The organism is Nonomuraea sp. NPDC049758, assembly GCF_040674635.1.
Taxonomy (GTDB): domain Bacteria; phylum Actinomycetota; class Actinomycetes; order Streptosporangiales; family Streptosporangiaceae; genus Nonomuraea.
Map to the genome: position 1 here is coordinate 1 of NZ_JBFAMZ010000015.1, position 222,311 is coordinate 222,311.

At 71.1% G+C, this 222,311-nt stretch carries 221 protein-coding genes and 1 pseudogene (1 of these 222 running past the window's edge); 136 read left to right on the plus strand and 86 right to left on the minus strand.

The features are described 5' to 3' along the window. The first annotated feature begins 122 nt into the window (after positions 1 to 122). The 39 genes from AB0J46_RS33330 to truA all read left to right on the plus strand — a co-directional run bounded on the left by AB0J46_RS33330 (position 123) and on the right by truA (position 28,016). Positions 123 to 3,998 (plus strand): DNA-directed RNA polymerase subunit beta', encoded by a 3,876-nt coding sequence (locus AB0J46_RS33330; RefSeq protein WP_357982792.1) that lies wholly within the window; start codon positions 123 to 125, stop codon positions 3,996 to 3,998. Positions 3,999 to 4,554: 556 nt separating this feature from the next. After that, positions 4,555 to 4,929: a 30S ribosomal protein S12 gene (gene rpsL / locus AB0J46_RS33335; RefSeq protein ID WP_020542315.1), complete on the plus strand. Its 375-nt coding sequence runs from the start codon at positions 4,555 to 4,557 to the stop codon at positions 4,927 to 4,929. 2 nt (positions 4,930 to 4,931) lie between these two features. Next, positions 4,932 to 5,402 carry a 30S ribosomal protein S7 gene (rpsG, locus tag AB0J46_RS33340; RefSeq protein ID WP_043623423.1) on the plus strand — a complete coding sequence of 157 codons (471 nt, stop codon included), beginning with the start codon at positions 4,932 to 4,934 and terminating at the stop codon, positions 5,400 to 5,402. Positions 5,403 to 5,441: 39 nt separating this feature from the next. Beyond that, positions 5,442 to 7,541, plus strand: a complete 2,100-nt coding sequence (fusA, locus tag AB0J46_RS33345; protein WP_364338125.1) for an elongation factor G — start codon at positions 5,442 to 5,444, stop codon at positions 7,539 to 7,541. Positions 7,542 to 7,650: 109 nt separating this feature from the next. Continuing rightward, positions 7,651 to 8,844, plus strand: a complete 1,194-nt coding sequence (tuf, locus tag AB0J46_RS33350) for an elongation factor Tu (RefSeq protein ID WP_352327252.1) — start codon at positions 7,651 to 7,653, stop codon at positions 8,842 to 8,844. 253 nt (positions 8,845 to 9,097) lie between these two features. Beyond that, the gene (gene rpsJ / locus AB0J46_RS33355; RefSeq protein WP_012887830.1) at positions 9,098 to 9,406 is read left to right on the plus strand and encodes a 30S ribosomal protein S10; all 309 of its coding nucleotides are present in this window, start codon (positions 9,098 to 9,100) and stop codon (positions 9,404 to 9,406) included. Positions 9,407 to 9,420: 14 nt separating this feature from the next. After that, complete coding sequence (rplC, locus tag AB0J46_RS33360; RefSeq protein ID WP_358282128.1) at positions 9,421 to 10,074, plus strand: 50S ribosomal protein L3; 654 nt, start codon at positions 9,421 to 9,423, stop codon at positions 10,072 to 10,074. Continuing rightward, positions 10,071 to 10,721 carry a 50S ribosomal protein L4 gene (gene rplD, locus AB0J46_RS33365; RefSeq protein ID WP_364338126.1) on the plus strand — a complete coding sequence of 217 codons (651 nt, stop codon included), beginning with the start codon at positions 10,071 to 10,073 and terminating at the stop codon, positions 10,719 to 10,721. Before rplC ends, rplD begins: the two co-directional genes overlap by 4 nt. Further along, positions 10,721 to 11,023: a 50S ribosomal protein L23 gene (gene rplW, locus AB0J46_RS33370; RefSeq protein WP_352327250.1), complete on the plus strand. Its 303-nt coding sequence runs from the start codon at positions 10,721 to 10,723 to the stop codon at positions 11,021 to 11,023. Before rplD ends, rplW begins: the two co-directional genes overlap by 1 nt. Before the next feature lie 106 nt (positions 11,024 to 11,129). Beyond that, positions 11,130 to 11,966 carry a 50S ribosomal protein L2 gene (gene rplB / locus AB0J46_RS33375; RefSeq protein ID WP_364338127.1) on the plus strand — a complete coding sequence of 279 codons (837 nt, stop codon included), beginning with the start codon at positions 11,130 to 11,132 and terminating at the stop codon, positions 11,964 to 11,966. A gap of 11 nt (positions 11,967 to 11,977) precedes the next feature. Next, positions 11,978 to 12,256, plus strand: a complete 279-nt coding sequence (gene rpsS, locus AB0J46_RS33380) for a 30S ribosomal protein S19 (protein ID WP_012887835.1) — start codon at positions 11,978 to 11,980, stop codon at positions 12,254 to 12,256. A 31-nt stretch (positions 12,257 to 12,287) separates the two neighbouring features. After that, positions 12,288 to 12,641: a 50S ribosomal protein L22 gene (gene rplV / locus AB0J46_RS33385; protein ID WP_080043235.1), complete on the plus strand. Its 354-nt coding sequence runs from the start codon at positions 12,288 to 12,290 to the stop codon at positions 12,639 to 12,641. After that, positions 12,641 to 13,486, plus strand: coding sequence for a 30S ribosomal protein S3 (gene rpsC / locus AB0J46_RS33390; RefSeq protein ID WP_352362898.1), 846 nt, complete (start codon positions 12,641 to 12,643; stop codon positions 13,484 to 13,486). The genes rplV and rpsC overlap by 1 nt, the downstream gene beginning before the upstream one ends. Positions 13,487 to 13,488: 2 nt before the next feature. Then, entirely contained in the window at positions 13,489 to 13,908 is a 420-nt protein-coding gene (gene rplP / locus AB0J46_RS33395; protein ID WP_125644673.1) for a 50S ribosomal protein L16, read from the plus strand. Further along, positions 13,908 to 14,144: a 50S ribosomal protein L29 gene (gene rpmC, locus AB0J46_RS33400; protein ID WP_080047279.1), complete on the plus strand. Its 237-nt coding sequence runs from the start codon at positions 13,908 to 13,910 to the stop codon at positions 14,142 to 14,144. Before rplP ends, rpmC begins: the two co-directional genes overlap by 1 nt. Next, on the plus strand, positions 14,137 to 14,430 hold the full coding sequence (gene rpsQ, locus AB0J46_RS33405; protein WP_352327248.1) for a 30S ribosomal protein S17: 294 nt from the start codon (positions 14,137 to 14,139) through the stop codon (positions 14,428 to 14,430). The genes rpmC and rpsQ overlap by 8 nt, the downstream gene beginning before the upstream one ends. 191 nt (positions 14,431 to 14,621) lie before the next feature. Next, on the plus strand, positions 14,622 to 14,993 hold the full coding sequence (gene rplN / locus AB0J46_RS33410; RefSeq protein WP_090769698.1) for a 50S ribosomal protein L14: 372 nt from the start codon (positions 14,622 to 14,624) through the stop codon (positions 14,991 to 14,993). A gap of 8 nt (positions 14,994 to 15,001) precedes the next feature. Then, positions 15,002 to 15,289 carry a 50S ribosomal protein L24 gene (gene rplX / locus AB0J46_RS33415; RefSeq protein ID WP_352327499.1) on the plus strand — a complete coding sequence of 96 codons (288 nt, stop codon included), beginning with the start codon at positions 15,002 to 15,004 and terminating at the stop codon, positions 15,287 to 15,289. After that, positions 15,289 to 15,864 carry a 50S ribosomal protein L5 gene (rplE, locus tag AB0J46_RS33420; RefSeq protein WP_352327490.1) on the plus strand — a complete coding sequence of 192 codons (576 nt, stop codon included), beginning with the start codon at positions 15,289 to 15,291 and terminating at the stop codon, positions 15,862 to 15,864. The genes rplX and rplE overlap by 1 nt, the downstream gene beginning before the upstream one ends. Positions 15,865 to 15,868: 4 nt before the next feature. Next, entirely contained in the window at positions 15,869 to 16,054 is a 186-nt protein-coding gene (locus AB0J46_RS33425) for a type Z 30S ribosomal protein S14 (RefSeq protein WP_020542298.1), read from the plus strand. Positions 16,055 to 16,199: 145 nt separating this feature from the next. Further along, positions 16,200 to 16,598 (plus strand): 30S ribosomal protein S8, encoded by a 399-nt coding sequence (gene rpsH / locus AB0J46_RS33430; RefSeq protein ID WP_125644666.1) that lies wholly within the window; start codon positions 16,200 to 16,202, stop codon positions 16,596 to 16,598. A gap of 16 nt (positions 16,599 to 16,614) precedes the next feature. Beyond that, positions 16,615 to 17,157: a 50S ribosomal protein L6 gene (gene rplF / locus AB0J46_RS33435; RefSeq protein ID WP_352327491.1), complete on the plus strand. Its 543-nt coding sequence runs from the start codon at positions 16,615 to 16,617 to the stop codon at positions 17,155 to 17,157. A gap of 2 nt (positions 17,158 to 17,159) precedes the next feature. Next, a complete protein-coding gene (gene rplR / locus AB0J46_RS33440; RefSeq protein ID WP_125644663.1) occupies positions 17,160 to 17,543 on the plus strand; it encodes a 50S ribosomal protein L18 in 384 nt (127 codons plus the stop codon). A 25-nt stretch (positions 17,544 to 17,568) separates the two neighbouring features. Further along, a complete protein-coding gene (gene rpsE / locus AB0J46_RS33445) occupies positions 17,569 to 18,198 on the plus strand; it encodes a 30S ribosomal protein S5 (RefSeq protein WP_357705907.1) in 630 nt (209 codons plus the stop codon). 2 nt (positions 18,199 to 18,200) lie between these two features. Beyond that, positions 18,201 to 18,383 (plus strand): 50S ribosomal protein L30, encoded by a 183-nt coding sequence (rpmD, locus tag AB0J46_RS33450; protein WP_080043226.1) that lies wholly within the window; start codon positions 18,201 to 18,203, stop codon positions 18,381 to 18,383. A 2-nt stretch (positions 18,384 to 18,385) separates the two neighbouring features. Further along, positions 18,386 to 18,841 (plus strand): 50S ribosomal protein L15, encoded by a 456-nt coding sequence (rplO, locus tag AB0J46_RS33455; protein ID WP_352327492.1) that lies wholly within the window; start codon positions 18,386 to 18,388, stop codon positions 18,839 to 18,841. A 171-nt stretch (positions 18,842 to 19,012) separates the two neighbouring features. Then, positions 19,013 to 20,317 carry a preprotein translocase subunit SecY gene (gene secY, locus AB0J46_RS33460; protein WP_357982773.1) on the plus strand — a complete coding sequence of 435 codons (1,305 nt, stop codon included), beginning with the start codon at positions 19,013 to 19,015 and terminating at the stop codon, positions 20,315 to 20,317. Beyond that, positions 20,317 to 20,967, plus strand: a complete 651-nt coding sequence (locus tag AB0J46_RS33465; protein WP_358282135.1) for an adenylate kinase — start codon at positions 20,317 to 20,319, stop codon at positions 20,965 to 20,967. Before secY ends, AB0J46_RS33465 begins: the two co-directional genes overlap by 1 nt. Before the next feature lie 126 nt (positions 20,968 to 21,093). After that, a complete protein-coding gene (map, locus tag AB0J46_RS33470; protein ID WP_352362891.1) occupies positions 21,094 to 21,903 on the plus strand; it encodes a type I methionyl aminopeptidase in 810 nt (269 codons plus the stop codon). Positions 21,904 to 21,920: 17 nt separating this feature from the next. Beyond that, complete coding sequence (locus AB0J46_RS33475; RefSeq protein WP_358282137.1) at positions 21,921 to 22,346, plus strand: DUF1707 domain-containing protein; 426 nt, start codon at positions 21,921 to 21,923, stop codon at positions 22,344 to 22,346. A 108-nt stretch (positions 22,347 to 22,454) separates the two neighbouring features. Continuing rightward, positions 22,455 to 22,832 carry a hypothetical protein gene (locus AB0J46_RS33480; RefSeq protein ID WP_364338130.1) on the plus strand — a complete coding sequence of 126 codons (378 nt, stop codon included), beginning with the start codon at positions 22,455 to 22,457 and terminating at the stop codon, positions 22,830 to 22,832. Positions 22,833 to 23,108: 276 nt separating this feature from the next. Then, the gene (gene infA / locus AB0J46_RS33485; RefSeq protein WP_012887858.1) at positions 23,109 to 23,330 is read left to right on the plus strand and encodes a translation initiation factor IF-1; all 222 of its coding nucleotides are present in this window, start codon (positions 23,109 to 23,111) and stop codon (positions 23,328 to 23,330) included. A gap of 24 nt (positions 23,331 to 23,354) precedes the next feature. Continuing rightward, on the plus strand, positions 23,355 to 23,468 hold the full coding sequence (rpmJ, locus tag AB0J46_RS33490) for a 50S ribosomal protein L36 (RefSeq protein WP_003956441.1): 114 nt from the start codon (positions 23,355 to 23,357) through the stop codon (positions 23,466 to 23,468). A 213-nt stretch (positions 23,469 to 23,681) separates the two neighbouring features. Next, positions 23,682 to 24,062, plus strand: coding sequence for a 30S ribosomal protein S13 (rpsM, locus tag AB0J46_RS33495; RefSeq protein WP_125644650.1), 381 nt, complete (start codon positions 23,682 to 23,684; stop codon positions 24,060 to 24,062). Between the two features lie 42 nt (positions 24,063 to 24,104). Then, the gene (rpsK, locus tag AB0J46_RS33500) at positions 24,105 to 24,509 is read left to right on the plus strand and encodes a 30S ribosomal protein S11 (protein WP_020542285.1); all 405 of its coding nucleotides are present in this window, start codon (positions 24,105 to 24,107) and stop codon (positions 24,507 to 24,509) included. Between the two features lie 23 nt (positions 24,510 to 24,532). Then, a complete protein-coding gene (gene rpsD / locus AB0J46_RS33505; protein ID WP_352327498.1) occupies positions 24,533 to 25,159 on the plus strand; it encodes a 30S ribosomal protein S4 in 627 nt (208 codons plus the stop codon). A 153-nt stretch (positions 25,160 to 25,312) separates the two neighbouring features. Next, the gene (locus AB0J46_RS33510) at positions 25,313 to 26,329 is read left to right on the plus strand and encodes a DNA-directed RNA polymerase subunit alpha (RefSeq protein ID WP_043623495.1); all 1,017 of its coding nucleotides are present in this window, start codon (positions 25,313 to 25,315) and stop codon (positions 26,327 to 26,329) included. A 160-nt stretch (positions 26,330 to 26,489) separates the two neighbouring features. Continuing rightward, complete coding sequence (gene rplQ, locus AB0J46_RS33515; RefSeq protein ID WP_364338131.1) at positions 26,490 to 27,035, plus strand: 50S ribosomal protein L17; 546 nt, start codon at positions 26,490 to 26,492, stop codon at positions 27,033 to 27,035. A gap of 81 nt (positions 27,036 to 27,116) precedes the next feature. Further along, positions 27,117 to 28,016: a tRNA pseudouridine(38-40) synthase TruA gene (gene truA / locus AB0J46_RS33520; RefSeq protein ID WP_364338132.1), complete on the plus strand. Its 900-nt coding sequence runs from the start codon at positions 27,117 to 27,119 to the stop codon at positions 28,014 to 28,016. On the opposite strand, the gene AB0J46_RS33525 is transcribed toward truA, so the two are convergent. From AB0J46_RS33525 to AB0J46_RS33535, 3 genes are all read right to left on the minus strand, one after another. Next, on the minus strand, positions 27,981 to 29,840 hold the full coding sequence (locus tag AB0J46_RS33525) for a hypothetical protein (protein WP_364338133.1): 1,860 nt from the start codon (positions 29,838 to 29,840) through the stop codon (positions 27,981 to 27,983). The genes truA and AB0J46_RS33525 overlap by 36 nt on opposite strands. A 1,678-nt stretch (positions 29,841 to 31,518) precedes the next feature. Then, positions 31,519 to 32,646, minus strand: coding sequence for a hypothetical protein (locus AB0J46_RS33530; protein ID WP_364338134.1), 1,128 nt, complete (start codon positions 32,644 to 32,646; stop codon positions 31,519 to 31,521). Positions 32,647 to 32,700: 54 nt separating this feature from the next. Further along, positions 32,701 to 33,462: a CAP domain-containing protein gene (locus AB0J46_RS33535; RefSeq protein WP_364338135.1), complete on the minus strand. Its 762-nt coding sequence runs from the start codon at positions 33,460 to 33,462 to the stop codon at positions 32,701 to 32,703. A gap of 322 nt (positions 33,463 to 33,784) precedes the next feature. Here AB0J46_RS33535 and rplM point away from each other — a divergent pair, with 322 nt between their 5' ends. From rplM to glmM, 3 genes are read left to right on the plus strand one after another with little or no spacing between them, the layout of a single operon-like run. Beyond that, positions 33,785 to 34,228, plus strand: a complete 444-nt coding sequence (gene rplM, locus AB0J46_RS33540) for a 50S ribosomal protein L13 (RefSeq protein WP_352328322.1) — start codon at positions 33,785 to 33,787, stop codon at positions 34,226 to 34,228. 26 nt (positions 34,229 to 34,254) lie between these two features. Then, a complete protein-coding gene (gene rpsI / locus AB0J46_RS33545; protein ID WP_125644639.1) occupies positions 34,255 to 34,776 on the plus strand; it encodes a 30S ribosomal protein S9 in 522 nt (173 codons plus the stop codon). Position 34,777: 1 nt separating this feature from the next. Further along, positions 34,778 to 36,127 carry a phosphoglucosamine mutase gene (gene glmM / locus AB0J46_RS33550; RefSeq protein ID WP_364338136.1) on the plus strand — a complete coding sequence of 450 codons (1,350 nt, stop codon included), beginning with the start codon at positions 34,778 to 34,780 and terminating at the stop codon, positions 36,125 to 36,127. Between the two features lie 43 nt (positions 36,128 to 36,170). Here the strand turns inward: glmM and AB0J46_RS33555 are convergent, their stop codons facing one another. From AB0J46_RS33555 to AB0J46_RS33575, 5 genes are read right to left on the minus strand one after another with little or no spacing between them, the layout of a single operon-like run. Further along, a complete protein-coding gene (locus tag AB0J46_RS33555; RefSeq protein WP_364338137.1) occupies positions 36,171 to 36,887 on the minus strand; it encodes an ABC transporter permease subunit in 717 nt (238 codons plus the stop codon). Further along, the gene (locus tag AB0J46_RS33560) at positions 36,888 to 37,802 is read right to left on the minus strand and encodes an ABC transporter ATP-binding protein (protein WP_364338138.1); all 915 of its coding nucleotides are present in this window, start codon (positions 37,800 to 37,802) and stop codon (positions 36,888 to 36,890) included. Further along, positions 37,799 to 38,653, minus strand: coding sequence for an ABC transporter permease (locus tag AB0J46_RS33565; protein ID WP_364338139.1), 855 nt, complete (start codon positions 38,651 to 38,653; stop codon positions 37,799 to 37,801). Before AB0J46_RS33565 ends, AB0J46_RS33560 begins: the two co-directional genes overlap by 4 nt. Then, positions 38,646 to 39,554 (minus strand): ABC transporter ATP-binding protein, encoded by a 909-nt coding sequence (locus AB0J46_RS33570; protein WP_352362861.1) that lies wholly within the window; start codon positions 39,552 to 39,554, stop codon positions 38,646 to 38,648. The genes AB0J46_RS33565 and AB0J46_RS33570 overlap by 8 nt, the downstream gene beginning before the upstream one ends. A gap of 40 nt (positions 39,555 to 39,594) precedes the next feature. Next, positions 39,595 to 40,521, minus strand: a complete 927-nt coding sequence (locus AB0J46_RS33575) for a DUF389 domain-containing protein (RefSeq protein WP_364338140.1) — start codon at positions 40,519 to 40,521, stop codon at positions 39,595 to 39,597. A 63-nt stretch (positions 40,522 to 40,584) separates the two neighbouring features. On the opposite strand from AB0J46_RS33575, the gene AB0J46_RS33580 reads away from it, so the two are divergent. Further along, complete coding sequence (locus tag AB0J46_RS33580) at positions 40,585 to 40,719, plus strand: hypothetical protein (protein WP_352318657.1); 135 nt, start codon at positions 40,585 to 40,587, stop codon at positions 40,717 to 40,719. On the opposite strand, the gene coaA is transcribed toward AB0J46_RS33580, so the two are convergent. Then, the gene (gene coaA, locus AB0J46_RS33585; protein ID WP_364338305.1) at positions 40,691 to 41,593 is read right to left on the minus strand and encodes a type I pantothenate kinase; all 903 of its coding nucleotides are present in this window, start codon (positions 41,591 to 41,593) and stop codon (positions 40,691 to 40,693) included. The genes AB0J46_RS33580 and coaA overlap by 29 nt on opposite strands. Positions 41,594 to 41,798: 205 nt before the next feature. On the opposite strand from coaA, the gene AB0J46_RS33590 reads away from it, so the two are divergent. From AB0J46_RS33590 to tsaD, 12 genes are all read left to right on the plus strand, one after another. After that, positions 41,799 to 43,202: an alkaline phosphatase PhoX gene (locus tag AB0J46_RS33590; RefSeq protein ID WP_364338142.1), complete on the plus strand. Its 1,404-nt coding sequence runs from the start codon at positions 41,799 to 41,801 to the stop codon at positions 43,200 to 43,202. Positions 43,203 to 43,215: 13 nt separating this feature from the next. Beyond that, positions 43,216 to 43,566, plus strand: coding sequence for a holo-ACP synthase (locus AB0J46_RS33595; RefSeq protein ID WP_352318661.1), 351 nt, complete (start codon positions 43,216 to 43,218; stop codon positions 43,564 to 43,566). Between the two features lie 102 nt (positions 43,567 to 43,668). Continuing rightward, positions 43,669 to 45,132: an NAD(P)H-hydrate dehydratase gene (locus AB0J46_RS33600; protein ID WP_364338143.1), complete on the plus strand. Its 1,464-nt coding sequence runs from the start codon at positions 43,669 to 43,671 to the stop codon at positions 45,130 to 45,132. A 98-nt stretch (positions 45,133 to 45,230) separates the two neighbouring features. Next, complete coding sequence (gene alr, locus AB0J46_RS33605) at positions 45,231 to 46,379, plus strand: alanine racemase (RefSeq protein ID WP_364338306.1); 1,149 nt, start codon at positions 45,231 to 45,233, stop codon at positions 46,377 to 46,379. 19 nt (positions 46,380 to 46,398) lie between these two features. Next, positions 46,399 to 47,451 carry an alpha/beta hydrolase gene (locus AB0J46_RS33610; protein WP_364338144.1) on the plus strand — a complete coding sequence of 351 codons (1,053 nt, stop codon included), beginning with the start codon at positions 46,399 to 46,401 and terminating at the stop codon, positions 47,449 to 47,451. After that, positions 47,451 to 47,903: a tRNA (adenosine(37)-N6)-threonylcarbamoyltransferase complex ATPase subunit type 1 TsaE gene (gene tsaE / locus AB0J46_RS33615; protein ID WP_352362852.1), complete on the plus strand. Its 453-nt coding sequence runs from the start codon at positions 47,451 to 47,453 to the stop codon at positions 47,901 to 47,903. The genes AB0J46_RS33610 and tsaE overlap by 1 nt, the downstream gene beginning before the upstream one ends. Positions 47,904 to 48,075: 172 nt before the next feature. Beyond that, positions 48,076 to 48,759 (plus strand): hypothetical protein, encoded by a 684-nt coding sequence (locus tag AB0J46_RS33620; protein ID WP_364338145.1) that lies wholly within the window; start codon positions 48,076 to 48,078, stop codon positions 48,757 to 48,759. Between the two features lie 3 nt (positions 48,760 to 48,762). Further along, the gene (locus AB0J46_RS33625; protein ID WP_352318670.1) at positions 48,763 to 49,299 is read left to right on the plus strand and encodes a class F sortase; all 537 of its coding nucleotides are present in this window, start codon (positions 48,763 to 48,765) and stop codon (positions 49,297 to 49,299) included. Positions 49,300 to 49,309: 10 nt separating this feature from the next. Then, positions 49,310 to 50,239, plus strand: a complete 930-nt coding sequence (locus tag AB0J46_RS33630; protein ID WP_364338146.1) for an aminoglycoside phosphotransferase family protein — start codon at positions 49,310 to 49,312, stop codon at positions 50,237 to 50,239. A 27-nt stretch (positions 50,240 to 50,266) separates the two neighbouring features. Continuing rightward, positions 50,267 to 50,911, plus strand: coding sequence for a tRNA (adenosine(37)-N6)-threonylcarbamoyltransferase complex dimerization subunit type 1 TsaB (gene tsaB, locus AB0J46_RS33635; protein WP_352362846.1), 645 nt, complete (start codon positions 50,267 to 50,269; stop codon positions 50,909 to 50,911). Between the two features lie 11 nt (positions 50,912 to 50,922). Then, on the plus strand, positions 50,923 to 51,354 hold the full coding sequence (gene rimI / locus AB0J46_RS33640; RefSeq protein ID WP_364338307.1) for a ribosomal protein S18-alanine N-acetyltransferase: 432 nt from the start codon (positions 50,923 to 50,925) through the stop codon (positions 51,352 to 51,354). Continuing rightward, a complete protein-coding gene (gene tsaD / locus AB0J46_RS33645; protein ID WP_364338147.1) occupies positions 51,347 to 52,378 on the plus strand; it encodes a tRNA (adenosine(37)-N6)-threonylcarbamoyltransferase complex transferase subunit TsaD in 1,032 nt (343 codons plus the stop codon). The genes rimI and tsaD overlap by 8 nt, the downstream gene beginning before the upstream one ends. Before the next feature lie 58 nt (positions 52,379 to 52,436). On the opposite strand, the gene AB0J46_RS33650 is transcribed toward tsaD, so the two are convergent. The 3 genes from AB0J46_RS33650 to AB0J46_RS33660 form a co-directional block, all read right to left on the minus strand. Then, positions 52,437 to 54,245, minus strand: a complete 1,809-nt coding sequence (locus AB0J46_RS33650; protein ID WP_364338148.1) for a hypothetical protein — start codon at positions 54,243 to 54,245, stop codon at positions 52,437 to 52,439. A gap of 195 nt (positions 54,246 to 54,440) precedes the next feature. Then, positions 54,441 to 55,604, minus strand: coding sequence for a class I SAM-dependent methyltransferase (locus AB0J46_RS33655; RefSeq protein WP_364338149.1), 1,164 nt, complete (start codon positions 55,602 to 55,604; stop codon positions 54,441 to 54,443). A 98-nt stretch (positions 55,605 to 55,702) separates the two neighbouring features. Beyond that, positions 55,703 to 56,200 (minus strand): MarR family transcriptional regulator, encoded by a 498-nt coding sequence (locus AB0J46_RS33660; RefSeq protein WP_364338150.1) that lies wholly within the window; start codon positions 56,198 to 56,200, stop codon positions 55,703 to 55,705. Positions 56,201 to 56,304: 104 nt separating this feature from the next. On the opposite strand from AB0J46_RS33660, the gene AB0J46_RS33665 reads away from it, so the two are divergent. The 6 genes from AB0J46_RS33665 (at position 56,305) to AB0J46_RS33690 (ending at position 62,017) form a co-directional block, all read left to right on the plus strand. Next, on the plus strand, positions 56,305 to 57,159 hold the full coding sequence (locus AB0J46_RS33665) for an NAD-dependent epimerase/dehydratase family protein (RefSeq protein ID WP_364338151.1): 855 nt from the start codon (positions 56,305 to 56,307) through the stop codon (positions 57,157 to 57,159). Between the two features lie 171 nt (positions 57,160 to 57,330). Then, positions 57,331 to 57,645 (plus strand): co-chaperone GroES, encoded by a 315-nt coding sequence (gene groES / locus AB0J46_RS33670; protein WP_226899011.1) that lies wholly within the window; start codon positions 57,331 to 57,333, stop codon positions 57,643 to 57,645. Positions 57,646 to 57,714: 69 nt separating this feature from the next. After that, the gene (gene groL, locus AB0J46_RS33675) at positions 57,715 to 59,334 is read left to right on the plus strand and encodes a chaperonin GroEL (RefSeq protein ID WP_364338152.1); all 1,620 of its coding nucleotides are present in this window, start codon (positions 57,715 to 57,717) and stop codon (positions 59,332 to 59,334) included. Positions 59,335 to 59,701: 367 nt separating this feature from the next. Next, positions 59,702 to 60,241, plus strand: coding sequence for a GNAT family protein (locus AB0J46_RS33680; protein ID WP_364338154.1), 540 nt, complete (start codon positions 59,702 to 59,704; stop codon positions 60,239 to 60,241). Positions 60,242 to 61,184: 943 nt separating this feature from the next. Continuing rightward, positions 61,185 to 61,820 (plus strand): sigma-70 family RNA polymerase sigma factor, encoded by a 636-nt coding sequence (locus AB0J46_RS33685; protein ID WP_090930520.1) that lies wholly within the window; start codon positions 61,185 to 61,187, stop codon positions 61,818 to 61,820. Beyond that, positions 61,817 to 62,017 (plus strand): hypothetical protein, encoded by a 201-nt coding sequence (locus AB0J46_RS33690; RefSeq protein ID WP_364338155.1) that lies wholly within the window; start codon positions 61,817 to 61,819, stop codon positions 62,015 to 62,017. The genes AB0J46_RS33685 and AB0J46_RS33690 overlap by 4 nt, the downstream gene beginning before the upstream one ends. On the opposite strand, the gene AB0J46_RS33695 is transcribed toward AB0J46_RS33690, so the two are convergent. Both AB0J46_RS33695 and AB0J46_RS33700 read right to left on the minus strand, forming a co-directional pair. Further along, complete coding sequence (locus tag AB0J46_RS33695; RefSeq protein ID WP_090930411.1) at positions 61,978 to 62,355, minus strand: DUF5319 domain-containing protein; 378 nt, start codon at positions 62,353 to 62,355, stop codon at positions 61,978 to 61,980. The two genes, AB0J46_RS33690 and AB0J46_RS33695, sit on opposite strands and share 40 nt — an antisense overlap. A gap of 39 nt (positions 62,356 to 62,394) precedes the next feature. Further along, entirely contained in the window at positions 62,395 to 63,405 is a 1,011-nt protein-coding gene (locus AB0J46_RS33700; protein WP_364338156.1) for a LuxR C-terminal-related transcriptional regulator, read from the minus strand. Positions 63,406 to 63,840: 435 nt separating this feature from the next. Between AB0J46_RS33700 and guaB the strand changes: the two genes are divergently transcribed. From guaB to AB0J46_RS33730, 6 genes are all read left to right on the plus strand, one after another. After that, complete coding sequence (guaB, locus tag AB0J46_RS33705) at positions 63,841 to 65,322, plus strand: IMP dehydrogenase (RefSeq protein WP_364338157.1); 1,482 nt, start codon at positions 63,841 to 63,843, stop codon at positions 65,320 to 65,322. A gap of 4 nt (positions 65,323 to 65,326) precedes the next feature. Continuing rightward, positions 65,327 to 66,448, plus strand: a complete 1,122-nt coding sequence (locus tag AB0J46_RS33710) for a GuaB3 family IMP dehydrogenase-related protein (RefSeq protein WP_352362831.1) — start codon at positions 65,327 to 65,329, stop codon at positions 66,446 to 66,448. Between the two features lie 193 nt (positions 66,449 to 66,641). Then, the gene (locus tag AB0J46_RS33715; RefSeq protein ID WP_364338158.1) at positions 66,642 to 67,853 is read left to right on the plus strand and encodes an RNA polymerase sigma factor; all 1,212 of its coding nucleotides are present in this window, start codon (positions 66,642 to 66,644) and stop codon (positions 67,851 to 67,853) included. 1 nt (position 67,854) lies between these two features. Next, positions 67,855 to 68,541 carry an SDR family oxidoreductase gene (locus tag AB0J46_RS33720; protein WP_364338159.1) on the plus strand — a complete coding sequence of 229 codons (687 nt, stop codon included), beginning with the start codon at positions 67,855 to 67,857 and terminating at the stop codon, positions 68,539 to 68,541. A 37-nt stretch (positions 68,542 to 68,578) separates the two neighbouring features. Further along, the gene (locus AB0J46_RS33725) at positions 68,579 to 69,355 is read left to right on the plus strand and encodes an aminoglycoside phosphotransferase family protein (RefSeq protein WP_364338160.1); all 777 of its coding nucleotides are present in this window, start codon (positions 68,579 to 68,581) and stop codon (positions 69,353 to 69,355) included. Then, the gene (locus AB0J46_RS33730) at positions 69,352 to 69,786 is read left to right on the plus strand and encodes a GNAT family N-acetyltransferase (RefSeq protein ID WP_364338161.1); all 435 of its coding nucleotides are present in this window, start codon (positions 69,352 to 69,354) and stop codon (positions 69,784 to 69,786) included. The genes AB0J46_RS33725 and AB0J46_RS33730 overlap by 4 nt, the downstream gene beginning before the upstream one ends. On the opposite strand, the gene AB0J46_RS33735 is transcribed toward AB0J46_RS33730, so the two are convergent. The 4 genes from AB0J46_RS33735 to AB0J46_RS33750 are packed head-to-tail and all read right to left on the minus strand — an operon-like array spanning position 69,776 to position 73,515. Continuing rightward, on the minus strand, positions 69,776 to 70,600 hold the full coding sequence (locus AB0J46_RS33735) for a class II fructose-bisphosphate aldolase (RefSeq protein ID WP_358282192.1): 825 nt from the start codon (positions 70,598 to 70,600) through the stop codon (positions 69,776 to 69,778). The two genes, AB0J46_RS33730 and AB0J46_RS33735, sit on opposite strands and share 11 nt — an antisense overlap. Positions 70,601 to 70,610: 10 nt before the next feature. Further along, positions 70,611 to 71,513 carry a 1-phosphofructokinase family hexose kinase gene (locus AB0J46_RS33740; RefSeq protein ID WP_364338162.1) on the minus strand — a complete coding sequence of 301 codons (903 nt, stop codon included), beginning with the start codon at positions 71,511 to 71,513 and terminating at the stop codon, positions 70,611 to 70,613. Then, a complete protein-coding gene (nagA, locus tag AB0J46_RS33745; protein ID WP_364338164.1) occupies positions 71,513 to 72,646 on the minus strand; it encodes an N-acetylglucosamine-6-phosphate deacetylase in 1,134 nt (377 codons plus the stop codon). The genes AB0J46_RS33740 and nagA overlap by 1 nt, the downstream gene beginning before the upstream one ends. Continuing rightward, positions 72,643 to 73,515, minus strand: a complete 873-nt coding sequence (locus tag AB0J46_RS33750) for a sugar isomerase (protein WP_364338165.1) — start codon at positions 73,513 to 73,515, stop codon at positions 72,643 to 72,645. Before AB0J46_RS33750 ends, nagA begins: the two co-directional genes overlap by 4 nt. Positions 73,516 to 73,643: 128 nt before the next feature. Here AB0J46_RS33750 and AB0J46_RS33755 point away from each other — a divergent pair, with 128 nt between their 5' ends. Next, positions 73,644 to 74,414, plus strand: a complete 771-nt coding sequence (locus AB0J46_RS33755) for a DeoR/GlpR family DNA-binding transcription regulator (RefSeq protein WP_358282199.1) — start codon at positions 73,644 to 73,646, stop codon at positions 74,412 to 74,414. Positions 74,415 to 74,484: 70 nt separating this feature from the next. Further along, the gene (locus AB0J46_RS33760) at positions 74,485 to 76,221 is read left to right on the plus strand and encodes a glycerol-3-phosphate dehydrogenase/oxidase (RefSeq protein WP_352362815.1); all 1,737 of its coding nucleotides are present in this window, start codon (positions 74,485 to 74,487) and stop codon (positions 76,219 to 76,221) included. Between the two features lie 36 nt (positions 76,222 to 76,257). On the opposite strand, the gene AB0J46_RS33765 is transcribed toward AB0J46_RS33760, so the two are convergent. Together AB0J46_RS33765 and AB0J46_RS33770 are read right to left on the minus strand one after the other, a co-directional pair. Beyond that, positions 76,258 to 78,249: a beta-propeller domain-containing protein gene (locus tag AB0J46_RS33765; protein ID WP_364338166.1), complete on the minus strand. Its 1,992-nt coding sequence runs from the start codon at positions 78,247 to 78,249 to the stop codon at positions 76,258 to 76,260. A gap of 32 nt (positions 78,250 to 78,281) precedes the next feature. Further along, positions 78,282 to 80,453: a protein kinase gene (locus tag AB0J46_RS33770; RefSeq protein ID WP_364338167.1), complete on the minus strand. Its 2,172-nt coding sequence runs from the start codon at positions 80,451 to 80,453 to the stop codon at positions 78,282 to 78,284. A gap of 124 nt (positions 80,454 to 80,577) precedes the next feature. Here AB0J46_RS33770 and AB0J46_RS33775 point away from each other — a divergent pair, with 124 nt between their 5' ends. The 5 genes from AB0J46_RS33775 to AB0J46_RS33795 are packed head-to-tail and all read left to right on the plus strand — an operon-like array spanning position 80,578 to position 86,093. Then, a complete protein-coding gene (locus AB0J46_RS33775; protein ID WP_352318716.1) occupies positions 80,578 to 82,083 on the plus strand; it encodes a succinic semialdehyde dehydrogenase in 1,506 nt (501 codons plus the stop codon). Beyond that, positions 82,080 to 83,738 (plus strand): GMC family oxidoreductase, encoded by a 1,659-nt coding sequence (locus AB0J46_RS33780; protein WP_364338168.1) that lies wholly within the window; start codon positions 82,080 to 82,082, stop codon positions 83,736 to 83,738. The genes AB0J46_RS33775 and AB0J46_RS33780 overlap by 4 nt, the downstream gene beginning before the upstream one ends. A gap of 2 nt (positions 83,739 to 83,740) precedes the next feature. After that, positions 83,741 to 84,346, plus strand: a complete 606-nt coding sequence (locus AB0J46_RS33785; RefSeq protein ID WP_364338169.1) for a TetR/AcrR family transcriptional regulator — start codon at positions 83,741 to 83,743, stop codon at positions 84,344 to 84,346. Positions 84,347 to 84,351: 5 nt separating this feature from the next. Continuing rightward, entirely contained in the window at positions 84,352 to 85,092 is a 741-nt protein-coding gene (locus AB0J46_RS33790) for an MBL fold metallo-hydrolase (protein WP_364338170.1), read from the plus strand. A gap of 23 nt (positions 85,093 to 85,115) precedes the next feature. After that, positions 85,116 to 86,093, plus strand: a complete 978-nt coding sequence (locus AB0J46_RS33795; RefSeq protein WP_364338171.1) for a pyridoxal-phosphate dependent enzyme — start codon at positions 85,116 to 85,118, stop codon at positions 86,091 to 86,093. On the opposite strand, the gene AB0J46_RS33800 is transcribed toward AB0J46_RS33795, so the two are convergent. Beyond that, positions 86,068 to 86,781, minus strand: a complete 714-nt coding sequence (locus tag AB0J46_RS33800) for an alpha/beta fold hydrolase (RefSeq protein ID WP_364338172.1) — start codon at positions 86,779 to 86,781, stop codon at positions 86,068 to 86,070. The genes AB0J46_RS33795 and AB0J46_RS33800 overlap by 26 nt on opposite strands. A 50-nt stretch (positions 86,782 to 86,831) precedes the next feature. Here AB0J46_RS33800 and AB0J46_RS33805 point away from each other — a divergent pair, with 50 nt between their 5' ends. From AB0J46_RS33805 to AB0J46_RS33820, 4 genes are all read left to right on the plus strand, one after another. Further along, positions 86,832 to 87,830 (plus strand): LacI family DNA-binding transcriptional regulator, encoded by a 999-nt coding sequence (locus tag AB0J46_RS33805; protein WP_364338173.1) that lies wholly within the window; start codon positions 86,832 to 86,834, stop codon positions 87,828 to 87,830. Between the two features lie 106 nt (positions 87,831 to 87,936). Continuing rightward, the gene (locus AB0J46_RS33810; RefSeq protein WP_364338174.1) at positions 87,937 to 89,178 is read left to right on the plus strand and encodes an MFS transporter; all 1,242 of its coding nucleotides are present in this window, start codon (positions 87,937 to 87,939) and stop codon (positions 89,176 to 89,178) included. A 10-nt stretch (positions 89,179 to 89,188) separates the two neighbouring features. Further along, positions 89,189 to 90,679 carry a DUF885 family protein gene (locus tag AB0J46_RS33815; RefSeq protein WP_364338175.1) on the plus strand — a complete coding sequence of 497 codons (1,491 nt, stop codon included), beginning with the start codon at positions 89,189 to 89,191 and terminating at the stop codon, positions 90,677 to 90,679. Between the two features lie 39 nt (positions 90,680 to 90,718). Then, the gene (locus AB0J46_RS33820; protein WP_364338176.1) at positions 90,719 to 91,603 is read left to right on the plus strand and encodes an SDR family NAD(P)-dependent oxidoreductase; all 885 of its coding nucleotides are present in this window, start codon (positions 90,719 to 90,721) and stop codon (positions 91,601 to 91,603) included. Here AB0J46_RS33820 and AB0J46_RS33825 read toward each other — a convergent pair. Beyond that, positions 91,548 to 92,501 (minus strand): hypothetical protein, encoded by a 954-nt coding sequence (locus AB0J46_RS33825; RefSeq protein WP_364338177.1) that lies wholly within the window; start codon positions 92,499 to 92,501, stop codon positions 91,548 to 91,550. The two genes, AB0J46_RS33820 and AB0J46_RS33825, sit on opposite strands and share 56 nt — an antisense overlap. Positions 92,502 to 92,598: 97 nt before the next feature. On the opposite strand from AB0J46_RS33825, the gene guaA reads away from it, so the two are divergent. The 4 genes from guaA to AB0J46_RS33845 all read left to right on the plus strand — a co-directional run bounded on the left by guaA (position 92,599) and on the right by AB0J46_RS33845 (position 97,693). Continuing rightward, entirely contained in the window at positions 92,599 to 94,146 is a 1,548-nt protein-coding gene (gene guaA / locus AB0J46_RS33830) for a glutamine-hydrolyzing GMP synthase (protein WP_364338178.1), read from the plus strand. 288 nt (positions 94,147 to 94,434) lie between these two features. Further along, entirely contained in the window at positions 94,435 to 95,613 is a 1,179-nt protein-coding gene (locus AB0J46_RS33835; protein WP_364338179.1) for a fused response regulator/phosphatase, read from the plus strand. Next, positions 95,610 to 97,232, plus strand: coding sequence for a CHASE3 domain-containing protein (locus AB0J46_RS33840; RefSeq protein WP_364338180.1), 1,623 nt, complete (start codon positions 95,610 to 95,612; stop codon positions 97,230 to 97,232). The genes AB0J46_RS33835 and AB0J46_RS33840 overlap by 4 nt, the downstream gene beginning before the upstream one ends. Continuing rightward, a complete protein-coding gene (locus tag AB0J46_RS33845) occupies positions 97,229 to 97,693 on the plus strand; it encodes a response regulator (RefSeq protein WP_352318742.1) in 465 nt (154 codons plus the stop codon). Before AB0J46_RS33840 ends, AB0J46_RS33845 begins: the two co-directional genes overlap by 4 nt. A gap of 24 nt (positions 97,694 to 97,717) precedes the next feature. Here AB0J46_RS33845 and AB0J46_RS33850 read toward each other — a convergent pair whose 3' ends face one another. The 10 genes from AB0J46_RS33850 to AB0J46_RS33895 form a co-directional block, all read right to left on the minus strand. Then, a complete protein-coding gene (locus AB0J46_RS33850; RefSeq protein ID WP_364338181.1) occupies positions 97,718 to 99,187 on the minus strand; it encodes a hypothetical protein in 1,470 nt (489 codons plus the stop codon). Positions 99,188 to 99,215: 28 nt separating this feature from the next. Beyond that, entirely contained in the window at positions 99,216 to 99,890 is a 675-nt protein-coding gene (locus AB0J46_RS33855) for a polysaccharide deacetylase family protein (RefSeq protein WP_364338182.1), read from the minus strand. Positions 99,891 to 99,975: 85 nt separating this feature from the next. Then, positions 99,976 to 100,674, minus strand: a complete 699-nt coding sequence (locus tag AB0J46_RS33860) for a class I SAM-dependent methyltransferase (RefSeq protein WP_364338183.1) — start codon at positions 100,672 to 100,674, stop codon at positions 99,976 to 99,978. Then, the gene (locus tag AB0J46_RS33865) at positions 100,661 to 101,911 is read right to left on the minus strand and encodes a glycosyltransferase (RefSeq protein WP_358282230.1); all 1,251 of its coding nucleotides are present in this window, start codon (positions 101,909 to 101,911) and stop codon (positions 100,661 to 100,663) included. Before AB0J46_RS33865 ends, AB0J46_RS33860 begins: the two co-directional genes overlap by 14 nt. Positions 101,912 to 102,017: 106 nt before the next feature. Further along, positions 102,018 to 104,192: a hypothetical protein gene (locus tag AB0J46_RS33870; RefSeq protein ID WP_364338184.1), complete on the minus strand. Its 2,175-nt coding sequence runs from the start codon at positions 104,190 to 104,192 to the stop codon at positions 102,018 to 102,020. Between the two features lie 231 nt (positions 104,193 to 104,423). Next, positions 104,424 to 105,692 (minus strand): acyl-CoA reductase, encoded by a 1,269-nt coding sequence (locus tag AB0J46_RS33875; protein WP_364338185.1) that lies wholly within the window; start codon positions 105,690 to 105,692, stop codon positions 104,424 to 104,426. Further along, complete coding sequence (locus AB0J46_RS33880) at positions 105,692 to 106,720, minus strand: acyl-protein synthetase (protein ID WP_364338186.1); 1,029 nt, start codon at positions 106,718 to 106,720, stop codon at positions 105,692 to 105,694. The genes AB0J46_RS33875 and AB0J46_RS33880 overlap by 1 nt, the downstream gene beginning before the upstream one ends. After that, positions 106,717 to 108,036 (minus strand): AMP-binding protein, encoded by a 1,320-nt coding sequence (locus AB0J46_RS33885; RefSeq protein ID WP_364338187.1) that lies wholly within the window; start codon positions 108,034 to 108,036, stop codon positions 106,717 to 106,719. The genes AB0J46_RS33880 and AB0J46_RS33885 overlap by 4 nt, the downstream gene beginning before the upstream one ends. Then, positions 108,036 to 108,794, minus strand: coding sequence for an SDR family oxidoreductase (locus tag AB0J46_RS33890; RefSeq protein WP_364338188.1), 759 nt, complete (start codon positions 108,792 to 108,794; stop codon positions 108,036 to 108,038). The genes AB0J46_RS33885 and AB0J46_RS33890 overlap by 1 nt, the downstream gene beginning before the upstream one ends. Then, positions 108,769 to 109,017, minus strand: coding sequence for an acyl carrier protein (locus tag AB0J46_RS33895; RefSeq protein WP_364338189.1), 249 nt, complete (start codon positions 109,015 to 109,017; stop codon positions 108,769 to 108,771). Before AB0J46_RS33895 ends, AB0J46_RS33890 begins: the two co-directional genes overlap by 26 nt. Positions 109,018 to 109,179: 162 nt before the next feature. Between AB0J46_RS33895 and AB0J46_RS33900 the strand changes: the two genes are divergently transcribed. Genes AB0J46_RS33900 through AB0J46_RS33910 form a run of 3 tightly spaced genes read left to right on the plus strand, consistent with a single transcriptional unit; the run spans position 109,180 to position 113,659 of the window. Next, positions 109,180 to 110,115, plus strand: a complete 936-nt coding sequence (locus AB0J46_RS33900; RefSeq protein WP_364338190.1) for a hypothetical protein — start codon at positions 109,180 to 109,182, stop codon at positions 110,113 to 110,115. Beyond that, the gene (locus AB0J46_RS33905) at positions 110,112 to 111,749 is read left to right on the plus strand and encodes a hypothetical protein (RefSeq protein WP_364338191.1); all 1,638 of its coding nucleotides are present in this window, start codon (positions 110,112 to 110,114) and stop codon (positions 111,747 to 111,749) included. The genes AB0J46_RS33900 and AB0J46_RS33905 overlap by 4 nt, the downstream gene beginning before the upstream one ends. Before the next feature lie 29 nt (positions 111,750 to 111,778). Then, positions 111,779 to 113,659, plus strand: coding sequence for a glycosyltransferase family 2 protein (locus AB0J46_RS33910; RefSeq protein WP_364338192.1), 1,881 nt, complete (start codon positions 111,779 to 111,781; stop codon positions 113,657 to 113,659). 9 nt (positions 113,660 to 113,668) lie between these two features. Here AB0J46_RS33910 and AB0J46_RS33915 read toward each other — a convergent pair whose 3' ends face one another. After that, entirely contained in the window at positions 113,669 to 114,796 is a 1,128-nt protein-coding gene (locus tag AB0J46_RS33915; RefSeq protein ID WP_364338193.1) for an aminotransferase class I/II-fold pyridoxal phosphate-dependent enzyme, read from the minus strand. After that, positions 114,796 to 115,773: a UDP-N-acetylglucosamine 4,6-dehydratase (inverting) gene (gene pseB, locus AB0J46_RS33920; protein WP_364338194.1), complete on the minus strand. Its 978-nt coding sequence runs from the start codon at positions 115,771 to 115,773 to the stop codon at positions 114,796 to 114,798. Before pseB ends, AB0J46_RS33915 begins: the two co-directional genes overlap by 1 nt. A 105-nt stretch (positions 115,774 to 115,878) precedes the next feature. On the opposite strand from pseB, the gene AB0J46_RS33925 reads away from it, so the two are divergent. Both AB0J46_RS33925 and AB0J46_RS33930 read left to right on the plus strand, forming a co-directional pair. Continuing rightward, positions 115,879 to 116,607: a glycosyltransferase family protein gene (locus AB0J46_RS33925; protein ID WP_364338195.1), complete on the plus strand. Its 729-nt coding sequence runs from the start codon at positions 115,879 to 115,881 to the stop codon at positions 116,605 to 116,607. Continuing rightward, a complete protein-coding gene (locus AB0J46_RS33930; protein WP_364338196.1) occupies positions 116,604 to 117,578 on the plus strand; it encodes a hypothetical protein in 975 nt (324 codons plus the stop codon). Before AB0J46_RS33925 ends, AB0J46_RS33930 begins: the two co-directional genes overlap by 4 nt. Here AB0J46_RS33930 and pseI read toward each other — a convergent pair. Together pseI and AB0J46_RS33940 are read right to left on the minus strand one after the other, a co-directional pair. Beyond that, on the minus strand, positions 117,571 to 118,614 hold the full coding sequence (gene pseI, locus AB0J46_RS33935; RefSeq protein WP_364338197.1) for a pseudaminic acid synthase: 1,044 nt from the start codon (positions 118,612 to 118,614) through the stop codon (positions 117,571 to 117,573). The two genes, AB0J46_RS33930 and pseI, sit on opposite strands and share 8 nt — an antisense overlap. Continuing rightward, on the minus strand, positions 118,611 to 119,135 hold the full coding sequence (locus AB0J46_RS33940; RefSeq protein ID WP_364338198.1) for a GNAT family N-acetyltransferase: 525 nt from the start codon (positions 119,133 to 119,135) through the stop codon (positions 118,611 to 118,613). The genes pseI and AB0J46_RS33940 overlap by 4 nt, the downstream gene beginning before the upstream one ends. Positions 119,136 to 119,259: 124 nt before the next feature. On the opposite strand from AB0J46_RS33940, the gene AB0J46_RS33945 reads away from it, so the two are divergent. The 3 genes from AB0J46_RS33945 to AB0J46_RS33955 are packed head-to-tail and all read left to right on the plus strand — an operon-like array spanning position 119,260 to position 122,676. Further along, a complete protein-coding gene (locus tag AB0J46_RS33945) occupies positions 119,260 to 120,717 on the plus strand; it encodes a glycosyltransferase (protein ID WP_364338199.1) in 1,458 nt (485 codons plus the stop codon). 48 nt (positions 120,718 to 120,765) lie between these two features. Then, positions 120,766 to 121,623: a CDP-alcohol phosphatidyltransferase family protein gene (locus AB0J46_RS33950; protein ID WP_364338200.1), complete on the plus strand. Its 858-nt coding sequence runs from the start codon at positions 120,766 to 120,768 to the stop codon at positions 121,621 to 121,623. A gap of 21 nt (positions 121,624 to 121,644) precedes the next feature. Next, on the plus strand, positions 121,645 to 122,676 hold the full coding sequence (locus AB0J46_RS33955; RefSeq protein ID WP_358282256.1) for a sulfotransferase: 1,032 nt from the start codon (positions 121,645 to 121,647) through the stop codon (positions 122,674 to 122,676). Here AB0J46_RS33955 and AB0J46_RS33960 read toward each other — a convergent pair. From AB0J46_RS33960 to AB0J46_RS33995, 8 genes are all read right to left on the minus strand, one after another. Next, positions 122,673 to 123,734 carry a glycosyltransferase gene (locus tag AB0J46_RS33960; RefSeq protein WP_364338201.1) on the minus strand — a complete coding sequence of 354 codons (1,062 nt, stop codon included), beginning with the start codon at positions 123,732 to 123,734 and terminating at the stop codon, positions 122,673 to 122,675. The two genes, AB0J46_RS33955 and AB0J46_RS33960, sit on opposite strands and share 4 nt — an antisense overlap. Further along, positions 123,731 to 126,364 carry a CDP-glycerol glycerophosphotransferase family protein gene (locus AB0J46_RS33965; protein WP_364338202.1) on the minus strand — a complete coding sequence of 878 codons (2,634 nt, stop codon included), beginning with the start codon at positions 126,362 to 126,364 and terminating at the stop codon, positions 123,731 to 123,733. Before AB0J46_RS33965 ends, AB0J46_RS33960 begins: the two co-directional genes overlap by 4 nt. An 89-nt stretch (positions 126,365 to 126,453) precedes the next feature. Further along, on the minus strand, positions 126,454 to 127,155 hold the full coding sequence (locus tag AB0J46_RS33970; protein ID WP_364338203.1) for an SRPBCC family protein: 702 nt from the start codon (positions 127,153 to 127,155) through the stop codon (positions 126,454 to 126,456). Positions 127,156 to 127,230: 75 nt separating this feature from the next. Beyond that, on the minus strand, positions 127,231 to 128,085 hold the full coding sequence (locus AB0J46_RS33975; protein WP_364338204.1) for a xanthine dehydrogenase family protein subunit M: 855 nt from the start codon (positions 128,083 to 128,085) through the stop codon (positions 127,231 to 127,233). After that, a complete protein-coding gene (locus AB0J46_RS33980; RefSeq protein WP_364338308.1) occupies positions 128,082 to 130,427 on the minus strand; it encodes a xanthine dehydrogenase family protein molybdopterin-binding subunit in 2,346 nt (781 codons plus the stop codon). The genes AB0J46_RS33975 and AB0J46_RS33980 overlap by 4 nt, the downstream gene beginning before the upstream one ends. Positions 130,428 to 130,477: 50 nt before the next feature. Beyond that, positions 130,478 to 130,960, minus strand: coding sequence for a (2Fe-2S)-binding protein (locus AB0J46_RS33985; RefSeq protein ID WP_352362730.1), 483 nt, complete (start codon positions 130,958 to 130,960; stop codon positions 130,478 to 130,480). A 72-nt stretch (positions 130,961 to 131,032) separates the two neighbouring features. Then, positions 131,033 to 131,236 (minus strand): hypothetical protein, encoded by a 204-nt coding sequence (locus tag AB0J46_RS33990; RefSeq protein ID WP_357994707.1) that lies wholly within the window; start codon positions 131,234 to 131,236, stop codon positions 131,033 to 131,035. Next, positions 131,226 to 132,965, minus strand: coding sequence for a PspC domain-containing protein (locus tag AB0J46_RS33995; RefSeq protein ID WP_364338205.1), 1,740 nt, complete (start codon positions 132,963 to 132,965; stop codon positions 131,226 to 131,228). Before AB0J46_RS33995 ends, AB0J46_RS33990 begins: the two co-directional genes overlap by 11 nt. A gap of 114 nt (positions 132,966 to 133,079) precedes the next feature. Here AB0J46_RS33995 and AB0J46_RS34000 point away from each other — a divergent pair, with 114 nt between their 5' ends. The 3 genes from AB0J46_RS34000 (at position 133,080) to AB0J46_RS34010 (ending at position 135,984) form a co-directional block, all read left to right on the plus strand. Continuing rightward, positions 133,080 to 134,288: a PspC domain-containing protein gene (locus AB0J46_RS34000; RefSeq protein ID WP_364338206.1), complete on the plus strand. Its 1,209-nt coding sequence runs from the start codon at positions 133,080 to 133,082 to the stop codon at positions 134,286 to 134,288. Continuing rightward, positions 134,285 to 134,917 (plus strand): response regulator transcription factor, encoded by a 633-nt coding sequence (locus AB0J46_RS34005; RefSeq protein ID WP_352323887.1) that lies wholly within the window; start codon positions 134,285 to 134,287, stop codon positions 134,915 to 134,917. Before AB0J46_RS34000 ends, AB0J46_RS34005 begins: the two co-directional genes overlap by 4 nt. Before the next feature lie 176 nt (positions 134,918 to 135,093). Further along, positions 135,094 to 135,984, plus strand: coding sequence for a L,D-transpeptidase (locus tag AB0J46_RS34010; protein ID WP_364338207.1), 891 nt, complete (start codon positions 135,094 to 135,096; stop codon positions 135,982 to 135,984). A 115-nt stretch (positions 135,985 to 136,099) separates the two neighbouring features. On the opposite strand, the gene pcrA is transcribed toward AB0J46_RS34010, so the two are convergent. Beyond that, a complete protein-coding gene (pcrA, locus tag AB0J46_RS34015) occupies positions 136,100 to 138,322 on the minus strand; it encodes a DNA helicase PcrA (protein WP_364338309.1) in 2,223 nt (740 codons plus the stop codon). Positions 138,323 to 138,447: 125 nt separating this feature from the next. Here pcrA and AB0J46_RS34020 point away from each other — a divergent pair, with 125 nt between their 5' ends. Beyond that, positions 138,448 to 139,167, plus strand: a complete 720-nt coding sequence (locus tag AB0J46_RS34020) for a PIG-L deacetylase family protein (protein WP_364338208.1) — start codon at positions 138,448 to 138,450, stop codon at positions 139,165 to 139,167. Between the two features lie 21 nt (positions 139,168 to 139,188). Here AB0J46_RS34020 and AB0J46_RS34025 read toward each other — a convergent pair whose 3' ends face one another. The 6 genes from AB0J46_RS34025 to AB0J46_RS34050 form a co-directional block, all read right to left on the minus strand. Beyond that, a complete protein-coding gene (locus AB0J46_RS34025; RefSeq protein WP_364338209.1) occupies positions 139,189 to 139,617 on the minus strand; it encodes a PIN domain-containing protein in 429 nt (142 codons plus the stop codon). Further along, positions 139,599 to 139,736, minus strand: coding sequence for a hypothetical protein (locus tag AB0J46_RS34030; protein ID WP_364338210.1), 138 nt, complete (start codon positions 139,734 to 139,736; stop codon positions 139,599 to 139,601). The genes AB0J46_RS34025 and AB0J46_RS34030 overlap by 19 nt, the downstream gene beginning before the upstream one ends. Before the next feature lie 179 nt (positions 139,737 to 139,915). Further along, complete coding sequence (locus AB0J46_RS34035) at positions 139,916 to 140,635, minus strand: CPBP family intramembrane glutamic endopeptidase (protein ID WP_364338211.1); 720 nt, start codon at positions 140,633 to 140,635, stop codon at positions 139,916 to 139,918. 67 nt (positions 140,636 to 140,702) lie between these two features. Next, positions 140,703 to 140,960 carry a WhiB family transcriptional regulator gene (locus tag AB0J46_RS34040; protein ID WP_364338212.1) on the minus strand — a complete coding sequence of 86 codons (258 nt, stop codon included), beginning with the start codon at positions 140,958 to 140,960 and terminating at the stop codon, positions 140,703 to 140,705. 66 nt (positions 140,961 to 141,026) lie between these two features. Next, positions 141,027 to 141,665, minus strand: a complete 639-nt coding sequence (locus AB0J46_RS34045; protein ID WP_364338213.1) for a neutral zinc metallopeptidase — start codon at positions 141,663 to 141,665, stop codon at positions 141,027 to 141,029. A 5-nt stretch (positions 141,666 to 141,670) separates the two neighbouring features. After that, positions 141,671 to 143,071, minus strand: coding sequence for a glutamate--cysteine ligase (locus AB0J46_RS34050; protein WP_364338214.1), 1,401 nt, complete (start codon positions 143,069 to 143,071; stop codon positions 141,671 to 141,673). Between the two features lie 192 nt (positions 143,072 to 143,263). Here AB0J46_RS34050 and galE (AB0J46_RS34055) point away from each other — a divergent pair, with 192 nt between their 5' ends. Continuing rightward, positions 143,264 to 144,241 carry a UDP-glucose 4-epimerase GalE gene (gene galE, locus AB0J46_RS34055; protein ID WP_364338215.1) on the plus strand — a complete coding sequence of 326 codons (978 nt, stop codon included), beginning with the start codon at positions 143,264 to 143,266 and terminating at the stop codon, positions 144,239 to 144,241. A gap of 74 nt (positions 144,242 to 144,315) precedes the next feature. Here galE (AB0J46_RS34055) and AB0J46_RS34060 read toward each other — a convergent pair whose 3' ends face one another. The 3 genes from AB0J46_RS34060 to AB0J46_RS34070 are packed head-to-tail and all read right to left on the minus strand — an operon-like array spanning position 144,316 to position 146,855. Continuing rightward, positions 144,316 to 145,200, minus strand: a complete 885-nt coding sequence (locus tag AB0J46_RS34060; protein WP_364338216.1) for a hypothetical protein — start codon at positions 145,198 to 145,200, stop codon at positions 144,316 to 144,318. Between the two features lie 48 nt (positions 145,201 to 145,248). Further along, entirely contained in the window at positions 145,249 to 146,019 is a 771-nt protein-coding gene (locus AB0J46_RS34065) for a hypothetical protein (protein WP_364338217.1), read from the minus strand. Between the two features lie 20 nt (positions 146,020 to 146,039). Then, a complete protein-coding gene (locus tag AB0J46_RS34070) occupies positions 146,040 to 146,855 on the minus strand; it encodes a hypothetical protein (RefSeq protein WP_364338218.1) in 816 nt (271 codons plus the stop codon). Positions 146,856 to 147,208: 353 nt separating this feature from the next. Here AB0J46_RS34070 and sucC point away from each other — a divergent pair, with 353 nt between their 5' ends. From sucC to AB0J46_RS34085, 3 genes are all read left to right on the plus strand, one after another. Then, the gene (gene sucC / locus AB0J46_RS34075; protein WP_364338219.1) at positions 147,209 to 148,390 is read left to right on the plus strand and encodes an ADP-forming succinate--CoA ligase subunit beta; all 1,182 of its coding nucleotides are present in this window, start codon (positions 147,209 to 147,211) and stop codon (positions 148,388 to 148,390) included. Positions 148,391 to 148,393: 3 nt separating this feature from the next. After that, the gene (gene sucD / locus AB0J46_RS34080; protein ID WP_125644468.1) at positions 148,394 to 149,269 is read left to right on the plus strand and encodes a succinate--CoA ligase subunit alpha; all 876 of its coding nucleotides are present in this window, start codon (positions 148,394 to 148,396) and stop codon (positions 149,267 to 149,269) included. A 200-nt stretch (positions 149,270 to 149,469) separates the two neighbouring features. Then, positions 149,470 to 151,107, plus strand: coding sequence for a DUF6350 family protein (locus tag AB0J46_RS34085; protein WP_364338220.1), 1,638 nt, complete (start codon positions 149,470 to 149,472; stop codon positions 151,105 to 151,107). On the opposite strand, the gene AB0J46_RS34090 is transcribed toward AB0J46_RS34085, so the two are convergent. After that, positions 151,104 to 151,523, minus strand: a complete 420-nt coding sequence (locus AB0J46_RS34090) for a hypothetical protein (protein WP_352323906.1) — start codon at positions 151,521 to 151,523, stop codon at positions 151,104 to 151,106. The genes AB0J46_RS34085 and AB0J46_RS34090 overlap by 4 nt on opposite strands. Before the next feature lie 76 nt (positions 151,524 to 151,599). On the opposite strand from AB0J46_RS34090, the gene purN reads away from it, so the two are divergent. The 3 genes from purN (at position 151,600) to AB0J46_RS34105 (ending at position 154,075) form a co-directional block, all read left to right on the plus strand. Then, the gene (purN, locus tag AB0J46_RS34095) at positions 151,600 to 152,229 is read left to right on the plus strand and encodes a phosphoribosylglycinamide formyltransferase (RefSeq protein ID WP_352366616.1); all 630 of its coding nucleotides are present in this window, start codon (positions 151,600 to 151,602) and stop codon (positions 152,227 to 152,229) included. After that, complete coding sequence (purH, locus tag AB0J46_RS34100; RefSeq protein ID WP_364338221.1) at positions 152,226 to 153,770, plus strand: bifunctional phosphoribosylaminoimidazolecarboxamide formyltransferase/IMP cyclohydrolase; 1,545 nt, start codon at positions 152,226 to 152,228, stop codon at positions 153,768 to 153,770. Before purN ends, purH begins: the two co-directional genes overlap by 4 nt. A gap of 128 nt (positions 153,771 to 153,898) precedes the next feature. Continuing rightward, positions 153,899 to 154,075 (plus strand): hypothetical protein, encoded by a 177-nt coding sequence (locus tag AB0J46_RS34105; protein WP_364338222.1) that lies wholly within the window; start codon positions 153,899 to 153,901, stop codon positions 154,073 to 154,075. 129 nt (positions 154,076 to 154,204) lie between these two features. Here AB0J46_RS34105 and AB0J46_RS34110 read toward each other — a convergent pair whose 3' ends face one another. After that, the gene (locus AB0J46_RS34110) at positions 154,205 to 155,701 is read right to left on the minus strand and encodes an FAD-dependent oxidoreductase (protein WP_364338223.1); all 1,497 of its coding nucleotides are present in this window, start codon (positions 155,699 to 155,701) and stop codon (positions 154,205 to 154,207) included. A gap of 211 nt (positions 155,702 to 155,912) precedes the next feature. Here AB0J46_RS34110 and AB0J46_RS34115 point away from each other — a divergent pair, with 211 nt between their 5' ends. Both AB0J46_RS34115 and AB0J46_RS34120 read left to right on the plus strand, forming a co-directional pair. Further along, the gene (locus tag AB0J46_RS34115; RefSeq protein WP_364338224.1) at positions 155,913 to 156,539 is read left to right on the plus strand and encodes a MarR family transcriptional regulator; all 627 of its coding nucleotides are present in this window, start codon (positions 155,913 to 155,915) and stop codon (positions 156,537 to 156,539) included. Positions 156,540 to 156,655: 116 nt separating this feature from the next. Further along, the gene (locus AB0J46_RS34120; RefSeq protein ID WP_364338225.1) at positions 156,656 to 156,802 is read left to right on the plus strand and encodes a hypothetical protein; all 147 of its coding nucleotides are present in this window, start codon (positions 156,656 to 156,658) and stop codon (positions 156,800 to 156,802) included. Positions 156,803 to 156,834: 32 nt separating this feature from the next. On the opposite strand, the gene AB0J46_RS34125 is transcribed toward AB0J46_RS34120, so the two are convergent. Beyond that, on the minus strand, positions 156,835 to 157,737 hold the full coding sequence (locus AB0J46_RS34125; RefSeq protein ID WP_364338226.1) for an ROK family protein: 903 nt from the start codon (positions 157,735 to 157,737) through the stop codon (positions 156,835 to 156,837). 271 nt (positions 157,738 to 158,008) lie between these two features. Between AB0J46_RS34125 and AB0J46_RS34130 the strand changes: the two genes are divergently transcribed. Together AB0J46_RS34130 and AB0J46_RS34135 are read left to right on the plus strand one after the other, a co-directional pair. Further along, positions 158,009 to 158,854, plus strand: coding sequence for a bifunctional methylenetetrahydrofolate dehydrogenase/methenyltetrahydrofolate cyclohydrolase (locus tag AB0J46_RS34130; protein ID WP_352329176.1), 846 nt, complete (start codon positions 158,009 to 158,011; stop codon positions 158,852 to 158,854). Between the two features lie 76 nt (positions 158,855 to 158,930). Further along, the gene (locus tag AB0J46_RS34135) at positions 158,931 to 160,082 is read left to right on the plus strand and encodes a C45 family peptidase (protein ID WP_364338227.1); all 1,152 of its coding nucleotides are present in this window, start codon (positions 158,931 to 158,933) and stop codon (positions 160,080 to 160,082) included. Positions 160,083 to 160,088: 6 nt separating this feature from the next. Here AB0J46_RS34135 and AB0J46_RS34140 read toward each other — a convergent pair whose 3' ends face one another. Beyond that, the gene (locus AB0J46_RS34140; protein WP_364338228.1) at positions 160,089 to 161,672 is read right to left on the minus strand and encodes a thiamine pyrophosphate-dependent enzyme; all 1,584 of its coding nucleotides are present in this window, start codon (positions 161,670 to 161,672) and stop codon (positions 160,089 to 160,091) included. Next, a pseudogene (locus AB0J46_RS34145) lies at positions 161,669 to 161,893 on the minus strand (ABC transporter ATP-binding protein); the annotation flags it as partial. The pseudogene AB0J46_RS34145 and the gene AB0J46_RS34140, both read right to left, overlap by 4 nt. A 112-nt stretch (positions 161,894 to 162,005) precedes the next feature. Here AB0J46_RS34145 and AB0J46_RS34150 point away from each other — a divergent pair. Continuing rightward, positions 162,006 to 162,776: an IclR family transcriptional regulator gene (locus AB0J46_RS34150; RefSeq protein ID WP_364338229.1), complete on the plus strand. Its 771-nt coding sequence runs from the start codon at positions 162,006 to 162,008 to the stop codon at positions 162,774 to 162,776. Between the two features lie 28 nt (positions 162,777 to 162,804). On the opposite strand, the gene AB0J46_RS34155 is transcribed toward AB0J46_RS34150, so the two are convergent. After that, positions 162,805 to 163,677, minus strand: coding sequence for a MurR/RpiR family transcriptional regulator (locus AB0J46_RS34155; RefSeq protein ID WP_352328557.1), 873 nt, complete (start codon positions 163,675 to 163,677; stop codon positions 162,805 to 162,807). Further along, a complete protein-coding gene (locus AB0J46_RS34160; protein ID WP_364338230.1) occupies positions 163,662 to 165,092 on the minus strand; it encodes a glycoside hydrolase family 3 protein in 1,431 nt (476 codons plus the stop codon). The genes AB0J46_RS34155 and AB0J46_RS34160 overlap by 16 nt, the downstream gene beginning before the upstream one ends. An 88-nt stretch (positions 165,093 to 165,180) precedes the next feature. Between AB0J46_RS34160 and AB0J46_RS34165 the strand changes: the two genes are divergently transcribed. Then, positions 165,181 to 166,710: a family 10 glycosylhydrolase gene (locus tag AB0J46_RS34165; RefSeq protein WP_364338231.1), complete on the plus strand. Its 1,530-nt coding sequence runs from the start codon at positions 165,181 to 165,183 to the stop codon at positions 166,708 to 166,710. A 233-nt stretch (positions 166,711 to 166,943) separates the two neighbouring features. On the opposite strand, the gene AB0J46_RS34170 is transcribed toward AB0J46_RS34165, so the two are convergent. Continuing rightward, positions 166,944 to 167,594 carry an FHA domain-containing protein gene (locus tag AB0J46_RS34170; RefSeq protein ID WP_352362084.1) on the minus strand — a complete coding sequence of 217 codons (651 nt, stop codon included), beginning with the start codon at positions 167,592 to 167,594 and terminating at the stop codon, positions 166,944 to 166,946. Between the two features lie 181 nt (positions 167,595 to 167,775). On the opposite strand from AB0J46_RS34170, the gene AB0J46_RS34175 reads away from it, so the two are divergent. From AB0J46_RS34175 to AB0J46_RS34190, 4 genes are all read left to right on the plus strand, one after another. After that, complete coding sequence (locus tag AB0J46_RS34175) at positions 167,776 to 168,897, plus strand: citrate/2-methylcitrate synthase (RefSeq protein ID WP_364338232.1); 1,122 nt, start codon at positions 167,776 to 167,778, stop codon at positions 168,895 to 168,897. Then, positions 168,894 to 169,193 (plus strand): DUF3017 domain-containing protein, encoded by a 300-nt coding sequence (locus AB0J46_RS34180; RefSeq protein WP_364338233.1) that lies wholly within the window; start codon positions 168,894 to 168,896, stop codon positions 169,191 to 169,193. Before AB0J46_RS34175 ends, AB0J46_RS34180 begins: the two co-directional genes overlap by 4 nt. 53 nt (positions 169,194 to 169,246) lie before the next feature. Further along, positions 169,247 to 170,464 (plus strand): NADP-dependent isocitrate dehydrogenase, encoded by a 1,218-nt coding sequence (locus AB0J46_RS34185; RefSeq protein ID WP_358282324.1) that lies wholly within the window; start codon positions 169,247 to 169,249, stop codon positions 170,462 to 170,464. 114 nt (positions 170,465 to 170,578) lie between these two features. Next, positions 170,579 to 170,878: a hypothetical protein gene (locus tag AB0J46_RS34190; protein ID WP_364338234.1), complete on the plus strand. Its 300-nt coding sequence runs from the start codon at positions 170,579 to 170,581 to the stop codon at positions 170,876 to 170,878. 46 nt (positions 170,879 to 170,924) lie between these two features. On the opposite strand, the gene AB0J46_RS34195 is transcribed toward AB0J46_RS34190, so the two are convergent. Continuing rightward, positions 170,925 to 171,506 (minus strand): GNAT family N-acetyltransferase, encoded by a 582-nt coding sequence (locus AB0J46_RS34195; RefSeq protein ID WP_364338235.1) that lies wholly within the window; start codon positions 171,504 to 171,506, stop codon positions 170,925 to 170,927. Between the two features lie 52 nt (positions 171,507 to 171,558). Here AB0J46_RS34195 and AB0J46_RS34200 point away from each other — a divergent pair, with 52 nt between their 5' ends. Further along, the gene (locus tag AB0J46_RS34200; RefSeq protein ID WP_357969738.1) at positions 171,559 to 172,482 is read left to right on the plus strand and encodes a LysR substrate-binding domain-containing protein; all 924 of its coding nucleotides are present in this window, start codon (positions 171,559 to 171,561) and stop codon (positions 172,480 to 172,482) included. On the opposite strand, the gene AB0J46_RS34205 is transcribed toward AB0J46_RS34200, so the two are convergent. From AB0J46_RS34205 to AB0J46_RS34225, 5 genes are read right to left on the minus strand one after another with little or no spacing between them, the layout of a single operon-like run. After that, entirely contained in the window at positions 172,451 to 173,203 is a 753-nt protein-coding gene (locus AB0J46_RS34205) for a serine hydrolase (RefSeq protein ID WP_364338236.1), read from the minus strand. The two genes, AB0J46_RS34200 and AB0J46_RS34205, sit on opposite strands and share 32 nt — an antisense overlap. Beyond that, entirely contained in the window at positions 173,200 to 174,783 is a 1,584-nt protein-coding gene (locus AB0J46_RS34210) for a D-aminoacylase (protein ID WP_364338237.1), read from the minus strand. Before AB0J46_RS34210 ends, AB0J46_RS34205 begins: the two co-directional genes overlap by 4 nt. Positions 174,784 to 174,814: 31 nt before the next feature. After that, positions 174,815 to 175,567, minus strand: coding sequence for an amino acid ABC transporter ATP-binding protein (locus AB0J46_RS34215; RefSeq protein WP_364338310.1), 753 nt, complete (start codon positions 175,565 to 175,567; stop codon positions 174,815 to 174,817). Between the two features lies 1 nt (position 175,568). Then, a complete protein-coding gene (locus AB0J46_RS34220) occupies positions 175,569 to 176,399 on the minus strand; it encodes an amino acid ABC transporter permease (RefSeq protein WP_364338238.1) in 831 nt (276 codons plus the stop codon). Beyond that, positions 176,396 to 177,265, minus strand: coding sequence for an ABC transporter substrate-binding protein (locus AB0J46_RS34225; RefSeq protein WP_358282336.1), 870 nt, complete (start codon positions 177,263 to 177,265; stop codon positions 176,396 to 176,398). The genes AB0J46_RS34220 and AB0J46_RS34225 overlap by 4 nt, the downstream gene beginning before the upstream one ends. A gap of 122 nt (positions 177,266 to 177,387) precedes the next feature. Between AB0J46_RS34225 and lysA the strand changes: the two genes are divergently transcribed. Continuing rightward, positions 177,388 to 178,623, plus strand: coding sequence for a diaminopimelate decarboxylase (lysA, locus tag AB0J46_RS34230; protein ID WP_364338239.1), 1,236 nt, complete (start codon positions 177,388 to 177,390; stop codon positions 178,621 to 178,623). Positions 178,624 to 178,648: 25 nt separating this feature from the next. Here lysA and AB0J46_RS34235 read toward each other — a convergent pair whose 3' ends face one another. Further along, a complete protein-coding gene (locus tag AB0J46_RS34235; protein WP_364338240.1) occupies positions 178,649 to 179,164 on the minus strand; it encodes a pyridoxamine 5'-phosphate oxidase family protein in 516 nt (171 codons plus the stop codon). A 102-nt stretch (positions 179,165 to 179,266) separates the two neighbouring features. Further along, a complete protein-coding gene (locus tag AB0J46_RS34240) occupies positions 179,267 to 179,725 on the minus strand; it encodes a MarR family transcriptional regulator (RefSeq protein ID WP_364338241.1) in 459 nt (152 codons plus the stop codon). Between the two features lie 66 nt (positions 179,726 to 179,791). Between AB0J46_RS34240 and AB0J46_RS34245 the strand changes: the two genes are divergently transcribed. Both AB0J46_RS34245 and AB0J46_RS34250 read left to right on the plus strand, forming a co-directional pair. After that, on the plus strand, positions 179,792 to 180,289 hold the full coding sequence (locus AB0J46_RS34245; protein WP_364338242.1) for an SgcJ/EcaC family oxidoreductase: 498 nt from the start codon (positions 179,792 to 179,794) through the stop codon (positions 180,287 to 180,289). Between the two features lie 108 nt (positions 180,290 to 180,397). Then, on the plus strand, positions 180,398 to 181,426 hold the full coding sequence (locus AB0J46_RS34250; protein WP_364338243.1) for a polysaccharide deacetylase family protein: 1,029 nt from the start codon (positions 180,398 to 180,400) through the stop codon (positions 181,424 to 181,426). Here the strand turns inward: AB0J46_RS34250 and AB0J46_RS34255 are convergent. Both AB0J46_RS34255 and AB0J46_RS34260 read right to left on the minus strand, forming a co-directional pair. Continuing rightward, positions 181,420 to 182,502 (minus strand): hypothetical protein, encoded by a 1,083-nt coding sequence (locus tag AB0J46_RS34255; protein WP_364338244.1) that lies wholly within the window; start codon positions 182,500 to 182,502, stop codon positions 181,420 to 181,422. The genes AB0J46_RS34250 and AB0J46_RS34255 overlap by 7 nt on opposite strands. Continuing rightward, entirely contained in the window at positions 182,499 to 184,175 is a 1,677-nt protein-coding gene (locus tag AB0J46_RS34260) for a hypothetical protein (protein ID WP_364338245.1), read from the minus strand. The genes AB0J46_RS34255 and AB0J46_RS34260 overlap by 4 nt, the downstream gene beginning before the upstream one ends. A gap of 50 nt (positions 184,176 to 184,225) precedes the next feature. On the opposite strand from AB0J46_RS34260, the gene AB0J46_RS34265 reads away from it, so the two are divergent. From AB0J46_RS34265 to AB0J46_RS34275, 3 genes are all read left to right on the plus strand, one after another. Continuing rightward, the gene (locus AB0J46_RS34265; RefSeq protein ID WP_364338246.1) at positions 184,226 to 184,777 is read left to right on the plus strand and encodes a hypothetical protein; all 552 of its coding nucleotides are present in this window, start codon (positions 184,226 to 184,228) and stop codon (positions 184,775 to 184,777) included. Positions 184,778 to 185,065: 288 nt separating this feature from the next. Further along, a complete protein-coding gene (locus AB0J46_RS34270) occupies positions 185,066 to 187,192 on the plus strand; it encodes a transporter substrate-binding domain-containing protein (RefSeq protein WP_364338247.1) in 2,127 nt (708 codons plus the stop codon). A 55-nt stretch (positions 187,193 to 187,247) separates the two neighbouring features. Then, positions 187,248 to 188,222: a malate dehydrogenase gene (locus AB0J46_RS34275; RefSeq protein WP_358282356.1), complete on the plus strand. Its 975-nt coding sequence runs from the start codon at positions 187,248 to 187,250 to the stop codon at positions 188,220 to 188,222. Between the two features lie 34 nt (positions 188,223 to 188,256). Here the strand turns inward: AB0J46_RS34275 and AB0J46_RS34280 are convergent, their stop codons facing one another. After that, positions 188,257 to 189,489 (minus strand): MFS transporter, encoded by a 1,233-nt coding sequence (locus AB0J46_RS34280; protein ID WP_364338248.1) that lies wholly within the window; start codon positions 189,487 to 189,489, stop codon positions 188,257 to 188,259. Between the two features lie 219 nt (positions 189,490 to 189,708). Further along, on the minus strand, positions 189,709 to 190,659 hold the full coding sequence (gene galE, locus AB0J46_RS34285; RefSeq protein WP_357969772.1) for a UDP-glucose 4-epimerase GalE: 951 nt from the start codon (positions 190,657 to 190,659) through the stop codon (positions 189,709 to 189,711). Between the two features lie 86 nt (positions 190,660 to 190,745). Here galE (AB0J46_RS34285) and AB0J46_RS34290 point away from each other — a divergent pair, with 86 nt between their 5' ends. After that, on the plus strand, positions 190,746 to 192,059 hold the full coding sequence (locus AB0J46_RS34290) for a hemolysin family protein (protein WP_364338249.1): 1,314 nt from the start codon (positions 190,746 to 190,748) through the stop codon (positions 192,057 to 192,059). A 14-nt stretch (positions 192,060 to 192,073) separates the two neighbouring features. Then, entirely contained in the window at positions 192,074 to 193,078 is a 1,005-nt protein-coding gene (trpS, locus tag AB0J46_RS34295) for a tryptophan--tRNA ligase (protein ID WP_364338250.1), read from the plus strand. 40 nt (positions 193,079 to 193,118) lie between these two features. Here trpS and AB0J46_RS34300 read toward each other — a convergent pair whose 3' ends face one another. The 3 genes from AB0J46_RS34300 to AB0J46_RS34310 all read right to left on the minus strand — a co-directional run bounded on the left by AB0J46_RS34300 (position 193,119) and on the right by AB0J46_RS34310 (position 195,213). After that, positions 193,119 to 193,319: a hypothetical protein gene (locus AB0J46_RS34300; protein WP_358282364.1), complete on the minus strand. Its 201-nt coding sequence runs from the start codon at positions 193,317 to 193,319 to the stop codon at positions 193,119 to 193,121. A gap of 95 nt (positions 193,320 to 193,414) precedes the next feature. Then, on the minus strand, positions 193,415 to 194,605 hold the full coding sequence (locus AB0J46_RS34305; protein ID WP_364338251.1) for a helix-turn-helix transcriptional regulator: 1,191 nt from the start codon (positions 194,603 to 194,605) through the stop codon (positions 193,415 to 193,417). Between the two features lie 134 nt (positions 194,606 to 194,739). Then, positions 194,740 to 195,213: a MarR family transcriptional regulator gene (locus tag AB0J46_RS34310; protein ID WP_364338252.1), complete on the minus strand. Its 474-nt coding sequence runs from the start codon at positions 195,211 to 195,213 to the stop codon at positions 194,740 to 194,742. 92 nt (positions 195,214 to 195,305) lie between these two features. Between AB0J46_RS34310 and AB0J46_RS34315 the strand changes: the two genes are divergently transcribed. Then, positions 195,306 to 196,166: a haloalkane dehalogenase gene (locus tag AB0J46_RS34315; protein ID WP_364338253.1), complete on the plus strand. Its 861-nt coding sequence runs from the start codon at positions 195,306 to 195,308 to the stop codon at positions 196,164 to 196,166. Here the strand turns inward: AB0J46_RS34315 and AB0J46_RS34320 are convergent. After that, the gene (locus AB0J46_RS34320) at positions 196,163 to 196,669 is read right to left on the minus strand and encodes a MarR family transcriptional regulator (RefSeq protein WP_364338254.1); all 507 of its coding nucleotides are present in this window, start codon (positions 196,667 to 196,669) and stop codon (positions 196,163 to 196,165) included. The two genes, AB0J46_RS34315 and AB0J46_RS34320, sit on opposite strands and share 4 nt — an antisense overlap. Positions 196,670 to 196,730: 61 nt before the next feature. On the opposite strand from AB0J46_RS34320, the gene AB0J46_RS34325 reads away from it, so the two are divergent. Together AB0J46_RS34325 and AB0J46_RS34330 are read left to right on the plus strand one after the other, a co-directional pair. Then, a complete protein-coding gene (locus AB0J46_RS34325; RefSeq protein ID WP_364338255.1) occupies positions 196,731 to 198,011 on the plus strand; it encodes an amidohydrolase family protein in 1,281 nt (426 codons plus the stop codon). A 34-nt stretch (positions 198,012 to 198,045) separates the two neighbouring features. Beyond that, complete coding sequence (locus tag AB0J46_RS34330; RefSeq protein WP_364338256.1) at positions 198,046 to 199,056, plus strand: YihY/virulence factor BrkB family protein; 1,011 nt, start codon at positions 198,046 to 198,048, stop codon at positions 199,054 to 199,056. A 25-nt stretch (positions 199,057 to 199,081) separates the two neighbouring features. Here the strand turns inward: AB0J46_RS34330 and AB0J46_RS34335 are convergent, their stop codons facing one another. Continuing rightward, positions 199,082 to 200,194, minus strand: coding sequence for a D-alanyl-D-alanine carboxypeptidase (locus tag AB0J46_RS34335; protein ID WP_364338257.1), 1,113 nt, complete (start codon positions 200,192 to 200,194; stop codon positions 199,082 to 199,084). A gap of 78 nt (positions 200,195 to 200,272) precedes the next feature. On the opposite strand from AB0J46_RS34335, the gene AB0J46_RS34340 reads away from it, so the two are divergent. Beyond that, complete coding sequence (locus AB0J46_RS34340) at positions 200,273 to 200,503, plus strand: SCO4848 family membrane protein (protein WP_352326812.1); 231 nt, start codon at positions 200,273 to 200,275, stop codon at positions 200,501 to 200,503. On the opposite strand, the gene AB0J46_RS34345 is transcribed toward AB0J46_RS34340, so the two are convergent. Beyond that, positions 200,475 to 201,866, minus strand: coding sequence for a peptide ligase PGM1-related protein (locus AB0J46_RS34345; RefSeq protein ID WP_364338258.1), 1,392 nt, complete (start codon positions 201,864 to 201,866; stop codon positions 200,475 to 200,477). The two genes, AB0J46_RS34340 and AB0J46_RS34345, sit on opposite strands and share 29 nt — an antisense overlap. 487 nt (positions 201,867 to 202,353) lie before the next feature. On the opposite strand from AB0J46_RS34345, the gene AB0J46_RS34350 reads away from it, so the two are divergent. Further along, the gene (locus tag AB0J46_RS34350; RefSeq protein ID WP_358282379.1) at positions 202,354 to 203,577 is read left to right on the plus strand and encodes a M20 family metallopeptidase; all 1,224 of its coding nucleotides are present in this window, start codon (positions 202,354 to 202,356) and stop codon (positions 203,575 to 203,577) included. A 47-nt stretch (positions 203,578 to 203,624) separates the two neighbouring features. On the opposite strand, the gene AB0J46_RS34355 is transcribed toward AB0J46_RS34350, so the two are convergent. Then, positions 203,625 to 205,505 carry a Xaa-Pro dipeptidyl-peptidase gene (locus tag AB0J46_RS34355; protein ID WP_364338259.1) on the minus strand — a complete coding sequence of 627 codons (1,881 nt, stop codon included), beginning with the start codon at positions 205,503 to 205,505 and terminating at the stop codon, positions 203,625 to 203,627. Between the two features lie 289 nt (positions 205,506 to 205,794). Between AB0J46_RS34355 and AB0J46_RS34360 the strand changes: the two genes are divergently transcribed. From AB0J46_RS34360 to AB0J46_RS34385, 6 genes are all read left to right on the plus strand, one after another. Continuing rightward, a complete protein-coding gene (locus AB0J46_RS34360; protein WP_357702386.1) occupies positions 205,795 to 206,862 on the plus strand; it encodes a BMP family ABC transporter substrate-binding protein in 1,068 nt (355 codons plus the stop codon). A gap of 95 nt (positions 206,863 to 206,957) precedes the next feature. After that, complete coding sequence (locus tag AB0J46_RS34365; protein ID WP_364338260.1) at positions 206,958 to 208,565, plus strand: ABC transporter ATP-binding protein; 1,608 nt, start codon at positions 206,958 to 206,960, stop codon at positions 208,563 to 208,565. Further along, positions 208,565 to 209,707 (plus strand): ABC transporter permease, encoded by a 1,143-nt coding sequence (locus AB0J46_RS34370; RefSeq protein WP_364338261.1) that lies wholly within the window; start codon positions 208,565 to 208,567, stop codon positions 209,705 to 209,707. Before AB0J46_RS34365 ends, AB0J46_RS34370 begins: the two co-directional genes overlap by 1 nt. Continuing rightward, complete coding sequence (locus AB0J46_RS34375; RefSeq protein ID WP_364338262.1) at positions 209,704 to 210,993, plus strand: ABC transporter permease; 1,290 nt, start codon at positions 209,704 to 209,706, stop codon at positions 210,991 to 210,993. Before AB0J46_RS34370 ends, AB0J46_RS34375 begins: the two co-directional genes overlap by 4 nt. After that, positions 210,990 to 211,385, plus strand: coding sequence for a cytidine deaminase (locus AB0J46_RS34380; RefSeq protein WP_352324863.1), 396 nt, complete (start codon positions 210,990 to 210,992; stop codon positions 211,383 to 211,385). The genes AB0J46_RS34375 and AB0J46_RS34380 overlap by 4 nt, the downstream gene beginning before the upstream one ends. A gap of 2 nt (positions 211,386 to 211,387) precedes the next feature. Continuing rightward, on the plus strand, positions 211,388 to 212,659 hold the full coding sequence (locus AB0J46_RS34385; protein ID WP_364338263.1) for a thymidine phosphorylase: 1,272 nt from the start codon (positions 211,388 to 211,390) through the stop codon (positions 212,657 to 212,659). Positions 212,660 to 212,738: 79 nt separating this feature from the next. Here AB0J46_RS34385 and AB0J46_RS34390 read toward each other — a convergent pair whose 3' ends face one another. Further along, the gene (locus tag AB0J46_RS34390; RefSeq protein WP_358282389.1) at positions 212,739 to 213,134 is read right to left on the minus strand and encodes a MarR family transcriptional regulator; all 396 of its coding nucleotides are present in this window, start codon (positions 213,132 to 213,134) and stop codon (positions 212,739 to 212,741) included. An 87-nt stretch (positions 213,135 to 213,221) separates the two neighbouring features. Between AB0J46_RS34390 and AB0J46_RS34395 the strand changes: the two genes are divergently transcribed. Next, positions 213,222 to 214,628 carry an MFS transporter gene (locus AB0J46_RS34395; RefSeq protein WP_364338264.1) on the plus strand — a complete coding sequence of 469 codons (1,407 nt, stop codon included), beginning with the start codon at positions 213,222 to 213,224 and terminating at the stop codon, positions 214,626 to 214,628. A gap of 69 nt (positions 214,629 to 214,697) precedes the next feature. Here the strand turns inward: AB0J46_RS34395 and AB0J46_RS34400 are convergent, their stop codons facing one another. Next, positions 214,698 to 216,584, minus strand: coding sequence for a hypothetical protein (locus AB0J46_RS34400; protein WP_364338265.1), 1,887 nt, complete (start codon positions 216,582 to 216,584; stop codon positions 214,698 to 214,700). A gap of 124 nt (positions 216,585 to 216,708) precedes the next feature. On the opposite strand from AB0J46_RS34400, the gene AB0J46_RS34405 reads away from it, so the two are divergent. The 4 genes from AB0J46_RS34405 (at position 216,709) to AB0J46_RS34420 (ending at position 219,549) form a co-directional block, all read left to right on the plus strand. After that, complete coding sequence (locus AB0J46_RS34405; RefSeq protein ID WP_364338266.1) at positions 216,709 to 217,311, plus strand: hypothetical protein; 603 nt, start codon at positions 216,709 to 216,711, stop codon at positions 217,309 to 217,311. A 5-nt stretch (positions 217,312 to 217,316) separates the two neighbouring features. Next, entirely contained in the window at positions 217,317 to 217,667 is a 351-nt protein-coding gene (locus AB0J46_RS34410) for a cupin domain-containing protein (RefSeq protein ID WP_352324870.1), read from the plus strand. A 176-nt stretch (positions 217,668 to 217,843) separates the two neighbouring features. Next, positions 217,844 to 218,917: an adenosine deaminase gene (locus AB0J46_RS34415; protein WP_364338267.1), complete on the plus strand. Its 1,074-nt coding sequence runs from the start codon at positions 217,844 to 217,846 to the stop codon at positions 218,915 to 218,917. Then, a complete protein-coding gene (locus AB0J46_RS34420) occupies positions 218,914 to 219,549 on the plus strand; it encodes a PH domain-containing protein (protein ID WP_358282399.1) in 636 nt (211 codons plus the stop codon). Before AB0J46_RS34415 ends, AB0J46_RS34420 begins: the two co-directional genes overlap by 4 nt. A 60-nt stretch (positions 219,550 to 219,609) precedes the next feature. Here the strand turns inward: AB0J46_RS34420 and AB0J46_RS34425 are convergent, their stop codons facing one another. The 3 genes in view from AB0J46_RS34425 to AB0J46_RS34435 are tightly spaced (each overlapping or abutting the next) and all read right to left on the minus strand, a layout consistent with a single transcriptional unit that may run on beyond the window. Next, complete coding sequence (locus AB0J46_RS34425; protein ID WP_364338268.1) at positions 219,610 to 220,338, minus strand: enoyl-CoA hydratase/isomerase family protein; 729 nt, start codon at positions 220,336 to 220,338, stop codon at positions 219,610 to 219,612. Continuing rightward, positions 220,335 to 221,822, minus strand: a complete 1,488-nt coding sequence (locus AB0J46_RS34430) for an AMP-binding protein (RefSeq protein ID WP_364338269.1) — start codon at positions 221,820 to 221,822, stop codon at positions 220,335 to 220,337. The genes AB0J46_RS34425 and AB0J46_RS34430 overlap by 4 nt, the downstream gene beginning before the upstream one ends. After that, on the minus strand, positions 221,782 to 222,311 hold the 3' portion of the coding sequence (locus AB0J46_RS34435) for a TetR/AcrR family transcriptional regulator (protein ID WP_364338270.1). It continues 148 nt past the right edge of the window; the window shows 530 of its 678 coding nt (coding positions 149–678); its start codon lies off the right edge, out of view; the stop codon is at positions 221,782 to 221,784. Before AB0J46_RS34435 ends, AB0J46_RS34430 begins: the two co-directional genes overlap by 41 nt.

Consider the following 222,311-nt stretch of genomic DNA (forward strand, 5'->3'; position numbering starts at 1 on the left):
ATGTCCATCGAGATGCGCGACACCGACGAGGACGTCTTCCGCGCGGCGGAGGAACTCGGTATCGATCTGTCCCGGCGTGAGCCGAGCAGCGTGGAAGAAGTCTGAGGGGGAGATCGCACACAATGCTAGACGTCAACTTCTTCGACGAGCTCAGGATCGGTCTTGCGACCGCCGACGACATCCGTCAGTGGTCGCACGGCGAGGTCAAGAAGCCCGAGACCATCAACTACCGGACTCTCAAGCCGGAAAAGGACGGACTCTTCTGCGAGAAGATCTTCGGTCCGACCCGCGACTGGGAGTGCTACTGCGGCAAGTACAAGCGCGTCCGGTTCAAGGGCATCATCTGTGAGCGCTGCGGCGTCGAGGTGACCCGGGCCAAGGTGCGTCGTGAGCGGATGGGCCACATCGAGCTGGCCGCGCCCGTCACGCACATCTGGTACTTCAAGGGCGTGCCGTCGCGCCTCGGCTACCTGCTCGACCTGGCCCCGAAGGACCTGGAGAAGGTCATCTACTTCGCGGCCTACATGATCACGCACGTCGACACCGACATGCGTGAGCGTGACCTGCCCTCGCTGGAGGCGAAGATCTCCGTCGAGCGGCAGCACATCGAGCAGCGCCGTGACGCCGACGTCGAGTCCAGGCAGAAGAAGCTCGAGTCCGACCTGGCCGAGCTGGAGGCCGCCGGCGCCAAGGGCGACCAGCGGCGCAAGGTCCGCGAGGGCGCCGAGCGCGAGATGCGTCAGCTCCGCGACCGTGCCCAGCGCGAGCTGGACCGGCTCGACGAGGTCTGGAGCCGCTTCAAGAACCTCAAGGTCCAGGACCTTGAGGGCGACGAGCTGCTCTACCGCGAGATGCGCGACCGCTTCGGCCGCTACTTCAAGGGCGGCATGGGCGCGCAGGCGATCCAGGACCGCCTGATCAGCTTCGACCTCGACGCCGAGGCCGAGAACCTGCGCGAGACCATCCGCAGCGGCAAGGGCCAGAAGAAGGCCCGCGCCCTCAAGCGGCTCAAGGTCGTGTCGGCGTTCCTGAACACGACCAACTCGCCGCGCGGCATGGTGCTCGACTGCATCCCGGTCATCCCGCCGGACCTGCGCCCGATGGTGCAGCTCGACGGTGGCCGGTTCGCGACCTCCGACCTCAACGACCTGTACCGCCGGGTCATCAACCGGAACAACCGCCTCAAGCGTCTGCTCGACCTCGGCGCCCCCGAGATCATCGTGAACAACGAGAAGCGGATGCTCCAGGAGGCCGTCGACGCGCTGTTCGACAACGGCCGTCGCGGTCGCCCGGTGACCGGCCCCGGCAACCGGCCGCTGAAGTCCCTCAGCGACATGCTGAAGGGCAAGCAGGGTCGTTTCCGCCAGAACCTGCTGGGCAAGCGAGTCGACTACTCCGGCCGTTCGGTCATCGTCGTCGGCCCGCAGCTCAAGCTGCACCAGTGCGGTCTGCCCAAGCAGATGGCGCTGGAGCTGTTCAAGCCGTTCGTGATGAAGCGGCTCGTGGACCTCAACCACGCGCAGAACATCAAGTCGGCCAAGCGGATGGTCGAGCGCGCCCGCCCCGTCGTGTGGGACGTGCTCGAAGAGGTCATCACCGAGCACCCGGTGCTGCTCAACCGCGCTCCGACGCTCCACCGTCTGGGCATCCAGGCGTTCGAGCCGCAGCTGGTCGAGGGCAAGGCCATCCAGATCCACCCGCTCGTCTGCACCGCCTTCAACGCGGACTTCGACGGCGACCAGATGGCCGTGCACCTGCCGCTGTCGGCTGAGGCCCAGGCCGAGGCGCGCATCCTGATGCTCTCGACCAACAACATCCTCAAGCCGGCCGACGGCAAGCCCGTGACGATGCCCACCCAGGACATGGTCATCGGCCTCTACTGGCTGACCACCCAGAAGGAAGGCGCCACCGGCGAGGGCCGCGTGTTCGGCTCGATCGCCGAGGCGCAGATGGCCTTCGACCGCCGCGAGCTGGAGATCCAGGCGAAGATCCAGATCCGGGTCAAGGACGTCCTGCCGCCGCGCGACTGGGTCGCTCCGGAGGGCTGGGAGCAGGGTGACCCGATCCGGCTGGAGACGACGTTCGGGCGGTGCCTGTTCAACCAGACGCTCCCCGAGAGCTACCCGTTCGTCAACTTCCAGGTGGGCAAGAAGCAGCTGTCCACGATCGTGAACGAGCTGGCCGACACCTACCCCAAGGTCGAGGTCGCCAACTCGCTCGACGCGCTCAAGGACGCGGGCTTCCGCTGGGCGACCCGCTCCGGCGTCACGATCTCGATCGAGGACGTCGTCGCGCCGCCGAACAAGACCGACATCATGGAGAACTACGAGCGCCGGGCCGACAAGGTCCAGCGCGAGTACGAGCGTGGTCTGATCACCGACGAGGAGCGCCGTCAGGAGCTCATCGAGATCTGGACCCACGCCACGGCCGACGTCGAGACCGACATGGTCAACGCCTTCCCGGCGACCAACCCGGTCTGGATGATGGTCAACTCGGGCGCCCGTGGTAACAAGATGCAGGTCCGGCAGATCGCCGGTATCCGTGGCCTGGTGTCCAACACCAAGGGTGAGACGATCCCGCGGCCGATCAAGGCCTCCTTCCGCGAGGGCCTGTCGGTGCTGGAGTACTTCATCTCCACCCACGGTCAGCGGAAGGGTCTGGCCGACACCGCCCTGCGGACCGCCGACTCGGGTTACCTGACCCGTCGTCTGGTGGACGTCGCCCAGGACGTCATCGTGCGTGAGATCGACTGCGGCACCGACCGCGCGGTCCCGCTGCACGTCGGCGAGCGTGACGCGTCGGGCAACCTGGTCAAGGCGGAGAACGCCGAGTCCAACGTGCACGGCCGCATCATGGCCGAGGACGTCGAGGTCGACGGCAAGGTCATCGTCCCGGCGGGTGTCGACATCAACGACATCCACGTGACGAAGCTGGTCGAGGCCGGCGTCGAGACCGTCCGCACCCGCAGCGCGCTCGTCTGCGAGGCCAAGATCGGTGTCTGCGCGACCTGCTACGGCCGCTCGCTGGCCACCGGCAAGCTCGTGGACGTCGGCGAGGCGGTCGGCATCATCGCCGCCCAGTCGATCGGTGAGCCCGGCACGCAGCTGACGATGCGTACGTTCCACACCGGTGGTGTGGCCGGCGCCGACATCACCCACGGTCTGCCCCGTGTCACGGAGCTGTTCGAGGCGCGCATCCCCAAGGGTGTCGCCCCGATCTCCGAGGCCGAGGGCCGGGCCAGGATCGACGAGACCGACAAGACCAGGAAGATCGTCATCACCCCCGACGACGGGTCGGAGGAGATCGCCTACCCGGTCTCGATGCGTTCGCGCCTGCTCGTCCAGGACGGTCAGCGCGTGACGGTCGGCCAGCAGCTGATCGCCGGTGCGGTCAACCCCAACGAGGTGCTGCGCATCCTCGGCCCGCGGGCCGTGCAGCTGCACCTGGTGGCCGAGGTCCAGCAGGTCTACCGGTCGCAGGGTGTGTCGATCCACGACAAGCACATCGAGATCATCGTGCGGCAGATGCTCAAGCGCGTGAACGTGCTGGAGTCCGGTGACACCGACCTGCTGCCCGGTGAGCTGGTGGAGCGTCCGCGCTTCGAGCAGATGAACCGCGAGACGGTGGCCGAGAGCGGCTCGCCGGCCGCGGGTCGTCCGGTGCTCATGGGCATCACGAAGGCGTCGCTGGCCACCGAGTCGTGGCTGTCGGCGGCCTCCTTCCAGGAGACGACCAGGGTCCTGACGGACGCGGCGATCCACGCCAAGTCCGACTCGCTCCTGGGCCTGAAGGAGAACGTCATCATCGGTAAGCTCATCCCGGCCGGTACGGGCATGCCCCAGTACCGCAACATCCGGGTCGAGCCGACCGAGGAGGCCAAGGCCGCCATGTACACCGTCGGCGGTTACGACGGTTCCGCGGCCGACTACACCTTCGGCACGGGCAGCGGCGAGGCCGTCCCGCTGGAGGAGTACGACTTCGGTCAGTACAACCGCTAGCAGTTCGCAGGCGCCGCGCCCGGGTCTCTCTCCGAAGAGGCCCGGGCGCGGCGCTTTTCCGGCCGTACGCGCTGCCGTAGACGCTCCCAGACGCCCTGTGGGGGCGGGGCGGGCCCCGGGGGAGACTGCCCGCCGGTCTGACGGTCTGTGGGCCGCTTGCGGGGCTCCCCGGCGAATCGGCACACGTCGGTCCCCGGGCCCGGTATCATTGCCGCGGCGCTTCGGATGGGCTGGATGAGACAGGCCCCGGTGGCACGGAGCGGCGAGGCCGACAGGCGTTGCCGTGCCGTTTTGACGTGTCGGCTGGGCCTGGGTAGTCTTGAGCATCGTGCCCGTCTCTAGCGGGCTTTCGGCTGTGCGCTCATATCCATAGGGAGAGCGTCGGCTGGACTCTCAGGCTCGCAAGTCTCCGTGGCTGTGTCTGTGTGAATAGCGCGACACGCCCGACCGCGGGGGCACCGAGACGAGGAAAACCAGCAGGTCATGACACCGGCAGAACCTGCGAAATGCAAGACCCAATGACGTAACACCGGCCAAGGCACGAAACGGAGTGGCAGTGCCCACTATTCAGCAGTTGGTCCGTAAGGGCCGGCAGGACAAGGTCTCCAAGACCAAGACTCCTGCCCTCAAGGGGAGTCCGCAGCGGCGCGGTGTGTGCCAGCGCGTTTACACCACGACCCCGAAGAAGCCCAACTCGGCACTGCGCAAGGTGGCCCGCGTTCGGCTCACGAACGGCATCGAGGTCACGGCTTACATCCCCGGTGTGGGCCACAACCTGCAGGAGCACTCCATCGTGCTCGTGCGTGGCGGTCGTGTGAAGGACCTGCCTGGTGTTCGCTACAAGATCATCCGCGGTTCGCTCGACACCCAGGGTGTCCGCAACCGCAAGCAGGCCCGCAGCCGCTACGGCGCGAAGAAGGAGAAGAGCTAACAATGCCTCGTAAGGGTTCTCCTGGCCGTCGTCAGCTCATGTCTGACCCGGTTTACAGCTCGCCGCTGGTGACCGCCCTGATCAACAAGGTGCTCCTTGACGGCAAGCGCTCCATCGCGCAGTCGATCGTCTACGGCGCCCTCGAAGGCTGCAGGGAGAAGACGGGCAACGACCCGGTCGTCACCCTCAAGCGCGCGCTTGACAACGTCAAGCCCACCCTCGAGGTCCGCAGCCGTCGTGTCGGTGGCGCGACCTACCAGGTGCCGGTCGAGGTGCGCGCCGCGCGCAGCACCACCCTGGCCCTGCGCTGGCTGGTGCAGTACTCCCGCGCCCGCCGCGAGAAGACCATGACCGAGCGCCTCATGAACGAGCTCCTCGACGCCAGCAACGGCCTCGGGGCGAGTGTCAAGAAGCGCGAGGACACCCACAAGATGGCCGAGTCCAACAAGGCCTTCGCCCACTACCGCTGGTAACCCGGCGGGTTCGACGAGACGACGAGGACGCGAGTTAAAGTGGCCGCTACGACCGCTCTTGACCTGGCCAAGGTCCGCAACATCGGGATCATGGCCCACATCGACGCGGGCAAGACCACCACGACCGAGCGCATCCTGTTCTACACCGGTATCAACTACAAGATCGGTGAAGTCCATGAGGGCGCTGCCACCATGGACTGGATGGAGCAGGAGCAGGAGCGCGGCATCACGATCACGTCTGCCGCGACGACCTGTGAGTGGATCGGTCACACCATCAACATCATCGACACTCCGGGTCACGTCGACTTCACCATCGAAGTGGAGCGCTCGCTCCGCGTCCTCGACGGTGCCGTCGCCGTGTTCGACGGTGTCGCCGGTGTCGAGCCGCAGTCGGAGACGGTGTGGCGGCAGGCTGACCGGTACGAGGTCCCGCGCATCTGCTTCGTGAACAAGATGGACCGTGTCGGCGCGGAGTTCCACCGCTGCGTCGAGATGATGGTCAGCCGCCTGGGCGCGACCCCCGCTGTGATCCAGCTTCCGTGGGGTGTCGAGGCCGACTTCAAGGGCGTCATCGACCTCATCAAGATGAAGGGGCTCATCTGGAGCGCCGACGCGGCCAAGGGCGAGATGTACGACACCGTCGACATCCCGGCCGACCACGCCGACGCCGCCCGCGAGTGGCGTGACCGCCTCATCGAGACGGTGGCCGAGAACGACGACGAGCTGATGGAGCTCTTCCTCGAGGGCACCGAGCCCACCGAGGAGCAGCTGGTCGCGGCCATCCGCCGCGCCACGCTGAGCAGCGCCATCAACCCGGTGCTGTGCGGCACCGCGTTCAAGAACAAGGGCGTTCAGCCCCTGCTCGACGCGATCGTCGCCTACCTCCCCGCCCCGACCGACATCCCGGCGTTCAAGGGTTACGCGGTCGGCAACGAGGAGAAGGTGATCGAGCGTCACGCGGACCCGGCCGAGCCGTTCTCCGCGCTGGCCTTCAAGATCGCCAGCGACCCGCACCTGGGCAAGCTCACCTACATCCGTATCTACTCCGGCACCCTCGACACCGGTTCACAGGTCGTGAACTCGGTGAAGGGCAAGAAGGAGCGGATCGGCAAGATCTACCAGATGCACGCCAACAAGCGCGAAGAGCGCCCGCAGGCGATCGCCGGTCAGATCGTCGCCGTCATGGGTCTGAAGGACACCACGACCGGCGACACCCTTGCCGACCCGTCCAACCCGGTCGTGCTCGAGTCGATGACGTTCCCGGCTCCGGTCATCAACGTCGCCATCGAGCCCAAGACCAAGGGCGACCAGGAGAAGCTGTCCACCGCCATCCAGCGGCTGGCCGAGGAGGACCCGTCCTTCCAGGTCCGTCGTGACGAGGAGACCGGTCAGACGGTCATCTGGGGCATGGGCGAGCTTCACCTGGAGATCCTCGTCGACCGTATGCGTCGCGAGTTCAAGGTCGAGGCCAACGTGGGCCGCCCGCAGGTGGCCTACCGCGAGACCATCCGCCGCAAGGTGGAGAAGGTCGACTACACCCACAAGAAGCAGACCGGTGGTTCCGGTCAGTTCGCGCGGGTGATCATCGACCTGGAGCCGCTGGGCGAGGGCAACGACGGTTACGAGTTCCAGAACAAGGTCTCCGGTGGCCGCGTCCCGAGGGAGTACATCCCCTCGGTCGACGCCGGCGCCCAGGAGGCCGCCGAGTTCGGCGTGCTGGCCGGTTACCCGATGGTGGGCGTGAAGGTTACGCTGACCGACGGTGCCGCCCACGACGTCGACTCCTCGGAAATGGCGTTCAAGATCGCCGGCTCGATGGCCTTCAAGGAGGCCGCGCGCAAGGCGGACGCCGTTCTTCTCGAGCCGATGATGGCCGTCGAGGTCACCACGCCCGAGGACTACATGGGTGACGTCATCGGTGACCTCAACGGTCGCCGCGGGCAGATCCAGGCGATGGACGAGCGGGCCGGCGCCCGTGTCGTCCAGGCGCTCGTGCCGCTGTCTGAGATGTTCGGCTACGTGGGTGACCTGCGTAGCAAGACGCAGGGGCGCGCGAGCTACAGCATGCAGTTCGACTCCTACGCGGAGGTGCCTCCGGGCATCGCCAAGGAGATCGTCGCGAAGGCCCGGGGCGAATAACATCCCGGTCCCTGGCGGGGTGGTGTGAGCCACCCCGCCGCCTAGGGGTCTGGGATCTCCCGGGCCCGAGTGTGTAGACAAGTCAGTCAGATTCTCAAGGAGAGAACCAGTGGGCAAGGCCAAGTTCGAGCGGACTAAGCCGCACATGAACATCGGCACCATTGGACACATCGACCACGGCAAGACCACGCTGACCGCGGCGATCACCAAGGTGCTTCACGACCGTTTCCCCGAGCTCAACAAGGCGACCCCGTTCGACAAGATCGACAAGGCGCCCGAGGAGAAGGCTCGCGGTATTACGATCTCCATCGCGCACGTCGAGTACCAGACCGAGAAGCGTCACTACGCTCACGTTGACTGCCCCGGTCACGCCGACTACGTGAAGAACATGATCACCGGTGCCGCTCAGATGGACGGCGCGATCCTCGTGGTCGCCGCCACCGACGGCCCGATGCCGCAGACGAAGGAGCACGTCCTCCTGGCCCGCCAGGTCGGCGTCCCCTACATCGTCGTGGCGCTGAACAAGGCCGACATGGTCGACGACGAGGAGATCCTCGAGCTCGTCGAGCTGGAGGTCCGTGAGCTCCTGTCCGCGCAGGAGTTCCCCGGCGACGACCTGCCCGTCGTCCGCGTCTCCGCCCTCAAGGCTCTCGAGGGTGACGAGAAGTGGGCCGACAGCATCATCGAGCTGATGAACGCGGTGGACGAGAACGTCCCCGAGCCTCCCCGTGACACGGAGAAGCCGTTCCTCATGCCCGTCGAGGACGTCTTCTCGATCACCGGTCGCGGCACCGTCGTCACCGGTCGTATCGAGCGCGGCATCGTCAAGGTCAACGAGCAGGTCGACATCATCGGCATCAAGCCGGAGAAGACGACGACCACCGTCACCAGCATCGAGATGTTCAACAAGATGCTCGACGAGGGTCACGCCGGCGACAACGCCGCCCTGCTGCTCCGCGGCATCAAGCGCGACGACGTCGAGCGCGGCCAGTGCATCATCAAGCCGGGCACGACGACCCCGCACACCGAGTTCACCGGCCAGGTCTACATCCTGTCCAAGGACGAGGGCGGCCGCCACACGCCGTTCTTCAACAACTACCGCCCGCAGTTCTACTTCCGTACGACTGACGTGACCGGTGTTGTGAACCTCCCCGAGGGCACCGAGATGGTCATGCCGGGCGACAACACCGAGATGCGCGTTGAGCTGATCCAGCCCATCGCCATGGAGGAAGGCCTCAAGTTCGCGATCCGTGAGGGTGGCCGCACCGTCGGCGCCGGCCGGGTCGTGAAGATCATCAAGTAGCTCGACCGTCGGGGCGGCGGTCGGCCCCACATTCAGGGCCGACCGCCGTACCGCGTCAAGGGCCTCGCGTAAAGCGCCGTGATCCAGCAGTCGCTTCGGCCATAGTGACCGAAGTAACTGCCGGATCACGGAAGAAAAGACAGATCAACAGTGTCTGTCTCGTGGGGTCACGCAGGGTCAGACCTGCACCAGCACAGCGGCACAAGGCCGCACGATACTTTTTCAGACGACAGCGAAGGACACCGAGGCCACTATGGCGGGACAGAAGATCCGCATCCGGCTTAAGGCCTATGACCACGAGGTCATCGACAGCTCGGCCAAGAAGATCGTCGAGACGGTGACGCGGACTGGCGCGAAGGTCGCGGGCCCGGTGCCGCTGCCGACCGAGAAGAACGTGTACTGCGTCATCCGCTCGCCGCACAAGTACAAGGACAGCCGCGAGCACTTCGAGATGCGCACGCACAAGCGGCTGATTGACATCATCGACCCGACCCCCAAGACGGTTGACTCGCTCATGCGGCTCGACCTCCCCGCGGGTGTCGACATTTCGATCAAGCTCTGAGGGAACGCACTGACATGGCTAAGACGATCAAGGGCGTCCTGGGCAAGAAGCTCGGCATGACCCAGGTCTTCGACGCGGACAACCGGATGGTTCCGGTGACCGTGGTCGAGGCCGGTCCGTGCGTGGTGACCCGGGTCCGCACCGCAGACAAGGACGGCTACTCCGCCGTTCAGCTCGGCTTCGGGCAGGTCGACCCCCGGAAGGTCAACAAGCCGCTCGGCGACTACCTGCGTAAGCACGACATCACCCCGCGCCGTTACTTCGCGGAGATCCGCACCGACGACGCGAGCGACTACACCCTGGGCCAGGAGCTGCTGGCCGACACCTTCGAGGCCGGCCAGTTCGTCGACGTGACGGGCAAGAGCAAGGGCAAGGGCTTCGCCGGTGTCATGAAGCGGCACGGCTTCGGTGGTCTGGGCGCGTCGCACGGTACGCAGCGCAAGCACCGCTCGCCGGGTTCCATCGGTGGCTGCGCCACCCCGGGCCGCGTATTCAAGGGCCTGCGCATGGCCGGTCGGATGGGTAACGTCCGCACCACTGTGCAGAGCCTCAAGGTTCACTCCGTCGACGCCGAGAACGGTCTCATCCTGATCAAGGGTGCGATCCCCGGCGCGAACGGCAGCCTGGTCCTCGTTCGCACCGCTGCCAAGAAGGGGGCTGCCAAGTGAGCACCACTATTGACGTCCTCGACGCCAGCGGCGCCAAGGCCGGCACCGTCGAACTGCCCGAAGACGTCTTCGGCACGACGGTCAACGTTCCGCTGATCCACCAGGTGGTCGTGGCCCAGCTCGCCGCTCGCCGGCAGGGCACCCACAAGGCCAAGACCCGTGGCGAGGTCCGCGGTGGCGGCAAGAAGCCGTACCGCCAGAAGGGCACCGGCCGCGCCCGTCAGGGCTCGACCCGCGCGCCGCAGTTCACCGGCGGTGGCACCGTCCACGGGCCCGTGCCGCGTGACTACTCGCAGCGCACGCCCAAGAAGATGAAGGCCGCCGCGCTCCGCGGCGCCCTGTCCGACAGGGCCGGTGGCGGTCGCGTCCACGTGGTCAGCACGCTGGTGACGGGGGAGACCCCGAAGACCAAGGCTGCCCTGGAGGCCCTGCGCAAGATCACTCAGGCTCCCCGCGTGCTCGTCGTCGTCGACGAGGCCGACGAGATGACCTGGATGAGCCTGCGTAACGCTCCCGAGGTCCACCTGCTGGACGCCGGGCAGCTCAACACCTACGACGTGCTCGTGCACGACGACGTGGTCTTCACCCAGGAGGCGTACGACCAGGTCGTCGCGCGGCTGAGCCAGGGCGGGAAGGAAGACGCCTGATGGAGAAGATCGCCGACCCGCGCGACATCATCATCAAGCCGGTCGTCTCTGAGAAGAGCTACGGCCTGATCGATGAGAACAACAAGTACACGTTCCTGGTGAAGAAGACCGCGAACAAGACCCAGGTCAAGATCGCCGTTGAGCAGATCTTCGGGGTCAAGGTCACCAGCGTGAACACCATCAACCGGACGGGCAAGCGCAAGCGCACCCGCACCGGTTTCGGCAAGCGTCCCGACACCAAGCGCGCGATCGTGAGCCTGGTCGAGGGCGATCGGATCGACATCTTCGGTCAGATCGGCTAGCAGCGCCATAGATAGGAAGCGGGCCGAAAGGTCTGCGAGGGACGAGACCGTCGCATTTCGGTGCGGCGGGCTCGCCCATGTAACCGACGAAGGATGAACGAAAAAGATGGGCATCCGTAAGTACAAGCCGACGACTCCGGGTCGCCGCGGGTCGAGTGTCTCGGACTTCTCCGAGATCACCCGCAGCACTCCCGAGAAGTCGCTGCTTGCGCCCCTTCACAGCAAGGGCGGCCGGAACGTACACGGCCGGGTGACCGCGCGCCACCAGGGCGGCGGACACAAGCGCGCCTACCGGATCATCGACTTCCGTAGGCATGACAAGGACGGCATCCCGGCGAAGGTCGCTCACATCGAGTACGACCCCAACCGCACCGCCAACATCGCTCTGCTCCACTACGCCGACGGTGAGAAGCGCTACATCATCGCGCCGACCGGCCTCAAGCAGGGCGACCGAATCGAGAACGGCCCCGCTGCCGACATCAAGCCGGGCAACTGCCTGCCGCTGCGCAACATCCCGACCGGTACCTTCATCCACGCGGTGGAGCTCCGTCCGGGCGGCGGCGCGAAGCTCGGTCGTTCCGCGGGCGCCCAGATCCAGCTGCTCGCCAAGGAAGGCCAGTACGCCACCCTGCGTATGCCGTCCGGTGAAATGCGCATGGTCGACGTGCGCTGCCGGGCGTCGGTCGGCCAGGTCGGCAACGCCGAGCAGGCCAACATCAACTGGGGCAAGGCCGGCCGTATGCGGTGGAAGGGCAAGCGCCCGACCGTCCGTGGTGTCGCCATGAACCCCGTTGACCACCCGCACGGTGGTGGTGAGGGCAAGACGTCCGGCGGTCGCCACCCGGTGAACCCCAAGGGCAAGCCCGAGGGCCGCACCCGCCGGGCCAACAAGTCCAGCGACCGGCTGATCATCCGTCGTCGGAGCAAGAGGAAGAAGCGGTAGGAGCAGCCGAAATGCCACGTAGCCTTAAGAAGGGTCCCTTCGTGGACGACCACCTTCAGAAGAAGGTCGACGTCCAGAACGAGAAGGGCACCAAGAACGTCATCAAGACGTGGTCGCGGCGCTCCATGATCGTTCCCGACATGCTCGGGCACACGATCGCCGTGCACGACGGCCGCAAGCACGTCCCGGTGTTCGTCACCGAGTCGATGATCGGTCACAAGCTCGGAGAGTTCGCCCCCACGCGGACGTTCCGCAGCCACGTCAAGGAAGACCGGCGCAGCCGGCGATAGACGCCTTCAGAAGCATTTAGAGGAGTAAGCGATGGAAGCCAGGGCTCAGGCGCGGTTCGTCCGTGTCACGCCCCTCAAGGCCCGCCGCGTGGTGGACCTTATTCGCGGGCTGCCCGCTTCGGAGGCGCAGGCCGTGCTGCAGTTCGCTCCCCAGTCGGCGAGCGAGCCGATCTACAAGGTGCTCAGCAGCGCCATGGCGAACGCCGAGCACAACTTCAACCTCGACCCCAGCACGCTCGTCGTGAGCCGCGCCTGGGTCGACGAGGGCCCGACGCTGAAGCGGTTCCGCCCGCGTGCACAGGGTCGCGCCTATCGGATCAACAAGCGGACGAGCCACATCACCGTGATCGTGGAATCCCGCGAGCCGAAGGGAAGGACCCGATAGTGGGCCAGAAGGTTAACCCGCACGGGTTCCGCCTCGGCATCACGACCGACTTCAAGAGCCGGTGGTACGCCGACAAGCTGTACAAGTCGTACGTCGCCGAGGACGTGGCGATCCGCCGCATGCTGCAGAAGGGCATGGAGCGGGCCGGCATCTCCAAGGTCGAGATCGAGCGCACCACGGACCGTGTGCAGGTGGACATCCACACCGCGCGTCCGGGCATCGTGATCGGCCGCCGCGGCGCCGAGGCGGACCGCATCCGCGGCGACCTCGAGAAGCTGACCAAGAAGCAGGTCCAGCTCAACATCCTCGAGGTCAAGAACCCGGAGATCGACGCCCAGCTCGTCGCTCAGGGTGTCGCCGAGCAGCTGTCCAGCCGTGTCTCGTTCCGCCGCGCCATGCGCAAGGCGATGCAGTCGGCCATGAAGTCCGGCGCCAAGGGCATCCGTGTCCAGTGCGCCGGTCGTCTGGGCGGCGCCGAGATGTCGCGGTCGGAGTTCTACCGTGAGGGTCGCGTGCCGCTGCACACCCTCCGCGCGGACATCGACTACGGCTTCTACGAGGCCCGTACCACCTTCGGCCGCATCGGCGTGAAGGTCTGGATCTACAAGGGCGAGGCTCCGACCAGCCGCGCCGAGCGTGAGGCGGCTGCCGCCGGCGCTCGTGCCGGTCAGCGTCGCGAGCGTGACGACCGTCGTGGTGGCGGCGGCGACCGTCCGCGTCGTGGCGGCGGTGACCGTCCGCGTCGTGGTGGCGGCCGTGGCGACCGCGCCCCCCGTACCGAGGCAGCTTCGCAGGCTGCCCCTGAGACCGGCCCGGCTGCGCAGCCGGGTGCTGAAGGGAGCTGACCATGCTGATCCCGCGCAGGGTCAAGCACCGCAAGCAGCACCGGCCTGACCGCAGCGGAGCCGCCAAGGGCGGCACCAGGGTCGTGTTCGGCGAGTTCGGCATTCAGGCTGTTGAGCACTCCTACGTGACCAACCGCCAGATCGAGTCCGCTCGTATCGCCATGACCCGTCACATCCGCCGTGGCGGCAAGGTGTGGATCAACATCTACCCCGACCGTCCGCTCACCAAGAAGCCGGCCGAGACCCGCATGGGTTCCGGTAAGGGTTCGCCGGAGTGGTGGATCGCCAACGTCAAGCCCGGACGCGTGATGTTCGAGCTGTCCGGCGTGGCGGAGTCGGTCGCACGTGAGGCGCTCACCAGGGCGATCCACAAGCTGCCGATGAAGTGCAAGATCGTTAAGCGTGAAGTGGGTGAGGCGTGATGGCTAAGGGCCTGACCGCCGGCGAGCTGCGAGTGGAGGACCAGGACACCCTGGTCCAGAAGCTCAAGGAAGCCAAGGAGGAGCTGTTCAACCTCCGCTTCCAGGCAGCGACCGGTCAGTTGGAGAGCCACGGGCGGCTGCGCGCCGTCCGCCGCGAGATCGCCCGTATCTACACCGTGATGCGCGAGCGTGAGCTCGGCATCGTCACGGTCGAGAAGGAGACGAGCGATGGCTGAGACCGAGACCACCGAAACCACCGAGGCGAACGACGCGCGGAACTTCCGCAAGGTCCGTGAGGGCCTGGTCGTCAGCGACAAGATGGACAAGACCGTCGTCGTCGCCGTCGAGGACCGCGTCAAGCACCGTCTGTACGGCAAGGTCATCCGCCGTACGACCAAGTACAAGGCACACGACGAGGCCAACGCCTGCGGCGTCGGCGACCGTGTGCTGCTCATGGAGACCCGCCCCCTCTCCGCCACCAAGCGGTGGAGGGTCGTGGAGATCCTCGAGAAGGCCAAGTAAGGCTCTTCTCGGATATACCGCGCCTCGTGGGGGCCTCAGGGCCCCCATGACGGCGTCCAAGGACGCGAGGTCCTCCGGGCCTCGCGTCGCCTGCGGTGCGGCCCCTTCGTGGACTGTGGCCGTGGGAACAAGACAACGACAGGTTCCGCCAGGCTCAGAGATGAGAACCGGCGCGACTAACAGGAGTTCAAGTGATCCAGCAGGAGTCGCGGCTCAAGGTCGCCGACAACACTGGTGCGAAGGAAATCCTTTGCATCCGTGTTCTCGGTGGCTCGGGCCGACGCTACGCCGGTATCGGCGACATCATCGTCGCCACTGTCAAGGACGCGCTGCCGGGCAGCACGGGCGTCAAGAAGGGCGACGTGGTCAAGGCCGTCGTCGTCCGCACGGTCAAGGAGCGCCGCCGGCCCGACGGCTCCTACATCCGCTTCGACGAGAACGCCGCCGTCATCATCAAGGACAGCGGTGACCCTCGTGGCACTCGTATCTTCGGCCCGGTCGGCCGCGAGCTGCGCGACAAGAAGTTCATGCGCATCATCTCGCTCGCCCCGGAGGTGCTGTAATGCCGAAGCTGCATGTGAAGAAGGGTGACCTGGTTCAGGTCATCGCCGGCAAGGACAAGGGTGCCAAGGGTCACGTCATCGCCACGTACCCGCGCGAGGACCGCGTGGTGATCGAGGGCGTCAACATGATCAAGAAGCACACCAAGGAGTCTCTCCAGGGTCCGCGTGGCGCCAAGACCGGCGGCGTGCAGACGATGGAGGGCCCCATCCACGTGTCCAACGTGAAGAAGCTCAAGGACGAGAAGCCCGCCGACAAGAAGGCCGACAAGGCCGAGGAGACGGGTGAGGACAGCTGATGACCGCCACGACCACTGAGACCGAGCGCCCGACGCCGCGACTCAAGACGAAGTACCGCGAGGAGATCGCGGCCCAGCTTCGCGAGCAGTTCGGCATCGAGAACGTCATGCAGATCCCGGCCCTGACCAAGATCAAGGTCAACATGGGTGTCGGTGAGGCGGCTCGCGACTCCAAGCTCATCGAAGGCGCCGTACGCGACCTCACCGCGATCACCGGCCAGAAGCCGGCCGTCGTCCGGGCGCGCAAGTCCATCGCGCAGTTCAAGCTGCGTGAGGGCATGCCGATCGGCGCGCACGTCACGCTGCGCGGCGACCGCATGTGGGAGTTCCTCGACCGCCTGCTGGCGCTGGCGCTGCCCCGTATCCGGGACTTCCGCGGCCTGTCGCCGAAGCAGTTCGACGGCAACGGCAACTACACGTTCGGTCTGACCGAGCAGGTCATGTTCCACGAGGTCGACCAGGACAAGGTCGACCGCCCGCGGGGCATGGACATCACGGTCGTGACCACCGCGACGAACGACGACCAGGGCCGGGCGCTGCTGAAGCTCCTCGGCTTCCCGTTCAAGGAGGCCTGATCCAATGGCGAAGAAGTCGCTGATCGCCAAGGCGGGGCGCAAGCAGAAGTTCGAGGTCCGGGCCTACACCCGGTGCTCGCGTTGCGGTCGTCCGCGCGCGGTGTACCGCAAGTTCGGTCTGTGCCGCGTGTGCTTCCGCGAGATGGCGCACCGGGGCGAGCTGCCCGGCATCACCAAGTCGAGCTGGTAGATACTCTGGGGGGCGGCTCCACGTCGCCCCCCGGAGTCCATGTTCAGAAGAAGACAGGACGCTTTGCGTCCATGACCGCGCCGAAGGTCCACCGGCAGAGCGCTGCTTGGCCGACTGGAAACCGCGGCGAGGAAGGCCACTGGCCATGACGATGACCGACCCCATCGCAGACATGCTGACGCGTCTGCGCAATGCGAACTCGGCGTACCACGAGAGCGTGTCGATGCCGTATTCGAAGATCAAGGCGCACATCGCCGAGATCCTCCAGCAGGAGGGTTACATCCAGTCCTGGGCCGTCGAAGACGCCAAGGTCGGAAAGAACCTCGTGGTGGAGCTCAAGTTCGGGCCTACCCGTGAGCGTTCGCTCGCGGGCCTGCGCCGGGTTTCCAAGCCCGGTCTGCGGGTTTATGCGAAGAAGGACAACCTGCCTCGAGTTCTGGGCGGGCTGGGCGTCGCGATCATCTCGACGTCCGCCGGACTCATGACTGACAAGCAGGCCGGCAAGCGTGGCGTGGGCGGCGAAGTCCTCGCCTACGTCTGGTAGAGGGGAGGAACACAGCATGTCGAGAATCGGACGGCTGCCCATCCCTGTGCCCAGTGGCGTAGACATCACGATCACCGGCCAGGATGTCCAGGTCAAGGGCCCGAAGGGCACGCTTTCTCACACGGTCGCGGACCCGATTACGGTCGGTCGTGACGACGACGGCGCCATCGCCGTCTCCCGGCCCAACGACGAGAACAAGGTCCGTGCGCTGCACGGCCTGTCCCGGACGCTGATCGCCAACATGGTGCAGGGCGTCACCCAGGGGTACACGAAGTCCCTGGAGATCGTCGGCGTCGGTTACCGCGTCCAGGCCAAGGGCCCGACGCAGCTGGAGTTCTCGCTGGGCTTCAGCCACCCGGTCATCGTCGACGCCCCCGAGGGTGTCTCCTTCCGCGTCGAGAAGCCGACCCTGTTCCACGTGGACGGCATCGACAAGCAGAAGGTCGGCGAGGTCGCGGCCAACATCCGCAAGTTGCGCAAGCCTGACCCGTACAAGGGCAAGGGCGTGCGTTACCAGGGCGAACAGATCCGCCGCAAGGTCGGAAAGGCTGGTAAGTAGGCATGGCTCCGAAGACTGCGTTCAGCAAGCACACGGCTGCCCGCACCGTCTCGCGGGCTCGCCGTCACCGCCGCGTCCGCAAGTTCGTCGTCGGTACGGCCGAGCGTCCGCGCCTGGTCGTCAACCGTTCGACCCGTCACATGTTCGTCCAGATCGTGGACGACTCCGTCGGTCACACGCTGGTGAGCGCCTCCACCATGGACGCCTCGCTGCGCACCCTTGAGGCCGACAAGACGGAGAAGGCCAAGAAGGTCGGCGAGCTCCTCGCTCAGCGGGCCAAGGAAGCCGGGATCACCAAGGTCGTCTTCGACCGCGGTGGCAACCGCTACGCCGGTCGCATCGCGGCTCTGGCGGACAGCGCCCGCGAAGGCGGGCTGGAATTCTGATGGCAACTGAGAAGAGGAACCACTGATGGCTGCAGCTCCGCGTCGCGGTGGCGGCACCGGTGGCGAGCGGCGGGACCGTCGTGACGATCGCCGCGGTGGCGCCGCCGACAAGGGCGTCTCGTACATCGAGCGCGTAGTGAAGATCAACCGAGTGGCCAAGGTCGTGAAGGGTGGTCGTCGCTTCAGCTTCACCGCCCTCGTCATCGTCGGTGACGGCAACGGCCTGGTCGGCGTCGGTTACGGCAAGGCCAAGGAAGTCCCCGCGGCCATCGCCAAGGGCGTCGAAGAGGCCAAGAAGCACTTCTTCAAGGTGCCTCGCATCCAGGGCACCATCCCGCACACCGTGCAGGGCGAGGAGGCGGCCGGTGTCGTCTTCCTGCGTCCGGCGTCGGCCGGTACCGGCGTCATCGCCGGTGGCCCGGTGCGCGCGGTCCTGGAGTGCGCCGGCATCCATGACGTGCTGTCCAAGTCGCTCGGCTCGGACAACCCGATCAACATCGTGCACGCCACCGTGGCGGCTCTGAAGGGCCTTTCCCGCCCCGAGGAGATCGCCGCCCGCCGTGGCCTGCCGATCGAGGACGTGGCTCCGGCCCGCATGCTCAAGGCTCAGCGCGAGGGCATCGCCGAGGCCGCGGCCGCGAAGGCGGTGAGCTAGTCATGGCACGCCTGAAGATCACTCAGGTTCGCTCGAAGATCGGTGGCAAGCAGAACCAGCGTGACTCGCTGCGTTCGCTTGGCCTGAAGCGAATCGGCGATGTCGTCGTCAAGGAGGACCGTCCCGAGATTCGCGGGATGGTGTCCGTGGTGACGCACCTCGTCGAGGTGGAAGAGGTCGACTAGTCATGACTGACAAGGCTCCGCTCAAGATTCACGACCTGCGTCCTGCTCCGGGTGCCAACAAGTCCAAGATCCGCAAGGGTCGTGGCGAGGCGTCCAAGGGCAAGACGGCCGGTCGCGGCACCAAGGGCAGCCACGCCCGTACCACGGTTCCCCTCGGCTTCGAGGGTGGCCAGGTGCCGCTGCAGAGGCGTCTGCCGAAGCTCAAGGGCTTCTCCAACGCCCTGTTCAAGACGACCTACCAGGTCGTCAACCTGGACAGGCTCGGCGAGCTGTTCCCCGAGGGTGGCGACGTCACCGTCGAGGCCCTGGTGGCCAAGGGCGCCGTTCGCAAGAACCAGCTCGTGAAGGTGCTCGGCACCGGCGAGATCTCCGTCGCTGTGAACGTTACGGCTCACGCCTTCTCGTCCGCCGCGAAGGAGAAGATCGCCGCCGCCGGTGGTTCCGTTACCGAGCTGTAGCTCCGCTATGACGAGGCGTGGGGGTTCCGACAATGGGCCCCCACGCCCTTAGTGCGTTAGAGTTCGGCGAGACGGCAGGATTCTGTCCGGCTCGTTTGACTTGAGACTTGACATGGCAGATCCCCGCACCACCGCATACTCACATCGCCATAAAGGCGCGCAGGAGGGACCGTGCTGACCGCGTTTACCCGGGCGTTCCGGACACCGGACCTGCGCAAGAAGTTGCTCTTCACCCTGGGCATCATCGCGCTGTTCCGTCTCGGCTCGGTTCTTCCGACTCCGGGAGTTCACGTCCAGAACCTCGCGGCCTGTTTCGATCAGGCCCGTAACGGAGCCACCGGCAACATCTATGGGATGGTGCAGCTGTTCAGTGGTGGTGCGCTCCTGAAGCTCTCGGTGTTCGCGCTGGGCATTATGCCGTATATCACCGCGAGCATCATTCTTCAGCTGCTCGTCGTGGTGATTCCACGTCTTGAGGCTCTCAAGAAGGAAGGCCAGGCGGGTCAGGCCAAGATCACGCAGTATACGCGTTATCTGACCATCGGCCTCGGCGTCCTCCAGTCGACCGCCTTCATCGCGCTCGCGCGGTCCGGCCAGCTGTTCCCCAACTGCCAGCAGTCCGTCCTGCGTGACCCCGACGACGTCTTCGGCATCGTCACGATGGTCATCATCATGACGGCCGGCACGTCGGTGATCATGTGGCTCGGTGAGCTCATCACCGACCGCGGCGTCGGCAACGGCATGTCCATTCTGATCTTCACGCAGGTCGTCGCGGTCTTCCCGTCCGAGCTGTCCAACATCTTCCAGGCGAACAAGTTCACCTTCGCGGTGGTCCTGGTCGTCGGTGTCTTCATGATCGCGGCCGTGGTCTTCGTCGAGCAGGCGCAGCGCCGCATCCCGGTCCAGTACGCCAAGCGCATGGTGGGCCGCAGGATGTACGGCGGCACCTCGACGTACATCCCGCTCAAGGTCAACCAGGCCGGCATCATCCCGGTCATCTTCGCCTCGTCGCTGCTCTACCTGCCGCAGCTGCTGACCTCGCTCTTCCCGACGTCGAACAACGCGGTCGTCCAGTGGATCTCCCAGTACCTGGTCAGGGGCGACCACCCGGTCTACATGATCACGTTCTTCGTGCTGATCGTCTTCTTCACGTACTTCTACGTGTCGATTACGTTCAACCCCGCTGAAGTCGCCGACAACATGAAGAAGTACGGTGGGTTCATTCCGGGCATCCGTCCCGGCCGTCCGACGGCTGAATACCTGAACTTCGTGCTCACCCGTCTGACCGCGCCCGGCGCGCTCTATCTGGGTCTGATCTCCATGATCCCGATCGTCGCGCTGGCGGTGGCCGGGGCTAGCCAGAACTTCCCGTTCGGAGGGACGAGCATTCTGATCATGGTTGGTGTCGGCCTGGACACGGTGAAGCAGATCGAGAGCCAGCTCCAGCAGCGTAACTACGAAGGTTTCCTGCGGTAGTGCGTCTCGTTCTCGTCGGGCCCCCCGGAGCGGGTAAGGGGACACAGGCCCAGTACATCGCATCGAACCTGTCCATCCCGAAGATCTCGACAGGTGACATCTTCCGTGCCAACGTCTCGGGCGGCACGGACCTCGGCAAGCTGGCCAAAACCTACATGGACCGTGGCGATCTCGTGCCCGACGAGGTCACCATCGCCATGGTCCGCGACCGACTGTCCGAGGACGACGCGCAGGACGGGTTCCTGCTCGACGGCTTCCCGAGGAACGTCGCGCAGGCGGAGATCCTGCGCGACATGCTCAAGGACTGGGGTCTGGAGCTCGACCTGGTGCTGGAGCTGGTCGTGGACGACGACGAGGTCGTCCGGCGGCTGGCCGGGCGGCGCACGTGCAGTCAGTGCGGCCGTATCTGGCACGTGGAGTTCGACGACAAGAAGGACGACAAGTGCGACGCCTGCGGCGGCGCGCTGTTCCAGCGGGACGACGACAAGGAAGAGACCGTCAGGCACCGCCTGGAGGTCTACCAGGAGCAGACCGCGCCGCTGGTCTCGTACTACGTCGGCGAGGACATCCTTGTGGGCGTCGACGCGACCGGGCCGGTCGAAGAGGTGACGCAGCGGGCCATGGAGGCGATCCGCCCGTACCTGGGATGACGCCGGACACGATCTCCTGCGAAGGTGGCACGGATATCCGTGCCACCTTGCTGTTTTGTGTGCGGCTATTGTGGGGGAATTAGGGCTCCCACGAGGCCCGTCAGAAACCCCGGGGGGTGCCGAACAATGTTCAAGAGAAACCGACACGGAATCCAGATCAAGTCGCCCGAGCAGCTGGAGAAGATGCGGGCCGCCGGCCTGGTGGTCGGGCGCACGCTCGATCTGCTGAAGCGCTCCGTCGAGCCCGGCATGACGCCGCTCGACCTCGACTCCATCGCCGAGAAGGCGATCAGGGACGAAGGCGCGATCCCGTCGTTCAAGGGATACCAGGGCTTCCCCGCGACGATCTGCGCGTCCGTCAACGACGAGGTGGTGCACGGCATCCCCACGGACGCCCGCAAGCTGCGCGAGGGCGACGTCATCTCCATCGACTGCGGCGCGATCCTGGAGGGCTGGCACGGCGACTCCGCCGTCACGGTGCCGGTCGGCGAGGTCGACCCGAAGCTGACCGAGCTGATGCGGGTCACCGAGGAGGCCATGTGGCGCGGCATCGCCGCGCTGAAGGTCGGCCGCCACCTGTCCGACATCGGCTACGAGATCGAGCGTTACGTCAAGACCCAGGGCCGCTTCGGCATCCCTCCGGAGTACGGCGGCCACGGCATCGGCACCGAGATGCACATGGACCCGTGGATCGCCAACCACGGCAAGCCGGGCCGCGGCCCGCTGCTGGAGGAGGGCATGTGCCTGGCCATCGAGCCCATGGTGAACCTGGGCACCGAGCGCACCCGCGTGCTGTCCGACGACTGGACGGTCGTGACGATCGACGGGAAGGCCTCGGCGCACTTCGAACACAGCGTCGCGGTGACACATAATGGACCTTGGGTGCTTACCGCCCTGGACGGTGGCGAAGAGCGCCTGAGTCACCTTCAGCCCTGACCCCCGGGAGTGGTGGAATGGCGAACAGCCCCGAGATGCGTGCCTCGGACGTCGACCGCGATCGGGTGGCCGCCATCCTCCGGGAGCACACCGCGCAGGGCCGCATCACGATGGACGAGTTCAACGAGCGGCTCGAAGAGCTCTACAAGAGCAAGACCTACGGTGACCTGGCCAAGCTGACGGCCGACCTGCCCGACGTCGACCTGCGCCACCGGCCGGCGAAGCCCGAGGCGGCGCCCGCGACGCGCGGCAACCTGCATCCGGGCATGCGGGCGGCCTGGGGCGCCTGGGCCACGGCCAGCGCCATCAACTGGGTGATCTGGCTGATCGTGAGCGTCTCGTCCGGTCACATGATCTATCCGTGGCCGCTGTGGGTCATGGGGCCCTGGGGCGCGATCCTGCTGATGAGCACGATCTTCGGGAACGGGCCCAAGCGCAGCTAGCCCGGAGCCGTATGTGCCGTAATGCACTGTGTGTATTCCTCCGCAGTGCGTGACGGCGCTGGTTCCTAGCGTGTGCCGTGTCGGGAACACGACTCACGGAGGAATCAGATGCGCAAGGTCCTCGCAGCCGCCGCCCTCGCCGGCTCGATCGCCGTCACCGGTCTCGCCGTCGCCCCCGCCGCCCAGGCGGCCTCGTCCGGGGGGTGGGGCACGTTCTACGCGGCCAACCACAAGGCGTACACGCACGGCAGCACGTACCGGTCGCACGGCAAGGTCTACACCCACTGGTACGGCAAGGAGGCCACGCCGAAGTTCGGCTACGTGTGGTTCCGGTACCACGCGAACGGCAGCTGGCACCAGTTCTCCAGGAAGTGGGACGGGAGCCACGACGAGACCTGGTCCGGCCGGGGGATCAAGAAGATCTACACCTGGACGTGCTGGGGCGGCCCGTCCACGTACTGCGGTGACCGGCACCGCATCTTCTAGGAGCACCCTGCGAAGGACCCGCCGGTCCGCCCGGCGGGTCCTTCGGTGTACGGACGAAGGAGTATGGGCCGTGGGGTACACTCTTACATGGTTGTGTCAGGACACCTGGCACGCGTTTCGCGTTTTGGGCTCAGGTGTCGTACACTCCTTAGTCGGCTCACTATGACTATCACGCGTCGGCGGTCTTTGCCGATCGCCGCTCTCTTCGAAGCGTGAGGTCGCGGCTGCTTAGTGAACCGGAGCCTCAGACGACCGATCAGTGAAACGCGAGGGATTTTGGCCAAGAAAGACGGCGCCATCGAGATCGAGGGCACTGTGGTTGAGTCGCTCCCGAACGCCATGTTCCGGGTGCAGCTCGACAACGGCCATAAGGTCCTGGCCCACATCAGCGGACGGATGCGGATGCACTACATCCGAATTCTGCCGGACGACAGGGTAGTCGTTGAACTGAGCCCCTACGACCTGAGTCGCGGGCGGATCGTCTACCGATACAAGTAAGACGTCTGAGGAACACGAAGGACAATGAAGGTAAAGCCGAGCGTCAAGAAGATCTGCGACAAGTGCAAGGTGATTCGCCGGCACGGTCGCGTCATGGTGATCTGCGACAACCTGCGCCACAAGCAGCGTCAGGGTTAGTCGTACGCAAGGTTTCTCCGAGTCCGCCCCGATTTAGGGAGCGGGCTCGACGCATGAGGAGCCCGCGACAGTAATCGCGTCTCACACCTGGGCCGGCGGAGCGATCCGTACCACTCAGGAGACCCCCGGTCGGAGGCCGGGGCCCTCACCCCGGGCATGGGGAGGGGTAGTGCGGCGCAAGACCTCCGCCCAAAAGAAGGAGAATGCCCGACCATGGCTCGCCTGGTTGGCGTCGACCTCCCCCGCGAGAAGCGGCTGGAGATCGCTCTCACCTACATCTACGGAATCGGCCGCACCCGCGCCCAGGAGATCCTCCAGGCGACCGGTGTCAGCGGCGACCTCCGCGTGCACCAGCTCTCCGACACCGAGCTCGTCCCGATGCGTGACTACATCGAGGCGAACTTCAAGATCGAGGGTGACCTGCGCCGCGAGGTCCAGGCCGACATCCGTCGCAAGATCGAAATCGGTTGCTACCAGGGCATCCGGCACCGCAAGGGCCTTCCGGTCCACGGTCAGCGCACGCAGACCAACGCGCGTACCCGTAAGGGCAAGAAGAAGACCGTCGCCGGTAAGAAGAAGCCCGGTAAGAAGTAGTCCACAGCCGCGGACCGAAGATCTCAGGAGTAATGGCAAACAATGCCTCCTAAGAGCCGTCAGGGTGCCCCGAAGAAGGTGCGCCGCAAGGAAAAGAAGAACGTCGCTCACGGGCACGCCCACATCAAGAGCACGTTCAACAACACGATCGTCTCGATCACCGACCCGAACGGGAACGTGATCTCCTGGGCCAGCGCCGGCCACGTGGGTTTCAAGGGCTCCCGTAAGTCCACCCCGTTCGCCGCCCAGATGGCCGCCGAGAACGCCGCCCGCCGCGCCATGGAGCACGGCATGCGCAAGGTCGACGTGTTCGTCAAGGGTCCCGGCTCCGGCCGTGAGACCGCGATCCGCTCCCTCCAGGCCACCGGCCTCGAGGTGGGTTCGATCCAGGACGTCACGCCGGTCCCGCACAACGGCTGCCGTCCGCCGAAGCGCCGCCGCGTCTGAATTTCCCCAGGAGATATTGAGAAATGGCTCGTTACACGGGCGCGGACTGCAAGCTCTGCCGTCGCGAGAAGACCAAGCTCTTCCTCAAGGGCAGCAAGTGCGAGTCCGCCAAGTGCCCCATCGAGATCCGTCCTTACCCGCCGGGTGAGCACGGCCGCGGACGCCCCAAGGAGTCCGAGTACCAGCTTCAGCTTCGCGAGAAGCAGAAGACCCGTCGCATCTACGGCGTCCTCGAGAAGCAGTTCCGCAACTACTACGAGGAGGCCGCGGGCAAGAGCGGCAAGTCGGGTGAGGTGCTGCTCCAGATCCTGGAGAGCCGTCTCGACAACGTCGTCTACCGCGCCGGCTTCGCCCAGTCGCGTGACGCCGCCCGCCAGCAGGTGCGCCACGGCCACATCCTGGTGAACGGCAAGAAGGTCGACATCCCGTCGTACCGCGTTCGCGAGCACGACATCATCGAGGTCCGCGAGACCAAGCGCAACCTGCTGCCCTACGAGGTCGCTCGGGCGACCGCGGGCGAGCGCACGGTTCCCGCGTGGCTCGGCGTCGTGCCGGAGAAGCTCCGCGTCCTGGTCCACCAGCTGCCGGTTCGCCAGCAGATCGACACCCAGGTCCAAGAGCAGCTCATCGTCGAGTACTACTCCAAGTAGTCACTGACGTCCTAGTTCGGGTACGGATTTCCGTAGGCGCGCAAGGCGCTGCCTGCGGAAGATCGCTATACGCGGTCTTCGTACCCGAACTAGACTGTTTATCGGAGTGGCGTCATATAGCGGGCGCCACACGACAAGGGGAGAACCCACACCATGCTGATCGCTCAGCGCCCGACTCTCCTCGAAGAGTCGATCGACGAGACCCGGTCCCGGTTCGTCATCGAGCCGCTGGAGCCGGGCTTCGGCTACACCATCGGCAACTCGCTGCGTCGCACGCTGCTGTCGTCCATCCCGGGCGCGGCCGTGACGAGCATCCGCATCGAGGGCGTGCTGCACGAGTTCTCGACCGTTCCCGGGGTCAAGGAAGACGTCACCGACATCATCCTGAACCTCAAGGAGCTGGTCGTCTCCTCCGAGCACGACGAGCCGGTCGTGATGTACCTGCGCAAGCAGGGCCCGGGTGAGGTCACCGCCGCCGACATCGCGCCTCCGGCCGGTGTCGAGGTGCACAACCCCGAGCTGCGCATCGCCACGCTCAACGGCAAGGCGAAGCTGGAGATGGAGCTGACCGTCGAGCGCGGTCGCGGCTACGTCTCCGCCGCCCAGAACAAGCAGCCGGGCCAGGAGATCGGGCGCATCCCGATCGACTCGATCTACTCCCCGGTGCTCAAGGTCACCTACAAGGTCGAGGCGACCCGAGTCGAGCAGCGCACCGACTTCGACCGTCTCATCCTCGACGTCGAGACCAAGCCCGCCATGAAGCCCCGCGACGCGGTGGCCTCGGCCGGCAAGACCCTCGTCGAGCTCTTCGGCCTGGCCCGTGAGCTCAACGTCGAGGCCGAGGGCATCGACATCGGCCCGTCGCCGACCGACGCCGCCCTGGCCGCCGACCTGGCGCTGCCGATCGAGGAGCTGAACCTGACCGTTCGCTCCTACAACTGCCTCAAGCGCGAGGGCATCCACACCGTGGGTGAGCTCGTCGCCCGCAGCGAGCAGGACCTTCTCGACATAAGGAACTTCGGGGCCAAGTCGATCGAAGAGGTCAAGCAGAAGCTGCACGAGATGTCGCTGGCGCTCAAGGACTCCCCGCCCGGGTTCGACCCGAGCGCGGTGGCCGGCGGCGGCTACGACGACGACGACAGCGCGTACGTCGAGACCGAGCAGTACTGAGCCTCGTGCGGAGACCCCGTCTCCGCACGTGCCCCGCACGCGCCGAGTGGCCCAGCCGCTCGGCGCGTGACGAACGTAACGGCCCAGTCGTGGTGACTGCGGCCGGCCCGACTCCGGTACCTGGTACGGCCGGGGCGGGTTAACCCAAGAGGAGAAAGCAATGCCCAAGCCCACCAAGGGTGCACGTCTTGGCGGCAGCCCGGCGCACGAGCGGCTGATCCTGGCGAACCTCGCCACGGACCTGTTCCGCCACGGCAAGATCCGCACGACGGTCGCCAAGGCCAAGCGCCTTCGCCCGCTGGCGGAGCGCCTGATCACCAAGGCGAAGAAGGGCGACATCCACAACCGTCGCCAGGTCCTGACCGTGGTCAAGGACAAGGGCGTGGTTCACCACCTGTTCACCGAGATCGCGGTGACGTTCGCCGAGCGCCCGGGTGGTTACACCCGGATCACCAAGATCGGCGCGCGTAAGGGCGACAACGCTCCGATGGCCGTCATCGAGCTGGTGTCCGAGCCGCTGAACGGTGTCACCACCCGCCGTACCGAGGCTCCGGCCGCCGCTGCCGCTCCGGCTCCGGCCGCCGAGGAGACCGAGGCCGCCGAGACCGAGGCGCCCGAGGCCCCCGAGGCCGCCGCCGAGGAGACCCCGGCTGCCGCCGAGGAGGCTCCGGCCGCCGAGGCCGAGGCGAAGAAGGACGAGGCCTGATCTCTCAGGCTGGTTGAATCGGGCCCGGATCCCCTTCGCGGGGGATCCGGGCCCTTTTCCGTGAACGTGAAAGGGACGATCGTGCTACGGCTCCGCCTGGATCTGGCATACGACGGGACCGACTTCTCCGGATGGGCGAGGCAGCCCGGTCGCCGTACGGTCCAGGGTGAGATCGAGCTGGCGCTCACCAGGATCCTGCGCCTGGGCGAGCCCGCCGCGCTGACCGTGGCCGGGCGTACGGACGCGGGCGTGCACGCGCGCGGCCAGGTGGCGCACGTGGACGTGCCGGCCGGCTCGCTGGCCGAGCTCGACGGCAACCGGGGGCCCCTGGACGTCGATGAGCGGCTCTCTGCGCTCGTCCGGCGGCTGGGGGGGATCCTGCCCCAGGATGTACGCGTTCATCGGGTCTCGGTGGCTTCTGAGGGCTTTGACGCCCGTTTCTCCGCGATGTTCCGGCGGTACGCGTACCGGGTGTGCGACACGGCGGGCGGGGTCGATCCGCTGCGGCGGCACGAGGTGGTCTGGCACAGCCGTCCGCTGGACCTCGACGCCATGAACGAGGCGGCCCGGCGGCTGGTCGGCGAGCACGACTTCGCGGCGTTCTGCAAGAAGCGCGAGGGCGCCACGACGATCAGGGAGCTGCAGCGCCTGGAGTGGACGCGCGAGGCGGACGGCGTGCTGGTGGCCGCCGTCGTGGCGGACGCGTTCTGCCACTCGATGGTCCGGGCGCTGGTGGGCTCGCTGCTGGCCGCTGGCGACGGGCGGCGGCCGGTGGAATGGCCCGGGCAGGTGCTGACCCGGGCCGTACGGGACTCCGGGGTGCACGTCGCGCCCGCGCACGGGCTGTGCCTGGAGGAGGTGGGCTACCCGGCGGCGGACGAACTCGCCGCGCGGGCCGCCGCCACCCGGCGGGTCCGCACGCTCTCAGCCCTTGGTGACGCGGCCTCAGCCCTTGGTGACGCGGCGCTCCAGGACGAGTGAGGTCTGGTCCCGGAACGCCCCGCTGACCTTGGCCAGCGTCTTGTCGCCGGCGTCCGGGGTGTGGCCGTCGGCGTGGGTGGCGTAGCTGAAGACGATGTACCTGCCCCACACCAGGCCGGCCGCGTAGCCGCCGGCGATGGACACCCGCTCGCCCCCGCTTCCCTCCGCACCCGGCAGCGCGCGGAACCAGACGTTGCGCGAGAGGTTCTTGGCCTGGTCGGTCTGGACGGCGTCCTCCTTGGTCGGCAGCACCGCGATGCCGGTGGTCACGGCGTAGCGGCGCTTGCTGTCGACGAAGGTGGCCCGGATGATCCGGCTGCACTTCCGCTCGCGCAGCGCGTCGGCGAACGCGCCGGTCGCCGCCTTGTCGCAGCTCGTCTCGGTGTCGGTCTTGACCCTGGTGAACGTCGTGCCGGCGGCGGAGACCTTCTTCTTCGGGAACGCCTCCGTCAGGGACATCTTCTTCGGGTCGGTCTCCTCCGAATTGAGCATGGACGCGCCCGGGACGTCGGCGGGCGGGCTGGTGGTCAGCTCCGAGGTGGGCAGCAGCGTGGGCGGGGCGGGGGTGGCGCCCGCGGTCGTGGCGGCCGGCGGGGCGGTGTTCAGCGCGCGGTAGGCGAAGAAACCGCCGGTCGCGACGCCGGCCAGGGCCAAGGCGCCGAGGGTCACGAGCAGGGCTCGCTTGCTCTTGCCGCGGGCTGGGGGCGGTGGCGGCGGGATCTGGAACGGGGGCTGCCTGAACGCGCCGGGTGGGAAGGTGGGCGTGCCGTGGGGCGGGGTGGGGAGGTCCAGGGCGGTGCCGGGCCTCTTCGTCCACAGGTCCTGGTTGAAGGGCAGGTCAGGGAGTTTGTCCTGGGTGGGGGACGGGTCCTGGCGCGGCTCTGGTGAAGGCTTGGGTTCGGCCTGCTTGTCGTCCCGGCCCTGTTCTGCTGGGTGGGTGTTCTGTGCAGGCGTGTCGGGAGAGTGGCCGGTTGCGCGTTGCGTCGCCTCGTCGGGCCTTTCGTCCGGGTGCCTGTCCTCCGGGCGCTTCTCCTCGGCGGGGGGCATGGGGGGCCATACGGGGACGTCGCCCGGCTCCGGGGGGCGGCCCGTCGGGTTGGTGGGGTGGGGCTCGACGTAGTGGGCCGTCCGCATGGGGCCGGTGGGCTCCTCGCGGGGGTCGGACGCGCGCATGCCCTGAGGCGGGGTGTCCAGGGCCGCCGGGTCGTGCTCCTCGTGCGGAGGGGGCGGGGTGGCGTGCTGCTGGACGGTGGCGGCGGCGTCGCGCTTGGCGGCCTCGGGGTCGAAGTAGTGGGCCGCCTTGGGGATGCCGCCCGGGCGGGTGGCATCGGGGTCGTACGAACCGCCATCGGGGTTGTACGAACCGGCATCGGGCTCGTACGAACCGGCATCGGGCTCGTATGGACCGGCCTTGGGGGCGAAGCGTCCGGCGTCGGGGCTGAACTGTGCGGGCTCGGAACCGAACCGTGCGGCGTCAGGGCCGTCGTGTGGTGCGGCGTCCGGGGGGGCGAGGGCGTCGTCCGGGTACGGCGGGTGGCCGGGGGCGTACGGGGCGGCGTCCTGGTCGTACGGCGTGGCGGGGTCGTACGGCGGGGCGGGGTCGTGGGGGAACGCCGGTGCGGTGGCGTTCGGGTCAGAGGGCACGCCGGTGCCGGTGGTGCCGGTGGCGGTGGTGCCGGTCGCGGCGGTCGACGGGGTGACCGGCGGCTCTGTGGGGCGGCCGGCCTGGGTGGTGGGGAATCGGGCGGTGGGGTCGCCGAGGGCCGGGTCGTCGGTGTCCGGCTCGGCTACGAGTTCGCCCGTGGCGGCGGGCCAGGGAGGCATGACGTGCGGGTCGGCGACCGGCGCGGGCCACACCTGAAGGCCCGCGGCGGCGGCCGTGAACGCCGGCGGCGGCTCCCACGGCGGCGCACCTGGTACGACCGGCCCCGGCTGCTCCCACGGCGGCGCGGCCTGCGCGGCCGACTGGCCCGGCCAGGCGGGAGGGTCTTCCTCCGGGACGGCGGCCCACTGGCCAGGGGCAGGGGTCCAGGAGGCGTCGTCCTCCGGCTGCGGGCCGACGGCAGGGTTGCCCTCTTGGTGCTGGCTCCAGCTGGCGTCGTTCCCCGGCTGTGGGCCCCAGGTGGCTTCGGTGGCGTTTCTGGGGGTCCAGGTGGCTTGGTCGGGAGCTTGGGGGGCCCAGGCGGGTGTGTCGGTGGTGCCTGCGCCCGGCCCGGTCTCGCTGGACGGCCTGGGGCCCCAGCCGGCTTCGGTTGGGGTTCCGAGGGGGCGTCCGGGATCGGTGACGGCTCTGGGTGGCGAGGCGGCCTGGTCGGGAGCTTGGGGCGTCCAGGAGGGCGGCTGGGCGGGCGATCGGGACGGCTCGCCGGCTGCGTCGGAAATCTGGGGGGCCCAGGCGGGCCTCGTCGGGGCGTCAACAGCCCACTCGGGGGCATTGGCAATCCCTGCGGGGTCGGAAGCCGAGACGGGCGTTCCGGACATGTGGGACGCGGCAGCAGGCGTTCCCGAGGTGCCGGGAGCGGAGGTGGGGGCTCCCGGGTTGGGGCCTGGGGCGGGTGTGCCGGGGATGCCGGATCCGGAGGCCGCGGGGCCCGAGGCCGAGGCTGGGGCGGGGGGAGCGCCGGTGGGGGCGGGGGAAGCCCCGGGGGGAGCGCCGGTGGGGGTGTTCGGCGTGCCGGTCGGCCAGGGGCCGGTGTCCCTGCGGGGGACCCGTACGGCGGCGACGGTGTCTTCGTCGATTCTCAAGCCCTGGGGGGCGCCGGCTTCGGGAGGCGCGAAGGGGGCGCCGGTGGTGGGGACGGGCGCTCCATAGGGGGCGTGATGCCCAGGGACGTTGAAGGGGCCAGAAGCTTCGGAGGAGCCCCCCGCGCGGTGGCCGGAGGCCGCGGGAAGGGCACTGGGCCCAGAGGCGGCGCTTGGAGCATCGGGCCCGGAGGCGGCGCTTGGAGCGCCGGGCCCGGAGGAGGCGGTTGGGGTGCGAAGCCCGGAGGACGCGCCTGGGGCATGGGGCCCGGAGGAGGCGCCGGGGGCGCTGGGGGCGCCGGGCCCGGAGGAGGGGCCGGGGGTGCTGAAGGGGGTGCTGATGGAGGGGTGAAGAGGAGAGGCGGGGGAGGTCGGGGATGGTGGAGCGGTGGTGTCGGGGGCGTCGTCGGCGAACCAGTCGTAGGGGGCCGAGTCGTCGTCGGCCACCTCCCACGGCTGTACGCCAGCGGACGCCTCCTCGGGCTCCGGTGGAGTGCCACCTGGAACCCGCGTCTCGTCGCCGGTCGGCTCACCTGACGGAGAGAACGCCGACGGGACGCCGCTGCCGATGCGGCCGAAACTCGGCGGTGGCATCGGCGATGCGGTCGTACGGTCGGCTTCCCTGCGATCGTGCTCAGACCCGGGTTCCTGGCCACGCATAGGGCGAGCCTAGCGAGAGTAGCGAGATCGTTATGTCGGTATGGGGGTTCCCCGCGGGATCCGCTGCCCTCTTTGGGGGGTTATCGGGCGGGATGCCGGTTCAGCTGAGCGCGCTACCCGTCATCGAACGGTTGTCCAGAGCCTTGAAGACGGTCGCGTCGCTGAGGTCCTTGATGGCTTCGAGGATGCGCTTCGATTCCTTCTTGTCCGGCTTGCTGCCGTCCTTGTTCTGGAACCACACCATGATCGCGTAGTGGCCGTGGGTCGAGATCTTGGCGCCGCCGCTGCCCGAGCCGAGCATCTTGGTGACGCTGTCCTTGCCGGCCAGCGGCTTGACGTAGTTGCTCGCGTCGCCGACCTTGGCCACCTTGCCGGCGGTGCCGCTCGTCTTGAGGTTGGCCACGCCGATCGTGCCGATCACCTTGCCGGACTTGTCGCGGAAGCTGGCCCGGAGGAGCTGGGTGCACTTGCCCGACTTGAGCGCCTTCTGGAGCTTGTCGCCCAGGGCGCCGTCGGTGCACTTCTTGTCCTTACTGGTGACCGTCATCTCGTACGAGCGCCCCGAGACGTTGATCTTCTTGGTCGAGCCGAAGATCTCCTTGACCGTGATCGGGTCGGGGTCGGTCTTGCGCTCGGCCGCGAAGCCGTACTTGCCGGGCGGGGCCGAGGGGAGCGGCGCGGAGGTCCTGGTGGGGGCGCCGGCCTCGGCGGTGCTGGGGCCGTCCGCGTTCCACATCAGCGCCAGGCCGCCGCCGAGCAGGCCCAGCAGCAGGACGCCGCCGATCGCGAAGAACAGCGGGGCGCGCGAGCGCCGGCCCTCGTCGTAGGGGCTCCAGCCGACCCGGCTCTGCTGCGGCTGCGGCGACTGCTCGGACTCCCCCGCCTGCCCTGACTGTCCCGCCTGCGCCGACTGCTGGGACTGCGACGAATACGGCGGCTGACCGAACGCCCCCGACTGACCGAACGATCCGGACTGGCCGAACGATCCCGACTGGCCGGACGATCCGGACTGACCGAACGGCCCCGGCTGGCCGGGCTGCTCGGGCGGCAGGAACTGGCCGGTGCGGGCGGACTGCGGCGGCTGCGAAGGCCCGGGGAACGGGGACTGCGAGGACGGAGACTGTGCGGACGGCGGCTGCGAGGACGGCGGCTGCGGGAACGGAGACTGCTGAGTGGTCTCGCTCTCGGCGGCGCGCTCCCTGCGCAAACGGCGGGGACCGCTGTCCATGCCACGTTCCTCATTGCCGTTGGAAACCATGCGGAGACATTACCGTGATGTTCGTCATTGAGTTCCGAAGTCCTGGGTCCACCATGGGCCGTCCGGTCCGGCGGCGACGCCGACGCCGATGGCCTTGAGGGTGCAGTCCAGGATGTTCCTGCGGTGGTCGCGGCTGTCCAGCCAGCCGCGTACGGCCTGCTCGGGCGTGCTGTAGCCGTTGCCGATGTTCTCGGCGGCGCCCCAGTGGTAGCCGGCCCGGTCCATGCGGTCCCAGGGCGAGGCGCCGTCGGGGGAGTTGTGGGCGAGCTGCCCGGTGCGCGCCATCTCCAGCGAGTGCTCGCGCGCCGAGCGTCCCAGCCTGCCGTCCACCCGCAGCGGCCCGCAGCCGTGCTCGGCGCGGGCGGCGTTGGTGAGCGTGACGACCCGGGCGGCCATGCCGGGGATCACCTTGGCCTGGTCGCCGCCGCCGGTGAACACCTGGGTCGGGTCGTCCGCGGCGTCGAAGCCGGCGATCTGCCCTTCGGGGGTCTTGGTGGGCCTCGGGGTGGACCTGCCGCGCGGCGTCCTGACCGTGCTGGCCTGTCGCGGGATGCGGTCCAGCTCGGGCCGGGCCTTCTGCCCGGCGGTGGGCGCGGGACGCGCGGTGGCCGCGGCCGGCGGGGCGGTCTCGTTGAGGTAGATGTGGGCGGTGGGCTCGACGTCGTCGGACAGCCGGCCGAGCAGCACGCCGGTGAACAGCGCGGCCATCAGGCAGGCCAGCACGCCCAGGCTGTTCCGGCGCCGCGCGCCCCGCTGGGTTTGCCGGGTGTGAGAGTTCCGCCACATACCGCAGCTAACGATAGAGATGTCGGGTGCTGGGAAAGAAGGGATCCCAGGGAAACGAAATGGAACCGTTCTGCTGTCAGGTAGACTCGTGCAGGGTTACCGGTCTTTTGACCTGCGCGCCGATAGGCGGGTAACCTAATCGTTCGTTGTGTGCATAGGTCCAGCGTGACCGATGCGCGGCGCGTCCGGCGTCATCTCCCATCGTCAAGCCCATCGGGCTCGGGAGACGGAAGGTCCGGGCTGCCGTGTGCCCGCACCGACCGACCCATGTAGCTGTCGCATCCGACAGCGCCGAAGACGCGAGCAAAAGAAGGCTACGACCGTGCGCACGTACTCACCGAAGCCCGCCGACGTCCAGCGTCAGTGGTACGTCATCGACGCGACCGATGTCGTGCTGGGCCGGCTGGCCAGCCACGTCGCGAACCTGCTCCGCGGCAAGCACAAGCCGATCTTCGCCAACCACGTCGACACCGGTGACTTCGTCATCGTCATCAACGCCGACAAGATTGCGCTGAGCGGTAACAAGCGTGAGCAGAAGAAGGCGTACCGTCACTCGGGCTACCCGGGCGGTCTGCGTTCCGTCACCTATGGCGAGCTCATGGACAAGCGGCCGGAGAAGGCCGTCGAGAAGGCCGTCAAGGGCATGCTGCCGAAGAACTCCCTCGGCCGGAAGATGGCCAAGAAGCTGAAGGTCTACGCGGGTTCCGACCACCCGCACCAGGCCCAGCAGCCGGTGCAGTTCCAGATCACCCAGATCGCCCAGTAGTAGTTCGAAAGAGTTAGAGGAGAACCGTGGCTGAGCCCACCGGTGTCGAGACGGTCGTCGAGACCGAGCTGGAGGAATTCTCCGGCGAGGACTTCCCGTCCGAGTACACCACCGAGTCCGCTGCCAGCGCTGACGCGCCCGTGCGCAAGCCCGTCACCACGGGTAACTCGTACGGCACCGGTCGCCGCAAGGAGGCGATCGCCCGCGTGCGCATCGTCCCCGGCACCGGCAAGTGGACGATCAACGGTCGTTCGCTGGACGTCTACTTCCCGAACAAGGTCCACCAGCAGATCGTCAACGAGCCCTTCGTGGTCCTCGGCGCCGAAGAGGCGTTCGACGTCATCGCGCGCATCGACGGCGGCGGCGTCACCGGCCAGGCCGGCGCGCTGCGCATGGGTCTGTCCCGCGCCCTGGCGATCCTGGACGTCGACGTCAACCGCCCGCCGCTGAAGAAGGCCGGCTTCCTCACCCGTGACGCCCGCGCCACGGAGCGGAAGAAGTACGGCCTCAAGAAGGCCCGCAAGGCTCCGCAGTACAGCAAGCGCTAAATTGGCGCGCCTTTTCGGCACCGACGGGGTACGTGGGGTCGCTGGTCGCGACCTCACGGCCGAGCTCGCCATGGACCTGTCCGTGGCGGCCGCCCATGTACTCGGTGATGCGGGCGCGTTCGCGGCCACGGGACGTCGTCCCGTGGCCGTCGTGGGCCGGGACCCGCGAGCCTCCGGGGAGTTCCTGGAGGCCGCAGTGGTCGCCGGCCTCGCGGCGTCCGGAGTGGATGTGCTGCGCCTCGGCGTGCTGCCCACCCCGGCCGTCGCCCATCTCACCGCCGCGCTCGGCGCCGACCTCGGCGTCATGCTGTCCGCCTCGCACAACGCGGCGCCGGACAACGGCATCAAGTTCCTGGCCAGGGGCGGCTTCAAGCTGTCCGACGCGGTCGAGGACGAGATCGAGCGACGGCTCGGTGAGAGCTGGTCCTTCCCCGTCGGTTCGGGGGTCGGCCGCGTGCGCGACGCGTACGGCGAGGCCGACCGCTACATCTCGCACGTCCTGACCACGATGACCGCCGCGCTCGACGGCCTGCACGTCGTGGTCGACTGCGCGCACGGCGCCGCCCACATGGTCGCGCCCGAGGCGCTGGTGCGGGCGGGCGCCCGGGTCGAGGCCATCGGCGCCAGACCCGACGGGCTCAACATCAACGCCGGGCACGGCTCCACCCACCTGGACAAGCTCCAGCAGATAGTCGTGTCCAGGGGCGCCGATCTGGGCGTGGCCTACGACGGCGACGCCGACCGCTGCCTGGCGGTCGACCACACCGGCACGGTCGTCGACGGCGACCAGATCATGGCGGTGCTCGCCGCCGCCATGCACGGCGACGGCCTGCTGTCCAAGGACACCGTGGTCGCGACCGTCATGTCCAACCTGGGCTTCAAGCTGGCGATGCGCGAGACCGGCATCACCGTGATCGAGACCGCGGTCGGCGACCGTTACGTCCTCGAACGCATGAAGTCCGACGGGTTCAACCTGGGCGGCGAGCAGTCCGGTCACGTCATCATGCTCGACCACGCCACCACGGGCGACGGCCTGCTCACCTCGCTGCACCTGCTGGGCGTGGTGGCCAAGTCGGGCGTCCCGCTGAAGGAGCTGGCCTCGGTGATGACCCCGCTGCCGCAGATCCTGATCAACGTCAAGGACGTCGACAAGGGCAAGGCGTCGGTGCCCGAGCTCATCGCCGCCGTGGCCGAGGCCGAGGCGGAGCTGGGGGAGACCGGCCGGGTGCTGATCCGGCCGAGCGGCACCGAGCCCATGATCCGGGTGATGGTGGAGGCCGCCTCCGAGGAGCACGCCAACCAGGTGGCGGGCCGCCTGGCCGACGTGGTCCGTACGGCCTGCGCCTCCTGACGCGCCTGGGCGGGTACGGCCTCGCGCCGTACCCGCCGGGCCGCTACTCGTCGCCGGTGAGGGCGAACGCCCGCAACCTGCGGCCGGCCCAGAAGACCGCGCCCACGGTCACGACGACCAGCGCCGGCACGGCGAAGCCCATCGCGACCTTCGACCCCAGGAAGGGCGAGTCGGAGATCTGGTCGGCGATGGCCATGGCCCACTCCTGGATCGAGAACTTGCCCGCCCCCTCGATGAAGCTGACCACGGTGACCTCCCAGACGAGGGCGTAGATGACGCCGATCGTGACCGCGTGCTTGGTCACGACTCCGAGGAGCAGGAAGAGCGCGGCGTAGGCGATGCCGGCGATCAGTGCGCCGAGGGCGAAGCCGGCCGCGATGCCGTCCTCGCCGCCCACCAGGATCCAGGCCGCCACGTACGTCGGCAGAGCCCCGAACACGGCCATGAGCGAGGCCGCCACCCCGAACTTGGTCAGGGCGATCACGGGCCTGGAGATGGGCTTCGACATCAGGTGGATGACGGTGCCGTCGTCGATCTCCGGCGCAATGACGCCGGTGCCCGCGATGACCCCCAGCAGCGGCAGCATCGCCTTGATGGCGAAGTCCTTCATCAGGTCCACGGCCAGCTTCTGGTCGGCGCCGGTCGCCACGCGCAGCAGCACGGCCAGGGCGATCAGGGCCAGCGGGAGCAGCAGGAGCAGGATGATGCGGCGACGCCCGAGCAGTGAGCGGTACGTGATGCCCGCGACCACGGTGTTCATTCAGGTGCTCCTGTTGATCAGGTAGGCGAAGACGCTCTCCAGGTCCTCGTCGGCGGGGGACACCTGGTGCAGGCGCACACCCTCGTCGCGGGCGACGCGGGGGAGCAGCCGGGCGAAGCGCCGCAACTCGGTCGCCTGGACCTCCAGGCCGTCCGGGCGGAGCGTGATGCCGCCGGCCGACTCGTCGCGGATCAGGGCCGCGGCGAGCTTCCTGTCGTCGCTGGAACGGATGACGAACAGGTGGGGCCTGTCGGTCATCAGACGCCTGATCTCGCGGAAGTTGCCCGAGGCGGCGTGCCGGCCGGACACCAGGACCTCGATGTGCTGGGCGACCCGCTCGACCTCCTCCAGGATGTGCGAGCTGAACAGGATCGTCTTGCCCGCGGTGCCCATGGCGCGGATGAGGTCCATCAGGTGGAGGCGCTGGCGCGGGTCCATGCCGTTGAACGGCTCGTCGAGCAGCAGCACGGCCGGGTCGTGGACGAGGGCGGCGGCCACCTTGACCCGCTGGCGCATGCCCTTGGAGTACGTCTCCACCCGGCGGTCCTTCGGCTCCTCCATCTCGACCGTGGCCAGGGCCTTGCGGGCGGCCTCGACGGGGTCGGGGAGGCCGTGCAGGCGGGCGGCGGACAGGACGAACTGCCAGCCGGTGAGGAAGCCGTACACGCCCTCGCTTTCTGGGACCAGACCGATATTTCGGTAGATGTGGTGGTTCTTCCAGACTTGGGTGCCGTCCAGCGTGACCGAGCCGCCGGACGGCGCCAGGAACCCGGCCATCATGTGCAGCAACGTCGACTTGCCCGCGCCGTTGGGGCCGAGCAGGCCGGTGACGCCGGGGCCGATCGTCATGGTCACGTCGTTGACCGCGACCACGTTGCCGTACCAGCGGGACACCTGGGAGAGCTCGATCTTCATCGCGAGGCCGCCTTCCTGTAGCGCAGCGCGAGAGCGGCCAGGCCGACGCCGATCAGCACGACCAGGATCGCCGCGGAGGCGGGACCGTTCGGGTACGGGCCGTCGGCGTGCGACGGGGTGCCGAACAGCCACGACTGCACCGAGTCGACCAGCCAGAACGGGTTCATCAACCAGGCCCAGGCGGCCCCCGACTCGTTCCCGGTGTTGAGCATCGTGCCGTAGAGCAGCGGCACCGATGCCGAGGACAGCAGGTAGACCGTGATCACCGAGGCCACCCCCAGCCCGCGCCGCGGCGTGAACGAGGCGAGGGCCAGGCCGAACGCCGACAGCAGCAGCGCCAGCACCAGCGCCATGAGCAGCGCGCCGAGGTACTCGCCGGTGGCGGGCGGCCCCGGCATGTCCACGACCAGCTCGCCGATCCACAGCAACGTCAGCGGCCCGGCGACCAGCAGGAACAGCGCGGCGGTCATCGCGATCACCTTGGCGGCCACGTACTGGAAGACCGAGATCGGCCGCGACAGGTACAGGGGCAGCACGCGGTGGCGCAGGTCGGGGGCGACGACCGTGGGGGCCTGGGAGGCCAGGAAGATGGCCACCACGGCCTGCATGACGACGGCGAACCCGCTGTAGGGGATGCCGCGCTGCTTGGCCAGCGCCATGAACGCGATCGACACCACCATGGGCAGCAGCATGATGACGACCAGCGCGAACGGCACGATCTTGCTGCGCGCCGGACGGCCGAGGCCGAAGATGCCGCGCAGGCTGTGGACGGTGAGCGCGCGGGTGGCGTACGCGCCGCCCATGCGGGGGCCGTCGTAGTGCCGGTAGCCGATGTCGTAGATCTCAGACATTGGCCGCCTCCTCCCTGAAGACGTCCTCGATGCGGTGGCGTCCCTGTTCGAGGCGGATCAGGCACAGGTCGAGGTCGACGGCGGCGTCGCGGACGGCGTCGTAGGTCTCGGGCCCGAGCACCTTGACCACCAGCAGGCGGCCCTGCTGGGAGACGGTCTGGCCGGTCTCGGTCAGGCGCCGGGCCAGGGGCTCCAGGCCGTCCTCGACCTCGACCGTGACGGTCTGGGTGGCCTGGGTGAACTCCGAGATCGCCGACGAGCGCAGCAGCCGGCCGCCGTCGATGACGATCACGTGGTCGCAGATGCGTTCCAGCTCGCCCAGCAGGTGGGAGGTGACCAGCACGCTGATGCCGAACTCGGTGCCGATGCGCCTGATCAGCGTCAGCATCTCGTCGCGGCCGCGCGGGTCGAGCCCGTTGGTGGGCTCGTCGAGGAAGACGAGCTTGGGGTCGTGCACGAGAGCCTGGGCCAGCTTGACCCGCTGCTTCATGCCGGTGGAGTAGCCGCCGATCGGGCGGTAGCGCTCTTCGGCCAGGCCCACGTGGCGCAGCACGTCGGCGGCGCGCTCGCGGGCGGCCGTGCGCGGCAGCCCGGAGATCCTGGCGAGGTGGACGACCAGCTCGGTCGCGGAGACGTCGGGAGGGAGGCATTCGTGCTCGGGCATGTAGCCGACGAGCCGGCGGATCTCGGCGCCCTGCGCGGTCACGTCGAGGTCGAGCACCCGCGCGGCGCCCTGGCTGGGCGGCAGCAGGCCGAGCAGCATCTTGATCAGTGTCGACTTGCCCGCGCCGTTCGCCCCCACCAGCCCGGTGACGCCGGATCCCACGGTCACCGTGAGCCCGTCGACCGCGGTGACGGTGGGGAATCGTTTGGTCAGCCCCTCGGTGGCGAGGATGTGCATGTGGCGGACCCTACCCGGCGCGGGGTGGGCCTGGCCTCGTTCACACGGATGAACGCTGTCCTACTTGAGGCCAGAATTTCCGCTGGACCAGGAGCGTGGCCGTACCCGAGATGATCATGCCGAGGATGTTCACCGCGAGCTGTGAGACCGACCCCGCGACCTCGGCCCAGTCGCCCAGGGCGAGCGCGACGGCGAGGTAGCCCGCCGCCGGAACTGTGGTGACCGAGATGAAGACGCCGATCAGCGCCGAGGACTTGCCCGCGGTGACCGACAGGACGCCGGCCCCTCCGGCCAGCAGCGCCACGATGAACGACCATTTGTCGGGAGTGACGATGAAGTGGACCTCGGAGTTGACCCCGAGGTTGTTCTCGGTGATCCAGCCGAGCCAGGTCGATACCAACGCGCAGGCGAAGGTGATGGCGATCGCCACGGTGAAGCCCACGACCAGAGTCCGGAACGAGCTGATGATCAGGCGCCAGCGCCCGCCCAGCAGGCCGAAGCAGATCGCGGCGATCGCGCCGAACTCCGGGCCGAGCACCATCGCGCCGACGATCAGGATGGGCGAGTTCTGCAGCACGCCGATGCCCGCGAGCTGCGTCGCGATGGCCAGGAAGGCCAGGTAGGCCCAGGTGATGCGGGAGTCGCTGGAGACCTTGTGGGCCAGCTCCTCCCACACCACCGCGTCGTCGGGGTCGCCGGGCGCCTCCTCGACCGCCACCGTGGCGGCCCTGGACAGCGACAGGTCCACCTGCTCGATGGCGATCGAGCCGACGTCCTCCACCCACTTGAGCCGGCTGATCACCTCGTTGGCCGCCTCGCGGGCGGCGTCGCAGAGGACGACGTCGCCCGCCGGCTCGCGGGCCGCCCCGGGCAGCACGATGACGTTGGTGACGCCCGTGCACCCCTGCAACAGCGCGACGGCCTCGTCGGTGCGGTCGGCGGGGATGATCAGTCGGAGATGCAGCACTCCGCCATTGTTGTCCATCGGACATTGACGTCGCGTTGACCGCCGTACGCGAGGCTGCCTCACATGACTCGCTTCAGATGCCACGATCACGGTGAGGACTGCTGGTTCGCCGACATCGACGACCAGGAGTGCGCGGGCCGGTTCGCCGCCTACGTCTTCGACGAGGTGTTCAGGTCCGGCGAAGCCGTACCCGCCTGACCGCGTGGTCGGCGCCCTTCTGCAGGACGAGGTCGGCGCGTCCCCTGGTGGGGGCGATGTTCTCGACCAGGTTGCGCTCGTTGATGTCGCGCCAGACGTTGACCGCGAAGTCCGTGGCCTGCTCGTAGGTGAGCTCGGCGATGTACTTGAAGTAGGACTTCGGGTCCTCGAAGGCCGTGCGGCGCAGCTTGTGGAAGCGTTCGACGTACCAGGTGCGGATGTCCTCGACCTTGGCGTCCACGTAGATGGAGTAGTCGAAGTAGTCGTTGACGGCCAGGGACGTGGGCGGGGCGGGCTGGAGGACGTTCAGCCCCTCGATGATCAAGATGTCTGGATTTTTCACGACCTGGCGGGCGCCAGGGACGATGTCGTACTCCAGATGGCTGTAGACCGGCGCGTACGCCTCGGGAGCGCCCGCCTTGACCTCCGCCACGAACCTGACCAGCGCGCGCCGGTCGTAGCTCTCCGGGAAGCCCTTGCGCTGCATGATGCCCTTGGCCTCCAGCACCGCGTTGGGGTAGAGGAAGCTGTCGGTGGTGATCAGCTCCACGTGCGGGTGCTCGGGCCAGCGGGCCAGCAGGGTGTGCAGGAGCCGCGCCGTGGTCGACTTGCCGACCGCGACGCTCCCGGCGATGCCCAGGATGTACGGCACGCGCGTCCCCGCGTCGCCGAGGAAGGCGCTCAGCACGCTGCTGCGCTGCTTGGACCCGGTGAAGTGCAGGTTGAGCAGCCGGGTCAGGGGGAGATAGATGTCGGTGACCTCGGTGAGGTCGATGGGGTCATCGACGCCGCGCAGGTCTTCCAGCTCGTCTGCGGTGAGAGTCAAGGGCGTGTTCTTGCGGAGCTCGCTCCACTGCTCCCTGCTCAGTTCCACGTAGCCGTTGTTCACCTAGGCAGCGTAGCGATGGGGGACAAATGCGATCATGGGCGGGTCGCGTGCGGCGGACATCCACAGCCTGTGGATAAAAGCGTGGGATTACCAAAGCATGATTCCGGGCAGAAAGAGCGGTCCTGACGATCCGGGCGTGCCGGAACCGGCGGGCGGCTACTGTTCCGGACGTAGCCTCCCGGGAGGTCTTGTGGATCGCCGTCGCTTCCTCGCCAACGTGCTGGCCGTGGCCGGGCCCTTCGCCGGGGTCGCCTGCGCCGGGGCCAGGGGCGGCGTCCGGCCCGCCGTCGGCTACGGGCCGCTGCGACCGGTCGCCGACCTGCGCGACGGCAAGGTGCGCCTGCACCTTCCCGACGGTTTCCGGTACCGCTCGTTCAGCGCCGCGGGCGAGAAGTTCACCGACGGCTCCACCGTCCCCGGCCGGCACGACGGCATGGCGGCCTTCGGCGGCCCCAAGGGCAGCACGATCCTCGTACGCAACCACGAGGTCACCGGCCCGGTCGGCGCGTTCGGCGACAAGGACACCGCCTACGACCCGGCGGCCGGCGGCGGCACCTCGACCCTGTACGTCACCCGCCACGGCGAGGTGCTCAGCAGCCGCCCCTCGCTCAACGGCACCATGACCAACTGCTCCGGCGGCCCGATGCCCTGGCGGGCCTGGGTGAGCTGCGAGGAGACGGTCAACGGCCCCGACGTGGGCGACGACCCGTCCGGGAACGACAACACCAAGCTCAAGCGCAGGCACGGCTACCTGTTCGAGGTGCCGGTCGGCGGGGTCGCGAGTGCGCGCCCGATCAGGTCGGCCGGCCGCTTCCCGCACGAGTCGGCCGCCTTCGACCCCGCCGCCGGAGCCGTCTACCTCACCGAGGACAACTTCTCCTTCCCTTCGGGCTTCTACCGCTACCTGCCGCCCAAGCACCCGATGCGGGAGGGCCGGCTGCTCGACGGCGGCCGGTTGCAGATGCTCGCCGTCGACGGCGTCGAGCGCGCAGACCTGTCGCGCGGGCAGCGGGCGGGGGCCTCCTACGCCACGCGCTGGGTGGACATCGACGAGCCCGACCCTCGCTTCACCGGCAGGCCGCCGTACGAGGAGGCCGTCCAGGCGGTGGGCCGGCAGGGGCGCGCGGGCGGCGCGGCGATCTTCGCCAGGCTGGAGGGCGCGGTCTTCCACCAGGGCGTGGTGTACTTCGTCTCCACCCAGGGCGGGGCCACCGCGCCGGGCGACCGGCCGCCTCCCGGCTTCGGCGACGGACGGGGCCAGGTGTGGGCGTACGAGACGTGGAGCGGGCGGCTGCGGCTGGTCTACGAGTCGCCGCGCTCGTCGGCGCTCGACATGCCCGACAACGTGACCGTCAGCCGGCGCGGCACGCTGGTGCTCTGCGAGGACGGCGACGGCGACAACTTCCTGCGCGGCCTCACCAGGACGGGCGAGATCTTCGACTTCTGCCGCCTGCAGCCGATCCCGGGCGATCCGGGCGCCGAGTTCGCCGGCTCGACGTTCGGGCCGGGCGGCCAGACGCTCTACGTCAACGTCCAGGCCGTCCAGGGGCGGTCGTTCGCCATCTGGGGGCCGTGGGAGCGCGGCCTGTTCTGAGTAGCCTGGGACGATGATCCTGGGTATCGGAGTGGACATCGTCGACATCGCCCGCTTCGAGGCGGCTCTCGAACGTACGCCGCAGCTGCGCGAGCGGCTGTTCACCGACCTCGAACGGCCGCTGCCGGCGCACTCGCTGGCCGCCAGGTTCGCCGCCAAGGAGGCCGTGGCCAAGGCGCTCGGCGCGCCCAGAGGACTCGGGCACCTGGAGGCCGAGGTGCGCTGCGACGAGCTGGGCAAGCCCGAGCTGCACGTGTCGGGCAAGGTCGCCGAGGTGGCCTACGGCCTCGGGGTCAAGCGCTGGCACCTGTCGCTCAGCCATGACGGGGGCGTCGCCGTGGCCTATGTGATCGCGGAGGGATAGTTTCGGATCATGCGCGCGAGGGAGTGCTCTCGCGTGGAGCAGCGACCGGAGCGGGGGAAGGCGGCGGCATATGGCGACCGAGCAGCCGAACGGAGTGAGGCCATGAAGACCGCCTACACCGCCGACCAGATCCGGGACGCCGAGCACACGCTGATGGCGCGCCTGCCCGAGGGCGCCCTCATGCAGCGGGCCGCCCACGGTCTCGCCGCCGCCTGCGCCGACCTGCTGGGCCGGGTGTACGGCGCCCGCGTCGTGCTGCTGGTCGGCAGCGGCGACAACGGCGGCGACGCCCTCTACGCCGGCGAGCGCCTGGCCCGCCGGGGAGCCAGGGTCGAGGCGGTCCTGGCCGGCGCGAAGACGCACGAGGGCGGCCTGCGCGCCTTCCTCCACGCCGGAGGCCGCGTGGCCGGCCCGTCAGCGGTCCAGAAGGTCCAGGACGCCGATCTGATCGTGGACGGGCTGGTGGGCATCGGGGCCGCGGGCGCGCTGCGCGAGCCGTACGCCCGGCTGGCCGAGGAGGCGAACGCGGCCCACGGCACGATCGTCGCGGTCGACGTGCCGAGCGGCGTCGAGGCGAGCACCGGGCGGGTCGCGGGCGCGGCGGTGCGGGCGCGGGTGACGGTGACGATGGGGGCCTACAAGACGGGGCTGCTGGTCGATCCGGGCGCCACGCACACGGGCCGGGTCGAGCTGGTCGACATCGGGCTCGGCCCCTTCCTGCCCGACCCCGACGTCGCGGCGCTGACCCGCGCGGACGTGGAGGACCTGCTGCCCAGGCCCGGCAACGAGTCCGACAAATACCGCAGGGGCGTGCTCGGGGTGGCCGCGGGCAGCGACCTGTACACCGGCGCGGCCGTGCTGGCCGTGGGCGGCGCGCTGCGGGCGGGCGCGGGCCTGGTCCGCTACGCGGGCACCCGCGAGCCGGTCCAGCAGGTGCGCGCCCACTGGCCGGAAGCGGTGATCACGCCGCTCGACCGGCCGTCCGTCGAGGACGTGGGCCGCGTCCAGGCGTGGCTGCTCGGCCCGGGGCTCGGCACCGGCGACTGGGCGCACGAGCTGGCCGCCCGCGTGCTGGCCTCGGACGTCCCGGTGCTGATCGACGCCGACGGGCTCACGCTGGTGGCCCGCGACCGGTCGTTGCTGCGCAGGCGGGCGCCCGTGCTGATCACGCCGCACGCGGGCGAGCTGTCGCGGCTGATCGGCGTGAGCCGCGACGACATCGAGGCCGCCCGGCTGGAGCACGCCCGCCGGGCCGCGGCCGAGCTGGGCGTGACCGTGCTGCTCAAGGGCTCGACCACCGTGGTGGCCGAGGAGGCCAGGCCGGTCCGCGTCAACGAGACCGGCACGTCCTGGCTGGCCACCGGGGGCACCGGCGACGTGCTGTCGGGCGTGGCGGGCGCGCTGCTGGCCCAGGGGCTGTGCTGTTACGACGCGGCCTCGGTCGGCGCGTACGTGCACGGGCTGGCCGGACGGCTGGCCGCCCGCGGCGCCCCGCTCACCGCGGCCGGGGTGGCGGCGGCCGTCCCTGAGGCCATCCGGTCCGTCCACGGCGAACCCCGTCCCTGAGACCATCCGGTCCGTCCACGGCGAACCCCGTCGCTGAGCGGCGCGAACCGCGCTCGACCACCCGTCTGAGCTGCCACACTGGAGAGATGTACTCCTCGATGGCCACCCCCGCCGAGGCGCGGGTCGACCTGTCCGCGATCCGGCACAACGTGGCCCTGCTCAAGGAGCGGGCGGGCGGTGCCGAGCTGATGGGGGCCGTCAAGGCCGACGCCTACGGCCACGGGCTGGTGCCCTCGGCCAGGGCCGTCCTTGAGGGCGGCGCGTCCAGGCTGGGCACGGCCTTCGTCGCCGAGGCGCTGGCGCTGCGCGAGGGCGGCGTCACCGCGCCTGTCCTGGCCTGGCTGATCACCCCCGGCGAGCCCCTCGACCGGGCCGTGGCCCAGGACATCGAGCTGTCGGCCGCCCACGAGGGCCTGCTCGACGAGATCGCGGACGCCGCGCGCCGCGTGGGGCGTCCGGCCAAGCTGCACCTGGAGGCCGACACCGGCATGAGCAGGGGCGGCGCCCCGCTGGCCGCCTGGCCGGGGCTGCTGAGCAGGGCGCTCGCGCTGCGGGCGGAGGGCGTCGTCGAGATCGTCGGCCTGTGGTCCCACTTCGCCTGCGCCGACCTGCCCGGCCATCCGTCGGTCGAGCAGCAGCTGGAGGCGTTCGAGAGCGCGCTGAAGCAGGCCGAGCAGGCGGGGGCCGCCGGGTCGTCGGTGATCAGGCACCTGGCCAACTCGGCCGCCGTCATGACGCTGCCGGCCGCCCGCTTCGACCTGGTCAGGCCGGGCATCGCCATGTACGGCCTGAGCCCCGTGCCCGAGCTGGGCGACTTCGGGCTGCGTCCGGCCATGACCCTGACGGCCAGGATCGCGCTCGTCAAGCGGGTCCCGCAGGAGTCGGGCGTCTCCTACGGTCACCTCTACGTCACCGACCACGAGACCACCCTCGGCCTCGTGCCGCTCGGCTATGCCGACGGCATACTCCGGCACGCGTCGGGAAGAGCCGAGGTGCTGGCGGGCGGGCGCCGCCGGAAAGTGGCGGGCCGGGTGTGCATGGACCAGTTCGTGATCGACGTCGGCGACGACCCCTTGTCGCCGGGCGACGAGGTGGTGCTGTTCGGGCCCGGCGACGGGGGCGAGCCGACCGCCCAGGAATGGGCGGATACCCTCGGCACGATCACGCATGAGATCGTGACCAGGATCGGTTCCCGGGTGCCACGGGTCCACCAGCATGTGACGGCGGGCACTCCGGAGCGGCCATGAGCGGAGAAGGATCGGGGACATGACGACGACAACACGGCGGCGCAGGGTCGGAATCGCCGGCGCGATCGTCGGAGCGGCGTCGGCCGGTGTCGCGGCGGCGGCTCTGGCCAAGCGCTACGCGGTCGGCCGGATCAGGCTGCGGCACGACGAGGAGGCCAGCGAGCCGTTCGGCGAGCTGCGCGGCAGGGAGCGCACGCTCGTCACCTCCGACGGGGTGGCGCTCCACGTCGAGATCGACGGCCCCGAGGACGCGCCGCTGACGATCGTGATGTGCCACGGCTACTGCCTCAACCTCGAATCGTGGCACTACCAGCGCAAGGAGCTGCGCGAGAACCACCGCGTGGTGCTGTGGGACATCCGCTCCCACGGCCGCTCGCAGCGCGGCACGGCCGACGACAGCACGATCGACCGGCTGGGCCAGGACCTCGCCGAGGTGATCGAGGAGTTCGTGCCCGGCCCGTGCGTGGTGGTCGGCCACTCGATGGGCGGCATGACGATCATGGCGCTCGCCGACAGCCACCCTGAGCTGTTCGGCAAGAAGATCCGGGCGGTCGCGCTCGTCGCGACCTCGGCGGGCAAGCTGGCCGAGCTGACGCTGGGGCTGCCGGCGATGGTGTCCAAGGCCGTGCACAAGGTGGCGCCGTCCACGGTGTCGCTGCTGGGCAGGAAGGGCGCGCTGGTCGACAGGACCCGGCACGCGGGCAGCGACATCGCGTTCCTGATCACCCGCTACATGGGCTTCGGCGACTCCGCGAACGTGAGCCCGACCGTGGTCGACTTCGCCGAGTCGATGATCAGGCAGACCCCCACCGAGGTGTTCGCCGCCTTCTACCCGGCCCTGATGAACCACGACAAGTTGTCCGCGCTGCACGTCCTCGACCCGGTCCCGACCGCCATCGTCTACGGCGAGCGCGACTGGCTGACCCCGCCCGACCACAGCAGGGCCATCGCGGCGGCGCTGCCCAAGGCGCAGGTCACCGAGATCCCCGACACCTCCCACCTGATCCAGCTGGAGCGCCCGGGGATCGTCAACGATGCGCTGCGCGACCTGATCAAGCGAGTGGAGTTGTAGTGCGACTGGCGACAGCGGAGGACATGCGGGCCTACGGCGCCCGCCTGGCGGCCCACCTGCGGCCCGGCGACCTGATCGTGCTGTCCGGCCCGCTCGGCGCGGGCAAGACCACGCTCGTCCAGGGCATCGCCGAAGGTCTCAAGGTACGCGGGCCGATCACCTCGCCCACCTTCGTGATCGCCAGGGTGCACCCGTCGCTGCGGCAGGGCCCGCCGCTGGTGCACGCCGACGCCTACCGCCTCGGCGGCGACCTGGAGGTCGACGACCTCGACCTCGACGCCTCACTGGAGGAGTCGGTCACCGTGGTCGAGTGGGGCGAGGGCCTGGTCGAGGGGCTGGCCGAAGACCGGCTGGAGATCCACATCGACCGGGAGACCGGCGACGACGCCCGCCTGGTGACCCTGCGCGGGGTGGGCGACCGGTGGGCCGACACGCCGTCTGATCCGGCCTAAGGCTAAAACCTCCGTCAATTTCCGGCAAAGCTGTCACCCTTGACGTACCTGACCGATGACATAAATCATGATCGTTGGTCAGGGATTTGCCCAGAATTTCTGGGTATCAGGAGGGGCGACATCCACATTTTTGGTGGATGCTGGGTGCAAGACGGCAAAGTGGGGTGCGGCGGTGCTCAGGGTCAGGCGAGTCGCGTACGCGGGTGCCATCATGGTGGTCGGGCTGACCGGGTGTGCGGCCTCGGCCGAGACCACACCGACAGGCACACCGACGGCCACAGCCACGACGTCCACCACCGCCACCACGACAACGACGGCCACGACCACCGCGACCGCCCCGCCCACCAAGAGGCCGAGCATCGCGGTCCAGGTCAACCCCGACCGGGTCACCGCGGGGGAGACGTCCAAGGTGTGGATCCTGGCCAACTGTCCGCTGCCGTCCGGCGGACCGGCCCACACCGGCACCGCGACCTCGCGGGCGTTCCTCAACGGCGTCCCGCTCAATCCCGTGCCGGCCGGGTCGGCCACGCCGACCGCGACCAGCAGCCCGGCGAACGGCTCACCCTGGGTCCGCGGCGAGGCGACGGTCTCCGGGACGGTCAAGCGCGGCTCGTACACCGTCGACGTCAAGTGCGACGGCACCAACGACGTCGGCAAGGCCACGCTCAAGGTGGCCAGGGCCGAGGCCGACCCGACCGGCGTGCCCACCAAGGCGCCCAAGGCGGGCGGCGGCGGCACCTTCGGCCGTGACGTCGACGACGAGTCCTCGATCCCGCTGGGCCCGGCCGGCGCGCTGGTGGCCCTGGTCCTCGTCGGCGGCGCGGTCGTGATGGTCAAGCGGCGCAGCCGGGCTTGATCGATGGCACGTCCAGGACGGGTGGTCCTCGCGGGCGCCGTCACGGGCCTGCTGCTGGTCGCCTTCGGCAAGAGCATGCAGAACTCCTCCACCCCGGCGGCGAGCGTGGTGCCCAAGAGCATCGACATCCCGTCGCTCGACCTTGAGGCCCCGCTGATGAAGCTCGGGCTGAGCAAGGACGGCGAGGTCGAGCTGCCGCCGTACGAGAAGCCGAAGATGGCCGGCTGGTACAGCGGCAGCGCGGTGCCCGGCGAGAAGGGCGCCTCGGTGATCATCGGCCACGTCGACACCAAGACCGCCCCCGCCGTGTTCTACAAGCTCAGGCAGTTACGCAAGGGCGAGACCGTCAAGGTGGAGCGCAGCGACGGCAAGGTCGTCAGCTTCAAGGTGGACGCCATCGAGCAGGTCTCCAAGGACCACTTCCCCGCCCGGCGGGTGTACGTCGACGACGGACTGAAACTCGTCACCTGCGGCGGTAAGTTCGACTACGCCAGAGGCGAATATGTCGACAACATCATCGTCTACGCGTCCCGAGCCTGATCATGGAACGATGAGCACTGACCACAACCCGCCGGCGTCCGGCGCCCGCGTGCCCTGGCAAGAGGTCCACCCGCTGGTGCGCGAGGCGGTCGAGGGCTTCCTCGGCGGACGCGTCGTGGAAGCCGTCACCCAGGCGGGCGGCTTCTCCCCGGCGGCCGCGGTGCGCCTGCGGACCGATGACGGCCGGCGCGCGTTCGTCAAGGCCGTCGGCCCCGAGCCCAACCCCGACAGCGTGCGCATCTACCGCTCCGAGCTCAGGAACGCCGCCGCGCTCCCCGAGTCGGTCCCCGCGCCGAAGCTGCTGACGGCGTTCGAGCTGGAGGGCTGGGTCGCCCTGGTCTTCGAGGACGTCGAGGCCGCGCACCCCGCGATGCCGTGGCGGCGCGACGAGCTCGACCGGGTCTTCACGGCCCTGAAGGAGATGTCCGCCGCGCTCACCCCGTCGCCGATCGAGGCCCGCACGGTCGGCGAGGTCATGGGCGACTCCTTCCAGGGGTGGCGCAGACTGCTCGGCGAGGACACGGCCGGGCTCGACCCGTGGGCGCTGCGCCACCTGCCCGAGCTGGCCGAGCTGGAGTCCGGCTGGGAGACGGCGGCGGCCGGCGACACCCTCGTCCACGCCGACCTGCGGGCCGACAACATCCTGCTCACGCCCGACCGCGTCTACGTGGTCGACTGGCCGTGGGCCTGCCTGGCCGCGCCCTGGTACGACCAGGTGGCCATGCTGCCGTCGGTCGGCATGCAGGGCGGGCCCGCGCCCCACGAGCTGTTCGACGATCCCGACCCGGCGGTCACCGCGGTCGTCGCGGCCCAGACCGGCTACTTCGTCCGGAACGGCCGGCTGCCCGATCCGCCCGGGCTGCCCACGCTGAGGGCGTTCCAGCGGGCGCAGGGAGTGGTCGCGCTGGAGTGGCTGAAACGGCGTACCGGCTGGGTGTGACCCGTCCGGCGGGTAGGCTAAACAGTCGTGCTGGTCCTGGCCTTTGATACCGCGACGCCCGCCGTCACCGCCGCCCTCCACGACGGTGAGCGGGTGCTCGCCGAGTCCACGACGATCGACGCCCGCCGCCACGGCGAGCTGCTCGTCCCCACCATCGAACGCGTGCTGACCGAGTCGGGCGCCGCCCTGCGCGACGTGACGGCCGTCGTCGCGGGCAGCGGCCCCGGGCCCTACACGGGCCTGCGCGTCGGGCTGATGACCGCCCAGGGGCTCGCGACGACGCTCGCCGTGCCCGCCTACGGCATCTGCACCCTCGACGCGGTCGCCTACGGCAGCGGGCTCGGCGAGCCGTTCCTGGTCGCCACCGACGCCCGGCGCAAGGAGGTGTTCTGGGCGCGCTACCAGGACATGCGCACGCGTGCCGACGGCCCGTTCGTCGACCGGCCCGCCGACGTGCCCGTCGAGGGCCTGCCGGTCGTGGGCGCCGGCGCCGGGCTCTACCCCGACGTCCTGGGCCGCCACGACGCCCCGCCCTACCCCTACGCGGGCGCGCTGGCCGCGCTGGCCGCCGAGCGGCTGGCCGCGGGCGTCCCGCTCGACCCGCCGCGGCCCATCTACCTGCGCAGGCCCGACGCCGTGGTGCCGGGCGCGCCCAAGAGGGTGACGGCGTGAGACTGCGGCCGATGACCGAGGCCGACCTGCCCGCGGTCATGGCGATCGAGCGGGCCACGTTCCCGCTCGACGCGTGGAGCGAGGGCATGATGCGCGGCGAGCTGGCCGACATGCCGCGTTCGCGCCACTACGTGGTGGCCCTGGCCGACGACGAGATCGTCGCCTACAGCGGCATCGCGGTCGCGTCCGACCAGGCCGACGTGCAGACCATCGCCGTGCTGGAGAAGCACCAGGGCACCGGCATCGGCAGCGCGATGCTGACCGAGCTGCTGGCCGAGGCGCGGCGCAGGGGTGCGCGCGAGATCTTCCTGGAGGTACGCGCCGACAACCCGCGCGCCCAGGCCGTCTACCGGCATTTCGAGTTCGAGGAGATCGGCATCCGCCGCCGCTACTACGACGACGGCACCGACGCGATCATGATGAGAAGGAAGCTGGATGGCTGACGCACCCCTGGTCCTGGGCATCGAGACGTCGTGCGACGAGACCGGCATCGGCATCGTCAGAGGCCACACGCTCCTCGCCAACACCATCGCCTCCAGCATGGACGAGCACGCCCGATACGGCGGCGTGGTGCCCGAGGTCGCCTCCCGCGCCCACCTGGAGGCCATGACGCCCACGGTCGAGGCGGCGCTGGCCGAGGCGGGGCTCAAGTTCTCCGACATCGACGCCATCGCCGTCACCGCCGGGCCCGGCCTGGCCGGGGCGCTGCTGGTGGGCGTGGCCGCCGCCAAGTCGTACGCGCTGGGCCTCGGCGTGCCGCTCTACGGCGTCAACCACCTGGCCGCCCATGTGGCCGTCGACCAGCTCGAACACGGGCCGCTGCCCAAGCCGTGCATCGCCATGCTGGTCTCCGGCGGCCACTCCTCGCTGCTGCTGGTGCCCGACGTGGCCGAAGACGTCATCTCGCTCGGCTCGACCGTCGACGACGCGGCCGGCGAGGCGTTCGACAAGGTGGCCCGGGTGCTCGGGCTGCCCTTCCCCGGCGGCCCGCACATCGACCGGGCCGCCCGCGAGGGCTCCGGCACGGCCGTCACCTTCCCCCGGGGCAAGATCGACGACGGCACGCTCGACTTCTCCTTCTCCGGGCTCAAGACCGCCGTCGCCCGCTGGGTCGAGGCGCGCGAGGCGTCCGGGCAGTCGATCCACGTGCCCGACGTGGCCGCCTCCTTCCAGGAGGCCGTGGTCGACGTGCTGACCCGCAAGGCGTTGCAGGCGTGCAGGAAGTACGACGTGCACGACCTGCTGATCGGCGGCGGCGTGGCGGCCAACTCGCGGCTGCGGGCGCTGGCCCAGGAGCGCTGCGACGCGGCGGGCGTGCGGCTGCGGGTGCCCCGGCCGGGGTTGTGCACCGACAACGGGGCCATGGTCGCCGCCCTGGGGTCCGACCTGGTGGCGGCGGGGGTCACTCCCTCGACCCTGGAGATCCCGGCGGACTCGTCGTTGCCGATCACGACGGTCCACGTCTGAGCCCTGGCGGGCCGGAGGCCGGCGGTGAGGCGCGGGACGTGCCCCACCGCCGGGCGGGTCAGTCTTTGGTCCTGGTGGGCCGGAGCAGGGCCTCGGCCAGCGCCAGCATGGTCTCCTCCAGCGCGGCCAGCCGCTTGGTGAGGTCGTCGGTGGCCGGCTGCACGATGCCGCTGACCGTCTCGCTCAGCTCCTCGCGGTCGGGCCGGGAGCGCACCAGCTCGGTCAGCGCGTCGGCGGCGGCCGACAGGCGGTCGGCCTGCGCGCCGGCCTGCGACTCGATGAGCTCGCCGACCCGCTCGGGGATGGCCAGGGCGGCCGGGAGCTGGCTGACGTGCTGGTTCATGGCCTCGATGCGGTCGTCGACCGACTCCAGGTGCTCGCCGGCCTGATCGGCGCGCGCGGCCAGGCCGTTGAGGTGGGTGTGGAGGCCGTTGAAGCGGCTGTCGAGCCCGCTGAACTGGCCGTCGAGGGTGTCGAACCGGGTGATCAGGTGCTCCTCCGCCTCGACCAGCCGCTCGTCGATCGACTCCATCTGGTTGTCGAGCTTGTTGAAGCGGCCCTCGCTGCGCACGGCGGTCTCGGCCAGGCGCTGGTCGGTGGCCGAGGCGCGGTCGTCGAGCGCGCTCAGGCGGCCGTCGAGGGCGTCGAAGCGGTCGTCGTGGCGGACGAGGTGGCCGTCGATGGTGCCCATGCGCTTGCCGAGGCCGCCGAGCTGGCCGTCGACCGAGGTGAGGCGCTTGTCGACGCCGCTGATGCGGCCGTCGACGCCGTCGAGCCTGGTGTCGATGTCGGCCAGGCACTCGTCGGCCGACTCCAGCCGGCCGTCGAACCCGGTGAGCCGGGTGTCGAGCCCCATGAGCCGGCCCTCGACCCGGTCGAGCCGGGAGTCGACGCCGTCGAGCCGCCCGCTGAGCCGCAGCTCGCTCTCCCCGAGCTGGACGGCGAGGTGCTGGTCGGCCTCGTCGAGGCGGGCGGTGAGCCGCTGCTCGACGTCGGCCAGCCGGACCGTGAGCCGCTGGTCGCCCTCGTCGAGCTTGGCCGCCAGTCGCTCGTCGGCGCGGTCGAGCCGCTCGTTCAGGCGCTGGGTCAGCCGCTCGTCGGTCTCGTCGAGGCGGCCGGCCAGGCGTTTGTCGGCCTCGTCGAGGCGGGCGGCGATGTGCAGGTCGGTGTCGTCGAGGCGGCCGGTCAGGCGCTGCTCGGCCGCGTCGATCTTGACGGCGACCTGCTGCGACGTGGCCGCGACGCTCTCGGCCAGCTCGCCGACCACGCTCTCGACCCGTTCGGCGCGGCCCGACAGGTCGGCCACCGACTTGTCGAGCCGGGTGAAGCGGCTGGCCGCGGCCTCCATGCTGGAGTTGAGCTGCGTCAGCTTGGCGGCGAAGCCGGACATGTTCTGGGTGATGCCGTCGGTGGTGTCGAGCACCGACTGCAGGCGTTTGAGCGCCTCGTCGACGGCCTCGCCCACGGTGCCCAGGTCCGCCCACAGGCTCGGCAGCTCGGCCACCGGCGCGACCCGGGCGTCGATGTGGCCGATCTTCTCCCCGACGGCGTCGACGTGGTCGCGCACGGCCTCGACGTGCTGGGCCAGGCCCTCCGCCCACATCGGCGGCTTGGCGGTGATGTCGTCGAGCCGCCCGCTCACCGCCTCGAGCGTGCCGCTCAGGCCGCCGAGCTCGCGTTCGCGCACCTCGCGCAGCAGCCACTCCATGCCTTCAAGACGCTGGCGGATCTCGTCGAGCACGGCTCCCTGGGTGCGCTGCTCGTAGACATGGTCCTGGGCGGCGCGCGCGAGGAGGTCTCGCATCCTCTCGGAGATGGCGGACTGGCCGCCTGCCTGAAGAAGGGTGGTGTGGTTGGAATGGTCCACCGAAAGGCTCCTTCGCTCGCCGACGGTCTGCCGCGCAGCGGTGGGATAGGTCCGGTTTGCAGATGAAAGGGCGAGTACGCGGGTTACCGCATAAGGGGGAGAACTCCCGCCCGTCCACCTTAGCCTTTCGATCAAGGTCAGGCGGCGTCGAAGTGAAAGATCGTATTTAGCGGAAGAATGACCGCTTTGGAGTGTTCAGGCAGGTGGGAGGGGGTTGCAGATGATAACTGAAGGCTTATCGAGAATGCGGGTCAGGATAATGACGACCGAGTTCTCGCCGGAAAGGCGGAGATCGGCGCGCAGGCGTTCGATGTCGATCGCCGACGCGCGTTTCTTGATGGTGACATTTCCGATCCGCCGTTCGCGGAGAGCCGCGCGGAGTTTTTTCAGCGAGAACGGCATGACCTCGTCCACCTCGTACCCGGAGGCCCAGGGGGTGTGGCCGGGCTCGTCGGCGGTGATGTAGGCGATCATGGGGTCGGGCAGGCGTCCGCCGATCAGCTCGGCCACCTCGCCCACGAGGTGGGCCCGGATCGCGGCGCCGTCGGGCTCGTAGACGTAGCGGCCCATCGGGCCGACGGCGGCCTGGACCCCGGTGGCGGTCAGCGTGTGCCCGCCGGGCAGCAGGGTGGCGCGCCGGGCGGGGCCGACCTGGGGGCCGGTCCAGAGGGTGGCCTCCTTGACCTCGCCCTTGTAGGAGACCCATTCGGCCTCCGCGCCCTCGGGGATGAACTCGTACGGGATGCCGGGGGCGACCTTGAGGCAGGCCCGCGGCGCCCGTGCGACCAGGTCGAGCACGACCGGCCAGGGCGGCGAGTAGGCCATGGGGTCGAACGTGCGGCCCTTGCCGCTGCGCCGGGCCGGGTCGGCGAACAGCGCGTCGTACTCCTCGGGCCGGACCCGCGCCGCGTCGCCCACGCGCACCCGCACCCGGTCGGCCAGCCCGAGCGCGTCGGCGTTGGCGCTCGCCACGGCGACGGTCAGCGGGTCGAGGTCGACGGCGTCGACCTCGCAGCCGGCGCGGGCGAGCGCCAGGAGGTCGCCGCCGATCCCGCAGCAGGCGTCGATCACCCGTCCGGCGCCCATGCGCCGGGCGCGGTGGTCGGCGACCTCCCGGCGGGTGGACTGCTCCAGGCCGTGCGGGGTGAAGTACATGACCGCGGCGTCCGCGCCGAACTTCGCCGCGGCGCGCTCGCGCAGCGCCGCCTGCGTCAGCGCGGCGGAGGTGAGCGCCGCGTCGTAGGTGCGGCGCAGCCTGGTCGCCGCCGCGACCGGATCGGTCCCGGCCAGCTCCGCGGCCTCGGCGAGCGCCCGCTGCCCGCGCGGGGTCAGCAGCTCGCCGAAGGCGTCGAGATCCATGTACGCACTCCGCTCACAACTCGGGATCGCTCACAACTGGGGACCACGCGCGATCCGGGGCCGCTCGTGACTCGGGGCCGCTCGCGGCTCGGGATCGCTCACAGGGAGGTGTCGCCCAGGGAGACCAGCAGGCTGCGCAGCAGCCCGGCCAGGGCCTCGCGCTCGCCCTCGGCCAGCCCGGCGAGCAGCCGCTCCTCGTTGGCGGCGTGCAGCACGAGCATCTCGTCGGCGACCCTCCTGCCCTCGTCGGTGAGGGCGACCAGCGTCATGCGCCGGTTGTGCGGCGCCGGCCAGCGGTGGACCAGGCCGCGCCGGACCAGGTGGTCCATCCGGTTGGTGAGCGCGCCGGGGCTGACCATGGCCGAGCTGGACAGGTCCTTCATGCACATGGTGGCGTCGGCGCCGCTGCGCAGCAGCGTGGCCAGCATGTCGAACTCCCACGCCTCCAGCCCGTGCTCGGCCAGGAAGTCCTTCACGCCGCGCTCCAGCAGGCGCGAGGCGCGCGAGATCCGGCCGATCACGCCCATCGGGGACACGTCGACGTCGGGCCGTGTCCGCGCCCACTGTCCGAGAATCACGTCCACCGCGTCATCCACGAGGCTCACCCTACCAAAGCTTCGATGTTGAAATGTTCGGCATCGTGCGGTACTGTCCACGACGTCGAAATGTTCAACGTAGAAATTTTCGAGGTAGGTTCATCATGAAGGTGCTGGTGCTGGGCGCGACGGGGTACATCGGCGGCGCGGTGGTCGAGCGGCTGGCCGAGCAGGGGCACGAGGTGGCCGTCCTGGTGCGGCCCGCCGCCGACGGGTCCCGGCGCGTGCCGGGCGTGGCGGACGAGCGTCACGGAGACCTGGCCGACGTCGCGGGGCTGGCCGCCGCGATCACCCCGGACATCGACGCCATCGTGGTCGCCGCCCAGCTCGGCGGGGACAAGGAGGCCGACCTTGCCGCGATCGGCGTGCTCGCCGCGTCGGGCCGGAAGGTGGTCTTCACCAGCGGCGTGTGGGTGCTGGGCGCCACCGCCGACGGGCACGAGGACAGCCCGGCCGACCCGATTCCGCTCGTGGCGTACCGGCACGAGATCGAGCAGTTGGTCATCGACGGCGGCGGCTCGGTGATCCGGCCCGGCGTCGTCCACGGGCGCGGCGGCGGCATCCCCGCCATGATGCGCGCGCAGGCCGTCGAGCGCGGCGCCGGGGTCTACGTCACCGCCGGCGGCGAGCCGCACACCTGGACGTTCGTGCACGTCGACGACCTGGCCGAGCTCGTCGTGGCCGTCCTGGAGAGGGGTGGCGCCCGCGTCTACCACGGCATCAGCGAAGAGGCCGTGCCGGTCGCCGAGGTGGCCGAGGCGGCGGCCCGGTCCGCGGGCGTCAAGCCGCAGGCCGAGCCCTGGCCGCAGGCCGAGGCGGCCCAGGTGCTGGGGGCCGGCTTCGCCGAGGCCCTGGCGCTCGGCCAGCGCATCAGCGCGACACGCACGCGCGCCGAACTCGGCTGGAACCCCTCCCGGCCCGGCGTCGTCGCCGATCTGACCGAGGGTTCCTACGTCTGATCGCTCTGAGCAGACGCGTTCGTGTTGACTGTCAAGGCCCTCTTGCATATGTTTCCTGTTGGCACTCTCACCTTGAGAGTGCCAACGTGCGACGAGGCAGGTCTGACACCCGCGACGGCAGGCCCCGCTGGTCGCCTCTTCTAGATCATTCAAATCTGAAGGGGAGGTCCGATCGTGACGACCGCCACCAAGGTTCCCGTTAAGCCGCTCGGCGACCGCATCGTGGTTCAGCCGCTTGAGGCAGAGCAGACCACCGCTTCCGGTCTGGTCATCCCGGACACCGCCAAGGAGAAGCCGCAGGAGGGCAAGGTCCTCGCGGTGGGCCCCGGCAACTGGGATGAGGACGGCGACAAGCGTATTCCGCTCGACGTCTCCGAGGGCGACGTCGTCCTCTACAGCAAGTACGGCGGCACCGAGGTCAAGTACGGCGGCGAGGAGTACCTCGTGCTCTCCGCCCGCGACGTTCTCGCGATCATCGAGAAGTAAGCCGGTTGTGTCGAGCCCCGGGCGCTCTTGAGGGCCCGGGGCTTTCGACGCCAGGAGAGGACTTTCAGCATGGCGAAGATCCTGCAGTTCGACGAGGACGCCCGTCGCGCGCTTGAGCGCGGTGTCAACGCCCTCGCGGACGCCGTGAAGGTAACCCTCGGCCCGCGTGGCCGTAACGTCGTCATCGACAAGAAGTTCGGTGCGCCGACGATCACGAACGACGGTGTGACCATCGCTCGTGAGATCGAGCTGGAGGAGCGCTACGAGAACCTCGGCGCCCAGCTCGCCAAGGAAGTTGCCACCAAGACCAACGACATCGCGGGCGACGGCACCACCACCGCCACCGTGCTGGCCCAGGCCATGGTCCGCGAGGGCCTGCGCAACGTGGCCGCCGGCGCCTCGCCGCTGTCGCTCAAGCGTGGCATCGACAAGGCCGCCAAGGAGATCAGCGACCGGCTGCTGGCCAGCGCGCGCGAGGTGGGCGACAAGAAGGAGATCGCCAACGTCGCCACCATCTCCGCCCAGGACGCCAAGATCGGCGAGCTGATCGCCGAGGCGTTCGACAAGGTGGGCAAGGACGGTGTCCTCACCGTCGAAGAGTCCAACGCCATGGGCATGGAGCTCGAGTTCACCGAGGGCATGCAGTTCGACAAGGGCTACCTGTCGGCCTACATGGTGACCGACCCCGAGCGCATGGAGTCCGTCCTGGAGGACGCGTACATCCTGCTCACCCAGGGCAAGATCTCCTCCATCGCCGACTTCCTGCCGCTGCTGGAGAAGATCGCCCAGACCAAGAAGCCGCTGCTCGTGGTCGCCGAGGACGTCGAGGGCGAGGCCCTGGCCGTCCTGGTCACCAACAAGATCCGCGGCACCTTCACCTCCGTGGCCGTCAAGGCCCCGGGCTTCGGTGACCGCCGCAAGGCGATGCTCCAGGACATGGCGATCCTCACCGGCGGCCAGGTCGTCAGCGAAGAGGTCGGCCTCAAGCTGGAGCACGTCGGCCTCGAGGTGCTCGGCACGGCCCGCCGCGTCGTCGTCACCAAGGACGCCACGACCATCGTCGACGGCGCCGGTGACCAGCAGGCGATCGAGGACCGCGTCAAGGAGATCAAGATTGCCATCGAGCAGTCCGACTCCGACTGGGACCGCGAGAAGCTGCAGGAGCGTCTGGCCAAGCTCGCCGGCGGTGTGTGTGTGCTGCGTGTCGGCGCCGCCACCGAGGTGGAGCTGAAGGAGAAGAAGCACCGCCTCGAGGACGCGATCTCCGCGACCCGCGCCGCGATCGAGGAGGGCATCGTCTCCGGCGGTGGCTCGGCCCTCATCCACGTGGGCAAGGAGCTCGACGACCTCGGCCTGACCGGCGACGAGGCCACCGGTGTCGGCGTCGTGCGCCGCGCGCTGGTCGAGCCGGCCCGCTGGATCGCCGAGAACGCCGGCCTGGAGGGCTACGTGGTGACCCACAAGGTCGCCGAGCTGCCCGCCGGCCAGGGCCTCAACGCCGCCACCGGCGAGTACGTCGACCTGATCGCCCAGGGTGTCATCGACCCCGTCAAGGTGACCCGGTCCGCGGTGCAGAACGCGGCTTCGATCGCGGGCATGCTCCTGACGACCGAGGCGCTCGTGGTGGACAAGCCCGAGGAGGAGGCTCCGGCCGCCGGCCAGGGCCACGGCCACGGTCACGGCCACTGACCCGCCTGTTTCCCCCGCGCCCGTACGGCCCGCCCGGTTCCCTCCGGCGCGGGCCGTCGGCTTCCCACGGCCCGTCCCGGTTCCCTCGGGTGCGGGCCGTCGGCTTTCCAGTGCCCGCCCCCGGTCTCGCCGGTGCGGGCCGTCGGCTTTCCATGGCCCGTCCCTGGTCTGGCGGATTCGACGGGGCGTTGCAACACGTGATCGGTTACTGGCCGCAGCCGGCCCAGCGACGGTGCGGACTCGCGGTGTCTTCGGACGCCGGGCGTTCCTCGGGCAGGCCGGACCGGCCCGCTTGAAGGAGGCCCAAGCACGGGCGCATTCGGCGATCTTCATGGCATCCTTTCGAGATATGCCCCCTACTCCGCCTGTGTCGGTCGAGCTGTCCACGGCGAAGTTCGTCCTCCGGCCGCCCAGTACGGCGGACGCTCCGGAGGTCCTGCGCCTTGCCAGGGACCCGGACGTGCTTCTCTGGAATCCCCGCTGCCGTATCGAGGACGAGGCCGCAGCCGTTGCGGACTGCCTCAAAGGCGCCGATTGGTCAGACGGAACGCACGCCACGTTCTCGATCCTCGACACCGGGTCCGGGCGCTACGTCGGCAACATCGCGCTGCATGGGCTTGACCTGGAGAACGCTCAGGCCCGGATCGGATACCGGATTGCGCCTTGGGCGCGCGGCCGTGGCGCCGCCACCGCATCCGTCCAGGCGGTCACGACATGGGCGACAACCACGCTGCAGCTCGCACGGATCGTCCTCACTCATGCCGTCGAGAATCACGCCTCGTGCCGGGTGGCGCAGAAGTCGGGGTTCGTGCTGGAAGGCGTGATGCGATCAGCGAAGAGGTTCGGTGACGGCCGGCTTCACGATGAACACCTCCATGCTGTCCTGGCCGCAGATCTGGCCCCTTGAACATCCCTCACCCGCCCGGCTACCAGGTCGGTGTGCCAGGGGTTCGGCGTGCCGCTCGCTGATCACGACCATGGGGTGCTGTAGCGGGCCGGCATGACCTGCTCTGGGCTCCAGTGCTTGTGCAGGTGCTCTTGCAGGTAGTCCCGTAACTCAAAGTTCTGCCCGATCTCGCTGGGGTTGGGGCGTGGGTGGGTGCCGCGCGTCGGCGCTGGCCTGGGGGCATGCGGTCGGTACTGGCCGTTGCCGGAGTGCCGGTTGCTGTGGGGCTCCTGGCTGATGGTCGAGGGCGCGTGTCCGAGCTTGCGTGCGATCTGGCGGAAGCGCCACCGATGAGATCGGAAGCGCCCACGTGCTTGCCGGTCGGGGGTACGGCCGTTACGTCACCGTCGGCCGGGGCGGGAGCTGATGCCGGCGATCTGGCACGCCTCCTGGTTGCTCAGACCCTGCTGCGCGAGCCGCAAGTATGCCGTCCGCTCGCGGGAAAGCGCCCTGCGACGACCAAGGGCAGCAAAGGCCGTTGGCTTCTCTCGGTCCGGTCCTGGGCCCGCCGACAGGACGTCTCGGCCCCTTCGGTGCGGATCGTTGGTTTCCAGGGGGCGTACCCAGGGCGGGGGCGGGGCCCCGGGGCGGTGGGCGGGCCGTGCGGGTAACGGAGACGGTGCTGGCGGGTTTCGGGGGGTGGGAAATGTGGGTGGGGCTTGTGGGGTGGAAGGGGGCGGGGGCGGGGGAAAATGGGGGAAGAGGTGGATTATTGGAGTAAACCGGTAGTGCCGGTTAAGCGTCGGGGTCTGGCAATTGTCGTGCATTTCGGCTTATGGAGTGAAACATTATGTCAGCTCATCAGGCTTAGTGTGGTCGGCTGATTACTGCTAGTTATCGTCGCTTCAATGTGACCAATCCGTAGCCGTTCGCCATGGGGACAGGCCCGATCAGTGCGGGCATCATGCCTATCGTGAGCGAGGGAAGCGTCGCCGACGCCAAAATTGGGGTAAGGCTCGCGTCGAGACTTCCGGCACGGACGGATGACTCCGACCTTAGGGAACTGACGAGCCTCGCCGTGCAGGGAGATCGCAGTGCGATCGAATCCCTGCTCGGGGAGTTGCGTCCCATGGTGGTGCGGTATTGCCGCGCCAGGCTGGGCAGGGTTTCAGGGCAATATCACATTGCCGATGACGTAGCCCAGGAGGTGTGCATCGCGGTGTTGTCCGCGCTGCCGCGATACCGGGACATGGGGCGGCCTTTCGCGTCCTTCGTGTTCGGGATCGCCTCGCACAAGGTGGCCGACGCGCTGCGCAGTTCGGTGCGCTCGGCCGTGCCCACCCAGGATCTGCCCGACGGGCCCGACGACGGCCCGGGGCCCGAGGAGACGGTGGTCCGCTACATCGAGGTCGAGCACGCGCGCAGGCTGCTGGCCAGGCTGCCCGACAACCAGCGGGAGTTGCTGCTGTTGCGGGTGGTGTCGGGGCTGTCTGCCGAGGAGACCGGTAATGTACTCGGTATGTCACCAGGTGCGGTCCGCGTAGCCCAGCATCGGGCGCTGGCCAGGTTGAGGCAGATGGCCGAGCTGGAGTCGGCTTGACGCCGGAGGACGAGCTCCATGCGCTTCTCGAGGCCGACGACCTGCTCAAGACCGACGAGCTGCTCGACACGGTCGCGCGGGGCCGGGCGCGGGACTCGTCCGACCCTGCGGTGCGGTTGCTGGGCGCGCTACTGGACGATGTCTCGGAGGAAGTCGATCAGCGGCGCTCCTCCGTGTCGATGACGCCGTCGACATAGCCTCGGGCGTACTCCCAGCTGACGTAGTCGGCGGGGTCGGGGTGGAAGGCCGGCTCGTGCACCTGGGGCTGGCCTTTCTCGATCATCTGGCGAAGGTTGCCGCGCAGCAGCTCCCAGTCGAAGAAGTGCTGCTCGCCGCACTCGGGGCAGTCGAGCACGAGGCCCAGCACCCCCTGCGGTTCGAGCAGGGAGCGAAAGACCTCGACGTCTGCCAGGTCGGTGATGGCCTCGTCGCGCTCGGCCGCGGTGAGTGGCTCGGCGTCGTCGAGAGCGCCCATCGCCGAGGACGGGTCGTTCGGGTCGTCCGCGAACGGGTCGCGGGGGACGTCTTCCAGCACCTTCCCACCATATGACCGAAGCGGCCCCGGCGGAGAGTATTAGCTGAGCCATCCCCGTCTGGCGGCCTCCACACCGGCGTGGAAGCGCGACTGCGCGCCCAGCTCGGCCATGGCGTCGGCGAACCTCGCGCGCACCGTACGGACGGAGACGCCGAGCTGGCGGGCGATGGAGTCGTCGCACACGCCCTGCGCGGCCAGGCGGAGCACCTGGACCATCCCGTCGCCCCTGCGCCCCCAGGGCAGCGGCACGGCCCGGCCCCAGAGCTCCTGGAACAGCGAGCGCAGCATGCCGACGACGATCGGCGTGCGCACCAGGTAGAAGTTGTAGGCGTGGTCGGGCAGGTTGCCGCCCCACAGGGCGGGCAGGCCGGCGACCTCGGGCCCGGCCGTCATGAACCAGCTCGGCACCCGGTCGAGCGTGCGCACCTTGCCGCCGGTGTCGAGGAGCCGGGTGAGCTGCTCGCGTACGCCCGGCAGGCTCAGCGTGGAGACCGGAATGATCGCCTGAACGGTAAGAAGTTGCCGTTTTTGCGCATCAATCCATGGGTCCGCAAATTTACGAACAAAGTCTGCCATTGTGCGCTCGTCCGGGATTGCGGTCAACAACTCCATGGGCGGCGATTGCACGGCTATGCCGACGACGCTCTCGTAGAGGACGTCCGCGCCGTTCACCATCTCCACCGGGAATGTGCCGCTCTGATAATCGCGGCCGGCGTCGTAGTCGTGGATCAGACCGCGGATGGAGCCGAGCGCGGAGTCGATCCTGCGGCTCTCCTCGGCCAGCCGGTCGAGCCGCTCGGCGATGACCCGGCCGAGCGCCGCCGCCGGGTGCCTGGCCAGGTACTCGCCGGACCGCTCGTCGACCACCCCCAGCCTGACCAGGTCGTCGAGCTGGCGGCCGACCTTCTCGACGGGGCCGTCCATGGCCTGGGCGAGGTCGGTGCGCGTGGCCCTGTGCAGGCGTAGCAGCGCCGTGTAAAGGGCGGTCTGCGCCGGGTCGAGGCCCAGCGTCTCGAAGGGCTCTGCGACGCGCCTGGGCTGGTTACGCATTATGGGCGGCTCCGTCGGGGGGACACGGGCGTGCCGCGAGGATAACCCCGTACCGCCTGCGTGTCCGGGGCTTGCCGGGGAAACGTCGGCGGAACGTGCAACTTCGTGCAATTGCACGTTTTCACATTGCGTCGTGCCGTTGAGTGACGCAGGCTTTACCTAGCGTCGGCACCCTGAAGCGGGGCCTTGCGGCAGCCGCCATCAGGACGCGGAGGGGGGTTCGGTGGCGTGAACACGCCGCCAGGCCTGGGTGCCGGTGGCCGGGGGATGGGACGGATCACCGACCGTCCCATCCCCTTGCACTTTGCGCGTTCCGGACGGCGAGGCCGGGCGCACGACGGGGCGTGGGGCCGTCGTGCTCCCGGCTTCGTTGCGTTTTGGAGGCAGGCCCTAGACTTAGGTCAATCAGCGCAGAGGTCAGGAGGGGGCCGAGGCATGTCCAAGTTCACCGAGATGGGTTTGACCTTCGACGACGTGCTGCTGGTGCCCGGCTACTCCGATCTCCAACCAGGTGAGGCCGACACCAGATCCCGTCTGTCACGGGACATCACGCTGTCCATCCCGCTCGTCTCCGCGGCCATGGACACCGTCACCGAGGCCCGCATGGCGGTCGCCATGGCGCGCCAAGGCGGCATCGGCATCCTCCACCGCAACCTGTCGGTCGAGGAGCAGGCCCAGCAGGTCGACCTGGTCAAGCGGTCCGAGGCCGGCATGGTGACCAACCCGGTGACCTGCAGCCCCGACGACACGCTGGCCGACGTCGAGCGGCTGTGCGCGACGTACCGGATCTCCGGCGTGCCGGTGACGGACGTGGCGGGCACGCTGGTCGGCATCGTGACCAACCGCGACATGCGCTTCGAGACCGACCAGACCCGTCCGGTGCGCGAGGTCATGACCAAGATGCCGCTGGTCACCGCGCCGGTGGGGGTCTCGCGCGACGACGCGTTCGCGCTGCTGCGGCAGAACAAGATCGAGAAGCTTCCCCTGGTCGACCCCGACGGCAGGCTGCGCGGCCTGATCACGGTGAAGGACTTCACCAAGAGCGAGCAGTACCCGCTGTCCACCAAGGACGCCGACGGCCGCCTGCTGGTCGGCGCGGCCGTGGGCGTCGGCGGCGACGCCGAGCTGCGGGCCAAGGCGCTGATCGAGGCCGGGGTCGACGTCGTCGTCGTGGACGTGGCCCACGGTCACTCCAAGGGCCTGGCCGACATGATCGCCAAGCTCAAGGCCAACAGCCAGGTCCAGGTCATCGGCGGCAACATCGCGACCAGGGTGGGCGCCCAGATGCTGGTCGACGCGGGCGCCGACGCGGTCAAGGTCGGCGTCGGCCCCGGCTCCATCTGCACCACCCGCGTGGTGGCCGGCGTGGGCGCGCCGCAGGTCACGGCCATCCACGAGGCGTCCAAGGCGTGCGCACCGGCCGGGGTGCCGGTGATCGGCGACGGCGGCCTCCAGTACTCCGGCGACATCGTCAAGGCCATCGCGGCCGGCGCCGACACGGTCATGCTGGGCTCGCTGCTCGCCGGCTGCGAGGAGTCGCCGGGCGAGCTGATCTTCATCAACGGCAAGCAGTTCAAGTCGTACCGGGGCATGGGGTCGCTCGGCGCGGTGCGCAACCGCGAGCGCGGCGGCACCTCCTTCAGCAAGGACCGCTACGCGCAGGCCGACGTCGGCGGCGACGACAAGTACATCCCCGAGGGCATCGAGGGGCAGGTGCCCTACCGCGGGCCGGTCGCGGCCGTCGCCCACCAGCTCATCGGCGGGCTGCGCCAGGGCATGTGGTACGCCGGCTGCCGCACGATCGAGCAGATGCACACCGACTGCGAGCTCATGCCGATCACGGCAGCGGGCCTCAAGGAGAGCCACCCCCACGACATCCAGATGACCGTGGAAGCTCCGAACTATCACAGAAGGTAAGTTCATGACTCAGCAGGTGGAGATCGGCCGGGGCAAGACCGGGCGGAGGGCGTACGCGCTCGACGAGATCGGGCTCGTGCCCTCGCGACGCACCCGTGACCCGGAAGAGGTGTCGATCGCCTGGCAGATCGACGCCTACCGGTTCGAGCTGCCCGTCGTCGTCGCCCCCATGGACAGCGTGGTCTCGCCCGCCACCGCGATCGAGATCGGCCGGCTCGGCGGCCTGGCCCCCCTCGACCTCGAAGGGCTCTGGACGCGCTACGAAGACCCGTCCCCGCTGCTGGAGGAGTGCGCCGCCCTCGACGCCGCGGCCGCGACCCGGCGGCTCCAGGAGATCTACGACGCGCCGATCAAGGAGGAGCTGATCGGGCGCCGGATCGAGGAGATCCGGGCGTCCGGGGTGACGACGGCCGTCCGGCTGTCGCCGCAGCGCACGGTCCAGTACCACAAGGCCGTGATCGACGCCGGCGTGGACATCTTCGTCATCCGCGGCACCACCGTCTCGGCCGAGCACGTCTCGGGCCGCGCCGAGCCGCTCAACCTCAAGCAGTTCATCTACGAGCTCGACGTGCCGGTCATCGTCGGCGGCTGCGCCACCTACACCGCGGCGCTGCACCTGATGCGCACGGGCGCGGCGGGCGTGCTGGTCGGCTTCGGCGGCGGCGCCTCGCACACCACCCGCAACGTGCTGGGCGTGGCCGTGCCGATGGCCACCGCGATCTCCGACGTGGCCGCGGCGCGCCGCGACTACATGGACGAGTCCGGCGGCCGGTACGTGCACGTGATCGCCGACGGCGGCATGGGCACCTCGGGCGACATCGCCAAGGCCATCGCGTGCGGGGCCGACGCCGTCATGGTGGGCTCGCCGCTGGCCAGGGCGTCCGAGGCCCCCGGCCACGGCTTCCACTGGGGCTCCGAGGCCCACCACCCCGACCTGCCGCGCGGCCGTCGCGTGGAGTTCGGCACGGTCGGGACGCTGGAGCAGATCCTGCACGGCCCCTCCAGCGTGGCCGACGGCTCGATGAACCTGATGGGCGCGCTCAAGCGCACGATGGCCTCCACCGGTTACTCCGACATCAAGGAGTTCCAGCGGGTCGAGGTCGTGGTCGCGCCGATCCAGCGCTGACCGGCGGCTGACCGACGTCTACGACGGCTCCCGGGGGTTGCGACCTCCGGGAGCCGCTGCTTTCCGGGTCCTCACCGGCCCGCCGGAGCCGACTGCTTTCCGGGGGCCTCACCGGCTCGCCGTGTCGAATCGGGACAACGCCGTTCGTGTAGAACGTGCAAGGTGACGCGCGTGTCGGCGAGGTGGTTGCAGGATGTCCGATCAGGTCGAACAGGCCTTCCGGGAGGAGTACGGCCGGGCGGTGGCGGTGCTCGTCCGCGTGTTCGGTGACATCGACGTCGCCGAGGAGGCCGTGCAGGAGGCGTTCGCGATCGCGCTGCGGCAGTGGCCGCAAGCCGGCCCGCCGCCGAGCCCGGCCGGCTGGATCATCACGACCGCCAGGAACCGGGCCGTCGACCGGCTGCGCAGGGAGTCGGGCCGCCACGACAAGTACGTGCAGGCGGCGCTGCTGCACGCCAGGGACGAGCCCGTCGAGGAGGGGCCCGTACGGGACGAGCGGCTGCGACTGATCTTCACCTGCTGCCATCCGGCGCTCGCCCCGCACGCGCGGGTGGCGCTCACGTTGCGGCTGCTCGGCGGGCTGACCACGGCCGAGATCGCGCACGCGTTCCTGGTGCCCGAGGCGACCATGGCCCAGCGGCTGGTCAGGGCCAAGAGCAGGATCCGGCAGGCGGGGATCCCGTACCGGGTGCCGGCGGCGGCGGACCTGCCGGACCGGCTGCGCGCGGTGCTGGCGGTGATCTACCTGATCTTCAACGAGGGGTACACGGCCAGTTCGGGCGAGCGGCTGGTGCGCGAGGACCTGTGCGCGGAGGCCGTCCGGCTCGGCCGCCTGCTCGCCGAGCTGATGCCGGACGAGCCCGAGGTGTGGGGCCTGCTGGCGCTGATGCTGCTGGTCCAGGCGCGCCGGGCGGCGCGCACCGCGGGCGGCGGCGAGCTGGTGCCGCTGCCCGAGCAGGACCGCGCCCTGTGGGACCGCGCGCTGGTCGAGGAGGGGCAGGCGATCGTCCGGCGCTGCCTGCGGTGGGGGCGGCCGGGGCCCTACCAGGTGCAGGCCGCCATCAACGCCGTGCACGGCGACGCGGCGAGCGCGGGGGAGACCGACTGGCGGCAGATCGTCCAGCTCTACGACCTGCTGCTGGCGTTCACGCCGGGGCCGGTCGCGGCGTTGCACCGCGCGGTGGCGGTGGCCGAGGCGGAGGGCCCCGAGGCGGGGCTGGCGCTGGTGGAGGGGCTGGAGGTGACAGGCTATTACCTGTTCCACGCCGTACGGGCCGACCTGCTGCGGCGGCTGGGACGCGACGAGGAGGCGGCGCGGGCGTACGGCGAGGCCATCGCCCGTGCGGGCAACGAGGTCGAGCGGGAGTTCCTGCGGCGCAGGCGCGCGACGTTGAGGGGGACGTGAGATGGACCGGGTGTGCGTGGTCACGGGGGCCAACCGGGGGATCGGGCTGGAGGTGGCCAGGCAGCTCGCGGCGGCGGGCGACACGGTGGTGCTGACCGCCAGGGACGAGCGCAAGGCCGTCGAGGCGGCGGCCGGGATCGGCGGCCAGGTGCTGGCGCGGCGGCTCGACGTCGCCGACGAGCGGTCGGCGGCGGAGCTGGCGGGGGAGCTGGAGAAGACCCATGGGCGGGTCGACGTGCTGGTCAACAACGCCGCCATCCACTACGACACCTGGCAGCGGGCCTGCGACGCGGACCTGGGCGTGGTGTCGGAGGCGCTGGAGACGAACCTGCTGGGCGCCTGGCGGGTCACGCTCGCGCTGCTGCCGCTGTTGCGCGGCAGCGCGCACGGCCGGATCGTCAACGTCTCCAGCGAGATCGGCTCGCTGGCCTCGATGGGCGGCGGCACGCCCGCGTACACGGTGTCGAAGACGGCGCTGAACGCGCTGACCAGGATGCTCGCGGCCGAGCTGCGCGGGGACGGCATCCTGGTCAACGCCGTCTGCCCGGGGTGGGTGGCGACCGACATGGGCGGCCCCGGCGGGCGGCCGGTCGCCGAGGGCGCGCGGAGCGTGTTGTGGGCGGCGGACCTGCCCGGCGACGGGCCGACCGGCGGCTTCTTCCGCGACGGCCGATCCATCCCGTGGTGACGGGCTTGTAGGGCAGGCGGCCGTATCCTGCCGTAGCATGGCCGATCTCGTGCACACCCACGTCCTCGACATCGACGGCGACATCGTCACCAAGCGCTACGTCGACGGCAAGGAGGGCGCGGCCGAGCGCGAGTGGCGGGCGCTCACCCTGCTGGCCGAGCACGCCCCGGGCCTGTCCCCGCGGCCGATCGCCTTCGAGGACGGCGTCGTCCGCATGACCCGGATCGACGGCGTGCCCCTGCGCGGCCTGGCCGCCGGGGAGGCGCCGCTGACCGCCATGGCCGAGGCGCTCACGCAGCTGTACGAGGCAGTCCCGCCCGGCGTGCTGGCGGCCGTCCCGGTACGCCCGTGGCAGGTCGAGGCGGTCAGCGGCCAGGTCATGGAATGGCTGGCCGCCTGGCGGCCCCGCGGTCCGGAGGCCGACCGCGCGGCCGAGGAGGGCCTGCGCTGGCTGGCGGGCTGGCGTCCGGGGGAGTCGGGCGTACGGCCGGCGTTCGGGGCGGGCGACGGCAACCTGGCGAACTTCCTGTGGGACGGCACGCGCGTGCGCATCGTCGACTTCGAGGACTCCGGGCGCAGCGACCTGGCCTTCGAGCTGGCCGAGCTGTCCGAGCACGTCTCGATGTGGGTGGACGGCGAGGTGGAGATCGCCGACCGGTTCGAGCTGAGCGGCCCGCAGGCGCGCCGGCTGCGCGACTGCCGCAGGCTGCAGAGCCTGGTCTGGCTGTTCCTGCTCTCGCACGACAGCCCGCGCAATCCGCCCGGCACCTTCGATCGTCAGGTCGACAGGGTGCTGCGATCATTGGGGGCATGAGACTGGCGCAGGAGGCCGACAGGGCCGCCGTCGAGCAACTCGTCCATGACGCCTACCAGCCATGGGCCGAGATCATCGGCACCCGGCCGCTGCCCATGGAGGCCGACTACGCGGCCCTCATCGCCGCGGGCCGGGTGCACGTCACCGACGGCCTCGAAGGGCTGGTCGTGCTCATCCCGGAGGAGGGCGCGCTGCTGGTGGACAACGTGGCGGTGCGGCCCGACCTGCACGGCAGGGGCATCGGCCGGGGCCTGCTGGCCTACGCCGAGCGGGAGGCCGCCCGGCTCGGCCTGCCCGCCCTGCGCCTCTACACCAACGTCAAGATGGCCTCGAACATCGCGCTGTACACCTCGCTCGGCTACGCCGAGATCGGCCCGGCCGACCTCGACGGCCGGTCGGCCGTGGTGATGCGCAAGGAGCTCAGCCGGTGAGCACGCCCAGCAGGTGACTCACCTCGCGGGCCACGGCGTCGCGGCCCGCGTTGAGGTATTTGCGGGAGTCGACCACCCGCTCGTCGTGGGCCAGGTAGTCGCGGACGGCCCGGGTGAACGCCTTGTTCAGGTGGGTGGCGATGTTGATCTTCTTCATGCCGTTGGCCACCGCCTCGCGCAGCACGTCGTCGGGCACGCCGGACGAGCCGTGCAGCACCAGCGGCACCGGCACTGCCGCCCGCAGCTCGGCGATGAGCTCCAGGTCGAGCACGGCGTCCTTGGTGGTCATGGCGTGCGAGGTGCCGACGGCCACGGCGAGCGCGTCGACGCCGGTCCTGGCGACGTAGTCGACCGCCTCGTGGGGCTTGGTGCGGGCGCCGGGGGCGTGCACGCCGTCCTTGCCGCCGACCTCGCCGAGCTCGGCCTCCACCCAGACGCCGCGCTCGTGGCACCAGGCCGCCACCTCGGCCGTGGCCGCCACGTTCTCCTCGTCGGGCAGGGCGGAGGCGTCGTACATCACCGAGCCGAGGCCCAGCGTCACCGCCTCCTCCACCAGCGCGCGGTCGGTGGCGTGGTCGAGGTGGACCGCGACCGGCACCTCCGCGCGGCGCGCGACGGCCAGCGCGGCCAGCGCGACGGGTTCGAGCGCGCCGTGGTAGCGCACGCAGTTCTCGCTGATCTGCAGCACGACCGGCAGGCCGAGCGCCTCGGCGCCGGCCACGATCGCGGTGGCGTGCTCCAACTGGATCACGTTGAACGCGCCCACCCCTGCGGGGGACTGCCGGACGATGTCGCCGATTCCGGCGAGGGCCATGACGAGCTCCTTACGTGATGATGATCTGGGGGTGTATGTCGGCGTAGACCTCGCCGTCGAAGTCGCCGGCGACCGGCGCGGCCACGGCGGCCGCGCCCAGCGCCGCGGCCCGCCGCAGCCGGTCGGGCCACGGGGAGCCCTCGACCAGGCCCAGCGCGAGCCCCGCGACCAGCGAGTCGCCGGCCCCGGTCGGGTTTCCCCGCACGGTGTAGGGCATCCGCGCCCGGAAGGTGCCCTCGCCCGTCACGGCGAGCAGCCCGTCGGCGCCCATGGAGACGACCACGGCCTCGGCCCCCCGCTCGCGCAGCGCCTGGGCGCCCTCTTCGGGGGTGCCGCCGGGAACCGCCCTGGCCAGCTCCTCGGCGTTGGGCTTGACGACGGCCGGACGGCCCTGCGGCGCGTGCCGCAGCGGGTCGCCGTCGGCGTCGACGATGGCCGGCACGCCCGCGCGGGCGGCGGCGGCGGCCAGCGTCGCGTAGAAGTCGGCGGGGACGCCGCGCGGCAGGCTGCCGGAGACCACCACCGCGTCGGCCTCGGCCAGCAGCGACCTGTAATGCTCCACGAACGCGGCCAGCTCGGCCGCGGTCACCTCGGGGCCGGGCTCGTTGAAGAGCGTGGCCCCGCCCGGCTCGGAGACCACCAGCGTGGTGCGGGACTCGGCGGCGATGCCGGTCAGCGCGGCGGGCAGCCCCGCGGCTTGCAGGTCGTGCTCGATCGCGCGGCCCGTGGGCCCGCCCGCCAGCCCCGTGACCAGGACCTCCTGGCCGAGTGCGGCCAGCACGCGGGCCACGTTGACGCCCTTGCCGCCGGCCCGCCGGTGGACGGCGCCGACCCGGTTGACGCCGTCCCAGGCGACGGACGGGACCTCGTAGGTCACGTCGAGCGCGGCGTTGAGCGTCACGGTGATGATCATCAGGGCTCCGAGATCCAGTCGCCGTTCTTCATCACGCCGTCGACCTCCAGCTCGCCGGAGAGCACCACCAGGTCGGCCGCCTTGCCGACGGCGATCGAACCGATCTCCTCGGCCAGGCCGAGCACCCTGGCGGGGGTCAGCGAGGCCACCTGGACCGCGTCCGGCAGCGACATGCCCAGCTCGCGCACCCCGCGGCGGAAGGCGGCGTCCATGGTGAGGGTGGAGCCCGCGATCGAGCCGCCCTCGACCAGCCTGGCCACGCCGTCGGTCACGCGCACCCGCATGGGGCCGAGCACGTAGTCGCCGTCGCCGAGGCCCGTGGCGGCCATCGCGTCGGTGATCAGCACCGTCCGGCCGGGACCGGCCACCTCGTAGGCCAGGCGCAACATCGCCGCGTGCACGTGGACGCCGTCGTTGACCAGCTCGACCGTGACGCGCTCGTCCTCCAGCAGGGCGGCGATCGGGCCGGGCGCGCGGTGGCCGAGCTGCGGCATCGCGTTGTAGAGGTGGGTGGCGACGGTGGCGCCCGCCTCGATGGCGGCGATCGCCTGGTCGTAGTCGGCGTCGCTGTGGCCGAGCGCCGCGATCAGGCCCTCGCCGACGGCCGTGCGGATCGTGTCGAGGCCGCCGGGCAGCTCGGCGGCGACGGTGACCATGCGCGCGTGCCCGCGCGCGGCCTTGACCAGCGCCGACAGCTCCTGCGGCGACGGCTCGCGCAGCAGGGCCGGGTTGTGCGCGCCGCAGCGGGCCTTGGCGATGTACGGCCCCTCGAAGTGGATGCCCGCCAGCAGCCCCTCCTCGCACAGCTCGGCCAGCGAGGAGGCGGCCCTGGACAGCTCGTCGAGCGCGTCGGTGACCAGGCTGGCCATCATCGTGGTCGTGCCGTGCCGCCGGTGCAGGGCCACGGCGTCGCGGGCCTTGTCCTGGTCGCCGGTCGGGAAGGACCCGCCCGCGCCGCCGTGGTTGTGGATGTCGACGAACCCGGGGACGACGTGCCGCCCCCCGAGGCTCAGGCCGGGGCTGGGGGCCGATCCGTGGCCGACATGCGTGATGCGGCCGTCTTCGATGGTCAGCCACCCTTCGTGCACCCCTTCGGGGGTCACGATCCGGGCGTCGGCGAGAGTGAGGCTCATGAAGAAAGGATCACAGATCGCGTGAGGTGCATGGGCTCGTCGGGGTTCAGCCCACGGGCGAAGGCCCGCGCGACGGCCACCCGCTGGGCGCGCACCAGCTCGGCCATGGGGTCGAGGCCGCTCTCGAAGAACGTGCCGCCGGTCGCCTCGACCTGCTCGCGCAGGCCCTCGGGGGCGGTGCCGAGCATCCACGTGACGCGGCCGGGGCCCGCGATGCTGATCGGGCCGTGCCGGTACTCCATCGCCGGGTACGCCTCCGTCCACGACCGGGACGCCTCGCGCATCTTGAGCGCGGCCTCCTGGGCCAGGCCGACCGACCAGCCGCTGCCAAGGAAGCTGAACTGCTCGGCCTCGACGAGCTCGGCGGGCAGCGGCTCGGCCAGGGCCCGCTCGGCGTCGGCGATCGCGCCGGTCAGGTCCTCGCCGAGGCTGGCGCGGAGCATGGCGAGCTGGGTGGTGGCGAAGCGGGTCTGCACGACGGAGCTCTCGTCGGCGTAGTCGAGCACGATGATCTCGTCGGCGGCCGTCATGACCGGCGTCTTCGGGTCGGCGGTGATGGCCGTCGTGCGGGCGCTCGTCCGGGACAGCAGCTCCAGCACCTCGGTCGTGGTGCCGGACCGGGTCAGCGCGAGCACCCTGTCGTAGGAGCGGCCGACCGGCGCCTCGGACGCGGCGAACGCGTCCGTCTCGCCCAGGCCGGCCCGCTCGCGCAGCGTGGCGTAGGCCATCGCGATGAACCAGGACGTGCCGCAGCCGACGACGGCCACCCGCTCGCCGGGCTCGGGCAGCGCGCCCGCGGGCACGTCGGCCACCGCGCGGCGCCAGCAGGACGGCTGGGACTCGATCTCGGCTTCGGTATGGGTGGTCACCGCGTTCCTCCCCGTTGGTGTTTGTTTCTGCCTTTTTTATACAGTAAAAGCGCAGTTTTGTGCAGTGGTCGCCCTCACCTCCCCGCCTGTGCCACGCTTGATCCCGTCCGGATCTCATTGGAGGCTTCGTGTCCCGCTACGATCGCTGGAACGCCATCCTGGAGCTGCTCGCCCAGGAGGGCAGGCTGTCGGTGGAGGAGGCCGCCCAGGCGCTCGACGTCTCGACCGCCACGATCCGGCGTGACTTCGACCAGCTCGCCCAGCAGCAGATGCTCATGCGCACGCGCGGCGGAGCCGTCGCCCAGAGCGTCAGTTACGACCTGCCGCTGCGCTACAAGACGGCCAGGCACGCCGACGAGAAACACCGCATAGCGGCCGCGGCGGCCGACCTGGTGAGCGCGGGCGCCGTGGTCGGGCTCAACGGCGGCACCACCACCTCAGAGCTGGCCCGCACCCTCGCCACGCTGTCCACGCTGGAGAGCGGGTTCACGATCGTCACCAACGCCCTGAACATCGCCGCCGAGCTGACCGTGCGGCAGCACGTCAAGATCGTGGTCACCGGCGGGGTGGCCAGGCAGCAGTCGTACGAGCTGATCGGGCCGCTGGCCTCGGGCGTGCTCGAACAGGTCACCCTCGACGTGGCCTTCCTCGGCGTCGACGCGATCGACGTCGAGCTGGGCGCCTCGGCCCACCACGAGGGCGAGGCCAGCGTGAACAACCTGCTGATCAGCCGGGCCGCCCAGGTCGTGGTGGTGGCCGACTCCTCCAAGGTGGGCCGGCGGGCCTTCTCCCGCATCTGCCCGATCGAGCAGATCGACACGCTGGTCACCGACGAGCGGCTCTCCGACGAGCTCACCGGCCGGCTCACCGACGCGGGCGTCAAGGTCGTACGCGCCTGAGCCGTCCCTTGCGTTACATGGAACCGGGCGAACGGGTAGGTACTGACCGCAGTCGACGCAAGGGGAGACGATGACGGCGGGTAGGAGCGTGGCCCGGCTCGGGCCCACCGAGCGCGCGGCGGCGCTGGCGGAGATGTCCGCCCAGGAGTTCGACGTGGTCGTGGTCGGCGGCGGCGTGGTGGGGGCGGGCACCGCGCTCGACGCCGCCACCCGGGGCCTCGACGTGGCCCTGCTGGAGGCCCGCGACTTCGCCTCCGGCACCTCGTCGCGCTCGTCCAAGCTCATCCACGGTGGCCTGCGCTACCTGGAGCAGCTCAACTTCGACCTGGTGCGCGAGGCGTTGCAGGAGCGGGCGCTGCTGCTCCAGCGCCTGGCGCCGCACCTCGTCCGGCCGGTGCCGTTCCTGTTCCCGATGACCCATTTCGGCTGGGAACGCGGCTACGTGGGCGCCGGCGTGGCGCTCTACGACACGCTCGGCTTCGCCTCCGGGGTCACCCGCGGGGTGCCGGGCCATCGGCATCTGTCCAGGTCACGGGCGCTGCGGCTGGCCCCGGCGCTGAAGAAGAGCGCACTCACCGGCGCCGTCCAGTACTGGGACGCCCAGGTCGACGACGCCCGCTACGTGATGACCATGCTGCGCACCGCCGCCACGTACGGCGCCCGGATCGCACCACGCGCCCAGGTGGTCGGGTTCCTGCGGGAGGGCGAGCGGGTCACCGGCGTGCGGGCGCGCGACCTGGAGACCGGCGCCGAGTTCGACGTACGCGCCCAGCAGGTCGTCAACGCCACGGGCGTGTGGACCGACGACATCCAGGAGCTGGTCGGCGGGCGCGGCCAGATCCACGTACGGGCCTCCAAGGGCATCCACCTGCTGGTGCCGCGCGACCGCATCCACTCCCGCACCGGCATCATCCTGCGCACGGAGAAGTCGGTGCTGTTCGTGATCCCGTGGGGCCGCCACTGGATCATCGGCACCACCGACACCGAGTGGACGCTCGACAAGGGCCATCCGGCGGCCTCCCGCGCCGACATCGACTACCTGCTCGACCACGTCAACGCCGTGTTGTCGGTGCCGCTGACCCGCGACGACGTCGAGGGCGTCTACGCCGGGCTGCGTCCGCTGCTGTCGGGGGAGTCCGACGAGACGTCGAAGTTGTCGCGCGAGCACGTCGTGGCGCATCCGGTGCCGGGGCTGGTGATGATCGCCGGCGGGAAGTACACGACGTACCGGGTCATGGCCCGCGACGCGGTGGACGCGGTGGCGCACGGGCTCGACCAGCGGGTGCCGCGCTCGTGCACCGACCGCATCCCGCTGGCCGGGGCCGAGGGCTACCAGGCGCTGTGGAACTCCCGCTACCGCCTCGCCCACACCTCGGGCCTGCATGTCGCCCGGATCGAGCACCTGCTCCAGCGCTACGGCTCGCTCATCGACGAGGTGCTGCAGCTGATCGAGGACGATCCGTCGCTGGGCCGGCCGCTGGCCGGGGCCGACGACTACCTGCGGGCCGAGATCGTCTACGCCGCCACCCACGAGGGCGCCAGGCACCTCAACGACGTGCTGACCAGGCGCACGCACATCTCCATCGAGACCTTCCACCGCGGCCTGGCCGTGGCGCAGGAGGCCGCCGAGCTGCTGGCCGGGCCGCTCGGCTGGGACGCCGAGCAGGTGAAGCGCGAGGTGGAGTACTACACCAAGCGCGTCGAGGCCGAGCGGCGCTCCCAGGAGCAGGACTCCGACCAGGAGGCCGACGCCATCCGGCTGGGCGCCCCCGAGATCGTGCCCGTGGTCGCGCCGGAGCGCGGGTGACCGTTCCGGCGGACCGGTCACCCGCCCGCACGGGGGTCAGCGCAGCGGGATCCAGGCCTGACGGGCCAGCGTCGTGGCGTCGTTGACCTGGAGGCCGTCCCAGGACAGCGTCCAGAGGGCGTCGCCGATGACGATCGAACGCTGGATGCCGGGCTGGTAGGTGTAGTCCTTGTCCTGGTGGGTGGGGTGCTTGATCATGCCGAGCCGCTTCACTGCCGAGTCGTCGATCTTCAGCACGAGCGCGCCCGACTCCTTGGGGGTCATCAGCGGGAGCACCGACAGGCCGGTCTTCGGCCAGTACAGGAACGCGTGCGGGTCCCACTCGGCCTCGGAGCCCGACTCCTTCTGGAAGAGCTGCGACAGCCTGCGCGGGGCGGCCGGGTCGCTGACGTCGAACAGCGAGACCTGCGTGCCGAGCGTCCTGCCCTTGTCGCTGGCCTCCTGGCCGATGCCGATCAGCCGGCCGTCCGCGCCGGGGTGCAGGTAGGCCGAGTAGCCGGTGATCTTCAGCTCGCCGGTCACCTTGGGGGCGGCCGGGTCGCGCAGGTCGAGCGTGTAGAGCGGGTCCACCTGCTTGAACGTCACGACGTAGCCCACCGGGCCGATGAACCGGACCGAGTAGATGCGCTCGCCCTTCCCGAGGCCGCCGACCTCGCCGGCCTTGGCCATGGTGGCGGCGTCGAGCACGTACACACTGCTGGCGCTGTTCTTGCCGTCGGTGGAGCTGAGGGTGGTGGCGACGCGGAGGTGGCCCTCGTACTCCGACAGCGAGTACTGGTTCAGCAGGCGGCCGGGGACCTTGCCGGAGGCCACGTACGAGGGGGCGCCGGCGGCGCTGATGTCGAACCGGTGGACCTCGGTCTCCTCGGGCGGCGCCGTGGGGGTGGGCTCGGGCTCGGAGGTGGCGGGCGTGGCCGGGGCGCTGCTCGTCACGGCCGGATCGCTCGGGGTGGGCTCGACGGCCGGGGCGGCGCCGTCGGTGGCCGTCGGCACGGGCTCGACCGGCATCGGCTCGGTGACCACCGGGAACCACCAGCGGGGGTTGCTGGCGACGTACAGGCTCGTGCCGCTGCCGTAGACGGTGTCGCCGTCGGCGGCCAGGCTGATGGGCTCGGTGCCGGTCGCGGCGACGTCCTGGGTCAGGTCGATGCTGTGGACGGTGAGCAGCGAGGTGCCGGTGTAGTCGGCGGGGTGGCTGACCCGCTCGCACCTGACCGTGTCCTTCTTGACCGCGCCGGACGCGCCGGTGATCTCGACCGTGGGCAGCCAGGCGGACAGCGGCGCCCGCCGGACGACGTCCTGGTTGGCCTTCTTGCGGTCGGCCTCGGAGGCGTCCGGGCTCTTGGGCTCGGGGAAGGTGATGTCGGGCTGGCTGCGGGTGACGAGCCGGACCGTGGAGCCGATCATCCTGGCGTCCACGTACGAGCCCTGCGCCCGGATCGTGCTGAGCACCTTCGGCTGCCCGGCCAGGTCGACCACGACGTAACGGGTCTCGCCGGGCGGCGCGAAGGACTTCACCATGATGTCGCCGCCGCGGAACAGCACCAGCGCGCGGTCGCCGGAGAGCAGCAGGTCGGCGGGGGCGAAGGTCGGCTCGTCCTTCTTGGTGAGCTTGAGCGAGGCGGTGACCTTCTTGGTCGCGGTGTCGATGACCCGCAGGGTGCCGTCCACGACCGTGACGATCCGGTTGCCGTCGGTCTTGACCAGGTCGGGCTCGTCCACGCCCGCCTCGTGCACGTTCGTGGTGGAGTGCTCGGGGGTGTCGGAGGTGGTCTTCGCCCGCGCGGTGGCGGCGGTGTCCTCCATGTACATGATCTGCGGGCCGCCGAACCCCCACGGGCCGACGTTCTCCGCGGCGTGCTCCCGCAGGCCCGACAGCATGTCGTCGCAACTGTCGTAGGCGACCAGGCGGACGGCGTCGAGCGTGACCTTCGGCACGGGCGCCTGGCCCGTGGCCGCCGAGGTGCAGGCCGTCGTGGCCATGGCGAGGGCCGCGGCGGTCACGGCCGTACGGAACAGCGTCTTCATGACCTCCATGACGGCTGCGCGGGCCGGATGGTTCAGGAGCCCTTGGCCGGGTTGGCGGTGAAGACCGGGCTGAAGTCGACGTCCTCGGGCACGTCGAGGATCTTGCGGAGCAGGGTGCCCTTGAGGTCGACGACCTGGATCTCGTCCTTGGTGTTGTTGTCCTGCTCCCAGCAGTAGAGGTGGGTGTCGTCGTACCAGCCGAGCACCTTGTCGCAGTCGGAGGTGAACTTGTGCGTGCGGTCGCCCGACTTGACGTCCCACACGCAGGTGTCGCCGTCGCTGCCGTTGGGGCAGGTGGACAGGAACGACTCGCCCGAGGGGGAGAAGACGTCCTGGGTGCCGGCGGGCAGGGTGCCGATCGAGCGCAGGTCGCGGGTGGCCTTGCCGTCGGCGTCGAAGAAGCGCAGGCTGCGGTTCTTCTCCGGGCCGAAGATGTTGATCACGCCCGTGCCCTCGCCGTCCCAGCCGAAGGCGGTCTTGCGGACGGCGGAGTCGTCCACCATGACGGTCTTCGCCTTCTTCGTGGCGACGTCCACGATGACGAAGCCGGGGTAGGTCCAGGTGTCGCCGCTCTTCCGCTCGATGTTGAGCAGGATCTTGGAACCGTCCTCGGACCAGCCGCGGATGCTGGCGATCAGCGGGCCGCGGACGGTCTTGATCGTGGTGCGCTCGCCCGTCTGGCGGTCGCTGACGATGATGTAGTCGTAGTTGTCGTCGGTGTACTTGCGGCCGCGGGTGGCCAGGTAGCGGCCGCCGGGGGAGACGTTCGACTCCCAGTTGCCGGCGTACTTGCGGAACGGCCCGCGCAGCGAGTCCCTGGCGTGGTCGACCCAGTCGTCCTTCTTCTTGTCGAAGATCTCGTAGGAGGTCAGGACGATCGCGTCGGAGGTGTTCTCGTAGAGGCCGATCGCGGCGCCGGGCAGCGCCTTGCGCGGCCCCTCCTCGGGGACGGAGACCGGCGCGACCGACGCAGCGACCGACGGCGTGGCGGGCGGCACGCTGCGCCCGGACGGCCGGGCGGACGTGGGCGTCGTGACGCCGCCGTCGGCGGCCAGGGTCGTCCTGTTGCTGGTGATGAGCACGACGAGCCCGGCCAGCACGAGTAAGGCGACGGCCAGCGTGGCCCCGATGACCAGCGGCGCCCTGCTCTTCCCGGCCGGCTGCCGGGGGTGGACGCCCGGGTGGGTGGGCTGCGCGTACGGGCCGGGCGGGTGCCACTGCTGCTGCTGTGGGTACGGCTGCCGGCCCCCCGGCACCGGCCCGGTCATCGGCCCCTGCGGAGGCCCCTGCGGAGGCCCCTGTGGAGGCCCGTGCGGCGGTCCCTGTGGCGCTGCCTGTGAGTGCTGCGGCGGCCCCGCCATCGGCCCCGCCGCCGGCCCGGCCATGGGCGGCCCCGCGGGGACGGCCTCGGCGGCGGCCGCGGCGAGGATGGGCGAGTTGGCCGGCATCGGGTGCTGGAGCAGGCGCATGATCACCTGCTCGGCCGTCGGCCGCTGCGCCGGGTCCTTGGCCAGGCACGCGGCCACGACGTCACGCAGCGCGCCGTCGAGCACGCCCAGGTCGGGCTGCTGGTTGAGGACCCGGTTGATCACCGCGGGCATGGTGTCGCTGCCGAACGGCGCCCGCCCCGACGCCGCGTAGACCATCGCGCTGGCCCACGAGAACATGTCGGCCGCCGGCCCGGCGGTGTGGCCCATGATCTGCTCGGGCGGCATGTACGACGGCGTGCCCACGACCATGCTGCTGATCGTCGAGGTCGCGTTGAGCGCCCGCGCGATGCCGAAGTCGATCACCCGTGGGCCGTCCGCGCCCAGGATGACGTTGGCGGGCTTGAAGTCGCGGTGGACGATGCCGGCCTGGTGGATGGCGGCCAGCGCGGTCGCGGTGCCGATGGCCAGCCGGTGCAGCGTGGACCCGGTGCGCGGCCCCTCCTCCTGCACCACCCGCTGCAGCGACGGCCCCTCGATGAACTCGCTGACGATGAACGGCCGGTCCAGCTCGACGCCGGTGCCGAGGACGGCCGCGGTGCAGAACGGCGCCACCTGCTGGGCCACCTGGACCTCGCGCAGGAACCGCTCGACGCTCACGTCGTCGCCGGACAGGTCGGGGCGCAGCCATTTGACGGCGACGTGCGCGCCGGAATGATCTTTCGCGAGGTAGACGACGCCCTGGCCGCCCTCGCCGAGCCTGCCGAGGAGATCCATGCCGGCCAGACTCGCCGGATCTCCCGGGCGTAGCGGAGCGAACGATGGCATAAGAGGATTCTGACCCCACCCCGCGAATCCGCAAAAACTACCCGCCGGTAGCCAAGCGGAATATCCTTCGGGCATGCACGTCACGTCCAGCGGCAAGACCCGGGAGATCACCGCCCCCTTCACCGGCGAGCCGCTCGCCGAGCTGCCCATTTCCACGGCCGACGACGTACGACTGGCCTACGAGCGCGCCAGGGCCGCCCAGGCCGAGTGGGCGGCCAGGCCCGCCGCGGCGCGGGCCAGACCGTTCCTGCTGCTGCACGACGCCATCCTCGACCGCAGGGACGAGATCCTCGACATCGTCCAGAACGAGACCGGCAAGGCTCGCAAGCACGCCTTCGAGGAGGTGCTCGACGTCGCCGGGTGCAGCCTCTACTACGCCCGGCGGGCGTCCGGGCTGCTCGCGCCGCGCACGCGCAAGGGCATCTTCCCCGGCGCCACCCGGGTGACCGAGCTGCGCCAGCCCAAGGGCGTGGTCGCGCTGATCTCCCCGTGGAACTACCCGCTCTCGCTCGGCGTCACCGACGCCGTGCCCGCGCTGCTGGCCGGGAACGCGCTGGTGCACAAGCCGGACACCCAGACCGCCATGTCCACCTTGTGGACCATCGACCTGCTGGCCGAGCTGGGCATGCCGCGCGAGATCTGGCAGGTCGTGCTGGGCGAGCCCGCCGAGATCGGCGACGCGCTGCTCGACGACGCCGACTACGTCGCGTTCACGGGTTCGACCAGGGGCGGCAGGAAGATCGCCGAGGAGGCGGCCAAGCGGCTCATCGGCTGCTCGCTGGAGCTCGGCGGCAAGAACCCGATGGTGGTGCTCGAAGACGCCGACGTGCCGCTCGCCGTCCAGGGGGCGATCCGGGCCTGCTTCACCAACGCCGGCCAGCTCTGCCTGTCCATCGAGCGGCTGTACGTGCACACGTCGGTGTTCGACGACTTCGCCGCGCGCCTGGTCAGGCAGGTCGGCAACCTCAAGCTCGGCGCGGGCCACGACTGGTCGGTCCAGATGGGCTCGCTCACCTCGCAACGCCAGCTCGACGCGGTCAGCGCCCACGTGGACGACGCCGTGGCCAAGGGCGCGACCGTCCTGACCGGCGGCCGGGCCAGGCCCGACCTCGGCCCGCTGTTCTACGAGCCGACCGTGCTCACCGGCGTGCGCGACGACATGGACCTGTGCCGCAACGAGACGTTCGGGCCGGTGGTCGCCCTCTACCCCTTCGACTCCGAGGAGGAGGCGATCGAGCTGGCCAACGACACCATCTACGGCCTGAACGCCTCCATCTGGACCACCGACCCGGCCCGCGGCCGCGCCCTGGCCGCCCGCGTCAAGGCCGGCACGGTCAACATCAACGAGGGGTACGGCTCGGCCTACGCCTCCTACGACGCGCCCATGGGCGGCATGAAGGCGTCGGGCCTCGGCCGCCGGCACGGCGCGGAGGGCCTGCTGCGCTACACCGAGTCCAAGACCGTGGCCTCGCAGGCGTCCTGGCTGGGCTTCGAGCCGCCCTTCGACCTGACCTACGAGACGTGGGCCGACGTCCTGGCCGGCACCCTCAAGGCGATGCGGAAGCTGCGGATCAAGTGACGTTCGACGTTCTGGTCATCGGGTCGGGGTTCGGCGGCAGCGTCTCGGCGCTGCGGCTGAGCGAGAAGGGGTACAAGGTCGGCGTGCTGGAGGCGGGCCGCCGGTTCGACGACTCCGCGCTGCCGGCCACCTCGTGGAAGCTGCGCGACTTCCTGTGGGCGCCCTGGCTCGGCATGAAGGGCATCCAGCGCATCCACGTGCTGCGCGGCGAACGCGGCACCGGCGTGATGGTGCTGGCCGGAGCCGGGGTGGGCGGCGGGTCGCTGGTCTACGCCAACACCCTCTACGAGCCGCTCGAGCCGTTCTTCCGCGACCCGCAGTGGGCCGGCATCACCGACTGGAAGACGGAGCTGGCCCCCCACTACGACCAGGCCAGACGCATGCTCGGCGCGGTCACGAACCCGACCGTCACGCGCGCCGACGACGTCATGCGCCGGGTCGCCGAGAAGATGGGCGTGGGCGACACCTTCCACCTGGCCCCGGTCGGCGTCTACTTCGGCGAGGACGGCGTCGACCCGTACTTCGGCGGCGCCGGGCCGCGGCGGCGCGGCTGCATCGAGTGCGGGCAGTGCATGACCGGCTGCCGCCACGGCGCCAAGAACACGCTGGTCAAGAACTACCTCCACCTCGCCGAACAGGCGGGGGCCCGGGTCTACGCCGAGTGCACGGTCACCTCGGTGCGCCCGCTGCCCTCCGGCGGCTACCGGGTCGTCGCCCGCCGGACGGGGTCGGCGCTGCGCCGCCGTTCGTTCACGGCCAAGCAGGTGATCTTCGCGGCCGGCACGTACGGCACCCAGCGCCTGCTGCACAAGCTGCGCGCCACCGGCGACCTGCCCGGCCTGTCGCCCAGGCTCGGCACGCTGACCAGGACCAACTCCGAGGCCCTGCTCGGCTTCGAGCGCACGTCGGCCGGCGGCGAGAAGCTCAACAAGGGCGTGGCCATCACCTCCTCCATCCACCCCGACGCCGAGACCCACATCGAGCCCGTGCGTTACGGCGACGGCTCCAACGCCATGGGCCTGCTGCGCACCCTGCTCGTGGACGGCGGCCGGCCGAGGTGGCCGGCGCTGTTCCGGGAGATCGCCGCGCGGCCCCTGGAGGCGCTGCGGCTGCTCGACCTGCGCCGCTGGTCGGAACGGACCGTCATCGCGCTGGTCATGCAGGCCAAGGACAACTCGATCATCATCCGGCGCACCCGCTGGGGCCTGCGGTCGGCCCGCGGCCACGGCGAGCCCAACCCGACCTGGATCCCGGCCGGGCACGAGGCCGTCCGGCACGCGGCGGCCGAGATCGGCGGGGTGCCCGGCGGCACCTGGCTCGACCTGTTCGACATCCCGACGACGGCCCACTTCCTGGGCGGCTGCGTGATCGGCGACTCGCCCGAGACCGGCGTGATCGACGCCTACCACCGCGTCTACGGCCACGAGGGGCTGCACGTCGTGGACGGCTCGGCGGTGTCGGCCAACCTCGGGGTCAACCCGTCGCTCACCATCACCGCGCAGGCCGAGCGGGCCATGTCCCTGTGGCCCAACGCCGGCGACCCCGATCCCAGGCCCGCCACGGGCTCGCCGTACGTCCGGCTGCCCCCGGTGGCGCCCCGCCGGCCCGCCGTGCCGGAACGGGCTCCGGGCGCACTCCGCCTGTATACACTGTAAACATGAGCGAACCAGGGACGGCGGCGCGCATCGAGGCCGTGGCCCGGCAGATCCTGCTGGAGGAGGGCGCCGACGCCGTCAGCATGCGGCGGGTCGGCGAGGCCGTGGGCGTCACCGCCATGGCCATCTACCGGCACTTCCCGAGCAGGGAGGCCCTGCTGCGCGCCGTCGCCGACGCCGCCGCCCGCGAGCTGGCCGAGGCGTGGACCCGCAGGCCCGGCACGGGCGACGTGGAGGAGCGCCTGATGGCGGCGCTCGACGACTTCCTCGACTTCGCGCTCGGCAGCCCCCACCTGTACAACTTCCTGACCTCCGACGCATGGGCGCGGGCCCGCCGCTTCCCCGACGACTTCCGTGACGGCCAGGGCCCGCCGTTCAGCGTGGTGGTGGCGCTGGCCGAGGAGGGCATGCGCGCGGGCGTGCTGCGCGAGGACGACCCGCTGGAGACCGCGCTCGCGGTCACGGCGAGCACCCAGGGCCTGGTCCAGCAGTACCTGAGCGGCCGGATGAGCATGGCCGAGCCCGACTTCCGCGCCCTGTGCCACCGCACGGTGACCCGCGTGCTCAACGGCGTACGGAATAAACCTTCTGTCCCCTCGTGTCCTTGACGGACATGAAGATTCGTTACGCCGGTGGCCCGACCGCCGTCATCGAGCTGGGCGGCGTCCGGCTGCTGGTCGATCCCACCTTCGACGCGCCGGGCGATCACCCGGTCGGCGCCAGGGTGCTCAAGAAGACGGCCGGCCCCGCCTTCGGCCCCGACGAGGTGGGCCCGGTGGACGCCGTGCTGCTCTCGCACGACCAGCACCCCGACAACCTCGACGACGCGGGCCGCGCGTTCCTCGCCGCGGCCCCGCTGGCGCTGTCCACCGCCTCGGCGGCCGAGCGCGTCGGCGAGCCGGTGCGCGCCCTGCCCAACTGGAGCGAGACCGAGGTCGGCCCGCTGCGGGTGACCGGCGTGCCCGCCCAGCACGGCCCCGACGGGACCGAGCACCTGACGGGCGAGGTGACCGGCTTCGTGCTCAGCGGCGAGGGCCTGCCCACCGTCTACGTGAGCGGCGACAACGCCTCGCTCGACGTCGTACGGGCCGTGGCCGCCAGGTTCCCGCGGATCGACGTGGCGCTGCTGTTCGCGGGCGGCGCGCGCACCCCGCTCGTGGACGGGTTCCTGACGCTGACCAGCGAGGACGCCGTCACCGCCGCCGACATCCTGGGCGCGCGGCACGTCGTCCCGCTGCACTTCGAGCAGTGGGCGCACTTCACGCAGGGCCGGGACACGCTGGAGAAGGCGTTCGCGGGGCTCGGCGAGCGGTTCGTGCTGCTCGCCCCTGGCGAACAGGTCGAGCTTTCCTGAGCTCGTCCTGACAGGGTGGTCCGGTGAGCTGGAGCACGCGCGCGCTCGACGCGCTGGCCGCCGGGCCGCCGACCAGGCTGATCGACCTCCCCGTCCGGGTCCCCGGCGTGCGCCTGCTGCTGAAGGACGAGTCCGGCCACCCCACGGGCAGCCTGCGGCACCGGCACGCCAGGGCGCTGTTCCGGCGGGCCGTGCTCGACGGCTCGATCACCGAGGGCACCACCGTGGTCGAGGCCACCGGCGGCAACGCGGCGGTCGCGCAGGCGTGGTTCGCCCGGCGGCTCGGCCTGCCCTACGTCGCGGTCATGCCGGGCGCGCCCGACCCGGCGCGGGCCCGCGCGGTCGAGGCGCTGGGCGGCGCGTGCCGGTTCGTGACGCCGCCCCTGGCCATCTACGACGCGGCCAGGGAAGCGGCCGCCGAGGTCGGGGGCCACTACCTCGACCAGTTCGGCCGGGCCGCGCCGCACGACCTGGCCGAAGAGCTGTTCGCCCAGGTCCGTCCCGACTGGGTGGTGACCGGCGCGGCCACCGGCGCGACCTCGGCCACGCTCGGGGCCGCGGCCGGGGAGCACGGCTGCCGGGTGGCGGTCGCCGATCCCGACAACTCCGCCTACTTCCCTGGCTGGACCCTCGACGTGCCCGACTACGCCACCGGCATGCCCTCGCGGATCGAGGGCGTCGGCCGTCCGCGCGTGGAGCCGGGGTTCCGGCCCGACCTGGTCGATCTGGTGGTGCCGGTGCCCGACGCGGCGAGCGTGGCGGCGGCCAGGCACATCAGGCAGGTCACCGGGCTGCCGGTGGGCGGCTCGTCCGGCACCGCGCTGTGGGCCGCGCTCGAACTGGCCGGGCGCATGCGGACCAGGGGCGAGAGCGGCACGATCGTCTCGCTGGTGGGCGACGCGGCCGAGCGGCACCTGGCGACGTACCACGACGACGCCTGGGCCGCCGGCAAGGGCCTCGACGTCGCCGGCCGCCTCACCGAGCTGCGGCAGCGGGTCTGATCCAGCCGTCCAGCCCCGCCAGGAAGTCCTCGAACAGGTGGCGGTGGATCGTGTGCTCGGCCCCCGTGACCACGCGCACCTCGAACCCCTTGCCCCGCAACTCCTCCTGGAACGCCGGCGGCACCAGCAGACTCGGGTCGGCCACCTGCACCAGCGACGGCACGACGGGAGCGGGCGTGAAGTCCATGCCCGACGCCTCGACCAGCGACAGCGCCGACCCGCGGTCCCAGCGCGCGAGCATCTCCACCTCGACCGCCACCTCCTCGGCCGAGAAGCCGGGGTGCAGGGCGGCGATCAGCTCGCCGGTCTCGTCGGTGAAGCCGGCCATCGACTCCAGGGCGCCGCTCTCCAGCGTCGGCAGGCGGAAGGCCGGGTCGGAGTAGATCGCCCGTCCGGGCATGAGCCGTTCGACGGCGAGGCCGAGCGTGAGGCCGCCCAGGGAGTGCCCGATGGCCAGCTCGGGGCGCGCGGGCACCGACTCCGCCAGCGACGAGGCGAACAGCTCAGGCGGGTAGGCGTCGGCGCGGGGGCTCTCGCCGTGGCCGGGCAGATCGACGGCGATGACCCGGTAGCCGCGCGCGGCCAGCTCGGGGCCCACCCGCCACCAGCATCGCGAGTCGGCCATGATGCCGTGGACGAGGACGGCCAGACGGTCGCCCGACCCCCATTCACGAGTGTGCAGCTTCATGCGGCGGCCTCTCCTGATTATACGTATAAGCAGTTGATACCATCCACCCCGTGAACACGACAAGGGGGGACCGTCCGCCGACCAGCGTCGACGTGGCCAGGGCCGCGGGAGTCTCCCAGGCCACGGTCTCCTACGTGCTCACCGACAACCCCCACGCCCGGGTGAGCGAGGAGACCCGCAGGCGGGTCCGCGACGCCGCCGCCCGGCTCGGCTACGTCCCCGACGCCGCCGCCCGCGCGCTGCGCACGGGCCGCAGCGACATCGTGCTCATGCCGCTGTCGCGGGCCAGGACGGGCCGGCTGGCGCAGCAGGTGTCCGAAGAGCTGGAGGAGGAGTTCAGGACCCGCGGTTACACCCTCGTCCAGTACGGCGAGCGCACGCTCAAGGGCGTGGCGGCGGCCAGGAGCTGGCTCGCCCTGCGGCCCTCGGCCGTCCTCGTCGAGGCCGCGCGGCTGACCAGGCCCGCCGTGGACCTGCTGCACGCCTCGGGCGTCCGGGCCGTCGTCGGCCTGTCCGACCAGCCCTCGCCGCTGGTGCCGGCCCTGGTGTTCGACCACCGGGCCCTCGGCGCCGTGGCCGCCCGCCACCTGGTCGCACGGGGGAGCAGGCGGCTGGCGGCCGTCGTGCCCCGGGAGGAGGGCGTCGACGCCATGGGGCGGGCCCGGCTGGCGGGGGTGCGGGAGGTCGTTCCCGGGGCCGCGCGCATCGACCTGGCCTTCTCCGAGGAGGAGGCGGGGCGGTTCGTCCGCGCGGGCGACCTGCCCGACGGCGTCTTCGCCTACAACGACGAGTACGCGATGCTGCTGATCAGCGCGTTGCAGGACGCCGGTCTGCGGGTCCCCGGCGACGTCGCCGTGGTCGGCGCCGACGACCTGCCGATCTGCACGCTCATGCGGCCCCGGCTGACCAGCGTGCACTTCGACGCCACCGCGAGCCCGGCCGATCTGGCGGAGGAGATCGACGGGATCGTCCGCGGCGCGCGCCCGGCGGTGGCGGGCCAGGTCGTCGCCCGGTTCGAGCCCCGGCTGGTGGTCCGGTCCAGCGCCTGAGGCGCGTAACGAGTTGGACGCGCGTCTTGTCAGTCCTTCCCGCGCGACCTACAGTCCAGAGCAATCGTCGGTGATACGTATCACCATCGCTCGGAGAGGTCCTCCCATGGCTGAAGTTCTGAGCGGCGCGCACCGGGACACCCGGCGCCTCGGGCCGCTCTACCTGACGCTTCCGCTGGCCAACGTGGCCGTCATGTTCCTGTGGTTGAGCGTGGGCGCGTTCGTCCTGCCCGTTCACGTGCAGCGCATCACCGGCGTCAACGACGTGGCCGCGCTGGGCCTGGCCAACTCGATCGGCCCGCTCATGGCCACGCTCGCCAACCCGGTCTTCGGCCAGATCTCCGACCGGACCAGGTCGCGCTTCGGCCGGCGTTCGCCGTGGATACTCGGCTGCGTCCTGCTCGGCGTGCTCGCCCTGTTCGCGCAGGCCAATGCGGGCAGCGTGCTCATGCTCGGCCTCAGCTGGGCGGGCGTGCAGACCATCATGAACGGCTACCAGGCCGCCATGACCGCGATCCTGCCCGACCGGGTCCCGCCGAGCCGGTACGGCACCTACTCCGGGCTGTTCGGGCTCGGCACGCCGCTGGCCACCATCGCGGCGGCGATCATGTTCATCGTGTTCCCGCAGTTGGCCGCCGGCGGGGCGTACTACGTGGTGATGGCGCTGCTGCTGGTCGCGGCGGTGCTGGTCGTGGTCGCGACGCCGGACACGTCGTCGGTGGGGATGGCGCGCGAGCCGTTCGGGCTTGGCGCGTTCCTGGCCGGGTTCCTGCGGCCGCTGAAGACCCCGGACTTCGCCTGGGCCTTCGTGTCGCGTTTCGGCGTCATGCTCGGATATTTCGTCATCTTTACCTTCAACCTCTTCCTCCTTGAGGACTTCATCAAGATCCCCAAGGGCGAGGTGGTCGCCACGATGGGCCTGCTGATGCTCATCGGCCAGGCCGCCACGCTGCTCGCGGTGCTCGTGATCGGGCCGATCTCCGACCGCCTCGGCCGCTTCCGGCTGTTCGCGCTCGTCGCCGGGTTGTCCTCGGCGGTGTTCCTGGGCATCCCGCTGGCGATGCCGACGTTCGAGGGCATGATCGTCTACAACGTCGCGCACGGCATCGCGTTCGGCGTCTACATGGCCGTGGACATGGCCCTGGTGACGAAGGTGCTGCCCGACCCCGGCGACGCGGGCAAGGACATGGGCGTCCTCAACATCGCCAACGCCGGGCCGCAGATCCTCGCGCCCGCCCTCGCCGCCGTCGTGGTGGGGACGGGCGGCTATCCGGCGCTGTTCGTCGTGGGCATCGTGATCTCGCTGGTCGGCTCCGCCGGGGTCCTCAGGATCAGGGGTGTGCGCTAGCGTCGGCGGCATGACGGAACTTGACCCCAGATTGCGCGCGATCACCGATTTGATGGTGTCCGAGGCGCGCGAGGGGGGCGGCAGGCACGAGTACGACGGCCAGATCCAGGACCTGTCGCCCGAGGGCGTACGGGACGGCCTGGCGCGCCTCGGCAAGGGCGACGCGCCGGCCGACCCGCACGACGCCGAGCATCTGCAGATCTTCGAGGAGGCCATGCGCACCCAGTTCGGCGAGCTGGAGCTGCACCGCAAGAACCCGCTGATCCACCTGTCCAACCTCGACCTGGCCTGCTACGACCGCGACTACGGCCCCGAGGCCGAGCGCGCCGCCGCCAGGGCCGCCCACCTCGCGCAGTGGCCGGCCGCCGTGGACGCCGCGGTCGCCGCGCTCGACCAGGTCGCGGCCCCGGTCGCCACGTCCCTGCTGGGCGCGGTCAAGGGCCTGGCCGCGGGCATCACCGACGAGGCCGCGATCGAGGCCCACGGCAGGCTCGTGGCCCACGTGGCCCGCGCCGCCGCCGAGGGCGACCCCGACGCCGCGCTCGGCGGCGCGGCCCTGGTCAAGCTCATGAGCAGCGCCGAGGGCCTGCCGGTCGACCTGGGCCGGCTGGCCGAGCGCGCCGACGCCGAACGCGACCGGCTCATGGGCCTGCTCGCCGAGTCCTGCGCCAAGCTCGGACGTTCCGAGCGGCCCCTCGACGTCGTCCGCGAGCTGGTCAAGGACCACCCCGACGCCGACGGCGTGATCGAGGCGGCCAGGATCGGCACCGAACGGGCCATCGCCTTCACCCGTGAGAAGGACCTCGTGCCCTACCATGACGGCGAGTGCCAGGTCGGGCTGGCGCCGGAGTCGCGCCGCTGGGCCATGGCCATGATGGCGTGGAACTCGCCGGGCGAGCCCGAGGGGCCGTCCTGGTACCACATCACGCCGCCGGACGCGTCCTGGAGCGAGCAGGACCAGGAGGAGTGGCTGGAGGTCTTCAGCGCCACCACGCTGCCCGCGATCAACGTGCACGAGGTGGCCCCCGGCCACTTCTCGCACGGCCGCGCGCTCCGCCGGGCCCCCTCCGACGTGCGGCGGCTGCTGCAGTCGATGGCCTTCGTCGAGGGCTGGGCCCACTACGCCGAGGAGCTGTGCGTCGAGGAGGGCTACGCGCCCGACGACCCGCGGTTCGAGATCGGCGTCTGGGTGGAGGCGCTGATCCGGGTCACCCGGCTGGCCTGCGCCATCGGCGTGCACACCGGGCAGATGACGGTCGAGGAGGGCGCGCGGCGCTTCGAGTCCGACACCCACCTGGCCGGTCCGGCCGCGCTGTCGGAGGCCCGCCGCGCCTCCTTCGACCCGACGTACGGCCGCTACACCTGGGGCAAGCTGCTCATCCTCGACCTGCGCGAGCAGGCCCGCGCGCAGTGGGGAGCGGGCTTCACGCTCCAGCGCTTCCACAAGGCGCTGTTCGACCTCGGCTCGCCGCCCCTGGGCCTGATCGGCGCGATCCTGTAGCGTCGGGGTAGCCGAGCGAGCGCTAGGGAGGTTCAGACGGTGCGTGAACTGTCCGGCAAAGTCGCAGTGGTGACGGGCGCGGCCAGCGGCATCGGCAGAGCCCTGGCCGTCCGGTTCGCCGCCGAGGGCATGGCGTTGATGCTGGCCGACGTCGATCCCGGCGGGCTGGCCGAGACGGCCGCGCTCGCGGGGAAGGCGTCCGCCGGGCCGGGCGAGGTGCTCACGCAGGTCACCGACGTCTCGGACGCGGCGGCCGTGCAGCACCTGGCCGACCGGAGCTTCGGCGAGCTGGGCGCGGTGCACGTGCTGTGCAACAACGCCGGCGTTCACCAGGGCGGCCGCCTGTGGACCAGGACCGCCGAGGACTTCGCCTGGCTGCTCGGCGTGAACCTGTGGGGCGTGCTGCACGGCGTGCGCGCGTTCGTGCCGCGCATGATGGCACAGGACACCGAGGGGCACGTCGTCAACACCGTGTCCGTGGCGGGGCTGCTCGCCGCGCCCGGCGCGGGCGGTTACGCGGTCACCAAGTACGCCGCGCTGGCCGCCTCGCAGTCGCTGGCCCAGGACCTCGCCGCCGTGGGCTCCAAGCTCCGCGTGACCGCGCTGTGCCCCGGCGCGGTCAGGACGCGGATCGACGACTCGGCCCGGTCCCGCCCGGCCGACCTGGTCAGCACCCCGACGGACGACGAGACGGCCGCCCGCGAGGCCGTCGGGGCGGCCATGGCGCGCGGCGTCGAGCCCGCCGAGGTGGCCGCCCTGGTCGTGCGGGCCATCCACGAGGAACGGTTCCTCGCGCTGACCCACCCCGAGTTCGCCGACCGGCTGCGCAGGCAGACCGAGCTGCTGCTGGCCGGCGAACTGCCCGGCGCTACCAGCGGCGCTCGTGGGTCAGCACGCTCACCACGCTCCCGCGCCGCGGATTGACCAGCAGCCGGACGAAGTCGCCCGGCAGCACGTCCTGGTAGACGCGCTCCTTGGCCCGGTACGCCGGCGCCCGCTCCGACGTGCCGTCGTGCACCGCCAGGTAACAGGTGCGCGAGGAGGACAGGTCGTCGCCGTGCTCGGTCACGATCCAGCGTTTGACCACCCGCCCCTCGACCTCCTGCCGCTTGGGCCCGCCGCCGTCGCGCGGAGCGGGCTCGACCAGGACGCCGCGCCACCCGTCGCCGGTGAAGATCCACTCCTGCCGCGGGTCCACCGGAGCCGGTTCGGGCCCGGCGACCTCGCGGCCGAGCGGCGTCAGCACGAACCCGCGCCCGCCCAGCAGCAGCGCGGCCCCGGCCACGAACGCCCCCGCCGTGGCGATCCAGCCGGGCCACGACACGCCCGCCTGCGAGATGGTGACGTACCAGGGCACGGCGAGCCCGGCGGCCAGCAGCAGCGGCACGAGCATGCTCTGCCAGCGCCGCCGGGCCAGCCCGAGGTCGATGGCGCTCTGCCGCACCAGGGGCACGAACTCGGCGTCGAGGTCGCCGCTGTCCGGCATCAGGGCGACGACCGGCGCCTGCGGCGCTCCGCCCATCCGCGCGGCCACCCGGTCGAGCACCCATCGCTCGTACGGCCACACCTGCCCCTCGCCCGTCGCGGAGAGCGTGAGCCGGTCGCCCCGGATCGTCAGGAACCCGCGCCTGGCCAGCTCGAAGACCGTGGCGTGGAAGACCTCACCGGCCCGCAGCCCGCGTAAGAGCTCGACGACGGCGGGCGGCGCCGCGGGAGCAGGGGCCGCCGGGGGCGCGGCGGCCCGGCGCGTCGTCAACCCGAACGCGGCGGCCAGCGCGGCGAACCACAGGGCCCACGCCGAGGCCGGCCAGACAAGATCCACCGTTCTGTGTTAGCACGAGTGACGGTGTGAGGCCAGGCGTAATACCCGAGGCCGATACAATGAAGGCACCGCATTTCGCCTTTGGGGGGTTCTCACGGTGTCTGAATTCGACACAGTGCTGGTGGTCGACTTCGGCGCACAGTACGCGCAGCTCATCGCGAGGCGGGTGCGCGAGTGCCACGTCTACTCCGAGATCGTGCCGTCGTCGATGTCCGTCGAGGAGATGATGGCCAAGAAGCCGAAGGCGATCATCCTGTCCGGCGGCCCGTCGTCGGTCTACGCCGAAGGCGCGCCGCCCGTGCCGCACGGCCTGTTCTCGACCGGCGTGCCCACGTTCGGCATCTGTTACGGCTTCCAGGCCATGGCCCAGGCGCTGGGCGGCGAGGTCGCCCGCACGGGCGTGGCCGAATACGGCGGCACCGCGCTGGAGGTGCTCGACGAGGGCGTCATCTTCCAGGGGCTGCCCGCCGCGCAGACCGTCTGGATGTCCCACGGCGACAGCGTGGCCGCGGCCCCCGAGGGCTTCGCGGTCACCGCCTCCACGAGCGAGACGCCGGTCGCCGCCTTCGAGCACCCCGAACGCGGCCTGTACGGCGTGCAGTTCCATCCCGAGGTGCTCCACTCCGAGCACGGTCAGGCCGTGCTCAAGCACTTCCTCGACGCGGCCGGCTGCCGTCCGTCGTGGACCATGCTCAACATCGTCGAAGACTCCGTCGAGGCCGTGCGCCGGCAGGTCGGCGACGGCCGCGCCATCTGCGCGCTGTCGGGCGGCGTCGACTCCGCGGTGGCCGCGGCGATCGTCCAGCGGGCCATCGGCGACCGGCTGACCTGTGTCTTCGTCGACCACGGGCTGCTGCGCAAGGGCGAGGCCGAGCAGGTCGAGCGCGACTTCGTGGCCGTCACGGGCGTCAAGCTGCGCGTCGTCGACGCCGCCGACCGCTTCCTGAAGGCGCTGGAGGGCGTCACCGACCCGGAGGAGAAGCGGAAGATCATCGGCCGCGAGTTCATCCGCGTCTTCGAGGACGAGCAGCGCGCCATCATGGCCGACGGCCCGGTCGACTTCCTGGTCCAGGGCACCCTCTACCCCGACGTCGTCGAGTCCGGCGGCGGCACGGGCACCGCCAACATCAAGTCCCACCACAACGTCGGCGGCCTGCCGGAAGACCTCCAGTTCAAGCTGGTCGAGCCGCTGCGCGCGCTGTTCAAGGACGAGGTCCGCCGGGCCGGCGAAGAGCTGGGCCTGCCGCCCGCCATGGTCTGGCGGCAGCCGTTCCCCGGCCCCGGGCTCGGCATCCGCATCGTCGGCGAGGTCACCCGCGACCGCCTGGCGCTGCTGCGCGAGGCCGACGCCATCGCCCGCGAAGAGCTCTCCCGCGCCGGCCTCGACCGGCAGATCTGGCAGTGCCCGGTGGTGCTGCTGGCCGACGTGCGCTCGGTGGGCGTGCAGGGCGACGGCCGCACCTACGGCCACCCGGTCGTGCTCCGGCCGGTGACGTCCGAGGACGCGATGACGGCCGACTGGGCCCGGGTGCCCTACGACGTCCTGTCGCGCATCTCCACCCGCATCACCAACGAGGTGCGCGAGGTCAACCGGGTGGTGGTCGACGTCACCAGCAAGCCCCCGGGCACCATCGAGTGGGAATAACGCCATGTGCGAACGGCCCGGACCGGCTGACGGTTCCGGGCCGTTCGCATGTCCGGCCATGAGCGGTTAATGCAGGTCAGGGCGTTGGTTATGGTGGAAGGAGGTCGATTCGCCAGACCCCCCGACCCCGGCCCGTGACGAATTGCTCCGCTTGTGGACGCATACCGGAAAGTTTCTTGGGAAAAGTGCGTGAGTTTGGGCCACTTCTTGGCCGTAGTGGGCAGTGGGGCACCTGAGGCGTCGATTCGTTAGAGCTCGGTGCCGGTGACGAAGGGTGCAATTGCCAACATGGCCCATGCGAGTGAGGATGTCCGGCAGCCGTTGGTGTTGCTCGTGGAGGACGATCCGCAGGATGCGCTGATCGTCCAGGAGCTGCTGGAGGACAGCGGCCTTGCCGTCCGGCTGGAGTGGGCGCGTTCGGTGGACGAGGCCCGCAGGGCGCTGGCCCGGCTGCGCCCTCAGTGCGTGCTGCTCGACCTCGGCCTGCCCGACGCCTACGAGTTCTCCGCCCTGTCGTCGGTGCTGGAGGAGGCCGGGGACGCCGCGGTCGTCGTGCTGACCGGCCTGGCCGAGGAGAGCGCGGGCCTCGCCGCGGTGACCGCCGGAGCCCAGGACTACCTGGTCAAGGGCCGGGTCGAGGCCGAATGGCTGGGCCGCACGCTGCGCTACGCCATGCAGCGCAAGCAGGCCGAGCAGGCGGCCGTGGCACTGCACACCGCACGTATGCGCGCCAAGGAGAACGCCCGCCTGGAGCGCGGCCTGCTGCCGACCCCGCTGCTGCAGGAGATGCCCCTGGAGGTCGCCTCCCGCTACCGGGCCAGCCGCGGCTCGGCCACGCTCGGCGGCGACTTCTTCGACGTCGTCGAGACCGACGACAAGGTCGTGCACGCGGTGATCGGCGACGTCTGCGGCCACGGGCCCGACGAGGCGGCGCTCGGCGTCTGCCTGCGCATCGCCTGGCGGGCGCTGGTGCTCAACGGCATGACCGGCGTCCCGCTGCTGCGCCAGCTCGAACGCATTCTGCGGGCCGAGCGGGCCGGCTCGGAGATCTTCGTCACGATGTCCACGGTGGTCCTGGAGCCCGACCGGCACACGATGCGCGTCTGGCGCGCCGGACACCCGGGCCTGCTGGTGCACACGGCCGACTCCGTGGTCCTCGCCGACCCGCGGCAGGGGCCCGCGCTCGGCCTGCCCATCGAGGCCGACTGGGAGGAGGACCTCCTGGAACTGCCCGAGGGCGGCGGCGTGACGCTCTACACCGACGGCCTCTTCGAGCGCCGGCTGCCGGGCGGCACGCCGCGGTGGCTGGGCGAGGATGGCCTGCTGGAGCTGTCCTCCCGGTGGACGGGCCTGGGCAGCGAGGAACTGCTCGACGCGATCCTCGCCGACGTCGAGGCGGCCTCCGTCCACGACGCGGCGGCCGACGACGTCGCCGTCGTGCACCTGCGCTGGAAAGACGAATCGTGAGCGAACAGGCGTCCGTGCTGGAGAGGCAGGCCGTGCAGAAGGTTTCCCGTACGCGTGGCGGCGAGCAGGGCTGGCGGCGGCTGACCGTCCACGGCTGGTTCGTGCTGATGATCGCGGCCGTGTCGGTCCTGGTGGTCACCTGCGTCGTGGTCGCCACCGTGATGCTCGACCGCACCGCGCGCCTGTCCGACCAGGTCATCCTGCGCATCTCGCCGGCCAGGATCGAGGCCGCCCAGTTGCGCAGCACCCTGATCGACCAGGAGACCGGCGTACGCGGTTTCCTGCTGACCGGCAACGAGGACTTCCTCCAGCCGTACACGGCGGGCGTGGCGGCCGAGCGGCACAGCCGCGAACGCATCGCCACGCTCATCGGCGACCGTCCCGAGCTGGTCAGTGAGCTGAACGCGGTCAGGGACGCGGCGGCCACCTGGCGGCACGACTACGCCGAGCCGCTCACCGCCGACAAGCGGGCCGACGGGGTCATCTCCGCCGCCCGCATCGAGAGCGGCAAGCACGCCTTCGACCAGATCAGGGCGCTGCTCGACCGGCAGGACGACCGGCTGGCCAAGGCCCGGCAGCGCGCCCAGGAGGAGCTGCGGCAGGTCGAGCAGGTCCGCAACCTGGCCTTCGTCATCATGCTGATCCTGTTCCTGGTGGCCGGCGTCGCGATGGCGGTGCTGCTGCGGCGGGCGATCGGGCGTCCGCTGGACGAGCTGCGCGAGGCCGCCCGCGACATCGCCGCCGGCGACTTCGACCGGGCCATCCCCGCCAGCGGGCCGGCCGACATCCGCGAGGTCGCACGGGACGTGGAGTCGATGCGGACGAAGATCGTCTTCGCCCTCGAAGAGTTCCGCAAGCAGCACGTCGTGCTGCGCGAGCAGGCGGCCGGCCTCGACGCCCAGGCCGAGGAGCTGCGGCGGTCGAACGCCGAGCTGGAGCAGTTCGCCTACGTCGCCTCCCACGACCTCCAGGAGCCGCTGCGCAAGATCGCCACGTTCTGCCAGCTCCTCCAGAAGCGCTACGGCGACGTACTGGACGAGCGCGGCGTCCAGTACATCCACTTCGCCGTCGACGGCGCCACCCGCATGCAGGTCCTGATCAACGACCTGCTCACCTTCTCCCGCGTCGGCCGCCTGTACGACGACCGCAAGCCGGTCGAGCTGACGGAGTCGCTCGACAAGGCGCTGGTGGACCTGTCGGCGGTGATCGAGGAGACCGGCGCCGAGATCGAGCGGCCCGACCCGCTGCCCAACGTGATCGGCGACCCCACCATGCTCGGCATGCTCTGGCAGAACCTCGTCGGCAACGCGCTGAAGTTCCGCGCCCCCGACCGCGCCCCCCGCATCCGGATCACCTGCGAGCAGCGGGAGAACGAGTGGCTGTTCTCGGTCACCGACAACGGCATCGGCGTGGAGGCCGAGTTCGCCGATAAGATCTTCATCATCTTCCAGCGCCTGCACAGCCGGGAGGCCTACAGCGGCACCGGCATCGGCCTGGCGATGTGCAAGAAGATCGTGGAGAACCACGGCGGTACGATCTGGCTCGACACCGGCCACACCGAGGGAGCCCGGATCAGCTTCACCCTGCCCGCCGTCACCGACGAAGGAGCAACCGCATGACCGTCCAGCCCATCGAAGTGCTCCTGGTCGAGGACGATCCCGGTGACGAGCTCATCACCCGCGAGGCGTTCGAGGACAACAAGATCCGCAACAACCTCCACGTCGTGCGCGACGGCCTGGAGGCGCTCGACTTCATCTACCAGCGCGGGGCGCACGTGGGCGCGCCGCGGCCCGACCTCGTCCTGCTCGACCTCAACCTGCCCAAGTACGACGGGCGGCAGGTGCTGGAGAAGATCAAGGGCGATCCGGAGCTGCGGGCGATCCCGGTCGTCGTCCTGACCACCTCCTCGGCCGAGGAGGACATCCTGCGCAGCTACAAGCTGTTCGCCAACGCGTACGTGACCAAACCCGTCGACCTTGAGCAGTTCATGGCCGTCATCCGGCAGATCGACGAGTTCTTCGTCACCGTGGTGCGGCTGCCGGGCCGTACCCGGCTGCCCGACGGCCAGGGCCTGGCCTAGTCGTCCTGGCCCTGGCCGTCCGGGCTAGTCGTCCGGGCTGGTCTCGGCGGCGGGCGGGGCCGGACGGCGCAGCGCGCGCCACGCCGACCGGGCCGCGGCGAGCAGCAGCCGCCCGGCGCTCGCCAGGAGCAGCGGCACCAGCAGCAGCCCGACGAAGATCGGCGCGGCCATGTACCGGAAGTCCTGGGCCGAGATGTTGGCCAGCACGGCGAGCTGCTGCCCGGCCACGACCGCCGCCACCGCGACCACATAGCGGTTGCGCAGGGCCAGCGCTCCCAGCGCCACCGCCGCGTACGACAGGTAGGCCCACGAGGCCCCCCGCCACAACACCCAGTCCCACTGCGGGAGCAGCGCCCCCGTCAGCCACGGCTCGGCCACCTGGTTCAGCTCGGCCGACAACGGCCGGAGCGAGAACACCCCCCGGCCGGCGAAGTCCGGCACCTTGCCGGGCCCCACGTAGGTGTCGGCGCTGGGCCGCCGCGAGAACCGGTACGTCATCCCGCCGACCACGTACGGGTCCTGCACCGGGCTCCACGCGATCGCCCCCCGGCACAGGCGGGTGCCGACGATCATCCCGGGGTCACTGATCAGCAACCGCTCCCACAGGCCGAGCAGCTCGCCCGCGTGCGCGTCGGCGGCCGGCCAGCTGAAGTCGCGACGCCAGATCAGCAGGTTGACCGTGGCGCAGGTGCCGCCCTCCCACCACCTGCTGAGCGGCGCGACCGAGGTCATCAGCGCCTTGTCCTGCTCGGTGAACAGCTCAGGACGCTCCCTGAACGCCACCGCCACGTCGGCGTAGGCCGTGTGGTAGACGTACGTGCTGGACGGCGGCGTGATGCCGAACCGGGGGAACAGCAGGTTCGTGAGCAGCAGCGGCACGGCGGCCGCCACCGTGCCGACGAGCGCGAGCCGTACCCGCCGCGTGGCGACGACCACCAGCAGGACGGCGACGGCGATGCCCACCACCAGGAAGCCGTTCGCGCGGAACAGCCCGAGCAGCGTCATGAGCACGCCGAGCCCGGCCAGGGAGACCCGCCGGCGCGCGGCCATGCGCGCGCAGACCCCCGCGATCATGATCGCGCAGATCGTGAACGGCACGTCCTTCCACAACGTGACCGTGAACGCCCCCACCGTCGGCGTCACCGGCGCCAGCACCGCCACCAGCGTCGTGGCCCACCGCGGCGCCCCCAATGCGCAGAGCGACCGCGCCAGGTACGTCAGCGCCCCCGCCATCGCCGTGGTCTGCGCGAACGTGACCGCCCCGAGGTCACCCGTCCTGGTGAAGCTCAGCCACAACAACGCGTCGTAGGCCACCGAGTGATCGCTCACCCACGGGCCGACGATCGTGTGGCTGAGATAGAGCACCGAGTCGCGGCTGAACAGCCCGGGGTAGAAGGCCGCCCACCAGCAGGCGAGCACCGCCTGAATGATCAGGAAGGTGACGAGGGCGACCCACGGCCTGGGACGTGCGGCGGCGGGGCTGACGCTCTCCATGGTTCCAGCACTCAGGAGGGGGACGTGCTCAGAAGTAGCTCAGTCCGGAGTCGGGCCCCTTGCCGCGCAGCAGCGTCGGGACGGTGACCAGGGTGTAGCCCTGCTTCTTGAGCTCCTTGAGGATCTCGGGCATCGCCTTGACGGTCTGCGGGACCGTGTCGTGCATGAGGATGACGCCGTCGCGCTTGGCCAGCTTGAGCACGGTCGCCTTGATCTTCTTGGCGTCGCGCAGCTTCCAGTCGAGGGTGGTGCCCGTCCACAGGATCTCGGCGAGGTCCTGCTGGTCGGCCATGCGCAGCACGCGTTCGTCGGTGTGCCCGTAGGGCGGGCGGTACATCGTCGGCCGCCGGCCCGTGGCGTCCTGGATGAGGGCCTGGGTGGTGCGCAGCTCCTCGATGATGTCGTCGTCGCGCAGCGTCGGCAGCGAGGGGTGGGAGTAGGTGTGGTCGCCGATCGCGTGCCCCTCCGCGGCCTGCTGCCGGGCCAGCGCCGGACGGCGCTCGACCTGCTTGCCGACGAGGAAGAAGGTGGCCTTGGCCCCCTCCTTCTTGAGCACCTTGAGCAGCGTCGCCGTGTGCTCGCTCGGGCCGTCGTCGAAGGTCAGCGCCAGGCACTTGAGCCGGGCGCAGTCGATCTTCGGGGCGGCGGCCGCGGGCGTGGCGGTCAGGGCCAGGGTGGCCGCGAGGAGGGCGTGAATCACCACACGCGACAGCCTAGAACCATCCGGGCCCGTCCGCGTCACCGGACATCGACTTGAGACCTGACCCCGGCCCGTGGTCCGGAACCCGTCACCTGCCGAGCCTGGCCCGCAGGAACAGCGTCACGCCCTTCAGCGACCTGACCGGGAGGTAGCGCTCGGCGCGCACCACCATCGACAGGCCCGCGTTGACCACCGCGGGCGTGCGCTGCAGGTCGCTGCCCCGCGACCGCCGCCGGTGCCGGGCCACCAGCGGGCGCAGCAGCACGTTCCAGCTCCACAGCCGGTCCACCCTCAGCCCGGCCTTCTCCACCACGACGGTAAGCGTGTCGCGGCCGTAGCGGCGTACGTGGCCCACGGCGTCGTCGTGCGCCGACCACAGCGCCATGTCGCACGGGACGGCGATCAGCGCGTGCCCGCCGGGCGCCAGCACCCGGGCGATCTCCTCGGTGACGAGATGGTCCTCGTGGATGTGTTCGAGCACGTCGAACGCGGTCACCAGGTCCATGCTCGACGACTCGAACGGCAGCGCCCGCGCGTCGGCGTGTACGGCCTTGAGCCCGCGCTCCCTGGCGACCTCGACCGCCGTCTCGCAGTAGTCCGTCGCGGTGGCGTCCCAGCCCGCCTCGACCAGCACCCGGGTGTTCCCGCCGCCGGCCGCGCCGACGTCGAGGGCCCGCCCGGGACGGCCCAGCTCGCGCAGCTCCCTGCGCAGGATCGCCCGGCGCTCGCGGTACCACCAGTGGGTGTCCTCAAGGTCGAGCAGCCGGCGGATCTCAGTGGTTTCCATGTGGTTGGTTCCTTGTGCGGGAGAAGACCCAGCGGTCCAGAGCGGTGAAGCGGATCAGGGTGAGCAGTCCGTACGTGGCGACCACCGCGCTCATCTCCATCAGCCGCCCGGCCCCCGGCGACACGCTGCGCAGGCCGAGCACGGCGGAGGTGGTCAGGAGGTAGTTCGCCAGGAAGAGCAGCGCCGCCCGGAAGTGCATCGCGGTACGCCGTCCGCCCAGCCGATTGAACGTCCAGCGCCGGTTCGCCTCGGTGTTGACGAACCCGGTGAGCACCAGAGCGCCCAGGTTGGCCGGCGCGGGCGCCCAGACGCCGCGCAACGGCAGGTAGATGAGCGCGTACAGCAGGACGGAGAACACGCCGATCGCGGCGAACGAGGCGAACTTCGCCAGCGTCACCGCCCTCGGCCGGGCGACCACCGCGTCGGGATGCGTCGGCCTGAGCTCCGAACGCGCCACCTCGACGTCGGCCCGGCCCATGGACATCGACCAGGCGACCCTGGCCAGGCCCTTCAGGTCGTCGATCGCCGTCCGGACCACGCGGACGCGCGAGTCGGTGTCCTCGATCCAGTCGACCGGCACCTCGTGCACGCGCAGGCCGTTGTGCTCGGCCAGCAGCAGCAGCTCGGTGTCGAAGAACCAGGCGTCGTCCTCGATCTTGTCCATGAGCGGCCGGACCACGTCGGTCCTGGCCGCCTTGAACCCGCACTGGGCGTCGCTGAACCTGACCCCGAACCCGTACCTGAGCAGCGCGTTGTAGCTGCGCGAGACCACCTCGCGGCGGATCGAGCGCAGGGTGCGGGCGCTGTGCGCCAGCCGGGTGCCGATGGCGATCTCGGAATGCCCGCTCGCCACCGCCGCGACCAGCGGGAACAGCGCGCCCAGGTCGGTGGACAGATCGACGTCCATGTACGCGACGATGTCGGCCGGGCTCTCCCGCCAGGCCGCCTTGAGCGCGGCGCCGCGGCCCCGGATGTCGAGCCGGCGGGCGTGCACCCGGTCGTGCTCGGCGGCCAGCCGGGTGGCGATGGGCCAGGTGTCGTCGGTGCTGCCGTTGTCCACGACCGTGATGCGCCACGGCAGCGGGAACCTGTCCTCCAGGAACGCGGCCAGTGTGCGCACGCAGCCCGGCAGCGCCCGCTCCTCGTTGAGCACCGGGATGACGATGTCGACGGTCGCCAGGCCGGCCGAGGTGTCCAGGACGTTGGGGCTCGGGTCCATGGCGGCACGCGTGTCCATAGAATTCCCTGATCGCTTGCGGCGGTAGGTTCACGGAAATGGTGCTGGGGGCGTCCAGCGGGGCGCGTGCCGTTTCTGCTCACCATTCCATGAACGGGGGCAAGCTTTACCTGGTCGTGAGCTCGTACACGGAGACGTCGGCGTTGCGGAAGCGCAGTTCGGCGTATTTCTCCAACGCCGGATCATTGCTGGTGAACAGCCATTTGACGCCGTATTTCCACCGGAGCCTGCCGACGTTCGCGGCCGACGGCTCGTGGAAGGCCGCGTCGTTGTCCGCCAGCCTGGCCTGGTCGGCGAACGGCACCTGGAGGTAGGGGGTCACGAACATCTCGGCGCGCGACAGCGTGCTCTCGGCGTACGCCCAGCCCTCGACCAGCACCCGCCGCTCGGTGAACCCCGAGACCCAGAAGTGCCTGCTGTCGCACGTACGGCGGGGCGCCGGGTTGCGGCAGTGGAGGTCGGTGGCCACCACGTCACCGGGCGCGGAATGGTCGCGCAGCCACCGTCCGGCCTCCAGCGCCCCGGCGGGGATCAGCCGCTCGCGCTCCCACGGCTCGGGCGCGACGTGCACGACCACCTCCCGCAGCGAGGTCGGCACCGCGTACCCCGCCAGCAGCGCCACCACCGCCAGCGAGAACCCCCTGCGCCGGAACGCCAGCACCACCACGACCACCCCCGCGAGCACCAGGTACGGGACCAGCACCCGCACCAGCACCGCACCCGGCGGCACCAGCCGCGCGGCCGCGACGGCCACCGCCGCCCCCACCCCGGCAAAGCCCGCGACCACCGCCCACGGCACCCGCCGCCGCTCCATGGCCGCCACCACCCCGCACACCGCGGCCACCGACAGGTACGGCCGCACGCCCTCCAGGAAGTAGAGCTGCGCGTCGGACGGATGACCGAGCACCAAGATCGCGCCGATGCCCGCCAGCCCGACGCCGACCGGCAGCAGCACCGCCGGGTCCAGCAGCCGGGCCTTCAGCGCCGCCACGCCGCCCCACACGCAGAGCAGGCAGAACAGGTGCACACCGGCGAACACCAGCACCGGCCCCCACGGTTCGGCGGCCAGCGCGGGCGGCTGCACGTCCGCCACCACCCCCCACAACGTGCGCATCGTGGCGAACGGTGCCACCACCGTGCCCTGCGCCCCGCGCCCGAACACCACGAACTGCGCGATCAGCAGGCAGCCGGACGTGATCGCCGCCGGCACCACCCACTCCCGCCGCAGCCGCCGCTCCACCGGCAACTGCACGACCAGCACGAACACCAGCCCGGCCAGCAGCAACGGCAGGAACGTCGCCTTCGCCCCGGTCAGCGCCAGCAGCAGCACGGCCACCGCCGCCCACCCCCGCGGCCGCATGGCGGTGAGCACCAGCACCACGGGCGCGAACAACAACGCGCCGAACGTCTGCGTCGGGCTGGCCCACGCGGTGAACATCGACCGCGAGGTGAACACCACGCCCTCCTGCAACACCGGCGCGAACAGGAAGTACGTGACGCCGACCGCCGCGAGCCCCGCGCCCCACCGCCCGCCGAGCCGCCGCCCGAGCACCGCCACGAGCATGATCATCGCGAACGTCATCGGCAACGTGGACAGCCGGTAGACCAGCGTCACCGGCTCGATCCCGGTGACCCAGCTCGTGGCCGCCATCTCGGCGTAGACGAACCAGTGGTAGGCCAGCCGCTCGCCCAGGACCGACGGCAGCGTGGGCGGCACGTGGTTCCTGACCTCGCCGAGCAGGGCCAGGTGGTAGGGCATGTCGACGTACGCGTCGGTGATCGGCACGCGGTAGAGCGACCGGGCGCAGAAGGCCAGCAGGTAGCCGGCGACCCCCGCCAGCGACCAGGAGCACCACCAGGGCATCCGTTCGCGTTCGGCCCGGCCCCGCCAGTGACGCCGCAACCGCGGCACCGCGAGGAACGCCGCGACGGCGGTGACCGGCCAGCCCAGGACGAGCAGCGGCAGGCCGGCCGCGCGGGCGGGGATGTAGACCAGGACCTCGACCGCGTACCCCAGGGCCAGCCCGGCGGCCGCGTCCTCGGCGAACGACCGGCCGCCGCCGGTGAGTGCCCGCCAGAGCAACGTCCCGGGCAGCGCCACCCCGAGCAGCACGTACGCGCCGAAGGCCGCCAGATCGCCCGCCGGAACCCCGCACCAGAGCAACACCCAGGCCGCCCCGCCCAGCACCGTCCCGGCCGGCAGCCAGCCCGCGAGCAGCCGCCGCGCCCACCCCGGTGCCCGCCGTTCCCTGACCGCGGCCTCCGCCACCACAGCCGTCATCCCCAAGCCACCCCCTCATGCTTCCGAACCCCGGCCAGGGATCGCGGGCCGTGTCCAGCCCGCATCGGCGCGACGACCGCGAAGGAGAGCGCCGGGCGCCGGGGGCCGCCCGTCCCGGATGACGGGCCGGTCGCCACGGGGGGATCATCGCCCGGCGGCGCGATGGCCTGCGGAGGAACGGTCGTCATCGGTGCTCCGGCCCCGAGCGTGGCCGGTTCGTCCGATGAGGGCTCATCTGACCACGGTCACCAGTCGCGTGAACTCGCCCGGCAGGTCGACGCCGTCCCACACCCGGTGGAAGCTCAACGCGCTGCCCACCGGCACCATGCGATCGACCCCGCGCCCGGCGAGCTCCCGGGCCAGCTCCTCCAGCTCGCCCAGCGAGAAGCCGAAATGGGTCAACGTCTGGTCTTTGCGCTCGACCATCGGGATCAGCTCCGCCAGGGTCCGCACCCGCGCGTGCGCGAACGTGCCCGCGCCCAGCCACCGCCGCGGCATGGCGGCCGCCGCCGCCAGCGTCACGTTGGCCAGCGCGTTGCCCCGGAACTCGATCAGATCGACCAGCCCGTCGGCGGCCAGCCCGTAGACCGAGACCCGCTTCTCCACCGCCATCGCGGCGTCGACGTCCCAGCCGCGCCCGGCCAGCACCCGCGACACCTGCTCGGTGAAGTCGGCCCGCGCCGCCTCGCAGTCGTCGTCGGCCCCCACCCAGAACACGGTCCGGGGAGAGGAGCAGGCGGCCTGGTCGAACCAGTAGCTGTCGTTGACGAACCCCTCGGCCGCCGCCACCCTGGCCGCGCGGGGCGCGCACAGCCACGCCGCCGCGTTCACCACCGCGAAGGACGAGCGGTCGGGGAAGGTCAGGTCGCGGGCGTGCGGCGCGAGCGAGTGGCGGCGCACCTCGCGTACGGTGTCGTCGCCGCCCCAGATCACCCGCAGGTCGCAGGCCGCCGACAGGGCGGCGGTGACCGCCTCGGCACGCCGGTCGTAGGAGACGATGCGCTGCGTGGCCGTCACCACCGGATCGGCGTCGGCCAGCGCCTCCCGGAGCGTGTCGAGGACGACCGCGGCGACCGCCCCCGCCCGCGGCGACAGGCGGACCACGTTGCGGTTGCCCATCAGGGCCGACAGGGCCCAGGAGTAGACGAAGACCGTGTCCACGTTGGCCGGCGGGAGGTGGAAGACCAGGCCGCGCGGCACGCGTACGTGCGGGGTGCGCAGCTCTTCGAGGGTGCGGGCCAGCTCGCTGGGCCGCAGGAAGAACCCCAGCGAGCCCAGCTCGGGATGGCGGCGGGCCAGCGCGGGCCGCAGCAGCCGCTTGCCGAACGCCGCCAGGAACGCGCGCACCCGCTCGTCGCCCACCTCAAGGGGCGCGCCCCGCCGCACCTGCGCGACCAACTCCTCGACGGGGACGGGCGAGCCGCCGGGCGGAAAACGCACCTCGACCCCGCCCGCGTCGCCCACTCGCGGGATCCGGGTGGTGATCGATCGATCGGTCATCAGCCGGCCTGCCCGAACGTGTCGCTGCAGCCGCGCGCCTCGGCCCGCGGCAACCTGCCCAGCACGGTGAACCGCTTGCCCGGCCAGTGGCCGTCGTCGACGCCGTGCACCATGCCGAGGTCTTCGGTCAGCAGCGCGTGGCCGGGATAGGAGGTGGGCAGGGTGCTGACCACCTCGATCAGCCCCGGCTCGCCGGGCGGGACCTCCCGCCAGGTGCCGGGGTCGCGGATGACGACGTCGGCGAAGTCGGGGCAGTAGAGCCCGTCGCCGTCGGGGCCCTCCAGGAAGACCGTGCCGATCTGCTCGACCATGCCGTAGAAGTTGTGGACCCTGGTCAGCCCGCACTCGGACGCCAGCCGCCGGCGGAAGGCGTCGTTGTCGACCGCCTGCTCGGCCAGCCGCTTCCAGCCGCCCGAATGGATCAGCACGCCCTGGGACAGGTCGGCCCCCAGGCCGAGCAGGTAGAGCCAGACCATGAACGTGAACCCGAAGACCAGGAACGGCTCGCCGCCGTGGCGGGCCAGGAACGCCTCGACGGCCGCCGCGTCGACCTCGCCCTGCTCGTCGAGGACGAAGGTGTGGTCTCTGCCGAAGTTCATCATCCCGAGCACCCCGGCCCCCCGGGCGCTCAGGGCCGGGCCGCGGACGACCGAGCGGCCGTCGACGATCAGCATGGGCAGCCGCCGCTCGCCCAGCACCGCCCGCAGGGTCGCGGCCAGCATGCGCGGCTGCGCGGCGGCCGCCTCCCGGTCGAGGTAGACCCGGCTCGGCCGCTGCCCGGTGGTGCCGCTGGAGGTCAGGACCCGGAACACCGCCTCGGACGGGACGCTGCGCAGCTCGTGGGTCTTGAACAGCCGCACCGGCAGCCACGGCAGGTCGGCCACCCGGCCGTAGGGCGGATGGGCGCCGATCGCGTCGAGGATCCGCCGGTAGGGCGGGCACGCCCGCCGGTGCCGCTCGGTCAGCGCCGCCAGCTCCCCGGCCAGCACCTCCTCCCGCGCGGCCGCGTCGAGCGTGAACACGCTCACCGCCCGGCCTCCGCGGCCGACTCCAGCGCCCGGTAGTCGATCTTGCCGGTGGGCAGCAGCGGCAGCCGTTCGACGGCGCGCACGTCGAAGCCGCTCCAGTGGAGCCGCAGCTCGGCGCCCAGCCGGCGGGCCAGGTTGCGGCACCCGGCCGCGTCGAGCCCTTCGGCCCACACCGTGACCCGGTCGTCGCCGCTGGTCGCCGCGACCGGCACGGTGTCGCGCAGCAGCTGCTCGACGTCGTCGAGGTTGACCCGTACGCCGAAGATCTTGGCGATGCGCCTGAGCCGGCCCGTGACGTAGAGGAAGCCCTCGTCGTCGAGCCGGCCGAGGTCGCCGGTGCGCAGCACCCCGCCCAGGTCGTCGGGCCTGGCCAGGTCGGCGGCGGTCTCGGCGTAGCCCATCATGACGTTGGGCCCCTGGTAGACGACCTCGCCGCCGTCGATCGTCAGCCGCCCGCCGGGGACGGCCTGCCCGGCCGAGCCCGGCTTGTCGGCGAGCCGGTCGGGCGGCAGGACGGCGATGCGGGCCGTGGCCTCCGTCTGCCCGTACATGACGAAGAAGCGGTCGGCCTGGGCGGCGAACAGGGACACCAGCTCGGGGCTGAGCCGGCCGCCGGCCTGGGTGAGCGTGCGGATCGTGGGATGCTCGGCGCGGTCGAAGCGGAGCCTGCGCAGCATCTCGTACTGGTAGGGGACGGCCGCGAGCGAGGTGCACTTGTGCTCGTCGAGGTGTGTCCAGAAGGACCGTTCGAGCAGCCCGGCCTCGGTCAGGACGACCGTCGCCCCCGCGTGCAGATGGCTGTTGAGCACCGACAGGCCGTAGCTGTAGTGCAGCGGCAGGCTGGTGGGCGCGATCTCGCCGGGCATGATCGACAACGCCGAGGCGATGGCGGCGGCGTTGGCCGCGACCGCCTCCCGGGACAGCCGCACCAGCTTGGGGTTGCCCGTCGAGCCCGAGGTGGCCAGGAGCACGGCCAGGTCGGGATGCGGGTCGGGGGCCTGGCCGCGGGCGCCCGGCGGCCCGTCGGGCGCGTGGGTGAACCCCACCAGCGCCGCGGGCCGGAACCGGCTCACCAGGTCGGCCAGGGCCGCGGCCGACAGGTCGGGGTCGAGCAGCGCGATCGGCCTGCCGGTCTGCCAGGCGGCGAGATAGCGCAGCACGGACGCCAGGTTGTTGCGCATGCCGCAGAACAGCGGCCCCGGCCGCAGCCGGGACAGGGCCTCGGCCACGCGGGCGACGCGCCGGGCCAGCTCGTCGCCGGCCAGCCCCTCCTGCTCGCCGGCGACGACGAGCCCGGCCTGCCGGGATGGGAACATCACGGCACCAGCCCGCCGTCGACCCCGAGCACCTGGCCGGTGATGTACGAGGCGGCGGGCGAGAGCAGGAACGCCACCGCCTGGGCGACGTCGTCGGGCCGGCCGATGCGCCGCAGCGGGGTCGCCGAGATCGCCGTCTCGCGGTCGTCGGGCCGCAGCGTCTTCAGCATGTCGGTCTCGACGTAGCCGGGGGCCACGGTGTTGACCCTGATGCCGGCCGGGCCCATCTCCCTGGCGGCGGCCAGGGTGAGGCCGATGACGGACGCCTTGGTCGCGGAGTAGGCCGCCTGGTTGGCGCCGCCCGCCCGGCCCATGAGCGAGGAGACCAGCACGACGGCAGGGCCCTGCCCGCGCAGCAGCAGCCGGAACGCCAGTTGCAGCGTGTGGGCCGGGGCCAGGGCGTTGGTGCGGTAGAGCTCGTCGAGGGTCTCGGCGCGGGTCATGGCCAGCGGGCCGGATGCGTAGACGCCGGCGTTGACCACCAGGGCGTCGAGCCGCCCGTGGCGCCGGGTGATCTCGCGCATGTGGCCGGCGACCGCGGCCCGGTCGGCCACGTCGCCGTGGACGGACCACGTCTGGCCGCCGGTCGCCGCGGCCACCTCGGAGGCGGCCTTCTCGGCGCGCTCGGCGTCGCGGCCGTGCAGGACGACGGTGTGGCCGGTGGCGGCCAGGGTGGTGGCGATGGCGCGGCCGATGCCCCTCGTCGACCCCGTGACCAGGGCGACGCGGGCCTCAGAGCGCGGCTGCGCCGATTCCATGCTTCTCCAGCAGCTCGCCCGCCTTGGCGAACGAGCTCATGTCGATCATGTCGTCGGTGTCGATCATGATGGAGAACTCGTCCTCCATCGCCGCGATCAACGCCATGTGGGCCAGGGAGTCCCACTGGGGGATGCCGCGGTATTCGAGACCGTCGACGTGTGCGTCGGCCGGCAGGTTGAGCGCCGTGCGGAAGACGGCCCGCAGGCGGTCGAGATGACTCATGATGTCTCACTCTCTGTCCTCAAGCCACGACGCAGTGTAGCGGGGATTGCGGTGGCAGGAGAAACCAAACCCCCGACGTGAGTAATGGAAGCGTATAACGGCGCGTGGCCGTCGTTCGGGGCTGGGAATGTCCCAAGGGGCGCGCCAACCGCTACAGGGGGAATGATGGACGAATCCAATCACTGGTACGGGCACTCGCGCATTCTGGGCAGGTACTGCGAGCTGCCGGACGAGACGCCGAAGCGAATCCAGGGCTTCCTTCAACACGGATGGAACTATCTCCACGGATTTCCCCCGAATGACCATTGGTGCAGCCCCGGATATCCCCGTTTCGTCTGGTCTGACGTGCTTCGTCGCCGGGGCTGGTCGATGGGCAGACGCGGCCACTACCTCATCGGCGCGCCCTGGATCTACCTGATTCACCTGGAGCCTGAGCTCGGCGTGGTCTCCGAACGCAAGGGTACGATCTGGTATCCCTTTCATGGCTGGGAGAAGTCGTCCGTGACCGGGGATCATGCCCTCCTCGCCGACGAAATCCGAAATGTCGAGACCGAACCGGTAACTGTCTGTCTTTACTGGCTGGAATATGCGAATCCGGACATTCGGCGGGCGTACGAATCGAGGGGATTCAAGGTCATCTGTCACGGCGAGCGCGGCTCCCGGTGGGAGAGCAAGGGGCGCGACTTCCTGCGCCGGCAGCTGATCCAGTTGCGGCGTCACCGCAGGGTGGCCTCCAACCGGCTCGGCAGCGCGCTGTTCTACGGCGCCTCCGTCGGCTGCGAGGTCGCCGTCTACGGAGACCCGATGCAGTACGAGGACGAGCGCCCCGAGTACGGCGGCACGGCGCGCCGCATGCGGCTCTGGCCCGAGCTGCACGGCACGCACGTCGATCCCGAGCTGGCCGCCGAGGTGGCGCGGCAGGAGCTGGGATTCGAACATCAGGCGACACCGGAGGAGCTACGGCGAATGTTCGGATGGAAGCGGGTGCCCGGGGGAGCGCCGGCAGGAGGAGGAGCGCTGGGAGCCGGACGTCCCGGGCCCCGGGCGAGGGCGACCGCCTCCGGGCGGCCGGGCGCGCTCCACGGGGTGACGTCATGAGCGAGCGCGTGAGCGAGGTGCCCGCGAACGTGCGCCTGATCGGCGGCGAGATGCTGCTGTGGTCGGACCTGTCCCACGTCGCCGGCGTCACCGACTGGCGCGGCGCGGCCCTGGAGCTGGTCAGCCGCGTGATTCCGGCGACCGGCCGGGTGCTGCTGGTCGGGCCGCACCCGCAGGTGCTGGTCGACGACGTGGTGGACCGGGCCGGCGAGACGGCCGTGCTGCTGCGCTCCTACCCCGACGCCTGCGCACTCGGCGAACGCCATCCGCGGCTCGCCGTCCACTGCGGGCGGCTCGACCTGTTCGACGCCGACGAGCCGTACGAGCTGGTGCTGGCGCTCGACGGGCTGCTGCGCACGCACTCGGCCGAGGCGCCGGCGGCGGCGTGGATCGAGTCGCTGCACGCGCTGTCCGCCCTCGTCGCGCCCGGCGGGCGGCTGGTGCTGGGCGTGCGCAACGACCTGGGCGTCGACCGGTTCATCGAGGCCAGGCCCGCCGACCGGGAGGGCGGCGACGACCAGTGGGCCCCGCACGGGTTCGACCCCAGCCACCCGAGCGGGCCTGGCGCGCTCGACGGCGCCCTTGAGGGGGCGGGGCTGAGCGTCGAGCGCTGCTACGCGGCCTATCCGGGGCGGCAGGCCCCCCGGGCGCTGCTGGCGCGTGAGGCGCTCGCCTTCGACCTGCCGGAGGCGATCACGTTCCCGCTGAGCGCCAAGGGCGGCGACCGCCTGCTGGTGGCCGACCCGCTGCGGCTCACCCGGCTGGTGTTCCGCCACCGGCTGGGGGAGGAGCTGGCCCCGCTGTGGCTCGCCGTCGCCACCCGGCCGCCGTCGCCCCCGCGCACGCCAGGCGGGGAAGAGGCGGAGGGCGCGGTCGAGCTGCCGCTCGGCCTGATCGAGGAGGGGGCCGTCGTCCATGAGCTGACCAGGGGCGGCATGCGGCGGTTGCCCGACGGCGCCGAGCGTCCGGTCCCGGCCGGCCGGGTGGTCGAGGAGATCCTGGTCGAGGCGTGCGCCCGCGAGGACACCAGGGCCGTGCGCGAGCTGCTGTCGGCGCTGGCCGACTGGCTGGAGACCGACGGCGGCCCCTGCGTGACCGCCGACGGCCTGGTGCACGACGGCGAGCGGTTCGCCGCCATCGTCCAGACCGCCGCGCCGGCCGTGCCGCCCGAGCCGCGCGTGGTGCTGTGCCGGGTGCTGTGGCGGTTCGCCGTACGGCTGCTCGCGGCGGGCCACCACCACCCGTGGCCGTGGCCGCTGGAGGCCGACCAGCTCACACTGACCCTCTGCGGCATGGCCGGACGTCCCTGCGACCAGGGCGACCTCGACCTGGCCCGCAAGTTCGACGCCGAGCTGGGCCACCCGGCCGAGCACGCCGACCCGCCCACCTACCGTGACCTGCTCGGCGCCCGCGACCGCCTGGCCGACCAGCTCACCGCCGCTCTGGCCAGGATCTCCCGGCTGGAGACCAAGCTCTCCTACCGCGAGCGCGAGCTGGTGCGGGCCAGGTCCAAGCTGAGAAGGACCCAGCGCAAGACCGCCGCCTACCGGCGCACGCTCGGGTACCGCCTCTCCCGCCGTCTGGCCCGCCCGCGCAAGGTCGCCCGCCGGGTCTTCCGACTGCTGTCCGGCTGACGAGCCGACGACAACGCTGAGGAGTGCATGTGCCGGTTCTTTCGGTGATCGTCCCGTTCCACAACGTCGAGAAGTACATCGGTCCCTGCCTGGACTCCATCTCCGGCCAGACGATGTCCGACCTGGAGGTCATCTGCGTCGACGACGGCAGCCGCGACGACGGGTGCGCCGAGGTCGAGTCCAGGCAGGCGGCCGATCCCCGGATCCGTCTCATCAGGCAGCCCAACCAGGGCGTCGGAAAGGCCCGCAACGTCGGCCTGACCCAGGCCGCCGGCCGCTACCTGGCCTTCGTCGACGGCGACGACACCGTGCCGCGGGAGGCGTTCAAGCGGCTGGTGTCCTCGCTGGAGTCCACGGGCTCCGACCTGGCCTGCGGGAACGTCATGCGGCTCTACCGCAACCTGCTCATCCCCTCCTGGGCCCATCGGGAGGCGTTCGCGACGCCGATGCGGCGTACCCACATCACCCGCCACCCGCTGCTGATCCGCGACCGCATGTTGTGGAACAAGGTCTACCGCCGGTCCTTCTGGGACCGGCTGGGCCTGAGCTTCCCCGAGCGCATGTACGAGGACCAGCCCGTCGCCATGGCCGCCCACGTGGGCGCCCGGTCGGTGGACGTGCTGTCCAAGGTCGTCTACCACTGGCGGCAGCGCGACGAGCCCGGCTCCTCGATCACCCAGCGCCGCCTGGAGCCGGGCAACCTGCGCGACCGGATGTTGTCGGTGCTGCAGACCGCCGACCTGCTGGCCCGCGACGCGCCGGGGCTCAAGCCCGACTTCGACCGTGACACGCTCGACATCGACATGACGGTGGCGGTCGAGGCGGCCGCCACGACGGGGATGCGGCCCGAGCTGCTCGACCTGATGGTCCGCTACCTTGACGGCGTGTCCCGCGAGTCCTGGCTGAGCGTCCCGTTCGAGCACCGGATCCAGGTGCACCTGCTGCACCGGCGGCGGCTGCAGGAGCTGGCCGGGGTGCACGAGCAGGCCCGCGAGGGCCGGCTGCAACCCCGCGTCAGACCGGCGGGCCTGCTGCGCAGGCGCTGGTACGGCCGCCACCCGGCGATCCCGGCGCACCTGTCGGAGGTCTCCGAGGAGCTGGCCCTCACCGCCCGCCTGGTGTCGCTGGAGTGGCGCGCCGGCGTGCTGACCGGCGCGGGCCGGGCCGCGCTGGGCCGCTTCGACGCCGGCGCGCTGCGCCGGGTGCGCATGCGCGCCTGGCTGGCCGAGCGCGCGACCGGCGAGATCATCCGCCTGTCGGACGAGGAGAGCGCCCCGGTCTGGGAGACCGTCGAGCTGGAGGAGGGCGTCGAGGCGCCCGAGCACGCCTTCCCGTTCGCGTTCGCGGTCGATCCCGCGGTGTTCACGCCCGTCCAGCTCGCCCGTCGCGGCCACTGGGACCTGCGCGTGCAGCTCAGGGGCCACGGGCTGAGGCTCGACGCCAGGGTGGCCGGGCCGCGCTGGCTGCCGCCGCAGGTGCCTGCGCCGCGCCGCAGGTCGGGCGTGTGGCTGGTGCCGGCGCGCGGTTCCAAGGGCGGGTGGGGGCTGCGGCTGCGCAACGCCCAGGCGCTCATCGGCGAGTGCCGCGTGGACGACGGCCACCTGGTGTTCTCGGGCCGGATCAACGACCTCGGCGACGGCGAGCCGGTGGTGCGGCTGCGGCGCAAGAGCGACGGCGAGGAGATGTACTTCCCCGTCGCGCTGGCCGGCCAGGACTTCTCGGCGCGGGTGCCGCTGGCCGGCATCGACGAGAGCGTCGGCCGCGAGTCGTGGTGGGAGGTGGTCATCGACCAGGGCCGGCCCATCCGCCCGCTCGTACGGCGGGCCGAGCGCCAGGTCGCCACCGTGGACGACCGGCGCTTCCTCATCGACCGCAGCGAGGACGGCTGCCTGCTGCTGGCCGAACGCTGAGGGCCGGGCTCATCCGGCGAGGATCGAGGTGAGGGTCTCGACGACGAGGTCCTGCTCGCCGTCGGTCAGGTCGGCGAACAGCGGCAGCGACAGCTCCTCGGCGTAGTACGCCTCCGCGCGCGGGCACAGCCCACGCCGGTAGCCGAGGTCCTCGAACACCGGGTGCCAGTACGCCGGGATGTAGTTGACCTGCACGCCGATGCCCGCGGCCCGCATGCGGTCGTAGACCTCCCGGCGGCGGCCGTCGCGCACCCGCACGGGGTAGAGGTGCCAGCTCGGCGTGACGTAGGCCCGCCGGCCGGGCAGCGTGAGGCCGGGCACGTCGCGCAGCAGCGTGTCGTACCGGGCGACCAGCTCGGCGCGGCGGGCGCGGAACCGTTCGAGGCGGCGCAGCTGGCTGACGCCCAGCGCGCAGAGCACGTCGGGCAGCCGGTAGTTGAGGCCGAACTCGTGCACCTCCTGGTGCCAGCCGCCGTGGCCGGGGTCGCGCTGCCCGGCCGGGTCGCGGACCAGGCCGTGGTTGCGGAAGCGGGCGGCCCGTTCGAGCCGGCCGGGGTCGGCCACCGCCACCGCGCCGCCCTCGGCGGTCGTGACGGTCTTGGTCGGGAAGAACGAGAACGTCGTCAGGTCGGCCACCGACCCCACCGGCCGGTCCTTGTACGACGCGCCAATCGAGTGGGCCGCGTCGGCCACCAGCACCGCGCCGGCCCGCTCGGCGACCGTGCGCAGCTCGTCGTAGTCGGCGGGATGGCCCGCGTAGTCGACGCCGGTGACGGCCTTCGTGCGGTGGGTGACCAGCGCGGCGACCGCGTCGGGGTCGATGTTGCCGGTGTCGGGCTGGACGTCGGCGAAGGCCACCCGCGCGCCGCGCAGCACGGCCGTGGCCGCCGTGGCGACGAACGTGAGCGGCGAGGTGATCACCTCGTCACCCTGGCCGACGCCGGCCGCCACGTAGGCGACGTGCAGCGCCGCCGTGCCGGACGTGACCGACACGCAGGGCACGCCGCCGGTCCAGCGGGCCAGCTCTTCCTCGAACAGCCGGACCGCGGGGCCCGTGGTCAGCCAGTCGCCGCGCAGCACCTCAGCCACCGCCTCGATGTCGGACTCGATGATGGACTGCCGTCCGTAGGGCAGCATCAGCCGGCCACCATGTCACGCAGGTCGCGCACGGACAACCACCGGTCGTTGGTGTCGGAACGGTAGGAGAAGCCCTCGGGCAGCAGCTCGCCGGTCTGCGGCGCCTGGTAGCCCCAGGTCGCGATCGTGGGCTGGACGACGTAGCGGTCGGCCAGGCGGAGGGTGCGGCGGCCGTCGTCGGGGCCGATCATCTCCTCGTGCAGCTTCTCGCCCGGCCTGATGCCGATCTCGTAGACCGGGCTGTCGGGGGCCAGCGCCTCGGCCAGGTCGGTGATGCGCATGCTGGGGATGCGCGGCACGTAGAGCTCGCCGCCCTGCATGAGGTCGAAGGAGTCGACCACGAACCGCACGGCCTGGTCGAGGGTGATCCAGAACCGGGTCATGCGCTTGTCGGTGATCGGCAGGCTGCCGCCCTGCTCGGCCAGCCGCAGAAAGAACGGCACCACCGAGCCCCTGCTGCCCACGACGTTGCCGTAGCGGACGACGGCGAAGCGGGTCTCGTGGGCGGCGGCGTAGTGGTTGGCCGAGACGAACAGCTTGTCGGCGACCAGCTTGGTGGCGCCGTAGAGGTTGATCGGGCTGGACGCCTTGTCGGTGGACAGGGCGACGACCCTGCGCACGCCGCAGTCGATGGCCGCCTCGACCACGTTCTGGGACCCGGCGACGTTGGTGCGGACGTACTCGAACGGGTTGTACTCGGCGGTGTCGACCTGCTTGAGCGCGGCGGCGTGGACGACGTGGTCGACGCCGTGCATGGCGCGGGTGAGGCGGTCGCGGTCGCGGACGTCGCCGATGAACCAGCGCAGGCGGTCGTCGTCGCCGAAGAGCTGCTTGAGCTCGTACTGCTTGAGCTCGTCGCGGGAGAAGACCACCAGGCGGCGCACCCCGAGCGAGTCGAGCGCGTGGCGGATGAACGCCTTCCCGAACGACCCCGTGCCTCCGGTGATCAGAATGGACGATCCACTGAGAATGCTCACGCGGCCCCCTGAAAATCGCGCTGACGAACTGTGGTCGTTGGAGCAGGCCGGTAGCATAGCGCGATCGATCAACCACGTATGGTCACACGGGGGAATGTGGTTTTGATGCGTATTGTCGGAATCATCCAGGCTCGGATGGGCTCCACTCGGCTGCCCGGGAAGGTGCTGCGCGATCTCGGGGGGCGGTCCGTCCTGGGCTGGGTCGTGCGCGCCGCGCGCGAGTCGCGGGCGCTCGACGACCTCGTGGTGGCCACGACGACGCAGGCCGCCGACGACGCGGTGGCGGCCGAGTGCGACCGGCTCGGCGTGGCCTGCCATCGCGGGCCCGTCGACGACGTGCTCACCCGGTTCATGCAGGCGCTGGCCGGCCGGGAGGCGGAGGCGGTGATGCGCTTCACGGCCGACTGCCCGCTGCTCGACCCCGTCGTGATCAGGGAGGCGGCGCTGGTCTTCCGCGCGGTCCCGGGCCTCGACTACCTCAGCACGAGCCTGGCCAGGACGCTGCCGCGCGGGCTCGACGTGGAGATCGTCGGCCGGGCGGCCCTGGAGCGCGCCGACGCCGAGGCCACCGGTTTCCACCGCACCCACGTGACCTCTCATGTCTACGCGCACCCGGGCGAGTCGCGGCTGCTCGGCCTCGCCCACCAGCCCGCGGCCGACGACCTGCGGGTCACCCTCGACACCGAGGACGACTGGCGGCTCATCGCCCGCGTGGTCGAGGAGCTGGGCGACGCCTGCGTCCCGGTGCGCACGCTGGTGAGCTGGTTGCGGGCCCGGCCCGAGGTCTGCGAGCTCAACGCCCACGTGCGCCAGAAGGAGCTGCAGGACGCATGAGCGGGCGGGTGGGCGTGCGCTGCGACGCCGCGGCGGGGAGCGGGGCCGGACATCTGGTGCGGTGCGTGGCGCTGGCCGAGGAACTGTGCGCGCGGGGCGTCGAGGTGGTCTTCCTCGGCGCGGTCTCCGGTTCGGAATGGGCCATGGACCAGCTCAGGAGCCGTGGCCTGCCGCTGGTGGCGGCACCCGGGCGGCCCGACCGGCTCGCCGCGCTGGCGTGCGAGCTGCGGCTCGACGCCGTGGTCCTGGACTCGTACGAGCTGCCCGAGGGCACCGGCGGGGCGCTGCGGGCGGCGGGCTTCCCGGTGCTGGCGATCGTCGACGGCGACCCGCTGGGCCAGGAGGCCGACCTCTACCTCGACCAGAATCTGGGCGCCGAGGACCGGCCCTTCCCGCTGCCGCGCGACTCCTGGCGGCTCGCCGGCACCCGCTACGCGCTGCTGCGCGACAGCGTCCGAGGGCGGCGCAGGGTGCGGCAGCCGGGGCCGGTGCCGCGGGTGTTGTGCTTCTTCGGCGGCACCGACAGCGCGGGCGTGGCCCCCGCCTGGGCGGAGGCGCTGGCCTGCACGGGCGTGCCGTTCCAGGCGACGCTGGTCAGCCCGGAGCCGTTCGAGGCGGGCGAGGGCATCACCGTCATCCCGCCCACCGACCGCCTGCCCGAGCTGATGGCGGCCGCCGACCTCGTGGTCACCGCCGCCGGGTCGGCCATCTGGGAGCTGCTGCACCTCGGCGTGCCCACGGCGCTGAGCTGGGTGGCCGACAACCAGCTCCCCGGCTACCGGGCGCTGGTGGGCCGGGGGGTGGCCGCCGGGCTGGGCCGGGCGGCCGACGCCGAGGCCGTCGGCGTGCTCGCCCGGCTGCTCGCCGACCCCGCGCTGCGGGAGGAGCACGGCAGGCGGGGCGGCGGGCTGGTCGACGGCAAGGGCAGGGAACGCGTCGCCGACGCCTTCCTCGACCTGTGGGTCAGATGAGGTCCCAGGTCAGCGGCGTGCCCAGGGGTGCGTCGCGGGTGAAGCGGCGGCCGGTCACCTCGTCGATGGCGTCGGGGGGCAGGCCGCCGGCGGGGCGGATCGACCGCACGTTCTCCCTGGTCACCGCCTCGCCCGCGCGTACGTCGCGCACCACGTAGAGCGAGCGGCGGAAGCGCAGGCCCTCGAGCTCGGACTCGCGCGGCCCGAGCACCGGCCGGCCCAGCGACTGCCACGCGCGCTCGCTCTCCTCCACCAGCGCCGCCAGCTCGGGCGGCTCCAGCGAGAAGGCCGCGTCGACGCCGCCGTCGGCTCGCGACAACGTCACGTGCTTCTCGATCAGGCACGCGCCCAGCGCGACCGCCGCCAGCGCGGCCCCGATGCCGGGGGTGTGGTCGGAGACGCCGACCTCGGCGCCGGTGAGCGCGGCCAGCAGCGGCAGCGAGCGCAGGTTGCTCTCGGCGGGGGAGGCGGGGTAGGAGGCGGTGCAGGACAGCACGGCGAGCTGCGTGCAACCCGCCTCGCGGGCCGCCGTCACCGCCGCCTCGATCTCGCCCGCCGTGGCCATGCCGGTGGAGATGACCAGCGGTTTGCCGGTGGAGGCGGCCAGCCTGATCAGCGGCAGGTCGACGATCTCCGACGACGCGATCTTGTACGCCGGCGTGTCGAGCTTCTCCAGCAGCTCCACGGCCGTGGGATCGAAGGGCGCGGAGAAGGCCAGGAGGCCGTGCTCGCGGGCCCGGTCGAAGATCGGCTCGTGCCACTCCCAGGGGGTGTGGGCGCGTTCGAACAGCCGGTAGAGGTTCTCGCCGCCCCACAGCTCGTGCCCGTCGCCCACGCGGAAGGCGGGGCCGTCGGCATCGACGGTGATCGTGTCGGGCCGGTAGGTCTGCAGCTTCAGGGCGTGTGCCCCGCCGGCCGCCGCCGCGTCGACGATGGCGAGGGCCCGCTCCAGGCTGCCGTTGTGGTTGCCGGACATCTCGGCGATCACGAACGGCGGCCGGTCGGCCCCGATCGCGCGCCCTCCGATGGACATCATCCTTGCTCCTCCTTGGTCAGCTGGACGGCGACGACCTCGCGCGGCACCCCGTCGACCGGCATCCGGTAGGTCGCGACCTCGGCGAACCCGAAGCGCCTGTGCAGCCGCCGTACCGACTCGTTGTCGGCCAGCACCTCGCCGCGCAGGGTCGTCAGCCCGAGCGGGCCGAACGCGTGGTCGATGGCGGCCCGCTCCAGGCCCACCCACGCCCTCAGCACCGCGCCGGACCGTTCGAGGCCGTCGAGGTCGAGGTAGAAGCCCCAGGAGGCGCTGTCGCCGCCGAGCTCCGAGTACGTCACCACCCCCGCGCGGGCCCCGGCGTGGTCGTAGATCAGCACCTGCCTGCTCGCGTCCGCGCGGACGGCGGCCCACCAGCGGGCGTGCTCGTCCTCGGAGATCTCGTGGCCGGTGAAGCTGGCGGCGCGCACTTTCGGATGGTTGCGCCAGTGGCGCATAACGGGCAGATCATCGTCCCGGACGCGTCTCAGCACCGCTCCCCCTACCATTCGTGCTCGACTCATTGCACAACGTAGCGGATTCGATGCCGGGTAAAGAGCTCATCAGGGACGGGCATCGAACGCGGAACAGGCGAGGCGGCCACGGCATGCTGCCCTCGACCGCCTTCCACGAAAGCCAAGGAGCGTCATGATCCCCCTGCTCAGTGTCGTCGTCCCGGTCCACAACGTGGAGCCGTACCTGACGGAGTGCCTGAAATCGCTGGCCGCCCAGACCATGGAGGACTTCGAGGTCATCATGGTCGACGACGGCTCGATCGACGGCAGCCGGCGGCTGGCCGACGACTTCGTGGCCCGAGATCCCCGCTTCACGCTGATCGAACAGCAGAACCTGGGGCCGGGGCCGGCTCGCAACGAGGGCGTCAGGCGGGCCAGGGGCACCTATCTGGCCTTCGCCGACAGCGACGACGTCGTGCCGCCGCACGCGTACGAGGTGCTGATCGCCAAGCTCGGGGAGACCGGCTCCGACCTGGCGTGCGGCGCGGTCAGGCGCATGGTGGACGGCGTGCTGGAGGAGTCGATCCTGCACGAGCGCGTCTTCCGGCGGCCCGTGCTGTGCACCCACATCACCGACAAGAAGGTGCTGGTCAGGGACCGTACGGTGTGGAACAAGGTATACCGCGCCGACTTCTGGCGGCGGCACGGCCTGCGCTTCCCCGCCGGCATCTACGAGGACGTGCCGGTCGCCATGCAGGCCCACGTCCTGGCCACCAGCGTGGACATGGTGGACGACGTCGTCTACCACTGGCGCCGGCGCGACGATGGGGAGACCTCGATCACGCAACGCCGCTCGCAGCTGCCCAACCTGCACGAGCGCCTGACCGCCATCCGCGCGGTGCGCGCCTTCCTGGACGACGGCGCGCCGGAGCTGCTGCCCGAGTTCGACGCCCTGGTGCTGGAGAAGGACATCGTCTTCCTGTTCCAGGCGCTGGAGTCGGCGCGGGAGGCGGGCGAGGACCTGGTGCCGTTGCTGGGGCTGGCCGACGCCTGGCTGGACGAGCTGAGCCCCCGCGCGCTGACCGGCGCGCCCTCGCTGCGCCGCCTGGAGCTGCATCTCGTCCGGCGCGGCATGATCGACGAGCTGCGCGCGGTCCGCGACTTCCGCCGCAGCCGCGTGGACGGCACCCGGGTGCGCCCCCGCGGCTTCCGCACCGTCAACTGGTACGGCGACTACCCCTACTTCCGGCGGCGACGGCGGCTCGGCATCCCCGACGACGTCTACGACGCCCGCGACGAGCTCAAGCTGATCGCCAGGGTGGACGACTGCTCCTGGACGGGCGCCGCGTACCGCCTGCGCGGCGAGGTGGCCATCCACCGGGTCGAGCGCAAGGTGGGCAAGGTCAACGTGTGGCTGAGCGACGGCCGCCGCCGGGTGCCCCTGGAGGTCCGGCGCGCCGGCCGCCACGGCGTGGTGGCCGACATCGACCCCAGGGCGCTGGAAGGCGGCGGCCCGACCTGGCGGCTCCTGGTCAAGGCGGAGACCCGCGGGCTCGTGCTCAAGGGCTCGTTCCGGGACGGAGACGCGCACGGTGCGTGGCGGTTTTCCCTGCAGGGTTGGTCAAGAAGCGGCATGGACATGCCCCAGTAGTTCCAGACAGTAATCGTCAGGCGGCGGTCCGTAGCCATGCTGGGATCCATGAGGACCTATTCGCTGGATGACGTCTACGAGACACGCAAGCGGAGAGACTCCTGGTGGACCGTGTATTTCGTGGATCCGGTCGCCTGCCGGGTCGCCCTTCCCGTCGCCAACCGCACCCGGATCACGCCCAACGGGCTCACGGTGTTCTCGCTGGTCCTCGGCATGGTGTCAGCGGCCTGCTTCGCGCTGGACCAGCTCGTCGCCGGCGCCCTGATGTTCTACCTGAGCTTCACCATCGACTGCGTGGACGGCAAGATAGCCAGGCTCAAGGGCACGGGGACGCCCTTCGGCCTCTGGCTGGACTACGTGGGGGACCGGGTCAGGGTCGTCCTGTGCGCCGGGGGGCTGGCGTACGGGCAGTACGTCCTGACGGACGATGTCCGCTACGTGGTGCTCGGCGCGGCGGTGGCCGTGCTCGACCTGTTCAGATACGTCAACGCCCCGCAGATGAAGCGGGTGCGCGAGGCCGTCAGGGAGGAGCGGGGCGAGCCGGAGCCGCCCGGCGAGGACACCGTCCCGCTGGACTGTGCGCCCGCGGACCTCGACCTGCACCTGCTCGTGGAGCGCGGTCCGCGCCCCGGCGGCCGCAGGCGGCGGCTGCCTTCCTTCTTCAGGCGCCTCAACAGGTTCCTGGCCAGGCACCGGGTGCGTTCGCACCTGATCAGCGGCATCGAGTTCCACGCCGCGGTCTTCGTGGTGGCGCCGCTCGCGGGGGCGTGGGCGCTGATCCCGCTCGCCATGGCCGCCGGTGTCCTGCTCCTGGCCAACGAGATCTTCCTTGTCTACCGGATGTGGCTCTTCACGCGCAGGCACAGCGTGCCCTCCCAGGAGAGCCGAGAGCACGTTCTCGTCTAAGTTTTCGGGGGTTAGTACGAAATGTCCGACCGGCCAGTCTTCGTCATTGGATGCCCGCGGTCCGGCACCACGATGCTCCAGCTCATGCTCCACTCGCACCCGCGCATGGCGGTGCCGCCGGAGACGCGCTTCCTCGTTCCCGCTTATTACCGGCGCCGCACATGGGGCGACCTGCGGGTCCCCCAGCGGCGCAAGGCACTGGCGCAGTGGATCGCCACCGACCGCAGCACGAAGTTCCGCGAGCTCAAGATCGACAAGGACGAGTTCATCCGGCAGGCCGTGGAGGGGCCGGGCTCGCTCGGCTCGGTCATCGGCACCGCCTTCCGCATGTACGCCGACCGCTTCGACAAGGCCCGCTGGGGCGACAAGAGGCCCAGCTACGTCAAGCAGACCGACCTGCTGCTGCGCCTCTTCCCCGACGCCCAGTTCATCCACCTGATCAGGGACGGCCGCGACTGCGTGGCCTCGCTGAAGGAGATGCCCTGGTACACGCTGGACTCCTTCCACGCGATCTCCACCTGGGCCGAGGCCATCGACGCCGGCGAGCGGCTGCGGCGCACGCTGCCCGACGACACCTACTACGAGCTGCGCTACGAAGACCTCACCGACGACCCGATGACCGAGATGAAGAAGCTCTGCCACTTCCTGGAGGAGGACTTCGCGCCGTCGATGATCTCCCCCCGCGAGGCCGCCGTCCAGGCCGTCCCGCAGCACAAGGTCTGGCACAGCAACACCCACCGCGAGGTCACCCGCAGCCGGGTCGGGAGCTGGGCCAACCGCCTGGACGACTGGGAGATCGCGCTCTGCGAGCAGGTCCTCGGCGAGCGCCTCCAGGCCAACGGCTACGAGCTGACCGGCGCGCCCAGGCCGGCCAAGGAGCACCTGACGGCCTGCCAGAAGACCATGCAGAAGCGCAAGGCCAGCCGGTCGCGCAAGGCCATGCGCGACCGCTTCAACCGGCTGCGCGAGCCCAGCCCGGTCGGCGCGCTGCTCACCTCCACGCAGAAGTCGCTGGCCGGCATCCCGCAGCAGCGTCCCGAGGTGACCGTCTAGCGCTGGATGTGCGCGAACAGCCGCTCCCAGCGGTCCAGCACGTGGTCGAGGCGGAACGCCTCGGCCCGTGCCCGGGCGGCGGCCCCCAGCCGCCGCCGCTCCGGCGCCGATCCCATCAGCGCGGCCAGCTCGGCGGCGAACGCGTCCACGTCCCCCGGCGGCACCCGTACCGGGCCCGCCGAGCGCACGCCGCCCGACACGTCGAAGGCCACCGACGGCACCCCGTGGGCGCACGCCTCCAGCAGCACGACCGGCAGGCCCTCGTGCTCGCTGGTCAGCGCCACCAGCGAGGCGTTCAGGTACTCCGCCCGCATCCGATGAGCGGGCACCAGGCCGCGGAAGACCACCCGGTCCGCGACGCCCTCCCGGGCCGCGTGCGCCCGCAGCCGCTCGCGTTCCGCGCCGTCGCCGATCAGGTGCAGCTCCCAGGACGGCGGCGGCTCGGCGCGGGCGAACGCGCTGATCAGCCGGTCGAACCGCTTGACGCCCTCCAGCCGCCCCACGCCCAGCACCCGCGGCACGTCCAGCGCCGACGTCTCCCGCGGCCAGGCGTCCAGCGGGTTGGGCAGCGTCCAGGCGTTGGGCAGCAGGGCGTGCTCGGCGAAGGCCCAGGCGTCGTCGTCGCTGAGGAAGAGCGCCTGGTCGAGGTCGGGGTAGTGCTTCTTGATCGAGGCCAGGTGCCAGCAGTCGCGGGCGTGGCCGTAGGAGCCGTGGTACTGCCCGATCGAGCGGAACCCGGCGGGCAGCAGCCCCGACAGCCGGGTCACCACCGACGGCGACGTCAGCACCGCGTACCCCGGGCGCACGCCGCGCAGCAACTCCTTCACCCTGCGGTCGGCCAGCCGCCTGGCCAGCGGGCCCTGCTCGCCGAGCGGGCCGCCCACGACGTGCTGCCGGTAGAGCGGCCGGTCCACGTAGCGGAACGGCGCGGCGGCGCGGTGCAGGCCGACGACGTGCACCTCGTGGCCGCGTTCCGCCAGGCCCTGGGCCAGGGTGTGGGTGACCCGCTGGACGCCGCCGAGCGTGTCGGCGTCCAGGCAGGCGAAGACGACGGTCATCGCGTGCGCCCTTCGAAGAAGTCGTCCACTATGCGGGCGGAGGCGTCGCCGTGCTCGTCGGCGCACCACAGGGCGCGGAAGGCGGCGTACTTGGCGGCGAAGGCGGCGTGCACCTCGGGCAGGTTCCGCAGCACGTCCACCAGCTCCGCCGTGGTCGTCACGCACGGGCCCGGGGCGATGGCGGGCAGGTCGTGGTAGACGCCGCGCTCGGAGAGGCGGTAGTCGTCCCAGTCGTCGATGAGGAACACCATCGGCCGGCCGGTCACCGCGTAGTCGCACATCACGGAGGAGTAGTCGGTCAGCAGCGCGTCGGAGGCCAGCATCAGGTCGTTGATCTCCGGATAGGACGCGGCCGGCCGCACGAAGTGCCTGAGCCGCTCGGGCGGGTCGTACTTCTCGACCGGATGCGTGCGCAGCACCACCACCCACTCGCCGGCCAGCTCCGCGGCCATGAGGTCCAGGTCGGCGCGTACCGAACGGCCGCTCATCTTGTCCCGGTCGCGGTAGGTGGGCGCGTAGAGCAGGACCTTGCGCCCCGGCGGGATCTCCAGCCGGGCCCGCACGTCGCCGGCCGCCTCCGCCCGCACCAGCGCGTCGCAGCGCGGGGTGCCGCACCGGTAGACCTTGCCGTCGTAGCCGTTGGAGGGCAGGAACACCCGCGAGAACTCGGCGCTCGGCGAGACCAGCGCGTCCCACCGGGCGACGGCGGCCCGCCACTGCTCGCGCGGCCGGTCGAAGTCGCCGCGCAGGTCGGGCGCGTCGAAGCCGATCGACTTGATGCCCTGCCCGTGCCAGGTCTGCAGGTAGCGGGTGCCGGGCGGCTTCGGGTAGTCCAGCGGGAAGCCGTGGCTGTCCACCCAGATCCCGGCGCGGGCCATCGTCCACAGGTAGCGCCAGCTTCCCCGGCGGACCAGCCGCACGTCGGCGGGGAAGTTCTTGCGGCCCTTGGCGACCGACCAGACCGCCTCGATCGGCAGGCCGCGCCGCCGCACCTCCTCGTAGATGGCGCGGGGGCTGCCGTTGTAGCCCTTGCCGACGTCCGACTCGAACAGGGCGAGGTCGTCGCGCCGCGGCACCACCCTGATCAGCAGCTTGTACGCGCGCAGCTTGGCGCGCGGCGTGTTGAGCTTCGTGAGCAGCAGCCGCCGCGCCCGCCGCAGCGCCGAGCGGGTGCGCGAGTGCGTGCGCACGCACAGGTAGGCGGCGTAGCCCTCGGTCTTCACCGTGCAGCCGGGCAGCTCGATCGGCTCCAGGTTGGGGTCCACGATCAGCCGGTCGGTGGTGACGTGGCCGTCGGAGCGGCGCCGGAAGCCGATGCGCGGGTCGCTCCTGCCGCAGGGCGCGAAGACGACCTCGCTGACGTAGCCGCCGTCGCCCGAGGGGACCGGCCGGATCGGCACCCGTTCCCGGCCCGCCTCCAGGAAGGCGTCCCACTCGGCCGGCAGCACGCCGAACGGGTCGTAGGTGCGCACGGTCATCCGCACCCGCTCGCCGTTCGTGGCCAGGCCGGTCACCTCGTGCCGCAGCCGGGAGTCGGTGTAGGGCAGCTCGGCCAGGCGCAGCGCGGTGATGTCCAGCCCCGGCGCGGCCGTGGTTCCCCAGTACGTGCGCCCGTCCACCTGTACGGCCGCCCGCGGCGCGGCCCGGGGGCCGGTCAGCGAGCCGGCCGCCACGCGCAGGTCCTCGATCCGGTCGTCCAGGATGAGCCGGCAGCAGACCCGGTCCATCGGCTCGATCCGGTCGAACACCGCGCCGGGGATCTCCTCCAGGTACGGCCGCACGACCGAGGCGAACTCCTTGACCCACACCAGGTCGCGCGCGGGCAGCGGGTTGAGGTAGACCCGCAGGTCCTGCCGCAGGAACCGGTACTGCCGGTGCGGCACCAGGTCATGGGCGCCGTAGCCGCGCAGGATGTCGTCGCTCAGCCGGGCCGCGGTCACCCGCTGCCGCACGTTGTCCATCTCGTCGATGCTCAGGGAGATCGACTCGTTCGAGCTCGCCCGGTGCCAGTGGTAGACCACCCACGGCACGATCGCGAACCGGCGGGCCAGCGCGTACAGCTCGGTGGCGAAGACGTGGTCCTCGTAGTGGATGTCCTCGGGGAAGCGCAGCACGTTGTCGCGCAGCCAGGCGACGTTGTAGAGCTTGTTGGTGCTGAAGGAGTCGAGGAAGAGCTCGGGCTCCGCGCGGATGCCCTCGACCACCCGCCGCCGGGCGAACAACGACGGATAGTACGGGCGCAGCCGTCCGTCCCGCTCGAACAGCCGGGAGATCTGCCCCGACACGAAGTCGGCGCCGGTGCGCTCGATCTCGGTGAGCAGGCTCTTGCACGCGTGCCCGGGCAGCTCGTCGTCGCTGTCGAGGAACATGGCGTACGGCGCCCTGGCCGCGTCGATGCCGTCGTTGCGCGGGGCTCCGCAGCCGCCGCTGTTGCTCTGCCTGCGCAGATAGCGCACCCGCGGGTCCTCGGCCATGAGCCGCGCGGCCACCTCGGGCGTGCCGTCCGTGCTCGCGTCGTCGGAGATGATCACTTCCAGGTCGCGCAACGTCTGCCGCAACACCGAACGCACGGCCCTGGGCAGGCGGGCCGCGTCGTTGTACGAGATCACGACGACGCTGCAGTCCGGCATGCCCATGTCCCCCCAGAAATGACCTGCGGGAATGGCACTTCCCCCTGATAGCGGGAAGTGACCGGACTTTATGTGGTTTTTGCTGAAAATCAGCGCATAAGGCGACGAACTACCCAGATGAGGATCGTGAGCGCCAGCAGGCCGCCCGCGATCGGCGCGAGCCGCCTGAGCAGCGGCTGCCCGGCGATCTCCATCAGGTCGAGCGCCTCCTCGTCGGGCGTGCGCGAGGTCCGCAGCGTGCCCGCGGGCCGCACGTCCGGCTCGGGGACGGTCACCGCGCTCAGGTGCCGCTCCTCCTCCTGAGGCTGCCCCTGCTCCTGGGGTGCGACCGGCTCCACCATGGGCTCGGAGAGGAGCTGGGCCAGGTTGCCGGCGAACCTGTCGATCAGCTTGGCCCCGACCTCGGCCATGACCCCGCGCCCGAACTGCGCCGGCCGCCCGGTCACGTTGAACGTCGTCTCCACGGCCACCGACGTGCCTCCCTCGGCCGGCGTCATGCGCGCCCTGACCGTGGCCGAGGCCGTGCCGGAGCCCCTGGCCTCCTTGCCCGACGCCTGGATGGTCAGCGTGTGGGCGTCCTTGTCGACGTCCTCGAACCTGGCCGAGCCCCGGTAGGTGACGGTGATCGGGCCGACCTTGACCTTCATCCGGCCGGTGAACTCGTCGCCCTCGAAGATGTCGAGCGTCGCCCCGGGCAGGCACGGCGCAACCCGTTCGACGTCGAGCAGCACCGCCCACGCCTGCTCGACCGGAACCGGGACAGTGAACTCGTGCTCGAACCGCATCGCCATCGATCCGCTCCTTCCGAGGTTGGTTGCGACACTACGTCGGGGCGGGGGCGCCCGGAAGAGGCGCCCCCGCCTCACTCAGGGGGTCCCGGCGGCCGTGCGCACTGCCCGATGGGTCAGCACCCGGGCCAGGTGACGGCGGTAGTCGGGCTGGGCGTGCAGGTCGGCGGGGGGCGAGGTGCCCTCCGCCGCCTCCTCGCACGCCTGCCGCACCCGGTCGCCGAGCTCGACGCCGCGCAACGCGGTCTCGGTCGCGCGGGCGCGCACCGGGGTCGGGCCCATGTTCGTCAGCGCGACCCTGGCCTCGGCGATCGAGCCGTTGGCACGCCTGACCGCGGCCGCCACGCCGACGATCGCCCACGACTGCGCGGTCCGGTGGAACTTCTCGTAGTGGAAGCCCCAGCCCTCGCCCAGCTTCGGCACCTTCACGCCGACCAGGATCTCCCCGGCGCGCAGCGACGTCTCCAGGTAGTCGACGAAGAACTCGGCGGCCGGGATCTCCCGTTCGCCCCGCGCCGACGCGGCCACGATCACGCCGTCCAGCGCCAGCACCACGGCCGGCAGGTCACCGGCCGGGTCGGCGTGCGCCAGCGAGCCGCCGAACGTGCCCCGGTGCCTGATCGCGGGGTCGGCCACCCGGGCCGTGGCCAGCGCCACCAGCGGGGCGCCGGCGTTCACCACCGGCGACCGCATGACCTCGTCGTGCGTGGCCAGCGCGCCGATGAAGACGTGGTCGCCCCGGTCGTGCACGCCGTTCAGGCCGGGCAGCCGCCCGATGTCCACCAGCCTGGACGGATACGCCAGCCGCAACCGCAACAACGGCAGCAACGACTGCCCGCCGGCCAGCGCCTTGGCGTCCTCGTCGGCGGCCAGCTCCGCGCAGGCCGCCGAGAGCGAGTCGGGACGCACGTAGTCGAACGGTGCGGGGATCATCGCCGCGCTCCTTCCAGCGCTCGCCAGACACGCTCGGGCGTGCACGGCATCCGGACGTCGCCGACGCCGTAGGGCCGCAGCGCGTCCACGATCGCGTTCACCACCGCCGGGGTGGAGGCGATCGTGCCCGCCTCGCCGACGCCCTTGACGCCCAGCGGGTTGCCGGTCGCGGGGGTCTCGGTGCGGTCCGTCGTGAACGACGGCAGGTCCGCCGCCGACGGCAGCAGGTAGTCGGCCATGGTCGCGGTCAGCAGATTGCCCTCGGAGTCGTAGACGGCCTCCTCGAACAGGGCCTGCGCCACGCCCTGCGCGATGCCGCCGTGCACCTGGCCCTCGACGATCAGCGGGTTGACCACCTTGCCGACGTCGTCCACGGCCACGTACGAACGGATCCTGGTCATGCCCGTCTCGGTGTCCACCTCCAGCGCGCACAGGTGCGTGCCGTGCGGGAAGGAGTAGTTGTCCGGGTCGAAGGTGGCGTCGGAGTCCAGCCGCGCCTCCACGCCGTCGGGCAGGTCGTGCGCCTGGAACGTGGCGTAGGCCAGTTCCTGGATCGTCCGGCCCGACCCGGTGCCGCGCACCTTGAACACGCCGCCGTCGAACTCCAGGTCGTCGGGCGAGCACTCCAGCATGTGGGCGGCCAGCTTCCTGGCCTTCTCCCTGACCTTCTCGCACGCCTGGAGCACGGCGATGCCGCCCACGACCAGCGAGCGCGAGCCGTAGGTGTCCATGCCCTTGTGCGCGACGGCCGTGTCGCCGTGCAGCACCCGCACGTCCTCGAACGGCACGCCCAGCGCGTCGGCCACGATCTGGCTCCACGCCGTCACGTGCCCCTGGCCGTGCGGGGACGTGCCGGTGATGACCTCGACCTTGCCGGTCGGCAACATGCGCACCGAGCCGTGCTCCCAGCCGCCCGCCCCGAACCTGGCCGCCCCGAGCAGCCTCGACGGCGCCAGCCCGCACATCTCCGTGTACGTGCTGACCCCGATCCCGAGCTGCACCGGATCGCCCCGGTCCCGCCGGTCGGCCTGCTCGGCCCGCAGCTTGTCGTAGCCGAACAGCGACAGCGCCCGCTCCGTGGCCGCCTCGTAGTTGCCCGAGTCGTAGGTCAGCCCCGAGATCGTCGTGTACGGGAACTCCTCGTGCCTGATCCAGTTGCGCCGGCGCACCTCCAGCGGGTCCAGGCCCAGCTCGGCGGCGAGCTCGTCCATCGTCCGCTCGATGCCGAACGTCGCCTCGGGACGGCCCGCGCCCCGGTAGGCGTCCGTCGGCATCTTGGTGGTGAACACGCCCCGGCAGCCGAACTCGTAGGCGTCCATCTTGTAGATCGCGTTGAACATGGACGCCCCGAGCAGCGGCACCCCCGGCGTCACCAGCATCAGGTACGCGCCCATGTCGGCCAGCAGGTCGACCTGGAGCCCCCGGATGCGCCCGTCGGCGTCGGCCGCGAGCCGGATGTGCTGGAGCTGGTCGCGGCCGTGGTGCACGGTCAGGTTGCCCTCGGAGCGGGACTCCGTCCACTTGACCGGCCGGCCCAGCCGGCGCGCCATCAGCAGGCAGAGCACCTCCTCGGCGGTGACCTGCAACTTCGAGCCGAACCCGCCGCCCACGTCGGGGGCGATCACCCGCAGGTCGTGCTCGGGGATGCCGGTCACCACCGCGAGCATGACGCGCAGGATGTGCGGGATCTGGGTGGAGGTCCACATCGTGAACGAGTCGCCGTCGGTGTCCACCAGCACCGCCCGCGGCTCCATGGCCGTCGGGATGAGCCGCTGCTGCACGTACGTCCGGTCGACGACGACGGCGGCGCCCTCGAACGCCGCGTCGATGTCACCCGAGGTGATCTTCATGGAGAACGCCTGGTTGCCCGCCTCGTGCACCTTCGGGCTGTCCGGCGACAGCGCCTCGGTCATGTCGAGCACCGCGGGCAGCGGCTCGTAGTCGACCTCGATGGCCTCCAGCGCGTCGGCCGCCTGATACCGGTCGGTCGCGACCACGCAGGCCACGGCCTCGCCGACGTACCGGACCTCGGAGGTGGCCATCGGCGGGTGGTCGGGGATGACGACGTCGTCGGTCACCGGCCACGCGCACGGCAGGCTGCCCTGCTCGGCGGCGAAGTCCTGGCCGCTGAACGCGGCCACCACGCCGGGCAGGCCGCGGGCCGCCGACACGTCCACCCGGGTGATCCGGGCGTGGGCCATCGGGCTGCGCAGGAACATCACGTGCAGCGTGCCGGGGCTGGAGAGGTTGTCCGTCCAGCGCGTACGTCCCGTCAGCAGCCTGGCGTCCTCCTTGCGCCGGCGCGGCCGGCCCACCTCGTGCACGCCGGCCGGCTCGTCGATCTGGCCGCTGCCGGCGATCTGCCCGGCGACGGCCTCGGGGCTCAGCTCGCTCACTGCGTCCTCACCGCCTGCCCCATCTCCTGCGCGCCGCGCTTCACCGCGCGCACGATGTTGCAGTAGCCCGTGCAGCGGCACAGGTTGCCCTCCAGCCCGTGCCTGATCGACTCCTCCGACGGCTCCGGGTCCTCCCGGACCAGGTCGATCGCGGCCATGACCATGCCGGGGGTGCAGTAGCCGCACTGCAACGCGTGCTCTTCGTGGAAGGCCCGCTGCATCGGGTGCATCGACCCGTTCGCGCCCAGGCCCTCGACGGTGACGACGTCGCCGCCGTCGGCCTGCACGGCGAGCACGGAGCAGCTCTTCACGCTCTTGCCGTCGAGCAGCACCGTGCAGGCGCCGCAGTTGCTGGTGTCGCAGCCGACCGGGGTGCCGGTCCTGCCGAGCCGCTCACGGAGTAGATGGACGAGGAGGAGCCGCGGCTCGACGTCCTCCTCGTACTTGATCCCGTCGACGGTGACGGTGATTCGGGGCATACGTCCTCCCTCAGGAGCAGGGGGAAAGGCGGACACACCCGAAACTACGCCGGTGTTTTTCCCGGTCAAGGGTTACTTGCCGCGGACCACCCGGGCGATGATCGCCACCACCCCCGCGAAGGCCAGCCCCACCACGGTCAGCCCGACCAGGACCAGCGCGTCCCTGAGCTCGCGGGTCACCACGAGGATGCCGAGCACCACGAACAACGTGCCGCTCAGCAGGGCCATCCAGTCGGTCCGGTGCAGGCGCCGGACCCGTTCGACGTCACGCGCCACGCCGCACCTCCATGTCGCCGAGGCCGCCCCGCAGGTTCAGCACGATCGTGAACTCCTCGTCCTCGGACCTGACCTCGGGCTCCAGCACCTTGTCGAACTTGACGTCCACGCCGCCCCTGATCGACTGGTCGACCTTGATGTCGCCGACCTTGTTCATCGCGTGCACCTCGACCCTGGCCGTCGGCGGCACGATCACCGTCAGCTCGCCCACGGAGACCCGGGCGTCGAACGTCAGGCTCGTCCCCGGCAGCGCCTTCAGCTCCGTCAGGTCCAGCCGGCCGTCGCCGACGCCGACGTCGTAGACCTTGCCGGCCTCCGAGGGCTTGGTCAGGTACCAGGTGGAGTCGCCGAAGTTGCGCGGCAGGCCGCCCAGCATCAGCCCCACGCCGATCAGCAGCGCGACCGTGGTGCCCGCCGCGACGAGACCGGCGCCGCGGCCCCACCAGGCGGCCATGAGCAGCCCGGCGCCGATGGTGATGAGCACGGCGCCGCCGACGATGGTCGGGCTCACGCCCGCGGCCGACCTGGCCTGGACCGCCACGACGATCCCTCCCACTATGATCGCGAGCAAGATGGTGATGACCCCGATGAACGACTTGGGGCGTCGGGCCCGGGGGGCCGGGGCGGGTGCCGGGCGGCCGTACAGGGCCGGGTCGTAGGGCGACTGGCCCGGCCGCCTGGCCGGGTCGAGCGGGCGGTAGGGGCCCTTCGGGGCGAAGGGCTCGCCGTAGCCGCTGTAGTCGATCGCGGTCCTGGGCTGGGGGCGGTAGTCGGGCGGCTCCTGCCGCGACGCCGCCTGAGCCTCGGCTTGCGGCCGCGGCTGCGGCGGCGGGGCCTCGACCCGCGTCTTCGGGGCCTCAGCGGCCTCAGGGGGCTCAGCGGCCTCAGCGGCCTCTGTGCCGGGCGTCTGCGCCTGGCGGGTCGCGTCGGCGGGGAGCTGGTGCTCCGCCGTCACGGCGCCGGCGGCCTCCATCGCCTGTGCGGCCTCGATCTTCGACATCTCGGCCCGGCCGGCCTCCGCCTGTCCCGCTTCAGGGGTTTCGGGCCGGTCCGTACGGGGTGGCTCGGCCTGCCGGCCTGCGGACATCGCCCGCAGCCGCGCGGCCACGGCCTCGGCGTGCGCGGCGGCCGTCATTCTGGGGGCCGGGGCAGGGGATTCAGGGTGAGCCGTCACGGTGTCGCCGAGGCCGGACCAGCCGGGTTCGGCGGGACGCACCCGAGGTGCGGACGCGGGCGGCGCGTAGGGCGGCGCGGGCGGCTCCGCGTCGGGGGAGCGCCGGCGACCGAGCCGCTCGGGCATCGAGCGGGCCAGGCCCAGCAGGTCGACGCCTCTGGAGTGGGCCGCGAGCAGCGAGACGGCCAGCAGCACGCCGACCACCAGCGTGCCGGTGTCGAGCCAGACGGTCGCGAGGTTGAGCGCGAGGCCGAACCCGAGCACCGCCGTGAGCAGCGCCATCACGGCCTCGGCGTCGAAGTCGCGGCGGGTCCACTGCTCGATGATCCCCGGCCCGCCGTTGGGCTCCTTCATCAGCAGGAACGCCGCGATGTACAGGAAGATCCCGATGCCCGAACCGAGCAGGAGCACGGCGAACGCCACGCGGAACACCACGGGGTCGATGCCGGTGTGCCGCCCGAGACCGGCGCACACGCCCATGAGGAAGCGCCCCTCGCTGCTGCGTCGCAGCTCCCGGGGCGGGGCGGCGGGTTGCCTGGGCGGAGCTTCTGTCATGGAACCATCGTGGACCGTCGGGCGGGGTGGTCGCATCCGGGAGACCCCTGACTCGACCCTGGGGGTTGTTCCCTGATGCCCGAAGTGCCCGCGACATGTGACGATGGCGATGTTATGGCAGACCAGAAGACACTTGCCGAGCCCACCGGCGATCGACCCTATCGCCGGATGCTCCGCCCCATGGAGGGCCGCCTGCTCGGCGGCGTGGCCCAGGGGCTGGCGGCGCAGCTCTCCCTCGATCCCGTCGTGATCAGGCTGATGTTCGTGCTGCTCAGCGTCGTGGACGGGGTCGGCATGGTGGCGTACGCCGTGCTGTGGATGATCACTCCGCGTGAGCCGTACGAGGGGCAGCCGCCGCAGCGCGACTGGAGCCAGCTCGCCGCGTTCAGCGCGATCGGCGTGGCGCTGGCCGCGTTCGGCTGGCTGACCGGGGCCTCGAAGGGCGGGATCGGCATGTTGCCGTTCGCCGCCGGCGGCATCGGCGCGCTCATCCTGTGGCAGCAGGCCGACCCCGAACGCCGCAAGAACTGGGTCAGCGGCGCCACCAAGAGCATCCGGACCAACCGGGTGCGCACCCTGCTCGGCGTGACGCTGGTCGTCATCGGCGCGGTCGGCTTCCTGTACGTCCAGGGCCAGCTGGCCCAGGCCAGGCCCGGTCTGCTGTTCACCGTCGTCGTGGTCGGCGGCATCGCGGTCATCGCCGCGCCCTGGCTGGCCGGCCTGTGGAAGGAGCTGCAGCTCGAACGGCGCGAGCGCATCCGGCAGGAGGAACGCGCCGAGGTGGCCGCCATGGTGCACGACTCGGTGCTGCACACGCTCACCATCATCCAGCGCGTCGCGCACGACCCCCGCGAGGTCACCAGACTGGCCCGCGCCCAGGAACGCGAGCTGCGCAACTGGCTCTACCAGCCCGCCCAGGACGCCGACGCCACCGTGGCCGCCGCCGTACGCCGGATCGCGGCCGAGGAGGAGGACTCCCACGGCGTGCCCATCGAGGTCGTCTGCGTCGGCGACATCGACCTCGACCCGCAGGGCAAGCTGGCGGCGATGCTCAAGGCGTCCAGGCAGGCGATGGTCAACGCGGCCAAATATTCTGAGAGTCCGGCCATCTCCGTCTACGCGGAGGTGGAGGGCTTGGAGGTGACCATCTTCGTGAAGGACCGCGGCAAGGGCTTCGACCTTGAGGCGGTGCCCCTCGACAGAATGGGCATCAGGGAGTCCATCATCGGGAGAATGGAACGTCACGGCGGCACGGCCAGGCTCCGCACCGAGCCCGGCGAGGGCACGGAAGTGATGCTGACGATGAAGGTGGACAAGCAATGACACGCGTGTTGATCGTCGACGACCACCGGCTGTTCAGATCCGGCGTACGCGCGGAGCTGGGCGACTCGATCGAGGTCGTGGGCGAGGCGGAGGACGTCGAGACGGCGGTCAAGGCCATCGCCGAGCATCAGCCCGACGTGGTCCTGCTCGACGTGCACATGCCCGGCGGCGGCGGCCAGGAGGTGCTGCGCCGCGTCCTCAGCACGGGCTCGCAGGTGCGCTTCCTCGCCCTGTCGGTCTCCGACGCCGCCGAGGACGTCATCGGCGTCATCAGGGGCGGCGCGCGCGGCTACGTCACCAAGAACATCAGCGGCAAGGAGCTCACCGACGCCATCCGCCGGGTGGCCGACGGCGACGCGGTCTTCTCGCCGCGGCTGGCCGGGTTCGTCCTCGACGCCTTCGCCTCCTCCGAGGCGCCCTCGATCGACCCCGAGCTCGACTCGCTGACCCAGCGCGAGCGCGAGGTGCTGCGGCTGATCGCCCGCGGCTACGCGTACAAGGAGATCGCCAAGGAGCTGTTCATCTCGGTCAAGACCGTGGAGACGCACGTGTCGTCCGTGCTGCGCAAGCTCCAGCTCTCCAACCGGCACGAGCTGTCCCGCTGGGCCACCGCGCGCCGCCTGGTCTGACCCTGCTTTCTGGACCGTTACAAGGTCGTTACGGCGATTCGTAGACGAATCAGGCGTCTCAGTAGTCACACATGGAAGGAGAAGCACATAATCCAGGAGTAACCCCCTTGAATCGCGTCCCCCGGTTGCTTGCCATGGTCGCACTGGTCTCGGCTGCGGCCTGTTCGGCAGAAGGCGTGCCAGCCTCGCAGCCCCCGGCGGTCCGGACGACCGCCTCCGTGGGCGTCGCCGCGGCTGCCCACGTCGCGGCTCCGGCCAAGAAGGTCAAGCTCGACATCGCCGACATCACGCCCATGGCGGAGACGGCGGAGAAAGTCGGTGTCGGTTTCCCGATCATCGTCACGTTCGACCGGGATGTGAAGGACAAGGCCGCCGTGGAGGCGCTGCTGGAGGTCCAGGCCGACAAACCGGTCGAGGGCGCCTGGCGCTGGGTGTCGCCCCGCAAGGTCATCTACCGGACGAAGACGTACTGGAAGCCGCACCAGAAGGTGCTGTTCACCGCGCGCCTCAGCCAGCTGCCCGGCAACAAGGCCGAGGACGTCACCCGCCGCTTCGCCGTCGGCACCGCGAACATCTCGGTCGTCGACACCCGCAGGCACCAGATGAAGGTCTACCGGGACGGCAAGATCGCCAAGAAGATCGCGATCAGCGCCGGCCGCGGCGGCCTGCTGCGCAACGGCGTGGACGTCTACCTCACCACCAGCGGCGTGCACCTCACCATGGGCAAGAAGTCCGTCGAGACGATGACGTCGTCCTGGATGGGGGTGACCGACCCCAAGGACCCGCGCTACTACAAGGAGGAGATCCCTTGGGCGGTGCGCATCTCCGACAGCGGCGAGTACGTGCACCAGAGCGCCGGCTACTACCAGTACCTCGGCCGCTCCAACCAGAGCCACGGCTGCGTGCGGGCCACCCCGCAGGGCGCCAAGTGGTTCTACGGCATCGCCCAGCGCGGTGACGTCGTCAAGATCACCGGAACCAAGCGCAAGCTCGACTGGCGCAACGGCTGGAGCTACTGGCAGCTCAACTGGACCCAGTGGAAGCAGGGCAGCGCCCTCAAGGCCTGACCCGGAAGCGGAGCGGCAGGGCCACCTCCAAGCGCCCTGCCCCCACCGCCGCAAACCCCACGCCGTCGGGCGCCCGGCCTCCGGCGAGGGGTGGGCGCCCGTTGACCCCCAGGGGTCAGAGCTTCTCCAGGGGGGCGTACGCCAGCAGCAGCGTCTTCTCCCCGTCGGCGCCGAAGTCGATCTTGACCTTGGTCTTCTCCGCCACCCCGTCCACGGCCACCACCGTGCCGAGCCCCCACTTGTCGTGCGTCACCCGATCGCCGGGCGTCAGCGACAGCATCTGCCGCGACCCGCCGCTCCTGGGCGCCGGCCGCGCAGCCGGCTCCCGCCGCGTCGCCGCGCTCCAGGCCGACTTCTCGGGGTCGGTACGCCAGTCGATGAGCTGCCCCGGCACCTCGTTGACGAACCGCGAGGCCGGGTTGAACGACGGCGACCCCCACGAGCTGCGCACCGCCGCCCGCGTGAGGTAGAGCCGCTTCTGCGCCCGGGTGATGCCGACGTAGGCCAGCCGCCGCTCCTCCTCCAGCTCCTTCGGCTCGCCCAGCGACCGGACGTGCGGGAACACGCCGTCCTCCATCGCGGTCAGGAAGACGACCGGGAACTCCAGCCCCTTGGCCGTGTGCAGCGTCATCAGCGTGACGACGCCCTGCCCGCCGTCGGCGTCAGGGATCTGGTCGGCGTCGGCGACCAGCGACACCTGCTCCAGGAACTCCACCAGCGTGCCCTCGGGGTTGGCCTCCTCGAACTCCGAGGCCACCGAGATGAGCTCGTTGAGGTTCTCCAGGCGGGACTCGTCCTGGGGGTCTTCGGAGGCCTCCAGCTCGGCGCGGTAGCCGGTGGCCACCAGGATCTCCTCGGCCAGCGTCGACGGCGGCACGCCCTCGGCCTTGGCGATCAGCTCCTCCAGCATCGCCACGAACTCGCGCACCGCGTTGAGCGAGCGCGTCGCCATGCCGTACGCCTCGTCGGCCCGGCGCAGCGCCTCCCAGAACGAGATGCGCTCGCGCGAGGACAGCGCCTCGATCATGGCCTCGGCCCGCTCGCCGATGCCGCGCTTGGGCACGTTGAGGATGCGCCGCATCGACACGACGTCGGCCGGGTTGGCCAGCACCCGCAGGTAGGCCAGCAGGTCTTTGACCTCCTTGCGCTCGTAGAAGCGCACGCCCCCGACCACCTTGTACGGCAGCCCGGTGCGGATGAAGATCTCCTCGAACACGCGCGAGGCGGCGTTGGTCCGGTAGAACACCGCGACCTCGCTCGGCTTGACGCCCTCCTCGTCGCTGAGCCGGTCGACCTCCTGGGCCACGAACATGGCCTCGTCGTGCTCGTTGTCGGCGACGTAGCCCACGATCTTGGGACCGTCGCCCTGGTCGGACCAGAGGTTCTTCGGCTTGCGGCCCTCGTTGCGCGCGATCACCGCGTTGGCCGCGGCCAGGATGTTCTGGGTGGAGCGGTAGTTCTGCTCCAGCAGGATCGTGCGGGCGTCGGGGTAGTCGCGCTCGAACTCCAGGATGTTGCGGATCGTCGCGCCGCGGAAGGCGTAGATCGACTGGTCGGCGTCGCCCACCACGCACAGCTCGGACATGTCGGCGCCCGGACGCACGACGTCGCCGTCGGCGGTGCGCAGCTCGGGATGGCCCACCAGCTCGCGGATCAGGATGTACTGGGCGTGGTTGGTGTCCTGGTACTCGTCGACCAGCACGTGCCTGAACCGCATCCGGTAGTGCTCGGCCACCTCGGGGAAGAGCTGGAACAACGTCACCGTGTTCATGATGATGTCGTCGAAGTCCATCGCGCCGGCCTCGGTCAGCTTGAGCTGATAGGCCTTGTACGCCTGCGCGAGCGTCTTCTCCAGGTGCGAGCCCGCCCTGTCGAGCGCGGTCTCGTAGTCGACCAGCTCGTTCTTGAAGTTGCTGACCTGCGCCGAGAACGAACGCGGCGGGTAGCGCTTCGGGTCGAGCTCCATCTCCCTGCAGACCATCGCCATCAGCCGCTGGGAGTCGGCCTGGTCGTAGATCGAGAAGCTGGACGGGAAGCCCAGCCGCTTGGCCTCGCGCCGCAGGATGCGCATGCAGGCGCTGTGGAACGTCATCACCCACATCGCCTTGGAACGCGGCCCGACGAGCTTGTCGATGCGCTCCTTCATCTCGCGGGCGGCCTTGTTGGTGAAGGTGATGGCCAGGATCTCGCCCGGATGCGCGTTGCGCTCGGCCAGCAGGTAGGCGATGCGGTGGGTGAGCACCCGCGTCTTCCCCGACCCCGCCCCCGCCACGATGAGCAGCGGACTGCCATGATGGATCACGGCCTCGCGCTGCTGGGGGTTGAGGCCGTCGAGCAAGGGGTGGTCAACAGAGACTTGGGTCGGCACCCACCTAGGTTAAGACGCGCCACCGACAAACGGCGCCCGGAATGCCTCCGACGGGGTGCCGGTTGTCCTCCGTACAGGGTCCAGGAAGGGAAGCCATGCTGCCGGAAGCCGAGATCAACCGGGTACTTGTCGTGACCGCGCATCCCGACGACGTCGACTTCGCGGCGGCGGGAAGCATTGCGCTGTTCGTGGAGCGGGGCGTGGAGGTCACGTACCTGCTCGTCACCGACGGTGACGCCGGCGGCAACGAGCGCACCCTCGACAACTCCGGCATGGCCGAGCTCCGCAGGACCGAGCAGTTGGCCGCGGCCAAGGCCGTCGGCGTGACGGACGTGCGCTTCCTCGGCTACTCCGACGGCCGGGTGGTGCCCTCGCTCGACCTCCGGCGCGACATCGCCCGGGTGATCCGCCAGGTACGCCCCGACCTGGTCATCACCCACCACCCCGACCGCAACTACCAGTTCGTCGCCCCCAGCCACCCCGACCACCGGGCCGTGGGCGGGGCCGCGCTCGACGCGGTCTACCCCGACGCCCGCAACCCCTACGCCTTCCCCGAGCTGCTGCGCGAGGAGGGCCTGGAGGCGTGGACTGTCAGGGAGGTCTGGCTGAACGGCGGCCCGACCCCCAACCACTGGGTGGACGTCACCGCGGTCATGGACCGCAAGCTCGCGGCCTTGCAGTCGCACGTCAGCCAGGTCGCCCACGTCGAGGGCTTCGTCGACTTCGTCCGTGGCCGCTTCGCCGCGTGGGCCGAGCAGGCCGGCTTCGGCGAGGGCCACTACGCGGAGGGCTTCCAGGTCGTGCCCACGGCCTGACCCGGTCGTTCCGCTCCCGGCTCAGGGGATCGAGCCCGGCGGCACCACCCAGAGCGCGGGCTGCCCGGTGACCTCGGAGATGATGTCGAAGGCCCGGTCGTAGTGCAGGATCGTCGCCTGATGCACCTCGGCACAGGCGGCGATCAGCAGGTCGCTCGGCCCGATGCCACGGTGGTGAGAGATCCCGATCAGCTGCCTCTGCACCTCGACGGCCCGCGACTGCACCTCCTGGTTCAGAGGCAGGCTGACGCACTGGCGCTGCGCACGCAGGATGCGCCGGTAATGGGGGAGATCACAGGCGCTGCGGAGCACCTCCAGATCGATGACGGCGCAGGTCGCGACGACCTGCGCCACATAGAGCGGGTGAAGGGCCCTGGCGACCGCCTCGCTCGTCCGGATGCGGGTGAGGGCGCTCTTGTCGAGGAGGTACGTCAGTCCTGTGGTCGCCACACATGCCGCGTGATCTCCCGGTCCGGGAGATCCGGGCTTCCCTCGGTACGCCAGAACTCGAATGCCTCGATTGCGCCGGCCCTCTCCTGGTCCCTGTCGACGTCGATCAGCGTACGCATGCAGCACCACCTCCGTACCTCCACCGCATATCAGGACTTCTGACCTTGAAAGACGCATTCAGGGAGCCGGTGAGAGCTCCCGCGATGCGTGTCTCGGGTGAAGGTAAAGGCAGCGAGGCGAACTTCCTGGACCGTTCCAGGGACGTGAGGAAGGATTCTCATCTTCTGAGGTGGAAATCTCATCCCCCGCCGGAGGAAGTCTTCCCCCGGCCGTCGCGCCCAGCCTTCGCCGAGATCCTCGCGAAGAGGTAGCCGAGCGAGTTGGTCGCCAGGTGCAGCATCGACGGCGCCAGCAGCCCGCCGCGCCGCCGGAGCTCGCAGAAGAGCACCCCCGCCGCCGCCGTGGACACCACGCTGCCCGCCACCACTCGCGCGACGTCGAGACGGGCGGGCGACTCGCCCGCGGTCAGCGCGCCGAGCGCCGGGTTCGCGCGGGCCATGTCGATCGCCGGGAGGATGTGCCAGAGGCCGAACAGGGCCGAGGAGACCGCCGTGGCGGCGGCCGGGCCGTGCCGGCGGGCCAGCATGCCGTGCAGCGCGCCGCGGAACCCGACCTCCTCCAGCAGGACCGTGCCCAGGGGGACCTGGAGCAGGGCCTCCTCCAGGGCGCGGGCGCGCGAGAGCGACAGGGCGCGCTCGTCGTGGAAGAGCGGTCTGGTGCGGGGCACGGCGATGCCCACGGTGTAGACGGCGGCCACCGCCGCCGCCAGCGCGCCGCCGACGGCCGCTCCGCGGGACGCCTTCTCGAACCCCAGCTCACGCCACGACACTCCGTGCCCGCGTGCCATGGCCACGAGCGCGGCGGTGGCGGCGGCGGAGGTCAGGGGGGCGAGCCTGGGAGCGATCTTGTTGTTGAGGACGTTGGCGGCGGTGAGGACGGCGATCGAGCGCAACAGCACCCTTGCAGGCTACGTCGCACCACAGAACGTCGGCGTCCGGTGGGGGCGGGGTGGGCGGTGGGTGGGGTCAGGAGGCGGCGGAGTCGCGCCAGCCGGCGGGGAAGCGGGTGCGGCGGCGTTCCTGGGGGGTGAGGCCACCCCAGATGCCTTCCGTCTCGCCTTCGCGTAAGGCGTAGGAGCGGCACTCGTCGATGACCGGGCAGCGGGCGCAGACCGCCTTCGCGCGGGCCTCCTGCAACGGTGAGGGCGCGAGCGGGAAGAAGAGGTCAGGGTCGCTGGACCTGCACGCGCCTCTGCGCAGCCAGCCGATCTCCTCCAGTGGCATGCCTCCACCGTAGAGGCAGGTCATGATCAGACACATCATCCTCTGGGTTGACCCGCGCGTACACCCTCAGCAGGCGCCCACGCCGTCCTCGTAGCCGCCGGCGAAGGAGGACTGGCGTTGCTCGGCGGTGCCGTGGGCGGCGGGGTCCAGCCAGTCGTCCGTGGGGTCGCCGGCGGCCTCCAGGCTGGTCATGAGCTCGTCCTCGTCACCGGGCTGGGCGCGCAGGGAGCCTGAGCCGACCAGGGCCGCCAACGTCCCGCCGGCGTAGCAGTCGGCCTGCAGCTCGGCCTGGACGTTCAGCTCGAAACCGGTCCTGAGCTGGGCCTGGACGGCGTGCCCGAACTCGTGCGGAATGATCACGTACACCGAGCCGTCGCCCATGTCGTTCCACAGGGACTCCATCCAGGCCTGGTCATAGGCGATGAAATGGCCCTCGGGGCAGTAGAAGGCGTTGTTCGGCACGGACGGCTCGCCCCCGCAGGAAGGCCCCGAACTCCCGGAGTAAGGGATGAAGTCGGCGATAGGCCGATATCTCATCCCCTGCTGGTCGAAGAACTCCGTCCAGAACGACTCGGTGAGCGTGCGTGCGGCCCGGATGTCGTCCTCGAACGTGTCGGCCCCCTGGACGTCCCTGGACGCGGGCCGGGTGAGGCCGCAGCCAGCCAGCAGCAGGACGAGGGCGAGGACGAGAAGGCGAGGTCGCACGAGGTTCACACGTCCCAAGTGTGCACCGGATCGTTGCCGTGCATGCGGTCGATGTAGTCCAACGTCATGGCGCGTAACGCCTCGTGGCGGTCGCCGCCCTGCGCGCGCACCCGATCGACCTGCCACGTCGCGCCCGTGCGGCCGGTCAGGCAGCGTCCCTCGATGATGCCGAGCAGCCGGTCGGCGACCGGCGTGTGCACCCCCCACGCGGCCAGGCCCTCGCGCGCCATGGGCAGCAGCCGGCGCAGGATCAGCTCGGCCGCCGGCACCTCGCCCAACCCCGGCCAGTACAGCCGGGCGTCCAGGCCGTGCCGGGCCGCGGCGGCGAGGTTGTCCTCGGCGGTGCGGAAGGACATCTGGCTCCAGATCGGCCGCTCGGCCGACGGGAGCACGCGCATCAGGCCGTAGTAGAACGCGGCGTTCGCGGCGATGTCGGCGACCGTCGGCCCGGCGGGCAGGACGCGGTTCTCCACGCGCAGGTGCGGCACGCCGTCCACGACCGCGTAGACGGGCCGGTTCCAGCGGTAGATCGTGCCGTTGTGCAGGGTCAGCTCGTGCAGCTGGGGGATGCGTCCCTGGTCCAGCTCGGCCCGCGGGTCCTCCTCCTCGCACAGAGGCAGCAGCGCCGGGTAATAGCTGACGTTCTCCTCGAACAGGTCGAAGACGCTGGTGATCCAGCGCTCCCCGAACCACACCCGCGGCCGCACGCCCTGCGTCTTCAGCTCGGCCGGACGCGTGTCGGTGGCCTGCTCGAACAGCGCGATCCTGGTCTCGCGGTGCAGCTCCTTGCCGAACAGGTAGGGAGAGTTGGCCGCGACGGCGACCTGGGGGCCCGCGATGACCTGGGCGGCGTTCCAGTGCGGCGCGAACGCCTCCGGGCTCACCTGGAGGTGGAGCTGGACGCTGGTGCACGCGGCCTCGGGCGCGACGCTGTCGGCGTGGGTGTCGAGGCGTTCCACGCCCTCGATGCACAGGTGCAGGTCCTCGCCGCGGGCGGCGAAGATCTGCTCGTTGAGCAGGCGGTAGCGGGGGTTGGCCGACAGGGTGCCCTCGCTGATGTCCTGCTCGCGCAGCGTGGGCAGGATGCCGACCAGCACCAGGTGCCCGTCCTGGGAGCGGGCGCGCTCCTCGGCGTGGTTGAGCCGCCTTCGTACGTCCGCCTCCAGGTGGAGCGGGCCGTCGCCGGTCAGCTCCCGGGGCTCGACGTTGATCTCGATGTTGAACTGGCCCAGCTCGGTGGCCCAGTCCGGCTGCTCGATCGCGGCCAGTACCTGGGCGTTGCGCATGGCGGCCTCGCCACGGGCGTCCACGATGTTGAGCTCGATCTCCAGGCCGGCGCGGGGGCGTTCGAACTCGAAGCGGGACTCGCGCAACATCTGGGCGAAGACGTCGAGACATCGACGCACCTTTTCCCGATATTTCCGGCGATCGTCCCGGCTGAACACGACGACTGGCACGTCCCTGCCCATACCAGGAAATGTCGCACGGCTAGGCCGACATGACCAGCCGGAGATCGACACGATGTCTCCGCGGGCCGGACCACACGAAGATCATCAAGACGGCGCACGACCCCCCTGACATCCCCGTAGGGTTCGGGCATGCGCGTATTGATTACCGGTGGGGCGGGCTACATCGGCAGCACGATCGGGTCGGCGTGCCTCGACGCCGGCATCGAGCCCGTGATCCTCGACAGCCTCGTGACGGGCCGCAGGGAGTTCGCCGACGGACGGGTCTTCTACGAGGGCGACATCGGCGACGGCGCCCTCGTCGACAAGATCTTCGCCGAGCACCCCGACATCGAGGCCGTCGTCCACTGCGCGGCCCTGATCGTCGTGCCCGACTCCGTCGCGGACCCGGTCGGCTACTACCGCGCGAACGTCGCCAAGAGCCTGGAGTTCACCGACCACCTGCTGCGCAATGGCTGCGAGCGGATGATCTTCAGCTCGTCCGCGTCGATCTACCAGGCCGGCGCGGACCACACCGTGGACGAGAGCTCGCCGCTCGCCCCGCAGAGCCCGTACGCGCGGACCAAGGCGGTCTGCGAGGCCATGTTCGCCGACATCGCCGCCACCCGGCCGATCCGCATCCTGTCGCTGCGCTACTTCAACCCGATCGGCGCCGACCCGGCGATGCGCACGGGCCTGCAACTGCGCCGTCCGAGCCACGCCCTGGGCAAGATGATCGAGGCGTACGAGGACGGCGTGCCGTTCGCGATCACCGGCACCGACTACCCGACGAGCGACGGCACGGGCATCCGCGACTACGTCCACGTCTGGGACCTGGCCGCCGCGCACGTGGCGGCGCTGCGCCGGTTCGACTCCCTGGACGCCGACGTGATCAACCTCGGCACCGGCGCGGGCACGACGGTCCGCGAGCTGGCCGAGGCGTTCAACCGGGTCGTCGACCGGCCGATCGACGTGGTCGAGGCGCCCGCCCGGCCCGGTGACGTGGCGGGGGCGTACACGCGCAGCGACCGGGCGCGGCGGCTGCTCGGCTGGGAGACCGGGTTCACCGTCGAGGAGGGCATCAGGCACTCGCTGGAGTGGGCCGCCCTGCGCGACTCCCGCCTCGCCTGACCCGCGCCCGGCGGGCGCGGGCCGGGCACCGCGCCCGTCCCGCCAAGCGGCGACGGGACAGGCGCGGGCGGGTGCTACTTGGCGACGCTGACGCCGAACGGCAGGTCGAGGGAGGAGATGTCGTCCTTGCCGTTCTCGAACTCGCTGGAGACGTCCTCAGCCGTCGGAGCCTTGATCGACACGGCGCCGCCCCAGCCGGTGAAGCGGGTGTCGACCCGCACGCCGTCCTTCTTGGAGCCCGAGCCGGTGATCGCGGCCTGCGGGAACGTGGCCACCAGGCGCACCGGCAGGCCGGCCGCGTTGAGCGTGAGCTTCCAGCTGATGACGCTCTTCAGCGCCTTGGCCGTGGGACGCGGGTCGATCGCGGTCGCCCGATACCAGGGCGAGACCTTCCGCAGGTCGCGGACGGTGATCGTGCCGGCGTAGCCGCCGCTCACCGGCTTGGCGGTCTTGAGCAGGGTCTTGAGCGTGGCCTGCTCGGCGACGTTCACCGGCTGGCCGAACGTGCCGGAGATGCCGCCCGTCGGGCCGTGCGGGGCCTTGAACCAGGTCTCGCCCTCGGGCAGGACCGTGCTCCATAGGCCGCCGGACAGGTACGACGTCGTGCCGATCCGGATCGTGCGCTCGGGCGTGGCGAGGGCCTTGAGCTCCTCCGGCGCCTCGTCGCCCAGGTCGGACACGTTGAGGGCGAACTTGCCCGTGATGTCCGAGGCGGCGACGCCCGACTTGCTGAACTGGAAGGTTCCCGTGCGCCGGATGAAGATCTCGCTGCGCGTGCCGTCGGTGATGCTGATGCGCTCGCTGAACTTCACCCCCTTGCCGGGGACGAGCTGCTTCTTCACGGCGGCCACGGGGTTCTTGGGCGCGGCCGCCTGGGCCGGCGTCGCGAGCAGCGCGGGGGTGGCGGCCACCAGGGCGGTGGCCGTCGCCAGCGCGACGCCGGTGAGGGTTCGCTTCATGTGCGGTTGTGTCCTTGGTTCGAGGGGGATTGTCGACAGCTCGGCGGCTCAGTCGAACAGGCCGAGCGAGCTGGTGGAACCATCGGGGATGGCCTGGCGGAGCTTCTCGGCTCTCGCCCGCTTCTCGGCCATCAGGTCCTTGTAGGTGATGACCTCGTCCACCGGAGGGGCCTTGACGCTGACCTTCGCGCCCCAGCCCGAGAGCCGGGTCTCGACGACGCTCCGCGAGCCCGGCGTGAGGCTCTGGCCGGTGACGACGCGGTCGGGCAGCGCCTGGGCGTTCAGGCCCAGCCGGTAGTGGAAGCCTTCGTACGCGCCGGCCCCGCGCGCCTGCGCGAGGGTCAGCGCGCCCTGGCGGAGGCCGTCCTTGACGCCGGCGGCATGCGAGACCAGGGCCTTGACCGTCCTGGGCGCCAGCACGTCGACCGGCTGGGCCGAGGTGATCACCTTGCCCTTGAGGTGCTCCATGAGCACCCACGTCCTGCCCATGGGCAGGTCATCGGCCAGGTCGGCCGCCTGCACGTAGACCTTGCCGCCGACGCTGATCCAGCGTTGCCGGCTGTCGTCCTGGCCGATCGTCCTGAACACGACGTCGGCCGCGACGGGCCCGGACGCGCCGAACTCCACGGAGCCGGCCATGCGGGTGACCTCGCCGTCGCGCGGACGCTTCGACTCGGTCCGCGCGGTCTCGGAGATCGTCACCCCGTGGCCCGGGACGAACTGCCGCTTCAGGGCGGTGACGGGGTCCACGGCCGCCTGTGCGGGGACGGCCGGGACGAGTGCCGCGGCCGTCACCGCGGCCGCGAGCAATCGCTTCATGATTGTCCTTAGGAGGGGGGCTACCTGATGCTGCCCAGGGAGTTGAGGGAGCCGTCCGGGATGTCCTGCGGAACGGCGCTGTCGTCGGCGAGGTCGGCGATGTCGGCCACCTGGTCGGCCGGCGGGGCCTTGACCTTGACCTTGGCGCCCCAGCCGGTGAAGCGGGTCTCGGTCGTGCTGTGGCTGGCGCCGAGGACCCCGAAGTCGAGGGTCCAGTCGCTGACGACCCTGGTGACCAGGCCCTTGGAGTTCACGGCGAGCAGGTACGAGACCTTGACCTTGGCGATCTTCTTTTCGACGCTCTGGCCGTAGATCTTGCCGAGTTCCTTCACCGTGACCGAGCCGCGGTAGGTCCCGCCCTTGGTGCTCGCGGCGTGGGAGACGAGCATCTTCAGCACCTTGGGCTCGAAGACGTCCAGCATCTGGTTGGAGGTGCTCATCCGCAGGCCGGTGTCGGGGTAGCGGACCCACTTCTTGCCCTCGGGCAGACCCTCGCTGTAAAGGCCGCCCTGCGCATATACGTGCTTGCCCACGGTGATGGTCCGCGACGGCATCAGCGACGCGTACAGGTCGGCGTTCTTGCCGGTGCTGCGATTGCGTACGTCCGAGGCGACGATTCCGGACCTGCCGAACTCCAGAACGCCGGACGTCTTCATGGTTCCGGTGCTCTTGCCGTCCATCGAGGAGCGGGACGTCTCGGTGAACCGTACGCCGTGTCCGGCGACGTACTGCTTCTTCAGCGCCTTCGCCGGATCCGCGGGCGCGGCCTGGGCCGGGGTCGCGGTCACGAGCGCCGCTGCGGAGGCCAGGGCCAGGCCCGCGATAATTCGCTTCATCCGATTCCTTCAGATCAAGAATGAGGGGAGCAGGAATCCTGCCAATTGAAGATCACGACCATATATCGACAGACACCGCATAAGGCAGCGAATTGGTGCACCTTCGGTGCAGAGGAGGACATGGTGAAGTGAGATCACCGTCACATAGCGGAAGAACCGTGCCCCGATGACCTGTGCAGGTCAAGCTTGGGGCTAGGCTTCACTGGCGGAAACGCCCGGCACGCACCCCTGAGCGTAGGAGCTCGCCGTGAGAGAGCGAGGCACGAAGCCGACACGAGCGGCGAGCGGACGCGACCGTCAGCGCAGTTGCCCGGGCCGTCGAACATCAGTCGGATAAGCAAGGACGGACCCTCGTGGACCTGTTCGAACATCAGGCGAAGGAGCTCTTCGCTGACTACGGCATCCCGGTGCCACGCGGCATCGTCGCCAACACCGTGGAGGAGGTGCGGGCGGCGGCTGAGGAGCTGACCGGCCGCGTTGTCGTCAAGGCCCAGGTCAAGACCGGTGGTCGTGGCAAGGCCGGCGGCGTGAAGGTGGCCGACGACGCCGCCGACGCCGTCGAGAAGGCCACCGCCATCCTCGGCATGGACATCAAGGGCCACACGGTCCACAAGGTGCTCGTGGAGGAGGCCAGCGCGATCGCGGAGGAGTACTACTTCTCCTTCCTGCTCGACCGCGCCAACCGTACCTTCCTCGCGATCTGCTCCGCCGCCGGCGGCATGGACATCGAAGAGGTCGCCCACAGCACGCCCGAGAAGGTCGCCAAGGTGCCGGTCTCGGCCCTCGACGGCATCGACCGCGCCAAGGCCCGCGAGATCGCGGTGGCCGGCGGGCTGCCCGAGAAGTCGCTCGACGGCGCCGCCGAGCTCATCGAGAAGCTGTGGTGCTGCTTCGTCGACGAGGACGCCACGCTGGTCGAGGTCAACCCGATGATCCTGTCGGCCGACGGCCAGGTGAAGGCCCTCGACGGCAAGGTCACCCTCGACGAGAACGCCGGCTTCCGCCAGGCCGACCACGAGGCGCTGGCCGACAAGGCCGCCGAGGACCCTCTGGAGGCCAAGGCCAAGGAGAAGGACCTCAACTACGTCAAGCTCGACGGCAACGTCGGCATCATCGGCAACGGCGCGGGCCTGGTCATGTCCACCCTCGACGTGGTGGCCTACGCGGGCGAGGCGTTCCCCGGCAAGCCGTCCCCGGCGAACTTCCTCGACATCGGCGGCGGCGCCTCGGCCGAGGTCATGGCCGCAGGCCTGGAGATCATCCTCTCCGACCCGAGCGTCAAGTCGATCTTCGTGAACGTCTTCGGCGGCATCACCGCCTGCGACGCCGTGGCCAACGGCATCGTCTCGGCGTTCAAGCTGCTGGAGAGCCGCGGCGAGGCCGTGACGCACCCGCTGGTGGTCCGCCTCGACGGCAACAACGCCCAGCTCGGGCGGCAGATCCTGGCCGACGCCGCGCTCCCGCGGGTCGAGCTGGTTGACACGATGGACGACGCGGCCAAGCGGGCCGCCGAGCTCGCTGCGGTAGGTGCGTGAGTCATGGCTATCTGGCTGACCGAGAACAGCAAGATCATTGTTCAGGGCATGACCGGCGGTGAGGGCACCAAGCACACCCGCCGCATGCTCGCCTCCGGCGCGAAGGTCGTCGGCGGCGTCAACGCCCGCAAGGCGGGCATCACGCACGAGGGCCTGCCCGTGTTCGGCACGGTGAAGGAGGCCATGGAGCAGACCGGCGCCGACGTGTCGGTCGTCTTCGTGCCGCCGGCCCACACCAAGGCCGCCGTCAAGGAGGCCGTCGACGCCGAGATCCCGCTCTGCGTCGTGATCACCGAGGGCATCCCGGTCCACGACTCGACCGAGTTCTGGGCGTACGCGGTGGCCAAGGGCAACAAGACCCGCATCATCGGGCCCAACTGCCCCGGCATCGCCTCGCCCGGCGCGTCCAACGCCGGCATCATCCCCGCCGACATCACCACCGCCGGCCGCATCGGCCTGGTCTCGAAGTCCGGCACGCTGACCTACCAGCTCATGTACGAGCTGCGCGACTTCGGTTTCTCGACCGCGGTCGGCATCGGCGGCGACCCGGTCATCGGCACCACGCACATCGACGCGCTCCAGGCCTTCCAGGACGACCCCGACACCGACGCGATCGTGATGATCGGTGAGATCGGCGGCGACGCCGAGGAGCGTGCCGCGGCCTACATCGAGCAGCACGTCACCAAGCCGGTCGTGGCCTACGTCGCGGGCTTCACCGCCCCCGAGGGCAAGACGATGGGCCACGCCGGCGCCATCGTCTCCGGCTCGGCCGGCACCGCCCAGGCCAAGAAGGAGGCCCTGGAGAAGGTCGGCGTCCGCGTCGGCAAGACCCCCTCCGAGACGGCCCGCCTGATGCGCGAGATCATGCAGTCCCGCTAGTCACGCTGGAAAAGCCCCGCCTGGCCGCCGCCATGCGGGGCTTTTCCATGCCGCCGGGCGTCCCAGGGCCCGTCGGGCGGCGCGTAAAGGGCTGGGAAAGGGCGCGAGGCGGCGTTCGCGGGGGTCTCACGGCGACAAAGTGGACCCGCTGCGGCGCGTCAACCAAGCGATGGTTGGGAAAGATTGAGAAAATCACATCTGTGACGGCCATTCTCGACCAGTTGCGTACCGCCCCCAAGTCGGTGCTCGGCAAGCTCCCCGGGGTCTCGACCGACGACGACGAGACGAGGCGGCCGCTACCCGTGTCGGGCATGCTCGCCGCCGCCTGCACGCTCGGCGTCGGCCTGGCCGTGCTCACCACGCTCACCCTCGTCGGCTGGATCGCCGCGCCGCGCGGCACGCTCGGCGCGGGCCTGCCCGGCGTGTTCCGCGCCGCGGCGCAGCTCTGGCTGGCCGCGCACCACGCGGGGTTCGCGATGCCCGGCGGCCGGGTCGGGCTGCTGCCCCTCGGGCTGATGGTGCTGCCCGCCTTCCTGCTCTACCGCGCCGGCCGATGGATGGCCCGCGACGCCGACCTGCGGCTGCGCCTGCCCGCCCGGCTGCCCAAGAACAGCCCGCGCGAGCAGGCCAACGCCCGCCGCCGCGCGCAGCTCGTGCTGGTCGGCCAGGCCGGCGTCTCGCTGGCGGCCCCCTACGCGCTGCTGGCCGGGCTGATCGCGCTGGTGGCGAGCAACGAGATCACCCAGCCGTTCATCGGCGAGGCGCTGCTCAGCCACTTCGTGCTGGCCTTCCTGGCGGGCTCGCTGGCCACCGCGCGCATGATCGGCCCGTGGCGGATCATGCTCAAGCTGCTGCCCGAGCGGCTGCGTGCGGTCACGGTCGGCACGGCGGTCGCCACCACGTCCCTGCTGGCGTCCGGGCTGGGGCTGGTGCTGGTCGCGGTCGTGCTGAACTTCGGCCAGGTCAGGGACCTGTCGAACGTGCTCGCGCCCGGCTTCGTCGGCGGCGTGCTGCTGTTGCTGCTCCAGCTCCTCTACCTGCTCAACGCCGTGATCTGGGCCTCCTCCTACATCGCCGGCCCCGGCTTCGCCATCGGCGCGGACACGCTGGTCGCCCCGACCGGCGTCGAGCTCGGCACGGTGCCGAGCCTGCCGCTGCTGGGCGCGCTGCCCGAGAGCGGGCCCGTGCCCGCGTGGATGATGGCGGTGATCGCGCTGCCGTTCGCGGCGGGCGCGGTGGCGGGCGTGTTCGTGGCCCGGATCTCACCCTCGCATTCGTACGAGGCCGCCCCCCTGTGGGGCTTCTTGACCGGCGTCTCCACCGGCCTGGTCGCCGGCCTGCTGGCCGCGCTGTCCGGCGGGCCCATCGGCGGCGGCCGGCTGGCGGCGATCGGCCCGTCCCCCTGGGAGGTGGCCCTGTCGGTGGCCCTGGAGGTGGGCGTGGCGGCCGGCATCTCGGCGGGCGTGGCCAACCTGCTGCTGCTCAACAAGAAGGCCCGCGCGCCGCTCGACAAGGCCGCCGCCCCGGTCCGCAAGGCGGGGGCGGCCATCGCCAAGGCGGCCAGCAAGGTGGGCCTGGCCGAGTCCGACCCGCGCCCGCTGCCCGGCCACTGGATGGACGCCACCGAGGCCGACACCCAGGAGATCCCGGTCATCAGGGACGACTGGCAGGACGAGCACGCCTCCGCCGAGGCCGAGACCCTGGCCCAGGCCCGCCCCCGCCCGGCCGAGCCCTCGGACGGCCCGGCCCGCCCGCCGCGCAAGGACATCGTGGACGAGTCCGACGACCGCGGCGGTCACGTCATCTACGTCGACCCCTACGCCTGGGACCGCGACTAGGACTGCATCGCCCCGAGCAGCTGGAGGACGTCGGGCGGCAGCTTGCGCTGCGCGGCGTCCCTGAACTGGGTGAAGCACTCGCCCTGGGCCGAGACCGTGCCCGCGCCCTTCATGCACTCCTGGTAGGCGGAGTACTCGTCCATCAGGTAGAGCTGCATCCCCGTGGCCATCGCCGACAGGGCCAGCGCGATGGAGGAGATGGTGATGCCGCCGACGGCCGTGCCGGTGGGCTTGTGGGCGCTGCGCAGCCGCGGCAGCGCGCGGATGCCCGACATGAGCGCGAACAGGGCCATGACCAGGCCGGCGAGCGGCAGCATGAACGTCATGGCCAGCGCCGCGATGGACAACCAGATCGCACGGCGACCCGCTGAATCGGCGGGCTGCTGACCCGCCGGTGCCTGCACCGGTGTCGACACCTGACCTCCTCTGCGTCGCCGGGCGAGGAACAGATACCCTGTCAGCCCCACCCTGTTTCCATTCTTTGGAGTGTGCGTGTCAAAGGCTGGGCGGCTCGTCGTCCTCGTCTCCGGCTCTGGAACCAACCTACAGGCCCTGCTGGACGCTTCCGCCGACCCGTCGTACGGTGCGCGCGTGGTGGCGGTGGGCGCGGATCGGGACGGCATAGAGGGCCTGGCCAGGGCCACCAGGGCAAATGTCCCGACATTTGTTGAAAAACTGGGCGATCATGCGACTCGGGCGGACTGGGATGCCGCTCTCGCCGCCAGGATCGCATCGTACGAGCCCGACCTGGTGGTGTCGGCGGGCTTCATGAAGATTTTGGGTGCGCCCACGCTCGACGCGTTCCCCGTGCTCAACACCCATCCGGCGCTGCTGCCGTCCTTCCCCGGCGCCCACGGCGTGCGCGACGCGCTGGCCCACGGGGTGAAGGTGACCGGCTGCACCGTGATGCTGGCCGACGCGGGGATCGACACGGGCCCGATCGTCGCCCAGGAGGCGGTGCCCGTGCTGCCGGACGACGACGAGCCGGTCCTGCACGAGCGCATCAAGACCGTCGAGCGCCGCCTGCTCGTCGACATCGTCGGCCGGATGGCCCGGGAGGGCTGGACGGTCAGCGGACGCACCGTCCGCATCGGCAACCAATCAGGAGGGGAAAGCACGTGACTCGCATCGCCATCCGGCGCGCGCTGATCGCTGTCTACGACAAGTCCGGGCTCGAAGAGCTGGCCAGGGCACTCGACGGCGCCGGCGTGGAGATCGTGTCGACAGGCGGCACGGCCGCCGCGATCGCGTCCCACGGGATCCCGGTGACCAAGGTGGAGCAGCTCACCGGCTTCCCCGAGTGCCTCGACGGCCGGGTCAAGACGCTGCACCCGCGCGTGCACGCCGGCCTGCTGGCCGACCTCACCAAGCCCAGCCACGTGGCCCAGCTCGACGAGCTGGAGATCGACCCGTTCCAGCTCGTGGTGGTCAACCTCTACCCGTTCCAGCAGACGGTGGCCTCCGGCGCCTCCGACGAGGAGTGCGTCGAGCAGATCGACATCGGCGGCCCCGCGATGATCAGGGGCGCCGCCAAGAACCACGCCACCTGCGCGGTCGTGGTCGACCCCGCCGCCTACGGCGACGTGCTCACCGCCCTGGACGAGGGCGGCTTCACGCTGCACGAGCGCCGCCGCCTGGCCGGTGTCGCCTACGCCCACACCGCCGCCTACGACGTGGCCGTGGCCAACTGGTTCGCGGGGCCGTACGCGGGCGGGGAGGAGGAGTTCCCCGAGTTCACCGGCGTCGCGTACGAGCGCAAGGCGACCCTGCGCTACGGCGAGAACCCGCACCAGCGCGCCGCCCTCTACACCGCCGGCTCCGGCGGCCTGGCCAACGCCGAGCAGCTGCACGGCAAGGAGATGTCCTACAACAACTACCTCGACTCCGACGCGGCCTGGCGGGCGGCCTGGGACTTCGCCGAGCCGTGCGTGGCCGTCATCAAGCACCAGAACCCGTGCGGCATCGCCGTCGGCGCCGACGTGGCCGAGGCCCACCGCAAGGCCCACGCCTGCGACCCCGTCTCGGCCTACGGCGGCGTGATCGCGGTCAACCGCGAGGTCACCGTCGAGCTGGCCCGGCAGATCGCCGACGTGTTCACCGAGGTCGTCGTGGCCCCCGGCTTCAGCGCGGAGGCGCTGGAGGTGCTGCGGGCCAAGAAGAGCCTGCGCCTGCTGCGCTGCCCGGAGGGGCCGTCCCAGCCGCTGGAGTTCCGTCGCGTCGACGGCGGCCTGCTGCTGCAGGCGGTCGACCGGATCGACGCCGCCGGCGACGACCCGTCGGCGTGGGAGCTCAAGACCGGCGCGGCCGCCTCGCCCGAGCTGCTGGCCGACCTGGCCTTCGCCTGGCGCGCCTCGCGGTCGGTGAAGTCGAACGCGATCCTGCTGGCCGCCGGCGGCGCCACGGTGGGCGTGGGCATGGGCCAGGTCAACCGGGTCGACTCCTGCCGCCTCGCGGTGAGCCGGGCGGGGGAGCGGGCGGCCGGCTCGGTCGCCGCCTCCGACGCGTTCTTCCCGTTCCCCGACGGGCCGCAGGTGCTGATCGAGGCCGGGGTCAAGGCGATCGTGGAGCCGGGCGGCTCGATCCGGGACCAGGAGGTGATCGACGCCTGTGAGCAGGCGGGCGTCACCCTCTACTTCACCGGCACCCGCCACTTCTTCCACTGATCACCGGTTCATCGGATAAAGGGCAACAAGAGATCACTTGTTGCCCTTTATCCGTTTTGGCGGCGAGCATCGGCACTCCCCGGTTACCCTGATTGCCGCCCTGCTGTGCTGATTCCCCCGGAGTTTCCATGCTCGACGTGACCCTGCATGCCTTCGTGACCATGAACGGCTTCTCGACCAGCCCGTTCGTCCTGCTGGTCCTCGCCTTCATCGGTGCGTACCTCGGCAGCCGGGTCGTCGAGCTCATCCCGTACACCCGCCGGATCATCGAGCGCCGCGAGGCCCGCTTCGCCGAGCGCGACTAGCCGCCGGTTCCCAGATCCGCTGACGGACGCCTCGGCGCGCCGGCGGGCCATGGTCAGGCCGATGCCGCTGCCGTACGAGCGAGATCGTGAAGCCTCCGTGAAGCACTCGTTCCGGCCCCGGGAGACGCGTCACCGCACGGGACGGACGCCGACGCCGTCGAGGTAGGTCTCGATCGCGCCGAGTTCGGCGGTGCCCACCACGGCCGCGACATATCCGTCCGGCCGGATGAGCGCCCACTGCTCGGGCGACAGCCCGTACGCGCTCCGGACATGGCCTCCGGTGTCGAGGATGTCGTCGCCGATGACGTGGATGCGCAGGCCCCTGCGCGGTTCTGGGACCGCGGCGTCGCCGGGCTCGTAGCCGAGCAGGGTCCAGTGCGGTCCCTGGAACAGGCTGAACAACCGCGTGGCCACCCCGCCCGCGCCGGTGACGGGGGCGTCGGGCGCGCGGTCGCCGGCCGCCACGCCCTTGTAGGGCTCCAGGCCGGTCAGCGACAGCGACGAGTCCGGGTAGCCGACATCGAGCTGGGTCACCTCGCGACCCCGGCGCATCTCGCGGTTCCTGGCCGCTTCGAGCAGCTTCTCGGACAGTCCGAGGACCGCCTCGGCGACCGGCCGGCGCTCCTCCTCGTAGGTCGCCAGCAATGACTCCGGCGCGCCGTCGAGCACGGCGGCGAGCTTCCAGCCGAGGTTGTAGGCGTCCTGGATGCTCGTGTTCAGGCCCTGCCCGCCGGTCGGCGGATGGCAGTGCGCGGCGTCCCCGGCCAGGAGCACGCGCCCACGCCGGTAGGCGTCGGCCAGCCGGGCCTGCATCGTGAACACCGATGCCCAGGACACCTCGCGGATCACGATGTCGTCCTGGCCGCCGCGCTCGTGGAGCAGGGCGGTGAGCCCTTCGGCCGAGAGGTCGACGTCCACGTCGAGGGGGACCGGGGCCATGTACTGGAACATGCCGGTGCCGTGGAGCGGGCACAGCGAGACGCTGCGCTCGGGCTGCTCGTTGCCCCAGCGGTGCCAGACGCGCGACGAGGCGCCGTCGGCCCGCACGTCGGCCACGAGCGCCCGCACGTCAAGGGACTTCCCGCGGAACCCGATGCCGAGGGCCTTGCGGACGAAGCTCGATCCGCCGTCGGCGCCGACCAGGTAGGCGGCTCGCACGGTCCGCTCCCCGCCGGAGGTGGCCATCCGCGCGGTCACGCCGTCGGGGTCCTGGTCGAAGCCGACGAGCTCGCAGCCGTACTCCGGGGCGTGGCCGAGTTCGGCCAGCCGCTCCCGCAGCCGGCGCTCGGTGCGGAACTGCGGAACGAGCAGCGGGATCTGGTACGGCTCGGCGGGCGTCGGCTCCGGCAGGATCCCGGCGTGCTTGTCGACCGGTCCGTCTGGGGTGTAGGTGCGCAAGGGAGGATATTCGCCTCCCGAGGCGACGATCCGGTCGACCACGCCGAGGTCCTCGAACACCTCCTCGGTGCGCGGCTGGATGCCCTTGCCGCGTGAGCCGATGAACGGATGCGGCGCCTTGTCGATCAACCGGAACGCGATGTTCCTGCGGGCGAGATCGATGGCGAGGGTCAATCCCGCCGCGCCGGAACCACAGATGATCACGTCAAGGTCTGCGCTGCGTGCCACGGTTCACTCTCCGTCGGTGGCGGCCGGGCAGGTCGTGCCGCCCGGCGCAAATTTATGTGTATTAAGCACGGAGTATGATTCGTGACCAGAGCGGTCGTCAAGCCGCCGTCCACGGTCTACGCGGCTCCCCGGTCGTCGAGAATATCGCTTTGAGCTGCTGTATTGCGCATGAAGACATCCCTGCTCCCAGTGTTGTGATCATGCTGTCGCGATGCTTGGAAATTATGTGTATTCTGAGCGCATCTTCGCGTACTCGCCGTGCGAAGGCGGCGTCTCCGCAGGTTCGCCGGAGGCTGCCGGTATTCTTGGCAGCTCCCCGTCCGCAAGGGCACGTAAGGCATCGGTGGCGAGCATGGCTTCCCAACACCGCCGGCACATCACGTTCCGGCGCCTGCACGAATCGCTCGTCGACCTGATCGCGCTCATGAACCTGCCGCAACGCGACGAGGTCCTCATGGCCGAAGCGGGCATCGATCTCGACCGCGCGTTGTTCAAACTGATCGTCGGAATCCGGCGGTTCGGGCCGATCGGCGTGGTCGAACTCGCCGAACGGGCCGGACGCGACCACACCACCGTCAGCCGGCAGGTGGCCAAACTCGCCGAGCTCGGCCTGATCGAGCGGCGTCCGAACCCGGCGGACCGGCGGGTCAAGGAAGCCGTGATCACCAGCGCGGGGCGTCGCGTGACGGACGCGCTTGAGGAGGCCCGGCAGAGGCTCGTCGACTCCGCGTTCGCCGAATGGAGCGACCGGGACCTCGTTCAGTTCGAGCAACTGATGCGCAGGTGCGTCGACGACATGCTCGCCATGTCCGCGGCCGACAAGGAAGAGAGCGGCTAGGGCGTCGAAGCCGGCGGGCCGTCCCCGGCCATCGCCTGCTGCACCAGGCTGTCGACCGGCTCGGCGACGACGGGCCTGCCGAGCGCGATCGCCGGCTCGCCGACGAGTTCGCGCAGGTGGACGTCAACCTCACCGAGATCACCCTGCTGCCCACCACGCAGGCCGTCCGACGCGACCTCCTGCCCGGCCTCGGCCGGCGCGACAGGGTGGACGCGGAGGGGCGGCGGCGCTCCAGCTCGGCGAACCAGCGCTCAACCTGGTAGAGCCGGCGGCCGGACCGCCACTCGCGGCCGGCTCACCGGCCCGACAGGCGCCAGGCCAGCCGGGCGGCCCCGGCCAGGCCCGCGCGCACGCCCAGCGTGGTCGGCCGCACCCGGACCGCCCGGACGAACGCCAGCCCCGCCACGTCGTCGAGCGCCCGCTCCAGCGGGCCGAACAACACCGCGCCGGCCGCCGACACGCCGCCGCCGATGACCACGGTGTCGAGCTCGACCGCGGCCGCCGTGGAGGCGATCAGGCCGGCCAGCGCCCGGGCGCCGCGCTCGAAGGCCGAAAGCGCCACCGGATGCCCGGCGGACGCGTCGGCGGCCAGCGCCCTGGCGTCGCGGTCGCCGGTGGGCGCCCAGCCGTTCTCCAGGGCCCAGCGGGCCAGGTTGGGGCCGCTGGAGTAGCGCTCGACGCAGCCCCGGCCGCCGCACTCGCAGCGCTCGCCGCCGGGATCGACGCTCATGTGGCCGACGTGCCCCGCGTTGCCCGCCGGGCCCAGCAGCGGGGCGCCGCCGATCACCAGGCCGCCGCCGATGCCGGTGGACACGACGACGCCGAGCAGCGACGTGCTGCCCTGCCCGGCGCCCAGCCAGTGTTCGCCGAGCGCCATGCACTGGGCGTCGCCGGCCAGCACCACGGGCAGGCCGGTCAGCCGGCGCAGCTCGTCGCGCAGCGGGAAGCCGCGCCAGCTCGGCATGTTCACCGGGCTCACCGTGCCCGTGGTGAGGTCGAGCGGGCCCGCGCAGCCCACGCCGACGGCGTGCGGTGCCGGGCCCCCGCCGGTCACCTCCGCGACGAGGGCTGCCAGGGCGGACATGACGTCGGCGCGCGGCGTGGGCCGCGCGGCGGAGCGCAGCAGGGAGCCGGCCTCGTCGACCAGCGCGGCGGCGAGCTTGGTGCCGCCGATGTCGACGGCGAGTACGCAGGTCATCCGGGTATGGGGTGGCCGGGCCGGCGGAGGCCGCCGAGGCGTGGCAGGGAGAAGCGGGCGCGCAAGGGGAACCTCCGTGGAGCATGGCGTCGGCGCCCGACACGGGCATCGTGTCGGCGCCCGACACGATATGCCCTTCCTTGATCGATGACAACGATGTCATCGTTCCCCTGTGGACAACGGACGCCGCCTGCCTCCCATCTGTGGAAAAACTGTGGACGGGCGCGCGGCCGGTGCCGGGAAGCCGAGCAGTCATGGAAGGATTGACGGCATGAGCGCAGTGAAACTCGATGGCAAGGCGACAGCCGCCAGGATCAAGGCAGACCTCGCGACCCGGGTGGCCGCGCTCAAGGACCGCGGCATCACGCCCGGCCTGGGCACCGTCCTGGTGGGCGACGACCCGGGCAGCCAGATCTACGTCGCGGGCAAGCACCGCGACTGCGCCGAGGTCGGCATCGCCTCCATCCGCGTCGACCTCCCGGCCACCGCCACCCAGAAGGACGTCGAGGCGGCCGTCGACGAGCTCAACGCGTCCCCGGCCTGCACCGGCTACATCGTCCAGCTCCCGCTGCCCAAGCAGATCGACACGATGGCGCTGCTGGAGCGCATGGACCCGGCCAAAGACGCCGACGGCCTCCACCCGGTCAACCTCGGCCGCCTCGTCCACATGGTCGACGCGCCCCTGCCCTGCACGCCCCACGGCATCGTGCTGCTGCTCCAGGAGTACGACGTGCCCATCAAGGGCGCCGACGTCGTCGTGGTGGGCCGCGGCATCACCGTCGGCCGCTCGCTCGGCCTGCTGCTGACCCGCCGCAGCGAGAACGCCACGGTGACCCTCTGCCACACCGGCACCCAGGACCTGGCCGCCCACGTGCGCCGCGCCGACATCGTCGTGGCCGCGGCCGGCGTGCCCGAGCTCATCACGCGGGACATGGTCAAGCCCGGCGCGGCCGTCCTCGACGTGGGCGTCTCCCGGGTCCACGGCAAGATCGCCGGTGACGTGGCCCCCGACGTCGAGGAGGTCGCCGGCTTCCTCACGCCCAACCCGGGCGGGGTCGGGCCGATGACCCGCGCGCTGCTGCTGTCCAACGTCGTGGAGGCGGCCGAGCGTTCCTGAGTGATCGGGGGATGAAGCCCTGATGGGGGGAATGGGAAGAAGAGCCAGCCCTACCCCCATCACGGAAGGCCGATTCATGGACACCCCGCTCATCGCTGTCGAGGGCACCTACGAGGAGATGGGGGCCGAGGTCGGCCACCGCACCGCAGACCTGGTCGAGCGGAGCGTCGAGACCTACCTGCGGCGGTTCCGCGACAAGTCCGGGCTCTCCTCGGCCGACGTGCTGCGCTGGGGCCAGACCTTCCTCGACGTGGCCAGGGCGTACGACCCGAGCATCGCCGCCATGCTGGCGGGCCTGGCGGCGGGCGCGGGGCAGCCGGTCGAGCACATCGCCGCGCTCAACGCCCGTACCGAGCTGCTCGACGGCACCGGCTACCACGACGACGGCTGCACCGCGCTGGCCGTCCTGCCCAAGTACACCCGCGACGGCCACACCCTGCTCGCCCAGAACTGGGACTGGCATCCCGAGCAGGGGGCGGTCACCTTCCTGCTGGCCACCCGCGACCCCGAGGGGTTCGCGGTGCTCACGCTGGCCGAGGCGGGCATGCTCGCCAAGTCGGGGCTCAACTCGGCGGGGCTCGGGGTGTGCGCCAACCGCCTGCAGTCCGACCGCGACCAGGCCGGGGCGGGGGTCCCGTACCACTTCCTGCTGCGCGGGGTGCTGCAGTCCGACCGCATGAGCCGGGCCCACCGCAAGGTGCTCGACGTGCCGCGCGTCTCCTCGGGCAACCTGCTCATCGCCGACGCCGGAGGCGAGGCCATCGACCTGGAGGTGGCTCCGGGCGCGTTCGGCGCGCTGCTGCCGCGCGACGGCCTGCTCACCCACGCCAACCACTTCGAGGCCGAGCTGCCGCTGGAGGACATGAAGGCGGCCAGGTCCGGCCTGACCCTGCTGCGCCCCGAACGCGTGCGCCACCTGCTGGAGGACGCCGCCGCCGAGCGCGCGGTCGGCCTGGAACACGTCGTCGCGGCCCTGCGCGACCACTACTCCTTCCCCGACGGCGTCTGCCGCCACCTCGACCCCGACGCCGGCCCGGCCGAGGAGTGCCACACGGTCTACTCCGTCGTCATGGACCTCGACGCCCGCGAGCTGGCGATCGCCGGCGCGCCGCCGTGCGCCCGCCCGTACGAGCGGTGGGCCCTGGAGGAGGTCTTCAAGCCGGACGCAGCCCCCGAGCTCTGCTTCGACCCGGCAGCCGACGACGGTCGCCGCCCTCCGGCCTGGTGAGCCGGCTCACGGCCGGAAGTCCCGGTCCACGGCCACGGTGACGTTGAGCAGCAGGGGCTCCTCGCGGGCGGCCAGCGACGGGATCACCTCGTCGAGCACGGCCCCCAGCTCGGCGGGGCCGTCCACCCGCCGGGCGGGGCAGCCCAGCGACCTGGCCAGCGCGGCCATGTCCACCTCCGCGAACGGCGGCCAGGGGGCCTTGCCGCCCTGCCGGTCGGCCAGCCGGTCCATGACCGCGTAGCGGCCGTTGGCGAGCACGACGAACAGCGCGCCCACCCGGTAGTGGGCGGCGCTCCACAGGGCGTGCACGCCGTACAGCGCCGAGCCGTCGCCCACGACCGCGACCACCGGGCGTCCGGGCAGCGCCATGCGCAGGCCGACGGCGGCCGGCACGGCGAACCCGAGCCCGCCCATGGCCGCCGAGACGAAGCCCAGCGGGTTCCTGGCCGGGACCAGCCGGTGCAGGTCGGGACGGGACGACGGGGTCTCCTCCAGCAGCACGACGTCGCGGGGCAGCCGCCGGGCCAGCTCGCGCAGCACGTACGCGGGCCGCAACGGCTCCCCGCCGGGCGCCTCAGGAGCCGGGGCCGTTGGAACGGCCGCCGGAGCGGCGGGACGGGCTGGCAGCAGGGCCGCCAGCCGCTCGCAGACGACCCCCGGCGGGGCCAGGACGGCCAGGTCGGCCGGGCTCCGGTGCGCTTCGGCCGGGTCGTCGGTGACCACGGCGACCGCCGTCCCCGGCTCGACCAGCGGCCCCGGCGCGTACGGGTACTGCCGGAACACCGGCGCGCCCACGGCCAGCACGACGTCGTGCGGCGCGAGCACGGCCCGCAGCCGCTCCCGGTCGGCCGGCAGCACCCCCGCGTACTGCGGATGGTCCTGCGGGAACCCCGCCAGCGCCCCGAACGACTCCTGGAACACCGGGCACGCCAGCCGCTCGGCCAACCGCACCAGCGGCCCCCAAGCCGCCCCCGCCCCCGCCACGATCGCCGGGGACCGCGCCCCGGCCAGCAGCTCGACCAGCGGCGCCAGGCCGGCGTCGGGCACGGCGGCGGGCCGCAGCACCCGGGCCGGGGCCGCCGGGGTCTCGCCGGCGAAGGGCGCGTCCCAGTCGTCCATCGGCACCACGACCAGGGCGGGGCCCCGGTGCGTGACCGCCTCGTGAAAGGCCCTGGTCAGCGCGCCGGGCACGTCCTGCGCCCGCACCGGCTGGTCGGTCCACACCGGGTAGTCGCCGGCCAGCCCGGCCAGCCGCCCGGCGAGGAACGGCTCCAGCGCCAGGTGCCGCCGGTCCTGCTGCCCCACCAGGACGACCAGGGGCGCCCGGTTCACCCGGGCCGTGGCGAGGGCGCCCACCGCGTTGCCCAGCCCGGCCGTGGTGTGCAGCACGGCCAGCGCGGGCTCGGCGTGCCCGACGGCCCAGCCGGTGGCCATGCCGACGACCGAGCCCTCGTGCAGCGCGAGCACGAAGCGGAGGTCGTCCGGCAGGCCGGTCAGCAGCGACACCTCGGTCGAGCCGGGGTTGCCGAAGATCGTCGTCAGGCCGTACCGCCGCAGCACCTCGAACGCCGCCGCCCGCACTGTGCTCATCGTGCCCCTCTCGCCTGCTGGATCCGCCGGTAGACCTGCCCGCGCAGCTCGCCGAAACGCGGCAGCGACCGGGTGGTGAGCTGGTCCCGGTCATGCGGCAGGTCGATGGCCAGGTCCTCCGGGTCGGCCCTGGTCTGCGCGTCCACGGCGGCGAACGGCTCGTCCATGAGCAGGACCTGCGGCTCGTAGGCCACGGCCCGCGCGATCGCCACACGCTGCTGCCTGCGACGCACGGCTGTCCCTAGGTGTTCGCTATGCGCACAGGTATTCTCTGTCCGAACAGCTCCATATGGCGGAAACTACGCCCTTGTCGGCTTCTGTCAAGGGATCACCATGGTCGATCACGTGCAGTCGCTGGCCAGAGGGCTGGCGGTGATCCGCGCGTTCAGCGCCGCGGCGCCCGAGCTGACGCTCACCCAGGTGGCGCGGGCGACCGGCCTCAGCCGCGCCGCCGCCAGGCGCTTCCTCATCACGCTCGCCGACCTTGGCTACGTGCGCAACGACGGCCGGCTGTTCGCGCTCACCCCGCGCGTCCTGGAGCTCGGGTACGCCTACCTGTCCGGCCTGTCGCTGCCCGAGATCGCCGGTCCCCATCTGGAACGCCTGGCCGCCGAGGTGCACGAGTCCGCCTCGGTCGCGGTCCTCGACGGCGAGGACGTCGTGTACGTCGCCCGCGTCGCCACCGCCCGGATCATGAGCGTGTCGATCAGCATCGGCACCCGCTTCCCGGCCTACTGCACGTCGATGGGCCGGGTGCTGCTGTCCGCCCTGCCGCCCGGCGACCTGGACGACTACCTGGGACGGGCCGCGTTACGCGGGCTGACCTCCAGGACCGTCGTGCGGCCCGACGCGCTGCGGGCCGAGCTGGAGCAGGTGCGCCTGCGCGGCTGGGCGATGGTGGACCAGGAGCTGGAGGAGGGCCTGCGGTCCGTCGCCGCGCCCGTACGCGACCACGCCGGCCGTACGGTCGCCGCCGTGAACGTCTCCACGCACGCCGGCCGCACCAGCCTGCACCAGGTCAGGACGGGGCTGCTGCCGGAGCTCCTGGCCACGGCGGCGCGCATCGAGGCCGACCTGGCGAAGGTCTCGGTGACCCGCGCCTGACGCCCTCCTGCCGGTCGCCGGTCGTCCGTCACCGGTTGCGGTAGCGGTCGGTCGCGTCGCGGGTGGCCCGGATCGCCGCCTCGGCCCGGTCGTAGGTGCGCTGGGCCAGGCCGACGAAGATGCAGTCGACGATCAGCAGCTGGCTGATCCGGCTGGCCAGCGCGCCGGGCCGGAAGGCGGTCTCCCGGCCGGCCGACACCAGCGTGTGGCTGGCCAGGTCGGCCAGCGACGAGCGCGGGTTGTTGGTGATGGCCACGATCAGCGCCCCCGCCTCGGCCGCCGTACGGGCCGGGACCAGCACGTCGGGCGTCTCGCCGCTGCAGCTGATGGCCACCGCGACGTCGCCGTCCCGCAGCAGCGCCGCGCTGGTCAGGGCCAGGTGGGCGTCGCTGAACGGGTGGCTGGACAGGCCGATGCGCAGCAGCTTCTGCGACATGTCGGCGGCCACCAGCCCGGAGGCCGCCACGCCGTAGACGTCCACCCGCCGGGCCACCGCGATGGCCTGGACGACCTCGCCGAGCTGGTCGGGGTCGAGCTGCGCCGCCGTGTCCGCCAGCGCGTCGGACTCCGCCCGCGCCACCTTGGCGATCACGTCGGTCAGCGGGTCGTCGGGGGCCAGGTCGCCGGGCACCAGACGTTCGGGCTGCTTGGCCACGGCGGCGGCCAGCGCGAAGCGCATCTGCGAGTAACCGGCGAAGCCGAGCGCCCGCGCGGTGCGCACGATCGTCGCCTCGCTGGTGCCCGACACCGCGCTGAACTCGGTGATCGTGCTCCGCACGACCAGCCCCGGGTCGTCCAGGATGATGCGCCCGATGGCCTGCGCCGCCGGGGTCAGCGACGGCAGCACCGCCCGCACGGTGGCGACCGGGTTCGCGGGCTCGGTGTTCAACGGGTCAGCCATTCGGCCGCCGCCTGCGCGGAGACGCGGGAGATGCCGTGCGTGGCGAGGTGGGCGGCCCCGACGGGCGCGTCGCTGATGCCGGTGTCCACCACGATCGCGTCGGGCCGGACGGCCAGCGCCCGCGCCAGCGCCTCGCGCACCCACGGATGCCGGGCCGCGTCGTGCACCACGAGCACCACGGGACGGTCGTCGAAGGCGGGCAGCTCGCCGTCGCGGTCGAGGCGCACCCTGGCGGTGTTCGGCAGCCGGGCGGCCAGCGCCGCCGCGATGCCGGTCGGCGTGGCGGGATCGACCGCCTGGTTGAGGCGGGTGTTGACCTCCACGACCAGCGGCCCCCGGTCGAGCACGGCGGTGCCGGTGGTGGTCAGCGCGGCCCTGGCGGCCTCCAGGCCGACGCCCTCGTCGACGTCGGCGCGGGCCTTCTCGCGCAGCTCGGACCGCTCGGCGTACCAGGTGGACAGGGCGAGCACCCGGCCGGCCGCCTCGGCCAGCCGCTCCTCCGCCAGCCGGCCCGTGCGCACCGCCTCCACGATGGCGTCGCGCATCTCGTGCAGGCTGCGCTCGTCGGCCCGGCCGGCGCAGATCGTGTCGGCGCCGGCGGCCAGCGCGCGCACCGCGATCTCGCCGGGGCCGAACATGGCGGCCACGGCCTGCATCTCGATCGCGTCGGTGACCACCACGCCGTCGAAGCCGAGCTCGCCCCTGAGCAGGTCGGTCAGGGCGCTGCGGCTGAGCGTGGCCGGCATCGACGGGTCGAGCGCGGGCACGAGCAGGTGGCCGGACATGATCGAGCGAACCCCGTGCGCGATGGCGGCCCGGAACGGCGGCAGGTCACGCTCGTCCAGCACCGCCCGCGAGGCGTGCACGGTGGGCAGCGCCAGGTGGGAGTCGGTGGTCGTGTCGCCGTGACCCGGGAAGTGCTTGGCGCAGGCGGCCACGCCCGCGCCCTGCACCCCGGCCACGTACGCGACGGTGTGCCGGGCGACCAGCTCGGGGTCGGGCCCGAACGAGCGCACGCCGATGACCGGGTTCTCCGGATTGGCGTTCACGTCGGCGGAGGGGGCGTAGTCGAGGGAGATGTCCAGTTCGGCGAGCATCCGGCCGATCTGCCGGCCGACCCGCTCGGTCAGCTCGACGTCGTCGGCCACGCCCAGCGCCCGGTTGCCGGGGAAGGAGCTGCCGGCGAGCACTTCGAGCCGGGTGACCGCGCCGCCCTCCTCGTCGATCGCGACGATCGCGCCGGGGTTCTCGGCGCGCACCGAACGGACGAGCTGCTCGCCGATGGAGTTGCGGGCGAACAGGATGACGCCGCCTAGGCCCTCGCCCAGCGCGCGGCGCAGCCAGTCGGGAGGCGACGTCCCTTCGAACCCCGGCTGGAGCACCGTCATCGCAAGTCGGACCAGCTCTGCGCTCATGCGGCATTTTCCTTCACGGTTGTTGATCTGAAGGTAATTTTCTGTCATCGTCGCCCTCGACACAACCATTGTCGAGAGGCCACCCCCCATGCCCAGCAGAAGGACTCTCCTGAAGGGTCTCGCTCTCGCCGCCGCCGCGTCCGCCGTGCCGCTGCCGGCCTTCGCCCAGGCAGACTACGTCCCCCCGCTGCGTCAGATGCGCGGCATGTGGATCGCTTCCGTGGTCAACATCAACTGGCCCTCGAAGCCGGGGCTGAGCGCCGACGAGCAGAAGGCCGAATACCTGGCCTGGCTCGACGTGGCCGTGCAGCGCAAGCTCAACTCCGTGTTCGTGCAGATCAGGCCGACCGCCGACGCGTTCTGGCCGTCGCCGTTCGAGCCCTGGTCGCAGTACCTGACCGGCACCCAGGGCCAGGACCCCGGCTACGACCCGCTCGGGTTCGCCGTGGAGGAGACCCACAAGCGCGGCCTGGCCTTCCACGCCTGGTTCAACCCCTACCGCGTGTCGATGCAGCCCGACCCGAGCAAGCTGCACCCCGATCACCCCGGCCGCAAGAACCCCGACTGGATCCTGCCGTTCGGCGGCAAGCTCTACTACAACCCGGGCATGCCCGAGGTCCGCAAGTTCTGCCAGGACGCGATGATGGACGCGATCACCCGCTACGACATCGACGGCCTGCACTTCGACGACTACTTCTACCCGACCAACACCACTGCTTTCGACGACAGTGCCGCGTTCGCCAAGTACGGCGCCGGCTTCCCCGACCTGGCCTCCTGGCGGCGCAACAACGTCGACCTCATGGTCAGCGAGATGCAGCAGCGCGTCCTGCAGGCCAAGCCGGAGATCGCCTGGGGCATCAGCCCGTCGGGCATCTGGCGCAACAAGGGCACCGACCCGCTCGGCTCCGAGACCAACGGCGGCCAGTCCTACGACAACCTGCACGCCGACACCCGCGGCTGGGTCAAGAAGGGCTGGCTGGACTACATCGCGCCGCAGCTCTACTGGTACATCGGGCAGCCGCCGGCCGACTACTCCAAGCTCGTCCCGTGGTGGTCGGACGTGGCCGCGGGCACGAACACGCTGCTGTGGATCGGGCAGGCGGCGTACAAGGCGGGCGACCCGGCCCAGGCCGCCGAGTGGCAGAAGCCGGACGAGCTGTCCAGGCACCTGACGCTCAATCGCGCCCACCCCGAGGTCGGCGGCGACATCTGGTACAACGCCAACGACGTCAAGGTGGACCGGCTCGCCTCCATCACGACCGCCGTCAACGACCACTACCAGCGGCCCGCGCTCGCGCCCGTGCTGCCCCGCCTGGCGAACGGCGAGCCGCCGCGCCGCCCGGTGGTGGCGTACGCGCTGCGCCGCACCGGCGGCGTCGAGGTGCGCGTGGTCGCCACCGGCCGGGACGAGCCGTTCCAGTTCGCCATCTTCCGCTTCCCGGACGAGGCCGGCCAGAACGCCTTCGCCGACGCGCGCAACCTGGTCGCGGTCGTGCCCGCCGACCGCCAGATCCGCTGGACGGACCCCGACGGCAAGCGCGGCGACCACTACTACGCGGTCGCCGTCGACCGGGCCAACAGGACCAGCAAGCCCAGCCACGGTTTCCGGGTGATCTGAAGGACACCGGTGAAGGAACGCTGACCTCCGGCGACGAGCGCATGGCTCACCAGCGCGCGTCGCCGGCGCGTTCCCTGACCGGCGTCGAGCACGGCGCGCGCCACCGGCCTGTCGGCCCGCGGTCGCCCGCCGTCGCCCGTTCCGCGCCCAGCAGGGATGAGCGCAGTGATCTCTCGATGGTTCCGACGCTGCCGGAACCCCTCGCCGAAGCCCCGGTCGCGATCTGGCTCCCTCTAGGAAGCCCTCCTACCGGCCGCCGACGGCTGCTGCTCAGCCGCGGCGCCCGCCGACCGCTGTGGTGGCACCACAGGAGTCGGGCGCACCAGCCCGAGCGCGACGACCTCGTTGGCGAGGCGCGTGCGGCGGTTGGTGCCCTCAGGAATCCTGAACTTCTGGTACAGCCGCAGCAGGTGTTGCTTGACCGCGGCTTCGGTCACGACCAGGTCGTCGGCGATCTCGCGCGCCGTCGCCGGAGCGACGAACGCCTCGTCGGACAGCGCCGGCCTGCAGAGCGAGGTCAGCACATCGACCTCGCGCCTGGTCAGCTCGGGCGCCGCCGCCCTGCGCAGCTCGACCTCGGGGGTGAAGTCCTCACGGGGGACTCCACCGATGCGACCCCGCGCCGCGCCGAACGAGACGACGTCTCCGTCGTCAAGGACCCTCCGGGCGATCGGCCTGCCGTTCACCCGTGTGCCGTTGCGGGACAGGCCCAGATCAACGACGTACAGGTAGGGTCCTCGTCTGACGAACTCGGCATGGAGTCGAGACACACTGGGGTCGGTGAGCCGGATGTCCACACCCCGGCCTCTCCCGACCGTCGTGATCTCGGGGCGCAACGGGACCACGTCGCCGGTGTCCTCGATGCGTATGAACGGCCCCTCCACGGCAGTTCCTCCCCAGGTAGCCCGCCGTAACTATTACTACAGCTCCGGCTTACCCAACCGAGGGGATGCGGAATCTCCTTTGCCGAAAGGAGAATCCCCTGTGAAATTGGTCTGGACCTCTGCGGACGGTTTTACCTGCTCACGGGTAGACTTCGGAGGAAGATAAGCGGAGGAAACACTCATGGCGGACAAGCCCACGAAAGGCCTGGCCGATGTCGTCGCCGCGTCCACAGCGCTGAGCGACATCGACGGCAAGGCCGGTCGCCTCTTCTACCGTGGATACGACATCCACGATCTGGCCGGCCGAGCGACGTTCGAGGAGACCGCGTACCTGCTGCAGCACGGCAGGCTGCCCGACCGGGCCCAGCTGGAGGCGTACAACGCCGACCTGGCCCAGGGCAGGGAGCTCGGCGCGCTGGTCGCCGCCAACGTGGCGGAGATCGCCGAGAAGCAGAAACCCATGGAGGCGCTCCGCTCCCTCGTCTCACTCTCCGGCGCCGACGACCCCGACAAGGACTCCACCGCCCCCGACGCGAACCTGCGCAAGGCGGCCCGCCTGACCGCGCAGCAGCCCGTGCTGGTCGCCCGCTACCACGCCGCGCGCACCGGCGGCGCGGCCCCCGAGGCCGACCCCGAGCTCAGCATCGCCGGCAACTTCCTGCTCCAGGTCACCGGACGCGCCCCCGAGCGGCGTGCGGTCGAGATCTTCGACGAGTGCCTGGTGCTGCACGCCGACCACACGATGAACGCCTCGACGTTCGCCGCCCGCGTCTGCGCCGCGACCCTGTCGGACATGCACTCGGCCATCGTCGCGGCCATCGGCACGCTCAAGGGCCCGCTGCACGGCGGCGCGAACGAGCAGGTCATGAAGACCCTGGAGTCGATCCCGCCGGGCGGGGTGGCCCAGGCCGTGCGCGACAAGCTCGCCGCGGGCGAGAAGATCATGGGCTTCGGCCACCGCGTCTACAAGACCGAGGACCCGCGCGCGACGCACCTGCGCCGCATGTCCGCCGAGCTGGCCGAGGCCGCCGGCGACGACACCTACTACCGGATGTCGAAGGAGATGGAGGAGGTCGTCTTCGAGACGAAGGGCCTCTATCCGAACGTCGATTTCTACGCGGCGTCGGTCTACCACTACCTTGGCATTCCGACGGACCTGTTCACCCCCGTCTTCTCGATCAGCCGCATGTCCGGCTGGACCGCGCACGTGATCGAGCAGCATGCCGACAACAGGCTGATCCGGCCCGACAGTGAATACATTGGCGAGCGCGATCAGAAGTGGAAGCCAATAGAAGAGCGTTGAGCCGAGAGAACGAACGTGAACGCTGGGGACCGTTCCCGCTGATCGTGGCGGGAGCGGTCGCCGCCGTGCTCGTGATCCTGTTGGTGGACCCGCGCTGGGGCGGGTTCGCGCTGGGCGGTGTGCTGATGGTCGCCGCCGCGCTCCGGTTCGCCGGGTTCGACGGGCAACTGGCCGTCCGCGACAAGAAGACGGACGTCTTCACGCTGATCGCGTTCGGCTTCCTCATGGCCCTGACCTCGCTCGCGCTGTACAACAACGGGTTCAAGGCCTGGCTCCTGTCCCTTTTGGCCGGTTGACGGGACGGTCCGATAGCCTCAACGCATCCATTCATTGAAGGGGAACCATTCGCATGCCCAAGATCAAGGTGGAGGGTCCGGTCGTCGAGCTCGACGGCGACGAGATGACCCGGATCATCTGGCAGTTCATCAAGGACCAGCTGATCCTTCCCTACCTCGACGTCGACCTGAAGTACTACGACCTGGGGATCGAGTACCGGGACTCGACGGACGACCAGGTCACCATCGACGCCGCCAACGCCATCAAGAAGTACGGCGTCGGTGTGAAGTGCGCCACCATCACCCCCGACGAGGCGCGGGTCGAGGAGTTCGGGCTCAAGAAGATGTGGAAGTCCCCGAACGGGACCATCCGCAACATCCTCGGCGGCGTGATCTTCCGTGAGCCGATCATCATGTCGAACGTGCCGCGGCTCGTGCCCGGCTGGACCAAGCCGATCGTCGTCGGCCGTCACGCCTTCGGCGACCAGTACCGCGCCACCGACCTGGTCATCCCCGGCGAGGGCACCCTGACCCTCACGTACACGCCGAAGGACGGCTCCGAGCCGATCGAGCTCGACGTGTACGACTTCCCGGGCAGCGGCGTCGCCATGGCGATGTACAACCTCGACGAGTCGATCCGCGACTTCGCCCGCGCCTCCATGCGCTACGGCCTGGCCCGCAACTACCCGGTCTACCTGTCGACGAAGAACACCATCCTCAAGGCGTACGACGGCCGCTTCAAGGACATCTTCGCCGAGGTCTTCGAGACCGAGTTCAAGGCCGACTTCGACAAGGCCGGGCTCACCTACGAGCACCGCCTCATCGACGACATGGTCGCCGCGGCGCTCAAGTGGGAGGGCGGCTACGTCTGGGCCGCCAAGAACTACGACGGCGACGTGCAGTCCGACACCGTCGCCCAGGGCTTCGGCTCGCTCGGCCTGATGACCTCCGTCCTCATGACCCCCGACGGCCAGACCGTCGAGGCCGAGGCCGCCCACGGCACCGTGACCCGCCACTACCGCGAGCACCAGAAGGGCAACCCCACCTCCACGAACCCGATCGCCTCGATCTTCGCGTGGACGCGTGGCCTGGCCCACCGCGGCAAGCTGGACAACACCCCCGCCGTGACCGACTTCGCCAACAAGCTGGAGCAGGTCTGCATCGAGACCGTCGAGAGCGGTCAGATGACCAAGGACCTCGCCATGCTGGTCGGCGGCGACGCCAAGTGGCTCACCACCCAGGACTTCCTGGCCGCCCTGGACGAGAACCTCAAGAAGAAGATGTCTGCTTGAGAGAAAACGGCCTCTACCTGCGGCTCCGTCGCACGGTAGGGGCCGTTTCGCATGTCCGGGGCCGTCTGCGGGCCGTCTGCGGGCCGTCCCGGCCGGCGGGCGTCGGTCCGGGGGGTGACGAAGTGGGCCACCGGCCTGCCCGCCGCGACCCTGCTCACCACCGCGCTGCTCGCGGGCCTCGCCCCGGCCGCCCACGCCGTCCCCGACGGCTGCACCTCCAGCGTGAACGGCTCCACGGCCGAGAGCCGCTGCACGGGCGGCACGGGCCAGCACCAGATCGCGATCACCGTCCTGCACGTCAACCCCGCCGTCGGGTACGTCTACAACGTCGGCCCGTGGGTCTCTCCCGGCCAGGTCTCCTCGGCCACCATCCCGCCCGGCACGATCATCTCCATCCGCGTCAACAAGCGCTGAGACGCGGGCCGCCTCCGGGCGGCGGCTGACCCGCCGCCGAGGCGGGCTACCTGCTCGCGCGGCGCCAGTCGCTTGCGGTGAGGCGGTACAGGACGTGGCGGCGCAGCCGGTGGCCGGGCGGCAGGACGGGATGGTCGAAGTCCCCCTCGGGGTCGTGGACCATCCCGAGGCGGCGCATGACGGCGCTGGAGCGGGTGTTGACCGTGGCCGTGAAGGAGACCACCTCCGCCAGGCCGAGCCGGTCGAAGGCGAAGCCGAGCGCGGCGCCGGCCGCCTCGCTCGCGTAGCCGTGCCCCCACGAGCCGCGGTCGAGCCGCCAGGCGATCTCCGTCGCGGGCATGAAGGGGGCCTCGAACGTCGGCCGGTGCAGGCCGGTGAAGCCGATGAACTCGCCGGTGTCCAGCCGCTCCAGCGCCCAGCGTCCCCAACCCTGCCGGGTGATCAGGTCGTCGCTGGTGGCGGCGAGCGCGTCGCTCTGCTCGCGGCTGAGCGTGGCGGGGAAGTGTTCCATGACCTCGGGATCGGCGTTGAGCTCCGCGAAGGGCTCGCGGTCGGAGGGGCGCCAGGGCCGCAGCAGCAGGCGCTCGGTACGCAGCTCGACCGGCGGCAGGTGGGTGGAGTCGATCACCGGTGACATCTTATGCGCGGAGCGAGGTGGGGGAGCTCGTACTCTTGGTCCCGTGTTGAGTAGTAACCGGCTGCGTGTCCTGCTTGAGGTGTTCAGGACGGGCAGTATCGCCGGTGCGGCCAGGGTGCTGAAGTTGTCGCCGTCCGCGGTGTCCCATCAGCTGTCCCGGCTGGAGCAGGAGGCGGGGGTCGGGCTGGTCGAGCGCAACGCCCAGAGCCTGCGGCTGACCGAGGCGGGACGCCGCCTGGCCATCCGCGCCCAGGAGGTCGTCGACATCATCGAGGCGGCCGAGAAGGACCTGCTCGCCCAGGCCAGGGTGGACGCCGGCGAGCTGCGCATCGGCTTCTTCGCCTCCGCCGGGTACCGGCTGCTGCCGCTGGCGTTGTCGCGGTTCGCCTCCCGGTATCCCAAGGTGGCGCTCGACCTGGTGGAGGGCCAGCCGTACGAGCTGCTGCCCGATCTGGAGCGCGGCGCGCTCGACGTGCTGGTGGTCTTCGAGCACGCGCTGGACCCGTGGCAGTGCCCGGAAGGGGTGGAGGTCGTCCACCTGTTCGACGAGCCGCAGCTGCTGGTCCTGCCGACCGGCCACGCCGCCGCCCAGCGGCCCAAGGTGCGGCTGGCGGACCTGGCCGAGGAGCCGTGGATCACCACGTTCGGCGCCGAGCACCCGGTGTCGATCCTGGAACGGGCCAGCACGCTGGAGGGCTTCTCGCCGCGGATCCGCTGCCGCAGCGACCACTACGAGGTGACGATCGGCCTGGTACGGGCCGGGCTCGGCGTCGCGCTGGTGCCGAGCCTCGGCCTGCAGGGCGCGACCGGGCTGCACACCTGCCGGCTGACCACGCCGAACCTGTTCCGCAGGATCGGCGTGGCCAGGCGGCCGACCAATCCCAACCCGGCCGCCCGGTCGTTCCTGGCCTACCTGCGGACGGCCTCGGCCCAGCTCAGGAACTCGCTGGAGCCGTCGCTGCGCTGAGGCGGGCGGCGACGTCCAGGCCGGCCCGCCGTACGGCGGCGGTCAGGTCGTGCTCGCTGCCCGCGGGGCCGTGGGCCAGGACGGCGTAGGCGATGCGACCGTCCATGATGCCGACGTCGGACCGGACGCCCTCGTCGGTGCCGGTCTTGTTGGCCAGCCAGTCGCCCTCGGGATCGTGCCTGACCAGGGCGGGGACGAGCCCGTGGTCGGTGTTCTGCCGCATCCAGCCGCGCATGAGCGCCTGCCAGCCGCCCGGACCGGCGAGCAGCGCGGCCAGGCCGGACAGCTCGGCCGCGGTGCCGATCGCGAACGTCGGCGGGTCCTGCGGGGTGCGCGGTTCCCTGATGCGGTCGAGCAGCCTGGTCCGCGACAGCCCGAGGGCCGCGGCGGCGGCGTTGACCCGGTCCAGGCCGATCGTGCGCAGCAGCGCGTTCGTGGCGGTGTTGTCGCTGACGGCGGCGGTCAGCAGGGCGAGGTCGCCGACCGTCCAGGCGCGCGCGGACAGCGACGTGAGCAGCCCGGAGCCGCCGCAGTAGTCGTCCTCGTGCAGCGTCACGGGCGTGTCGGGGGCCAGGATGCCGCCCTCGACGCTCATCGCCACCTCGGCCAGCAGCAGCAGCTTGCCGACGCTGGCCAGCGGCAGCTCGGCGTCCTCGTTGACGCCGTGGAACTCGCCCGTCACCAGATCCCGCGTCGCGACGGCGAGCGTGATGTCGTTCACCGCCCGATGATCCTTCCTGGTCTGTCCTCGGTGAGCCTGTTGTCCTGCACGGCGAGCCGTCCGGCCACCACGACGGCCCTGATGCCGACGGGAGGCAGCAGCGGGTCGGCGTAGGTCGCGCCGTCGGCCACCGCCGCGGGGTCGAAGAGCACCAGGTCGGCGTGCGCCCCGTCGCGCACGACGCCCCGGTCCGCCAGCCCGAACCGGTCGGCCGCCATGCCGGTCATCTTGTGGACGGCGGTCTCCACCGGGAACAGTCCCTGGTCGCGGGAGTAGCGGCCGAGCACCCTGGGGAAGGTGCCGGCCAGCCGGGGGTGCGGATGGCCCGGCTTGGGCACGCCGTCCGAGCCGATCATGACGTACTCGCTCGCCAGGACCCGCTGGACGTCGTCCTCGCGCATGGAGTGGCTGATGATGGTCACCTCGCCGTCCTCGGCGAGCAGCAGCTCGGCCGCCGCGTCCACGGGGTCGCCGCCCAGCTCGGCGATCGTGCGGCCCTCGGCCTCGGGATGACGGGTGGCGCAGGCGACCGAGATGCGGTCCCAGCCGCCGTTGCCGACCGTGTTCTCCCAGCCCGGCACGCCGTTCTCGATGGCCGCGCGCATCCGGTCGCGCTGGCCGGGGTCGCGCAGCCGGTCGAGCAGCGCCTCGGTGCCGCCGTCGTTGGCCCACGGGGGGAACATCGCCGACAGCGACGTGCTGCCCTCGGTGTAGGGGTAGACGTCGCAGGTGAGGTCCATGCCCTGGGCGCGCAGCGCGGCGATGCGGGGGAGCGTGCGCAGGGTCTTGCCCCAGGCGTGCTTCCCGGCCGTCTTGTGGTGGCTGACGTGCAGCGCGGCCCCGCTCCTGCGGGCGATCTCGACGGCCTCCTCCAGCGCCTCCTCCACGCGCGACATCTCGTCCCGCAGGTGGGTGACGTACGGCTTGCCGTGCCGGGCCGCGACGCGGGCCAGCGCGACCACCTCGGCGGTGTCGCCGTACGTGCCGGGGGTGTAGATGAGGCCGGTGGACAGCCCGGCGGCGCCGGCCGCCAGCGCCTCGTCGAGCAGCGCGCACATGGTGGCGAGCTCGGCGGGGGTGGCCGGGCGGTCCTCGTAGCCGAGCACGCCGGCCCGCAGGGTGCCGTGGCCGACGAGGGAGGTCAGGTGGTTCGACCGGGGGGCCCGCTCGTGCGCCGCGACGAACCCGTCGTAGTCCTCAAAGATCGGGATGTCGCCGCCGAAGCCGGCCCTGCTCGACCGGCGCAGCGCCGGCACCCGCTCGGGCAGCGCCGGGAACAGGCTCGACCCGCAGTTGCCGCAGATCTCCACCGTGACGCCCATGAGCACGGGCGCGGCGGCCAGCTCCCGGCCCGCCTCCCCGAGCAGGGTGACCGCGTCGGAGTGGGTGTGCACGTCGATGAACCCGGGCGCGACCACCAGCCCGGCGGCGTCGATCACCCGCCCCCCGCCGCCGTCGGACGGGCCCTCCCCGGGCAGCAGGACGAGGCGGTCACCGCGGACGCCGACGTCGGCCCGGCGCAGCGGCGCGCCCGTCCCGTCGGCCACGAGGCCACCGCTGATCAGCATGTCGAGGCTCACGTGGCCGAACCCTCCCTGAGAAGCGAGCCGTTCACAGCACCTGCCCGAGGAAGGCGCGAGTGCGCTCGTGACGCGGCGCGGACAGCACCTCGCGGGGCGGCCCCTCCTCCACGATCACGCCGTCGTCGATGAACACCAGGTGGTCGCCCGCCTCTCTGGCGAAGCCCATCTCGTGGGTCACCACGATCATCGTCATCCCGCTGGCCGCCAGGTCGCGCATGACCTGCAGCACCTCCTGCACCAGCTCGGGGTCGAGCGCGCTGGTCGGCTCGTCGAACAGCATGAGCTTGGGGTCCATGGCCAGGCTGCGCGCGATCGCGACCCGCTGCTGCTGGCCGCCCGACAGCTGCCTGGGGTAGTGGCCGGCCCGGTCGGCCAGCCCCACCCGGTCGAGCAGCGTCATCGCGCGCTCGGCCGCCTTGGCCTTCGGCAGGCGCTTGACCGTGCACGGGCCCTCCATGACGTTCTCCAGCGCGGTCATGTGCGGGAACAGGTGGAAGCGCTGGAAGACCATGCCGATCTCCTGGCGCTGGCGGCACAGCTCGCCGGGCCGCAGCAGGTGCAGCTTGCCGCCCTGCTCGCTGAAGCCCATGAGCTCGCCGTCGACCCACACCCGGCCCGCGTCGATCGTCTCCAGCCGGTTGACGCAGCGCAACAGCGTCGACTTGCCGGACCCGGACGGGCCCACCACGCAGACCACCCCGCCGGCCGGCACGTCGAGGCTGACGCCCTTCAGCACCTCCAGCTGGCCGAAGCGCTTCCTGACCGATTCGATCTTCACCATGCTAGTGGCCACGGCTGAACCTCCTCTCCAGGGAGCGCTGGCCGAAGGTGGCCACGGTGGTGAGCAGCAGGTACCAGGTGGAGGCGACCACCAGCAGCGCGATCACCTCGAAGTTGTCCAGGTAGATGCGCTGGGAGACGGTCAGCAGCTCCGCGCCGGAGATGACCGAGACCATCGAGGTGGTCTTCAGCATGGAGATGAACTGGTTGCCGGTCGGCGGGATGATCACCCGCATCGCCTGCGGCAGCACGACCCTGCGCAGGATCTGCCGGTGCGACATGCCCAGCGACTCGGCCGCCTCCCGCTGCCCGGGATCCACCGAACGGATGCCCGCGCGGACGATCTCGGCCATGTACGCGCCCTCGTTGATGGTCAGCCCGAGCAGCGCCGCCGTGAACGGCGTGATCAGCTCGTTGGCCGGCCACTGGAGGAACATCGGGCCGCCGAACGGCACGCCGAGCCCGATCTCGGGGAAGACCAGGCCGATGTTGAACCAGAAGATGAGCTGCACCAGCAGCGGCGTGCCCCGGAAGAACCAGGTGTAGAGGCCGGCCGCGCCGCGCAGCACCGGGCTGTCCGACAGCTGCATGACGGCGGCGGCCACGCCTAGGGCGACGCCGATGACCATGGACAGCGCGGTGAGCGCGATAGTGATCCACAGGCCGCCGAGCACGCGGCCGTCCAGCAGGAACTCGGCGATGACGTCCCAGTGGAGGTTGGGGTTGACGATGACGGTGTAGGCCAGCCACGCCATCACCAGCGCCGCGACCACCGCCGCGACGAGCCGCCCGGGTCTGGGCGGCTTCACCGCCTCGATCGGGAGTTCCATCATGCGCCGGTGTTGATCGTGACCTTGGGCACGGCGTTGGCCGTCGTGCCGTACTTCTCCAGGATCTTGCCGTACTCGCCGCTGTCGATCAGCTCCTGCAGCGCCTTGGCGACGGCGTCGCGCAGGCCGGTCTGCTTCTTGTCGATCGCGATGCCCCAGGGGCCGGCGTCGTACTGCTCGGCCAGGACCTCGTACTTGCCGGTCTCCTTGGCGTACATGGCGGCCACGGGGGAGTCGACGATCGTGGCGACGGTACGGCCGGAGTCGATGGTGAGCAGGCCGGTGGGGGCGTCCTCGCTCTGCATGATCTCCATCTTCTGGGCGCACTTCTCGTTCTGGCGCTTGCCGATCTCCAGGTTGGAGCTGCCCTTGGCCAGGACGACCTTCTTGCCGCACAGGTCCTCAAGGGTCTTGATGCCCTCGGGGTTGCCCTTCTTGACCATGATCGAGCCGCCGGCGTTGAAGTAGTCGACGAAGTCCACGGCCTTGCGCCGCTGTTCGAGGTCGCTGAGCGCGGCCATGGCGATGTCCCACCGGCCGCCCTGCAGGCCGGGGATGAGACCGTCGAAGGAGGCGTTGATGATCCGCGTCTTCAGCCCGAGCCGCTCGCCGACCGCCACGGCCAGGTCGGCGTCGACGCCGGTCATCTCCTGGGTGCCCGGCTTGTACATCTCCATCGGGGGATAGCCTTCCGAGGTCGCCATGCGGAGCTCGCCGGACTTCCGTACGGAGTCCGGGACGAGGTCCTTGGCGCTCTTGCCGGTCGAGGAGGGCGGCGTGGGGGCGGCCGCCGTACCCGAGGTGGACCTCCCGCATCCCGCGCCGAGCGCGCAGGCCGCCACCAGGGCGATGACCAGGTGTGTTCGCATGGCATGTCATCGTGGCCAGGCCGTCAGGCGGCACCAAGCCTCGTGAAGGCATGCGACCCTCAGCAACGAATCCGTCGATGCTCGACCCTTCCCGCCCTCGCGGTTGTTTACGCTCGCCCCTCATGAGTTTGGACATCTGGCCCCAGACCACCACATGGCACGACGGGGAGCTGCGGCTCGGCGGGATCGGCGCGGTCGAACTGGCCCGGGAGCACGGCACGCCCGCGTACGTGCTGGACGAGGCCGACTTCACCGCCCGCGCCCGCGCCTGGCTGGACGCGCTGCCCGACGGCGACGTGCACTACGGCGGCAAGGCGTTCCTCTGCCCCGAGGTGGTGCGCTGGCTGGACCGGCTGGGCCTGTCCCTCGATGTCTGCACGGGCGGCGAGCTCGCCGTGGCCATGGCCGGCGGGATGCCGCCGGAGCGGGTCGTCTTCCACGGCAACAACAAGTCGGCCGACGAGCTGCGCAGGGCCGTGGCCTGGGGCATCGGCTGCGTGGTCGTCGACTCCTTCGCCGAGATCGCCAGGCTCGCCGGGATCGCCGCCTCCCTGGGCGTCCGGCAGCGGGTGATGATCAGGGTGACGCCGGGCGTGGACCCGCACACCCACGCCTTCATCGCCACCGGCGGCGAGGACTCCAAGTTCGGCTTCTCGCTGAGCGCCGGCGCCGCCGCGCTCGCGGTGGCGCAGGTGACCGCCGAGCCCGCGCTGGAGCTGTACGGCCTGCACTCCCACATCGGCTCGCAGATCTTCGAGCTGGACGGCTTCGGCACCGCCGCCGCCAGGATGGCCGCCTTCGCCGCCGAGACCGGCGTCACCAGGCTCGACCTGGGCGGCGGCCTCGGCATCGCCTACACACCGGATGACCCCACCCCGCCCACGCCCGCCGAGCTCCTTGCCGTGCTCAGGAAGGAGACCGCGGGCCTGCACCTGGCCGTCGAGCCCGGCAGGTCGATCGCCGGGCCGTCCACGGTCGCCCTGTACGAGATCGGCACGATCAAGGGCCGGTACGTGAGCGTGAACGGCGGCATGAGCGACAACCCCCGCCCCGGCATGTACGGCGCCGCCTACACCGCCACCCTGGCCAACCGCGCCTCCGACGCCCCCACGAGCGCGTTCACCGTGGTCGGCAAGCACTGCGAGAGCGGGGACGTGCTGGTCAGGGACATCGCGCTGCCCGGCGACGTGCGGCCCGGCGACCTGCTCGCCGTCCCGGTGTCGGGCGCCTACCAGCGCTCGATGGCCAGTAACTACAACCACGTGCCCAGGCCGCCGGTCGTCGCGGTGCGCGACGGGGAGGCGCGGGTCATCGTCCGCCGCGAGAGCGAGGAGGACCTGCTGCGGCTCTACCTGTGACGCGGCCGCGAAGCCGCGCCGGCGGTCAGAACGTGAGCTTGGCCAGGTCGGGGGCGTAGGCGGTCATCCAGCTCGGGTGCAGCCGGAAGTAGACCACGTCGTTCTCCCAGTCGAAGGCGTCCGCGCCGTAGAAGTCCTTGAAGTAGTCCAGGAGGGCCGGCCAGTCGGCGGCCGGCTCGCCGTCCCGCGGGTTGAGGATCTCCACCCTGCCGTGGGTGAACACGCCCAGGTCCTCCCCGCGCATGTGGGCGACGCTGGCCGCCGGGCGGGCGGCGAGGTGGCGCGCCTTGGCGGCGTCGCGGGCCGTGCCGAAGTGCCATTTGCCGTGCAGGAAGTGGCCGTCGGCGCCGCTGATCCGCGGCTCGCCCTTCGCCGTCACGGTGGACACGGCGAGGACGCGCATGCCGGTCAGGATCCCGGTGAGCTGCTCGGCGTTCAGGGTGCGCTCGGTGACGATCGAGCGCAGGTGCGAGGTGGAGCGGGAGAGCGAGGCGTCGAGGAGCGCCTGGAGCTCTTCGAGCTCCTGCGGGGTTTCGCGCATTGAGGTCCTTGTCTGTACGTACGTACCGGCCCGCGGTCGGCGCCGGCCGGTGGGACCATGCTCGACCGGAAACCCGACACCCTGTGTCGTGTTTTCCGGAACTCAGGACGAATCTCTGACGCGGGCCGCCTGTTCCTCCTGGACCCTGCGGGCGGTGCGCAGGAAGCCGAGGATCACCGCCAGCTCGTCCGGCCCGTAGCCCTCCAGCGCCCGCGCGCCCGCCTGGCCGACCGGGACGAAGATCTCGGCCTCGGCGGTGCGGGCGGCGTCAGTGGCGGCGACCAGGACGCGGCGGCGGTTGGCCGGATCGGGCGCACGGGCCACCATGCCCGCGCGCTCCAGCCGGTCGATGACGGTGGTGACGGCCGCCGGGCTGAGCTTCAGCGCGAGGCTGAGCGCGCCCGCGGCGACCGGGCCCTCGGCCAGGACGACGTCGAGGCAGCGCAGGTCGGTGCGGTTGAGGCGGAGCCGGGCCGCGGCGGCCTCGTCGAAGGCGTCGAAGCTCTGCTGCAGCTGCCGGAGCTCCATGGCGATCTCTCCGATGACGGCACGTTTCGACATTCGAATCTTTCTAGTATCGTACTTTTCGTCAGTCAAAATGACGGTATCACTTCCGGAGGCACCGCCATGCGCTCGACCAGCCTCGCCGCGCCCGACATCGCCGAGATCCAGCGCCTCTTCGCCGACTTCATGGCGGCCTGGACCGCCGGGGACGCCCGCGCGTTCGGCGCCCTGTTCACCGACGACTCCGACTACGTCTCCTACGACGGCACGATCGCCCGCGGCCGCCGCGCGCACGAGCTCAACCACGACAAGCTCTTCCGCGGCGTCCTGGCCGGCTCGGCGCTCGTCGGCGACCTGGAGTCGGTGCGCTTCCTCACCCCCGACGTGGCGGTCGTGCACGGCACGGCCTCCGTCCTGATGCCCTGGCGGTCCACGCTGCCCAGGCGGCGGCTGTCCCGGCAGACCGTCGTCGTGGTGCGGACGGGCGCGGGCTGGCGCATCGGCGCGATCCACAACGGCCGGGTCCGGCCGGTCGCCGTCCCGGAGCCGGACGCGTTCCCGTCCCGGATGTCGCAGCTGATGGCCCGGGTCGCCGGCCGGCTCGGCCTCGGCAGGGGGTGACGCTTTTCGCAATCCCTGACCCTTCCTTGACGAGGTCGCGGCGTGGCGCAGTTGATCATCTGGGTAAGGCCCAACCTGTAACAGTCGTACGCGTCTCGGGGGGTTCGGATGCGACTGGGTATTTTGACAGGAGCGGGGCTCCTTGCGGCCGCCGTCGTCCTGACCGGGTGCGACTCGCCGCCCGACACTGCCAAGATCACCGACAGCAAGGCCGAGGCCGCGGCCAGGCTGAAGCAGAGCAAGGCGGCCAAGATCGCGCTGGCGCGCAAGGTGAAGGCGAACGAGCTGGGCCAGATCCCGGTGCTGATGTTCCACCGGGTCATCAAGAACCCGGCCACCACCGACGACAGGACGCCGCAGCAGTTCCGCTCGGACCTGGAACGGCTGGTCAAGGAGGACTACGTCCCGATCAGCGCGTCGGAGATGGTGACCGGGAAGATCAACGTCCCGGCGGGCAAGCATCCCGTGGTCCTGACGTTCGACGACTCCTCGCCCTCGCAGCTCACCCTGAACGAGATGGGCGTCCCGCAGCCGGACACCGCCGTGGCGATCCTGCGCGAGGTGGCCGCCAAGCACCCGGGTTTCCGGCCGGCCGCCACCTTCTACGTCACCCGCGACATGTTCGGCAAGACCGTGCGCGAGGAGCAGGCCCAGACGCTGGGCTGGCTCAAGGACAACGGCTTCGACATCGGCAACCACACCCGTGACCACGTCAACCTGCACGGACGCTCGGAGAAGGAGGTGGAGGACCAGATCGGCGGCATCGCCAAGCAGATCGACGACCTGACCAAGGTCAAGCCCAACTCCATCGCCCTGCCGTACGGCAACCAGCCGCGCAACAAGAATTGGGCGCTGCACGGCAAGCTCTACAACCATGCAGGCGCGTTCCTGGCCGGATACACGCCCGCGCCGTCGCCGTTCAGCAAGGCGTTCGACCCGGGCGGCATCCCGCGCATCCGGGTCATGGAGAAGAAGGGCGACTGCGCGCAGTTCTGCTCGGCGGCCTGGCTCGACTGGCTCAAGAACAACCCGGACATGCGCTACACCTCGGACGGTGACGTCAGCACGGTCGCGTACCCGAAGTTCAAGAACCCGTACCTGCGCAAGTCCTTCACCGCCTGGAGCCTGCCCTACTGACGGACGCGCCCGAGCACCACGCTCAGCTCGGCGGGTTGCAGCATGAAGTCGGCCACCTCGCCGGTGACGTCGATCGGGCGGATGGCCGCGGTGCGCAGGTCCAGCACCAGGTAGGCGGTCTCGCCCAGCGGGCCGTTCGCCCTGACCGTGAGGGTGTCCTCGTCCTCCCAGCGCAGCAGGGCGGCGAGCCACCAGCCGGTGGCCAGCCGCGGCGTGACCGTGCGCACGTGTTCGCCGGTCTTCGTGTCGAACAGGGCGACGCCCTGCTGGAGCACGCCGCCGGGGGTGAGCTCCCGGTGCCGTGACGCGATCAGGCGGCCGGAGGGGGACGGCTCGATGGCCCACTCCACGTTGCCCGGCATGGTGTAGCCGCGCAGCAGGTCGCCCTTGGGCGAGTAGACGGCGAACCGCACCGACCTGAGGTGGCCCGGGGAGCGGCGGGTGGGCTCGCCGCTCTTCATGACGAGACCTTCCGACGTCCATCCGGCGACCTGCCCGCGGTCCGGCAGGCGGGTGGCGGTGCCGCGCGCGACGTCCACGATCACGGGCGGCTCCAGCACCACGTCGGTGTCCTTGGTCAGATGGTCGGGCTGGAGGAGCACGTGCCGGCCGTCCAGGGAGAACAGCGGCGGCTGAGCTCCGAACAACGCCGTGACGGTCCCGCGTGGCTGCCTGACGGGGAGGCGTTCGACGGCTCCCGTCCGCAGGTCGGCCACGACGTAGGTGTTGTCGCTGTCCCTCAGGAAGGCGGCACGCCGGCCGTCCCGGCTGAGGGCGAACATCGTCCCGTCGAAGCTGTACGGCAGCCGGCCGCGCTCCGCGCCGTCCCCGACGAGGATCATGTGCGCGCACGCGTCGCAGCTCGGGGCGTACGCGTAGCGGATCGGGGTGGCGTACTTCGTGCGCTTCGCAGGCTTCGCCGGCTCTTTGGCCGTCCTGCCGGGCGTGACCGGCTGGGAGCCGACGAACCGCACGCCGGGCTCCGCCGGCAGGGGCGCGGCGACCCACCCGGCGGCCAGGACGGCGACGAGAACGGCGACCCCCGCCCGCCAGGGGACCCTCCGGCGGCGCGTCACGCCAGCCTGCCGACGACGACCTGGCGGAGGTAGGGCGGGAAGTCCTTCACCTGGTGCCTCTTCCCTGTCTCCAGGTCCACGAGGTACGGGCGGGGATCGTCCCAGCCGATCATGACGAGCAGGCGCCCGTCGTCCGTCCACCGCACCAGCTCGGCCTCGGCGCCCGGCCCGCCCAGCGTCGCGCGCCCCCGCACCCGGCCGCCGGTGCGCGGATCCATGGTCAGCACCTCGTTGTCCGAGAAGAGGACCAGGCGGTCGCCGTCGGGCGTGAGCAGCGCCTGCAACGCCGGGTCGAAGGGCGTCCTGGTGCGTACGGACCCCTGCGCGTCGAGCGTGACCAGCTCTGTGTCGGGGGCGCCCTCCAGGGCCCGTCGGCCGGTGGTGGCGACCACCTTGCCGGGCACGACGCCGATCACGCGGCCGATGCCGGGCAACCGCCTCCGGGCCCCGGTGACGGCGTCCACCAGGTCCACTCCGTCCGGCCAGGTCAGGATGACATGCCGGTCGTCCTGGCCGAAGGCCGCGTCGGGCACGCCTTCCCCGGGCCCGGTCAGCGGGCGCGGGGCCTTCTCGGCGGACAGGTCGTGCAGCACGAGACGGCCGGTCGCCGCGTCCAGGTAGATGAGGCGGTAGCCGTCGCCGCTGATCACGAGCGGCGCCCGCCGATTGCTGATCGGCATCACCGCGCGGGCCTGGGGAAGGGCGACCGTCTGCCATGAGCCGGAGCGTCTCAGGTGCAACCGCCAGCGGTGGTGGCTCTGGTCGGCGTAGCCGATCGGCGCGGGGAGTGGCCCGGAGAGCGCCGCGGGAGCAGGCGGCGAGGCGCCGCGCCAGACCACGAGGCTGTTCCAGGCCGTGATCAGGCAGACGGTCGCCAGCGCCGCCGACACGGCGCGCCAGGGCACCCGCCACCGGCCCGGCACACCGGGCCGAAAACGTCCGGAGAGGATCCAGGCGAGCAGGGGCAGTCCCCAAACCGTCACGTGGCTGAGGAGAAGCAGGTCGTCGTGGAGGCCGGGCAGCTCGGAGAGCGGCGCCGCCCACAGCGCTGCCGCGCTCCCGCCCGCCATCAGCATCCGGGCCGTGTCCGACCTCATGGCCGCCTCGGCGGCGACCAGATCGGCGGGCCCCTGCGCGAGGGGCCGGCCCAGATCGTGCAGCACGGCCTGGACGATCACCACGACCGCGAGCGTCCACGCGGCGGCGGCGCGTCCGGCGGATCCGACGTCACCCAGGAAGGAGCGTGCCACCACGTGGAGCGCGACGCCGCAGGAGAGGGCGGCGCAGATGCGCCAGACGATGACGAGCGGCCGTGACCCGAGGCCCAGCCGCGGCGCGCGGAACGTCCGTGGCCCCGGCCCGCTGCCCTTGGACAGCCCGCGGGCCAGCACTCCGAGGGTCCAGCCGCCCACTGGCAGGAAGAGGCGGAGGCCGAGGTCGCCCGAGACCAGCGGCAGAGCCATGAGAACCGTTCCCGCACTCGCCCCCGCCCACCGGAACCGCCGGGTGACCTGCATGTGGCGCAGCATCAGCGGGCCGTTGAACGCGGTGAAGAGCACCTGCTGCCGGGCCGAGAACCGGTCCGCGGCGGCCCGGCTCATCGGCCTGTTCGCGACGAGCGCCGCTGTCGCCGCCGACAGCACCGCGACGGCGACGACGATCGCGATCACCATGAAGAGGCGTCTTTCGGTCCGCCCAGGGAGGGTGCACAATACGCCTTTCCGTGACGGAAGGGACTGGCGTGGTTTCTCCGGAGATCTGGGAACGGCTCGACCACCGGGCGGGCATGCTCACTCGCCGGCAGGCGTGGCGCTGGCGCGCGGTCGCCGCTGCCGGCGTGGCGACGGCGCTCCTCGTCCTGGCCGGCTGGTCCAGCGGTGCCCTGTTCCCGCGCATCGAGGAGTCGGGGATGGGCACCGGCTCCGTCAGGATGTACCAGGACGAGCTCGGCCGGCCGACCGGTCTCCAGGGCACGGTGAGCCGCTACTTCCGCAACCAGGGCCACTTCCCCGTGACGGTCACCGGGGTGGGCGTGGAGGGAGCGGGGCTGACGGTGACGTCGGCGCGGGGCGAGGACGGCCGCGCCCTGCCCCTGACTATCCCCGCCGGGCAGTGGGTGTCGCTGAGGCTCGGCCTGGTCGTCACGGACTGCGATGCCGCCACCTCCTCGGGTCCCCATGTGGTGCTGGAGGTCGATCGCTGGTGGGGGAGCGTCGCCGTACGACCGGAGACCATCGGCGACTCGTTCCACGCGGCGGACCTGAGCTGCCGATGACCGGCTCATGTCGATCAACCGTAGCGACCGGCAGAGTTGGGACGCCAGGTTGGAAGCAGGATTTCCTGATTGCACCCTGATATCCGCGGCGTGCGAGGAGGTCGTCGAAGACCCGATCCGTGATCTGCGACCAACCAGTCAAGACCGCTGTTACAGGGTCCGAATGGACGCTGTGTACGGGCTTTGTGCAAAAACCGGTGAGTCACGAACGGTTAACGGATCCCTGGGAAGTTGCTGAGCGTCGTAAAGTTTGCGTGGTTGGGGTTCAGTGAACGTGGGGAAAGACGAATGCCGCAGATCGCGCCGCTGGTGGCCGGCGATCCAGCGCTGCTGGGATCGTTCCGGCTGTCCGGACGGATCGGCGAGGGCGGCCAGGGGATCGTCTACCTGGGCGTCAACGAGCAGGGCGAGCGGGCCGCGATCAAGCTGCTGCACGTGAAGTTCAGCGGCGACACGATCGCCAGGTCGCGCTTCGCCAGGGAGCTGAAGGCGGCCCAGCGGGTGGCCTCCTTCTGCACCGCGCGGGTGATGGAGGCCGACCTCGACGGCGACACGCCGTACATCGCCAGCGAGTACATCGACGGGCGGGCGCTGCGCGACATCGTCGAGACCGACGGCCCGCTCAGCGGCACGGTGCTCGACCGGCTGGCCATCGGCACGGCCACCGCGCTCACCGCCATCCACCACGCCTCGATCGTCCACCGGGACTTCAAGCCCGACAACGTGCTCATCGCCGCCGACGGGCCGCGCGTGGTCGACTTCGGCATCGCCCGCATCATCGACTCGACCGGCACGATCACCAGCCGCGCGATCGGCACGCCCGCCTACATGGCGCCCGAGCAGATCGCCGGCGACGACATCGGGCCCTTCACGGACGTGTTCGCCTGGGGCGCGACCATGGCCTTCGCCGCCTCCGGGAAGGCGGCCTTCGAGGGCAAGTCGATCGCCGTGGTGCTCAACCGCATCCTGAACCACGAGGTCGACGTGGAGATGATGCACGAGCCGCTGCGCGGCGTGGTGCGTTCGGCGCTGGCCAAGTCGCCCGACGAGCGTCCCTCGGCCGACCAGCTCCTGCTGCGCCTGCTCGGGCAGACCGGCACGGCGGCCGGGGCCTCGACGGCGGTGCTCACCAGGGGCGTGCAGGTGGCCGGCGACGACACGACGCCGTTCACGCGGGTGTCGGCCACGTCCATCACCGACCGGCCCCCCACGCAGGCCACCGGCCACCCCGCCGGCCCCCCGTCCGCCACGACCGCCGGCACCGCCCCCGCCCACCCGACCACGACCGGGACCGGCTCCGCGCACCCGACCGGCGCCAGGTCCGCACACCCGACCGGCACCGGCACCCCGCACCCGACCGGGTCCGGCACCCCGCACCCGACCGGCACCCCGCACACGACCGGCACTGCGCACCCGACCGGCGCCGGGACCGGTGTCTCCGGGCGTGTGGAGACCGTGCAGTCCGGCCAGGGCCAGGGCCAGGGCCCGGCGGCGAGGCCCCTCGACGAGCCCGTGCCGTCCGGTGGCCGGCGGCGGCTCAAGGTGTGGCTCGCGCTGGCCGCCGTGCTCGTCATGCTGGCGGTCGTGGCCGTCGCGGCGATGGCGAACGGCTGGTCGCCGCTGGCGTTCAAGGGCGAGGTCGTGACCCCCGTGCCGACAGGGAAGAAGAACTCGCGGCCCCCCACGTTCGCCTCGGTGGTGGACAAGGTCGCCCAGACCGGAAAGATCATCGTCGGCGTCAAGGGCGACCTGCCGGGCGTCGGCCTGCAGAACGGCGACGACTTCAGCGGGTTCGACGTCGAGGTGGCCAAGCTCGTGGCCGCCGCGCTCGGGGCCGAGGAGACGGTGTTCACCCGGGTCGGCCGGAACGACCGGGCGGCCGCGTTGGCCGAGGGCAGGGTCGACCTGGTCGTCGCCACGTACTCGGTGGACAAGAGCGAGACCAGGTTCGCCGGGCCGTACTACGTGGCCCACCGCGACGTGCTGGTCCGCGCCGGCACCGGCATCGACTCGCTGGACGACCTCAAGGGCAAGAAGATCTGCGCGCTCGACACTCCGACGGTCGGCGAGGTGCAGGACCGGGTGAAGGTCGAGCCCGTGACCGCCGGCGACTACGCGGCCTGCATGGACCTGCTCAGGAACGGCAAGGTCGACGCGGTGCCCGGCGAGGACCTGATCCTGGCCGGGTTCGCCAGCCGGGAGAACATGCGCTACAAGATCATCGGTGCCAAGCTCGACAACGAGCGGTACGCGGTCGGCATCCGCGACGGCGACGCCAAGACCTGCACCGCGGTCAAGGGCGTCATCGCCGACCTCTACCGCACGGGCACCATCAAGAAGCTCCTGAACAGCCACTTCGACAAGGTCGACTTCCAGCCCGAGCTGAAGGTGCCCGCGATGGAGCCCTGCGGATGACGAGCGGTAACATCCGAAAGTCCAACGAATTCATCCAGCGAGTTAGGGGAAGGCCATGGCCACGCCCGTCAAGGTAACCGTCACCGGGGCCGCCGGTCAGATCGGCTACGCACTGCTGTTCCGCATCGCGTCGGGACAGCTGCTCGGCGCTGACGTCCCGGTCAAGCTGAGCCTGCTGGAGATCCCGCAGGCGGTGAAGGCGGCCGAGGGCACCGCCATGGAGCTCGACGACTGCGCGTTCCCGCTGCTGTCCGGCATCGAGATCACCGACGACGCCAACGTGGCCTTCGCCGGCGCCAACGTCGCCCTGCTGGTCGGCGCCATGCCGCGCAAGGCCGGCATGGAGCGCGGCGACCTGCTCGGCGCCAACGGCGGCATCTTCGGCCCCCAGGGCAAGGCGATCAACGAGCACGCCGCCGACGACATCCGCGTCCTGGTCGTGGGCAACCCGGCCAACACCAACGCGCTCATCGCCCAGCAGCACGCGCCCGACGTCCCGGCCGAGCGGTTCACCGCGATGACCCGCCTCGACCACAACCGCGCGCTGTCCCAGCTCGCCGCCAAGCTCCAGGTCCCGGTCACCGAGATCAAGAAGATGACCATCTGGGGCAACCACTCCGCCACCCAGTACCCCGACCTGTTCCACGCCGAGGTCGGCGGCAAGATCGCGGCCGAGCAGGTCGAGGGCGAGTGGCTGCGCGAGACGTTCATCCCGACGGTCGCCAAGCGCGGCGCCGCCATCATCGAGGCCCGTGGCGCCTCCTCGGCCGCCTCGGCCGCCAACGCCGCGATCGACCACGTCCACGACTGGGTCAACGGCACCGAGTGGACCTCGGCCGCCGTCGTCTCCGACGGTTCGTACGGCGTGCCCGAGGGGCTCATCTCGTCCTTCCCGGTGCGTTCGGTCAACGGCCGGTACGAGATCATCCAGGGCCTGGAGATCGACTCCTTCTCCCGCGAGCGCATCGACGCCAGCGTGCGCGAACTGACCGAGGAGCGCGACGCCGTCCGCGAGCTCGGCCTCATCTGAACCCGGCGCGACACCTCGGACGCGCGTCTCCGGCTCAGCGGGGGCGCGCGTCCGCCGTCGTGAGGGGGAGCGCGGCCCCGCGGGTGCGCTCGGCCCAGCGCGTCACCGGCGGCACGGCCAGCCCGGCGGCCAGGAAGACCCCGCCGAACAGCAGCCAGCCCGGCAGCCCCCAGCCCACGATGACCGTGGTCATGACGGCGGGCACGACGATGTTGGACACCTGCTGGCCCATGCCGTACAGGCCCTGGTACTGGCCGATGGCGTGCGGCGGGGCCAGCTCGTACGACAACCCCCACGAGCCGGCGGCCTGCAGCAGTTCCCCGAAGACGTGCAGCAGCGCGCCGCCGAACAGGGCGACCACCGCCACCCAGGCCGGCTGTCCGGCGGCCAGGGCCAGCAGCACGCAGGCCAGCAGCAGGAACACGCCCGAGCGGCGCTGGGCGCGGGCCGCGCCGGCCGCGTCGTCGGTGCCGCGGCTGAGCCGCACCTGCAGGACCGTGACGGTGACAGTGTTGATCATGGCGACGGCCGCCACCGTCCACGTGGGCGCCGAGGTCCGGCCGGCCACCCAGAGCGGGATCCCGATGGTGAGCAGCCCGTTCTGCATGAACAGCACCGCGTTGAGCAGCGCCAGCACCGCGTACGGCCGGTCGCGCAGCACGATCCAGACCGGCTCGCCCGCCTTGCGCGGAACGGGCGCGACGGCCGGCACCCGGAACCCCAGCAGCGCGCTCCCGAGGTAGCAGAGCGCGCACCCGAAGATCATCCCCAGGTACACGGGACGGCTGTCGAAGTGCAGCGCCGCGCCCGCCCCGAGCCCGCCGACCGACCAGCCGACGTTGGTCACGGCCCGCAGGTACGCGCGCGCCCGCACCCGGTCGGCCGCCGGCACCGCGCCACCGACCAGCGCCGCCCGTGCGGTGCCCTCACCGGCCTCGGCGAACGTCACCAAGGTGACCACCACGACGAACCCGGCGAACCCCGACACCAGCGCGTACACCGGCACCAGCAACCCGCCGGCGGCGGAGAAGGCGATCTGCACCCCGCGCGGCCCGACCAGGTCGGACAGCCGCCCGGCGGGCAGCCCGGCGGCGAGCCCGACGGCCGCGGCGATCGTCATCCCCAGCCCGATCTCGCCGTCCGACAGGCCGACCGACAGTTTGAAGAACAACACGCTCACCGTGACGAACAGGCCGCGGCCGAGGGAACGCAGGAGTGTGGCGTACGTGAGCGCGCGCACGGGCCCGCTCTCGGGGAGGAGTGACACGGCGGAACAGGTTACTTGTGTGGGGAAACGTCCTTCTCGTCCGCCCCAGGACAGGAGGGCGCGGGCTGGGCGGCCGGCGCGGGCTGGGAGGTCGCGTAGATCACCCCGGCCGCCGCGGCGAGGCTGCCCAGCAGGAGGAGGGCACCAAAGAGCAGCTTCGTGACCCTTGGTGAAAAGCTCCTCACATTTCGGTATCACAGCATATAAACGCCGCCCACATCAGGCGTTCCCGGAAAGTGCCGTCCACGCGTCGGAGACGATGTCGCGCAGCGCCGCCCGCTCCGCCTTCCACCCCAGGTCGCGCTGGATCCGCGCGGACGAGGCCACCAGGACGGCCGGGTCGCCGGGCCGCCGGTCGCCGACGACGACCGGGATCTCGTGGCCGGTGACCTCACGGCAGACCGAGATCACCTCCTGCACGCTGAACCCGGTGCCGCTGCCCAGGTTGTAGATCTTGTGCTCGCCCTCGGCGACCGCCTCCAGCGCCAGCAGGTGCGCCCGCGCCAGGTCGCCGACGTGGACGTAGTCGCGCACGCAGGTGCCGTCGGCGGTGGGGTAGTCGGTGCCGAAGACGCTCACCGAGTCGCGCTCGCCGGTGGCCACCTTGAGCACGTTCGGGATGAGGTGGGTCTCGACCGTGTGGCGCTCGCGGAAGCGGCCGTAGGCGCCGGCCACGTTGAAGTAGCGCAGGCTCACCGCGCCGAGCCCGCGGATGCCCGCGTAGGCGCTCAGGGCGGTGTCCACGGCCAGCTTCGAGGCGCCGTAGGGGTTGGTCGGGCGCGTCGGGTCGTCCTCCTCGATGGGGGAGCGCTCGGGCTCGCCGTACGTGGCCGCCGTGGAGGAGAAGACGATCCGGCGCACGCCCTTGTCGCGCATCGCGTCGAGCAGGGCCAGCGTGCCGCCCAGGTTGCTGGCCCAGTAGAGTCCGGGCTTCTCCACCGACTCGCCGACCAGGGACTTGGCCGCGAAGTGCAGCACGGCGTCCATGCCGTCGAGCGCGTCGTGGGCGTTCGTGATCGACTCACGCACGAACCGGGCGCCCTCGGGCACCGCGTCCTCGTGGCCCGTGGACAGGTCGTCGAGCACGGTCACCTCGTGCCCCGCCTCGACGAGCTGCGCGGCGACGACGCTGCCGACGTACCCGGCGCCTCCGGTGACCAACAGCCTCATGTGTACTCCTGTTTACATATGTTTGATTTTGTACGGCTTGCCGTTCAGCATACGCGGGAAACCCGCCGAGTACGCTGCCAACCACCATGTTTGACACCCTCGCGGCGAACATCGCCCTGGTCCTGCTCTTCATCCTGGTCGGCGGGTTCTTCGCGGGCGCGGAGATCGCGATGGTCTCCCTGCGCGAGAGCCAGGTCCGCAAGCTCGCCGAGCGCGGCCGGAGGGGCGAGCGGGTGGCCAAGCTGGCCCGCGACCCCAACCGTTTCCTGTCGGCGGTGCAGATCGGGGTGACCGTCGCCACGATGCTCTCGGCCGCCTTCGGCGCCGACCGGCTCGGGATGGAGCTCGTCCCGGTGCTCGAACGCTGGGGGGTGCCGCGGGCGGTCGCGCCCGTGCTCGGGCTCGTGCTGGTGACGCTGGCCATCTCGTACGTCTCCCTGGTGCTCGGCGAGCTGGCCCCCAAGCGGCTGGCCCTGCAGCGCACCGAAGGGCTGTCGTTGTTCGTCGCGCCCTTCCTCGACCGGATCGCCGCCCTGTCGCGCCCGATCATCTGGATGTTGTCGAAGTCGACCGACCTGGTCGTCCGGCTGCTCGGCGGCAACCCGGAGGCCGACCGCGAGGAGGTCACCACCGAGGAGCTGCGCGACATGGTCGTCGGGCACGCCGAGCTCACCGCCGACGAGCGCAAGCTCATCGCCGAGGTGTTCGCCGCCGGCAAACGCCAGCTCCGCGAGGTCATGCTGCCCCGCACCGAGGTCGAGTTCATGGACGCCGAGACGCCGCTGGCCGAGGCCGCGAACCTGGCCGCCGCGCTCCCGCACTCCCGCTTCCCCGTCTACCGCGACTCATACGACGAGGTCATCGGTTTCGTGCACGTGCGCGACCTGCTCGACCCCCAGCTGATCGGACGTACCGAGCCCATCAGCGCGGTCGTGCCGATCCGGCCCGCCAAGTTCGTGCCCGCCTCCAAGCGCCTGCTGAGCACCCTGAACGAGATGCGCGACGAGGGCCAGCACCTGGCCATCGTGGTCGACGAGTACGGCGGCACCGCCGGCATCGTCACCATGGAGGACCTGGTCGAGGAGCTGATCGGCGACATCAGGGACGAGTACGACGTCGAGGAGGACGTCGTCGTCCTGCCCGCCGGCGAGATCGAGCTCGACGGCCTGACCAACCTCAACGACTTCGCCGGCGAGACCGGCGTACGGCTGCCCGACGGCCCGTACGAGACGCTGGGCGGGTTCGTGATGGCCATGCTGGGGCACGTGCCGGCCGCCGGCGAGCAGGTGGAGATCCAGGGCTTCGAGCTGACCGTCACCGAGCTGGACGGGCGCCGGATCGCGCGGGTGCGGGTGAAACGCCGGGCCGCCGCCGAGTCGCCGCCCGACCAGGATTCCTGACACAATTGCCTGCTATGGCCAGACCTCGTGTTCTCTCCGGCATCCAGCCCACCGCGGACTCCTTCCACCTGGGCAACTACCTGGGTGCGGTCCGCCAGTGGGTCACCATGCAGGAGACCCACGACGCCTTCTACTGCGTGGTCGATCTGCACGCGATCACCGTGCCGACCGAGCCCGCCGCCCTGCGCAGGCGCAGCCGGGTGGCCGCCGCGCAGCTCTTCGCCGCCGGCCTCGACGCCGAGCGCTCGACCGTCTTCGTGCAGTCGCACGTGCGTGAGCACACCGAGCTCGCCTGGATCCTGATCTGCCTCACCGGCATGGGCGAGGCTGCCCGGATGACGCAGTTCAAGGACAAGTCGGCCAAGTTCGGCGAGAGCGCGGCCAGCGTCGGGCTGTTCACCTACCCGATCCTGCAGGCCGCCGACATCCTGCTCTACCAGGCCAACGCCGTCCCGGTGGGGGCCGACCAGAAGCAGCACCTGGAGCTCACCCGCGACCTGGGCCAGCGCTTCAACCACCGCTTCGGCGACACGTTCACGCTGCCCGACCCGTACATCCTCAAGGAGGTCGAGAAGATCACCGACCTCCAGGACCCGACGGCGAAGATGTCGAAGTCGTCCTCCAGCCCGGCGGGCATCCTCGACGTGCTGGAGCAGCCGGGGCCGCTGCGCAAGAAGGTCATGCGCGCGGTGACCGACACGGGCTCGGAAGTGCTGTTCGACGAGGAGAACAAGCCGGGCATCTCCAACCTGCTGCGCATCCAGTCGGCGCTGACCGGCACGCCCATCCCCGACCTGGTCGCCCGCTACGCGGGCCAGGGCTACGGCACGTTCAAGAAGGACGTCGCCGAGGCGGTCGTGGAGACGTTCACGCCGATCCGCGAGCGCACGGAGAAGCTGCTGGCCGACGAGGTCGAGCTCGACCGCCTGCTGGCCGTCGGCGCCGAGCGCGCCGCCGCCGTGGCCCGGCGGACGATGGCCGAGGTCCGCGACCGGGTGGGCTTCCTGCCCAAGGTGTGACGCGGGAAGGGCGGCGGGCCTGCCGCCCTTCCTCCGGTCGTCACAGGCGTGCGCGTTGGTCGAGGGGGCGTACGCGCAGGCGGGCGCGGAGCGCGGCCAGGCTGCGGCCGGTCAGCCGCACACCGCCCGACACGGCGGTCCATCCCGACCGTCCCCGGCTGAACGCCCAGCCGGGGAACTCGCGCATGGCCTCCTCCAGCAGGCGTTCCATGACGACGTCAGCACTCGGCGTTGTGGTCATGGACGCACAGTGCCACTCCGGACCCGCTCGGTGACGAACCGCGGCGACAGATCTCCCCGTTCGGCCGGAGCGAACTCAGAGTTCGGTGGGCGGCCTCACACGTCGATGTTGTGGCGCTCGGCGAGGAAACGCACCTCCGGCGCCCACGACGGCCGCGCGCGGCGCACCAGCGAGCGCACCATCTCCCGCAGCAGCAGCTTGTGGTCGAGCTCCTCGGGGCTCTCGCGCTCGATCCGCAGCAGGTAGACCAGGCTCGCGGCGTCGTCGCCCAGGTCTTCGCAGGCGCGGGCGACCTGGCACAGATGCGTGGTGCGCCGCTCGATGGACGGGGTCCTGCGGATGTCGATGTCGTCGGCCAGCCGCAGCACGGCCTCGGGGCGGCCGGTGTCGTGCTCGATGCTGGCCATGTGGATGGCGACGTTGGTGGGGCCGAAGAAGGCCAGGTCGTAGGCGTCGGAGTGGTCGTCGGCGCGGTCGGCGAGCCGGGCGGCGGTGCCGCGCACGGTCTGCCGGGCCTGCTCGTCGTCGCCGCCCCTGGCCGCGCTGATGGCGGCCAGCAGGTGCAGCGCGCCGAGCGCCTTGATGTGCCGTACGTCGCCGTCGGCCACGTGGGGTTCGAGGATCTCGATGCCGCGCCGGGCCACGTCCTGGGCGATCTGGTGCATGTCGTCGGAGAGCATCGACTGGCCGAGGTTCCAGTGGGCCCAGGCGAGCATCAGCGGGTCGGCCGACTCCTCGGCGTAACGCATGGCCCGGTCGGCGGCCAGGTGCGCGAGATCCACCCGTTGCAGGTGCTTGAGCACCCCCCTGGCCAGCATGTACGCGTCCGTCGCCGTCCGGTAGGCCGCGGGGGTGCGCTCGGCCGCCAGGCTCTCGGCGTCGGAGACCAGCGAGGGCAGCGCGGCCATCAGGATCGAGTACCGGCGGGCCGAGGTGAACCAGGCGTTGCGCGCCGCCGCCACGCGTTCGGTCAGCTGCTCGGCGTCGGGCGGTTCGAGGTCGGGCTCGCCGGCGCGGCAGGCGAACAGGGCCCGCTCGATGTCGCGGATCTGCGGCCTGCTGGGCTCGTGGGAGTCGCGAGGGGTCTCGCCCAGGAGCACGGCGGTCCGTACGCCGAGGACCTTGGCGATCTCGCGGAGAAGGGGCAGGGAGGGGGTGCGTTTTCCGTGTTCGATCAGTTCGATGTGCCGGGTGGTGCAGCCGGACTGGGTCGCCAGCGCGGTCGTGCTCATGCCCCTTCGTTCGCGCTGGAGTCGCACCATCTGCCCGGTGCTGATGTCGGTCATGGGGGTGACGCCTCCTGGCTCGGTCCCAACACAGCACAGGCTAGGGTCACCGGAGCGGCCCTGCCATGCGTTCCCCCTGGTCAGGAGGTATGTCGGCAAGCTCCCACGCCTCGGCTTTTACTAGTCTTTGCCCGCTATTGGGCTGATCGGGAGTGGTGGTCGCGCAGCCGTCCGAGCAGCCCGACGAGCTGGTCGCGCTCGGGGCCGGTCAGGGGCGCCAGCAGCTCGTCCTGGACGTCGTCCACCAGCCCGTCGAGCCGGGTGAGCCGGTCACGGCCGCGCTCGGTCATGGAGATGACGTTGCGCCGGCGGTCGGCGGGGTCGGGCGCGCGCTCGACGAGGCCGCGCCCGGCCAGCTCGTTGAGCAGCGCGACCATGTCGCTGCGGTAGATGCCGGTGAGCCGGCTCAGCTCGGCCTGGCTGGCCGGGCCGGACTCGCGCAGCGCGACGAGCACCGCGTAGTGCCACTTGCGCGCGTCGGCGCCCGCGAGCCGGTCGCTGACCAGCCGGTCGGCCTGCATCGCGACGTGGGCCAGCAGCCGGCTCGGCAGGCCGCGCAGGCGGTCGGGGGCGGCCCGGTCGGCGGCGTCGGACATGTCGTGGCTCATGCCGGTGATCCTATCCCGTTGCGTTAGTCGCACTAACGATGTACGTTCGTTAGTGCCATAAACGTTAGTGCTACGAACGAAAGAGGCGTGTCATGCCTGTCGCCGAAGTGCTGGACTCGACCATGTACTACGAGGACCGGGGGGAGGGCGTGCCGATCGTCTTCCTGCACGGCAACCCCAACTCCTCCCACCTGTGGCGCAACGTGCTGCCCGGGGTGGGCTCCGGACGGTTGCTCGCGCCCGACCTGATCGGCATGGGCCGCTCGGGACGGCCCGACCTCGCCTACCGCTTCACCGACCACGCCCGCTACCTCGACGCCTGGTTCGACGAACTCGGCCTGGAGGAAGTCGTGCTGGTCGGCCACGACTGGGGCGGCGCGCTGGCCTTCGACTGGGCGGCGCGGCATCCGGACCGGGTGCGCGGGATGGCCTTCTTCGAGACCATCGTGCGGCCGATGAGCTGGAGCGAGCTGGGCGAGGGGCCGCGCGCCCGCAGCGAGCTGATCAGGAGCGAGGCGGGGGAGCGGCTGGTGCTCGACGACGACTTCCTGGTGCGGACGGCGTACACGGGCGGGGTGCTGAACCCGCTGGGCGAGGAGGAGTTGCGGCCGTACCTGGAGGCGTACGCGACCAGGGAGAGCCGCCGGCCGCTGCTGCAGTGGGCGCGCTCGATCCCGCTCGACGGCGACCCGGCCGACGTGGCCGAGGCCGTCGAGCGCTACGACAAGTGGCTGGCCGACAGCGACGAGGTGCCCAAGCTGCTGCTCACCTTCGACTCCTCGCCGACCCTGCTGATCCAGGGCGAGGTGCTCGACTGGTGCGCCCGCACCATCTCGGCCCTGGAGATCGAGCACCTGGGCCCGGCGGGTCACCACGCCCCGGAGGACCAGCCGGAGGCCATCGCGGCGGCGATCCGCTCATGGGCCGACCGCCACGCCCTGCGTGCGAGCTAGCGGAAGCGGCGGCGGCCGACGAGGGTGAGCACCTCGCGAAGGGCGTCGGCGGCGGCTCTGACGTCCTGCTCCGGCACCCCGGCCAGCACCTCCTCGTGCGCCCGCGAGGAGGCGTCGAGGGCCGCCAGGGCCACCCGGCGCCCCTCGGCCGTGAGCTGCACCCACCGGCTGCGCGCGTCGCCCGCGTTGGCCTCCCGCTCGACGTAGCCCGCCGCCGTCAGGCGCTGGAGCACGTTGCTGGTGCCCCCCGAGGTGAGCAGCAGCGCCTTGGACAGCTCGCTCGGCTTCATCCGGTGCGGCGCCGGTGTGCGGGCGAGCGCGGCCAGCACGTCGAACTCGGCGTAGGTCAGCCCCAGCTCGGCCAGCTCCGCCTTGATCGCCTGCTCGAAGACCAGGTGCAGCCGGGACAGGCGCTTGCTCAGCTCCAGACCGGCGATCAGCGACGACGACAGCCCGGACTCCACCCAGCGCGGCACCATCGCGTCGATCTCATCCGGTTTCACGCCAACGAGGATACCCATCGCCAGATTGCTTTTCGGAAAGCTTAATGAGAAGCTTTCCATCATGATAAAAGCTCTCCTGATCAAGAACGGCACCGTGATCGACACCGAGCCCGAGCCCGTGGTGCTCGGCCAGGTCGACGTGCGCGTCGAGGACGGCGTGCTCGCCGAGGTGGGCCCCGGCCTGCCCGACGTCCCGGGCGCCGAGGTGATCGACGCGACCGGGCGGATCGTGCTGCCCGGGTTCGTCGACACCCACCGGCACACCTGGCAGGCCGGCATCAGGGCGGTCGCCCCCGACGTCGCCTTCGACGGCTACCTGAGCCGCGTGCTCGGCGAGCTGGCGCCCGCCCACCGCCCGGCCGACGTCCACGCGGGCAACCTCGCCGGCGCGCTGGAATGCCTCGACACCGGCATCACCACGCTGCTCGACTGGTCCCACATCCAGCTCTCGCCCGCCCACACCGAGGCCACCGTGCGGGCGCTGCGCGAGTCGGGGATCAGGGCCGTGCTCGGCTGGTGCCACGGGGGCGAGCCGGGCGGGCTCGTCCGCGAGGGGCTGCGGGTGCACGAGGAGCACTTCGGCGCGGGCGGCGGCCTGGTCACCATGGTCGTCGCCGCGCTCGGGCCGGAGATCGTGGCGGAGGAGCACGCGCTGGCCGAATGGCGGCTGGCCCGCGAGCTCGACCTGCCGGTCACCGTGCACATGGGCGTCGGCGGCCCGGACAGCGCCGCCCGCGGCCTGGCGTTCATGGAGGCGAACGGCCTGCTCGGGCCGCGGACCACGTACGTGCACGCCAACAGCTACACCGACGACGACCTCAAGCGCGTCGCGGCCAGCGGCGGCAACGTGTCGGTCTCGCCGGTCGACGAGATGACGCTCGGCCTCGGCTACCCGGTCAGCGGACGGGCCAGGGCGGCGGGCGCCCCGACCGGTCTCGGCATCGACACGGTGAGCTGCGCGCCGGGCGACATGTTCAGCCTGATGCGGGCGGCGTACCTGCTGGAGCGCGGCCGGCCGGACGGCGGCGGCATGGGCTTCACCACCCGCGACGTGCTGCGCATGGCCACCCTCGAGGGGGCCGAGGTGGTGGGCCTGGGCGACGTCGTCGGCTCGCTGCGGCCGGGCAAGCAGGCCGACCTGCAACTGCTGCGCACGGACACCCTCGGCATGGCGGCGGCGCACGACCCGATCGGCGCCGTCGTGCTCAACGCCGACCCCGGTGTCGTGGAAACCGTGCTGGTCGGCGGGCGTGTCGTCAAGCGGGATGGGCAGATGCTCCACCAGGATCTGGCGGCGGTCCTCGCGTCACTGACAGAATCGGCCGACGCCGTGACGAGGTGATCGTTCGCCTCCGGCGGGCGGGGGTGAGGGCGTGATGGCGAGTCTGAACGAGCGGATCGCGTCGCTGCGCGCCTGGGGCCGGACGACGCTCGATCACTGGCGGGTCCGCAGGCTGTGGATCGACCACCTGGTCAGAGCCGTGCGCCGCTACCAGCTCCAGGGAGGCGACCGGCTGGCCGGCTCGGTCACCTACTTCTCGTTCCTGTCCTTCTTCCCGCTGCTCGCGCTCGGGTACGCGGTGCTCGGCTACACCCTCGACGCCAGCAGCGCGACCAGGGAGGCGCTGGAGACCGCCATCAACGAACGGCTCCCCGGCATGGCGACCGACCTCAACCTGGAGCAGATCGCCGGCGCCAGGACGACGGCGGGCATCATCGGCCTCCTCGGCCTCCTGTACGCCGGGCTCGGCGCGATGGACGCGCTGCGCGCGGCGCTGCGCGAGATGTCGATGACCACCGTGCCGCCCCCGAACTACTTCCTGGGCAAACTGCGCGACCTGGTCTCGGTCATCCTGCTCGGGGCGACGCTGGTCGTGTCCACGCTGGTGTCCGGGGCCGCGACCACGGTCACGGACAAGGTGCTCGACCACGTCTTCGGCGACAACTCGCTGCTCAGCACCGAGGCGTTCCGGATCTTCGTGGTGGTGGCGAGCGTCGTGGCCGACTGGGTGCTGTTCGTGATCCTGCTCGGCTGGGTCGCCAAGCCGGCCGAGCCGTTCAAGGTCATCGTCAGGGGCGCGCTGCTCGGCGCGATCGGGTTCGGGCTGCTCAAGCAGGTGGCGAGCCTGCTGCTCAGCACCACGCTCAGCAACCCCGTCTACGGCGCGTTCGCCGCCATCGTGGGGTTGCTGGTGTGGATGAACTTCTCGGCCAGGCTCGTGCTGCTGGCCGCCGCGTGGACGTCCACCACGGGGTTGTGCCCGCCGCCGTCCCCGTCGCCGATCCCGTCGCTCGGCGACCCGCTGGAGGTGCCGGCGGCCGACCCGGGCCAGGCGGCCGGCCCCGAGTGCAGGGGCACGACCCCGCACCCGACCTCGGAGCCCTGATCCGGCCCCGACGCGCTCTGTGGCGTCAGAGGCGGGACCGGTTGCGCTTGCGGCGGATGCCGAAGCCGAGCCAGACCAGCCCGAACAGCAGGCCGCCGCCGATGACGGCCGAGCCGACCGTCCGGGTGGAGTCGGTCTGCTTGGAGGCCGCCGTGTCCAGCAGCGGCGGCTGGGCGGCCGGCGTCACCCGCGACACCGGCGCCGACGCCTGCGGCGCGGCCCGCACTTGCTCGGGCACCGGCTCGACGAGCCGCCCGACGGGGGTCGCCTTCCCCCTGACCGCGAAGCCCCAGTCGAGCAGCTTGGCCACCTCGTCCCAGAAGTAGCCCTCGTGCCGCATGATCGTGACGAGGATCGTGTGGCCGCCGCGGGTGGCCGCGCCGACGAAGCTGCCCTGCGCCTTGGACGTCCAGCCGTTCTTGACGCCGATCATGCCCTGGTAGCGCCAGAGCAGCTTGTTGTGGTTGCTGATCTCGTAGTAGTCCTTGGGCGCCGGAAACTTGGCAACCTTTGTACTGATATATCGCCGGAAATCGGGGTTTGCGAGGCCGGCGCGGGCGATGAGCGCCAAGTCGTACGCCGAGCTGCTCTGCCCCGGCTTGTCCAGGCCGCTCGGGGTCTTGGCCACCGTGTCGAACGCCTGCAGCCGCCTGGCCTCGGCGTTCATGTCCCGCATGGTCTGGGCCACGCCGCCGTTCGTCTCGGCCAGGGCCATGGCCGCGTCGTTGCCGGACGACATCATCAGCGCCCGGAACAGGTCGTCGACCTTGTACGTCATCTTGGGCGTCAGCCCGACCGCCGTGCCCTCCTGGTTGCAGGCGTTCTGGCTGGGCCGGACCCTGCGGTTCTTGTCGAGCTTGGGCAGCAGCGTCAGCGCCGTGAGCGTCTTGAGGGTGCTCGCCGGCAGGTAGCGGCCGTGCGCGTCCTTCGCGGCGAGCACCTGACCCGTCTCCACGTCCGCGATGACGTAGGAAGTAGCCTTGCTCTCGGGGGGCGCTTTGACGCCTTGGGGTTGCACCAGCCCACGGCTTCCCAGCGCGTCACCGCCGACGGGTGTCGCCGGGGCGGCGGATGCGGTCCCGCTCGTGAGCGTGACCGCGGCGAGAAGTGCCGTAACCGGCACAAATTTCGTCCACATGGCGGTCTCAGCGTAGCTCCGTGTGAATGCCCATGTGGCGACACATTCCCCGGATGATCCGCCTTCGATACTGGAGAGATGACCATGTCACCAAAGATCGCCGGTTTCCTCGTCATCCTCGGCGTGTTCATGATCGTCGAGTGGATCAACCTCGGGTTTAACTTGGCCGACGGACATCCCACCGGCTTCTACGTCGTGCACGGGATCCTGATCGGGGTCAACGTGATCCTCGGTGCGGTGCTGGCGGTGATCGGGTGGCGCGGACTGCGGGAGGCGGGGATCAGGCGTCGCAGAGAAGGCGGCGGGTGAGCGCGTGCAGCTCGTCGGCCTCCTCGCGCGAGTCGCCGATCGAGGTGAAGCCCAGCTTGCCGTACTCGGGGATGGCGCCGAGCAGGTGGAAGACGTTGCCCGTGCGCCGGTCCGCGTCGAAGCCGATCCCGAGCCGCCGGGCGGTGCGCATGACCTCGCCCGGCGTGCGGCCACGCAGGCAGGAGGAGGAGCAGTTGTCGGTCGCGGTGTAGTACTTCGGCTGGTCCCCGGCCATGAGGAGGCCGGTGGCCGGGTCGTACCTGGCCCCGGTCGTCAGCACCACCGCGCCGTACGGGTGCGTCGTGCCGCCGATCCGCAGGTTGATCTCGCACAGCAGCGCGGCGTAGCCGGCGTCGGCCTTGAGGGCGAAGAAGTCCATGCCGAACAGGCCGACCACGCCCCGCTCGGCCAGGATGGCGGCGATGCGCTCGGCCGACTCGCCCACCTCGTGCCGGTACTCGGGGGCGGCGGGGAACGTGCAGCCCTGGTAGACGTCGTTGTTGGGGCCGCCGAGCACCTGGTCGTGGGTGGCCAGGACGGCCGCGTGCCCGCCGGGCGTGATTCGGGCCAGGGCGCTCGGGTAGTAGAGCGGGCGATGTTCGATGAACTCCTCCACCACCGCGCCGCGTTCCCTGATCTTCGTCGTGAAGCTCGTCCAGGTCTCCCCGGCCGCCGAAAATCGGGTCAGCGAGCGGTCGGCCTTGTCGACGATGGCGTTGCCGAGGCCCGAGTAGCCGTCGTTGAGCTTGACGATCACCCGTTCGCCGGGGAGCGAGTCGATGGCCTCGTCGATCGCGATGATGCTGTGCACGTCGCCGAAACCGCGCGCCATGGGCACGCCGGCCTCGTGCCCGACCTCGCGGGCGCCGCTCTTGGAGCCGTAGTAGGCCAGCGCGGTGGCGGGGCCGTAGATGGGGACGTTGAGTGACGCGGCCAGCTCCTCCTCGGTCTCGCTGAGGACGAACGGCACCAGCCAGGTGTCGGCGTCGATCGCCGACCGTAACCGGTCGAGGACGTCGGGTCGGCGCAGCAGCGTCCGGGTGAGGGGTTGCGACCAGGGCTCGTCGAGACTGATGAGCTCCAGGCGCTTGGCGGCGTCGTCCGGGTCGGGGAGGAAGCCGAGGTAGTAGTCGATGATGTCGGGATCGATCGGCGCGGAGGAGAGGTAGATCACCTTGACCCCGGGTTCCCGGAGCGTCAGGAGGAGGAAGAGCAGGCGCTCCTCGTACGATCGGGCTGCCGTGATGCGGCGCAGCTCGTCCTGCGGCAGGGAGAGCGAGGGTACGACCACCAGGGTCCCCTCGCTCGGCTCGAAGATGCTCAACCCGGCATACTTCTCCCCGAACGGGATATTAGTGATCATATAGCGAGTGAAACACGCATTCTTCACAAATGCAGCAAGCGCCAAAGTGTCATGACCATGACAGAAGGTGACAGGATTCGAAATCGGTGAGCACGTTTGGAAGTGGCGACATCGGGTCACCATCTAATGATCCCTTGTGACTATTTTCCGGATCAGGTAGGCATGTGCGGAACGTAACCACCTGCGGTTACGGGCATGCCGTCGGCCAACTTTTGGTGTATCTGTCGGCGCGAAGGCGCACGGGAGCGATAAAGTCAGAAGCATCGCCACCGGGCTCACGGCTTACCGCCGTGCACCCGGGCTGCTGCGACCGATGAACGCGAAGCCCGTGCTGACGATCTCGCACCGAAACCTACGGGTGTGGCTTTTGATTCGCCGAACGGCCGCCTCAACCAGGTGGCTGCCGCAGGATGGACTTTTTTCGAGAGCGTTATGAGCCGACGTCCGTGTGTGGGACGCGCGGCCTCGACGGGATGGATGGTGACATATGCGGGGACGTGAGCTGCGGGGAGAGCTGGACGCGTTCCTGGCGGAGATCGAGCAGGAGCTGGTGGCGTTCCGTCGCGACCTTCACATGCATCCTGAGCTCGCCTTCGCCGAATACCGCACGACCCAGCGCATCGCCGACCGGCTGACCGCCGCGGGGCTGACGCCGTCGGTGCTGCCGCGCGGCACCGGTCTCATCTGCGACGTGGGCAGCGGCGACGGGCCGACCATCGCGCTGCGGGCCGACATCGACGCGCTGCCGCTCCAGGACGAGAAGGACGTGCCCTACCGCTCCACCGTCCCCGGCGCGTGCCACGCCTGCGGGCACGACGTGCACACCACCGTCCTGCTCGGCACCTCGATCTTCCTGGCCCAGCAGGCCGCCGCCGGGCTGCTGCCCGGCCGGGTCCGGCTGATCTTCCAGCCCGCCGAGGAGCTGCCCGGCGGCGCCCTTGAGGTCATGGCCCACGGCGGCATCAGCGGCGTCGACCGCATCTTCGGCCTCCACTGCGACCCGCGCGTCGACGTCGGCCAGCTCGGCCTCCGGAGCGGCCCGATCACCTCGGCCTGCGACAAGATCGTGGTCAGGGTCTCCGGCCCCGGCGGCCACACCGCCCGTCCCCACCTGACGGCCGACCTGGTCTTCGCCCTGGCCAAGATCCTCACCGAGCTGCCCGCCGCGCTCTCCCGCCGGATCGACCCGCGCTCCTCGCTCAGCCTCGTCTGGGGCCGGGTCGAGGCGGGCTCGGCGGCCAACGCCATCCCCGACGACGGCATCGCCGAGGGCACGATCCGCTGCCTCGACGAGAACGCCTGGCACGCCGCCCCCGACCTGATCAAGGCCCTGCTGGAGTCCGTCGCCGGCGCGTACGGCGTCGAGGCCGTCATGGACTACACGCGCGGCGTGCCGCCGGTCGTCAACGACGAGGTCAGCGTCGAGATGCTGGCCGAGGCGGCCGAGCGGGCCCTCGGCGCGGGCGCGGTGGTGCCCACCCAGCAGTCGCTCGGCGGCGAGGACTTCGCCTGGTACCTGGAGTCGATCCCCGGCGCCTTCGCCCGGCTCGGCACGCGCTCGCCCGACGGCGTCACGTACGACATCCACCAGGGCACCTTCGACGTCGACGAGAAGGCGATCGCGATGGGCGTGCGGGTGATGGCCGCCACCGCGCTGACCGCGCTGTGGGACGTCGGCCCGATCGACTCCATCAGCAACGCCATGGCCTGAGCGCCGCTCCGACGGCCCGCCGCGTCGCGCGGCGGGCCGTCGGCATGTCAGCCGAGCCTGCCGAACACCACCGGCAGCCGCAGGGACGAGTGCCCCGGCGACACGGTGATCCGGGTGCCCGCCGGATAACGCAGGGTGTAGTCGCGGTCGGTCGAGACGATCACCAGGCCCAGCCGGTGGCCCTTCTTGAACAGGTAGTCCTTGGGCTGGAAGTCCCAGGTGAAGGTGTACTCCTTGCCGGGGCGCAGCGGTTCCGTGCGGTCGGCGCGGTGGCGGTTGCGCACGTCGAGCCACCCCCTGGAGACGATCTTGTACGCGGTCGTCGCCGTGCCGAGCCGCCTGAGCGTCGTGCAGCCCGTGTCACCCGGGACGCCCTCGCCGTAGCAGTAGGTCTGGCCGGTCGACAGCAGGGTGCCGTCCGGGCGCACGTCGGTGCCGTAGTCCACCAGCAACGCCGTCAGGTACGGCGAGGCGCCGTCCTTGAACGAGGCCCGCACGGAGACCGTCGGCGTGCCGGAGATGCGCACGTCGGCGGGCAGCTCGCCGGTCCGGTACGCCAGCCGGTTCGGGTCCGGCCCGGTCGCCTCCACCAGTTGCTCGGCCGTCCGCGCGCTCTGGTCCACGAAGGACTCCGCGGGCGACAGCGGCCGGGGCAGCAGGCCGAGCCGTTCGCCGGCGGCCGGGTGCAGCGCGACCGTGGTGGCCCCGGGCAGCGGCCAGGAGGCGTGCTGCTGCCACTCGCCGACGCCGATCTCGACGTCGGCCTGCGGCTCGCGCATGATGCCCGAGTCGATGCCCTGCAGCCAGTAGTCGAACCAGCCGTGCAACTGGCGCAGCCACTCGGCGGTGCGCAGGTTGAAGGGGTTCATGTGGGTGCCCTGGTGCAGCCAGATCTTGCGCGGGACGTGCCGCTTGGCCAGGGCGTACCACCATTGGGCGAACTGCTTGGTCTTGACGTTCCAGTCGTTGAGCCCGTGCACGAGGAAGACGCTGGCCTTCACCTTGTCCACGTCGTTGAGGTAGTTGCGGGCGTCCCAGAGCGGGCCGTAGTCGCCGGTGATCCGGTCCTGGCTCGCGGTCAGCGCGTCCATCTTGGCGCCGCAGACCTCGAAGCCCCGGTCCCTGGTGAGCACGAACTTGGCCAGGACGTCCAGGTCCTCGCCCTGGTAGCCGCCGGGGGCCAGGACGCCGCCGTTGGCCCGGTAGTAGTCGTACCAGCTGGAGATGGCGGCGATCGGCACGATCGTCTTCAGTCCCTCGACGCCGGTCGAGGCGACGGCGTTGGGCAGGGTGCCGTTGTAGGAGACGCCGATCATGCCGACCTTGCCGGTGGACCAGGTGGCGCTGACCTCGTTGCCGTCGGCGTCGAAGCCGCGGGCGCGGCCGTTCAGCCAGTCGATGGCGGCCTTCGGGCCGGCCGTCTCGTTCCGGTCGCCGGTGGACGGGCAGCCGGTGGCGCGGGCGCTGCCGACGTTCTCGACCAGGGCGATGGCGTAGCCGCGGGGCACGAAGTAGTTGTCGTAGTAGCCGTCGAAGGGCTCGCTGAAGAGCTTGGCCGAGGGGGACTTCAGGGTGGGCAGCGGGTTGCCGTTCGCGTCGACGTCCACCGGGTGGTTGGGCACGTCGTTGCCGGGGGCGTAGTAGGGGCTGGCCTCCATGATCACCGGGACCCTGAGGCCCTGGTCGGTCTCCTTGGGGCGCAGGATGTCCATGGCGACGCGGTCGGGCTGCCCGTCGTCGTCGCTGTCGGTCCCGGCCACCTCGACGAAGACCGTCTGCTTGACGGCGTCGGCGCGGGAGAAGACGGGCTGGGTGGCGTTGTTCTCGATCTTGAGGGTGGGGGTGGCGGCCGTCGCCGGGGCGGGCCCGCTCAAGGTCACGGCGAGGATCGCGACCAGCGGTACGGCCAGTGTCTTCCAAGGCTGCATACGGGGCTCCGATACGAAATTTCCACCGTTGATCGGAATCTCTGCCATGATCGACCGCTCGGCAAGGGCCTCTTACCTACCAAACTTGGGCAAAATCTTCCGGAGGCCGTCCCAAGTGCCTGAACCCAGATTCAGGTCACGGACGCGCTTGATGTCGATAACGGAGCGGTTGCGACCCTGTGTGCCGGTTTGGTCTGCCCTGGTCAAGCAACTATCTTCCGTGCAGGTGCCGTACGTTTCTTCGCGCCTGCGATGAAGTTCGACGGCGAGGAAATGGAAGGGAGTCGCCTTGCTCGGCAAGCGATTCAGCAGGATTGCCGTCGGCTCGGTAGCCGGCGTCATGCTCATGGCAGTCGCGGCCTGTGGCGGCGAGGGTGGAGGCACCTCGGCGAGCACGCAGCCGAGCTCCGGCGCCAGCAGCGAGGCCCCCAAGGGCGGCCTGAAGGTCGGCCTGGCGTTCGACGTCGGCGGCCGTGGCGACAAGTCGTTCAACGACGCCGCCTACGCCGGCCTGGAGAAGGCCAAGACGGAGCTGAACGCCGACATCAAGGAGCTCAGCCCGGCCGCTGACGGCTCCAACCGCGGCGACCTGCTGCGCCAGCTCGCGGACGCGGGCTACAACCCCATCATCGGTGTCGGCTTCGCCTACGGCGACGACATCAAGAAGACCGCCGCCGAGTACCCCGACGTGCAGTTCGCCGTCGTCGACTCGGCCTCCAACGGTCCGAACGTGACCGGCCTGCTGTTCGCCGAGGAGCAGGGCTCCTACCTGGCGGGCGTCGCCGCGGCGACCAAGTCGGAGGCCGGCCACGTCGGCTTCGTGGGCGGCGTCGAGAACGACCTGATCAAGAAGTTCCAGGCGGGCTTCGTGATGGGCGCCAAGTCCGTCAAGTCGGACATCAAGATCGACATCAAGTACCTCACCCCCGACGGTGACTTCTCCGGCTTCAAGGCCCCCGACAAGGGCAAGGTCGCGGCCGAGAAGATGTACCAGGACGGCGCGGACATCGTCTACCACGCCGCCGGCGACTCCGGCCTCGGCGTGTTCCAGGCGGCGGCCGCGGCCAAGAAGAAGGCCATCGGCGTCGACTCCGACCAGCGCCAGACGGTCAAGGAGACCGACCTCCAGTCGGTCATCATGACCTCGATGCTCAAGCGCGTGGACGTCGGCGTCTTCGAGTTCGTCAAGGCCTTCCAGGGCGGCGCCAAGGGCGGCAGCAACACCGTCTACGACCTCAAGGTCGACGGTGTGGGCCTGTCCACCACCGGTGGCGAGATCGACGACATCAAGGACAAGCTCGACGCTGCCAAGAAGGACATCGTCGACGGCAAAATCACGGTTCCGTCCAAGCCGTAATCTGGGTAGGAACGGACGACCGAGGGCCCGGAGTCCCCACTTCGGGCCTTCTGGCTATCCGCCCCGTCCGCCCCCCATGCTCTAGGAGAGGCGAAATGAGCTCGGACACCCTCGCCGCGGTGCAACCCGCCGTAGAGCTGGAGGGCATCACCAAGCGTTTCCCCGGCGTCGTCGCCAACCACGACATCCGCATCACCGTCGAACCCGGCACGGTCCACGCGATCGTCGGGGAGAACGGCGCGGGCAAGTCGACCCTGATGAAGATCCTCTACGGCATGCAGAAGCCGGACGAGGGCACGATCAGGGTCAACGGCCGGGAGGTCAGCTTCCGCACCCCCAGCGACGCCATCGACGTCGGCATCGGCATGGTCCACCAGCACTTCATGCTGGCCGACAACTTCACCGTGCTGGAGAACATCGTCCTCGGCGCCGAGCCCACCAGGGCCGGCATGCTCGACACCGGCAGGGCGCGGGCCCGCATCGCCGAGCTGGCCAGCAGCCACGGCCTGCGCGTCGACCCCGACGCGCTGGTGGAGGACCTCGGCGTCGGCGACCGCCAGCGGGTGGAGATCCTCAAGGTCCTCTACCGCGGCGCCCGCATCCTCATCCTCGACGAGCCGACGGCGGTCCTCGTGCCGCAGGAGGTCGAGGAGCTGTTCGAGAACCTGCGCGAGCTCAAGGCCGAGGGCCTGACCGTCATCTTCATCTCGCACAAGCTCGACGAGGTGCTGAACATCGCCGACGCGATCACCGTGATCCGCCGCGGCACCACCGTCGCCAGCGTCAACCCCGCCGAGGTGACCGCCCGCCGGCTCGCCGAGCTGATGGTGGGCAGCGAGCTGCCCACGCCGGAGACCCGCGAGTCCACCGTGCGCGAGAGCGTCACGCTGAGCGTGTCGCGGCTGACGATGGAGGCCGACGGCTTCCGTCCCGTCCCCAGGGGCACCTCCGTCGACCTGTACGTCGACAAGCTGCGCGAAGAGGGCAAGCGCCTGATCCTCGACGACGTCTCCTTCGACATCCACGCGGGCCAGATCCTGGGCATCGCCGGCGTCGAGGGCAACGGGCAGTCCGAGCTGATCGAGGCGATCATGGGCATGCGTGCCGCCCACGGCACGATCACCCTCGGCGGCGTGGACATCAGCGCCTGGTCCACGCTGAAGCGCAGGGAGGCCGGCATCGGCTACATCCCCGAGGACCGCCACCGGCAGGGCCTGCTGCTGGAGGCGTCCCTGTGGGAGAACCGGGTGCTCGGCCACCAGACCAGGCCCCCGGCGCGCAGCGGCATCTGGGTCGACCGCCGCGCCTCCAAGGCCGACACCGAGCGCATCGTCAAGGAGTACGACGTGCGCACCCCCAGCGTGGAGACCCTGGCCCTGGCCCTGTCCGGCGGCAACCAGCAGAAGCTGATCGTCGGACGCGAGATGAGCGGCGAGCCCTCGTTCCTCATCGCCGCCCACCCCACCCGCGGCGTGGACGTCGGCGCCCAGGCCGCCATCTGGGACCACCTGCGCAACGCGCGGGCCGCCGGCCTGGCCGTGCTGCTGATCTCGGCCGACCTCGACGAGCTGATCGGCCTGTCCGACACGATCAGGGTCATCCTGCGCGGCCGGCTCGTGGCCGAACTCGATCCTTCCGACGTCACGCCCGAGCGGCTTGGCGGTTACATGACCGGCGCCATCGCCGGCACTGAGGAGACGTGATGCCCGCCGGGCTCAACCGGGCGCTGCTCACCGTCGCAGGCGCCGTCGTCGCCATCGTCCTGGCGATCGCGATCTCCAGCGTGGCGATCACCGCGGCGGGCGCCAGCCCGATCGACGCGTTCGCCGCCTTCTTCAACTTCGGCGAGACCGAGCGGTCGGTGTCCAACGGCATCGCGGCGTTCCTCAACCGGGCGGTGCCGCTGTTCATCGCGGGTCTGGCGGTGGCCGTCGGCTTCCGCATGAACCTGTTCAACATCGGCGTCGAGGGCCAGTACCGCATCGCGGCCATCTGCGCGGCCTTCGTCGGCTCGACGTTCACCGCGCCGAAGCCGATCCAGATCCTGGTGATCATCGTCGTCGCGGCCGTCGTCGGCGGCGCGTACGCGCTGATCCCCGCGGTGATGAAGGTGACCCGCGGCGTGAACGAGGTGATCTCCACGATCATGCTCAACTACGTCGCGATCGCTCTCTCCTCCTACCTGGTCCGCGGGCCGTTCACGGGCGAGCGGGCCGCCGGCCAGCTCACCACGACCACGCCGCAGCTGCCCGAGTCGGCCATGTTCCCCAACCTGAACTTCGTCTTCGACTGGTTCGGGCTGCTGGCGCCCACCCGCGGCGGCGGCGTGTGGGGCTTCCTGCTCGTGGCCGTCGTGCTCGGCCTGGTGGTCTGGGTCGTGCTGGAGCGCACCCGCTTCGGCTTCAACGTCAAGGCCAGCGGGCTCAACGGCCCGGCCGCCTTCGCCTCGGGCGTCAACCCGAAGAAGATGGTCATCGCGGCCATGGTGCTGTCCGGCGCGATCGCGGGGCTCATCGGCCTGCCCGAGATCCTCGGCGACAAGGGCGCCTTCAACTCCAACTTCACCGCCGGCCTCGGCTTCCTCGGCATCGCGGTGGCGCTGCTGGGCAGGAACAAGCCCGTCGGCATCGCGATCGCCGCGCTGCTGTTCGCCTTCCTCGACCGGGCGCAGGGCGCGCTGCAGATCGCGGACGTGCCGTCGTCGGTCATCACGATCATCCAGGGCGTCATCGTCCTGCTGGTGGTCATCGCGAACGAGGTGACCAACCGCATCGCCATGCGGCTTGAGGAGCAGCGGGCCGCCCGGCAGCTCGACACGAACAGACCGGTTGAGGTGGCAGCATGAGCAGGGTCGGCAAATACCATCTGGCGCTGCTCGGCGTCGCCGCGCTCATCCTGCTGCTGTCGCTGGTGCGGGTCATCTCCGGCCAGGACGACCTGACCTCCTCCGGCACGTTCAACGCGGCGCTGCTGCTCGCGGTGCCGATCGGCCTGGCCGGTCTCGGCGGCCTGTGGGCCGAGCGGGCCGGCGTGGTCAACATCGGCCTCGAAGGCATGATGGTGCTCGGCACCTGGTTCGCCGGCTGGGCCGGATACCAGTGGGGCGCCGTGGCCGCGCTGGTCGCCGGGCTGCTCGGCGGCGCGCTCGGCGGGCTCATCCACGCGATCGCCACCGTCACGTTCGGCGTCGACCACATCATCAGCGGCGTCGCCATCAACCTGCTCGGCCCCGGCATCACCCGCTTCCTGTCCGAGGTCCTCTACGGCGAGGGCACCTCGGCCAGCGCGAAGGGCGCCGGCATCACCACCTCGCCGGCGATCAGCTCGGGTGCGCCCGAGGTGAGCCTGCCCGTCCTGTCCGACGGCCCCGACCTGCTCGGCAAGCTGGAGAGCACCCACTGGTTCCTGCTCTCCGACCTGGCCGGCATCCTGCGCGGGCTCACCCACGACGTGAACGCGCTGATCATCCTGGCCGTGCTGCTGCTGCCGGTGACGTACCTGGTGCTCTGGCGCACGTCGTTCGGGCTGCGGCTGCGGTCGGCTGGGGAGAACCCGTGGGCGGCCGAGTCGCTGGGTGTGAACGTCTACCGGATCAAGTACCTCGCGGTCGTCGTCTCCGGCGCGTTCGCCGGGCTCGGCGGCGTGTTCCTGGTCTTCGTCTCCAACAAGTACGTCGAGGGCCAGACGCAGGGACGCGGCTTCATCGGCCTGGCGGCCATGATCTTCGGCAACTGGCGGCCCGGCGGGCTCGCGGCCGGCTCGTCCCTGTTCGGCTACGCCAGCGGCCTGCAGCTGCGCAGCTCCGGCGAGGCCAACGCGGTCACCACGTTCTTCCTGTTCGGCGCGCTGCTGCTGGTGGTCTACATCGCGCTGCAGATCCGCAGGCTGGTCGTGCCGAGCCAGCCGGCCGACATCGTGGTCAGGGGCGTCAAGGACTACACCGTGATCGCCGCCGCGGCGGTCGGCGCGCTCCTGCTGTTCTGGCTCTGGCGGACCGTGGAGACGCTGCCGGGCGAGTTCGTCTTCATCACGCCACACGTGCTCACGCTGCTCGTGCTCCTGGTCGCCTCGCAGCGTCTGCGGATGCCCAAGGCCGACGGCGTACGCTTCCGTCGGGGGGATCAACATTGAACATCGATTGGGACGGCCTGCGCGCCGAGGCCGCCACGGCCATGCGCAACGCCTACGCGCCGTACTCCAAGTTCCCGGTGGGGGCGGCGGCGGTCGTTGACGACGGCCGGATCGTCACCGGCTGCAACGTCGAGAACGCCTCGTACGGGCTCGGCCTGTGCGCCGAGTGCGGCCTGGTGTCGGCGCTGCAGATGTCGGGCGGCGGCCGGCTGGTGGCCTTCACCTGCGTGGACGGCCACGGCGAGCTGCTCATGCCGTGCGGGCGCTGCCGTCAGCTCCTGTACGAGTTCGGCGGTGAGAACCTGCTGGTCGAGACCGTCGACGGCCCCAAGCGCATGGCGCAGATCCTGCCGTACGCGTTCGGCCCCGACGACCTCAGCAGGAGCTCGTGACCATGGACGCCATCGAGGTCATCCGCGCCAAGCGCGACGGCGGCGAGCTCACCACCGCCCAGATCGACTGGGTGATCGCCGCCTACACCCGCGGTGACGTGGCCGACGAGCAGATGTCCGCCCTGGCCATGGCCATCCTGCTCAACGGCATGAACCGGCGCGAGATCGCCGACTGGACGCAGGCCATGATCCGGTCGGGCGAGCGCATGGACTGGTCGATGCTCGACCGGCCCACGGCCGACAAGCACTCCACGGGCGGCGTCGGCGACAAGATCACGCTGCCGCTGGCGCCCCTGGTGGCGGCGTGCGGGGCGTACGTGCCGCAGCTGTCCGGGCGCGGCCTCGGGCACACCGGCGGCACCCTGGACAAGCTGGAGTCCATCCCGGGCTGGCTGGCCTCGCTCTCCAACGACCAGATGCTGCACGTCCTGCGCACGGCCGGCGCGGTGGTCTGCGCGGCGGGCTCCGGGCTGGCCCCGGCCGACAAGAAGCTCTACGCGCTGCGCGACGTCACCGGCACCGTCGAGTCGATCCCGCTGATCGCCTCGTCGATCATGTCGAAGAAGATCGCCGAGGGCACCGGCTCGCTGGTGCTCGACGTGAAGGTGGGCTCCGGGGCGTTCATGAAGACGACCGAGAGCGCCCGCGAGCTGGCCGAGACCATGGTCGCGCTCGGTAGCGACGCGGGCGTGCGCACGGTCGCCCTGCTGACGGCCATGGACCGGCCGCTCGGCCGGGCGGTGGGCAACGCGCTGGAGGTCGAGGAGTCGATCGAGGTGCTGGCCGGCGGCGGGCCGTCCGACGTGGTGGAGCTGACCGTACGGCTGGCGCGCGAGATGCTGGCGGCGGCCGGGGTCTCCGGCAAGGACCCGGCCGACGCGCTGCGCGACGGCTCGGCCATGGACGCGTGGCGGCGGATGATCTCCGCCCAGGGCGGCAACCCGGACGCGGTCCTGCCGCGGGCGGCCGAGAGCATGACGGTGGCGGCGCCGTCGTCCGGCGTGCTGGCCCATCTCGACGCGTACGCCGTGGGGCTGGCCGCCTGGCGGCTCGGCGCCGGACGGGCGCGCAAGGAGGACCCGGTGTCGTTCGGGGCCGGGATCGTGCTGCACGCCAAGCCCGGCGACCTGGTGCGCGAGGGCCAGCCGCTGCTGACGCTGCACGCGGACGAGACGGCCAGGTTCGAGCGGGCGCTGGACGCGCTGGACGGCGGCTACGAGGTCGCCGAGTCGGGGCGCGAGCTGCTGCCCCTGGTCATCGACCGCATCGGCTGACCGCCGGAAGCACGCGTGCGCGGCGGCCGGACCCCTGCCCGGGTACGGCCGCCGCCGCTTTTCCCCGGCCGCGTACCGGCTAGGTGGTGACGGCGGGGACCTCGGGCACGTCGGTGAAGACGCCCGCGAGCACGGCGCGCTGCGTGGGCAGCGCCTCGGTGTACCGGGCGCGCCCCTCGTCGGTGATGCAGACGAACACTCCCCGGCGGTCGGAGTCGCACGTGCCGCGGGTGACGAACCCGCTCTTCTCCAGCCTGGCCACGACCCTGGACAGGGCGCTCTGGCTCAGGTGGACCTCTTCGCAGAGCTCCTGGATGCGCAGCTTCCTGTCGTGGTGGACGATCCGGTCGAGCACCTCGAACTCGCTGGGCCCGAGCCCGTGCCGCTCGCCCAGCTCCCGCTCCAGCGCGCACATGGCCTTCGCGTGTTTGGCCAGGACGTAATGCCAGGTCTCGACCACGAACTCCTCGTCCATGTCGCGGAGGTTACCATCTCGGGAAGTTTCATGCAACGACATTAAATGCGCTTGCATTAGATGCTGCTGCATGTATTGTTCTGACCCATGTCCTCTTCCTCATCCCGTTGGGGCGCGCTCGCCGTGCTCTGTGCAGTGATCTTCCTTGACGCCCTTGATGTCTCCATGGTCGGTGTCGCCCTCCCGGCCATCCAGCACGATCTGGGCCTCAGCACGTCTTCCCTGCAGTGGGTGGTCAGCGGCTACGTGCTCGGCTATGGCGGTCTTCTGTTGCTCGGGGGCAGGACCGCCGACCTGCTCGGGCGGCGCAGGGTGTTCCTGGTCGCTCTGGGCGTCTTCGCCGTCGCGTCGTTGCTGGGTGGTGTCGTGGACGACGGGGGCCTGCTGATCGCCGCCCGGTTCGTCAAGGGCGTGGCCGCCGCGTTCACCGCGCCCGCCGCTTTGTCGATCATCACCACCACGTTTCCTGAGGGCCCGGAGCGCAACAAGGCACTGAGCATCTTCACCGCCTGCGCCGCGAGCGGCTACTCGCTCGGCCTCGTGCTCTCCGGCCTGCTGACCGGGCTCGGCTGGCAGTGGACGCTCCTCATGCCGGTGCCGGTCGCGATCATCGCGCTGATCGCCGCGCTGAAGGTGCTGCCGAAGGTCCAGGAGGAGCGGGCCGAGGGCGGCCACGATCTCGTCGGCGCCGTGCTGATCACCGCCTCGATGTTGCTGCTGGTCTTCACCGTCGTGCAGGCTCCCGAGGTCGGCTGGGTCTCGTTCCGGACGATCGGCTCGCTGGTGGCCGTCGCGGTGCTGCTCGGCCTGTTCGTCCTCACCGAGCTGCGGTTGAAGCACCCGCTGGTGCGGCTCGGCATCCTGCGCTCGGGCCACATCGTGCGGGCCAACCTGGGGCTGCTCATCCTGATGGGTTCGTACGTGGCCTTCCAGTTCGTGGCCATGCAGTACTTCCAGAACCTGCTGCACTGGTCGGCGCTCGGCACGGCCATGGCGTTCCTGCCCGCGGGCCTGCTCGTCGCGGTCACCTCGACCAAGATGGGCGACTTCGCCGACAGGTTCGGCACCGCCAAGCTGATCGTCATCGGCGCCGCGGCCCTGGCCGGCGGTTACGCGATCTTCCTGGGCATCGACGAGACGCCGAGCCTGGGCGGCCTGGTGATCCCCGGCATGGTCCTGATCGGCGTGGCGTTCGCCCTGTCCTTCCCCTCCCTGAACATCCAGGCCACCACCGGCGTGGACGACGACGAGCAGGGCTTGGCCTCCGGGCTGCTCAACACCTCCGGCCAGGTCGGCGGCGCGATCGTGCTGGCCGTGGTGACCGCCGTGCTGACCTCGGGCGGCGAGACGCTGTCGATCGGCGCGCTGCGCTCGGCGATCGTGGTCGCGCTGGTGCTGGCCCTGGTCGGGCTGGTGATCTCGGCCACCGGGCTGCGCTCGCGCAAGGCCGCCGTGGTCGAGGCGGAGGACGTGAAGGTCTTCGAGGCCGTCTGACCTCCCTGTGATCGGGAAGAGGGTTCCGCCGGGGGCGGGGCCCTCTTCCTCATTTCTCCAGGGCCTTCCTCATTTCTCCAGAGCGCCGAGCGGGTCGGAGTAGTCGATCCACTCCGTCGCAGAGTCGCCGAGGTCGGCGCTCTCGCCGGTGCGGACGTCCACCTGGACCAGGTAGACGTCCTCCTGGTCCCACAGGCGCACGAGGACCTTGTCGCGGCTCAGCCAGCGCTCCACCCTGATCACTTCGAGGCCGTCCACGTCCAGGCGGGGGCGGGGGCCGGTGACGCGGCCGGTGCGGGCGCCCATGGTGACCAGCCGGTCGTCGGCCGTTACCAGGGCCAGCGAGCGGCCGTCGGGGGCGAGCGCGGCGCCGTGCTCGATGAGGGCGGGGTCGATCCGGAAGCCCTTCGTACGGGGGCCCGCGCCGTCCAGCCTCAGCGTGCTGACGGAGGCGTGGCCGGGGACGGCGGTGGTGTCCCGGCGTTCGGCGACCACCCGCGTGCCGTCGTCGTGGACGGCCAGGATCTCGACGTCCGCGCCGCGTACCGTGCGGGTCGTGCCCGTGCGGAAGTCGAGCACCGCGCTGTCGTCCGCGTCGCCGAAGGACAGCGCGAAGTAGCGGCCGTCCGGGGACGAGCTGATGTGCGCCTCGCCGTCCCCCGCCGTGGCGTCGATGCGCTTGACCACGCCCGTGGGCAGGTCGTGGACCAGGTAACGGCCCTGCGGGTTCTGGTAGAGGAGCCGGTGGCCGTCCTGGCTGAGGGCCAGCGGCATGTACGCGCCGGTGGCGGGGTCGTAGCCGGCCCGCGCGTCCGGCAGCCGCCACTCCGCGCCCGAGCGGGTCGTGAGCACCCACTGGCCGCAGGGTTGCGGGTCGTGGGCGTCGGCCTCGGCGTCGCGGCAGTAGCCCGGGTAGGCGAAGCGGACCGGGTCGGGGAGCGCGGCGGGCAGCGGGTCGCGGATCTCCTGGGCGGGGGCCCGCGTCCCGGGGTCGAAGGAGGAGCGGGCCGTCGCCTCGTCCATGCGGGCGGCCAGCGCGGACAGCCCCGCGGCGGTCGCCGCGACCATCGCGGCGACCAGGCCGAGGGAGGCGAACGTCCACACCGACGCCCGGATCCGGCGCCGCGCCGTCACCCGGCGCAGGACGGTCTCGGCGAGGTCGGCGAGTCCGGCGCGCGGCATCCCGGCGGCCAGGCCGAGCAGGGCGGCCCGCAGCGCCGGATCCCCGGGGGCGGCGTCGTGAGGGCCCGCCGCCGGGGCGGCGAGCTCGGGAGCGGGGCCGAGCGTCCAGGGAGCGGCGGGCTCGGGAGCGGGGGCGAGCGTCCAGAGGGAGGCGGACGTCGCGCCGTCCCGCGACCGCTCGCCCTGGCGCCCCCCGGCCAGGTCCGCATGGTCCTCGGCCAGGTCCGCCGGGTCCTCAGCCATGTCCGCGCGTTCCTCAGCCGGGTTCGCGCGTTCTTCGGACGGGTTCGCGCGTTCTTCGGACGGGTTCGCGCGTTCCTCGGGCGGGTTCGCGGGGTCCTTGGTCAGGTCTGCGGGGTTCTCGAACAGGGTCGGGTGGGTGGCTTGGAGCTGGGTGCGGGCTCGTCGCAGCTCGTCGTCCAGTGCGCCGATCCACAGGCCCGTGACCTGGGCCGCGTGCGGCAGGCTCAACCCGTCGTGGAAGGTGACGACGACGGCCGCGCGCGTCCTCGGGGCGAGTCCGGCGAGCAAATGGCCCTCCGGGACCGGCCAGGGCGCGCCCGTCGCGCCCAGGAACCGTCCGTACAGCTCGCGCAGCACCGCGTCGGCCGGGCGGTGGTAGCGGATCGCGGACCACCGGCGGCAGGACGCGACGAGGGCCGCGGTGGCCAGCTCGCGGGCCTTGTCCGCGTCGCCCGTCAGCAGGTAGGCCGTCCGAGCGAAAGAAGGCCCATAAGACGCCAGAAAAGCCGATAAGTCGTGGGATTTGCTCACTTGTATGACTCCTTGGAGGTTGATCAGCGTAGAGGCAGTCCCGGCTCCGCGGAAGTGCCCGGGAAACCCGGGCCGATCCGCCACCAAGCCGCTTGCAGGCCCGTGGGCTGGGCATCTACCGGGCATGCGCCCGTCATCCCCGGCCGGCGAGCGGTCGTCGCGCCTTCGCCTCGCCGTCCCGCTCGCCTGCCTCGCCGTCCTGACCGCATGCGGCACCTCCTCGCAGACCGCGCGGCTGGACACCCCCGCGGACACCGGTCCCGGCACCGCCACCCCCCGCAGCGCCCCCTCGGACGTCCCCACCAGCACCGCCGAGGTGGACGTCGAGCGCGACGGCCTCGACCCGGCCGTGGTGACCGGCGTCCGGTACGCGACCCACGACGGCTACGACCGGGTGGTGATCGACCTCAAGGGCGACATCCCCGGCTACAAGGTGAAATGGGTGGACGAATTCCTCCAGGACGGTTCCGGCGAGCCCATGGGCGTCCAGGGCGGCGCGTACCTGCAGCTCACCCTCTTCCCCGCCAACGCGCACGACGACGACGGCTACCCCACCTGGAAGGGCGGGCCCGTCTACCGGGCCGGGCTCAGGAACGTCTCCCACGTCGTCAGGACCGGCGACTTCGAGGGACGCGTGGGCGTCGGCCTGGCGCTCGCCCGCCGGGCCGGCTTCCGGGTGAAGGAGCAGTCCGCGCCGAGCCGGCTGGTGCTCGACGTGGCACACTGAAGCCCGTGGTGAGAAAGATCGAGGGCCCGACCCGCATCCCCGTCCCCGGCGGCAAGATCATCGACGAGCATGTGGGGCGCGTCAACAGCGGCGACGAGCAGGTCTCGATCGCCCACATGACCGCCCCGCCCGGCTGGGCCGAGCCCGCCCAGACCCCGTCGTTCACCGAGTACACCGTCGTCCTGCGCGGCAGCCTGCTCGTCGAGCACGACGGCGGCACGGTCGAGGTCGGCGCGGGCCAGTCGGTGGTGACCTCGCCGGGGGAGAAGGTGCGCTACAGCGTGGGCCCCGACGGCGCCGAGTACGTCGCCGTGTGCCTGCCCGCCTTCACGCCGGAGAGCGCCGGCCGCGACTGACAGCCCGCGACTGACCGGCCGCGACCGACCCCGCCGCGACTGACCGGGCGCGCCTCCCTCACGGGCGCGCCTCACGGGCGGGCTGACGGCCCTGTCTCACGGGTGTGTCGGAAGGGTTGTCCACAGGCGGGCGCGACGTGTGCGGCGGCGGAGGAGTGTGCTCATATCATGGCCAGATGAGCCCCACGCTTGACAAGATCCGGCAGGCTCCCAAGGTGTTGTTGCACGATCACCTCGACGGCGGGCTGCGCGCCGAGACGATCGTCGAGCTCGCACGGGAGATCGACTACGGGCGGCTGCCCTCCACCGACCCCGACAATCTGCGCCTCTGGTTCGAGGAGGCCGCCGACTCCGGCTCGCTGGAGCGCTACCTGGAGACCTTCGACCACACGGTCGCGGTCATGCAGACCCGCGAATCCCTGGTCCGGGTGGCCGCCGAGTGCGCCCGCGACCTCGCCGACGACGGCGTGGTCTACGCCGAGGTGCGCTTCGCCCCCGAGCAGCACACCACCATGGGGCTCAGCCTCGACCAGGTGGTGGAGGCGGTGCTCGAAGGGTTCACGCTGGGCTCGCAGGGTCGCGGCATCCGGGTCGGCACGCTGCTGACCGCGATGCGCCACATGGCCCGCTCGATGGAGATCGCCGAGCTGGCCGTGCGCTACCGCGACGTCGGCGTCGTGGGGTTCGACATCGCCGGGGCCGAGGCCGGCTACCCGCCCACCCGGCACCTCGACGCCTTCGAATACCTCCAGCGGGAGAACGCGCACTTCACGATCCACGCCGGCGAGGCGTTCGGGCTGCCGTCGATCTGGCAGGCCATCCAGTGGTGCGGCGCCGACCGGCTGGGCCACGGCGTCCGGATCATCGACGACATCACCGTGGCCGGCGACGGGTCGGCCAAGCTGGGGCGGCTGGCGGCGTACGTGCGCGACAAGCGCATCCCGCTGGAGATGTGCCCCACGTCCAACCTCCAGACCGGGGCCGCCGACTCGATCGCCGAGCACCCCATCGGGCTGCTGCGCAGGCTGCACTTCCGGGTCACCGTCAATACCGACAACCGGCTGATGAGCTCGACGAGCGTGTCCCTTGAGTTCGCCAAGCTGGTCGAGGCGTTCGGCTACGGCTGGGACGACCTGCAGTGGTTCACGGTCAACGCGATGAAGTCGGCCTTCCTGCCGTTCGACGAGCGGCTGGCGCTGATCAACGGCGTGATCAAGCCGGGGTTCGCGCAGATCAAGTGGCAGCCGTGAAACACACCTACCGGTCCAAGACCGGGTTCGTGCTGGGCTGCGCCTGGCTGGTCTTCGTGGCGTTCAACGTGTGGGACCTGACGGCCCACTACAACGGCAAGCCGTCCATGGTGGCGCTGGCCGTGCTCGGGGCGATGACGGCGCTCGTCTACGCGATCGCGGTCCGGCCCGCCACCGTGGTCGGCGAGGAGGGGCTGCTGGCCCGCAACCCGCTGCGCACGACGTTCCTGCCGTGGGCCTCGGTGGGCGAGGTGACGGTCACCCACTCCATCGCCGTCCGTTACGGCGGCGAGGGCGCCGACGAGCAGGTGCTGCGGTTGTGGACGCCCATGAGCAGCGCCAGAGAGCGGTCCAAGGCGCAGCGGCGCGGCGTGCCCAAGCCCCAGCGGGGAGGCCGGTTCCGGGTCGAGGCCACGGTCAGCAAGGCCGAGCAGGCCGCCGCCGAGGCGTTCACCGGCAAGACCCACGCCGACTTCGTCGGCGACCAGATCCGCGACCGCGCCGAGGCCGCCCACCGCCGCGCGGACCCGGCGGCCGCGGCGGCGCCGGTCAAGGTCACCTGGTCCTACGACTCGATCGCCGTCCTCGTGGTCGCGGTCGCCTTGATCATCGCCGCCATCGTCATCGCCTGACCGCCCCGGCCCGAAGGCGAGGGTCGGCGGGGCAGGGGTCGGCGAGCCAAAGGGGGCGGGTCAGGGGGTTCGGCGGGTCAGGAAGCGGGTCATGCCGGCCTGGGCGAGGCCCGACTGCTCCACCTGCCGGGCGGCCACGGTCTCGGCCTCGAAGGCGCGCTCGACCTCGGCCAGCGGCGGGCGCAGCAGCCCCAGGTGCACGGCGGTGGCGGTGCCCGGCCGGGTCCAGTGGCGCACCCGCGCGATCGCCGTCTCCACCAGTTCCTCGGCGGGCACGAGTTCGTCCAGCAGCCCGGCCGCCAGCGCGTCGGCGGCGCTCAGCCGGGCCGAGTTCAGCACCAGGCGCAGCGCCCGGCCGCCGGCCAGCCGGAGCAGCAGGTGGCTTGCGGCGTTCGAGATCGACAGGCCGAGGTGGTTCTCGGGGAAGAAGTACTCGGCGGCGGGGGCGCCGATGCGGGTGTCGAAGCAGAGCGTCCACTCGGCGGCACCGCCGACCGCCAGGCCGTTGACCGCGGCGACCACCGGCACCCGGGTCTCCAGCACGGCCCTGGTCATGTCGTGGAACAGCTCGACCTCCGCCTCCAGGGGCTTGCCCGCCGCCTCGGCGATGTCCTCGCCAGCCGAGAACGCCCGGCCGGCGCCGGTGATCACGATGCCCCTGGCGGTGCGGCCGTGCGCGCGGACGGCCGCGGCCAGGTCCTTGCGCATGCCGGCGGTCAGGGCGTTCAGCTTCTCGGGGCGGGCGAGGGTGATCAGTGCCACCTCGTCGCGTACGGTCACGTCGATCATGCCGGGTCCTCCATGGGGATGGCGGGGGCGGCGCGCTGGTCGCGGCCGGGGCGGAGCAGGTGGCGCTTCTCGATGCGGGCGGACGGGGTGAGCGTGAACGACTCCACGAACTCCACGTACGCCGGGACCTTGAACCGGGCCAGGCGTTCCCTGGCGTGGGCGATGACGGCGGCGGCCGTGCCCGCGTCGGCGGCGTGACCGGGGCGGAGCTGGAGGAACGCCTTGGGCAGCTCGCCGAAGAGGTCGTCGGGGATGGGCACCAGGGCCGCGGACAGGACCGCGGGATGCCCGGCGAGCACGCTCTCGACCTCGGCGCACGAGATGTTCTCACCGCCTCTGCGGACCATGTCCTTCAGCCGCCCGGCGTGCCGGATGCGGCCTCGCGCGTCCCGGACGCCGAGGTCGCCGGTGTGGTACCAGCCGCCGCGGAAGGCGTGCGCGGTGGCCTCGGGGTGGTTCCAGTAGCCGGTCATCATGGGCGTGCCGCGGACCAGGATCTCGCCCGTCTCCTCGTCGAGCCGGACCTCCTTGCCGGGCGGCGGCGTGCCCAGCGCGCCGGTGCCGACGGTGTCGTCGGCGTCCGGGGCGGCCATCAGGTCGCAGCCGCTCTCGGTGGAGCCGTACAGCTCGCGCCAGGGCGCGCCCCAGCGCTCCTCGAACGCGCGGTGCAGGCCGGGGGCGATGCCCGAGCAGAGCACGAGCCGCATCCGGTTGTCGCGGTCGAGGGGGCTCGGCGGCTGCTTGTGCATCAGCAGGGGCATGGTGCCCAGCACGTACGTGAGGGTCGCGCCGTGCTCCCGGACGGCGGGCCAGAAGCCCGAGGCGGAGAAGCGGGGGAGCACCACCTGCGGGATGCCGCCGAGCAGGCAGACCAGGGTGGTCCACTGCGGGTCCATGTACGAGTACGCCTGGGCGATCAGCAGGACGTCGTCGTCGCGCAGGCGGACGAGGTCGGCGACGACGCGGGCGGTCCTGACCCAGTAGTCGTGGGTGAGCAGGCAGGCTTTGGGGAACCCCGTCGTCCCCGACGTGTACTGAAAATTGGCGACATTGTCCGCGCCGAGGGAGATGTCGAGAGGTGGGCCGTCCGTCAGCTCGTCCACGAGGTGCACCACGCCCGGCACGCGCGCGGCGTGCTCCGCGCCGGTCAGGGTGGCGACCGCGCCGGAGTCGCGCAGGACGTGCTCCAGGTCGGCGGCCTGGTACCGCACGTTCACGGGGACGGTGACCGCCCCCGCCTTCAGGACGGCGAACCAGCTCAACGGCCACCACGGCTCGTTGTCCAGCATGACGGCCACCCGGTCGCCGGGGCGTACCCCCTGGCCGGCAAGCGCGCGGGCCAGACGGCCCGAGACGGCGTCGGCCTCGGCGAAGCTCAGCGAGGTCGCCGGGAGGGCGGGTGAGGAAGCGGGGAAACGGAGGAACTCGCGCTCGCCGTACGTGCTAGCGGCGTGCCTCAGCAGGTCGGGGATCGTGGTGTGCATCCGGCGGCTCCCACGGGAAGACGGGCAGCAGGCGTCGATCGAGGGGCGCCACGACCGGGCCGGCGGCGCGTACGGCGGCCAGGCCGATCGTGACGAACTCCGCGCACACCTGCTCCAGCGTCGAGTCCCCGTCGGGGCGGTACCACTCGCTGGTGCCGGTGCACATGGACATGAGGGCGAGGCGGGTCAGCTTCTGGTCGGCGACGTGGAAGACGCCTTCGGCGACGCCGTCGGCCAGGGCGCTCTTCCAGTGGCTCTCGTAGGCGTCGCGCAGGGCGATGACCTCGGTGTGCGCGGGCGAGCCCGGGGTCAGGGAGCGGAGCTCGCCGTCCATGACGCGGCTGGTCAGGGGGGTGAGCGCGTGCAGGGCGGTGAGCGAGGTGATCAGCAGGGCGAGGCGGTCGGCGGGACGGGTGGCCCCGTCCAGGACGCGGGCGGTCGAGTCGATCAGTCCTTGCAGGCCGGTCCGCATGAGGTCGGCCAGCAGGG

Excerpts from the sequence above, each read along its gene's own strand:
- rpmD (WP_080043226.1), top strand. The coding sequence starts at position 18,201 with ATGGCACGCCTGAAGATCACTCAGGTTCGCTCGAAGATCGGTGGCAAG.
- alr (WP_364338306.1), top strand. The coding sequence starts at position 45,231 with ATGGCCACCCCCGCCGAGGCGCGGGTCGACCTGTCCGCGATCCGGCAC.
- AB0J46_RS33960 (WP_364338201.1), bottom strand. The coding sequence starts at position 123,734 with ATGACCGTCGTCTTCGCCTGCCTGGACGCCGACACGCTCGGCGGCGTC.
- AB0J46_RS33850 (WP_364338181.1), bottom strand. The coding sequence starts at position 99,187 with ATGGAGAGCGTCAGCCCCGCCGCCGCACGTCCCAGGCCGTGGGTCGCC.
- AB0J46_RS33665 (WP_364338151.1), top strand. The coding sequence starts at position 56,305 with ATGAAGGTGCTGGTGCTGGGCGCGACGGGGTACATCGGCGGCGCGGTG.
- AB0J46_RS33425 (WP_020542298.1), top strand. The coding sequence starts at position 15,869 with ATGGCGAAGAAGTCGCTGATCGCCAAGGCGGGGCGCAAGCAGAAGTTC.
- AB0J46_RS33685 (WP_090930520.1), top strand. The coding sequence starts at position 61,185 with ATGCCTATCGTGAGCGAGGGAAGCGTCGCCGACGCCAAAATTGGGGTA.
- AB0J46_RS34300 (WP_358282364.1), bottom strand. The coding sequence starts at position 193,319 with ATGACCACAACGCCGAGTGCTGACGTCGTCATGGAACGCCTGCTGGAG.
- rplO (WP_352327492.1), top strand. The coding sequence starts at position 18,386 with ATGACTGACAAGGCTCCGCTCAAGATTCACGACCTGCGTCCTGCTCCG.
- AB0J46_RS33730 (WP_364338161.1), top strand. The coding sequence starts at position 69,352 with ATGAGACTGGCGCAGGAGGCCGACAGGGCCGCCGTCGAGCAACTCGTC.
- AB0J46_RS33765 (WP_364338166.1), bottom strand. The coding sequence starts at position 78,249 with ATGAAGACGCTGTTCCGTACGGCCGTGACCGCCGCGGCCCTCGCCATG.
- guaB (WP_364338157.1), top strand. The coding sequence starts at position 63,841 with ATGTCCAAGTTCACCGAGATGGGTTTGACCTTCGACGACGTGCTGCTG.
- AB0J46_RS33570 (WP_352362861.1), bottom strand. The coding sequence starts at position 39,554 with ATGCACATCCTCGCCACCGAGGGGCTGACCAAACGATTCCCCACCGTC.
- AB0J46_RS33740 (WP_364338162.1), bottom strand. The coding sequence starts at position 71,513 with ATGATCATCACCGTGACGCTCAACGCCGCGCTCGACGTGACCTACGAG.
- AB0J46_RS34235 (WP_364338240.1), bottom strand. The coding sequence starts at position 179,164 with ATGCGCGAAACCCCGCAGGAGCTCGAAGAGCTCCAGGCGCTCCTCGAC.
- AB0J46_RS33800 (WP_364338172.1), bottom strand. The coding sequence starts at position 86,781 with ATGAAGCTGCACACTCGTGAATGGGGGTCGGGCGACCGTCTGGCCGTC.
- rpsG (WP_043623423.1), top strand. The coding sequence starts at position 4,932 with ATGCCTCGTAAGGGTTCTCCTGGCCGTCGTCAGCTCATGTCTGACCCG.
- AB0J46_RS34290 (WP_364338249.1), top strand. The coding sequence starts at position 190,746 with ATGTTTGACACCCTCGCGGCGAACATCGCCCTGGTCCTGCTCTTCATC.
- AB0J46_RS34135 (WP_364338227.1), top strand. The coding sequence starts at position 158,931 with ATGGACACCCCGCTCATCGCTGTCGAGGGCACCTACGAGGAGATGGGG.
- AB0J46_RS33945 (WP_364338199.1), top strand. The coding sequence starts at position 119,260 with ATGATCCCCCTGCTCAGTGTCGTCGTCCCGGTCCACAACGTGGAGCCG.
- rplB (WP_364338127.1), top strand. The coding sequence starts at position 11,130 with ATGGGCATCCGTAAGTACAAGCCGACGACTCCGGGTCGCCGCGGGTCG.
- AB0J46_RS33995 (WP_364338205.1), bottom strand. The coding sequence starts at position 132,965 with ATGACAGAAGCTCCGCCCAGGCAACCCGCCGCCCCGCCCCGGGAGCTG.
- AB0J46_RS33785 (WP_364338169.1), top strand. The coding sequence starts at position 83,741 with ATGAGCGAACCAGGGACGGCGGCGCGCATCGAGGCCGTGGCCCGGCAG.
- AB0J46_RS33760 (WP_352362815.1), top strand. The coding sequence starts at position 74,485 with ATGACGGCGGGTAGGAGCGTGGCCCGGCTCGGGCCCACCGAGCGCGCG.
- AB0J46_RS33625 (WP_352318670.1), top strand. The coding sequence starts at position 48,763 with ATGGCACGTCCAGGACGGGTGGTCCTCGCGGGCGCCGTCACGGGCCTG.
- rplQ (WP_364338131.1), top strand. The coding sequence starts at position 26,490 with ATGCCCAAGCCCACCAAGGGTGCACGTCTTGGCGGCAGCCCGGCGCAC.
- AB0J46_RS34185 (WP_358282324.1), top strand. The coding sequence starts at position 169,247 with ATGCCCAAGATCAAGGTGGAGGGTCCGGTCGTCGAGCTCGACGGCGAC.
- AB0J46_RS34415 (WP_364338267.1), top strand. The coding sequence starts at position 217,844 with ATGAGCCCCACGCTTGACAAGATCCGGCAGGCTCCCAAGGTGTTGTTG.
- AB0J46_RS33735 (WP_358282192.1), bottom strand. The coding sequence starts at position 70,600 with ATGGCCCTCGCCGGAATCGGCGACATCGTCCGGCAGTCCCCCGCAGGG.
- rimI (WP_364338307.1), top strand. The coding sequence starts at position 50,923 with ATGACCGAGGCCGACCTGCCCGCGGTCATGGCGATCGAGCGGGCCACG.
- rplR (WP_125644663.1), top strand. The coding sequence starts at position 17,160 with ATGGCTCCGAAGACTGCGTTCAGCAAGCACACGGCTGCCCGCACCGTC.
- lysA (WP_364338239.1), top strand. The coding sequence starts at position 177,388 with ATGAGTTTGGACATCTGGCCCCAGACCACCACATGGCACGACGGGGAG.
- AB0J46_RS34150 (WP_364338229.1), top strand. The coding sequence starts at position 162,006 with ATGGTCGATCACGTGCAGTCGCTGGCCAGAGGGCTGGCGGTGATCCGC.
- AB0J46_RS33940 (WP_364338198.1), bottom strand. The coding sequence starts at position 119,135 with ATGAGTCGAGCACGAATGGTAGGGGGAGCGGTGCTGAGACGCGTCCGG.
- AB0J46_RS33875 (WP_364338185.1), bottom strand. The coding sequence starts at position 105,692 with ATGACCGATCGATCGATCACCACCCGGATCCCGCGAGTGGGCGACGCG.
- AB0J46_RS33915 (WP_364338193.1), bottom strand. The coding sequence starts at position 114,796 with ATGCTGCCCTACGGACGGCAGTCCATCATCGAGTCCGACATCGAGGCG.
- rpsK (WP_020542285.1), top strand. The coding sequence starts at position 24,105 with ATGCCTCCTAAGAGCCGTCAGGGTGCCCCGAAGAAGGTGCGCCGCAAG.
- AB0J46_RS34130 (WP_352329176.1), top strand. The coding sequence starts at position 158,009 with ATGAGCGCAGTGAAACTCGATGGCAAGGCGACAGCCGCCAGGATCAAG.
- AB0J46_RS34305 (WP_364338251.1), bottom strand. The coding sequence starts at position 194,605 with ATGACCGACATCAGCACCGGGCAGATGGTGCGACTCCAGCGCGAACGA.
- AB0J46_RS34275 (WP_358282356.1), top strand. The coding sequence starts at position 187,248 with ATGGCCACGCCCGTCAAGGTAACCGTCACCGGGGCCGCCGGTCAGATC.
- tsaD (WP_364338147.1), top strand. The coding sequence starts at position 51,347 with ATGGCTGACGCACCCCTGGTCCTGGGCATCGAGACGTCGTGCGACGAG.
- AB0J46_RS34020 (WP_364338208.1), top strand. The coding sequence starts at position 138,448 with ATGCTGCCGGAAGCCGAGATCAACCGGGTACTTGTCGTGACCGCGCAT.
- AB0J46_RS34115 (WP_364338224.1), top strand. The coding sequence starts at position 155,913 with ATGCTTGGAAATTATGTGTATTCTGAGCGCATCTTCGCGTACTCGCCG.
- AB0J46_RS34155 (WP_352328557.1), bottom strand. The coding sequence starts at position 163,677 with ATGGCTGACCCGTTGAACACCGAGCCCGCGAACCCGGTCGCCACCGTG.
- AB0J46_RS33895 (WP_364338189.1), bottom strand. The coding sequence starts at position 109,017 with ATGAGTCATCTCGACCGCCTGCGGGCCGTCTTCCGCACGGCGCTCAAC.
- rplW (WP_352327250.1), top strand. The coding sequence starts at position 10,721 with ATGGAGAAGATCGCCGACCCGCGCGACATCATCATCAAGCCGGTCGTC.
- AB0J46_RS33815 (WP_364338175.1), top strand. The coding sequence starts at position 89,189 with ATGACGGAACTTGACCCCAGATTGCGCGCGATCACCGATTTGATGGTG.
- rpmC (WP_080047279.1), top strand. The coding sequence starts at position 13,908 with ATGGCTAAGGGCCTGACCGCCGGCGAGCTGCGAGTGGAGGACCAGGAC.
- AB0J46_RS34220 (WP_364338238.1), bottom strand. The coding sequence starts at position 176,399 with ATGATGGAACTCCCGATCGAGGCGGTGAAGCCGCCCAGACCCGGGCGG.
- AB0J46_RS33475 (WP_358282137.1), top strand. The coding sequence starts at position 21,921 with ATGGCGAACAGCCCCGAGATGCGTGCCTCGGACGTCGACCGCGATCGG.
- AB0J46_RS33790 (WP_364338170.1), top strand. The coding sequence starts at position 84,352 with ATGAAGATTCGTTACGCCGGTGGCCCGACCGCCGTCATCGAGCTGGGC.
- AB0J46_RS33965 (WP_364338202.1), bottom strand. The coding sequence starts at position 126,364 with ATGCCGGACTGCAGCGTCGTCGTGATCTCGTACAACGACGCGGCCCGC.
- AB0J46_RS34405 (WP_364338266.1), top strand. The coding sequence starts at position 216,709 with ATGCGCCCGTCATCCCCGGCCGGCGAGCGGTCGTCGCGCCTTCGCCTC.
- AB0J46_RS33480 (WP_364338130.1), top strand. The coding sequence starts at position 22,455 with ATGCGCAAGGTCCTCGCAGCCGCCGCCCTCGCCGGCTCGATCGCCGTC.
- AB0J46_RS33725 (WP_364338160.1), top strand. The coding sequence starts at position 68,579 with ATGGCCGATCTCGTGCACACCCACGTCCTCGACATCGACGGCGACATC.
- AB0J46_RS33600 (WP_364338143.1), top strand. The coding sequence starts at position 43,669 with ATGAAGACCGCCTACACCGCCGACCAGATCCGGGACGCCGAGCACACG.
- AB0J46_RS34425 (WP_364338268.1), bottom strand. The coding sequence starts at position 220,338 with ATGATCGACGTGACCGTACGCGACGAGGTGGCACTGATCACCCTCGCC.
- AB0J46_RS34245 (WP_364338242.1), top strand. The coding sequence starts at position 179,792 with ATGCGCTCGACCAGCCTCGCCGCGCCCGACATCGCCGAGATCCAGCGC.
- AB0J46_RS33930 (WP_364338196.1), top strand. The coding sequence starts at position 116,604 with ATGAGCGGGCGGGTGGGCGTGCGCTGCGACGCCGCGGCGGGGAGCGGG.
- rpsD (WP_352327498.1), top strand. The coding sequence starts at position 24,533 with ATGGCTCGTTACACGGGCGCGGACTGCAAGCTCTGCCGTCGCGAGAAG.
- AB0J46_RS34030 (WP_364338210.1), bottom strand. The coding sequence starts at position 139,736 with ATGCGTACGCTGATCGACGTCGACAGGGACCAGGAGAGGGCCGGCGCA.
- AB0J46_RS34140 (WP_364338228.1), bottom strand. The coding sequence starts at position 161,672 with ATGAGCACAGTGCGGGCGGCGGCGTTCGAGGTGCTGCGGCGGTACGGC.
- AB0J46_RS33905 (WP_364338191.1), top strand. The coding sequence starts at position 110,112 with ATGAGCGAGCGCGTGAGCGAGGTGCCCGCGAACGTGCGCCTGATCGGC.
- AB0J46_RS33610 (WP_364338144.1), top strand. The coding sequence starts at position 46,399 with ATGACGACGACAACACGGCGGCGCAGGGTCGGAATCGCCGGCGCGATC.
- AB0J46_RS34395 (WP_364338264.1), top strand. The coding sequence starts at position 213,222 with ATGTCCTCTTCCTCATCCCGTTGGGGCGCGCTCGCCGTGCTCTGTGCA.
- AB0J46_RS34315 (WP_364338253.1), top strand. The coding sequence starts at position 195,306 with ATGCCTGTCGCCGAAGTGCTGGACTCGACCATGTACTACGAGGACCGG.
- rpsQ (WP_352327248.1), top strand. The coding sequence starts at position 14,137 with ATGGCTGAGACCGAGACCACCGAAACCACCGAGGCGAACGACGCGCGG.
- rpsE (WP_357705907.1), top strand. The coding sequence starts at position 17,569 with ATGGCTGCAGCTCCGCGTCGCGGTGGCGGCACCGGTGGCGAGCGGCGG.
- AB0J46_RS33845 (WP_352318742.1), top strand. The coding sequence starts at position 97,229 with ATGACCGTCCAGCCCATCGAAGTGCTCCTGGTCGAGGACGATCCCGGT.
- AB0J46_RS34430 (WP_364338269.1), bottom strand. The coding sequence starts at position 221,822 with ATGCACACCACGATCCCCGACCTGCTGAGGCACGCCGCTAGCACGTAC.
- AB0J46_RS34000 (WP_364338206.1), top strand. The coding sequence starts at position 133,080 with ATGGCAGACCAGAAGACACTTGCCGAGCCCACCGGCGATCGACCCTAT.
- AB0J46_RS33530 (WP_364338134.1), bottom strand. The coding sequence starts at position 32,646 with ATGGACAGCGGTCCCCGCCGTTTGCGCAGGGAGCGCGCCGCCGAGAGC.
- AB0J46_RS33330 (WP_357982792.1), top strand. The coding sequence starts at position 123 with ATGCTAGACGTCAACTTCTTCGACGAGCTCAGGATCGGTCTTGCGACC.
- AB0J46_RS33715 (WP_364338158.1), top strand. The coding sequence starts at position 66,642 with ATGTCCGATCAGGTCGAACAGGCCTTCCGGGAGGAGTACGGCCGGGCG.
- AB0J46_RS33770 (WP_364338167.1), bottom strand. The coding sequence starts at position 80,453 with ATGGATCTCCTCGGCAGGCTCGGCGAGGGCGGCCAGGGCGTCGTCTAC.
- AB0J46_RS33555 (WP_364338137.1), bottom strand. The coding sequence starts at position 36,887 with ATGAACACCGTGGTCGCGGGCATCACGTACCGCTCACTGCTCGGGCGT.
- AB0J46_RS34310 (WP_364338252.1), bottom strand. The coding sequence starts at position 195,213 with ATGAGCCACGACATGTCCGACGCCGCCGACCGGGCCGCCCCCGACCGC.
- rpmJ (WP_003956441.1), top strand. The coding sequence starts at position 23,355 with ATGAAGGTAAAGCCGAGCGTCAAGAAGATCTGCGACAAGTGCAAGGTG.
- AB0J46_RS33870 (WP_364338184.1), bottom strand. The coding sequence starts at position 104,192 with ATGACGGCTGTGGTGGCGGAGGCCGCGGTCAGGGAACGGCGGGCACCG.
- map (WP_352362891.1), top strand. The coding sequence starts at position 21,094 with ATGTTCAAGAGAAACCGACACGGAATCCAGATCAAGTCGCCCGAGCAG.
- AB0J46_RS33775 (WP_352318716.1), top strand. The coding sequence starts at position 80,578 with ATGCACGTCACGTCCAGCGGCAAGACCCGGGAGATCACCGCCCCCTTC.
- AB0J46_RS34240 (WP_364338241.1), bottom strand. The coding sequence starts at position 179,725 with ATGTCGAAACGTGCCGTCATCGGAGAGATCGCCATGGAGCTCCGGCAG.
- AB0J46_RS34105 (WP_364338222.1), top strand. The coding sequence starts at position 153,899 with ATGCTCGACGTGACCCTGCATGCCTTCGTGACCATGAACGGCTTCTCG.
- rplP (WP_125644673.1), top strand. The coding sequence starts at position 13,489 with ATGCTGATCCCGCGCAGGGTCAAGCACCGCAAGCAGCACCGGCCTGAC.
- AB0J46_RS33890 (WP_364338188.1), bottom strand. The coding sequence starts at position 108,794 with ATGGAATCGGCGCAGCCGCGCTCTGAGGCCCGCGTCGCCCTGGTCACG.
- AB0J46_RS33925 (WP_364338195.1), top strand. The coding sequence starts at position 115,879 with ATGCGTATTGTCGGAATCATCCAGGCTCGGATGGGCTCCACTCGGCTG.
- nagA (WP_364338164.1), bottom strand. The coding sequence starts at position 72,646 with ATGAGCCTCACTCTCGCCGACGCCCGGATCGTGACCCCCGAAGGGGTG.
- AB0J46_RS33950 (WP_364338200.1), top strand. The coding sequence starts at position 120,766 with ATGAGGACCTATTCGCTGGATGACGTCTACGAGACACGCAAGCGGAGA.
- rpsS (WP_012887835.1), top strand. The coding sequence starts at position 11,978 with ATGCCACGTAGCCTTAAGAAGGGTCCCTTCGTGGACGACCACCTTCAG.
- AB0J46_RS33985 (WP_352362730.1), bottom strand. The coding sequence starts at position 130,960 with ATGCCCCGAATCACCGTCACCGTCGACGGGATCAAGTACGAGGAGGAC.
- AB0J46_RS34325 (WP_364338255.1), top strand. The coding sequence starts at position 196,731 with ATGATAAAAGCTCTCCTGATCAAGAACGGCACCGTGATCGACACCGAG.
- AB0J46_RS33700 (WP_364338156.1), bottom strand. The coding sequence starts at position 63,405 with ATGCGTAACCAGCCCAGGCGCGTCGCAGAGCCCTTCGAGACGCTGGGC.
- AB0J46_RS34225 (WP_358282336.1), bottom strand. The coding sequence starts at position 177,265 with ATGCGAACACACCTGGTCATCGCCCTGGTGGCGGCCTGCGCGCTCGGC.
- AB0J46_RS33710 (WP_352362831.1), top strand. The coding sequence starts at position 65,327 with ATGACTCAGCAGGTGGAGATCGGCCGGGGCAAGACCGGGCGGAGGGCG.
- AB0J46_RS33810 (WP_364338174.1), top strand. The coding sequence starts at position 87,937 with ATGGCTGAAGTTCTGAGCGGCGCGCACCGGGACACCCGGCGCCTCGGG.
- rplC (WP_358282128.1), top strand. The coding sequence starts at position 9,421 with ATGGCTAAGACGATCAAGGGCGTCCTGGGCAAGAAGCTCGGCATGACC.
- AB0J46_RS34215 (WP_364338310.1), bottom strand. The coding sequence starts at position 175,567 with ATGGTGAAGATCGAATCGGTCAGGAAGCGCTTCGGCCAGCTGGAGGTG.
- AB0J46_RS34270 (WP_364338247.1), top strand. The coding sequence starts at position 185,066 with ATGCCGCAGATCGCGCCGCTGGTGGCCGGCGATCCAGCGCTGCTGGGA.
- AB0J46_RS34005 (WP_352323887.1), top strand. The coding sequence starts at position 134,285 with ATGACACGCGTGTTGATCGTCGACGACCACCGGCTGTTCAGATCCGGC.
- AB0J46_RS34370 (WP_364338261.1), top strand. The coding sequence starts at position 208,565 with ATGCCCGCCGGGCTCAACCGGGCGCTGCTCACCGTCGCAGGCGCCGTC.
- AB0J46_RS34070 (WP_364338218.1), bottom strand. The coding sequence starts at position 146,855 with ATGAAGCGAATTATCGCGGGCCTGGCCCTGGCCTCCGCAGCGGCGCTC.
- AB0J46_RS33525 (WP_364338133.1), bottom strand. The coding sequence starts at position 29,840 with ATGCCTCCCTGGCCCGCCGCCACGGGCGAACTCGTAGCCGAGCCGGAC.
- rplV (WP_080043235.1), top strand. The coding sequence starts at position 12,288 with ATGGAAGCCAGGGCTCAGGCGCGGTTCGTCCGTGTCACGCCCCTCAAG.
- trpS (WP_364338250.1), top strand. The coding sequence starts at position 192,074 with ATGGCCAGACCTCGTGTTCTCTCCGGCATCCAGCCCACCGCGGACTCC.
- AB0J46_RS34335 (WP_364338257.1), bottom strand. The coding sequence starts at position 200,194 with ATGTGGACGAAATTTGTGCCGGTTACGGCACTTCTCGCCGCGGTCACG.
- AB0J46_RS33580 (WP_352318657.1), top strand. The coding sequence starts at position 40,585 with ATGACTCGCTTCAGATGCCACGATCACGGTGAGGACTGCTGGTTCGCC.
- groL (WP_364338152.1), top strand. The coding sequence starts at position 57,715 with ATGGCGAAGATCCTGCAGTTCGACGAGGACGCCCGTCGCGCGCTTGAG.
- AB0J46_RS33900 (WP_364338190.1), top strand. The coding sequence starts at position 109,180 with ATGATGGACGAATCCAATCACTGGTACGGGCACTCGCGCATTCTGGGC.
- AB0J46_RS33860 (WP_364338183.1), bottom strand. The coding sequence starts at position 100,674 with ATGGAAACCACTGAGATCCGCCGGCTGCTCGACCTTGAGGACACCCAC.
- AB0J46_RS33565 (WP_364338139.1), bottom strand. The coding sequence starts at position 38,653 with ATGTCTGAGATCTACGACATCGGCTACCGGCACTACGACGGCCCCCGC.
- galE (WP_364338215.1), top strand. The coding sequence starts at position 143,264 with ATGCGCGTATTGATTACCGGTGGGGCGGGCTACATCGGCAGCACGATC.
- AB0J46_RS34260 (WP_364338245.1), bottom strand. The coding sequence starts at position 184,175 with ATGGTGATCGCGATCGTCGTCGCCGTCGCGGTGCTGTCGGCGGCGACA.
- AB0J46_RS34165 (WP_364338231.1), top strand. The coding sequence starts at position 165,181 with ATGCCCAGCAGAAGGACTCTCCTGAAGGGTCTCGCTCTCGCCGCCGCC.
- AB0J46_RS34175 (WP_364338232.1), top strand. The coding sequence starts at position 167,776 with ATGGCGGACAAGCCCACGAAAGGCCTGGCCGATGTCGTCGCCGCGTCC.
- AB0J46_RS33885 (WP_364338187.1), bottom strand. The coding sequence starts at position 108,036 with ATGTTCCCATCCCGGCAGGCCGGGCTCGTCGTCGCCGGCGAGCAGGAG.
- AB0J46_RS33865 (WP_358282230.1), bottom strand. The coding sequence starts at position 101,911 with ATGGACACGCGTGCCGCCATGGACCCGAGCCCCAACGTCCTGGACACC.
- AB0J46_RS33510 (WP_043623495.1), top strand. The coding sequence starts at position 25,313 with ATGCTGATCGCTCAGCGCCCGACTCTCCTCGAAGAGTCGATCGACGAG.
- AB0J46_RS34060 (WP_364338216.1), bottom strand. The coding sequence starts at position 145,200 with ATGAAGCGAACCCTCACCGGCGTCGCGCTGGCGACGGCCACCGCCCTG.
- AB0J46_RS34385 (WP_364338263.1), top strand. The coding sequence starts at position 211,388 with ATGGACGCCATCGAGGTCATCCGCGCCAAGCGCGACGGCGGCGAGCTC.
- AB0J46_RS34250 (WP_364338243.1), top strand. The coding sequence starts at position 180,398 with ATGCGACTGGGTATTTTGACAGGAGCGGGGCTCCTTGCGGCCGCCGTC.
- AB0J46_RS33560 (WP_364338138.1), bottom strand. The coding sequence starts at position 37,802 with ATGAAGATCGAGCTCTCCCAGGTGTCCCGCTGGTACGGCAACGTGGTC.
- sucD (WP_125644468.1), top strand. The coding sequence starts at position 148,394 with ATGGCTATCTGGCTGACCGAGAACAGCAAGATCATTGTTCAGGGCATG.
- AB0J46_RS34365 (WP_364338260.1), top strand. The coding sequence starts at position 206,958 with ATGAGCTCGGACACCCTCGCCGCGGTGCAACCCGCCGTAGAGCTGGAG.
- pseI (WP_364338197.1), bottom strand. The coding sequence starts at position 118,614 with ATGATGTCCATCGGAGGGCGCGCGATCGGGGCCGACCGGCCGCCGTTC.
- rplE (WP_352327490.1), top strand. The coding sequence starts at position 15,289 with ATGACCGCCACGACCACTGAGACCGAGCGCCCGACGCCGCGACTCAAG.
- AB0J46_RS33975 (WP_364338204.1), bottom strand. The coding sequence starts at position 128,085 with ATGATCCCCGCACCGTTCGACTACGTGCGTCCCGACTCGCTCTCGGCG.
- AB0J46_RS34355 (WP_364338259.1), bottom strand. The coding sequence starts at position 205,505 with ATGCAGCCTTGGAAGACACTGGCCGTACCGCTGGTCGCGATCCTCGCC.
- AB0J46_RS33535 (WP_364338135.1), bottom strand. The coding sequence starts at position 33,462 with ATGTGGCGGAACTCTCACACCCGGCAAACCCAGCGGGGCGCGCGGCGC.
- AB0J46_RS34390 (WP_358282389.1), bottom strand. The coding sequence starts at position 213,134 with ATGGACGAGGAGTTCGTGGTCGAGACCTGGCATTACGTCCTGGCCAAA.
- AB0J46_RS34065 (WP_364338217.1), bottom strand. The coding sequence starts at position 146,019 with ATGAAGCGATTGCTCGCGGCCGCGGTGACGGCCGCGGCACTCGTCCCG.
- AB0J46_RS34375 (WP_364338262.1), top strand. The coding sequence starts at position 209,704 with ATGAGCAGGGTCGGCAAATACCATCTGGCGCTGCTCGGCGTCGCCGCG.
- AB0J46_RS33630 (WP_364338146.1), top strand. The coding sequence starts at position 49,310 with ATGAGCACTGACCACAACCCGCCGGCGTCCGGCGCCCGCGTGCCCTGG.
- galE (WP_357969772.1), bottom strand. The coding sequence starts at position 190,659 with ATGAGGCTGTTGGTCACCGGAGGCGCCGGGTACGTCGGCAGCGTCGTC.
- AB0J46_RS34125 (WP_364338226.1), bottom strand. The coding sequence starts at position 157,737 with ATGACCTGCGTACTCGCCGTCGACATCGGCGGCACCAAGCTCGCCGCC.
- AB0J46_RS33955 (WP_358282256.1), top strand. The coding sequence starts at position 121,645 with ATGTCCGACCGGCCAGTCTTCGTCATTGGATGCCCGCGGTCCGGCACC.
- AB0J46_RS34345 (WP_364338258.1), bottom strand. The coding sequence starts at position 201,866 with ATGATCACTAATATCCCGTTCGGGGAGAAGTATGCCGGGTTGAGCATC.
- AB0J46_RS33655 (WP_364338149.1), bottom strand. The coding sequence starts at position 55,604 with ATGGATCTCGACGCCTTCGGCGAGCTGCTGACCCCGCGCGGGCAGCGG.
- AB0J46_RS34350 (WP_358282379.1), top strand. The coding sequence starts at position 202,354 with ATGCGGGGACGTGAGCTGCGGGGAGAGCTGGACGCGTTCCTGGCGGAG.
- AB0J46_RS34040 (WP_364338212.1), bottom strand. The coding sequence starts at position 140,960 with ATGCCACTGGAGGAGATCGGCTGGCTGCGCAGAGGCGCGTGCAGGTCC.
- AB0J46_RS34160 (WP_364338230.1), bottom strand. The coding sequence starts at position 165,092 with ATGAGCGCAGAGCTGGTCCGACTTGCGATGACGGTGCTCCAGCCGGGG.
- AB0J46_RS33835 (WP_364338179.1), top strand. The coding sequence starts at position 94,435 with ATGGCCCATGCGAGTGAGGATGTCCGGCAGCCGTTGGTGTTGCTCGTG.
- AB0J46_RS34330 (WP_364338256.1), top strand. The coding sequence starts at position 198,046 with ATGGCGAGTCTGAACGAGCGGATCGCGTCGCTGCGCGCCTGGGGCCGG.
- AB0J46_RS33595 (WP_352318661.1), top strand. The coding sequence starts at position 43,216 with ATGATCCTGGGTATCGGAGTGGACATCGTCGACATCGCCCGCTTCGAG.
- AB0J46_RS34340 (WP_352326812.1), top strand. The coding sequence starts at position 200,273 with ATGACCATGTCACCAAAGATCGCCGGTTTCCTCGTCATCCTCGGCGTG.
- rpsM (WP_125644650.1), top strand. The coding sequence starts at position 23,682 with ATGGCTCGCCTGGTTGGCGTCGACCTCCCCCGCGAGAAGCGGCTGGAG.
- AB0J46_RS33720 (WP_364338159.1), top strand. The coding sequence starts at position 67,855 with ATGGACCGGGTGTGCGTGGTCACGGGGGCCAACCGGGGGATCGGGCTG.
- rplF (WP_352327491.1), top strand. The coding sequence starts at position 16,615 with ATGTCGAGAATCGGACGGCTGCCCATCCCTGTGCCCAGTGGCGTAGAC.
- AB0J46_RS33970 (WP_364338203.1), bottom strand. The coding sequence starts at position 127,155 with ATGGCGATGCGGTTCGAGCACGAGTTCACTGTCCCGGTTCCGGTCGAG.
- rpsH (WP_125644666.1), top strand. The coding sequence starts at position 16,200 with ATGACGATGACCGACCCCATCGCAGACATGCTGACGCGTCTGCGCAAT.
- rpsJ (WP_012887830.1), top strand. The coding sequence starts at position 9,098 with ATGGCGGGACAGAAGATCCGCATCCGGCTTAAGGCCTATGACCACGAG.